The sequence below is a fragment of the Nocardia sp. NPDC051911 genome, assembly GCF_040681035.1.
GTDB lineage: Bacteria > Actinomycetota > Actinomycetes > Mycobacteriales > Mycobacteriaceae > Nocardia > Nocardia sichangensis.
This window is the reverse complement of the sequence record NZ_JBFAXY010000018.1, coordinates 1-163,002: the sequence shown is the minus strand read 5'-3', so window position 1 is coordinate 163,002 and position 163,002 is coordinate 1. Positions and strand designations below refer to the sequence as shown.

Genomic DNA, 163,002 nt, shown 5'->3' with positions numbered 1-163,002 from the left:
CGGACAACACCTCTTTACCAGCAGTTCCGCTGTCCCAACTCACCATCCCACGCCGGTTGACAAACCCAGCCCACCCGCTAACTGCGCGGCCTTGGGGTTAGGCCGCAAACCGTGAGGAGAGAGCCGAGGCTGGCCCGCAGATCGGGCCGGACCGCGTCCCACGGTATATCGGTGCGGAGCCAGTCGACTTTTCGCACCTGCCGGAATTCCTTCGGCTCGTCCTGACGGAATTCATACGAACCGCTGACTCTGCCGACCGCCAAGTATCCGGCATGGGTCTTGAGAGGCATCACCACGAGATCGCCGTACTGGATCTCGGTCTCGAATTTCCACAGCTGTCCGGCCCAATTACCGATCAACGCTCGACCGGCGTCCGGGTATGCCTGACGCAGAGCCGATTTGAGCTCATCCCAGGTTCGGTACCGGCTGAGGTCACCCACCTCGTCCCAGCCTAGGATGGCGAGGCCGTGCTGTAGCGCGCGGGCCTCGCGTTCCCCGCTTCGCCCAGCGCGGATCAACCAGGCCTGTTGTTCTCGCACGCGGTGCGCGTCTTCGGACATGATCGTGTATTCCCTCCCACTACAGTTCGCCGAACCCGGTTCGATTCATACCGGAGATCGCAGGTCTCCGCTCGGATTTCGACAGGATCAGCGGGTACGGCCGGTTCGAGGCAATGAATACCGGCGGGCCGGTTTTGCGGCCGCTGAAGACCCTAGAGAAGTACCGCCACGTTACTTGCAATTCATCGCATCGACGACCTACAGGATGATCCCTTCGGTGCACACATTCCGCAGGACAATTGGCACCACGGAGAAGGCGACGGACGGGCAGTTCTGCAAAACGGAAATCACGGCGGCCGACACGGACGTGGCAACCATTCGCCTTGGTCAGGTCGAAGGAGAACTCGGCATCGCCGATAATCCGATCACCAAGCTCCCCTATCGGGATCTGGTACTAGCGGCGGCCCATTGAGACGACATTCCTCTGCTGCCAGATAAGTCGACAGGTCCAGCCGGTGTTCTCCCAGCCGGGGAGCATCGGCCCGCCTGGAATTGTGTCCAGCCGAGTCGTTCGAGCGGGCTGCCGGTGGCCGTCCCCAGCTGGGCGCGATTGTCAGCGCGATAGCGCGACGAGTCCGATGGCGGTATCCGTGGCGGCAGCCGATCTCGTCGAGCCGGGTGAGTGGCGGCTGCCGGAATCCGCTGCGGCCGAGTTACCGCGGCACGGTTGTTGTCGAGGTCGGAGCGGGGTCGACGAGTCGTACCTCCAAAGGGGCAACGTTTGCGTCGAGACGTACGGCAGGGCTGTAGACACCGTCGGGAGGAAGATACCCGCGGATGTACGCGGCTCGTTGAACCGCACCGTCTTTTGTGAACACGAGAATGCTGCCACGCTCGGTGAAGATGGGTTCCATCTCGACCGGAGCGCCGACGAACGCCTCGACTTTCGCACGGGTGTCGGCGGTCACGACGTAGACCCGGTCCCAATCACCGCCGGTGAGATCGCGGAGCAGAGCTGAGCCGTGCGTGCGGAAGAGTTCGTCCTTCTTCGCCTCCAGATCGGTGTCCTCCATCAGGTGTGGACCTGTGGGTCGAGGCTCCACGAATTCAAGGTAGCGCGGGTAGCCAGGCGCCCGAAGCTCGACGTCTGCGGTGTAGAGGCCCGAAATCAACGGCACATCAACCCAAGTCGCATGCTGAACGCCGTTACCTCGCGCGAAGATCAGCACTGACGCGCCACTTTTGGAGAAGGTGTCCTCCATCTCCACTGGTGCACCGACTTCTCGCTCCACCTGTTCCCGGCCGAGGTATTCCTGCTGGTACACGTAGACGCGGTCCCAGCTTCCGCCGGCAAGGTCGCGCAGTGGCGCGGAGCCGCCCTTCCGCCACAGGTCGTTCAATCGTGCGGACAGCGTCTTGTCCTCACTCAGGTGTGGTGCGAACGGGCCGCCGCCCACGTATGCCAAAAGTCCGACCACCGCCAATACCGGCACAGCGACGAGAGGAACGCCCCACAGCACCCTGCGAAGCCACTTTCCCTTAGTAGTAGGTTCCGTTCTTGGGCTCACCGCGCGTCACCTCCGGGTCGTGACCACCTCGCGCCGGGGGCTCTTTGTCGGTAATCCCCGTGTCGCCGAATGGCACCTGGTTGCTGTACTTCAGTTGACCGTCGGGGCCGACGACAACCAATTGGCCGCTTTCTACCGCCTTCTTCACAAGCTCCTTCAGTTCGGTGGGCGACGCATTCGGATGCTCGGCTTGGATTCGACGACCGACCTCGTTGTTGTGCAGGTCCATCGCCTCCGCACTCGCGTGTGAAGTCGGACCGTCGATGCGCTCGTGCGCAGTCGTGTACGCGTTTGCCCAGTCTTGACCGAATTCTTTGGACAGCAGAGTGTTCCAGTAGGCGTGCCGGAATGCGTCGGCGTGACCGTCGCCCACGCCGCCCGCACGCGGCTTGTCCTCGAAGATCGTCGTCCCCTCCTCCGAGGCGGCCTGCTCGATCATGGCGAACGCCAGGACCCCATGCAAGTCCAGTTCGGACAGCATCCGCGCCTCACTGGCGGTAACTCGTCTGGGCTCGAATCCGGCGGCCGCCAGTGCCTTGCCGAACGCGCTGTCCGGATCCGTAGGAAACATGACCGTTCCGTCCGGATCGGGTGTGACATTGTATTTGGCCAGCAGACGCTCATGGAGCGTCGCCGGTCCTGCCCCGGCGGGTCTGCCCTTGATCTCGGCTACTTCGGCTGGATCGGTCGCGAAGCGGTCCGCTGCCGACGACGGTGCCAGCAGTCGAATATCTCTGATCACCTGAGTGATCTGGGGAGCCCACGTTTCCATGGAGGAACCGATGTGCTTGGCTTGAGCCTGCAGACTGACGGTGTCATTGGTGGCCCGATCCTTGTCACCGCCGTCAGGCGCATGAACCGTCCAGTCCTGGTCAACCGTAAAGCCCTCGGACATGAGCAGCAGCGCTGTGGACGTCAAAAATGAGACGGCGTAATACATGTCGTTGTAAGCGCCGATCGCCAGTTCACCGAGCCGACCGTGCGCATCGGCGATCCTGCGAACGTCCTGGTATTCCTGATCGGCGCGATCTGTCGCGGCGCGGCTCGCGGCGCCCGACCACTCCAGTGCCTGGATCTGCCTGCGCATCGCGTCGGCCGTGGCGTTGAGCCCTTTCTCGACATTCTCCGCACGTTCGCCGAGCGCCTTCAAGGCCGATACGTCCAACGATCGAGACTCCGTACCAGCAGAGATGCTGATGAGGTCGGCGAGCTTCGGAATCCACATCGGTAGGTTCTCGATTCAGTTCAACTCGCCCATGGCGTTCAACTGGTTGGCCAGATCGACGTCCACGCCGTGGAACGTTGTCGCCGTGAGATACAGCAGATGGGCCATCCATCGGTACCGTTTCTCCATCACGATCTTGGCCTGCTCGCTCGCGCCATCGGCGTCGCCGAGCGCGGTGGCGATCGGCGAATCACGCAGAGACTTGATGCAGTCAGCGGCATCCAGACGTGGCGTCTTCACTGGATCTTTGACGTCGTCGGCAATGAACTCCAACACGCGCGCTGCGTCTGTCAGCGTCACGGGGTCGATCTGCACTCCAGCCACCCCCACAGCAACGGTCCCGGAGCGTACAGCGTACATAGCGGCGTGACCAGGCTGCCAGAGGTGGGGTGTGAAGTCGCTTCTTCAGGCGAGTAGCCGGTCGAGATTCCGAAGCCTGCGGTGAACCCTCTACCGTCGAACTCGTTGTTGGGCTTGCCGATCAACAGGTCATGGCCGTAGCGCTTGCGCGGCATCATGCTCCATTCTGTGTGCGGGCTACCGGGATGTGTGTGACCATGTCTTGCTCCAGACCTGCGTCACCAGGGGGAATAGTGAGGCAACACCGGAAAGAAATGCTGGTGAATACTATTCGCGAATTGGTCGCGAATCGCCGTATCTCGACCGAGGAGCTGCTCGCTCAGCTCGACGTCCGGGGGTTCCGGCGGCTGGAACCAACGGATCTGTTCATGCTCTGTCATGAGCACCGCATCGCGGAGTTCGACAAAACGACGGAGCACTGGTACGACCCGGGGCGTCCGGAAACGATGGCGGCCAGCGGGACCGCGGATCGGGCCCACGACGCGGTCGCGGACAAGTCGGCCAAGACCAGCGCGGTGTTTCGTCATGAGCTTCACCTGCTGCGTGAGCGTGTCGTTCGGACCTTTGAGGCGCCCGTGACCGCTGCCAGCCCAGTCGCACCCGGCTGGAAAGATATGGCCACAGCCGCACGCTCGGCGCTGATCCGGGAGAAGAGCGCGGTCGTCAGCAAGACGGGATGGCAGAACATCGAGCTGATCGACGGAGAGATTTTGGCCCGCAGCAAAGTTCGATTTCGACTCCTATGCTCGTTCCGTGAATCCACTGCCTAGATCGGTTGCCGAGAGCTGGGCCGATTCCCGAAATTTCGATGCAGCAGTTCTTTTCGCGGAGGCGCGAACAGTGGCGCTGCCGCCTGGTCAGCCTGTGCTGAGCGGTTGGTACCTACTTCGATTCCACGATGACAGCTTCTATGTCGGCGAATCTGTGAACCTCCGGGGCCGGATGGCCGGGCACCGCGCGAAGTGGGGCGAGGAGATCGCCACGGTGCGGTTTCGGCCGGAGATAGCGTCGAAACAGAAACTCAAGCGGCGTGAGCGGACCTTCACCCATGAGTTGGAGGCGCTCGGCGTACCGCTGCGGAATGTGATCAATGCGAGAGCCACCGCTGGGCGCGACGCCCTCGAGGAATTGCTGCCCGTCGGTGAGCAGGATCGATGGCTGGCCGACCCGCTGGTCTACAACGCCGCCGATGCGACGCCGCTGAAGCCGATGCCGGCGCAGGAGGTCCGATACGCGGCAAACGCGCGTCGGTACCAAGCGAGGCCGGGGGCTGATGAGGTCACCGCGCTGCTTCGCACCTTTTTGGACTCGTCGGTTCCCGTGCCGCGCGCGACTGAGTTCCAGTATTGGTCGGTCAGCACAGGCACCTACAGCGGCCAGCGCCGTTTCTGTGTGAGTGTCGGTGCGATGGAGGTATTCGTTGTCTCCGATGATCTGTCGGGCTTTCTCAATGTCCGCCGCAGCCTGCTGGTTCCCACCGTCGAGGCCGAACGCAAATTTCTGCGTCGGCATCCTCGGGTGCGGTTGTCGTATGGCGAGTATGCCGACGCGGGCAGTGACGACATCTCGGTGCAGTGCTCGACTCTGGACAGTCTCCGGCGCCTTGTCGATGACCCACACGTCACCACCGCCGCGGCCGGATTGGTTCTCGACATCATGCGTAAGCACTTCTGCATCTACACCCGCTACCACTGTCCGCAACTGGTGCAAGCGGTGTACCCCGAACACCCGCGGCCAGGGGTGCCGAGGGATTCCGCGACGAAAAGCGCCGAAGCCGTGCCGCAGCCGTCCGCATTTCAGGACAGCAGCGAATCCGTCGACGACGGAGGCATGGGTATCGCTCAGGCATTTGATGCCGATGGGTTGAGCGGTTCGGTAACTGGTGAAGGGAGGACATGAGTTGCGCTTAGTCATCAGCGTGGCGGCCGAGGTGAAGGGCGCTCCGGCCGCACTGGTCCTACCCTTGGTAGCATTTAGGACATGGGTGGTAGTAAGAAGTACTCGATCAGCCTCCCGGAGGAGCTCGCCGAGCAGGCTCGCGCCCATGTCGGTCCCGGCGGCTTCTCCGCCTATGTCGCCGAGGCGTTGGAGCAGCGTGTCGCGATGGACAAACTGGGGGAGTTGGTGGCCGACTTCGAGAAGGGCGACGAGCCGTTGACTCGTGCGGAGATCGATCAGGCGCGGGCGGAGTTGGGCTTCGAGCGGCGGCGTCGGGGTTCGCGCGGATCGGCCGCCTGATGTCGGATGTGCTGTTCCTCGACAGCGAGGGGCTGTCCATGCTGTACCGGAAGGATCGCCGCATGCTTGCGTGGGTGCAGGCTGCGAAAGAGGACGGCGTGCGAGTGGCCACCACGGCTATGACGACGGTGGAAGCCGACTACAGCAAGGTGCATGCTGCCCGGATCGCCTGGACGTTGTCACAGATCGATGTTCACGCCGTAACGCGAGAATTGGCCGCGCACGCCGCTGCGCTGTTGCGCGAGCACGGCCTTGGTGGGCACAAATACGCGATCGACGCAGTTCTGGCTGTGTCGGCCCGCTCGGTTCGTGGGCTGGCGACGGTGGTGACGTCGGACCCCGAGGACATGTCGTTGCTGTGCGGTCCGAAGATCGAGATCGTCAAGGTGTGAGCTTGTTCGAGGCGTGAGCAGCGATCGGCAGAGCCAACGACCTGTGCCTCAGCCCTGACACCTTCTTCGACGTCCTAGAACTCAACTCAACCCCGCAGTACGAAACCGGGCCGGGTCGCTCGAAGGATTGAGCGATCCGGCCCGGCGTCACAGCAGGCGACTAACTAGTCGGCTCGAACGCCTCCGCGATGATCTCCGCCTGCTCCACCGCGTGCACCTTGCTCGACCCCGAGGACGGGGCCGACATCGCGCGGCGGGAGATGCGGCGCAGTCGGGTGTTGGCGAAGCGGGGTGGGAGGGTTTCGGGGAGGTTGAGGCCGAAGAAGGGCCAGGCGCCCTGGTTGGCCGGTTCTTCCTGGACCCAGGCCAGGTCGGTGGCGTTGGGGTAGCCCTCGAGGGCCTCGTTGAGGCGGCGGACGGGCAGCGGGTAGAGCTGCTCGATCCGGACGATGGCGACGTCTTCGCGCTTCTGCTTGGCCTTTTCGGCGGCGAGTTCGTAGTAGAGCTTGCCGCTGGTCATCAGGACGCGCTTGACCTTGCTGCGGTCGCCGATGCCCTGCTCGTAGCCCGGTTCGTCGAAGACCGAGCGGAACTTGCTCTCGGTGAAGTCCTTGAGGTCGGAGACCACGGCCTTGTTGCGCAGCATCGACTTCGGGGTGAAGACGATCAGCGGGCGGCGGATGCCGTCGAGTGCGTGGCGGCGCAGCAGGTGGAAGTAGTTGGCCGGGGTGGACGGCACCGCGACGGTCATCGAGCCTTCCGCGCACAGTTGCAGGAAGCGTTCGATGCGGCCGGAGGTGTGGTCCGGGCCCTGGCCCTCGTGGCCGTGCGGCAGCAGCAGCACGACGTCGGAGAGCTGGCCCCACTTGGCCTCACCGGAGGAGATGAACTCGTCGATGATCGACTGCGCGCCGTTGACGAAGTCACCGAACTGCGCTTCCCACAACACCAGCGCGTTGGGGTTGCCCAGCGAGTAGCCGTATTCGAAACCGACGGCGGCGTATTCGCTCAGCGCCGAGTCGTGCACGGCGAACCAGCCCGGGTTCTCGCTGCCGATGTTGTGCAGCGGGGTGTACTCCTCGGCGGTCTTGCGGTCGATGATCACCGCGTGGCGCTGGGTGAACGTGCCGCGGCGGGAGTCCTGACCGGTCAGGCGCACCGCGCGACCCTCGTCGATCAGCGTGCCGAAGGCGAGCAGCTCGGCGAAGGCCCAGTCGACCTTGCCCTCGTAGGCCATCTCGCGGCGCTTCTCCAGCACCGGCTTGACGCGCGGGTGCACGTTGAAGCCGTCGGGCACGTTGAGGAACGCGTCGCCGATGCGCTGCAGGATCGACTTGTCCACGGCCGTCACGACGGACGCGGGCACCGGCTGGTCGCCCTCGACCGACTCGCTCGGCTCCGGCGAGTACTTCTCCAGCTCGCGGACCTCGTTGAACACCCGCTCCAGCTGGCCCTGGTAGTCGCGCAGGGCGTCCTCGGCCTCTTTCAGCGAGATGTCGCCGCGGCCGATCAGGCTCTCGGTGTACGCCTTGCGGACCGAGCGCTTGGTGTCGATGACGTCGTACATGTACGGCTGGGTCATCGACGGGTCGTCGCCCTCGTTGTGGCCGCGACGGCGGTAGCAGATCATGTCGATGACGACGTCCTTGCGGAACTTCTGCCGGAAGTCGACCGCCAGGCGGGCCACCCAGTCGCACGCCTCCGGGTCGTCGCCGTTGACGTGGAAGATCGGCGCGCCGATGAACTTCGCGATGTCGGTGGAGTACTCGGTGGAGCGGCTGTTCTCCGGAGCGGTGGTGAAGCCGATCTGGTTGTTCACCACGATGTGGATGGTGCCGCCGACCCGGTAGCCGCGCAGACCCGACAGGTTCAGCGTCTCGGCGACCACGCCCTGACCGGCGAACGCGGCGTCACCGTGCAGCATCAGCGGCACGACCGAGAAGCCCTCCGGGCCGTCGCCCTTGTCCAGCAGGTCCTGCTTGGCGCGCGCCAGGCCCTCGAGGACCGGGTCGACCGCCTCCAGGTGCGAGGGGTTCGCGGTGAGCGAGACCTCGATCTCGTTGTCGCCGAACATCTGCAGGTAGGTGCCCTGCGCGCCGAGGTGGTACTTCACGTCGCCGGAGCCGTGGGTGGCGGCCGGGTTCATGTTGCCCTCGAACTCGGTGAAGATCTTCGAGTAGGGCTTGCCCACGATGTTGGCCAGCACGTTGAGCCTGCCGCGGTGCGGCATGCCGATGATGACCTCGTCGAGGCTGTGCTCGGCGCACTGGTCGATCACCGCGTCCATCATCGGGATGACGGCCTCGGCGCCCTCCAGCGAGAAGCGCTTCTGCCCGACGTACTTGGTCTGCAGGAAGGTCTCGAACGCCTCGGCCGCGTTCAGCCGGTTCAGGATGTACTTCTGCTGCGCGACCGTCGGCTTCGCGTGCTTCTGCTCGACCCGATCCTGGATCCACTGCAACTGCTCGGGCTCGAGGATGTGGGTGTACTCCACGCCGACGTGGCGGACGTAGGCGTCGCGCAGGACGGACAGCACGTCGCGCAGCTTCATCTGGTCCTGGCCGTGGAAGCCCGCCACGTTGAACGTGCGGTCCAGGTCCCACAGGGTCAGGCCGTGCTGGGTGACGTCCAGGTCCGGGTGGCTGCGGAACTTGTCCTTCACCAGCCGCAGGGGATCGGTGTCGGCCATCAGGTGGCCGCGGTTGCGGTAGGCGGCGATCATCTCCAGCACGCGGGCGCTCTTGTCGACAGCGCGCTCGCGGATGTCCTTGCGCCAGCGGATCGGCTCGTACGGCACGCCGAGACCGTGGAAGATCTCGTCGTAGAACTCGTCGGCGATCAGCAGCTGGTGGATGGTGCGCAGGAAGTCACCGGACTCCGCGCCCTGGATGATGCGGTGGTCGTAGGTGGAGGTGAGCGTCATCAGCTTGCCGACGCCCAGATCGGCGATGCGCTCGTCGCTCATGCCCTGGAACTCGGCGGGGTACTCCATCGCGCCCGCGCCGATGATCGCGCCCTGGCCGTTCATCAGGCGGGGCACCGAGTGCACGGTGCCGATGGTGCCCGGGTTGGTCAGCGAGATGGTGACGCCGGAGAAGTCCTCCGCGGTGAGCTTGCCGTCGCGGGCGCGGCGGACGATGTCCTCGTAGGCGGTGTGGAACTGCCCGAAGGTCATCGCCTCGCAGCCCTTGATGGCCGCGACGACCAGCGATCGGCTGCCGTCCTTGCCGGGCAGGTCGATGGCGAGGCCGAGGTTGGTGTGCGCGGGGGTGACCGCGTTCGGCTTGCCGTCGATCTCGGCGTAGTGCCGGTTCATGTTCGGGAACGCTTTGACCGCCTGCACGATGGCGTAACCGAGCAGGTGGGTGAAGGAGATCTTCCCGCCCCTGGTGCGGGCGAGGTGGTTGTTGATGACCAAGCGGTTGTCGATCATCAACTTGGCCGGGATGGCGCGCACGCTCGTCGCGGTGGGGATGCTCAGCGAGGCGGACATGTTCTTCGCCACCGCGGCGGCGGCGCCGCGCAGCACCTTGGACTCGTCGGCGGCGGTGTCGGCCTGCTTCGGGCCGGAGGTCGGCGCGGCGTTCGAAGTCGGCGCCGGGGTGGTCTGCGGTGTGCGTGTCGTCACAGCGGCGGGCTTGGCAGCGGCCGGTGCGGGCTTGGCGGCGGCCGGTGCGGGCTTGGCGGCGGCCGGTGCGGGTGCTTTCGGGGCCGCGGGGGCGGCGGCAGGCTTGGCGTCGTTGCGCGTGGCGGCGGCGGGCTTGGTGGCCGCCGGAGCCGGTGCGGGAGCGGCAGCTTGCGCGGTCGCGGGGGCGGGCTGGCTGTTGCCGGTGTCGCCACTCGCGTCAGGCGTGTAGTCGGCCAGGAACTCGTGCCAGCTCTCGTCGACCGATGATGGATCTTGTTTGAACTTCTGATACATCTCGTCGACTAGCCACTGGTTCTGTCCGAACTGGGATGTTGAGCTGCTCACAGCAGGTGTTCGCCTCATTTCGTTCTTCGCGCTGCGACGTTTGTGACGTGCCCGGCACGGGGATCAGCGGATTGCGCGCCGATGCGCCCTATCTGAGGATAGGCCCAGCAGCAAATCGGCCGATTCACTGACCACCCGACACCCCCGACCCTATTGGTGATGACCCGGCGTCACCCGAGAATATTCCCTCCGACGCCTGTGCCGCTGCCCAGAGCCGGGCATATGGCCCACCTGCGGCGAGCAGCTCCGTATGCTCGCCGAATTCCACGATCCGCCCGTGGTCGACGACCGCGATCCGGTCGGCGCGCGCGGCGGTGCCGAGCCGGTGCGCGACGATCACCGTGGTGCGGTCCCGGCTCAGCGATCTGCTCGCTGCCAGCACCGATGCCTCGGCGTCCGGGTCGAGCGTCGCGGTGGCCTCGTCGAGCAGCAGCAAGTCCGGAGCGACCAGTTCGGCACGGGCCAGCGCGATCAGCTGCCGCTGCCCGGCCGACAGGCCCCGGCCGCGCTCGCCGACGGGTTGTTTCATGCCGAGCGGGAGGCCGGCGATCATCTCCGTCGCGCCCACCGCCGCAGCCGCCGCGGCGATCTCGTCGGGGGTCGCGAATGGTTTCCCGAATGCAATGTTGCTCGCCACGTCGCCGGTGAACAGGTGAGCTTCTTGGGGGACGATGCCCAGCCGCGAGCGGTAGTCGGCGAGGCGATAGTCGCGCACGTCGACGCCGTCCACCCTGATCGCGTCGGGAGCGTGTCCTTCGGCTGCTGCGGCGGGCACTCGCGTGCGCTCGCCGGAATCCGGGCGCAGGTCGTACAGCCGCGCGAGCAACTTGACGACGGTCGACTTGCCCGCGCCGGTCGGGCCGACGAGAGCAAGGCTGGAACCCGCCGGAATGCGCAGCGACACACCGTCCAGCGCGGGAACACGACTTCCCGGGTAGTGGAAACGGACGTCGTCGAACGCCACGTCACCCCGCAGCGCGGGTCCGATGGTCACCGGGTGGGCCGGGTCGGCGGCGATCGAGGAGGGGGTGCGCAGCAGGTCACCGATCCGGCGCAGCCCGACCCTGGCCTGCTGGTAATTGTCGAACACCTGGGACAGCTGCAGGATCGGCACGAACAGCAGCTCCAGATACAGCACGAACGCGACCAGCGTGCCGGCGCTGGTCGCACCGGTGGCGACCTCGCGCGCACCGAAGAACACCACCGCCGCCAGCGCCACGTCCGCCCATCCGACGACGAACGCGAAGTACAGCGCGATCGCCCGCTGCGCCCGCAACCGGCTGTTGCGGTAGCGCTGCGAGTACTCGGCGAAGCGGCGGGCGGCGCGCGGCTCGTGCCGGTTCGCCTGCACCGCGCGCAAGCCCGTGACGTTCTCCTGGAAGTCGGCGTTGACCGCCGACACGTGCTCGCGCGACACGGTGTAGGCGGCGGAGGACACCCGCCGGAACAGCACCGTCGCTATCGCGAGGGCGGGCACCGTCGCCAGCACGACCAGAGCCAGCGATACGTCGATGACCAGCAGCGCGACCGTGATGCCGACCAGCGTCAGCAGCCCGACCAGACTGGTGGCCACGCCGGTCTGCAGGAAGGTCGACAGCGCGTCGACGTCGGTGGTCATCCGCGTCATGATCCGCCCGGACAGTTCGCGCTCGTAGTAGTCCAGGCCGAGTCGTTGCAGGTGTGCGAAGCTGCGCACCCGCAGGGCGAACAGCACGCGTTCCCCGGTGCGCGCGGTGAGCAGCGTGGTGGCCGCGCCGACCGCCAACCCCGCCGCGGCCAGTACCGCGCCGAGCAGTGTCGCTCGGACGAGTGCTCCGGCGTCGTCGCCGAGCACGCCGCCGTCGATCGCGTAGCGCACCAGCGGCGGGAACGCGATGGCGATCGCCGCGTCCACGGCCAGCAGCGCCATCACGGTCAGCACCAGCCCGCGGACGGGACGCAGCAGGCGGGTGAGCCGGAAACCGGGATCCGGCTCGCGAATGCGTTCGCTGTCCGTGTCCGGCTGCTCGGTGGCAGGTGGCAGCCGCTCGATGGTTCGGCGCAGCTCGGGCGTCTCGCTGATGTCGGCTGCCGCCGCACCGAAGCGACGGCCGGCGGATCCGTCGCCGACTCGCCTGCCCGTGGCCGAACTCGCGTCCGGCTCGGGAGCGGGGTGTCCGGCGGGCGCGGGCAGCCGGATCACGCGATCGGCGTGGGCGAGCGTCGACTCCCGGTGCGCGAGGATGAGCGTGGTCCGTCCGCCCTGGTCGGGCAGCGCGTCGAAGATCGCCGCCTCGGTCACCGCGTCCACCGCGGAAGTGGCGTCGTCGAGCACCAGGATGCGCGGACGGGCCAGCAGCGTCCTGGCCAGCGCGATCCGCTGACGCTGGCCGCCGGAGAGGGTGAGGCCGCGCTCGCCGACCACCGTGTCGTAGCCGTCGGGTAGCTCGGCGATGAATTCGTCCGCCGCGGCCTGGACGGCCGCCTGCCTGATCTCCTCGTCGGTGGCGTCCGGTCGCCCGAGCGCGATATTGGCCGCGATGGTGTCGGAGAACAGGAACGGATCGTCGAAGACGACGCCGATGGCGGCGCGCAGGTCGGCGGCGCGCACGTCGGCGATGTCGACGGCCTCGCCGATTCGGGTCCCGGCTCGCGAAGTCGGGGCTTTGATCGCGTCGACCGCGCCCGCGTGCGGCGCGGTGGGGTCGGTGAACAGCCGGATACGGCCCGCGTCCGGCGCGTAGAAGCGCGGAAGCAGTAGAGCGAGTGTCGACTTGCCCGAGCCCGCCGGACCGATGACCGCCACCGTCTCGCCGGGCCGCACGCGCAGATCCAGTTCGCGCAGCACCGGCCGCTCGGGATCGAAGCCGAAACTCAGCGCATCGAGCTCGATGCCGAGTGGGCCGTCCGGCAGCTCGACCGGGCGTTCGGGATCGGCGATGACCGGGGCGGTGTCGATCACTTGGAAGACCCGCTCGGCCGCCGCCCTGGTGAGCTGCGCCATGACGATCACCGAGGAGAGAATGCGCGCGGTGCCGGTCATGACGGCGACGTAGGCGGCGAACGCGACGAAGGTGCCGATGCCGATGCTGCCGTGCAGCGCGAGCAGTCCGCCGAGCGCGATGACCGCGACCATCCCGAGCTGCGGGATCGCCGCGACGGTCGGCGCGAAGCGCGCGTCGATCCGTGCGGCGCGCATCCGCTCCGCGAACAGCTTGCGACCGTGCCGCTCCAGCAGGTCGACCATCCGCGCTTCCTGGCCGAAGCCTTTGACCACCCGTACCCCGGTGACCGTCTCCTCGACGTGCTGGGCCAGATCGGCGGCACGCTGCTGCGCGGACCAGGTCGCCGCGTGCAGGCGCGGCCGCATGCGGTAGACCACCAGGCCGACCGCGGGCACCACGAGCAACGCGACGGCGGCCAGCGGCGGGGAGAGCCAGAGCATGACCGCGGCGGCGAGCCCGAATTCCAGCAGCGCCATGCCCGACAGCGGCACCATGGCCAGCAGTCCTTGGACGAGCTGCAGATCGGTGATCGATCGCGACACCACTTGGCCGGTGCGCAGGGTGTCCTGACCGACGCCGTCGAGCCGCTGCAGTGCGCCGAGCAGCTGCACCCGCAGGGTGTGCTGCACGTCCAGCGACAGCCGCCCGGCCAGCCAGCGCCGTCCGAATCCGGCTCCGGACCGGCTCACGGCCACTACCAGGATCAGCCCGGCGACCACGCTGATCGCCGCCGTGTCACCGATCCCGGCCGCGTCGACGGCCCGCTTGGTCAGCAGCGGACCCGCTGTCTCGACGATCGCCCCGCCGAGTACCGCGGCGGCGAGGCCGCCCAGCACCGCGCGGTGCGGTAGGCATTCGGCCCACAGCCTCCGTATCCAGCCCGGACTGCATCCCCCGTCCACGTCGTTCGCCCGTCCCCTTCGTCGTACCGCGTTCGTCATCGACGGTACCGACACCGGCCGACAAGTCGTTGTTCCCGGCGGGTCCTAGGATCACAGATCGCGGGTGCGCAGATTCCACCAGCTCGCGGCGCCCAGGCCGATGGTCCACAGCAGCAGGACCACCACGGCGGCCGGAGTAGGGGCGAGAAAGTCGCTGTCGGGATAGGAACCGACCGCCACGGTGCCGACGGTGGCGGAGACGGGCAGCAGGGTGACCACGCCCGGAATGCCGAGACCGCGCGCGATCAGCCAGATCAAAGGCTCGGCGACGACACTCCAACCGAGCAGCAGCGCCGCCGCCTTGGTCGAGGACCGCAACAGGATGCCCGCGCTCGCGCCGATCAACGACCAGCAGACCGCGGCGAGCAGCCCGCCGCCGAGCACCGCGAAGAACTCCCCGGTGACCGGGACCTTGCCGCGCCCCACGCCGAACAGCGCGCCGGCCGACACCAGTTCCACCGCCAGCGCCGCGGCCAGCGCGCAGCCTCCGATGACCAGGAACTTCGCGGCGGCGAGCCGGTCGCGGTCAGGGCTGAACAGCGTGGTCACGGCCATGCTGCGGTACTGGTACTCCGCGCCGGTCGCCAGCGCGCCGAAGACCGCCGCCGCCAGCACGACGAAGGCGAGGCCGAAGTAGAGCCCGATCGTCGCGGCGCCGGTGGCGGGCTGGCCGCGCGGATCCGGCGGCCCGGCCAGGCTCGCCGACGCGACGCTCGCCAGCAGCGCCACGACGATCGGCGCTGCGGCGAGCGTCCGGCCGCGCGGCATGGTGACGACCTTGCGCACCTCGGAGTTGACGTTCGGCACCAGGTCCGTGGGCAGGATGGCGATCATCGTGGGATCCCGTAGGGCGTCGGCGAGGGTGGCTGGGCGGGCGCGGAGAGGCCCGGGTAGTGCGGCGCAGGCGTGGCGGTGGGTCTGGTCAGCGACGCGAGCACGCGGTCGGGGTGGATCGGGTCGGGCACGATGCTATCGATCCGCACCTGCGCCGCGGTGGCCGCCGTCCTGATCTGCGCCTCGCTCGCCTCGGCGACGGCGAGGCGGCCGTCCGGCCGGATCACCGCGTCCGTGAATCCTTGTGCCGCAAGCGTGGTGGCCAGCGCGATGGGAGTGGACGCGGCGACGACCAGCCGGTCCGGATGCCCGCGCCGCAAGCGCGCCGGAGTGCCCTGGTACACCACCGCGCCCTCGCTCAGCACGACCAGTTGGTCCGCGGCGGGCAGCACCGCGCCGAGACTCTCGCTGGTCAGCAGGACGCTGCCGCCGCGCCGGGCGTGCTTGCGCAGAAAGTCGTGCAGCCAGCCGCGTTCGGCGGGGTCGAGTCCGTCCATCGGCTCGTCCAGCACCAGCAGCGGGGGGTCACCGAGCAGCGCGGTGGCCAGGGCCAGCCTGGTCTGCTGCCCGATCGACAGGGCGCCGATCTTCGTCCTGGCGTGTTCGTCCAGTCCGACCAGCTCGAGCACTTCGGTCACCCGGCTGTCGACGACGTTCGCCGCGGCCGCGTAGACCCACAGGTGTTCGCGCGCGGTGCGGGCCGGATGCAGTCCGCGCGGCGCGAGGACGCCGCCGATCACGTTCGCGGAGCCCGCGGTGTTTCCCCGGGAACCGGGCCCGCCGACGGACGCCGTTCCCGAGGTGGGAGCGAGCAGGCCGAGCAGCACCCGCAAGATAGTGGTCTTGCCCGCGCCGCGCGGGCCCACCAGTGCGGCGATGGTGCCGGAGGGCACGGTGAAGCTGACGTCCGTCACGGCGGTCGCCAGCTCGTACTGCTTGGTCAGTCCCCGGACCGCGAACGCGATCGGCCGCGTCCCGCTCATCGCGGAGTGGCCGGAGGTCGCGGCTTCGCCGGGTCGATCGCGGTGAGCGGATCGGCCTCGATGACCAAATGGCGGTCGACCGGCCAGGTGGTGGGCGGCGGCCCGAATGCCTTGCGCGCGTTGGTGATCGTGGCCTTGCCGAGGGCGCGGTTGCCCGCGCCGCCGATCACCGCGCCGATGCCTGCGGGCAGTACCTTGCCCGCCATCAGCGCCGCGCGCTTGGTGATGAACCGGATGATGAACCGCTTCAGCAGCGAATCGTTCATGCTCGACAATCCGGGGATGCGGTTGGCGAAGGCCGAGCCCCAGTTCTTCGCGGAGGTGCCGACGCTCTTCTGCACGATCTGCATGCCGCTCTCACCCAGCACGACCGCCAGCACGAGCGCCCTGCGTTGCTCCTGGTCTTCCGGCGTGATGCCGTGCACCGAGGCCACCGCGAGGGTGAACACCGCCGACGCCTCCATGAAGAAGGTGGTCTCCGCGCTCACCGCGGCGATGGCCGCGACGGTGCCGACGCCGGGGAAGGCTGCGGTCGCGCCGACCGCGCTGCCGCTGCCGGTCACCGCGAGCAGGTACTGCTTCTCCAGTCGGTCGACGATCTGTGCTGGGCTCTCACCAGGGTGGGAGCGGCGAATGCGGTCCACGTACTTGGCGACCGCGGGGGCCTGCAGGCGGGACCCGGTGTCGAGCAGTTCGACCACCGTCTTCTCGAACGCGCCTTTGAGCATCGGCGGCATCCTCCTCTTCCGGTCTGCTGGGTAGAACTGTATGGCACCGGTTGCCGTCAGCTCGTCATGACAACGAAGTACCCAGCCGCATCGGTTCCACCGGCGGCTGCCTCGCTTTCGACCCGGGCGGGTGCGTCCTTACGCGGAAGTGTGGATCGCGGGCACGCGTTCGCCCGATGCCGGAGGGGGAGGTGGGGTTCCGTCGCCGAACGGCCTGCCGCCGAGAGCCTCTCGGCCGTGCGGGGTCAGCCAGTTCGCCAGGTCGGGGCCCTTGGGGATGATCCCGGTCGGGTTGATGTCCCGGTGCACCACGTAGTAATGCCGCTTGATCTGCCCGAAGTCGATCGTGTCGCCGAAGCCCGGGGTCTGGAACAGGTCGCGCGTGTACGCCCACAGCACCGGCATCTCGGCGAGCTTGGTCCGGTTGCACTTGAAGTGCCCGTGGTAGACCGCGTCGAAGCGGGCCAGCGTGGTGAACAGCCGGACGTCGGCCTCGGTGATCGTGTCGCCGACCAGATACCGTTGTGCGGCAAGGCGTTCGGAGAGCCAGTCCAGCCGCGCGAAGAGCCGGTCGTAGGCGGCGTCGTAGGCGTCCTGCGTACCGGCGAACCCGCAGCGGTAGACGCCGTTGTTGACGTCGCGGAAAACGGCGAGGTTCACCTCGTCGATCTCCGCGCGCAGCGGCTCCGGGTACAGCTGCGGCGCGCCGGGCCGGTGGTGCGCGGTCCACTCGGTGGAGAAGTCGAGGGTGATCTGCGCGTAGTCGTTGGTGACCACCTGGCCGGTCGGCACGTCCACGATGGCGGGCACCGTGATGCCACGCGGGTAGTCCGGGAACCTGGCCAGGTAGGCGTCGCGCAGCCGCGGGATGCCGAGCACCGGATCGACACCACCGGGGTCCAGATCGAAGGTCCAGCTCAGCTTGTCGTGCGTGGGTCCGCACAAGCCGAGCGAGAGCACCGGCTCCAGTCCGAGCAGGCGGCGCACGATCAGCGTTCGATTGGCCCACGGGCAGGCTCGCGCCGCGACGAGCCGGTAGCGCCCCGGCTCGACCGGGTAACCGTCGCGGCCGTCGGCCGTGATCCGGGTGGTGATGTAGTTCGTGTCGCGTTTGAACTCGCCGGGCTCGACGTAGGAACCGGTTTTGCTGGCCGACTTGGTCACATCGACAGTCTTCCAGATCGACCTCGTACGCTGACCGGATGAGTGAAACGAAGGCCACCCGTCTGGAACGAGACGTCACCGACGGCGGAGCGGAGGTGGCGACCCTCACGCTCGCCCATCCGCCGCTCAACCTCTTCGACCGGTCGATGCTGGACGCGCTGGTCGAGGACATCGCCGAGCTGTCGGCGCGGCCGCCGCGCGCGGTGCTGCTGCGCGCCGAGGGCAAAGTGGTCTCCGGCGGCGTCGACGTGCACGTCTTCGACGGCCTGACGCCCGAGCAGGGCGCCGAGTTGTGGCGCACCCTGTTCGCGCAGATCATCCATCCGCTGGAGGCGCTGCCGTGCCCGGTGGTGTTCGCCGCCCACGGGTTGACCCTGACCGCCGCCTTCGAGATCGCCCTCGCCTGCGACATCCTGCTCGCGGCGCCGAAGGCGAAGTTCGGGCTGGTGGAGATCGTGGTCGGGCTGACCCCCTCGATGGGCGGCCCGCAGCGTCTCGCCGAGCGCGCGGGCTCGGGGCGGGCCCGCGAGTTCGTGATGACCGGCGACCTCTACGACGCGGCGACCATGGCCGAGTGGGGCGTGGTCAACGCCGTGCACGAAGACCTCGACACCGCGGCGCGAGCGCTGACCCACCGGCTGGCCGATGGCCCGACGAAGGCCAACGCGGCGACCAAGAAGATCATCGAGGCCTGGCGTTCCGGCGGTGTGGCACATGCGGATTCGGTGACGCCGGAGGTGTCCGGCGAGCTGTTCGGCACCGAGGATCTGCGGGGCGGCGTGCGCAGTTTCCTCGAGCAGGGTCCGGGGAAGGCGCGCTACGCGGGCCGGTGACAGCTAGGACACGTTCATCGCCTATTCCAGCGAAGTTGTGACATGCGTCATATAGTCGCAGTGCCTGATAACTCGAGGCACGCGGAGGACGAATGTCGCAGTTGCTCGTCGAATATCCCCTCACCGGCCCGCACGTCTGGGACAACCCGCTAGCTCGGGGCGCCGACGGGGTGCTGCGCTACGGAAACCTCACGCCCGCGCTCACCGAATTACTCGATCTTCAGGTGCACGCGTTCGGGAGCCGCGAAGCCGTGGTGGAAGTCGGCGGCCCGCGCCTGACCTACCGGGAGCTGTGGCACTCCGCTTCCCGCATCGCGGGCGGCTTGCAGGAGCACGGCATCGGATACGGGGACCGAGTCGCCGTCCACCTGCCCACCGGCGCTCGATGGGTGCAGGCATTCCTCGGCGCACTGCTCAGCGGAGCGGTACCGGTACTGGTGCACGACGGGCTCCCGGAGTCGGTGGCCGAGCGCGTGATCGCCGACAGCCGTGCCGATTTCGTGCTCGGCGGCAAGGGCGCCGAGACCGAGCTGCCCGACGGCGCCGCCTTTATCGATGACGGCGCAGCACTGGGCGACCTGGCGCTGCTGTGCTACACGAGCGGAACGTGCACGCCCAAGGGCGTGGAACTGACCAACGAGAACCTGCTGTCGGCCGTGCGTTCGGTGGTCGCGGCGCTGGACCTGCCGACCGACGGCCTGCGCAACCTGGTGCTGTTGCCGTTGGCGCACGCGGGCGGCTGTGTCGATCAGCTGTTGCCGACCTTCGCCGTCGGCGGCACCGTGGTGCTCACCCGGGACACCCGAGGCATGGCCGAAGCCGTCACCGCCGAGCGCGTCGACATGGTCTCCGCGACGCCGCGGATCTTCGCGGGCCTGCTGCCCCGGCTCACGGAACTGCGCTCCGACGGATTGCGCACCGATGGCATCGCGCGGATCAGTAAAGCCGGTCATCGCGCCGCGTCTCCGGCCGCCCTCGCGGCCGAACTGCGCGGCGTGTTCCCCGCCGCCAGGCAGTGGTCGGTGTGGGGCGCGACCGAGACCAGCGGCATCGGCCTCGCGGTGGACGACGCCGAGCGAGCGGACTCGTCCGAAGCCGCCGCGGTACTCGGTTTCCCGTTCGGCGGAACGGAATTGGCGCTGTGGGGCCCGCGGGCGACGGCGGGGCGCGGCGAACTGCTGTGCCGCGGGCCGAATGTCACCCCGCGCTACTGGGACGACCCGACCACGACCGCGGCGCGGTTCACCGGGACCTGGTTCCACACCGGCGATCAGGTGACGATCGACGAAGACGGCTTGGTGCGCAGGGAACCGGTGCCCGTCGAGTGACCCTGTCTCACTCCAGCATTCGCTCGCGCAGCCGCCCGAGCAGGTCGGGCGTCAGTCCGATCGTCGCGAGATAGCCGTCCAGGCCGCCGTGCAACTCGCGCATCGAGGCGGTGGCGATGTCCAGGTATTCCTCCCGCACGCCGAGCAGGTCGATGGAGAGTTCCTCACCGCCGAGCAGCTTCGCCGTCATGAGCGCGCGCAGCGCCGGGACGGCTCCGTTGCTGAGCAGGTAGTCGGCCTGCACGTCGGTCTCTGTGACGCCGACCGCGCGCAGCAGCGTGGCGACGGCCCACCCGGTGCGATCCTTGCCCGCCGCGCAGTGCACCAGCACGGCGCCGTCGCCGCGCAGGACGGACTCGGCGAGGGACGCGATGGCGGCATGCGCCTCGGGAAGTGCCGGGAACATCCGGTAGACCTCGAGCATGTGCGTGTAGGCGGTCTGCGCGGTCGCCTCGTGTGGCGGCGCCTCGGCCATGCGCGAGTCGAACGGGGTGATGCTCAGCCGGACGTCCGCGGGCAGCCGGTCGGCGCCGATGTGGTCGATCTCGCGCTGTCCGCGCAGGTCGTGGACGGCGCTGACGCCCAGGTCGCGCAGCGCGGCGTGGCCCGCGTCGTCGAGTCCGCTCAGTTGCGCCGAGCGCAGCAGGACGCCGGGACGGACCTTGGCGCCGTCGTCGGTGCGCAGCCCGCCGGTGTCTCGGAAATTGAACGTGCCGGAGAGGAAGTACTGGTCGGCGGGGGGCGAGAGAGTCACCGATCCAGGCTATCCGCAGCGCGGAACGAACAGGTGTCGGTAGCGGATCGAACCTCCCACGATAAGCTGACCGTTTTGAGAGGTTCCACTGTGGGATTCGCCACAGGATTTGGGCTGCTCGGCACCAGGACCGTACCGTTGTCAACGGTCTGCCGAGTGGCCGAGCGCCGCCGAGATCCACCGTCATAGCGCGATTTCCGGGTGACACGGCCTGATCGCATACCGATCGCGGTTGGGTAACAAAACATTCTTTCAGTCTGGAATTACCCATCGAACCCGTTCTCAAACCCCGGAAACGCTCTACCATTGGTGAATGTTGGACCGGGCAGCTCAGGTGTTTCCCGATGTTGTCCGCCCTGTTCAGCGAGTCGCGCCGACGAGGTGCGTGAGTTCTTTCGCCGAGAGGGAGTCGTCGTTGAGCGCACGTGGAGAAGTGATAACAGAAATCCGGCTACGACCTGCCGTCATCGAGGCGGTCGAAGCGGCGGCGGCCACGGTCGACTACAAAGGCCTCCGTGCGCTGCGCGTGCTGCTGCACGCGGGAGTCAGCGCCTACTGGCCGCTGGTCAAGGCCACGCCGGAGAGGCAGATCAGGTCGTATGAGATGACCCTGCAGGCGCTGCGCGCCCGCTGGGCGGTCAAGGCCGACTGCTTCCCCGATCCGATCGCCACGGAGTTCTACCAGGAGAAGGACGCGGAAGTCACCGCGTTCCTGGAGATGTGTGCCGAGTTGTCCGGAACCCAGTGGCTGGAGCCGGTGGAGGCGATCGCCTGCAATGTCGTGTCGATCGTGCAGGGCACGGTGCTGCGCTGGCTGGCCGACTGCAACGACGAGACCATGCTGGTGGTGCTCGACGAGATGGTCAGCGGGCTGGCCGCCAAGGCCGCGGAGCTCTGACAAATACTGGACGTTTGACCAACTTGGTGGTTGAGTTGTCCGGGTGACCGAGACGTCGCCGATCGCGGGGCTGCATGCGGCCACCGCCGAACTCGACCCGCCGCTGGCCGCCCTCGACCTGTCCACCCTGCGCGCGAACGCCGCCGATCTGGTGCGGCGAGCCGGTGGCACACCGGTGCGGGTGGCCAGCAAATCCGTGCGCTGCCGTGCCGTGCTCGCCGAAGTCCTCGGCGCCGATCTCACCGCGGCGGGCGGCTTCGCGGGCATCATGTCCTATTCCTTGCGCGAGGCGCTCTGGCTCGTGCGCCACGGGGCGCGCGATGTCCTGCTCGGCTATCCGAGCGTGGACCGCGCCGCGCTGGCCGAACTGGCGGCCGACGACATCGCGCTGCGCTCCATCACCCTGATGATCGACGACGCCGCGCAACTCGACCTGATCCGCGCCGCCGTCGGCTCCGATCGCGTGCGGCCACGTGTCTGCCTCGACGTGGACGCCTCCCTGCGGATCGGCCCGCTGCACCTGGGCGTGCGGCGTTCCCCTGTTCGCACGCCGCAGCAAGCGGCCACGCTAGCGGGCGAGGCCCGGCGGCGAGGCTTCGACGTGGCGGGCGTGATGACGTACGAGGCGCAGATCGCGGGGCTCCCGGACGCCAATCTCGCTGTGCGTCTTGTGAAGCGGGCGTCCGCGGCGGAGATCCGCAAGCGCAGGGCCGAGGTGCTCGCCGCGGTCCGGTCGGTGGCCGGCGAACTCGAGATCGTCAACAGCGGCGGCAGCGGATCCATCGAGGTCAGCGTCGCCGATCCGGACGTCACAGAGGTGACCGCCGGGTCCGGGCTGTACGTGCCGACGTTGTTCGACGGCTACCGGTCCTTCACGCCGAGACCGTCGCTGTATTTCGCGATGCCCGTGCTGCGGCGTCCCGCCACCGGCATCGCCACAGTCTTCGCGGGCGGGTACATCGCCTCCGGCCCCGCAGGGCGGTCGCGAGTGCCCAAACCGGTGTGGCCGCGCGGGTTGAAGTTGATCGGCACCGAGGGCGCGGGCGAAGTGCAGACCCCGCTGTCCGGCGCCGCGGAACTGCGGATCGGCGACCGGGTGTGGTTCCGGCACGCGAAGGCCGGTGAACTGTGCGAGCGATTCGGCACCGTGCATCTGGTCGACGAGGACGGCTCCCGCGTCAGCGCGCCGACCTATCGAGGCGAGGGCGCCTGCTTCGGCTGACCCGCGCCGGTCAGCCGCAGGAACGCGCCCAGATCGGCGAGTTCGTCGGGGTTCGCGGGCAGGTATTCGGTGAGCAGCGGTGAGCGGATGACGATCGCCTTCCACATGGCCCGGCACAGCGCGTGGATCAGCCCGCGCGACAGCAGCGACGGCATGCCGTAGGGAGCGTCGGCGGGGGAGGAGGTGGTCATGGACAGCAGCACCACCGCCGCCTCCCGGCCGCGGAAGCGATCCGGCGTGCCCACCAGGACGTCCTCGATCTTCGCGCGGGCCAGCAGCGTCCGGATGCGTCCCACCTGAGCGGCGTACGGAGCGACCACGAAGATGTCGTGGGGGTGCAGCCTGCGCGTGGTCGCGCCGCTGGTCCATGACATGCCGAGCAGCGCGCGGACCCGGCGCACCACTTCGCGCGCTTCCGCGGGCGACTCGGTGGCGTTGCCGTAGTGGTCCACCAGGACGGTGTCCACCCCGGGGTCCTCGCCGTGCAGTTTCCGGGCCAGGGTGACCGTCTCGCTGGCGCGCAGGCGGCCGTCGTAGTACAGGCGGGAGACGGGTTCGCACACCGCCGGGTGCATCCGCCAGGTGCGGTCCAGGAAGTAGCCGCGCTCGGTGGGCAAGGTCTGGCGTCCGTCCGCCAGCCAGCCGAGCACCGATTCGCCGACCGGGGCCGGATGCGCGCCGCGCGCGGTGGACGCCACCGGATCGCCGAGCAGCAACAGATTGCGCGCGCACTCCGCGACGGACACCGTCTCGGCCAGCGGGAAGCGGCCCGCGTCGGCGATCACGAGCAGGTCGAGGCCCGCGCGGGGCACCAGATCCTCGTTCGCGAAATCGGCCGGTTCGCCGCCGAGGACACAGCCGCTGATCGCGTTGTCCAGGAATCGCGGGTAGCGGACGGCGTCGATCACCACCCACTCCGGTGCGACGGTCGCCGCGTCCTTCTTGGCGACCAGTTCCGGCAGCACACCCGCCCGCACCACCGCGTCGAGCAGGTTCTCCACGGTGGCGGGTGTTTGCGCGAGGATGCCGATCCGCCACTTGTTCCGAGTGATCAGCCGCTCCAGCACCCGGGCCGCGGTCGCGGTCTTCCCGGTGCCCGACGGACCCTGCACCGCGACGTAGGAGTGATCCAGAGCGCACAGCGCGGCGGTGATCGCCGCGGCGTAGTCGCCGTGCACCTCGGGCAACCGGACGTCGCCGTGCAGCCGGGGCGGGCGGCGCGCGAGGATGTCGAACACGGCCGTACGCGGCGTTTCCGGCAAGGTCATCAGCAATTGCTGCGCCGCGAGTTCGATCGCCAGTTCGGCGTTCTCATCCCAGTCCGGCAGGCCCGGCGCGATCGCGGAGGGCAGTTCGTCGTAGGGTTCGCAGCCCTCCGGCAGCGATTCCTCCAGCCGGACGGTGTCGTCGAATTCGGCGTCCACCGAGCAGCCGAGCACCGTCGCGGTAGCGGTCGCCCGCTGCCCCGCATCGGTCACCATGCCGGCCGGCATCGGTTGATCGTAGAAGGTGTAGACGGCGGTACCCGGGGTCAGCGCGCTCGGGCCGGGGGCGCCGCTGGAACCGGTGCCGATCCGTCCGGTCAGGGTGAGATAGCGCCGCATCCCCGGGCGGTCGGGGCGGCGATGCCACTTGGTGTCGACGGTGCCCCAGTCGGCGACCAGCACTCCCGGGGCCTGCGCCCATTCCTCCACCGGATGACTGAGCCGGTCGGCGTGCGCCCACCACAGCGGCTGCCGCTCGCGCCGGTGGTAGCCGAGCGTCGCGGCCATCAACGCGGCCGGATGCAGCGGATCGCCCTGCGCGGCGGCGTATTCCGCGAGCGCGGCCTCCAGCGACGACGGCCGGGACGACGGCGGTGCGGGCTCGCCGGCGACCGCTGAGGTGGACCGCGCGTCCGGAGTCCGGGTCCGGGTGGCGATGCGTTGCTCGGCCGCGCGATCGAGCAACCAGTCGCGCAACCGCAGCACCGTGTGGCAATCGTGTTCCGCGGCAGCCGGATCGGTCACACCGGGAAGCAGTCGGCGCAGGCCGCCGAGCCGGTAGGAGGACTCGCCGACGAGCAACGCGCCGCGGACGATCGGATACAGATCGACCAGAACGCCCTCGCGCAGCAGTTCGTCTACCAGTTCCTCGTTGACCCCGTGCCGTCCGGTGCAGCGCAGCAGTGCCGTCCGCACCGCCGCGGAGTAGTGGTAGACGTGCAGGTCCGGATCGATCCGGCGGCGCTGGGTCAGGTAATCGAGCACCTGCTCGAGCACGCGGCGTTCGGCGGCCGCGGCGCGGCCGGGCTCGCTCGAACCGCTCGGTCCGCGCAACGAGAGGTGCACCGTGTCCGGGCCGCCGACCTCGACGACGAGCGGAGTCCGTCCGCCGCCCGAGACGGTGAGCGAGAGATCGCCGGGGGACGGCGCGGGCAGCGCCCCGAGCACGGTCGCGTCGAGCACCGCGTAGGTCGGCTCGCCCGAAACTTCGCGGCGCAGCTGGGTTTGCGCCTGGCGGCGCAGCGCGGAAACGGTGCGCGGCGGCACGCCGGGCACCGAGCTCTCGGTGGTGGCCAGCCGATCGATGGTGTTCACCCCCGCTTCGCGCAGCCGGGCGCGAGCGGCGGGCGGCATACCGGCCACGAGCAGCAGATCGCGCGCGGCGGAGAGGGCATCGACACAGGTGCGGCAGCGGCCGCAGGCGAGATAACGAGGATCGCCCCACTGCACGGGCAGCAGTTCGCCGAGCTTCTCGTCCACGATGCGCTCCACCCGGCTCCTGCGCGCCCGATACAGCGGAAGCAGCTCGCTCAGCGCTCCGGCGCTGCTCTCCGTGCCGAGATGCAGCCGGACCAGCGGTGCGGTGAGCGCGCCCGAATGGTCGAGTGCCTCGGCGCAGGCGGCCAGTTCGAGCGCGGCGGCCACCCGATCGGCGGTCGTGGACGCGATGCCGTGCACGGTGTAGCGGACCCGATGTTCGGCTCGCACCAGAAAGTCGGCGGAGCAATGGAATCGGCCGTCGAAGAAGGTCGCGCCGTGCACCACGTGCGCGCCGGAGCGCAGCGCGGCGACCGTGTCGGCGTGCGCGGCGGTCAACGCCGCGACATGGCGGCCGGGTTCGCCCGGTTCGTCCGGGGGGCGGTCGATCTCGACCATTGCGCCGCCGAACCGCGCGCGGTAGTCGTCGAGCAGGCGTCGACGGACGTCATCGGTTCCCGGAGCGGGTTCGTACCCCGATACGGCGCTGCCGGGGTCGGCCGGGATGGTGCCGAGTTCGGCGTCGAGGGCGCGCAGCAGGGCGAACTCGCAGTGCGCCGCGCGGACGAGATCGACGGCGGTGCAGACGACACGATCACCGAACACGAACAAACGCGGCCCTCCTGTGTCTTCGCGGGACACCCGCTGCAGGCGTGCGCCGAATTACACACGGACCGCAACACTGTAGCTAGCGCGTCTGACCTCGACGTACCCTGCCCGGCTCAGGAACGCGGCTTACGGCGCTCCGGCCGCTTGCCGCCCTCGCGCTCCCGGCGCTGGCCGCGGCTGAACGTGCGATGCTGCGGCGCACCCTGATCCAGTTGCAGCTGAATGAGCACGCCACTGATCCGTGTGCGCCGCAACGCTTCCAGCGTTTCATCCGGCAGCTGCGCGGGCAGTTCCACCAGGCTGTGGTCGGGGCGGATGCTGATGTGCCCGAAGTCGCTGCGGCGCAGGCCGCCTTCGTTGGCGATGGCGCCGACGATGGCGCCGGGCACCACGCGATGCCGCTTGCCCACACTGATCCGGTAGGTCGCCAGCTCGGTTCCGGTGGCACGGTGGTGCGAGGCGCTCTGCCGGTCCTCGTCGAAGCGGCGAGCGGGTCGTTCGCGCGGAGTCCGGTCGCGTTGAGGGCGCTCCACCGGCTCCGGCTCGGGCTCCATGAAGAAGTTGTCGCCGTCGTAGGAGCCCACCGCCAGCGCCGCGGCGATGTCGGCCAGCGGGATGTTGTGCTCGCGCTCGTAATCCTCGATCAGCTTGCGGAACAGCGGGAGATTCGACGAGGTGAGGTTCTCGGTGATGGCGTCGCCGAACTTGGCGACGCGCTGGGCGTTGACGTCCTCCACGCTCGGCAGCTGCATCTCGGTGAGCGGGTGGCGGGTGGCCCGCTCGATCGCCTTGAGCAGATGCCGCTCGCGCGGCGCGACGAACAGCAGCGCCTCGCCGCTGCGCCCGGCCCGTCCGGTGCGGCCGATACGGTGCACGTAGGACTCGGTGTCGTGCGGGATGTCGTAGTTGACCACGTGCGAGATGCGGTCCACGTCCAGCCCGCGCGCGGCCACGTCGGTGGCGACCAGGATGTCCAGCGCGCCGGACTTGAGCTGGCCGATGGTGCGCTCGCGCTGGTTCTGCGCGATGTCGCCGTTGATCGCCGCCGCGGAGAACCCTCTCGCGCGCAGCTTCTCGGCGAGTTCCTCGGTGGCCTGCTTGGTGCGGACGAAGATGATCATCGCCTCGAACGACTCGACCTCGAGCACCCGGGTGAGCGCGTCCAGTTTGCGCTGGTGCGACACCAGCACCCAGCGCTGGGTGATGTTGGTGGCCGTCGAGGTCTTCGCCTTGACCGTGATCTCCACCGGATCGTGCAGGTACTGCTTGGAGATCTTGCGGATCGCAGCTGGCATGGTCGCGGAGAACAGCGCCACCTGCTTGTCGGAGGGCGTGTCGGCGAGGATGCGCTCGACGTCCTCCTGGAAGCCCATCTTCAGCATCTCGTCGGCCTCGTCGAGCACCAGATACTGCAGCTGCGACAGGTCGAGCGTGCCCTTCTCCAGGTGATCGATCACCCGGCCCGGCGTGCCGACCACGACGTGCGCGCCGCGGCGCAACCCCGACAGCTGCACGCCGTAGCTCTGCCCGCCGTAGATGGGCAGCACGTGCAGGCCGGGAATGTGCGCGGCGTAGCGGCCGAACGCCTCGGCGACCTGGATCGCGAGTTCACGGGTCGGCGCGAGCACGAGGGCGCGGGGGCTGCGACCGGTGGCCTCGAGCCCCATCAAGATCGGGATGGCGAACGCGGCGGTCTTGCCGGTGCCGGTCTGCGCGAGACCGACGACGTCGGCGCCGGAGAGCAACGGGGGAATCGTCGCGGATTGGATCGGCGAGGGCGATTCGTAACCGACATCGGCGATGGCCGCCAGAATGCGGTCATCGATACCCAGATCGGCGAAGGACGGGCCGTCAATGTCCCTGTCGTCGTCGCCAGGAACGCTGTCGACCTGATTGGTGCTCATTGAGCAGCAGTTTACTGCCTCCTGCTGGTCGTCCCGGCCACCGCCCCAATACGGTGAGATCTATGCAACTGGACAACTCGCCCGCGCATCAGGATGCGACGCCGGATCAGCTGGACGTGGCGGTCGTCCAGTTCGCCCCTTCGACCGCCCCCGCGGAGAACCTGGCCGCGGTGCGCGAACACGTGCGCACGGCGCGCGAACGGGGCGCGCGCGTGGTCGTCGCACCGGAATACTCGATGTTCGCCGTGACCCGGCTCGATGAGCGGGTCGTCGCCGTCGCCGAGCCGCTGACCGGCCCGTTCGTCACCGGCCTCGGCGCGATCGCCCGCGAGTTCGGCGTGTTCCTGGTCGCCGGAACGGTGGAACAGGTCGCGCCAGGCGGCCACCGGATTCGCAACACCCTCGTCGTGCTCGGCCCCGACGGTTCCCTCGTCACCAGGTACCGGAAGGTGCACCTCTACGACGCCTTCGGCCACCTCGAATCCGATGTGGTCGAGCCGGGCGCGATCGAGGCGCCCGCCACCTTCACCGTCGGCGATATCACATTCGGCATGCAGACCTGTTTCGATCTGCGCTTCCCGGAGGGCGTGCGCCGGGTCGCCGCGGCGGGCGCGCAGGTGCTGCTGCTGCCTGCCCAGTGGATCCCGGGACCGGGCAAGGTCGACCAGTGGACCACGCTGGTGCGGGCGCGGGCGATCGAGAACACCGTCTACGTCGCGGCCGCCGACCAGGCCGCTCCCCGGGGCGCGGGCGCGTCCATGATCGTGGACCCGGCCGGCGCGGTGCTCGCCGAACTCGGCGACGAACCGGGCGTGCTGACCGCCGGAATCGACCTGGCGTACCTGAGCAAGGTGCGCACGACCAACCCGAGTCTTGCCTTGCGTCGATTCGCGATCACCGAGCGTGGACCGGAGTAGCGTTCGGAATCGATGGTCTACACCGATCGGACCTCGGCCGGTCACGCGCTGGGTGCGCATCTGGAACACCTACGCGCGTCGGACCCGTTGGTGCTCGGGCTGCCGCGCGGTGGAGTTCCGGTGGCCGCCGCGGTCCGTGCGGTGATCGGCGGTGACCTCGACATCCTGCTGGTCCGCAAGCTGGGTGTGCCGTGGCAGCCCGAGCTGGCGCTGGGCGCCATCGGGGAGGACGGGGTCCGGGTGCTCAATCAGGATGTATTGGCGCACACCGGGATAACGCCCAAGAAGGTCGACTCGATCGAGGCGCGGGAGCGGGCCGAGCTGGAGCGGCGCAGGCAGGTGCTGCGCGGTGCGTCGCGGCCGATCCCGCTGACGGGTCGCACGGTGGTGATCGTCGACGACGGTATGGCGACCGGCGCCACGGTCGTGGCCGCCTGCCGGGTCGCGCGCCTGCACCGGCCCGCGCGCGTCGTCGCCGCCGTCCCCGTCTCCTCGACCGAGGCGATGCGCCGGGTCACCGACGAGGCCGACGAGGCGGTCTGCCCGTGGGTGCCGCGCTCGCTCGGCGGCGTCGGCGGCGCGTACCGCGATTTCCACCAGCTCGAGGACGCGGAGGTCACCGCGCTGCTGTGCTGATCAGATCTCGGTGATGCCCGTGCGGTGGCGCTGCGCCAGGTCCGCGTAGAAGCCCGGGTTGAGCCGCACCCACATCTGCGCCTGGGTGCCTTCGATCGGCCGTTTCACCTCGGCGGGGGAACCGGCGGCGAGCACGCCGTCGGGGATCTCCGCCCCCGGTGGCACCAGCGAGTGGGCGGCGATCATGCTGCCCGCCCCGATCTTGGCCAGGTCCAGCACCGTGGTCCCGTTGCCGACGATGGCCTCGGCGCCGACCGCGGCGCCGTGGAACACCACGCTGTGCGCGATCGTCGCGCCGGGCCCGATCTCCATCGGCACATCCGGCGGCACGTGCAGCACCGCGTTGTCCTGGATGTTGGCGCGTTCCCGGATGACGATCGGCGCCAGATCCGCGCGCAGCACCGCGCCGTACCAGATCGAGGCGCCCGCCTCGACCCGGACGTCGCCGATCAGGGTCGCCGTCGGCGCGACGAACGCGGTCGGGTCGACCTGCGGACGTTTGCCTTCGAATTCGTAGAGTGGCACTCGAACACCGTAAATGGTCCCGTGGCGCCAACCGGAGCGGTGTCAGGCATCCGCCGCGTGGCTCAGCGACGGATCCGATGCGGACAGGGTGGCGCGCCCCCGATCGTCGCGGCCGGTCGGTGTGCCGGGCCGGGGTCGGACTCGCGTCGGGTCTGCGCGCCGCTCAGCGCCCGGCGTAGGCCGTCGAGGTGCGCGCGGCCGCGGCGACGAGCGGTCGCAGCTGGGCGGCCAAACGTTCGGCGGTCACCGCGACGATGTCGACGTCCGTGCCGGTGCGCACCGCGTATCGGCCGTCGGCGACCACGTCGATCCAGCACAGCACGCCGAACGGGCGCGGTTCGCCCACGCCGCGGCGCGCGGAGACGACCATCTGGCCGATGCCTTCGCGCGGCTGCCGGAGCAGCTTGCGGATCCGGGACGGAATAGACGGGCCCGCGACCGGAACGGTGACCAGGTTGCGGCTGTCCTCGCCGACCTGGGACAGGGGAGCGGTCAGGCGCGGCAGCATGCCGGGATTGTTCTCCGGGAGCATCGAGACGATCCGCGGGCACAGGGTTTTCGAGCTGCCCGCGAACAATCGCACGTCGCCGCCGCGATCGGGCGTCGCACCGGGGCGTTGCGCGGCGACCACCGCGATGTTCCCGGCGGCGGCGCCGAGGATACGGATCGGCCGCGCCTCGGATTGCCGCCCGGTGTCGATTGCCGGTGGGCGTGGTCCACCGTTCTCGCGCGACGGCGGTTCTGACGCCGCGTCACGTTGACCGAACACCTCGACGCGCAGGTCCGGCTGGGCGAGGATGCGCAGCGCCGCTTCCAGATCCGCGTCCAGCACCTGAGCGCACCAGCGGTCGAGCGCGGGAAGTTGCGCGGTGCGTTCCGCGGTGTCGCGCGCCGAAAGGCGCACGGCGAGTGGATAGGGAATGCGATCCCCATCGGTGCGTGACCAGGCCAGCGCGAACTGATCCGGGGTCAGCGTCCAGTTCACTCGTACTCGGTCCATTCACCGAGCACAGGCGGTGTGGTCGGATCGAGCGACCCGATGAGTTCGCCGCCGTCGTCGGAGGGCTCGAGGAACGTGGGGAGATCATCGAGGTCGAACTCGTCGTCCTCGTCATCGATCGGCGCCAAGCGTGCGCTCGCGGCGTTCGCGGCCACACTCGAACCGCCGCGCGGGGTGTCGACGGCGGCCACCGCACCACCCATCAGGCCACCCATCGCTCCGGCGCCTAGACCGGTGACCGCCGCGTCGGAGCTGTCGTCGTGCTTTCGCCGCTCGTCGCGCTTGCGCTGCTCTTCGGACGGAACCTGGCCGCCGACGCCGGGCACGGCGGGCAGCGTCGTCGGCTCGCTCGTCGCCGAGGCGGGCGCGGTCGCCGGACCCGGCGATCCGGTGGCGGGCGCGGTGCGGAGAACGGAGGCGGCCGCAACCGTCGAGAGCGCCGCCGTGGCGGCGGGTGCGACTCGTGGCGCGGCCGGGGCCGGTGTCTCGTCCGCGACCGCGGCGCCGGTCGTCGGCACGGCGGCAGCGGCGGCGGACGTGGCGGGCGTCTCGTCGGCGGGTGTCGAATCGGTGGACGTCGCCGAGACGCTCTGCTCCACCGTGTGGATCGGCTTCGGCGCGTGCGTCCCGAGCGAAGTGGGCTGCGCGTCGGGTGCGACCTGGGTTGTCCCGACGATCTTGCTCGTCGGCGTGGCGGTGGGAGCCGGGGCGGCCGATTGATCCGATTCGTCGGGGAACGCGGGCACGTCGGTGCCGGTGCGCACGAAAACCCCCGCGTAGATGTCGTTCATCGCGCGCACGACGTCCTGACGGGCGTGCTCGCTCGCCTTCTGCCCATCGACATTGCTTGTCGCCCGGGACGGATCGAGCAGTGCCGCCCCCAGATCCGGTGCGCCGGTGGACGGCTCGGTCACCGCGGCGCGCAGCGCCTCCGCCGCGTCGCTCGCCTGTCCGAGGCGCTGCGAGACGACCGCGAACACGTCGGCCAGGTCTTGGCCGCTCTGTTCGAATACGCGCACCACCGCGTCCGCGCTCTTGGCGGCGGAGCCGCGCCAGCCGTCGGCGATGGCCGCGCGGATCTCGGTGTGCGCCTGCAAGACCGCGTCGGCCAGGTGCGCTGCCGCGTCGCTCCACGCCTGCTCGCCGCCCGCGAGGACGGCCGGGTTCAGCAACTGGACCTTCGCGTGGATCTCGTCGTGGGCGAGGTTGTCGAACACTTCGACGTTCGGCGCGTAGGCGGGATCGGTGCGCCGGTGGGTGGCCCGCTGCCCGGCGCGCGGCATCTCACGCATGCGCGGCTCCCGTCACGTCGACCCGTTCGACCGCCTGCGCGAGCGCCTCGTCGGCCTGCTGGTAAACGGCGGCCGCGGCGCGGAAGGTCTGGGCCAGTTCTCGCGCGGCGGCGGCGTATTCGTTCAGTCGGGTGATCGCGCCGTCGGCCTTGCGCTCGAAACCGGCGCGCAGCGCGTCGCCGGAGGCGAATCCGCCGAAGCCGGGCAACGCGGTGGCGGCGCTCAGGATGCGGATCTGCTCGTCGACCCGATCGGCGAGCAACTCGTACTGGCGCGCGCACCGTTCGTGCGCGCCGTCGGCGACCAGGAGGCCGTCGATCCACAGCGAGCCGTCGTCGACCGCTCGGTTCAGCGCGGCGATGTCGACGCCGGGTGCGGTGACTTCCGCGAGCGGCTCTCCGCCGAACCCGTTCTCTTGCGATGGCATCTGCGCCGTCCCCCTTCCTCGTCCGAAGTGCGGTTACGGATGTCGTGCCAACCCCACGACGACACCCTGCATCCAATCCGCGATGTCGGCAGTGACCCGCGCGTGCACCGGCTCGTGCAGCAGGTCGTGCCCGGCGTCGATGTACTCCCGTAAATCTACCGATTCGTGGCGGCTAGTCCAGACCCTGATCGCATCGATCGGCGCGCGCCGGTCGTCCACGCCGTGCACCGCGAGCACCGGAAGACGCTGCGGCAGGGGCGTTCCCGGCGCGCCCGGCGCCCCGCCGCCCAGCGCGCGTTTCGGGACGCCCGACAGCACCAGGCCCGCCAGCGCGTCCGAGGGCAGGGCGGGGCGCAGTGGATAGTTCCGGTCCAGCACCGTCGAACCCGTTGCGGCATCGGCCGACTCCGGCACGGCGGCCCCGAGCATGCCCAGCGCGGTCACCGCGCCGAGCGAGTGGCCCATCAGGATCAGCGGCCGGTCGCCACGAGCCAGCTCGACCAGTCGCACCGCGTCCGCCACCAGCTCGGCGAGCGTGCCGGGCCGTTCCGGATCGCCCTCGCTCAACCCGTGCCCGGCGGTGTCCAGCGCCCATACCTCACCGGCGGGGCGCAGACCGCGCGCGAAGCGGTGGTAGTGGCCGCTGTGCTGGCCGATTCCGGGCAGCAGGACCACGGTGTAACGCGGGTGTTCGATCGGCCACCGCCGATAGTGCATCCGGCCGCGCGCGCCGTCGAAGAATGGCATCCACCGATAGTGCCAAAGATCGTGTCGCGGGTGGGACCGCGCGATTCCGCGCCGGAAACGGTTAAGATCCGCGGCGACTCATACCTACCGGAGCCCGAGGTGCCCGCGTTGCGAACTCTCCGCCGTCGAGGCGCCTTCCTCTTGTCCGCCGTGGCGCTGGCCCTCACCGGAGTGCTCGCGCCGGGCGCGGGCGCCGCGCCATCCATCGCCGCCTGCGACCCCGCGGCGGCGGTCACGGCCGTCGCGGCGCGAGTGCCGGTGCTCGACTGGGCGGAGAACCTGGGCTACGACGCGCAGGGCAATCTGTGGGTATCGCGGCTCTACCGCAATGAGGTGCAGCGTTACGACACCGCCGGCAATCTCACGGCGACTGTTCCGGTGGAGTTCCCCGGCGCGGTGCGGCTCGGTCCCGACGGACTGCTGTACGTGGTCTACGGTGACGCGCCGGTCAGCGTCGTCCGTCCCGGCGGCGTGCTCCGATTCGATCCGGCGGCGGCCGTGCCGAAGCCGGAGGTCTTCGTCTCCGGGTTCACGATGCCCAACGGCGCGGCGTTCGACCCGAGCGGCAACCTGTACGTCGCGACCCTCTCCGGCGTGATCAAGGTCCGTCCCGACGCCTCCCTCGACACCGCGTGGGCGGCGCCGCTGGCCGGACTGGCCGCCAACGGCGCGGTCGTGCACGACGGCGTGCTCTACGTGACCGCCAACGGCGGCCCGCTCGGCCGGATCGTTCGCATCCCGCTCGACGCGCCCGCGTCCCGCAGCACCGTCGCCGACCTGTCCTCGCAACTGGCCGGTCTCCCGGATTTCGCCGACGATCTTCTGGCCGATCCGAGCGGCATCCTCTACGTCACCACCCTCACCGGCCAATTGATCCGCGTCGATCCCACCTCCGGCGCTACCTGCGCCGTGCTCAACGGCCAGCCGCTCACCGCGGTCGCCGCCGTCCCCGGCCGTCCGGACGAATTGACGGCGAGCACGGAATCCGGCGCTCTCCTCCGAATCCAGCTCTCTCGCTGAGGTCGAGCCGCCGTCGTCGGGATCACAGGCTTCGGCGCCGTCGCGGTATCCGCGCGAAGAGGGGAGCGAAGCGGCGTCCATCTCCACATCGATCGGCGGCACCGTGTCGGCGCGCCCGGCAATCCGGCCGCGCGGGTATCGCGCCGCAGGGCCAGGAGGACCGCGTGTCCACGAGCCGGCACCGAACGCGCGGTCCACACACCGCAGCGAGGTGAATATGCTGTCCGGCAGAGGTTTTGATTACGCCTTGCTTGTGCAAGCGGACGGTGATGCTGTCATCGGCAAGCGGGACCGGCGAGCTCAGATCATAGGTCCCTGCCGTGGGTCGATCGCGCGCTCGGCGCGGTCAGCGATGGCCCGCAGATGGGCGATGAGTTCCGGAGGCTCGTGAACTTCGAAGTCCGCTCCCAGCGCGAGCAGCCGGTGAGCCAACCATTCCGGCGCGTCGTCGCGCCGGGCGTCGATCCGGCAGGTGTCCGGGTCGATCGCGACGACATCGCCGGGGCTTTCACCCAGCCGCCCCGTGACACGGTCGGCGGAGGTGTGGACGGTCACTCGGAGCCGGAAGGACGGTGTGCCCCAGTCGGTGCGGCGGCCCGCGACGTAGGCGGCGGCATCGGCGGCGGGTAGCGCACGCGGCGAGAAGCGGGCGGCGGTGGGCTGCGGACGGTCGATCCGGTCGACGCGGTAGACCCGCCAGCCGGCCCGATCGAGGTCGTAGCCGACCAGATACCAGCGCCGCCGGGCGGGTACGAGGCCGACCGGCTCGGTGTTGCGCCTGGTCTCGCCGCCCGCCTCGTCGCGGTAGGCGAAACGCACCCGCTCCCGGTTGGTCACGGTCGCCGCGAGCGTGGCGAGCACCTCGGGGTCGGCCGTGGGCCCGTCGGCGGTGGGCGGGGTCAGCGCGACGGCGAGTACCCGCACCCTGCGTCGCAACTTCGCGGGCAGCACCTGCTCCACCTTGGCCAGCGCCCGGACCGACGCCTCCTCGATCCCGGCCACCGCGGACCCGGCGGCGGCACGCAACCCGACCGCGATGGCGACGGCCTCGTCGTCCTCGACCAGCAGCGGCGGCATCGCCGTGCCCGCCGCGAGGCGGTATCCGCCCGCAGCGCCGAGCGTCGCGGTCACCGGATAGCCGAGTTCGCGCAGCCGATCGATGTCGCGGCGCACCGTGCGGTCGGTGACACCGAGGCGTTCGGCCAATTCGCTGCCCGGCCATTCCCGTGGCGTCTGGAGCAGCGACAGCAGGCGAAGCAGTCGGGCGGGAGTGTCGTTCACGAATCAGATGATGCCGGAAATCTAGGACATGTTCGGTCCTAGATGCTGCTTAACGTCATCGCTGTACCGCAGCACCGACCGCCGAGGAGGCGTACCGATGACCACCGCCATTCGCCCGTTCCGCATCGAGATTCCGCAGTCCGACCTGGACGACCTGCACGATCGGCTCGCTCGCACCCGTTGGGCCGCCCAGCTGCCGGGCACGGGCTGGGATCGCGGCGTGCCGGTCGACTATCTGCGCGAGCTGGCCGAGTACTGGCGGACCGGATTCGACTGGCGGGCACAGGAAGCGGCGCTGAACGAGTTCCCGCAGTTCAAGACGCGCATCGAGGGGCTGGACGTGCACTTCCTGCATGTGCGTTCGCCGGAACCGGACGCGACGCCGCTGATCCTCACCCATGGCTGGCCGAACTCGTTCGCCGAATTCGCGGGGACCATCGGCCCGCTCGCCGATCCGCGTGCGCACGGACTCGATCCCGCGCAGGCCTTCCACGTCGTGGTGCCCTCGGTGCCGGGCTTCGGCTTCTCCGACGGGCCGCGCGAGCCAGGCATGACACCGGCGAAAGTGGCCGGGATGTGGCTGACCCTGCTGGATCGGCTCGGCTACCGGCGCTTCGGCGCACAGGGTGGCGATCTCGGCGCCTACGTCGCGCCGGAACTCGCCATCGCCGCGCCGGACCGGGTGATCGGCGTGCACCTCGACGGCGGGATCGGGATGCCCACCGAAGCGGACGTGCCCACCATGACGCCGGACGAACGTGCCGAGTGGGACCTCATGCAGCAGTGGATGACCGGCGGCGTGGACCATCACGTCCTGCTGCGCCCCGCCCCGCAGACCTTCGCCCACGCGTGGACCGATTCACCGGTGGGCCTGCTCGCCTGGCTGATGCAGAAGTTCACCGAGTTCGCCCCGCTCGCCGACCGGGTGGAGGACGTGATCAGCCGCGATCAGCTGCTGACCAACGTCAGCCTGTACTGGTTCACCGGCACGGCGGCCTCGTCGTCCTGGCCGATGTACAACGGCCTCGCCGACGGCGGGTTCACCTGGCCGAAAGGACAGAAAGCGGTGCCGACCGGCACGTACGGCGGCGGCTCCGCGCTGATGCGGCGGCTCGCCGAGCGCGACAACACCATCGTGCACTGGCCGGAGGGCAACACGGGCAACCACTTCATCGCGATGGAACGCCCGGACGCGCACGTCGCCGACATCCGCGCGTTCTTCGCCGCCGTCCGATAGGGAGAGGCACCTGCCCGGCACGCGGTCGGTTCGGCGATGCGTGGAGCAGCCGGTGCCCGGTTGCTCGACGGGTGGCGGGAGTCCATGCGGCGGATCGGACCATCCTGGCCGTTCGATTACCGACGCGACGGCGCGGTCGCATCGAGCGGCCGGGCCTGGGACGGTCGGGGCCGGACACGACGGTCGGCCGACAGCGACGAAACGTTGCTACGGGGTGGGTTCGCCGCCGGAGCCGCTCGGCGCGGGCTGAGCAGGGGCGGGGTTGGGCGCAGGAGCCGAAGGCGGCGGGGGCGGGTTGTCCGGCACCGTGAAAAGTCCCACGGTGGGAGTCATCACACAGTGGGCGAACGGGTAGTCGATGATGCCCCACATCGAAGCGAGCACCGTGCCGGGACCGCTGCGGACCGTCTTGGACAGCGTGGGCTGGCGGTACTCGGTCACGTCGTCGAGCGGGTCGATGCCGCTGGCGCCGGTGTTCACGTTCACCCAGGCGACCACGAGCCCGGAGGCCAGGGGAGCGCCGGAGTGCGAAGGAGTCGCGCTGAACCGCAGCTCGCCGGGCTCCACGTTCAGGTCACGGCCGTTGCCGGTCCCCTCGGTCGTCGCGGCGGCGATGATCGTGGTGATCGGGCCGTTGCTGCCGCAGCCGAAGGTGGGCGCGGCGTAGGAGAACGGGGTGAACACACTGGAGACCTCGCGCAGGTGCGCGGCGTCGATCAAGCCCGCGTAGCGCGTGAGCGCGGCGATGCCCTCCTGTGCGGACGGGTCGGCCCCCGCGATGTCGGTCAGATGCGCCAGGCCGGTGTCCACCGGCGCCTGGGTCTGCTCGGCGGTGGCGGGCGCGGAGAAGGTGAGAACCGCGCCGATGCCGAGGGATGCCGCGGCGGCCGCGGCGCGTGCGATGGTCCTGCCGTTCACTCGTTCTCCTCGATACCGAACCCTGTGGGCCCCCGGCCCACCTGCAGCAACGTACCAGCTCGCGACGGTCGCCGTCCCGGGGAGCGGTGCGGAATCCGACGCCGCGAACGGCGAGGGAGTCCCGCACCTGTGATCCAGTCGACAGGCGAGGATTACCGGGGGGTAGTTTGGACGCGGACGTACGAGACACGCAGGGAGATGCGTATGAAACTATCCTTGTCCCCAGACGACGTCGCCTTCCGCGACGAACTGCGCAAGTTCTATCGGACCGAGATCCCGGCCGACATTCGCGAGCGCGTCCGGGACGGCCGTGAGCTGACCCGAGATGACATCGTCACCGCGCACAAGATCCTCAACGACCACGGCCTCGCGGTGCCCAATTGGCCCGTGGAGTGGGGCGGCAAGGATTGGACGCCGATGCAGCGCCACATCTGGCAGGACGAGATGCAGCTGGCCTCGGTGCCGGAGCCGCTGACGTTCAACGCGCAGATGGTCGGCCCGGTGATCGCCCACTTCGGCTCGCAGGAGCTGAAGGAGCGTTTCCTGCCGCCCACCGCGGCACTGGACATCTGGTGGTGCCAGGGCTTCTCCGAGCCGGACGCGGGCTCCGACCTGGCGTCGCTGCGCACGACGGCGGTTCGCGACGGTGATTCCTACATCGTCAACGGCCAGAAGATCTGGACCACGCTGGCCCAGTACGCGGACTGGATCTTCTGCCTGGTGCGCACCGACCCGAGCGCGGCGAAGAAGCAGGCGGGCATCTCCTTCCTGCTGTTCGACGTGAAGTCGCCCGGTGTCACCATCCGCCCGATCAAGCTGATCGACGGCGGGTACGAAGTGAACGAGGTCTTCTTCGAGAACGTCCGGGTACCCGCCGATCAGCTGGTCGGCGCGGAGAACATGGGCTGGACCTACGCGAAGTTCCTGCTCGGCAACGAGCGCACCGGAATCACCGGCGTCGGCCGCACCAAGGTCAAGATCGGCGTGGCGAAGCAGTACGCGGCGAAGATCAAGTCGGGCAACGGCACGCTGCTGGAGGACCCGGTGTTCGCGGCGCGGATCGCCGAACTGGAGAACGAGCTGCTCGCGCTGGAACTCACCCAGTTGCGGGTGGTCTCCAACTCCTCCGACGGCAAGCCGAATCCGGCCTCTTCGGTGCTGAAGCTGCGCGGTTCGGAACTCCAGCAGGCCGCCACCGAGCTGCTGCTGGACATCGCCGGACCGGACGCCATCCCGGTGGGCGCGGACGACATCGCCTCGCCCGGCTGGGCGCAGCGCAGCGGCCCCTCCTACCTGAACTACCGCAAGACAACCATCTACGGAGGCTCCAGCGAGGTGCAGCGCACCATCATCGCCTCCACGATCCTCGGATTGTGAGGCGCAACCATGGATTTCGATCTCACCGATGAACAGGTCATGCTCCGCGACACGGTCCGTGACCTGCTCGCGCGCAACTACGACGCCGAATCACGTCTGAAGGTGGTGGACTCCGAACTGGGCTGGAGCCGCGACGTGTGGCGTCAGCTCGCCGAACTGGGCGTGCTCGGCCTGAGTTTCACCGAGGAGGACGGCGGCGTCGGCGCCGGTCCGGTGGAGACCATGGTCGTGCTCGAGGAGGTGGGCCGCAGGCTCGCGCCGGAACCGATCCTGGACGCGGTGCTGGTGCCCGGTGGCCTGGTCGCCGCGGCGGGCAGCGCCGAACAGCGGCAGCGGATCCTGCCCGAGGTGGCCTCGGGTGCGAAGCTGCTGGCCTTCGCCCATGCCGAGCCCGGGGTGCGCTGGCCGGCCGCGGAACTGGCGACCACCGCCACGGCGCAGGGCGATTCGTACACGCTGACCGGCGTGAAGAACCCCGTCGCGCACGGCGACAGCGCCGACGAACTCGTGGTCAGCGCCGCGCTGCCCGAGGGTGGCGTCGGTCTGTTCCTGGTTGCGCCGGACGCGACGGGTGTGGTCCGCAAGTCCTACCGCACCGTGGACGGTCAGCGCGGCGCGCAGGTCGAGCTGACCGACGCGCCCGCCGAGCGGCTCGGCGCGGCGGACGCGACCGAGGCCATCGAGTCGGTGCTGACCCACGCGCAGGCGAGCCTGTGCGCGGAGTCGGTCGGCGCGATGGAAGAGGCGCTGCGACTGACCACCGACTACCTCAAGCAGCGCAAGCAGTTCGGTGTCACGCTGTCGAAGTTCCAGACGCTCACACAGCGAGCGGCCAACATGTACGTCTCGCTGGAACTGGCGCGCAGCATGAGCCTGTACGCCACGGCGTCGCTGGCGGACGGGGCCGACGATCCGGTGATCGCGTCGCGCGCACGGCTGCAGGTCGGTCGCGCGGCACGTCACATCGGGCAGGAGGCGATCCAGATGCACGGTGGCATCGGCGTCACCGCGGAGTACCCGGTGAGCCATTACGTGGCCCGGCTGACCGCGATCGAGCGCACCCTCGGTAGCGGCCTCGAGCATCTGCGGGTGCTCAGCTCGCGGGTCGGCGACTACGAGTTGCCCGAACTGTAAGGAGTGCCGCGGTGGTGCGTTTCGCGCACCACCGCGTCATTCGTCGTCTCGCGGCGTCGTCCGCAGTTGGGTGGGCGCTTCGTCCGTCGAGTCGCTCGCCGGCGCTCGCGCGGCCGTCGGCCTCGGCTCCTCGGGGGGCGCCGCCTGCGTGGGGTCGTCGTGCGGATTTCCCGGGGACGGCTCAGCGGTGGTGCTGCTCATGAAGCCCGAAAATGGGGTGGGGTGCCGCTGGTCGGCCGGTGCGATCCGCCAGCTGGGCGACGGCGGGATGACGACCTTGGGGGTCGTCGAGCCGGTGGTGTTCTCGTGGACAACGGGTTCGGCGTACTCGCCTGCCTTGAGCGGCGGGGGCGGCACGTAGGTGTCGTGCTTACCGACGCCACAGGCGCCGATCAGGACGAGCCCGATGGAAACCGCTCCTACGGCGATCGCCGGACCGGCGATCTTGGCCCTGCTGCTTTCCAACGGTGACGCTCCTCGGTGTGTATCGAGTGGACTCACCTTACTCGATGCCGGTCGGTCCGGCGAGGCGAGTGGTCGCTGGGTATGCGCCGGACGGCGCATTTAAAACAGTTCTGATTCAGATATCGAATTGGTCTCTTCGGCGTGTCGTGGGCACGTGTCGCTATCTTCCGGCGTCCCGGAGTCGTAGCGTGTGTGAGCAAAGTTACGCGTGAGACGCCGGTTTAAGGATGAGAGACACGTTGTGTGAGAACGTGATTGTGGTTCTCTGACCGGCGTCATCGAGGAGTAGATGATGGGAGCTTACTCGACAGCGTCGCGGCGTGGTTCGTCCCGCGCCGCAGAAGATGCCGTGTCGGCAACGGCACAGCATCCCGCGTCGAACCAGCAGGGCCGCTCGCTGTCCACGATCGTGTCGCGGACGCTCGCCTGGCTGATCTTCATCGGCGGACTCGTCGGGGCGGTGCTCGGCATCGCCGGACTGCACGTCGAAATCACCGTCGCCGGACTCATTCTCGCCTGCACCGCGGGACTGGTTCTGCTCAAACTCCGCGCGGGTGGCGGCGAAGCGGACGGACCGTAAACCGGCCGGTCGGCCGCCCGCAGGCCCGGCGACGGGCGTGAGAAACGAAGGCGCGCAAGATCTCAGGCGCCTACCGTGATCTGTATGAGGATCGAGATCACCACCGACGCCGCCGAGTTCCGCTCGGTCGCGGGGGCGTTCCTGCTCCGCGATCCGCTGCGGCACACCGTGCTCACCACGAGCGTCGCCAACCATGTCACGGGCATGGATGCCCCGGCTGAGCCATCGCGATTTCTTACCGTCCACGGCGAGGATGCGGCGGTGGTAGGCGCCGCCATGCGCGTGTCCGGTCGCGACGTGTATCTCGGCGCGCTACCGCCCGACGGCATTCCGGCGGTGGCTCGCGCGCTGGCCGAGGTCGTCCCCGAAAGCGCGGGCGTCGAGGGCGTCGTCGCGGACGCGACCGATTTCGCCCAGCACTGGTGTGGACTGCTGGGGAGAGATTTTCAGCAGTCGTACCGCACCCGGCTGCACCGGCTCGGCGCGCTGCGGATCCCGGACGTAGCCGGAGCGCCGCGCCGCGCCCTGGAATCCGATGTCGCCCTGTGCGGGGACTGGCTCGCGGCCATGCGCGCGGAGTCCGGCATGGCGGCCGGACTGGACGAGGCCGCGATCCGGCGCCGCGTCGAAGCGGGCCGGTGGTGGCTGTGGGAACGCGACGGGCAACCGGTCAGTCTTGCCGCGCATCAGATCCCGATCCAGGGCTGGTCGCGGATCGGGCCGGTCTACACCCCGCCGGACGCCCGCGGACACGGGTACGCCAGCGCGGTGACCGCGCACGTCGCGAAGCAGCTGCGAGCCCAGAACCTGGAGGTCTGCCTCTTCGCCGACACCGACAACACCACGGCCAACCGGATCTACCGCGCGATCGGCTTCCACCCCACCCACGAATTCGCGCACTATGTCTTCGAGTAGCCCGCCAGGACGCCCCGCAGGGCGGCGGTGAACCAGGCGAACACCGGCGTCAGGCTCGGCGGCGCGGCCCAGCCGTTGATCACCGCGAGCAACCGCCAGTACCGCTCCACGCGTTCGTCATCGGCCACCGCGAGGCGTTCCAGCATCCACTCGCGCAGCGCGCGATCGTCGGGCCTGCCGAACGTGGCCGCGTAACGCGCGGCGAGGTCGGCCACTACCTCGGCCGCCGCGGGAGAGCCGGGCGTGACACCCGCCGCCATGGCCGCCTCGACCCGGTCGCGCACGGCCTCGGTGAGTGCGTGGTGCAGACCCGTCGCATCGCCCTCGGCGCGTTCGCGCGCCTGGTACTCGGCCATCCGCCGGATCGCCGCCCGAAAGTCTGTGTCGGCGGTAAGTTCCGCCAGTTCCGCCCACGCGGCCACCTGCTCGGGTGCGGGATCGTCGGGCAGGTCCGGCAGTGCGGTGCGCAGCAACTCGGTGAGTTCCGGGTTGGCGTCGAGTCCGCCGAAGGTCGCCTCAACGAAATCCTCGATCAGTCGATGACGTTCGGCAGCCGACAAGGTGACGAGCTTGTGCATGAGATCCAACTCCTGTGGGGTCGAGCCCTGCCCGGCCACCGCGCGCAGAACCGCTCGTCGCTGACGCAGGATCCGGATCTGGGTGTCGAGTGCGTCGGCGTGCGCCGCGGCGACCTCGGACAGCGCGAGCTCGTGGGTGAGCACGCGCCGGACGGTGGCCAGGTCGAGTCCGAGAGCGCGCAGCGTCCGCACCAGATCCAGTTCCGCCAGCGCGCGGACGTCGTAGAGGCGGTAGCCGGAGGGGCTGATTTCGGTGGGCAGGACGACGCCCTTGTCGGCGTAGAACCGGATCGTCTTGACGCTGAGGCCGGTGCGGTCGGCAACGGCGCCGATGGTGAAGCGGGTGTCGTCCATGTGCCTACCCTCGCGTCTCCCCCTGGGGGAAACTCAATTCAGCGGCGCGGATTTCCACCAATTCATGAACTCGGCTTCGGTGGCGATGAATCCGGCGCTGTACATCAGCATGGCGGCCCGTCCCGGGTCCGCGGAAAAGGCGGTGACCATTCGCGGCCGCAGGTTCCGGCTGTCGCGCAGGGTGTAATTCGTGTAGCTGTGCCCGCCGTTGTTGGTGGCGGTCGCGCGGTCATTGGCCGGTAACGCCGCTAGCGCGGCCTGCGCGTCGGCCGGGGAGCCATAGAGGTAGAAGTCGAAAGACGCCTTGTTCGGCCCGCCGAAGCAGCTCCACATCACCAGCCAGGGGCCGAAATCCGGATCCTCGTGGTCGCGCGTCGTCGCGGAATCCGGTGCGTGGGCGAAACAGCCCGCCTTGTTGTACCCGGTTCCGGAGTGGACCAGGCGCTGGGCGGAGGTCTCCGGAAGCATGTCCGGGAACGCGGCGCTCAGCTCGGCCGCGCGGGCGCCGATGGCGGCACGGTCCGCGGTGGCCGAGACGCTCGTCGTCGGGCGCTGGGCGGTCGGCGGCGTGGTGGCGTCGGTGTTCCGCGTGACCACCGTGGTGGTCGATGCGGCGGAGCCGGATGAGGTGTCGTGGAACGATGGCGCGGCGAGCGCAGCGGCCAGGCCCAGCGCCAGCACCAGACCTATCACGGCCTCCAGTCGCGCTCTCCGTCCGGGACGCCGCTGCGGACGAAGGCCCCCGCCCGCGCTCGGGAGCGGTGGTTCCGCGTGCAGCGGAGGATGACTCGGTGCGGGCCACGCCGCGGGCGCGGTCAGCGCTTGCCACGCAGCGGCGGCGAATTCGCCGCACGAGTCGAAGCGATCGGCCGCGTGCTTGGCCATCGCCTTGGCGAGCACGCCGTCCAGCGCCACCGGCAATCCGGGCCGCAGCCTGCTGATCGCGGGCGGCGGTGCGTTGAGATGCCCCTGGATCACCGCGACCGGATTGGTGGCGTCGAACGGCACCGTGCCGGTCAGCAACCGGAACAGCGTGCAGGCCAGCGAATACTGGTCGGCGCGGTGATCCAGCGGCGCACCGGACAATTGCTCCGGCGCGGCGTAGGCGAGGGTGGCGGTGAAGGTGCCGGTCTGGGTGAGCCGTCCGGTGTCGTCCCGGAATCGGGCGATGCCGAAGTCGGAGAGGAAGACCCGTTCCTGGTCTCCCTCGACGCGCTCCAGCAGAATGTTCGCCGGTTTCACGTCGCGGTGCAGCACGCCGCGGCTGTGCGCGAAGTCCAGCGCTTTGGCCGTTTCGGCGATGATCTGCACCGCCCGTGGCGGCGGCAGCGTCCACGCGTCCAGCGCCGCGGCGTCGGTGCCGTCGATGTAGCGCATGCAGATCCACGGCTGGTCGCCTTCGACGCCGCGATCGAACACCGTGACGATGTTCGGGTGATCCAGCCGTGCGACGAGGTCCGCCTCCCGCTCGAAGCGGGTGCGGGACTCGGTGTCGTCGAACAGGTCCGGGTTCAACAGCTTCATCGCCGTCAACCGGGGCAGCCGCGGATGCCGGGCCAGGTACACCGATCCCATCCCGCCGCGGCCGAGCAGGCGTTCGATGGTGTACCCCGCGAAGACTTCGCCGGTGTGGTGCATCGGTCAGTTCAGCGGAGCCGAGCGCCACCAGCGCAGCAGCTCGTCGACGGTGGTGTGGGAGAAGCCGTCGGTGTACATGAGGTACTGGGTCCGATCGGGATCGCCGGTGAACGCGGTGACCATCTTGGCGCCGTCGTCGACGTACTTGTAATTGGTGTAAGACTTTCCGCCGTTGGTGTCGGTGGACTTGGCGGCCGACGAGGGCAGGCCCTTCAGCACCGCCTGCACATCGGCGGGGGCTTTGTAGACGTAGATCCGGTAGTACGGATCCTCGTTGTTGCCGCCCTTGAAGCAGCGCCACTGCGCGGCCCAGTCACCGAAGTCCGGTTCGCCCTTGGACGGCGACGGCGGCGAGCTCGGCGAGGCCAGCCAGCATTCGGCGCCGTTGTATCCGACCTCCTCGGACTTGGAGGCGGGCACCATCCGGGGGAACTCCGCGCTGACCGACTCCGGGGTCGCGTCGACGAGATTCGGCTTCACCGCCGATGTGGTCGTCGTGCCCGCGTTGCTCGAGCCCGAATCGGAGACGGCGCCGATGATGCCGAGCACCACCACGATCAACACGACCACGCCCACCACCAGGCCGATGATCAGGCCGGTGTTCTTCTTGCGCGGCGGCGCGGCCGAGTGGTGCACGTGCGCGCCGTGCGGCGGGGCGAAGGTGGAAAACCCGGCCTGCTGCTGGGGATACGGGTTGGCGGCCGTCGGCTGGGGCGCGGGACCGGTGTGCGGCCGTGAGTTCACCACCGGCGTGGGTGGCGGAGTCGCGGGCGACGCCGAGGCGAGCGCGTTCGGCCCGCTGGTTTGCGGGGTGTGCACCTGGTGGCCAGGACCGCTGACGTAGTGACCTTGCGCGGCCGGATACGGCGATCCCGTGGTGGGGATCTGCGGCCCGGTGGCCGGGCGCGGGCCCGCGGTGGGGTGCTGCGGCCCGGTGACCGGGCGGGGACCGCCCACCACCGGCATCGACGGCGCGCTGGAACCGGTCAGCGCCTGCTTGGCGGCCGCGGCGAATTCCGCGCAACTGCCGTACCTGTCGTCGGGTCGCTTGGCCATCGCCTTGGCCAGCACGCCGTCCAGCGCGAAGGGCAGGCCCGGCCGGACGCCGCTCAGCGCGGGCGGCGTGCCCTGCAGATGCCCTTGGATGACCGCGGCGGGGTTCGTCGCGGAGAACGGGCCGGTGCCGGTGAACAACCAGAACAGCGAGCAGGCCAGCGAATACTGATCGGAACGGTGGTCGAGCGACGCGCCGGTGAGCTGCTCGGGCGAGGCGTAGGCCAGCGTTGCCGTGAAGGTGCCGGTCTGGGTGAGATGACCGGTGTCGTCGCGCAGCCGCGCGATGCCGAAGTCGGTGAGATACACCCGCTCACCGCGACCGGCGCCGGAGCGGGCCAGCAGGATGTTGGCTGGTTTCACGTCGCGGTGCAGCACCCCGTTGCCGTGCGCGTAGTCCAGCGCGTCGGCGGTCTCCTTGATGATCTGCACCGCGCGTACGGGCGGCAGCGACTTCGGCTCCACCGATGCGGCGTCGATGCCGTCGACGTACTGCATCGAAATCCACAGCTGCTCGTCCTCGAGCCCGCGGTCGTAAACCGTGACGATGTTCGGGTGATCGAGCTGGGCGACCAGATCCGCCTCCCGTTCGAACCGCGCCCGCACCTCCTTGTCGAAGAACATCTCCCGATTCAGCAGCTTCAGTGCGGTCATCCGCGGCAGCCGCGGATGTTTCGCCAGATATACCGAGCCCATGCCACCGCGGCCGAGTTGCCGCTCGATGACATAGCCGGCGAAAACGTCACCGCTGGCCAGCATGACTGCTCCACTTCCCGCCGCCCGCCGGGACCCACCGGCGAACAGGCGTACAGCAAAAGAACGCGTGGCCGGAGATGGGCCCGACCACGGAAAACATCGAAACCATAGCAGTAATCGCGCCTCACCTATCGCTCGTCGAGCGTGGTGCGGCGCGGGCGATCGACATGCGTCGGACCGCCCGGCGGAGGCCGAGCGTCCGGAGGTTGCTGGTGCGGTCGCACCGCCGAGCCCGGGCGCATGGGCAAGTTCGGCAACTCGATCAGGCCGGGATGCGCCGGGCGGCGCGGCGGCAGGAAACTCGGGGACGGTCGAGGGGTTTCCCGCGGCCTCGGTCGGTGCTGCGGCGCGGCCGCGTGGTACGTCGGCGCGGTCGGATACCCGTCGGGATGAATGCCGTGCGGCGCCGTCCGATGCCCGGCCCGCTGTTCGGCCAGGGCGGATTTCGCGGCGGCGGCGAACTCGGCGCAACTGTTGAAACGATCCTCTGGTCGCTTGGCCATCGCACGAGCCAGCACCGGATCCAGCGCGGGCGGCAAACCGGGACGTGCGCGGCTGAGCACCGGGATCGGTGCGTACAGATGGCTGTTCACCACCGCCGCCGGGTTGGCGCCGGGATACGGCGGCGCCCCCGTGAGCATCCAGAACAGTGTGCACGCCAGCGAATACTGATCGGCGCGGTCGTCCAGCGGCCTGCCGATCAGCTGTTCCGGGGCGCCGAAGGCGAGTGTCGCGGTGATCGTGCCGGACGAGCCGATCGTGCTCTCCGCGCCGCGGATGCCCGCGATCCCGAAATCGGTGAGCAGCACCCGCTCCGGTTGACCTATCGGCGCCTTGGCCAGCAGGATGTTGGCCGGTTTCACATCGCGGTGCAGCACCTGGTTCGCGTGCGCGAAATCCAGCGCCGCGGCGGTGTCGGCCGCGATCCGCACCGCGCGCCACGGAGCGAGCACGTCGACGTCCGCGCAGGAGGCGTCCGCGCCGGGCACGTACTGCATCGAGATCCACAGCTGCCGGTCCTCGGCGCCGCGATCGAACACCGTGACGATGTTCGGGTGATCGAGCCGTGCCACCAGATCGGCCTCGCGTTCGAAGCGGCGGCGGATGTCGGTGTCGGCGTACAGTTCGCGTTTGAGCAGCTTCAACGCCGTCAGGCGGGGCAGCCGAGGATGCTGGGCCAGGTACACCGTGCCCATGCCGCCATGGCCGAGGACGCGTTTGACGACGTAGCCCGCGAAGATTTCGCCGGTCTGCAACACCTGTACACCCCCTTGTCGAGTCGAGCGCGCGGACACTACCCCATGTATCTCGATGAGCCATCGGGATGCAACACCTCGCGGCGCACCCTCGATTGTCGTCGGTAGCAGCCAGTACTGTGACCCGCATGCGCATTGGAGCACACGTCCGGCTCGACAGCGACCCGATCGGCTTCGGGGAGAAACTCGGCGCCGACGTCATCCAGATGTTCGTGGTCGATCCGCAGAGCTGGGACAAACCCACCCCGCATCCGCGGACCGAGGAGATTCTCGCCAGCCCGATCGAGGTCGTGGTGCACTCCTCCTATCAGATCAACGTCGCCAGCCTGAACAACCGCCTGCGCATGCCCTCGCGCAACGCGGTGGCCCAGCAGGCGAAGGCGGCCGCCGAACTCGGCGCGTTCGGTCTGGTGGTGCACGGCGGGCATGTGCGTTCCGACGCCGAGTTGGAGACCGGAATCGACAATTGGCGCAAACTGTTCGAGCGTCAGCAGGACAAAGGCGGCTTCGCGGTGCCGATCCTGATCGAGAACACCGCAGGCGGCAATCACGCCATGGCCAGGCATTTCGATTCCATCGCCCGGCTGTGGGACGCGGTCGGCGAGTACGGCGCCGGATTCTGCCTGGACACCTGCCACGCCTGGGCGGGCGGCGAGGAGCTGATCGGCGTCGTCGACCGGATCAAGGCGATCACCGGCCGGATCGACCTGGTCCACTTGAACTCCTCGCGCGACGAATTCGACTCCGGCGCCGACCGGCACGCCAACTTCGCCGACGGCACCATCGACCCGCAATTGCTCGCCGAGGTGTGCCGCACGGCGGACGCGCCGGTCGTGCTGGAGACTCCAGCGGACGGCCTGGCGGAGGACTTGGCGTACTTGCGCGAGCACTGTGTCTGATTTGCAGCGCCTGCGGCGCTCGTAAGACTCGCACCCGGCGGGGCTGGGTCAGCTCGGTCGTCCCGACGATGTTTGGGCAGCGCCCGGCAGAACGGAATGGAGCTGGGCGGTGTCCGGTTCGGGCTCGCGCTCGGTGGGCCGAAGTGGTGGTGCTTGCGCGCCGTTTGCGATCAGTGCGACGAAAACCCTGGTCAGGGGGGTCGTTTGGGTGGTCTGCTCTCCGGAGCAGTAACCGATCTCGACAGCGAAGGTGATCTCATGACGGTCGCACCCGCCACCCCATCCACAGCCTCGGTGACCAGGCTCGGCGCTCGTATCGGCGCGCGGATCGACAACGTCCGGCTCGGCGGAGACCTGGATCCGGCCACCATCGACGTGATCCGTCGCGCGCTGCTGGAGCACAAGGTCATCTTCTTCCGCGGTCAGGACCACCTCACCGAGGACGGGCAGTACGAGTTCGCCCAGCTGCTCGGCTCGCCGACCACCCCGCACCCGACGGTCACCTCGCATGGTGTGAAGAGCCTGGCGATCGATTCCGAGCACGGCCGCGCCAACAGCTGGCACACCGACGTCACCTTCGTCGACCGCATCCCGAAGGCGTCCATCCTGCGCGCGGTGCACCTGCCGTCCTACGGCGGCGCGACTACCTGGGCGTCCACCGTCGCGGCCTACGAGTCGCTGCCGGAGCCGCTCAAGCGGCTCGCCGAATCCCTGCGCGCCGTGCACACCAACGTCTACGACTACGCCCGCGCCGAGGAGACGCCGCGTCCCAACACGGCCGCCTACCGCGCCGAGTTCGAGTCCACCTACTACGAGACCGAGCACCCGGTGGTGCGCGTGCACCCCGAGACCGGGGAGCGGGCGTTGCTGCTCGGCCATTTCGTCAAGCATTTCGTCGGGCTGTCCAGCACGGAGTCGCACGCGCTGTTCCGGCTGTTCCAGGACCGGGTGACCCGCCTGGAGAACACCGCCCGCTGGAACTGGGAGCCGGGCGACGTCGCCATCTGGGACAACCGCGCCACCCAGCACTACGCCATCGACGACTACGACGACCAGCCACGCAAACTGACCCGCATCACCCTGGCCGGCGATGTCCCGGTCGGCGTCGACGGCTCGACGAGCACCATCATCGCGGGCAACGCCGAGCACTACTCGATCGTCGAGGACACCCAGCTGCTCGCGTCCTGAACGCGGACCCCGCATGGTTGCCGGGCCTCCGGCTGTTGAGGGGCCATGCGGTGTCTTCGGGTCGCTGTGAGCCGTCGCCGAGGAGTCCGGCCTGCCATATATGCAGGTCGGGCTACGAAATGCCGTAAGTGACCTGACCGCGAACCGCGGCTTCGGTCGACTGGCCCGGCGGTCGCAGGGTTATCACGGGTATTGCCCCGGCACCGGAGGTTGCCTCGACAATCGCGGGACGCCCGAAACCGACCCAGCCCCGCCGGGTGCGAGTCTTACGAGCGCCGTTCGCGGCCCGTCTCGCGGCCGAGTGACCGAAGCGCATGCGACGCAGTCGCGAGTCTCGGTCGCTCGGCCGCGAGACTCCCCGGGGCCGCGAACACGCAGCGCCGCAGGCGCTGCAAATCGAACACAGCCCATACTGGTTGCCATGAGTATTCGGCCGCTGGACGGGGTGCGCGTCCTGGAGCTCGGCAATTACATCGCCGCGCCGACCGCCGGGCGCATCCTCGGCGACTTCGGTGCCGAGGTGATCAAGGTGGAACGCCCGAAAGCGGGCGACGAGCTGCGCAACTGGCGGCTCTACGGCGGCGACACCTCGATGCTCTACCGGACGATCAACCGGAACAAGAAGTCGATCACGCTGGATCTGCGCACCGAGGCGGGGCGCGGGATCGTCCTCGACCTGATCCGGCGCTGTGACGTGCTGCTGGAGAATTTCCGGCCCGGCATGCTGGAGAAGTGGGGTCTCGGGCCGGAGGTGCTGAACGAGGCGAATCCGGATCTGGTGATCACCCGGATCTCCGCTTACGGGCAGACCGGCCCGCTGTCGGAGCGTCCCGGTTTCGCGGCGGTGGCCGAGGCGATCGGCGGACTGCGCGAATTGGTGGGCGATCCGGACCGCCCACCCGTGCGCACCGGCGTCTCGATCGGCGACTCCATCGCGGGTATCTACGCCGCGTTCGGCACCGTGATGGCGCTGTTCCAGCGCGAGCGCCGCGCCGAGTCGGACACGCCGGTCCCGTTGCGGGAGCGCGTGATCGACGTGGCGCTGAACGAGGCGATCCTGTCGGTGATGGAATCGCTGGTGCCGGACTATCTCGCCTACGGCATCCAGCGCGAACGCGTCGGCGGCCGGATGGAGGGCATCGCGCCGAGCAACGCCTACCCGTGCGCGGACGGCACCAGCATCATCATCGGCGGCAACGGCGACGCCATCTTCCAGCGCTACATGGCGGTCATCGATCGGCCGGACCTGGCCGCCGATCCGGACCTGCAGGACAACGCGGGCCGTTGGCGCAATCGCGAGCGGCTGGACGCGGCGATCGGGGAGTGGACGGTTCGGCATACCCGCGACGAGGCGCTGAAGCTGCTGGACGCCGCCGCTATTCCGTGTGGCCCGATCTACACCGCGGCCGACATCGTGGCCGACGAGCAGTACCGGGCGCGCAACATGATCCAGTCGTTCACCGTGGACGTCGGCGCGCCGGAGCCCAAGGCTGTCGGCTTCCCCGGCATCGTCCCGGTGATCGGCGACCAGTCCTTGCCCATCCGCAGCGTCGGACCCGACTTGGGTGAGCACACCCGAGAGGTGCTGTCCGGCCTGCTCGGCATGAGCGAAGCCGAGATCGATGCGTTGGAGGCGCGATGAGCACGCGGCCACACGACCGGAGGCGTCCGAAGGGGCGCGACGCGAGGGAACCGCGCTCGCCGGGCACCAGCAGGCCCACGGTGCAGCCGAATCCGACCGGGGCGGGCGAGAAACCATGGGGCGGCGTGATGTGCGGCCACCACCGGGCGCGGGAGCAGCGATGACCGCGCCGGTGCTGCGCGATGTCACGTTGCGCGACGGACTGCAGCTGACCGGCAAGCTGCTGCCGGTGCAGCGCAAGGTGGACATCGTGCGCCGCCTGCTCGCGCTGGGGGTGCCCGCGCTGGAGATCGGCTCGATGGCGCGCCCGGACCTGGTCGCGCCGATGGCGAACACCATGGAGCTGGTCGCCGCGTTGACGCCGGAGGAACTGCGCCGCTGCTGGGTATGGGTGGCGACGCCGCGCCATGTGGAGAAGGCCGCCGCGGCGGGAGTGCGGAATTTCCAGTACTGCTTCTCGGTCTCCGACGCACACAATCGGGCGAACATCGGACGTGACACCGAGGCCAGCGTCGCCGCCATGCCGGACGCGGTGCGCCTGGCCCGTGAGGTGGACGGGTCGATCCAGCTCTGCTTGGCGACGGCGTTCACCTGCCCGTTCGACGGCCCGGTCGACCCGGAACGGGTACTGGCCATCGCCTGCGACCCGCGCACCGAGGGCGCGGACGACATCGTCCTGGCCGACACGCTCGGACAGGCCCACCCCGGTGAGGTGTCCGCGCTGGTCGCGGCGGTTCGGAACCGGACGCCTCCCCGGCGCGTCGTCTTCCACGGTCACGACACCTGGGGCATGGGCGTGGCCAACACCCTCGCCGCGGTCGCGGCTGGCGCGGACATGGTCGACGGCGCGCTCGGCGGCCTCGGCGGCTGCCCCTTCGCGCCGGGTGCCAGCGGAAACACCGCCTCCGAGGACATCCTGTTCGCCACCAGGCCGGACTGGTTCACCCCAACCGCCCTGGCCGCTCTGGTCAACCTGTCGGAGGACCTGCTGTCCGAACTCGGCGAACCCAACCGCTCCCGCACCCTCGAAGGCGCCCGATCCAAAGCGTCCGCCTTCGAGTGGGTCGTAGGTGAGGCCTGAAACACAGGGTGTTCCCTGATGGCGTGCGGCGGCGATGCCGGTAAGACTGGACGGCATGACTTCGCAAGCCTTGGGCGCCGACACCGCCGACCTGGCGGCATCGACCGATGTCGCGGCCCACGCTATCGAACTGACCAAGGTCTACGGATCGGGCGACACCCAGGTCAGGGCATTGGACGGGGTGTCGGCCGAGTTCGCGAAGGGCGAGTTCACCGCGATCATGGGTCCCTCCGGGTCGGGCAAGTCGACGCTCATGCACTGTCTGGCCGGACTGGACAGTGCCAGCTCGGGCGCCGTCCGCATCGGTGACACCGACCTGACCTCGCTGTCCGACAAGCAGATGACGCGCTTGCGCCGCGACCGCATCGGTTTCGTCTTCCAGGCGTTCAACCTGGTGCCGACGTTGACGGCGCTGGAGAACATCACATTGCCGCTGGACATCGCGGGGCGAACACCCGATCGCGAATGGCTGGAGACGGTGGTGCGGCGGCTCGGGTTGGTCGGTCGGCTGACCCACCGCCCCAGCGAGTTGTCCGGCGGACAGCAGCAGCGGGTGGCCTGCGCCCGCGCGCTCGTGGGTAAGCCGGACATAATCTTCGGCGACGAACCGACCGGCAACCTGGACTCGCGCTCCTCGGAGGAGGTGTTGTCGATCCTGCGCGCGGCGGTGGACGAGTTCGGGCAGACGGTCGTCATCGTCACCCACGAACCGCACGCGGCCGGGTTCGCCGACCGGGTGGTGTTCCTCGCCGACGGACGCATCGTCGACGAAATGCGCGATCCGACCGCCGACACCGTGCTCGACCGGATGAAAGCGTTGGAGCAGGCGTGACCGGGCGTTCGCGGAAGATTCGGGGGCGGGCGTAATGGCTGGAAGTCCGATGCGCAAGGTCGCGCTGCGCAATCTCGCCGCACACAAGGTGCGGCTCGCGCTGACCCTCTTGTCAGTGGTGCTCGGCACCGCGTTCATCGCGGGTTCGTTCGTGTTCACCGACACCCTGCAGAGCACATTCGACGGAATCTTCGCCAACGAGGCGAAGGGCGTCGACGTTCGGGTCAGCCCGAAAGAACGTCAGGCGCAAGGCGTTCCGAACAATGTGGTGGACGAGCTGGGGAAGTACCCCGGCGTCCGCACGGTCGCGCCGAGCGTGAACGGACCGGTGGTGCTGCTCGATCCGACCGGCAAGAAGGCCGTGCAGACCGGCGGGGCGCCGACGTTCGGCAAGTCGTACCTGCCGCCGGAGAAGGCCGTCGCGGAGCCGGAGAAGTTCCTGCAAGGCGTCCCGCCCGCCCGGCCCGGCGAGATCGCGCTCAACACCGGCGGGGCCGACCGGGCCGGACTGAAGATCGGTGACCGCACCAAGATCCTCATCCCCTCCCAGGCCGATCCGATCGACGTGACCCTCACCGGCATCTACGAGGTTCCCTCCGACACGGGTGGGTTCATCGGCGTGCTGTTCGACGACACGCAGGCGCGCAAGCTGTTCACCGACGGCCTGCACGTCGCCTACGTCGACTTGGCGGCCACCGGCATTCCCGGCGACGAGTTGCGCGACAACCTCGCCAAGGCACTGCCCGGCTACAAAGTGCAGAACAGCGATCAGGTGCGTGCCGACCTGAAGAAGGAAATCTCCAACGCGCTCAACTTCATCAACTACTTCCTGCTCGCCTTCGGCGCGATCGCGCTGATCGTCGGCACGTTCATCATCTACAACACGTTCTCGATGATCGTCGCGCAACGCCTGCGGGAGCTCGCGCTGCTGCGCGCGGTCGGCGCGAGCAGGCAGCAGGTCGGCACGTCGGTGGTGGCGGAGGCGTTCGTCATCGGGTTGATCGGCAGTGTGGTCGGCCTCGTGGGCGGCGTCGCGCTGGCGTTCGGATTGTCGGCGGTGCTCAACGCCTTCGATCTCGGCTTGCCGACCGGATCGATGGCGGTGCGGCCGCGCACCGTCGTGGTCGGGCTGCTGGTCGGCCTCGCGGTGACGATGGTCAGCGCCTACGCGCCCGCGCGCCGCGCCTCGCGCATCCCGCCCGTGCAGGCCATGCGCGAGGAATTCGCGTCCATCGGGGAGTCGCTGCGCCTGCGCACGATCTTCGGCGCGGTGCTCGCGGTGCTCGGGGCGGTCCTCGTCGTGCTGGGCGCGCAGCGCACCGGTGGCACGGCGGCCGCGACGGTCGGCGTCGGCGCGCTCGGGTTGATCTTCGCGGTGCTGCTGGCCGCGCCCGCGTTGTCGCGACCGCTGGTCGGCGGGCTCGGGGTGCTGGTGCGCCCGTTCGGGCCGATCGGTCGCATGGCGCGCAACAACGCGTCGCGCAATCCGCGCCGCACCGCCGCGACGGCCTTCGCGCTCACGCTGGGTCTGATGCTCGTCTCGGCGATCGGCATGCTGGGCGCTTCGGCGAAGGAGAGCGTCGGCGTGCTGGTCGACAAGGGCGTGCGGGCCGACTACGTGCTGGCGGGCCCGCAATTGCTCGGGGTGCCGTTCGGTGCCGCCGACGCCGCCCGGACGAAGGTGCCGAACGTGGCGCAGGTGGTCGGAATGCGGGGGGCCGCGTTCAAGCTCGGCGGCGATCAGGTGTTCGCGTCCTCACCGGACGGTCCGCTGACCGGTGTGCTGAACTACGAGATCGTGCGCGGCAGCGACACTCTCGGCGCCAGGGACATGCTCGTGTCCGAGGACGAAGCGAACGACCGCGGCTGGAAAGTCGGCGAAGAGGTGACCCCGACCAGCGTCGACGGCAAGAAGGTGCCGCTCACCGTCACCGGTGTGTACAAGAAGAACCCGCTGCTCGGCCCGATGGTGGTGTCGCAGACGGTCTACGACGAGGTGGTCCCGCTCAACTTCCGGACCAACTTCCTCGTGCTGATCAAGGCGCAACCGGGCGCGAATACCAGCGCGATGCGCGCCGACCTGGAGAAGGCCACCGAGCAATTCGTCGTGGTGCAGGTGCAGGACCGGGAGGAATTCAAGGGAGCGCAGGGCAAGCAGATCAACACCCTGCTGGCCATTCTCTACGGCCTGCTCGCCTTGGCGGTGGTGATCGCGATCCTGGGCATCGTCAATACTTTGGCGCTGTCGGTGGTGGAGCGCCGCCGGGAGATCGGCATGCTCCGCGCGGTCGGCATGCAGCGCGCCCAGGTGCGCCGGACGATCTATCTGGAGTCGATGCTGATAGCGGTGTTCGGCGCGATCGTCGGCATGGTGCTCGGCCTGGGACTCGGCGTCGGATTCCTGCGCACACTAAGGGATTTGGGTCTCGACCAGATCGCGATCCCGTGGAGCCAGCTGGTCCTGGTCCTGGTCAGCTCGGCGGTGGTCGGAGTACTGGCCGCGCTGTGGCCTGCGGTGCGGGCGGCGCGCACGCCACCACTGGCCGCGATCGCCGATCTCTGACAGGTCCGTGCGGCGCACAATCATTGTGCGCCGCACGGGCTGCGGCAGGTTCTCACGTGAGCTTTTGCGGACTCAGGCTCGACGGGTGGACCCGTCGAGCCGAACGGCATCGGTGAACGTGTCCCACTGACCTGGAGTGAGCCCCCTCGGCCTCGAGGATCTGGCGCAGAGTTTCGCGGCTGATATCGGCGATTCCGTTTCGTGATCTTCTGCAACCGCCGCCCCTTCCCGGGTTGCGGCGTGTTTCGCCAGGACGTCGAACGCTCGGCCGTAGAAAGCTATCTCGCTCAACCAAGATACGGACTCGTGCGCTGTTCGGCGTGGTGTTGCAACCGGAGCCGGACAGTCTCGTGCACGGGCAGCGTCTCGAGTTCTTCGAGTCGTAGGAACTCGACAGAAGTCGATTCATCGGATACGGAGATTTCCCCACCGGTCACCCTGCCGAAGTAGACCACTGCGAACTCTTGCCGGACCTCTCCGTCCGCGTGTTCGATCACGTGCTCAGGGTCGGTGTATATACCGAGCAAACCAGTGATCTCTATGTCCAGCCCGGTCTCTTCGCGGGTCTCCCGAACCGCGCAATCCTCGAGGGTCTCGCCTACTTCCATGATTCCGCCGGGTAGAGACCAGTTACCCGAGTCGCCACGGCGTTGCATCAGCACGCGCCCGTGCTCGTCGGTCACCAACGCGGACGCTCCCGGCTTCAGCGAGTTCGGCCGTGGTGCGTTCGGATCTCGGTAGTAGTCACGCCGTGAGCCCATTGGCGAATCCTTGCGTAGTTGAGTACGGGGTGATGGTGCCCCAGATCTGTTCGAACTGGTCGGCGAACGACTCGAATATCCCGTGCTGCGACAACCGGCGCACAATCATTGTGCGCCGCACGTGACTGCGGCGTGTCCTCGCGGGAACTGCTGTGGGCTCAGGCTGCGCCGGTGGAACCGTCGAGTCGAACGGCATTGGTGAACGTATCCCACTGGCCCGGAGCGAACACCAGGGCGGGACCGTTGGGGTTCTTGCTGTCACGAACCCCCACCATGCCCTGCTCCAAGAAGGCGACCTCAACGCAATCTTGGCCCATCGAGCTACGGGTGCTCTTGAACCACTCGGCTCCGGATAGGTCGATGTTCACGCCAAGTACTCCTTCATTCTTTGCCGAAGCAGCCTCCTGCTCGCGACTGCGTCCAGCGCGGTATGTCGAATGATCGTGAGGGCCTCGCGATACCGCCGAAGATCCGACTCTCCCTCAAAGTACATCGCACCAGTGAAGCCCTCAACGTAGACAACTGTCGGTTCCGCGACGCCACCTGCGGCGTCGAGGCCGTAGTCGAGGATCGAAAATGGTCCGACGGGTCCGCCGACCGGAAAGCCCGCACCGAACGGAAGAACTCGAATCGTGACGTTCGGGCACGTGCTCAGCTCCGCAAGGTGACGATGTTGCGCGGACATGATCTTGGGATTGCCGACGACCGCGTGCAGGACGGCTTCGCCGAGAATGACGTCGATTGTCGCCGGGTTCGCCTTGCGTGTGATGATCGCTTGACGCTTGGTCTTCAGTTCGATGCGGCGTCGGCGTTCTTCCTCGGAGTCTTTCGGAAAGTAGATCCGGTCGAGCGTCGCCGCGTAGTCGTTGGTCTGCAACAGCCCGGGAATGATGTCGGGTCGGAAGATCTCGATCTGGCGAGCACTGGCTTCCAGGCCGATGTAGACATTGAACGTCTCCGGAATGAGATCGCCGAAGCTGTGCCACCAGCTCTTCTCGGCTCCCTGCTTGAACAGGCCGACCATCGCGGCGCTCTTCTCGTGATCCAGACCTAAATTCTGGCAGAGCAATTCGATGTCACGTGCGCGCAGCCGGCCGACATCTCCCCGCTCCAGCCTGGACTGGGTACTCACACTCCAATCCATGATGGTGGCTACCTGTCCCTGCGTCAGGTTCTGCTCCTCGCGCGATTCACGCAGGTAGCGACCCATCTGTCGGCGCGGCAGCGACGCGCTTGTGCCTTGCTTCCCCATTCCGACCCCCTGGTAGGCATTATCAGTTCGATCGCCTTTCACTCTCAGTTTGGCGGTGATCCAGGGGATTTGGTCCGAATTGCTGAAATTTTCTGTTAGACAGCGGCAGCCTGCTCAGGCGGTGGTGTGCTTCCAGTACTCCGACCAGCTTCGAGGGGAATCAATGACCTACGCGAACGCAATCGAGCCGCCCATCGCGGGCAGGCCGAAATCATTGGGATTCATTCGGAATGACCTGTCCGGCATCCATGCCCCACGTCATGCCGCCGAGGTGTGGCGGCATGCTCTCGGACTGGGGCACCATTACGTGTACACCGTTCGTCCACCGGTCGATGTGGACAGTCCGATCGAGTATGTGCTCGGCCTCGCCGCAGGGCTCGGTGTCGATGTGATCGTCGTGTTCGAGCTGGGGCATGTGGATGATCGACCGGCCTTGATCTGCGACAGGGGATTCGATCTCGAGACCGTCAGCCCGCAGGGCACATGGACGCGCTCGTCCAGGCTCGTGTCCGGCGAGGGGGCGTGATGGGGGTCGAGACCGTTGTCGAGCCACCGCTGATCTGCGGTGACGTGGACGTGGAAATCGCTCATCGGATCATGCGGCGGCATCGGGCATGCCGCATCGACCGGTGCGCATGGAAACGTCTGGCGTATTACACGCTTGTCGTGCGTGGCCGGATCGTGCCGCAAACGCTCAGTCCGCGTGAGCGTGCCGCCGAGAGGAACATCCCGTTCCCTCCGATGGACGATGTTCGCGCCTCGACCGAGGTCGGTGTGGCGCCGCGAACGTTGCGGCACGTGTTGGACATGCTGAATCAGTCCTTGCTACCGCCAGGACGGGAGGTCGTGCCGCCGCTCGAAGGGGCGTGATGCCTTGAGTGTGTGGGATCTGGTGTGCAGTGCCGCCGCGACTGTCGGCGGCGGATCGTGTGTGGCGCTCGCGTTGGCCTGTCTGTGGCCGACCGGTTCGCCGGGACGCTCCGATGGGCGTCGCCGCCTCCCGGACGCCGCGAAGCGGGTGGCGTTCCGGTGGCCTGCGGAATGGACCTGCACGGCACCGCCGGAGCCCTTCACGGTTGCCGAAGCTCATGTCGCCATGCAGTGGCACCGCGAACACGGGTGTGCCCCGCAAACGCGCCGCCTGGGGTGTGCTGGTGGCCGCAGGGCGGGTTGTGCCGGATTCACACCGGCGGAATGAGAGGCCGTGAATCGGGCCGGATCGATGTCGGCGAAAGCTCAGCCCTCTGGGGCCACATTCGCCCACCGGTGGAGGCAAGCGCGGATCGCCCGTGGAACGGCTGGAGCCGGTGGCCGCGCCAGGTCGTCAGCCATGCTTCTGGCGTGCTCGGCGGTGCGGTCGATGGGTAGCGAAGATCGCGAGATCGCCTGTCTTGCAAGCAAACTCGAATTGGTGACAGGCGGCTGTATACCCCGTCACATCTTGCTGAAGTTGTCCGTTCGGTAGTGCTAGTTTAAACGGAGGTTACCACTCCACTTAATTCTCGGTAAACGGCCTGATTCAACGGGGAAGGAGGCCGCGCGATGGTCGCTGTGGACTTCGGGGGTCCGGGCGCCGGGCTCGAACTCGCGTCGGGCGGAGTCGTCGAACGGGTGCGCGCGGCCGTGCGCGGTCGCGGGGGCGAGGCGGTCGGGCAGCTTCTTCTCATCACGGTGCTCTACCTCGGCTATCGCGCGGGCCGTCTGATCACCGCCGACGACACGGGGCGTGCCCTGGTCAACGCGCACCGCTTGCTCGGACTCGAAGACCGGCTCGGCCTGCTGGACGAGCAGACGGTGCAGTCGTTGTTCCTGAACCGCGAATTCCTCGCGGTTCCGGCCAACTTCTACTACGCCAGCGCGCATTTCACCGTGGCCGTCGGAGTCCTGCTGTGGCTGTGGACGTTCCGGCCGGAGCACTATCGCTGGACCAGGAACCTCATGGCGGCGCTGACGGGAGCCGCGCTCGCGGTGCACATCCTGATCCCGCTCGCGCCGCCGCGCATGCTGCCCGACGAGGGTTTCGTCGATCTGGCCGTGCGATACGGCCAATCCGTCTACGGCGCCGCCGATTCCGGCGGTCTGTCCAATCAGTTCGCGGCCATGCCTTCGCTGCACGTCGGTTGGGCGTTGCTGCTCGGTGTTGCCGTCGTCGCCGCGACTCGCACACCGTGGCGCTGGCTCGCCTTGGCCCATCCGGCGCTGACCACGCTCGTGGTGGTGGGCACCGCCAATCACTACTGGCTGGACACCATTGTCGCTGTCGTGTTGCTCGCGGTGGCCGCCGTACTGCATCCCCTCGTGGTGCCCGCGGCGGCCACGGCGTGGGGCGTGATGGGTCCCGTTTCGTCGAAACCCATGCTGACCAGCTCCTGACAGTCCATCACGCACCCGGCGGCGCTCACCGGAAAAGCGCTCCGTCGCGCGTACGATCGCAGAGCCGTCCTGTTCGCCCATCCGGACAAGGAGTTGCCATGGAACCGATGACCATCGCGGATCTGCTGTCTTCGCTTGCCATCCAGGTGTTCGCCCTGTTGGGCGGATTCCCCGGGGGTTATCCCGGCTGATCCATTGCCGCGGCTTCCGCGCCGCTCTTCATCGCGGCGAGTGTCTCCCGCATGAGTGCGGGCATGGTCCGGCCGACGAGGGCCGATACCAGTGGTCGCAACAGGGCCGCGGTGAGCTGGAACGAGTCCAGGTCACCGCGGTCCGGCCGCTTTGATCGCGGAACGCGAAAGCGCCGTCATGGGGCGTTCCTCGCCGACTTGCTGTCGCGAATACATGCGCGGCCGGGAACGGGACGGTGTTGTCTATTTCTCGCCGGAACCCTGATGCCGGGATTCCTACCGTCGATGCAATGGAAAGCGAACGGATCCCGGATGCCGGGAATGCTGAGTTGCGGGCGCCTGTCGTGTGGTTCATGGCGCTGGCGGCCGCGCTCGGGACGGCGAGTGTCTACCTACTGCAACCGGCCGTCGCGGAGGTTGCAGGTTCCCTGCACGCCTCTACGGCGGCGACCGGCACCGCTTTGGCGTGCGGGCCGGTCGGCTATCTGGTGGGGTTGGTTCTGCTGGTGCCGCTGGTCGACCGGTTCGCGCCACGGGCCGTGGTGGCGGCCCAGTTCGTGGCGCTGGCGGTTGCCTCCGCCGCCGGTGCGGTAGCGGGATCGCCTTGGGGCCTTGGATTCGTCATGGGCCTGGTCGGGGCGGGGTCGGCGGTCGGGGCTCAGCTGAGTTCGGTGGCGGGGCGTTTCGCGCAGCGTCGTCGGCGGGCCACGGTCTTGGGTATCGTGACCGCGGGCATATCTGCCGGAATCCTCGCCGGGCGCATCGTCGGCGGCTGGCTCGCCGATGTGATCGGTTGGCGAGCAATGCTTTTCGTATTCGCTGTGCCGTGTGTCGTGGTCGCGGCGGTGTCCTTGTCCACCCTGCCGACCGCGTGGGGTCGCACGTATGCCGGATATCTGGATACGGTGCGCGGAATTCCCGGGCTCTTCGCCCGCTTCGCCGCACTGCGCCGGGCGGCGGCACGGGGAGCGCTGTGGTTCTTCGCGTTCTGTGCGATCTGGGCAGGTCTCGCGGCGGCGCTGTCGCAGCCTCCGTACTCATATTCACCCGAACGGATCGGCCTGTACGCCTGCGCCGGACTCGCCGGTGTCCTCGCGACCCGGATCGCCGGCGGATGGACCGACCGGGTCGGCCCGCGAAACGTGATCCTGGTGGGGCTCGCGCTCGCCCTTGTCGCGACGGTTGTCCTGGGCGTCGCCCTCTCGAACACTGTGGTGACCCTGGCCTGCCTCGGGCTCTTCGATGCCGGACTGTTCGCGGCCCAGGTGGCCAACCAGAGCACGGTCCTGGCCATCGACCCGTCCACGCCTGCCCGCTTCAACAGTGCGTATATGTCTGTGTACTTCGTCGGAGGCAGCCTGGGAACCGCATTCGGCGCCGCCGCCGTCGGCTGGTTCGGCTGGCCCGGTCTGGTCGCCCTCGCCGCGGTCGCCACGGCCGCGGCGGGCGGGGTCACCCTGGCCGACCGGCCGCGGCGGCACGCGGCCACGCAGCCTGCCCGATGAGCGCCCTACGGTGCGAGTTCGCTGCCACCCGGCTCCTGGGATCCCCTTGCCTCCAGGGTCCGGCGCATGACAGCCGACGCCTGTTCGACGAACTCGGCTATCGGCACAGTGAGAGCCTCGGGCAGGACATCGGTGTGCCACACGACCAGGGTCCCGCCTTCCTTGCCGGGCAGCGCCTGCATCGAGGCGTGGTGATGGGAGGAATGCAGACTGCCTCCGACGATGGAGTACGCGATACGCCGGCTCACCGGGTCGAGGTCGACGAGCCGTTCCACGACGACGGTGCCGTCGGCGAAGGTGACGGTACGGGTGTCCGCGTCGAGCCGTGCGTCGGCGACGAGACCCGGGCCGAGGCGCTCGTGCACCGCGCCGAAATCGCTGACAGCGTCCCATACCTGCTCGGGCGTGGCGTGGATGTCGAATTCTTTGTGAACGGATGCCATGAGGTCCTCCTGGTCGGGCCGCGGTGATTCGGTTGCCGTCTCAGCATTCCCGCCGGCCCAGCCGCGGGTCTTGAAGATTCTTGCGCGGCGTTTTTCGTCGTACCCTCGGCGTACGGTCCGCAGGTGCTGTCCACGACAACCGTTGCCGCCCGGCCCGAGTTCACCGTGACCACGGTGAACTGCCGCTCCGACCACACCCACTTCTCGGACCCGGAGGTCCGCGACGACCATCGCCTCGTGCTCGTGCGCCGTGGCCGGTTCCAGCGACAGTCCGACGGCGACCGGGCCGACCTGGATCCGACAGTCGGCTACCTGGGCGTACCGGGCGAAGAGGAACGGTTCGCCCATCCCGCCGGCGGCGACGTCTGCACCGTGGTGACCGTCGCGCCCGGCCGTTGGGAAGGGGCCGTCGATCCGCGTGCGGTGTACATCGATGCCCGTATCGATCTCGCGCACCACCGTGTTCTCGCTGCCGTCCGAGGCGGCGACATCGACTACGCGTTGACCGAGGAGCTTGTCCGGCTCGTCGCACTCGCCGCCGGATGGCCGATCCCTCGGTCGCGGCCCACCGACCGGGCGCTGGTTACCGCGGCCCGCGAGGCGATCATCGACGGCGCACCGGAATCGGTGGGCCTGCAATCTCTGGCCGCCTTACTGAAGGTCTCGCCGTACCGGCTGAGCCGGGTGTTCTCGCAGCACATGGGGCTGTCGCTGACCCGCTACCGCAACCGAGTACGGGTCGGCCGGACCATCGACCGGCTCACCGACGGAGAAACCGGCCTCGCCGACCTCGCCGCGCACCTCGGTTTCGCCGACCAGGCACACCTGACCCGCACCGTCCGCGAACACCTCGGCCACACCCCCACGGCGCTGCGCCGTCTACTCACCGAAACCACTTGACCGAGCCGCTGAGACGGGGCGCGGAATCAGCCTGCGCCGCTGCACCTTCCCAGGCCTCGCGCTTCCAGCCCGGGCGACGTGGGTTGGCGACATAACGACCGGCTCGAGCTGCGACGGCGCACCGTCGACCTACGCGGTGGCGATTTGCTGGTCCCGCGTGGCAGACCCGGAGGGACTCGCGTCAGTGCTGGGCGGCGTTGGCGTGGGCCCAGGACTGGACGTCGCCGCGGTCGAGAGCCAGTGCCAAGAGTTCCGGGAATTTGTCGGGGGTGCAGGCGAAGGCCGGGATGCCCAGTGCGGCGAGGGCTGCGGCGTTGTCGTGGTCGAAGGCGGGGGCGCCGTCGTCGGAGAGGGCGAGCAGCACGACGACTTGTACGCCGGAATCCTGTAGCGAGCGGACGCGGCGCAGCATCTCGTCGCGGATGCCGCCCTCATAGAGGTCGGAGATCAGGACGAACAACGTATCGGCCGGGCGGGTGACCAGGGACTGGCAGTAGGCGAGGGCCCGGTTGATGTCGGTGCCGCCGCCGAGTTGCGTGCCGAACAGCACCTCTACCGGGTCGTCGAGTTTGTCGGTCAGGTCGACGATCTCGGTGTCGAAGACCACCAGCGAGGTGCGCAGCGACCGCATCGAGGCGAGCACCGCACCGAACACCGACGCGTACACGACGCTGGCGGCCATCGAACCGGACTGGTCGATGGCCAGCACCACGTCCCGCCGGACCGCCTGAGCCTTGCGGCCGTAGCCGACCAGGCGTTCGGGGACCACGGTGCGATGCTCGGGCAGATAGGTGGCGAGGTTCTTGCGAATGGTGCGGTCCCAGTCGATATCCCGCAATTTCGGCCGCGTGACCCGGGCGGCGCGGTTCAGCGCACCGGACACCGCGGCGACGGTCTGCGCCGCGATGCGCTGCTCGATCTCCCGCACCACCTTCTCCACCACCATGCGCGCGGTGGCCTTGGTGGTCTCGGGCATCACCCGGTTCAAGCTCAGCAGGGTGCCGACCAGGTGCACGTCCGGTTCCACCGCCTCGAGCAGTTCCGGCTCCAGCAGCAATTGGGTGAGATCGAGCCGCTCCACGGCGTCGCGTTGCATGACCTCGACGACGGAGGCGGGGAAGTAGCTGCGGATATCGCCGAGCCAGCGGGCCACGCGCGGCGCCGAGCCCTGCAAACCACCGGTGCGCTTGCCGGGCGAGGTTTCCTCATCGGTGTTGTACAGCGCCGACAGCGCCCGGTCCATCGCCGCGTCGGCGCCGGAGCCCAGCCCGCCCAGTCCCTCCTCCGCGGCCGCGCCGAGCACCAATCGCCAACGCCGAGATTGTGCTTCGCCGGTCACGGCGTGTCCTTCCGAGCGCGAGCGCTGGCGTCGGTGTGGCGTCGCCCCGCTGCCTGATCGATCATGCTGTGTCCCGTTCCGGCATCAGCAGGGCCCTGCGTGGTCATGGTGCGCTGCCGCTTTCGGGCCCGACCGCTTCCGCAGCGTCGCTTTTCGGCATGGGCGGGGCCCTGTGCGGCTACGTTGCGCTTCCGCCTCAGCTCCTGGCGGCTCATGCCGTATCCGACTTCGACATCAGCGAGGCCCTGTGCGGTTACGCTGCCATGCGGCCTTCGCACCTGACCGCTCACGCAGCGTTCGATTCCGGCATGAGCGGGATCTCGTCTCGTCATGCACCGCTGCTCTTTCCGACCACTCATACCGTGACCCCCAGAATCTCCGCCGCCGTGTGCACCGCGGTGGTGGCTCGCTCCGAGTCGATGCCCGCGACGGCCGCCGCCGCGGACACCGAACCGCCGTCGCGGACCGCCTGCCCGATCGCGCGGCGTTCACCCGATTCGAACGCGCCGAAGGTACGGCGCAGCAGCGGCAGCGTCTCGACGAACGTGTCGTCGCCGAGTCCGCGCAGCCAGTCGTCGATGAGCCGCAACAACTCCCGATCGTGCACCAGCAGCAGGCCGCGACCGCCGAGGAATCCGTCTATCCACGCCGCCTTGGCCGAGGCGGTGGCGCCCACCGAGAGGGCGGCGGACAGTCTGCGCGCGGATTCGGCGTCATCGATGCGACCCGCGTCGGCGAGCAAACGGACCGCACGACCGACCAGCGCGCCGTGTACGTCGTCGCGGTCGGCGACCCGGCGCAATGCGGCGAGCCACTCACCGGTGGCCCAGCCGTCGTCCCTGGTGTGGATGGCGGTGTGCGCCGCGTCCAGCAGACCGCGCAGCTCGGTGGCGGCGTCGGTGTCCAATCCGGTGACCGCCGCGGGCAGGCCGGCGCAGATACGCACCAGCAACCCATCGGCCACGTGGGCCAGCGCTTTGGTGTCGGTGCCGCGCACGTCGCCGTAACGCAGTGTGCGGATCAGGCCGGGCAGCGCGGCCAGCAGGTGGGTGACGTCGTGGTCGAGCGCCGCGGTGGATTCCAGCCGGGCGATCAATCCGTCGGTGGCGCCGCCCAGGTCGGCCAGCAGCGCGACTTCCAGCGCGGCGGTCAATTCGCCGACCGAGCGGTCGGCGCGGCTCGCGGTGTCGAGAATCTTCGCCTCCGCCGCGGCGCGGATGGTGGTGCCCCAGCGAGAGGCCTCGATGATGGAGATCGCGTACTCGGGCTGCCATCGCAGCGTCCAGGTTTCCCGGAAGGTGCCCGTGCTGCGCACGTCGCTGGTGGTGAGCGTGCCCCACTCGATGTCGAGCACCCGCAGCCGATGTAGCAGGCGCGACCGCCGCACCTCGCGATCCTTACGCAGATCCAGGTCGACGGTACGGATCGAGGGCTCCTGCTTCATCCGCAGCGACCGGATGGTGGCGCGCAGGTCCGCGTCCAGCGGCACGGTCGGCGTCTGCTCCGGAACGGCCCCGAGCGCCTCGCCGACGACGAGTTCGCCGATCACCAACCGCAGCATCGTCTCGTCGCCGCCGCACAGCACCGACCGGGTGGCCTCGGTCACCTCCGACAGACCGGGGAGCGGGCGACCGCGCAGCGCGGCGAGGGTGTCGGCGAGCCGGACGGCCTCGATGACGTGGGCGCTGGAGACGGGCAGATCGTGGGCGCGCAGCACACCGGCGACCTTGGTCAGCCAGCGGGCGATCGGCCGCTCGGTGGCGGTGAACAGGTGGTGGTACCAGCCCGGTGAGGTGACGCCCGCGCCGTAGCCGGAGGTCGTGGACAGCCGCGAATGCGTCCACGGCACCCAGGTGAGCCTGGTTTTGATCTTCGGAAGGCCCTTGAGCATCCGTGCGTCCGGCGCGGCGGGACCGAGCGCGCCGGTCAGCGCGGGCGCGTGCCACGCCCCGCACACCACCGCCAGCCGCATCGCACCGTCTTTGAGGGCCTTGCGCATCGTCTGGCGCATATAAGCCTCGCGCCGGAGGGTGGGGGCGTCGACCACGAGTGGTTCGGGCGGTGGTTCCGGCACGAGGGCCGATTCGGCTACTGCCTCCGCGACCGAATCCAACTCCGACGTGGAGTCCATTCGATCGCGTCCCGATTCGGCGGTCGGTCGGTCATCAGCCGGTTCGGTGCCCGCAGGCCCCTGGCGCGCCGGGCTGTCTTGCGCGGCCGACGTCGGGTCGCCATGCGTGGCGTCGCGCTCGGCGCCTTCCCGCAGCGCGCCCATCGCCTCGGTGATCGCGTCGAACGCGTCCGCGTCCGGCACGGTTTCGACGACGGCGTCCCACCAGCGTTCGGCGTCGTCGTAGCCGCCCGCTTCGGCGAGCGCGGCGAGCGGATCGAACCGGTCGCCGGGCTCGTCCTCGGTCGCGAGCGTGACGCTCGCGGGCAGATCGCAGAACCGTACGGGCACCGCGTTGTCCGCGCCGTACCGCAGCGCCTGCCACTCGGGGGAGAACACCGCGTACGGCCAGAACGCGGCCGTGGCGGGGGCGTCGGGCACGTACGCCAGCAGCGCGACCGGAGGGGCCATCCCTTCGGCGGCGGCGAAGCCCACCAGCGGATCGGCGTCCGCGGGCCCCTCGATGAGGATCATGTCGGGCCGGAAATCCGCCAGGGCCATCCGCAGCGAGCGCGCCGAGCCGGGACCATGGTGGCGGATGCCGAATACCCTGGTCACAGGGGCGGTTTCGACACCGGAGGTCACCCGGTGACCTCGCGGCAGGCGCGGTAGAAATCCGCCCAATCCGGTCGCTCGCGGACCACGGCCTCCAAGTACTCCGTCCACACCACCGCGTCGGCCACCGGGTCCTTGATCACCGAGCCGAGCACCGCGCCCGCGATGTCGGAGGCGCGCAGCACGCCGTCGCCGAAGTGCGCCGAGAGCGCGATTCCGTTGGTGATCACCGAGATCGCCTCGGCCGTGGACAGTGTTCCGGACGGCGACTTGAGCTTGGTCCGGCCGTCGGCCGTACTGCCGGAGCGCAGCTCGCGGAAGACCCGCACCACCCGCCGCACCTCTTCGGCCGCCGCGGGCACGGTCGGCAGTTCCAGCGCGGAGCCGAGCTGCTCGACCCGCCTGCTGACGATGGCGACCTCCTCGTCCTCGCTCGCGGGCAGCGGCAGCACGACTGTGTTGAACCGGCGGCGCAACGCGGAGGACAACTCGTTCACCCCGCGGTCGCGATCGTTGGCGGTGGCGATCACGTTGAAGCCCTTCGCGGCCTGCACTTCCGTGCGCAGTTCGGGCACCGGCAGCGTCTTCTCGGACAAGACGGTGATCAGCGCGTCCTGCACGTCCGACGGGATGCGGGTGAGCTCTTCTATGCGGGCGATGGAGCCCGTCCGCATGGCCGTGAGCACCGGCGACGGCACCAGCGCCGCATCGCTCGGTCCCTCGGCGAGCAACCGCGCGTAGTTCCAGCCGTAGCGGATCGCCTCCTCGGCGGTGCCCGAGGTGCCCTGCACCAACAGCGTCGACGCACCGCTGATGGCGGCGGAGAGATGCTCGGACACCCAGGTCTTGGCGGTGCCCGGCACCCCGAGCAGCAGCAGGGCGCGGTCGGTGGCCAGCGTCGCGACCGCGACCTCCATGAGCCTGCGCGGGCCGACGTACTTCGGGGTGATCACGGTGCCGTCGGGCAGGGTGCCGCCGAGCAGGTAGGTGACCACCGCCCATGGCGACAGCCGCCACGACGGCGGGCGTGGCCGGTCGTCGGCGGCGGCGAGGGCGCGCAGCTCGTCGGCGTACGCCTGTTCGGCATGGGGGCGCAGCAGATCCGGCGTCGGGTCGGTGGTGGTCATCGCAACTCCTCGAGCATCATCGAGCGGTTGTTGAGGTCATGGGCGAGCTGGTCGAAGGCCCGTTGCCAGGCGGGATCGTCGCATTTGCGGGCCACGGCGGACAGTGTGGCGGCGGCGGCGACGGGGAGGTGGACCGAGGCCGCGGCGAGCAGCGAGCGGTGCGCGTTCGGTGACGCGCCGTGCGTCTCGGGGCGCCGCGCCGCCGCCCGCGCCCGCTCGAACAGCAGCAGCACCACGTGCTGGGCCAGCGCTTCCGGCCACGGATGGCCCATCGCGGGCAGCAGCGCCTCGATCTCCGACAGCCAGGAGCCGTCCAGCCGCACCAGGTGCGCGGTCCGATCCGGCAGCGGTAGCAGCGCGAACAGCTCCCGTCTGCGCAGCATCGCCAGATCGGTGGGCACGCCCGCCTCGAACAATGCCCGCGCCCACGTCGAATCGTGTTGAGCCAGTGCGGCGTCCACCCAGCCGTCGAAGATGGGCTGCCGGAACCGGTCTTCGATCGTGGCGCGCACCGCCTGTTGCGGTGTGCCGAGCACACCGGTCCAGTGCGCCAGCGGCGTCGCGGCGACCACCTGCCGGAGCCGGGCCGCGGACACGTCGGGCGCGCCGTTCCAGCGGTAGGCGAATTCGATGGTGCGGTCGGTGATCCCGTCGCGCTGCGCGGCGGCGTCGGGCCGGTCGGGCAGCGTGAGAACCACGTTCGTGTGCAGCATTCGGTGCTCGGCGCGGATCCACGCGCTTGCTCGGGCGCGCATCCGCTGCGAGAACGCCGATTCCGGCAGTAGTGCGAGCAGTCCGGCGGCGGTGCGGCGCACGTCGGCGCGCCGGTCGTCCAGCGCCGTTTCCAGCAGGGGCTCGTCGTCCGGGCCGAGCCCGTCGGCGAGCACGGCCAGCAGTTCGGCCTTCAGCGGCCCGGATTCCTTCGGCCATGCCGCGGTGAGCTCCGCCCTGGCCGCGCCCGCGTCGCCGCGCCGGAGGTCGGCGAGCCAGTCGCGCCGCTCGGGTGGTCGACCGAACAGCCAAGTGTCGGTGGACCGTTCGACGGGCAGCCGCACCAAGTCGCGCCGATCCGGATGCCGGGCCGCCAGCCAGCTGCCGCGTGTGCCCGCGAGGCGTAGCAGCGGCTCGCGCAAACCGGCATTGATCTTCGCGTGCTCGAGCAGTTGCTCGCACAGCGCGCCCGGCGCCCGGTAATCGTGCGGCCGCGCCGCGTCGAACCATTCGGGCAGGAACGCCGAGCGTTCCCGCAGCATGCGTGCCAGGCGCACGGCAGCAGGGCGCGGCAGCGACGGACGGGGATCGTCCGCCGCGGGTTCCGGTGCCGCGGCAGTGGCGGGCACGACCCCACCCCGAGTGAAAAGGTCTTGTAGCGCGGCTGTTTCGAGCAGTCGCAACGCGGGATCATGGGGCAACCGGTCGGCCGCGCGTGCGATCGCGGGCGCGAGTGCGGCGAGATCCGGGGCGCGGCGCGCGGTGCCGAGCAGCGCGACGGAGGTGAGGTCGGCACTCCCGGTCGGCCCCGCGGGCGGAGTCGCGTCGGGCACGAAGGTCTCCGTGGGTGCCAGATCGATCACCTCCCCCGCGGTGAACACCGAAATCGGCTCCCATCCGTCGGCGCTCCACTCGCCGGCCACCGTCACTGGATGACCGCCCGAGACGGCCAGCAGCGTCCACGGTTGTTCGCCCGGCCGGATCGGCAGCGCGCTGCCGCCGGATTCGGTGAGGTACCAGCCCTCTTCGGTGCGGGTGGGTATCACATCGGCCAGCAGCATCGGCCACGAGCGCAGCCACGGATCGGCGCCGAGCGCGGACGCGTGCGCGGCGAGCGCGGCGGCGATGGTGGCGGGGTGGTTCGCGTCGGCGGGCAACGTGGTGAACGGTTCGACCGTGCCGTGCCGCTCGCCCCACAGCGCGCGCAGCGGCGCGGCGCCCGGGTAGAAATGCAACTCCGCGTCGGCCAGTTGACCCAGCGCGGGAACGTCGGCGGGGAAGCCGGGGGAGCCGAAGGAATGGTCGACCACCAGCGCCCAGCGCCTGCTCTCCCGCCCGTACAGCCAGGTGCGCCGGGTGTAGAGGCGCTCGTCCTCGGTGATCCGCGAGCCGAACACCATCCACCGATCACGCACCGGAGCCTCGGCGCGCACCGCCTCGGCCGGATTGGGGTAGCCGACATGGGTGCGGATGCTGGCGCGCAGCGCGGGCGATACCGCGTCGAGCTGCCGGTGCGCGGCGATCAACAGGTGCATCCGCGCGTACTCGCGCAGCACCACGTCGGGCCAGTCGGTTCTGGTGGCCACGGCGGCCGGGAGCCTGCGCAGAGCGGAGGCGAGGCCGGGGGCCTGCGCGTCGACCATCCTGGCGGCCACGGCCTCGAAGGCGCGATACGAGCGATCGGCCTGCGCGAGCCCGGTGCGTACCTGATCACCGAGCCAGACGTCGAGTTCCTCCAGCCCCGCCGTCACCCGCACCCGGCGCTGTTCGGCGGTGGCCGGATTCGGGGTGCGGGGCCGCTCCGCGGTCGCGGCGGCCCGCGCCGTACGGCCGCCGATCCACGCCGCCGCGTAGTCCGCGGTCTCCGGTGCGACGGCGACCTCGCCCGCGGACCAGCGCAGCAACAACGACAGCGCGTGTTTACAAGGAAACTTGCGGCTCGGGCACGAGCACCGGTACGCCGGACCGGACAGGTCGACGATCGTCTGATAGGGCGTGGCGCCGCTGCCCTGGCACCGGCCCCACAGCGCCGGGCCGTGCTGCCCGCACTCGCGCCAGCGACCCACCAGCTTGCGGGCCGCCGAGAGCGAATTCGCATCCGGCGCCAACGCCGTGACCTGGGCTTCGGTCCACTGCGTCGTCATCGGCTCGCTCCGGCTCGCTGCTGCCTCATCGCCTTCCTTCATTGCTCGGTTGACCGGATTTCTACCCCAGCGCACCGACAAGTACCGCCGCCGGCGCCGCGCTGCCCTCGGAACCGCTTGTCCCGGTGCCGCATTCGTCTTTCGAACGAATCTTGCGCCGATCGGTGCGCTCTGGCATTCTGTCCTGTTCGGCTCGACCGAGCCACCCGGACCGGGTGTAGACACCATCGAGGCTGCCCGCCGGGGTTGGCGCGAGGGGTGGACATCGAGACATGGCGCAGGCGTTTCGATGACCATATATCCATCCCCGCGGGCAGATTCGCTCGGGCGCGGTGGGCGATTCCGGCGTGATCGGGTAGCGTTCCGCACAGCTTCGACAAGGCGCCGTGCACGGGGTCGGAGGACGTGTTGCGGCTCGATGGTGGAGGGGTTTTTCGCATGCGCCTGGATCCCGACGCTGTCGACGCCGCCGGTTCCACGGACGCGCCGCCCCGGCTGTCGGAGGTGGTGACGAGACGCCTGGCCGAGGATCCCGCGGTCACGCCGTCGATAGCGCGGACCGTGTTGCGCGCCATCGGCGCCGCCGAAACAGAGGACGCGTCAACGGCATTCGATCACTCCGGGATCTTCCTCAGCGCCATCCGGGTGTGCGGTTTCCGGGGTATCGGCCCCGAGACGACGCTGCAACTGCCGCCCGGGCCCGGCCTCACGCTCGTGGTCGGCCGCAACGGCAGCGGCAAATCCAGTTTCGCCGAGGCCGCGGAATTGGCGATGACCGGAGGGAACCGCCGGTGGGACGGCCGCTCGGCGGCGTGGCGGGAGGGCTGGCGCAACCTGCACGACGGCACGGCCGCCCGCATCGAGCTGGAGTTGCTCACCGCCGGTGCCGCGCCGCGCCTCACCATCGCCAAGGAATGGGCGGCCGACGCGGACCTGCAGGACGCGCACTGGACCCAGCGGTATCCGCCCGCGCCGCCGACGGGATTCGACACCGACCGGTGGGCGGCCCAGCTCGAGCTCTACCGGCCCTTCCTGTCCTACAGCGAACTCGGCGCGCTGGTGGACGGGAAACCGAGCGACCTGTTCGACGCGCTGCACCAGCTGCTCGGTCTCGACGAACTCACCCTGGCGCAGGAACGGATCCGGATGCGCCGCCTGGAGCTGGAACGCGCCGTGCGGGATTCGCGTCAGGAACGCCTGGAACTGCTGGAGCTGCTCGCGTCGGTGGCCGACGATCGCGCGGTCCGCGTCGCCGGGCTGCTGCGGCCCGCCCAACCGGATCTCGCCGCGGTGGGCCGGGAAGTGCTCGGCGCGGTGGACGATCCGACCGGACCGGACGGCCTGCGCGCCATCGTGCGGCTGGCGCTGCCCGAAGACGCCGAAGTCGAGGCGGTGGCCACCCGGCTCGAGGAATGGGGCGCGGCGCTGGCCGCGGGAGCCACCGCCGACGCCGAAGCCGATCTGCGCCTGCTGGAACTGCTGCGCAAGGCGCGGGAACACCATGCCGCGAGCGGGCCGTGTCCGTGCCCTGTGTGCGGCCGCGGCGCACTCGACGACGCGTGGGCGCGCGAGACCGATGCTGCCATCGAGCGGCTGACCGCCCGAGTCGACGCGCTCACGACCGCGCGGATCGAGCTCGGCAACGCGGTGCGGGCCGCTCGGGCGCTTCCCGACCTCGTTCCCGCCGAATTGGATTTCGATCCGCGCAACCCGCCGTCGGTCGACACCACGGCGGTGCGCGAGGCCTGGGCCGAATGGGCCGCGCTGACCAACACCGAATACGCCCCGGACCTGCCCGCCCGGCTGCGCGCCGCCCACGCGCGACTGGTCGACGAACTCGACCTGTTGCAGAAGGGCACCCGCAAGGAACTCGACCGCTTGGACGAGGTGTGGACGCCGCTGGTGCCACGGATCGTGGCCTGGCTGGAGGGCGCGCGCGAGGTGGCCGCGCACGCCGCGGAGCTGCGCACCGTGAAGAAGGCCGAGGACTGGCTGAAGTCGGCCACCGCGGGTCTGCGCGGCGAGCGCATGACGCCGCTGGAAACGACGGCGCGGTGGGTGTGGCGCACGCTGCGGCAGCAGAGCAACGTCGAGCTGGGCGCGATCCGTTTGCAGGGCAACGCGGGCACCGCGCGCCGCGTGCTGCTCGACGTGACCGTCGACGAGGTGGACGGCGCCGCGCTTGGCGTGATGAGCCAGGGTGAGCTGCACGCGCTCGGTCTCTCGCTGTTCCTGCCGCGCGCCACGGTGGAGCAGAGCCCGTTCCGTTTCGTCATGATCGACGACCCGGTGCAGGCGATGGACCCGGCCAAGGTGGACGGCCTGGCGCAAGTGCTGGCCACGGTCGCCTGGACCAGGCAGGTGGTGGTCTTCACCCATGACGAGCGCCTCGCCGAGGCGGTGCGGCGGATGCAGCTCGACGCGACCGTGCTGGAAGTGCAGCGCCGCGACCGCTCGGTGGTCGAGGTGCGGGTGTCCAGCGACCCGATTCGCCGCTATCTGGACGACGCCCGCGCATTGGTGCGCACCCCGCAGTTGCCCGCGGCGATCGCCGACGAACTGGTGGCCACGTGCTGCCGTTCCGCGGTGGAGGCGGCCAGTCTGGCCAGGGCGCGGCGCACCCTGCTCGCCGCGGGCATGGATCACGCGGAAGTGGAACGCCACATCGATGCCGCGCATTCGACCCGGTCGAAAGTGGCGCTCGCGGTCTTCGGGGTCGGCAGCAAGGTCGACGACTTGAACAAGAACCTCATCGCGCGCGAAGGACGGTGGGTGGTGGACGCATTGCGCGACGCCACGGCGGGCGCGCACGTGCCGATCGGGCGCGATATGCGTGAGCTGATCGGTGAGACCGAGAAGTTCGTCGCGTGGCTGGCCCGGTGAGGCGCCGATGAGCGGGCGGCGTCGGCCGGTCGGCGCACGTCGTGGACCCGCGGGCGGCGGACGCGCGGCCAGGCACGGGCAGCGTGGGCCGAACAACGGCGCGCAACGCTCGCGCGCGAATCGGCCGTCGGTCGCCGAGCGGCTGGAAACCGTGGATCTGTTGCTCGCCGGATCGGTGACCGCCGCGGGCGGGCTGTGGTCCCGCGCGACGGCCTGGATTCTGCGGATCGCTCTGGAGCAGGCCGTCGACGAACTGTGGCTGCGGCTGGCGCCCCCGCTGGTCCGCTGTCCGATGCGGGCACAGCTCATCGCGCTGCGCACCTTCGCGGGACCGGACGTGGCGGCGCGCGTGGCCGTGCTCTGGGCGGCGCTGTCGCGCGCCGCGCACCATCACGACTACGAACTCGCGCCGAGCGTCACCGATCTGCGGCGCTGGCGGGAGCAGACCGTAGCCTTGGCCGAGGACCTGGCGGCGGTGCGGGCGCGCCGGGATTCCTGACACAGGTCGGAAGGGCGCGGAATGAACAAGGCACGGCGCTGCCCGTGTGGGCGTGGCGAGGCATTCGAGGACTGCTGCGGTCCGGTGTTGAGCGGCGAGCGTCCCGCTCCCACCGCCGAAGCCCTGATGCGGTCGCGCTACACCGCGTTCGCGGTGGGCGATGTCGACTATCTGCTGCGTTCGTGGCATCCGCGCACTCGCCCGGCCGCCTTGACCCTCGATCCCGCCCAGCGCTGGTTGTTCCTGGAAATCACCCGGACCGATCGAGGTGGACTGTTCGACGACACCGGCACGGTGGAGTTCGTCGCGCACTACCGCGACGCGGGCGGTCGCGGCGCACTGCACGAGACCAGCCGGTTCGCCCGATCCGACGGCGCCTGGGTCTACCTGGACGGCACGCACGACGACTGAGCGGTAGCGTCAGCGGGCATGGCACGCGTCGCGATCGAGTACTGCACCCAATGCCGCTGGCTGCTGCGGGCGAGCTGGATGGCGCAGGAATTGCTCAGCACCTTCGCCACCGACTTGGACGAAGTCGCGCTGCTGCCTGGTTCGGGCGGGGTCTTCCGGATCACCGTGGACGGCGAACAGATCTGGGAGCGCAAGGCCGACGGCGGATTTCCCGACATCACGGTGCTGAAGCAGCGGGTGCGCGACCGGGTCGCACCCGAGCGCGACCTCGGTCATGCCGACCGGCGCGAGTGAGACCGCGCCGGGAACTCAGCCGCAGCAGCCGCCACCGCAGCAGCCGCCGCCCGCAGGGGGCGCCGCCGGGGTTGGTGCGGGCGCGCTCGCGCCGCCTCGGGAGACGGTGGCGAAGGTGGTCAGCAACTTGACCGTGTCGTCGTGGCCGATCGGGCAGGTCGCCGGCGCGGCCGACTCCGCCATCGGACGGGTCACCTCGAACGTGTCACCGCAGCTGCGGCACCGATAGCTGTAACTCGGCATCCGCTCAGTTTAGGGCCTGTGCCGCCGGTGCGTTCGGATCGGCCTGCGCCAAATGCTTCGCAGCCGCGGGCCGCGTCCGTAGCGTGGCTGGGCAGCGCGGCGATGAAGAGGTGACGGCGATGGCGGACGGCAGCGCGGGAGCGGTACTTCGAGCGTTGCTCGAGCTGGGTCCGGCTCCGCGCAGTTCGATCGCCAGACACGCGGGAATCTCACCCGCCACGGTGACGTGGCAGACTCGCGCGCTGCTGGAGGCGGGGTTGATCGTCGAGCTGCCCGAGACCGCCGGCGCGTCCGGGATCGGCCGACCGCATAGCCCGCTGGCGCTCGACACCGCCGACAACGTGGCCATAGCGGTGCACATCGCGGCCACCCACACCACCGTCGCGGTGGTGGACATCGGCGGCACGCTCCGGCAAACCACGAAGGTGCCGCACCGCACGCACGCCCCGTACGACATCCTGGCCACCGCCGCCGCCGAGGTGTGCCGGGTCCGCGACGAGTCCGACGGACTGCGGATCGTGGGTCTGGGCGTGGCTACCGGCGGCCGGGTCGACCGAACGGCGGGGTCGGTGGTGGACCATTCCTTCCTGCGCTGGCGTGACGTCCCGGTGCGGGAGTATCTCGCCGCGCGCACCGGATTGCCGACCCAGCTCGACAGTCACACCAGAGCGCTGATGCACGCCGAGCAGCTGTTCGGCCGCATGGGCGCGACGGCGAGCTCGGTGGTGCTGTTCGTCGGCAACGTGATCGATGTGGCCATCGCGGTGCACGGGCAGGTGCACTACGGGCCGCGGTCTGGAGCCGGATCGATCGAGTCGCTGCTCGGCCTGGGCGCGGGAAAGAGCGCGGGCCCGCAGGGGGGTTCCTCGCTCGACGACTACTACTCCGATCATGCACTGCTCGAGCGCTGCGGCGTGGCGTCGACCATGCCCGAATTGGTGGCGGTGGCGGCCGAAGGCGCGCCCGTGCGCGGGCTGTTCCTGGAGCGCGCCCGCGTGCTCGGCCGGGTCGTCGCGGCGCTGATCGATCTGCTCGATCCTGAATCGGTGGTAGTGGTCGACCGCGGCCGTCGCGTCGGCGGCGTGTGGGAGGCGTATCTCGCGGCAGTACGCGAACATTCGCTGTTGTGTACCGACCCGGCCGAACTGGTGGTCGGTTCGTCGTTCGAGGGGCGAGTCCTGGAGATGTCCGCGGGGGCGGTGGTGCTGCACAGCCTGTTCCACACTCCGCTGCGCGCGCTGGAGGCTGCTGTTTGACTCCGACTTATTTTAAGTAGAACGAATATTGACGTGCGGCACGGTTATTCGGGAAAGTTCTTTCATGAAAGAAATGCACCGAGCCATTGCCGGGACCGGATCGCAACTGCGGTGTTGTCCGGGAGCGAGATATTCCCGAGAACACCGGATTCGACCCAGGAAATCACCGTGCGCAATTCTCTCCGGCGATTAGCACTCGTCACCTCCGCCACCGCTCTGCTCGCCGTCTCGTGCGCCACCGATGAGGGCGGCGACACCGATCTGAAATCCGCGCTGCCGACCACCGTTCCGGCAGGCACCTCGTTGTCGGTGGCGGTCAACACCACCCGCGTCGCGCTGGAAACCTCCGGTGAGATCGGCAAGCTGCCGTTCACCGTGTCCGCCTGGCCCGCCGTCTCCGCGGGCCCCGACGTCATCCAAGCCTTCCGTGGCGGTTCGGTGGATATCGCGACGAACGCGGGCATCCCGCCCATCCACGCCCACGCGACCGGTCTCGACGCCAAGATCGTCGGCGTCAAAGTCCGTGACATCCCGAACTATCAGCTGGCCACCGCACCCGGCGTGACCGTCAACTCGATCCAGGAATTGCGCGGCAAGAAGATCGGCTTCTCGCCTGGTCAGGCCCAGGGCGTGGTGGTGCTGCGCACCCTGCGCGCCGCGGGCATCGGCCTGAACGAAGTGCAGCTGGTGGAACTCAACAGCCCGCAGTTCCTTACCGCGTTGCAGGGCAAGCAGATCGACGTCGCCCCGCTGGGGGAGCCGACGCTGACCAAATACCTGGACAAATACCGCGGGCAAGGCGCCACGGCGGTGGCCACGCCCGCGGTGGACGCGCTGACCGTGCTGTGGGCGCCGACCGCGGTCCTGCGCGACTCGGCCAAACTCGCGGCCGTCCGGCAATTCGTCGAGTTCTGGGCGCGCGGCGATGTCTGGGCCTGGGAGCACCAGGAACAATGGATCTCCTCTTACTACGTGAAAGACCAGGAAGTCTCCGCGGCGGACGGCCGGCGAATTCTGGATACGACACCGCGTCCCTATTTCCCGGACAATTGGGACAAAGCGATCGCATGGGAGCAGGACACCGTCGACTTGCTCACCGGTTCGGGCTATTTCGGCAAGCGGTTCGACGCGAACGAACTTTTCGACCGCCGCTTCGAACGAGTCGCCGCCGAGGCGGTGACCGCGAACTACCGCACCCAGGACACCCGGTGAACCGCTCGAGCGCCCGCACAACACAGGAGTCGCCATGACCATCGCACTGACTCGCACCGTAGCGGCGCCGCCGTCACGGACCGACGGATTCGTCGAACGCAGGCAATTGCGCAGGCTCGGGCTACGCAAGTCCGTTCCGTTCGCCCGGATGCTCGGCGTGCTGGTAGTTCTCGGCCTCTGGGCGGCAGGCGCGCACTTCGGCTGGCTCGACGAACGCAAGCTGTCGGCGCCGTGGACCGTGCTGGAAACGGGCTGGGACCTGCTCGTCAACGGTTCCCTGGCGGCGAACGTATCCGCCTCGCTGCAGCGCGCGGGCATCGGCCTCGGCATCGGCGTGCTGGTCGGCACGACGCTCGCCCTGATCGCGGGCCTGTCCCGATTCGGTGAGTCGCTGGTGGACGGCCCGATCCAAGTGAAGCGGGCGATCCCAAGCCTCGGCCTGATTCCGCTGATGATCCTCTGGCTCGGCATCGGCGAATCGTTCAAGATCGTGCTGATCACCCTCGGCGTGGTGATCACCATGTATATCCAGACGCACGCCTCGCTCACCACCATCGATCAGCGGCTGGTGGAACTGTCGGAGGTGCAGCGGGTTTCGCGGGCCACGTTCATCAGGAAGGTCGTGGTACCCGGTTCGCTGCCCGGCTTCTTCCTCGGCCTGCGACTCTCGGTGACCGGCGCGTGGCTGGCGCTGATCGTCGTCGAATCCGTCAACGCCATCGACGGGTTGGGGAAGATGATGCAGAACGCCCAGAACTACGGCCAGGCCGACGTGATCCTGGTGGGCCTCGCGGTCTACGGCACGTTCGGACTGTTGTCCGACGGTGTCATCCGGCTGGTCGAGCGGAAGGTGCTGTCGTGGCGACGGACGATCGCGGGGTAGGCGTACAGGTCCGCGGACTGACCCGCGGTTTCGGGGAACGCAAGGTGCTGGACGGCATCACGCTGACGATCCCGGCCGGGCAGTTCGTCGCCCTGCTCGGCCGCAGCGGGTCGGGCAAGAGCACGCTGCTGCGCGCGCTGGCCGGACTCGACTACGACGTCGCCGGGTCGGGCACGCTGCGGGTGCCCGCCAAGACGTCGGTGGTGTTCCAGGACTCCCGCCTGCTGCCATGGCAACGGGTGCTGGCCAACGTGCTCTACGGCCAGCCGCGCTCGCGCAAGGCCGCGGCGGTGCGGGTACTCACCGAGGTCGGTCTCGCCGGACGCGAACGGGCGTGGCCCAACCAGCTCTCCGGCGGCGAGCAGCAACGGGTTTCGCTGGCCCGCTCCCTGGTGGGCGAGCCGGACCTGCTGCTGGCCGATGAACCCTTCGGCGCGCTGGACGCGCTGACCAGGATCAAGATGCACGAGCTGCTGCGGCAACTGATCCGGCGCCGCCGCCCGACCGTGCTGCTGGTCACCCACGACGTGGACGAGGCGATCGCGCTCGCCGACCGGGTGCTCGTGCTCGACGAGGGGCGCATCACGGTCGACCTGCCGGTGGACCTGCCCGCCGAGCGCGACCCGAGTCTGCCCGAATTCCAGCGCGTCCGTCGCGCATTGCTCTCTTCGCTGGGCGTCGCCCCGGCCGCTGTCTGAAAGGACCCGACCATGTCCGGTAAACAACTGCACCTCAACGCCTTCCTGATGTCGGTGGGACACCACGAGGCGGCCTGGCGGCTGCCGGAAAGCGATCCGTACGCGCACACCGACATCAACTACTACGTCGAGCTGGCCCGCACCGCCGAGCGCGGCAAGCTGGACTCGATCTTCTTCGCCGACAGCCCGGTGCTGATGGGCGATCCCGGCCGCAGGCCGAGCGGCAAGCTGGAGCCGACCGTGATCCTCACCGCGGTGGCCGTGCAGACCAGCCGGATCGGCCTGATCGCCACCGCGTCCACCAGCTACAACGATCCCTACAACCTGGCACGCCGGTTCTCCTCGGTGGACTGGGTGAGCAACGGCCGGGTCGGCTGGAACATCGTCACCACCGCGGGCGCCGACGCCGCGCGCAACTTCGGTCTGGACGACACCCCGGACCACCAGCTGCGTTACGAGAAAGCCGCCGAGTTCGTCGACGTGGCCACCAAGCTGTGGGACAGCTGGGACGACGACGCGATCGTCGCGGACAAGGGCCTCGGCATCCACACCGACGCGAGCAAGGTTCGCAAGATCGGCCACCACGGCGAGTTCTTCAAGGTCGACGGTCCGTTGAACGTGCCGCGCTCGCCGCAGGGCTACCCGGTGCTGGTGCAGGCCGGCTCCTCGGAGGACGGCAAGAACTTCGCCGCCCGCTACGCGGAAGCGGTGTTCACCGCGCAGCAGACGCTCGAGGACGGCAAGGCGTTCTACACCGATCTCAAGCAGCGCGCGGTCGCGCTGGGCCGTGACCCGGAGACGATCAAGATCCTGCCCGGCATCGTCCCCGTCATCGGCGACACCGAGGAACAGGCACGCGAACTCGACGCCGAACTCGAGCGCCTGATCTCGCCGGAGTACGCGCGCCGCCAGCTGGCCGCGCACTTCAAACTCCCGATCGAGCAACTCGACCTGGACAGCGAACTGCCGGAGGATCTGCCCACCGAGGACGAGATCCAGGGCGCCAAGAGCCGGTTCACGCTCATCGTGAACCTCGCCCGGCGCGAACGACTCACGCTGCGTCAGCTGATCGGGCGGCTCGGCGGCGGCCGCGGGCACCGCACCTTCGCGGGCACGCCCGAACAGGTGGCCGACACCATCGAGCACTGGTTCCGGGAGGGCGCCGCCGACGGGTTCAACATCATGCCTGCCGTGCTGCCCTCGGGACTGGAGCGCTTCGTCGACCAGGTGGTGCCGATCCTGCAGCAGCGCGGGCTGTTCCGCACCGAGTACACCGAGACCACCCTGCGTGGACACTACGGCCTGGACCGGCCGGCCAACCAGTACGACACCGCGGATGCGCTCGTGGTCGCCCGATGAGCTCGGTTCAACCGGATCCGTCCCAGCCGGGATGGATCCGGTACCTGACGCGCCGCTGTCTCGAGCACCGCCGCCTGGTCGTGGCCGCGGGCGCCGGTGCGCTCGCGGCGGCGCTGCTGACGGCGGTGCTGCCCCTCATCGTGCGGCACGTGGTGGACACGCTCACCACCACCGCGGCGTCGGTGGCGCCGTGGGCGGCGCTGCTGCTGGTCGTCGGCGCGGCGCGATTCGGGTCGTCGTTCACGCGCCGGGTGGCGTCGTCCCAGCTGTCGCTGGGTGTGCAGCACGATCTGCGCCGGGACCTGTTCGCCGCGCTGCTGCGGCTGGACGGCCGCGAGCAGGCGGACCTGCGGACCGGTCAGGTGGTCAGCCGGGCGATCACCGACGTCACGCTGATCCAGATGTTCGTGCAGCTCATTCCCATGGTGGCGGGCAATGTGGTGCTGCTCGCCGGTGCGCTGACCCTGATGACCCTGATGTCGCCCGCCCTGACCGTGATCGCGCTGCTCGTGGTTCCCGCCTTGTGGATCATCACCCGGCGCAGCCAGCGCAAACTCTTCCCGGCCAACTGGGACGCGCAGGCCCGCGCCGCCGAGGTGGCGATGCGGGTGGAGGCCGCGGTCGCCGGGGTGCGAGTGGTGAAGGGGTTCGGCCAGGAACGGCACGAGCTCGACGGATTGGCCGCCAAGGCACGGGAGCTGTACCGTTCCCGGCTGCGCGTCGCGCGCATCACCAGCCGGTTCACCCCGGCGATGCAGGCCGTGCCCGCGGCGGGACAGGCGCTGATCCTGATCGCGGGCGGGCTGCTGGCGCTGTCGCAGTCCATCACGCTGGGCACCTTCTTGGCGTTCATGACCTATCTCGGCTCGTTCGTCAGCCCGATCCGGCAGTTCGCCATGCTGCTGACGGTCAGCCAGCAGGGCAAGGCGTCGCTGGACCGGGTGCGCGAGGTGATCGAGGCGCCGACGCCGGTGGAACGTCCCCAGGTCGAGACGGTGCGCGGCAGTACGCCCCCGCGCGTCGAGTTCCGCGGCGTCGGTTTCGGTTTCGACCGCTCCCGGGTGCTCGACGGGCTGGAACTGACCGTAGAGCCGGGCGAGACCATGGCGATCGCGGGCGGGGCGGGCAGCGGCAAATCGACATTGGTGCAGTTGCTTCCGCGGCTGGTCGACCCGGACGCCGGGGCCGTCCTGTTCGACGGCGTCGACATCCGCTACCTGTCCGACGCCCGCGACCAAGTGGCGATGGTGTTCGAGGACACCCACCTGATGGCCGACAGCATCCGGGCCAACGTGGCCTATGGACGCCCGGCGGCCACGGACGAAGAGGTCTGGCACGCCTTGTATCTCGCCGCGGCCGACGGGTTCGTGCGGACACTGCCCGAGGGACTGGATACCAGGATCGGCGAGCGCGGGCAGCGGCTGTCCGGCGGACAGCGGCAGCGCATCGCGCTGGCCCGCGCGCTGCTCACCGACGCGCCCATCCTGGTTCTCGACGACGCCACCTCGGCCATCGACGCGCAGGTCGAGGAACAGATCTACGCCAGGATCGCGGCCGAGGTGCGCGGGCGTACCACCATCGTCGTCGCGCATCGCCTGTCCACCCTGGCGCTCGCCGACCGGGTGGCCGTGCTCGACGACGGCCGGGTGGCGGAACTGGGCACGCTGCGCGATCTGCAACACTCCGGCGAGTTGTTCCGCGCGCTGTTCACCCCGCCGGAGGTCACGGGCATCGGCGTGGACGCCGGGCTCGCTCGGCCCGAGGCGCCGACCTCCCCGCTGTGGGTCGAGCCCGCCGGGGACGATGATGACGGCGCACGCACCCTGGAGCAGGTGGCGAAGGCGTTCTCCCAGCGTGCCGCCGGTGCTCCTGCCGGAGCGGGCCGGGCGGCGGGGCCGGGGATGCTCGCCGCCGCGCCGCCCAGCGGTGACGTGCAGGAGCTGATCGACCGCCTTCCCGCGCTGACCGGTGAACCGGAGGTCTCCGAAACCTTCTCGCACACACCGGATCCGGAGTTCTCGCTGCCGCGGCTGCTGCGGCCGTTCGCGGCGCCGTTGCTGGCCGGGCTCGGTCTGGTGGGGCTCGACGCCCTGGCGCAGGTGCTGATTCCCTTCCTGGTGCGTTACGGCATCGACCACGGCGTCCTGGCCGGCGCGCGCGACGTGCTGCTGGTCGCGGCGGCGCTCGCGCTGCTCGTGGTCGCGGTGGACTGGGCGATCAGCGTCGCGCAGGTGCGGGTCACCGGTCGCGCGGGCGAACGGCTGCTGTACGGCCTGCGAGTGAAGACCTTCGCGCAGTTGCAACGGCTCGGCTTGCAGTACTACGAGCGCGAACTCGGCGGCCGGATCATGACCAGGATGACCACCGACGTCGACGGGCTCTCCGCGTTCCTGCAAACCGGCCTGGCCACCGCGCTCACCAGCACGGTGACCATCGCGGGCGTGGTGATCGCACTGCTGGTCATCGACGCGCGGCTGGCGCTGGTGGTACTCGCGCTGCTCCCGCTGCTGGTGATCTCGACGGCGGCGTTCCGGCGCGCGTCGGTGCCCGCCTACAACCTCGCACGCGAGCGGGTCAGCATCGTCAACGCCTACCTGCAGGAGAACGTCGACAACATCAAGGTCACCCAGGCCTACCGGCGCGAGGAGCGCAACCGGGCCGAGTTCGAGCGGCGGTCCTGGGACTATCGCGACGCGCGCCTGCGCAGCCAGATCCTGATGGCCGTGTTCTTCCCGTTCATCGAGTTCATGTCCGTGGTGGCCACGGCTGCGGTGCTCGCGGTGGGCGTGCACCAGGTGCGCGAGGCCGTGCTCACCGCGGGCACGCTCATCGCCTTCCTGCTCTACGTGGATCTGCTGTTCGCGCCGATCCAGCAGCTGTCCCAGGTCTTCGACAGCTACCAGCAGGCCGTGGTCGGCGTCGATCGGCTCGGCGAACTGCTGCGCACGCCGGTCGCCACCCCGGACGCCGCCGACGCGCGTCCGGTGACCCGCCTGAACGGTGCGATCGAGTTGCGCGGAGTCGGATTCACCTACGAGACCCGCGCCGAGCCGGTGCTCTCCGGCATCGATCTGCGCATCGAGCCGGGGCAGAAGGTGGCGCTGGTCGGCGAGACGGGCGCGGGCAAGTCGACGCTGGTGAAGCTGCTGGCCAGGTTCTACGACCCGACCGAGGGCGCGGTGCTGGTCGACGGCGTCGACGTGCGCGACTATCGCTTGCGCGAGTATCGCAAGCGGCTCGGCGTGGTCCCGCAGGAACCGTTCCTGTTCGGCGACACCGTGCGCGCGGCAATCTCGTACGGCAAGCCGGAGGCCACGCCCGCCGACATCGAGTGGGCGGCGCGGGCAGTCGGCGCGCACGAGATGATCGCCGCGCTGGAGCACGGGTACTACCAGCCCACCGGCGACCACGGACGCAGCATGTCGGCGGGCCAGCGCCAGCTGCTCGCGCTCGCGCGGGCCCAGCTCGTCGAGCCGGACATCCTGATCCTGGACGAGGCCACCGCCTCGCTGGATCTGGCGACCGAGGCCAGGGTGCGGGCCGCGGTGGACGTGCTCACCGCCGGGCGCACGACCATCGTGGTCGCGCACCGGCTCGCCACCGCCGCGGACGCGGATCTCATCGCGGTGGTGGGCGAGGGGCGGCTGTTGCAGACCGGCACGCACGCGCAACTGCTCGGCGAGGACGGGCCGTATCGCCGCTTGTGGGCCGCGTACGTCGGCGACGACACGGCGTCGGTCGGTGACCGGGAATCGGAGGCCGCGACCTGATCCCGCGCCACCGTGACAGCAGGAGCATTCTCCTGGCTATCCCCAGGTGGCGGTGGGTGCCTGCGCTCGGTGACCGATTCGACACCGCGGCGCCGGCCAGGGGCCTGAACAGCGGATGAATGGGAGTCGACGCGGCAATGTCACGGCATCGCGACGCTCTCGTACTGATCTTCGACGTACTCTCGAAAAAGAAGTATGAGGAGGTCTGCGATGCGCGCTCAGTTCTCCGAGGCGGTGCCCGGTCCCGACGGTTCGGCCGAGCCCATCGCGCGAACGGCCTACGGCGACGTGCGTGGTGTGCGCGAAGGGCCGGTGTCGGTCTGGCGCAGCATCCCCTACGCGGCGGCTCCCACCGGTCCGGCCAGATTCGCTCCGCCACGGGCCCCGCAGCCTTGGGACGGGGTGCGCGACTGCACCGCTTTCGGGCAGATCGCGCCGCAGACGATGGGCACCATGGTCCCCGTCGACTCCGGCCTGGCCATGGGCGAGGACTGTCTGTGGCTCAACGTCTGGTCACCGCGGCCGGAGACGGGCGATCCCACCCGTGGCCCGGACACCGAGCCGCGCCCGGTGCTGGTCTGGCTGCACGGCGGCGCGTACTGCCTGGGCACCGCCGCGCAGCAGATCTACGACGGGCGCAAGCTGGCCGCGGCCGGTGACGTCGTGGTCGTCGGGGTCAACTATCGGCTCGGTGCGCTCGGCTTCCTCGACCTGTCCTCGCTCGGCGACGACTTCGCGCCGAACCTCGGCCTGCGCGACCAGATCGCCGCACTGGAGTGGGTACGCGACAACATCGCCGCGTTCGGCGGCGATCCCGGCAACGTCACGCTCTTCGGCGAGTCCTCCGGCGCGGGTTGCGTCACCGCGCTGCTGACCGCCCCCCGCGCCGCCGGGCTGTTCCACCGGGCGATCGCGCAGAGCCCGCCCGCTACGACGGTGTTCGGGCAGGAACGGGCCGCGACGGTGGCGCAGCGGTTCCTCGAGCTGATCGAGCTGCCCGCGACCAGGGCCGAAGAGCTGCTGGACTGCCCGATCGAGCGGATCGTGGCGGCGGCGGGGGTCCTGCTCGACGAGATACCGCTGAAGGAGCCGGGCCGACTTGCGGCCGCGCCCGTGGTCGACGGCGATCTGCTGCCGACTTACCCGATCGACCGGTTCCAGCGCGGACAGTCGCACCGGGTGCCGTTGATCATCGGCACCAACAAGGACGAGGCGTCGCTGTTCCGGCTGCTGCGCTCGCCGATCATGCCGGTGACGCCGGACGCGGTGAACGCGATGCTGCGCGACGTCGCGGCGAGCCACCCGGAGATGTCCGCGGAGCGCATCGCCGAGATCACCTCGGCCTACCCGGACCTGAACAAGGCGCGCGGGGCGCTGGCGATGTCCACCGACGCGGCGTTCCGGATGCCGGCGCACTGGGTGGCCGACGGTCACGCCGAGCACTCGCCCACCTGGATGTACCGCTTCGACTACGCGACCCCGATGCTGAGGGCCGCCCGCGTCGGCGCCGGTCACGCCACCGAATTGCCTTACGTCTTCGGCAATTTCGGGACACTGAACCTCGATCCGACCTTCTGGCTCGGCGGCCGCAAAGCGGCCATGGAGGTCTCCGGGCGCGTGATGCGCCGCTGGCTGGCCTTCGCCGCGCACGGCGTCCCCGCCGCGCTCGACGGCTCCAAACACTGGCGGCCGTATCGCCTGGGCGACCGCGCCACACTGCTCATCGACGGCGTCGATCGCGTGGTCGACGACCCCGACCGCGACCTGCACACCGCCTGGGGACAGCAAGCCGTCGGGTTCTCCTAGCAGAGGTTCTTCGCGCAGCACGCGAATTCGGGTCGTCCGCGCCGTCGGCAGGCGCCGGAAGTGGCGGCAACACCAGCCCGATCGCGCCGCCGCCGGATGCCAGGTCGATCGGGCACCCGGCGAGCGTGAGCGCCTCAGACGTCGGTGGAGAAGCGGATGCCGCCGTCGGGAATCTCCACGCCGGGCCAGACGCGAGCGCCGCGCAGCAGTTCGCAGCGGGCGCCGATGTTCGCGCCGTCTCCGATGACGCCGTCGCGGACCAGCGCGCGGGGGCCGATGCGCGCCCCGAAGCCGATGATGGTGCGCTCCACCGTCGCGCCCGCCTCGATCACCGCGCCGTCGAAGACGACCGCGCCGTCCAGGCGCGCGCCCGCGCCGATCTCGGCGCCGCGGCCGACGACCGTGCCGCCGATGAGCACCGCACCCGGAGCGACACCCGCGCCGGGATGCACCAGCGATTCACCGCGCTGCCCCGGCAGGGCGGGGGAGGGTGCGATGCCGCGCACCAGATCGGCGGAGCCACGCACGAAGTCCTCGGGCGTGCCCATGTCGCGCCAGTAGGAAGCGTCGACGTACCCCTGGACGCGGGCGCCCTCGGTCAACAGCGCAGGGAACACCTCGCGCTCCACCGACACCGGACGCCCCGCCGGGATCTTCTCGATGTACTCCCGGCGGAAGACGTAGCACCCGGCGTTGATCTGATCGGTCGGCGGATCCTGGGTCTTCTCCAGGAACGCGGTGACCCGGCCGTCCTCGTCGGTGGGCACGCAACCGAACGCGCGCGGGTCGCTGACCCGGACCAGGTGCAGCGTCACGTCGGCGCGAGTCGACTCATGGGTGTCGAGCACCGCGCCGAGGTCGGTTCCGCCGAGCACGTCGCCGTTGAACACCATCACGTTGTCCGCGCGCAGCTTGGGCAGCACGTTGCGGATCGCGCCGCCGGTGCCGAGCGGCTCGGTCTCGGTGACGTACTCGATCTCCAAGCCCAGCTCGGAGCCGTCGCCGAAGTGTTCCTCGAACACTTCGGCCTTGAACGACGTGCCCAGCACCACGTGCGTGATCCCGGCCTCGGCGATACGGGCGAGCAGATGGGTCAGGAACGGGAGCCCGGCCGTCGGCAGCATCGGCTTGGGCGCCGAAAGGGTCAGCGGCCGCAGCCGCGTGCCCTGCCCGCCGACCAGGATCACCGCGTCGGTGCCTGTATTTCCTGCCATCAAGCTCCCCTGTTCACAAGGTCGTTTCTCGCCGCCGTCGCCGGTTACCCGGCGTCGCGCGCCTGCTGGCGCAGGGCAGATCGAACCGCAATCCGCGAGCGGACCGCAAGTCCGGCCCGCAGCGCCAACCGCAGCGGAGCCTGCCACCAGTGCGGATGCCGGTCGGCCTGGAACCGGTAGGCGCTGGCATGGTGGGCGGGCAGCATCACTTCGGGATGGCGGCCCGCTGCGTGACCTTTGGCATGGGTTACCTCGGCGTCCGGCACGAAAACGTTGTGCCAACCCGCCTTGCCCATCCGGTCGCCGAAGTCGACGTCCTCCATGTACATGAAGTAGCGCGAGTCGAAACCGTCGATCGAGTCGAACGCCGCGCGCCGCACCAGCAGGCACGACCCCGACAGCCAGCCGACGGCTCGCTCGGAGATCTCCTCGTTCTCCTGCCGGTACCTGCGGGTCCACGGGTTGGACTTCCACACCGTGCCCAGGATCGCGTGTCCGGCGCCGTCGAGCAGGCCGGGCACCCGGCGGGCCGACGGGTACACGCTGCCGTCCGGCTCCAGCACCAGCGGACCGAGCGCGCCCGCGCGCGGCCAGCGCTTGGCGGCGGCGAGCAGTTTGTCGATGGAATCGGTGCCCCAGCGGATATCCGGGTTGGCGATCACGACGAATTCGATCGCCGGATCGATCTCCGCGACCGCCCGGTTGATCGCGCCGCCGTAACCGATGTTGCCGCCGGTGCGCAGCAGCCGCACGTGCGAATTGGCCTCGGCGACCAGCTCCGGCACACCGTCGACCGACCCGTTGTCGGCGAGGATCACCTGAGGCTTCTCGGCGGTGGCCCCGGCTAGAGTGCTGATGAAGTGCTCTAGGTGCTCACCCGGCGAGTAGGTCACCGTGACGACGGCCAGGCCCGCGGGCGCGGCGGATTCGGAATCACTCACGACAGCCAACCTTAACGGGCGCAACCGCAAGCCGTCCGTCGATGGCTCGCGCTCGTCCGCAGCCGAGGTGGAGGATGCCGGACAGGCGAGCGCGCGTCGTGTGTCGAGCGGAGGCCCGCCCGGCCGGCGCAGCGGGACATCCTCGGGGCGATACCCTGCGCGTGGCCGGAATGAAAGCGCAGACCCCTGACGAGCGCTGCGGGAGACGATCTGCGCATGACCGGGGTGCGAGAGTACGCCCGACGGGCGCAGCCGGACATCGTCGGTCGACAGCCTGCGCGTGGTCGGAGTGACAGCGGAGGTAGGCCCAACGCGCGCAGCTCGACCCGTCCGTCGATGGCTCGGCATGCCGCGAAGGCGGGGTACGCCTGGCGGACGGAGCCAGGTGCCGTCCATCAGCCCGCATGACCGGAATGAAGGCGGAGGTACGCCTCAATCGGCCTGCCGCGCCAGCGCGTCTCCCAACGCGGTCCGCCAATCCCGCAGCGGCGTGAGCCCGGCGTCGTTCCAGGCCCGCGGCGAGAGCACCGAAAACGCCGGGCGGCGTGCGGGTCTGGGGAAGGCGGAGGAGTCGCACGGACGGACGCGCCCCGGATCGGCGCCGACACCGGCGAACACCGCTCGGGCGAGCTCGAATCGGCTGGCCCGCCCGGCGTTGGTGGCGTGCAGCACCCGCGGCGCGTCCGGCCTGCCCGCCAATTCCAGCAGCGCGACGGCCAGGTCGGCGGCGTAGGTGGGCGAGCCGACCTCGTCGTCGACGACGTCGACCGTGTCGCGTTCGCGCTCCAGCCGCAGCATCGTGGCGACGAAATCGCCGCCGCGCCCGGTGTATACCCACGCGGTGCGCACCACGTGCGCGTCCGGGCAGCGGCTCAGCACCGCCTGTTCCCCGGCGAGCTTGGACGCCCCGTAGACCGACGTCGGTCCGGTCACATCGGCTGTGTCGTACGGCCGATCCTGGGTACCTGGGAAGACGTAATCGGTGGACAGATGGATCAGCCGGGCACCGAGGTCGGCGCAGACGTCGGCGAGCACGGCCGGTCCGGTGGCGTTGCCCGCGTACGCCGCCTCGGTTTCGGTTTCGGCCAGGTCGACGGCGGTGTAGGCGGCGCAGTTCAGCACCACGTCGCCGGGCGTGAGCACCGCGCGCACGGCGGCGGGGTCGGTGATGTCGAGTTCGGGGCGCCCGTAGCCGCTGGCGGCCGGAGCGAGACGACGCAGTTCCCGGCCCACCTGCCCGTGCGCGCCCATGACGACGAGGCGAGCGGACGCGGTGGAGTCGGGCGCGGTGGGGTCGGTCACGGGCGCAAGTCTGGCACGCCGCCACGTCCTCGGTTGCGGCCGTTCGCGCCCGCCGTTCGATAGCCTTGTGCTATCGGGGGATCCCGAAACCGGGCGGGGCGAGCGGTAACCATGGTGGCGGATCGGTTGCGCACGCGTCGCCAGGACACCGAGTTTCGGCGAGAGGATGCGGACTTGTCGCAGCGGAGGGGCACATCGGCGGCGTCGCGGGCGACCGGGCCCGGCGACCGGGCCTTCGGGCCGCTGCGCTCGCTCGCTGTGGCCGCCGCCGTGATCGTGCTGGTGCTCACCGGTTTCGCCTGGCACAGCGTCGACGGTCTTGTGGCCGACATCGAGCGTCTCGGCGATCTGGGCCTCGGCGGCGGTCGCGACGGCGCGGTGGACATCCTGCTGGTCGGTGTGGACAGTCGTACCGACGCGCACGGCAACCCGCTGTCGGACGCCGAGCGCGCGATGCTGCACGCGGGCGACGAGGTCGGCACCAACACCGACACCATCGTGCTGCTGCGCGTGCCGAACGACGGACGCTCGGCCACCGCGATCTCGATCCCGCGCGATTCCTACGTCAGCATTCCCGGCCTCGGCATGGGCAAGATCAATTCCGCCTACGGCGCGACCAAGGCGGCACAGTTCCAGAAGCTCCTCGACCAGGGCGTCTCGAACGCCGACGCGGAGCGGCAGTCCACCCAGGCGGGCAGGCAGGCGCTGATCAAGACGGTGGCCGGGCTCACCGGTATCACCGTCGATCACTACGCCGAGGTGAGCCTGCTCGGCTTCGCGCTGCTCACCGATGCCGTCGGCGGCGTCGAGGTATGTCTGCGGAACCCGGTCGACGAGTGGATGTCCGGCGCCAAGTTCCCCGCCGGACGCCAGCGCCTGGACGGGCCGCGAGCGTTGAGTTTCGTGCGCCAACGCCACGATCTGCCGCGCGGCGACATCGACCGCATCGTGCGCCAGCAGGTATTCATGGCACAGCTGGTGCAGCAATTGCTCAGCGCGAAGATGCTCGGCAACCCGGCCAAGCTCCAGCAACTCAGCGACGCGGTGGGCCGGACGATCGTGCTCGACGAGGACTGGGACGTGCTGGCGTTCCTGCAGCGGTTGAAGGATCTGTCCGGCGGGCAGGTGAAATTCGAGACCATTCCGGTCGCCGACCTCAACGGCGAAACCGGCAACGGTGAATCCGTGGTCAAGGTCGAGCCCAAGGCGGTCAAGTCCTACGTCGCCTCGCTGGTCGGCGGCGACCCGGCCCCGCGCAACGCCGAGCCGGGGTTCGATCCGGCGACCGTGACGGTCAGCGTCTACAACGCGGGCGGCATCGGCGGACTCGCGGCCGAGGTCGCGCAGGCCTTGAGCGCCAAGGGCTTCCGTCAAGGCACGGTGTCCAACTACAGCGGCGGCCACGTCACCGGCAGCCGCGTGCTCGCGGCGGACACCTCCAGTCCGAAGGCGCAGGCGGTCGCCAAGGCGCTCGGCGGGCTGACGGTGCTCGCCGATCCGGCTCTGTCCCCGGATTCGGTGAGTGTCGTGCTGGCGAGCGACTATTCTGGTCCGGGCTCGTCGGCGAGCCGGATGTTCGACCTGTCCGGAACGTCGACCGCGGCCACACCAGTCCCGCCCGCTCCACCGATCGACGCAGGCCAGAACGGACCGAAATGCGTGAACTGAACCATGCGTGACATCGACCAGGCACATACTCTCACCGAAGCGGTGCTCGATCCCATCCTCGCCCGCGAACCCGCGGGCCCGCGCGTCACCTACTACGACGACGCCACCGGCGCGCGCATCGAGCTGTCCGGCGCGACGCTGGCGAATTGGGCGGCCAAGACCGCCAACTTGATTCGCGACGAGTTCGGCCTGAGCCCGGGCGCGCGGGTCGCCGTCCTGCTCCCCGCGCACTGGCAGACCGCCGCGGTGCTGCTGGGCTGCTGGTGGGCGGGCACCGAGGTGGTGTTGCATCCGGACCGGGACGCCGATCTGGCCCTGGTCACCCCGGACCGCCTGGACGACGCCGACGGAGCGGGCGAGGTCGCGGCCCTGTCGCTGGACGCCATGGGCTCGCCGGTGCGCGACCTGCCGGTGGGCGTCACCGACTTCGCCACCTCGGTGCGCGTGCACGGCGACCAGTTCCTGCCCCGCGGCGCCGGCGTCGCGCTGGACGGCATGCCGGTCGCCGAGGTGCTCGCCGAGGCGCGGAAATCGGCGATGCGCCAGGGCTTCGCCGAAGGCGACCGAGTGCTGTCGAGCACGCCGTGGGACACCCCGGCCGAACTGATCGACGGATATCTCGCGGTGCTGGCCGCGGGCGCTTCGCTGGTGCAGGTGGTCAACCCGGATCCGGCGCTGCGTGAGCGGCGCGTCGCCTCGGAGCGGGTGACCGCGCAGCGCGGCTGAGCGGCTCCTACCACGGTATAAGCGCCGAATCCGACCTGAGGACGTTCCACAAGCGGGCCGGGTTCCGTACGGTGGACTCATCGGCGACGACGACGGGGTTGGACTTATGAAGCCACATTATTGGTTCCGCTGGTTGTCCGTGCAGGGCGCGCCTCGTCTCGTTCTGCGCCTGCAGGCGCGTCGCGGTGACCCGTTCGCCGAACTGATGGGCGGACCGGCGGGTTTCGACGACCCCTATCCGCTGATCGAACGTCTGCGCGGCGAGACGAGGCTGATGCGCACCTCGATCGCGTGGGCGACCTTCGACCACGAGCTGTGCCGCTCCATCCTGCGCGACAGCCGCTTCGGGGTGCGCACCACGGAGAGCTTCAACATTCCCAAGCCGCTGCAGAAGCTCGCCGAACGCTTCCCCTTGCCGCCGAATCCGGTCGAGCCGCCGTCGATGCTGGTCATCGATCCGCCGGAGCACACAGCCATGCGCAAACCGGTGGCCTCGGCCTTCACCCCGCGCGCGATCCGCAGGCTGCGCGACCGCGTCGAGACGGTCACCGAGGAACTGCTGGACGATCTGCCCGCGCACGGTTCGGCGGACCTGATCCGCTCGTTCGCCGCCCAGGTGCCGATAGCGATCATCTCGGAGATGCTCGGCTTCCCGGACGAGGACAAGGCGCTGTTCCTGGACTGGGGCGATCAGATGACGCCCCTGCTGGACGTCGGCATCCCCTGGCACGCGCACCGGAAAGCGATGCGGGCCATGGAGGTGATGAACGACTACCTCGACCAGCACATCGAACGGTTGCGTCGCGCGCCGGGCGAGGACATCCTCAGCAGCCTGGTCGCCGCGGGCGAACTGGACTCCTACGCGCTCAAGGCCACCGCGAGCCTGCTCATGGGCGCCGGTTTCGAGACGACGGTCAACCTGATCGGCAACGGTGTCGCGCAGTTGCTGGCCCATCCGGATCAGCTGGAGCGGCTGCGCGAGGCGCCGGAGCTGTGGCCGAACGCCGTCGAGGAGATCCTGCGTTTCGACTCCCCGGTGCAGACCACCGCGCGGACCGCGCTGACCGATGTCGAGATCGACGGCGTCCGGGTGCGCGGGGGCAACACAGTGGTGCTGTCGCTGGCGGGCGCCAACCGCGATCCCGCGGTCTTCGCCGATCCAGGACGTTTCGACGTCGGGCGCGACAACGCCAAGGACCACCTGTCGTTCAGCAGCGGCGTACACGTCTGCCTGGGCGCGAGTTTGGCCAGGATGGAAGGCGTCTACGCCCTGCAAGCCCTGTTCGAGCGGTTCCCCGACCTGCGGCTGGACGGTCCGCTGCGGCGGCGCGCGCTGTTCACCCTGCACGGGTACGAGCGCATGCCGGTGCACCTCGGCCAGCGCGCGCAGGCCCCGGAGCCGGTCTGATCAGCCCGTGGTCTTCCAGACGTAGCGGGTCTTCGGGCGCCCGGCCCGGCCGTAGTCGGAGCGGCGGACGACCAACCCGTCGTCGGCCAGCTTCTCCAGATAACGCCATGCGGTGATGCGCGAGACGCCGATCGAGGTCGCGGTGTCCGCGGCCGTCACACCCTCGGCCTCGGCCGCGCGCACGGTGCGGGAGATCTCGTCGAGGGTCTGCGGCGCGACGCCCTTGGGAGTCGTCGCGCGCTGGTCGGTGGTGCGCAGGGCGCTCAACGCCCGGTCGATGTCGTGCTGGGAGATGGCGCTCTCCCCGGCAGGGAGCGCGGTGCGGAACTCGCGATAGCGGTCCAGTTTGTCGCGAAACGCGGCGAAGGTGAACGGCTTCAGCAGATACAGCACGACGCCGTGCGACACCGCGGTGCGCACCATGGCCAGGTCCCGCGCGGACGTGATGGCGATGACGTCCGGGCGCGGCGCCAGGCCGGTCAGTGCGGCGGCGACGTCGAGGCCGCTGGCGTCCGGAAGACCGATGTCCATCAACACCAAATCGATCGGCGTGCCCTCGGCCGCGGCGTCGGCCGCCGCGCGCATCGCCTCGCGTCCGGTGTGGGCGATGCCGACGGGTGTGAATCCGGCGATGCGCTCCACGTAGGCGCGGTGTGCCTCGGCGATCAGCGGCTCGTCCTCGACGATCAGCACGCGGATCATCGTGCCTCCTTTCGTGGGATCGTCACGGTGACCGCGCTTTCGGGATCCCGTTCGGTATGGATGCTTCCCCCGTGACGGGCCACCAGCCGGTGGACCAGCGCGAGACCGAGCCCGTGGTGGTCGGCTTTGGTCGAATAACCGCGCTGGGACGCGCGGGCGAACGTCTCCGCCGACATGCCGGGGCCGCTGTCGGCGACCCGGATGTAGAGCGTGGACTCGTCCGGGGCGTCCGCCCATTGGTGGCGCAGCGTGACCTCCACCCAGCCGGAGGTGCTGTCCGCCGCCGCATCGATCGCGTTGTCGACGAGATTGCCCACCAGCGTGACGGTTTCGTGCGGGGACAGCGGGTCCACCGAGTCGAGCGCGGTGTCGTCGGTGATCGTCAGCTCGATGCCGCGCTCGGCGGCCTGGTTCACCTTGCCGAGCAGCAGAGCGGCCAGGGCAGGCGCGCCCACCGCGGCGAACAACCGATCGATCAGCGACTGGGACAGCTCCAGTTCAGCCGTGGCGAACTCGACGGCCTCGCGGTGGCGGCCCAGTTCGACCATGGTGACCACAGTGTGCAACCGGTTGGCCGACTCGTGCGCCTGCGCCTGCAACGACGCCGCGAAGCTGCGCACGGAATCGAGTTCGCCCATCACCGCCTGCAACTCGGTGTGGTCGCGGATGGTCATCACCGTGCCGATCGCCCGGCCTTCCCACTCCACGGTGTCCTGGTTGACCAGCAGGATCCGGTCGGTGGTCACGTGCATCTCGTCGCGGACGGTGCCCCAGCTCATCCGTTGCAGCGACAGCGGGAGGTCGCTGCGCCGCACGTCACCCGCGGGCAGGTCGAGCAGGCGGCGCGCCTCGTCGTTTACCACCTCGGCATCCTCGCCGGACGCGCCGAACACCACCAGGCCCTCGTGCACCGAATGCAGGACGGCGTCGTGGTGCTCGTACATCGCGCGCAACTCGTCCGGCGCCAGGCCGTGGGTCTGCCTGCGCAGCCTGCGGCTCAGCAGGAACGATCCGCCCGCGGCCAGCGCCAGCCCGGCCGCGGCGACGCCGAGGATCAGCGGGAACTGAGTAGCGACCTGGTCGCCGATCTTCGCGCGGGTCACGCCCGCGGAGACCAGAGCGACGATCCGCCCGTGGTCCTGGACCGGAGTCACCGCCCGGATGGAGGGGCCGAGCGTGCCGGTGAAGGTCTCGGTGAACGTCTCGCCCGCCAGCGCGCGATCGATGGTGCCGCTGAACGGCAGTCCGATCATCGCGGGGTTGGTGTGCGTGTAGCGGGTCCGATCCAGCGCCATGACCACGATGAAATCCATGCCGGTCTCGCGCCGGATCTCCTCGGTCACCGGCTGCAACAACGCCGTCGGATCCGCGCTGTGCAGCGCGTCGATGGTCGAGGGCGCGTCGGCCACGCTCACCGCGACGTCGGTGACCTCCCTGGTGGTGGTGACGTCGCTGTCGTGCCTGGCGTCCAGGACCGCGAGCACCACGCCGATCCCGATCATCACGGCCAACACGACCAACTGGAAGACGAACGCCTGCCCGGCGAGGGAGAGCCGACCGCGTCTCACAAGCTCTGCCTCCGCTGAACGTAATGCACCAAACAGTGACCGGGATCACCCGGCCGACCATCATTCTGCCTGGAAGGCGTGAGCCACTTCGCGTCGGTACCTTTCGAAGGGAAATCCTCGCTATGAGCGACACGACTCGAACGCGGCGCGACCGCACCCATTGGCTCTATCTGTCCGTCATCGTGGCGGTGGTCGCGGGCGTCCTCGTCGGCTGGCTGGCGCCGGGCGCCGCGCAGTCGTTCGCCCCGCTGGGAACCATTTTCGTCAATCTCATCAAGATGATGATCGCTCCCGTCATCTTCTGCACCATCGTCCTCGGGATCGGCTCGGTGCGCGCGGCGGCCACCGTCGGCAAGGTGGGCGGACTGGCCATCGGCTACTTCCTGGTCATGTCGACCATCGCGCTCGGCATCGGTCTGGTCGTCGGCAACCTGCTGCAACCCGGCGCGGGACTGAACATCGCCACTTCGGCCAAAGCCGGTCACAACCTCGCCGATACCGCGCACAGCGCGGGTGGTACCTGGGAATTCGTCCAGAACATCGTGCCGTCCACGCTGCTGTCCTCGCTCACCACCGGCAACGTGCTGCAGGCGCTGTTCGTCGCGCTGCTGGTCGGATTCGCGGTGCAGGCCATGGGCACGACGGGCGAGCCGATCCTGCGCGGCGTGGCGCTGCTGCAGAAACTCGTGTTCCGCATCCTGGTGATGATCCTGTGGCTGGCGCCGATCGGCGCGTTCGGCGCGATCGCCAACGTGGTCGGCAAGACCGGCTTGGACGCCGTGGCGAAGCTGGGCACGCTGATGCTCGCGTTCTACCTCACCTGCGTGGTCTTCGTCTTCGGCGTGCTCGGTCTGCTGCTGTGGAGCGTGTCGCGGGTGTCGATCTTCAAGCTGGTCCGCTACCTCGCGCGGGAGTACCTGCTGATCGTCGCGACCTCGTCGTCGGAATCGGCGCTGCCACGGCTGATCGCGAAGATGGACCACATGGGCGTCGAGCGCACCACCGTGGGCGTCGTTGTGCCCACCGGCTATTCGTTCAACCTGGACGGCACCGCCATCTACCTGACCATGGCATCGCTGTTCATCGCCGAGGCGATGGGCAAGCCGCTGTCCATCGGCGAGCAACTCGGGCTGCTGGTCTTCATGATCATCGCGTCCAAGGGCGCGGCGGGTGTCACCGGCGCGGGACTGGCCACGCTGGCGGGCGGATTGCAGAGTCATCGGCCCGAGTTGCTCGACGGTGTCGGCTTGATCGTCGGCATCGACCGCTTCATGTCCGAGGCGCGGGCGCTGACCAACTTCTCCGGCAACGCGGTCGCCACGGTGCTGATCGGCACCTGGACCAAGACCGTCGACGTGGATCGGGTGCGCGAAGTGCTCGATCGCAAGTTGCCGTTCGACGAGCGGACCATGGTCGACGACGACCACGGGACGCCCGCGCAGGCGCAGGAATCCGAGACCAAGGATCTGGTCCAGGCATAGCGCGCGCACGACGAAGGGTCCGCAGGATCTGCGGGCCCTTCGTGGCGTCCGGGATCAGGACTCCCACTTCTCCGGGTGCAGATGGTGCTGGGTGAGGGCGTTGGCGTGGCCGTGCCCGAAACCGTGCTCGGTCTTCAGCCACTCGACGAGTTCCTTGTGTGCGGCCAAGCCGGTCTCGCGCATGGCGGCCTTCCACTCTTCGATGGTGCGGCCGTACTTGGCCTCGATGGAGGGGAAGTAGGAAGCGGGGCCGTGCGGCTTGGTCGCCATGGTCGATCTCCTTGCTCGTCGTGCGTTCGATGGTGCAGACGGGGCGGCCGCCGGAAAATCATCGCACCGGCCCGTCATGCCGCCGCGGACTCGCCGCTGCGGGTCGCGCGGGCCTACTCGGACTTCGCGGTGGCGAATCCGTCGCTCTACGACGCGTTGTTCCTGATGAACACAGCCCTCACCTTCGGCCTGGAGGCGCCGCTGCCGCTGCGGGCGGCCTTCGGCGAGCTGGAAGCCATGTTCCGGCCCTTCGTCGATGCGCCCGGCCTCGGCGCCCGCACGGAGGTCGCCTGGAGCTCACTGCACGGCCTGGCCACGCTGGGCCGGGGTGGACGGCCGCGGCCGGAACTGCGCGATCGACGCCTGGCCTTGCTGGTGGCGGAACGGCTCGCCGCCGTGGGCGCGGCGCGGGCCTGGCGTCCGTGTCGGCATGCCCGTCGCCGGTAGCGTGGGGGTATGGCTGATGTGGTGGTGGTCGGCTCCGGACCGAACGGCCTCGCCGCCGCGGTGATCCTGGCTCGGGCGGGGCTCGCCGTGGAGGTGTACGAGGCCGAGGCGACGGCCGGAGGTGGGTCCCGTACTGCGGAACTCACTTTGCCCGGCTACCGGCACGATCTGTGCGCGGGCGCGCATCCGATGGCGGCGGCCGCGCCGCTGTTCCGCGCGTTCGACCTGACCGCGCACGGTGTCGAGTTGCTCGCACCGGAGGTCTCCTACGCGCATCCGCTCGACGGCGGTGTGGCCGGACTGGCCTGGCGAGATCTGGATCGGACCGTCGACGACCTCGGTGCCGACGGCCCGGCGTGGCGCAAACTGTTCGCTCCGCTGGTGCGGCACTGGCCGGACGTGGTCGACATCGCGATGTCGGATCTGCGCCGCATCCCATCCGGCCTCGCGACCTCGATCCGTTTCGGCCTGCGCACCCTGGAGCAGGGCTCGCCGCTGTGGGACATCAGGTTTCGCGACCAGGTCGCGCCCGCCCTGTTGACCGGCATCGCCACCCACGCGATCATTCCCCCGCGCGCCGTCACCGCCGCGGGCGCGGCGCTGTTGCTCGGCACGCTGGCCCACGTCGAAGGCTGGGTGATTCCGCGCGGCGGCAGTCAGGCGATTCCCGACGCCCTCATCGCCGAACTCGAACGTCTCGGCGGACGGGTGCACACCGGCCACCGGGTCGACTCGATCGACGAGTTCGCCGGCGCCCGCGCCGTTCTGCTCGACCTCGCCCCGGCCGAACTGCTGCGTATCGCCGGGCATCGGTTGCCCGCGCGGTACGCGAAGCGCCTGCGTCGTTTCCGGTACGGCGGCGCGGCGTGCAAAATCGACTTCGCCCTTTCCGGGCCGGTGCCGTGGCGAGCCGAGGGCTGCGCGCTGGCCGGGACGGTGCACGTGATCGGCACCCGCGCCGAGGCCATGGCCGCCGAGCACGCCGTGGCCATGGGACGACACGCCGACCGGCCCTACGTGCTGTCCATCCAGCCGGGCGTGGTCGATCCCACTCGCGCGCCCGAGGGCGGCCACACGTTCTACACCTACGCACACGTGCCCAACGGCTCCACCCGCGATGTCAGCGAGGAAGTGATCGGCCAGGTCGAGCGGTTCGCGCCGGGTTTCCGCGATCTGATCGTCGCGAAGAACGTGATCACCGCCACCGAAATGCCCTCGCACAACGCCAACTACATCGGCGGCGACATCTCGGCGGGCGCGATGACCCTGCGCCAGTTCGCCTTCCGCCCGGCTCCGCGCTGGAACCCATACGCCACACCGATTCCCGGTGTCTATCTCTGCTCGTCCGCGACGCCCCCGGGCCCCGGGGTACACGGTATGTGCGGGCTGCACGCCGCGCGCCACGCCCTGCGCGACCGCTTCGACATCCGCACCGATCCGCTCGACCTCTTACGCACCCCGGCTTTCCAGCATCGCTGAGGACTGCCCCGGTCGCCGAGTCGCTAACTCGTGGCGGGCTCGGTGCGGTAGAGATCGGGTTCGAGGTAGATGACGCGCGCCGCGGGTACCGCCGCGCGGACGCGGGACTCGGCCTCATCGATGGCACCGGCGATCGCCGCGATGTCGAGTCCGGGAACGACGCCGACCTTCGCGGCCACGAGCAGTTCCTCCGGGCCGAGGTACTGCGTCTTGAGGTGGATCACCCGGTCGATGCGGGTCCGGTCGACCAGGTTCGCGCGGATCAGCCGGTTCTCCTGCGGCGTGGCGCCCTCGCCGATCAGCAGGCTCTGCATCTCCACGATCAACACGACCGCGATGACGCCGAGCAGCCCGCCGATGGCCAGCGTGCCGACGCCGTCCCAGACCGGGTCGTCGGTGAGCATGGTCAGGCCGACGCCCGCGAACGCGAAAACCAGGCCGATCAGCGCGCCGGTGTCCTCCAGCAGCACCACCGGTAGCTCGGGGCTGCGCGAATTGCGGATGAACCGCCACCAGCTCGCGTCGCCCTTGAGCGGCGCGGACTCGCGCACCGCGGTGGTGAAGCTGTATGACTCCAACGCGATCGCGATCACCAGGATGATCACCGCCACGATCGGCGAACTCAGCTCCTCCGGATGCTGGATCTTGTGGATGCCCTCGTAGATGGCGTAGCCGGACCCGAGGGTGAACAGCACCAGCGCCACGATGAACGAATAGAAGTAGCGGTTGCGCGCGTAGCCGAAGGGGTGCAGCTCGTCGGCTTCCTTCGCGGCGCGCTGCTGGCCGAGCAGCAGCAGTGCCTGGTTGCCCGTGTCGGCCACGGAGTGCACGGCCTCGGCGAGCATCGATCCCGAGCCCGTGATCGCCGCACCGACGAACTTCGCCGCGGCGATCCCCGCGTTCGCGGACAACGCCGCGATGATCGCCTTCTTGCCACCGCCAGCCGACATGGAAGCATGTCCTCTCTGTTTTCGAGATACCCGCGAACAGACTAGGACACCTGGCATCCGGCGTTCCGGATCGGTCAGCCGGTCGCGCCGACGGACGCGCAGAACAGCTGGACGTCGCCGTCCACCGCTTGGGCGCGAATATCGGTGTCCACGGCGGAGATCCACGCCGCGCCGCCCCGGGTGAGCTCCAGCGACGAGTCGTTGCGGAACAGCCGCACCGTCCCCGCGGTGCACAGCACGATGCCCGGTCCCGCCGCGGTCAGCGGCACCCGGGCGGAGCCCGCGACCAGGTCGAAGCGGCGCAGCGCGAACTCCGGTGCGGGCGTGCGATAACGCACCGACCCGTCACCGGCGGGCTCGGGTAACACGGCAGGCAAGTCGATCGGCTCGAAATCCAGCACCCGCAACAGTTCCGGCACGTCGACGTGCTTGGGGGTGAGCCCGCCGCGCAGCACGTTGTCGGAGTTGGCCATGATCTCCACGCCCACCCCTCGCAGGTAGGCGTGCAGATTGCCGGCCGCGAGGAACAATCCTTGGCCCGGCTCCAGAGTCACCCGGTTCAGCAGCAGCACCGCCAGCACGCCCGCGTCGCCCGGATAGGCCTCGGCCAATTCGAGGGTCGTGCGCGCCTCGGCCGTGAACTCACGGGCGCCTTTGCCCGACAGATACCGCACGCAGCCGTCGAGCACCTCGGGCAGCAGCGTGGTCAGCACGTGGTGCGGCAGCGTGATCCAGGTGGTGAACAGTGTGCGCAGGCCCGCCTTGTCCGGTTGCGCGGCAAGCAGTTCGCAGTAGGGGCGCAATCCGTCCACCGCCAGTGCGCGCAGCAGTGCGACGGTGCGGTGCGGATCGCGGAAACCGGCCAGCGCCTCGAACCGGTCCAGCGCGACGACCAGCTCGGGCTTGTGGTTCTCGTCGCGGTAGTTGCGCAGTGGGGAGTCCAGCGGCACCTTCGCCTGGTTCTCCCGCGCGAAGCCGGCCCGCGCCTGCTCCGTGCTCGGGTGCGCCTGCAGCGACAGCGGCTCCTCTGCGGCCAGGATCTTGAGCAGGAACGGCAGCTTCTCGCCGAATCGTTCTGCGGCCGAGCCCAGTTCCCGGCTCGGGTCGGCGGCGATCAGTTCCAGCAGCGACGTGGTGCGGTCACCGGTTTTCACGTGCGCCGGATCGGCCGGGTGGGCGCCGAACCACAGTTCGGCCTCCGGATGCGCCGACGGCACCGGCCTGCCGCACAGCTGAGCGAGCGCGGTGCGCGAGCCCCAGGCATACGAGCGCAGCGCACCAACGAGTTCGTGCACTAGTAGCTTCCCCCGTACTGCCCCTGGCTGTCGGCCGGAGCCGTCCGCGAGCCGAGCAGCCGCAGGTAGGCGGCGGCCATCTCCAGTCGCAGCGCGAGCACCGCGAGCTGTTCGAGTTCGGTGCCGTTCGCCTGCGCGGACTCCTCGGCATGGGTATGCGCGGGCGCGGCGGGGTCGGTCATCTCGGTGTGCAGCAGGTCGACGTCGGCGTTCACCAGATCGGCGTCCACCAGGTTCCCGCCCTCGCCACCGAACACCGCGATGCGACGGCGTGCCGCCGCCCGATCGCGATCGGCGCTGAGCACGAACACCCGGACGCGCTCAACCGGCGCGGGCCCGTCCAACTCCTCGTCGTGGAACATCGGGTCGAAGTCGGGCGCGGATTCGCCTGCCGCTTCGGCCATCCGGGTCCGCGCGGCCACGGCCTCGGCCAGATCCACCGCGGTGGCGACCTTGCCCGCGGACTGCAACAGCACCTCGGCGCCGTGCTCGGCCAGTTCGGCGGCGGCGGGCGAGTCGCCCGCGAGCACGATGCCCCGCTGCTGCATCCGGGCGGCCAGCGTCTTGGCGGGGTTGTGGAAGACCTCGTTGTGCGGGCCGTCGCGTAGCGCCTCCGCGTCCAGCACGTCGGCCAGGTCGGCGAGTTCCGGGACCGCGGCGCCGGTGCGCTGGGGGTCGACCGCGCGCAGGACCGCGATTCCGGCGGCCAGGAAGCGCAACAGGCGGTTGTACCCGAGAACTTGGACCCTCGGTTCCAGGACGGCGGCGCGTCCGGCCGCGGCGGCGCGCAGCGGCCCCTCGTGCGGCGCGGCGACGACCACCTCGGCGCCGCGACGCAGCGCCCGGTCGACGGCGTCGATCAGGCGCGGATCACCCGCGTCGTCACCGGAGACCAGGACGACGTCCAGCGGCCCCACCCACGGCGGCAGGGCGGCGGCGGGCACGACGGGTAGGCCCGCGCGATCGCCGAGCGCGGCCACGAGCAGTCCGGCGGCACGTGCGGCGCGTCCGGAACCGGAGACCAGCACCACGCTGCGCGGTCGCAGATCGGCCAGCCGGGCCAGCGCGTCCTCACCGACGGCCGCCGCGGTGGCACGCACCTGGGCGCCGCCAGAGGCGGCCGAGCGAAGGGCGCCGCCTGCGTCGGCGGCTTCGAGTGAAGCGGCATCGTCGAGGTCGAGCACCGGTGTTCCAGCGATCATCGGGCGTTCCACCTCCCCTCATCGCGCTGTGTCTTTTCCGCCCCCGCGCCCACCCGGTCCAGCTGCCACACCGAGACCGAGTCGGGCGAATCCAAGGCCTGTGATTCCACTATTCCAGTCAGGACCGCACGATGCTCAGGATCTCGGTCACGAGTGCGTCTACTTCCTCCGCCGATCGGGCCTCGACGTTCAGCCGGAGCAACGGCTCGGTGTTCGACGCGCGCAGGTTGAACCAGGCGTTGTCGGCCAATTGCACGGTCACCCCGTCCAGCCGGTCCACCGAGTGCGCCCGGTCGGCGAAGGCGTCCACCACGGCCAGCGTCCTCTCCTCGGCGTCGGCGACGGTGGAGTTGATCTCGCCGGAGGCCGCGTAGGTGGCGTAGGACGCCATCAGTTCCGACACCGGCCGGTCCTTCTCGCCCAGCGCGGCCAGCACGTGCAACGCCGCGAGCATCCCGGAGTCGGCGCCCCAGAAGTCGCGGAAGTAGTAGTGCGCGGAGTGTTCGCCGCCGAACACCGCTCCGGTGGCGGCCATCTCCTGCTTGATGAAGGAATGGCCGACCCGGGTGCGTACCGGCGTTCCGCCCAGTTCGTGCACCAGCTCCGGTACCGCGCGGGAGGTGATCAGGTTGTGGATGATCACCGCGCCGGGCTCCTTGGCCAGTTCGCGCTCGGCGACCAGAGCGGTGATCGCCGACGGCGCCACCGGGTCGCCGTTCTCGTCCACCACGAAGCAACGGTCGGCGTCGCCGTCGAAGGCGAGGCCGATGTCCGCGCCGGACTCGCGGACCAGCTTCTGCAGGTCCACCAGGTTCGCCGGGTCCAGCGGGTTGGCCTCGTGGTTCGGGAAGGTGCCGTCCAGCTCGAAGTACAGCGGCACGATCGTCACCTGGGGCAGCGTGCCCAGCACCGCGGGCACCGTGTACCCGCCCATGCCGTTGCCCGCGTCCACCGCGATGGTGAGCGGGCGGATATCGCCCAGATCCACCAGGCCGCGCAGGAAGTCGGCGTACTCGGTGAGCAGGTTCGATTCGGTCGCGCTGCCGCGCTCGCCCGGGTACGCGGGCACGCCGTCGACGAGTTCGTTCTTGATGGCGGCCAGGCCGGTGTCCTGCCCGACCGGAAGGGCCTTGGCGCGGCACAGCTTGATGCCGTTGTAGCGGGCCGGGTTGTGACTGGCGGTGAACATGGCGCCCGGGCAGTCCAGGTGGCCGGAGGCGAAGTACAGCTGGTCGGTCGAGGCGAGACCGATGTGCACCACGTCGAGGCCCTGGCCGAGCACGCCGTCGGCGAAGGCGGCCGACAGCTCGGGGGAGGAATCCCGCATGTCGTGACCGATGACGATCCGGTTCGCGCCCTCGGCGCGCATCAGCCGTGCGAAGGAGGCGCCGACGTCCCTGACGAATTCCGCGTCGATCTGATCACCGACCACACCGCGAACGTCGTAGGCCTTGATCACCGCGTTCACGAATTCGGCAGAGCGGGCGACTGTCATGCCCAATACCCTAGTGGTTGCGCCGGACCGGTCCGACACCGTCCTCGTCCGATCAGGACGGCGGGTCGGGCAGCACGCGCAGATGGCCGCGGCGACCCGTTCGTGTGGTGCGCGGCGGCGGGGGAGCGTAGTCGCGATAGCCACGCTGTTCGCGCTCCGGTGGGCGGCGGCGCAACCCCGCCTCCCGCACCGCCTCCGCCAGCGCGGTCAGGTCGTCGTCGTCCGGTGTGCTGGAGGAGAATCCGCCTTCGTGGCGAACCAGTTCCCAACCCTTCGGAGCGGTGATGCGTGAGCCGTGCGTTTCGCAGAGATCCCAGGAGTGCGGTTCGGCGACCGTCGCGAGTGGTCCGACCACCGCCGTCGAGTCCGAGTACACATAGGTGAGCGTCGCGACGGCCGGATTCTTGCAGCCTGGTCGGCAGCAACGACGCATGGGAATCACGCCGATGAGAGTAACCCCCCTGGCGCGTCGATGGGGACAGACACGCTTGAAGAATCTCGGTCCGTGCGTCGCGGAACGAGGGCAGCACGACGTCCCACAGGGCCGTGACGGGCCCCGCGGTGATCTGGACGACTTCGCCGTACGCGCGGGCGACGGTGTCGCCGGTGCGCGACATCGGTGGTGCGTCGTGGCGTGGGTTCACGGAGTACCCAGCCGGTGACCGGCCTACACGCCCGCGCCTGCCCCGCAACGGCATTCGGGAGCCGCCGCCACCCGGATGGGTGCGATTCACTCCGCTTCCGGGTCGATCACGTCCGGATCGACGCCGAGGTAGGTCGCGACCTGCTGGACCAGGACTTCACGCAACAGATCCACCAGGTCGTCGGGGTCGCTGGCGCGCAGCTCGAGCGGCTTGCGGAACAGCACCACCCGCGCCCTGGTCGCAGCCCCGTGCCGGTCGACGCCCGCCGGGATGAGCCGGGAGAGGGGAACCGGGCCGTCGGCCACGACCTCGTCCGGCCAGGTGACCGAATCGGGATGCAGCGGACGGATTTTCGGAACGTCGTCGACCGCGATGTCGAGCTTGGTGAGCCGGTCGTGCCAGCGGGAGTCCAAGGGGGCGAACGCCTCCAGCACCAGCCGGTCGAACTTCTGGCCTCGGGTCCGCCAAGCGGGCACGGTGGGTGGCAGCATCGGCCCGCGCACTCCGCGGCCGCGGCGGATCACCGACCGCGCGGTCGGCGGTCGACGCTTACGGGAACGTGCCATGAGAGAAAATCTAGGCCAGTCGGCTCCGGTCGTCCGCATCGAGGCGGTCGGGAACTGTCCGGTCGTGTCGCGCGTGCCCGGAGCGCCACGGTGGACGGGCGGCTCCGGGCATCGCGGATGTCTGTCAGCCGATGCCGCGCTTGAGGCGGCGGCGCTCCCGCTCGGAGAGGCCGCCCCAGATGCCGAAGCGCTCATCGTGCGCGAGCGCGTACTCCAGGCACTCGTCGCGTACCTCGCAACCCATGCAGATCCGCTTGGCCTCGCGGGTCGAGCCGCCCTTCTCGGGGAAGAACGCCTCCGGATCGGTCTGCGCGCACAGGGCGCGCTCCTGCCACTGCTCTTCGATGGATTCGAACATCTCGTCGAAGCCGGTCACGACCAGGCTGAGCCGGGGCGCCGTGACTCCGTCACCCCCCTCTTGGTCCTTCCAGCCGCCGTTATCTGCGCAGACGCCACGTGCTGCGCCTGCTGTGGAATCGGTCGGCGAGACCATCTCGTTGGCCATCGCTCCGCCTCCTCACTGTGTGTTAGCGCAGAATGATTCTTTCCGTCGGACCAACACGCATACCGACGGCCATACCCCGCGACGTTGTCCCGCGGACGTCCCCGAGCTTGTCACACCGATGCGAACACTTGTTCGAAATGCCGTTCGCGCGTTGATCTCTCGCGCGAACCCGGAATGACATGTCTGTGATTAGACACGCCGGACGCTGCGATGGTCAAGCCGCCGTCGCTATTCCGTTACTATCCGCAGCCGCATTCCGAGTCTCTCTTGTGATCTGCGATAGCAAATGTATAGCAAATTTGCCGCGAACGGGAGCCTTCGCGTCAGCGCATAGGCTGTGCGGATGTGACTGGACAACAAGCGGACGCCACGCTCGCGAACGGACCCCGGATCGCCGTGCTGGTCGGCGGTGTCGGTGGCGCGCGTTTCCTGCAGGGCGTCAGGGAGCTGCTGCCCGAGGCGGACGTCTCCGCGATCGTGAACGTCGGCGACGACGTCTGGATGCATGGGCTCAAGATCTGCCCCGACCTCGACACCTGCATGTATACCCTCGGCGGCGGTATCGATACTGAGCGCGGCTGGGGCCGGGTCGGCGAGACCTGGCACGCCAAGGAGGAGCTCGCGAAATATCATGCCCAGCCGGACTGGTTCGGCTTGGGGGACCGCGATATCGCCACGCATCTGATCCGCACCGAAATGTTACGCGCCGGATACCGGCTCTCCACGGTCACCGAGGCGCTGTGCAACCGGTGGCAGCCGGGCGTGAAACTGATCCCGGCAACCGACGATCGCTGTGAAACGCATGTCGTGGTGTCGGATCCGGACAAGCCTGGCGAACGGCGCGCGATCCATTTTCAAGAGTGGTGGGTTCGCTACCGCGCGAACATCGACACCCATGGATTCGCCACAATTGGCGCCGATGAAGCCAAACCTGCCCCAAATGTGATCAATATCATAGAATCCGCCGACGTGGTCCTCCTCGCGCCGTCGAACCCCGTCGTGAGCATCGGCGCCATCCTCGCCGTGCCCGGCATCCGGGGCGCGCTGCGCACCACCCCGGCGAAGGTGATCGGCGTGTCCGGCGTGATCGACGGCAAGCCGCTGCGCGGTATGGCCGACGAGTGCCTGTCGGTCATCGGCGTGGAGACGACGGCCGAGGCGATCGGCAGGCACTACGGCGCACGCTCCGCCACCGGCATCCTGGACGGCTGGCTGATCCACAGCACCGACACCGCCGAGGTGCCAGGGGTCGAGGTGCGTAGCGTGCCGTTGTTGATGACCGACCCGCCGACCACCGCCGAAATGGTGCGTCAGGCGCTGGATCTCGCTGGAGTCGCCCTGTGAGCACACCGACCGACCACGCGGCCGGAGAGCTGCGCATCCTGCCCGTCACCGGGCTGCCCGAATTCCGGCCCGGCGACGACCTCGCCGAGCACATCGCCCGCTGCGCGCCCTGGCTGGCCCACGGTGACGTGCTGGTGGTCACTAGCAAGATCGTCGCCAAGGTCGAGGGACGCATCGTGGAAGCGCCGCTGGACCCCGAGGAGCGCGACGCGGCCCGGCGCAGGCTCGTCGACCAGGAGGCGGTGCGGGTGCTCGCCCGCAAGGGCCGCACCCTGATCACCGAGAACAAGCTGGGCATCGTGCAGGCGGCCTCCGGTGTCGACGGCTCGAACGTGGAGAAGGGCGAGCTCGTGCTGCTGCCCACCGACCCGGACGCCAGCGCCAAGGCGCTGCGCGCCGCCCTCGCCGAACGGCTGGGCGTGACGGTCGCGGTGCTCGTCACCGACACGATGGGCCGAGCCTGGCGCAACGGGCAGACCGACGCGGCCATCGGCGCCGCGGGCTTGCGGGTGCTGCACGACTACGCGGGCGCGGTCGACGGCCAGGGCAACGAGCTTTTCGTCACCCAGGTGGCCGTGGCGGACGAGCTGGCCGCCGCCGCGGACCTGGTCAAGGGCAAACTCGGGGGTGTCCCGGTCGCCGTGGTGCGCGGGCTGCCGATCGTCGACGACGGATCGGGCGCCGCCGATCTCCTGCGCGGCGGCACCGACGACCTGTTCTGGCTGGGCACCGCGGAGGCCATCGAACGCGGTCGCAAGGAGGCGATTCTCCTGCGTCGCTCGATTCGCCAGTTCGCCGACGTGCCGGTCGATCCCGAACGGATCCGCTCGGCCGTGTCGGTCGCGCTGACCGCGCCCGCTCCGCACCACACCCGCCCCGTGCGGTTCGTGTGGCTGCGCACGCCGGAGCTGCGCGCTCGTCTGCTCGAGGCGATGGCGGAGAAATGGCGCACCGATCTGACCGCTGACGGGCTGTCGCCGGAGCGGATCGAGCGCAGGGTCGCGCGTGGGCGCATTCTGTTCGACGCACCCGAGGTGATCATTCCGTTCTGTGTGCCGGACGGCGCGCACGACTATCCGGACGAGCGCAGGCGAGCGAACGAACGCACCATGTTCACCGTCGCGGTGGGCGCGGCGGTGCAGGGCCTGCTGGTCGCCTTGGCCACCGAGGGCATCGGCAGCTGCTGGATCGGGTCGACGATCTTCGCCCCCGAGGTCACCCGGGACGTGCTGGGCGTGGCCGAGGACTGGAGTCCGCTTGGCGCCATCGCCATCGGTCATCCGCGCGAAGAGTCGACCCCGCGGCAGCCCGCGGGCGCGGGGTCCGGACTGGTCGAGCTGTGAAGCGCCTCGATTCCGCAGTGCGAGAGTGTCGCCGGTGAGCGTGGAGTCGCTGCACGCTTCGGCCACCGAGTTGCTCGAGGCTTGGTGTCCCGGAACAGATCCGGAGCGATCGCTGCGGGAAGCGATGCTGGCCTTCCTCGGTTCGGCCCCGCGTGGTTGCCTGCGTGAGCACGCGCCGGGCCACATCACCGCCTCCGCGGTCGTCTTCTCCCACGACGGCCGCGAGGTGCTGCTCACTCTGCACCCGCGGGTCGGACGCTGGATCCAGCTCGGCGGCCACTGCGAAGAGCGGGACGAGACGGTCGCCGGCGCGGCGTTGCGCGAAGCGACCGAGGAATCCGGCATCGCGAACCTACGGCTGGAGCCAGGGCTCTACGGCGCCCAAGCGCATCCGATCACCTGCTCGCTCGGCGTCCCCACCAGACACCTCGACCTGCTGTTCCGCATCACCGCCCCCGCGGGCGCGATCCCGGTTCGCAGCCACGAATCCACCGACCTGCGCTGGTGGCCGGTGAACGCCCTACCCGCCGACGCCGACGTGCTGCTGCGCTGAGTCGGTCCCTTCATTCCACGCCGAGCCCCGGGCGGAGTTGTCTCCGGCCGGGGCTCGGTTCGTTGGACCCGGAGGTAGTTTACAAATTGCGTGATTTGTCTAGACAAGCGACAAATGTCCGTATATCGTCCAGAAGTGAGGTAATGCACGTCACATGTGGCGTGCCCTTCGGGAATGGAGACAACGATGTCGACGCACGCGGACATGTCCGCTCAGCCGGTGGAGGTGCCGGCCTGGCGGGATCGCAAGCGCTACATGTGGCTGTGGGGCTTGTTCGCTCCGGCCGGCCTGTTCATCATCGGTCTGCCGCTGATCTGGGGGCTGAACGAGTTGAGCTGGCATCGCCTCGCGCAGGTGCCGTTCTGGCTCGGGCCCATCCTGATCTACGTATTGATCCCGATCGCGGACATCTTCTTCGGCCCGGACGGCGACAACCCGCCGGACGAGGTGATGGAGTACCTGGAGAACGACAAGTACTACCGCTACCTCACCTACCTGTACCTGCCGTTCCAATACGCCTCGCTGGTGATGGCGGCCTATCTGATCACCGCCGACGACGTGAGCTGGCTCGGCATCGATGGCGGGCTGCACTTGGTGGACAAGATCGGGCTGGCGATCACGGTCGGCATGATCGGCGGCATCGGCATCAACACCGCACACGAACTCGGCCACAAGAAGGTGGACCTGGAGCGCTGGCTGTCGCGGATCGCGCTGGCCCAGTCCTTCTACGGGCACTTCTACATCGAGCACAACCGCGGCCACCACGTGCGCGTCGCGACGCCCGAGGACCCGGCGAGTTCCCGTGTGGGCGAGACGTTCTGGGCCTTCTGGCCGCGCACGGTATGGGGCAGCCTGAAGTCGTCCTGGCAGCTGGAGAAGGCCCGGCTGGACCGGCTCGGCAAGAAGCCGTGGAGTCTGCGCAACGAAGTACTCAGCGCCTGGCTGATGTCGGCGGTGCTGTTCGCGACCTTGGTCGCGGTGTTCGGCATCGAGTTGCTGCCATACCTGATCCTGCAAGCCGTGGTGGGCTTCAGCCTGCTGGAGGCGGTCAACTACCTGGAGCACTACGGCCTGGTGCGGCAGCGCACGGCGAGCGGCAGGTATGAGCGGCCCGCCCCGGTGCACAGCTGGAACAGCGACCACATCGTCACCAATATCTTCCTGTACCACCTGCAGCGGCACAGCGATCATCACGCCTATCCGACCCGCCGCTACCAGACGCTGCGCAGCTGGGACGGCGCGCCCAACCTGCCGAGCGGCTATGCCAGCATGATCATGCTCGCCTACTTCCCGCCGCTGTGGCGTCGCGTCATGGACAAGCGCGTACTCGCGCACTACGACGGCGACATCACCCGGGCCAACATAGATCCCGGCAAGCGGGAGAAAGTGCTGGCGCGCTACGGCTCGGGTCGGGCGGAAAACGCTGCCGGAAAGGACGCGGCGTGAAAGCGTATCGCTGCCCCGTCTGTGACTACGTCTTCGACGAGGCGAAAGGTGAGCCGCACGAAGGTTTTCCGCCGGGCACCCGGTGGGAGACGGTGCCGGACGACTGGTGCTGCCCGGATTGCGGCGTGCGGGAGAAGATCGACTTCGAACCGATAGGGGCCACGAAATGAACGAGTACAAGCTTTATCAGTGCATCCAGTGCGGCTTCGAATACGACGAAGCCGAGGGCTGGCCGGAGGACGGCATCGCGCCGGGAACCCGCTGGGACGACATTCCCGACGACTGGACCTGTCCGGACTGCGGCGCCGCCAAGGCGGATTTCTTCATGGTCGAAATCGAGCGGTCGTGAGATTTTGACTGCGGCAGGCGCCCGTGACAGTGTCGCGGGTATGCCGCGCACCGGAACCAGGATTCCCTACCAGGAGGCCGCGCGGGACCTGCTGCGGACGTCGGTCCTTGACGCGATGCGCGAGCTGCTCACCGAGCGGGATTGGTCCAAGATCACGCTCGGCGACGTCGCGGCCAGGGCGGGCGTGAGCAGGCAGACCCTGTACAACGAGTTCGGTTCACGCGGCGGCCTCACCCAGGCCTACGCCCTGCGCCTGGCCGACTTCCTGGTCGATCACGTCGACGCCGCCATCAACGGCAACGTCGGTGACGTCCGCGCGGCGTTCCGCGACGGCATGGCGAACTTCTTCTTCGACGCGGCCTCCGACCCGCTGGTGCAGTCGCTGGTCGCGGGCGAGGTGAAGCTGGATCTGCTGCGCCTGATCACCCTGGACGCGGGGCCGTTGCTCGAGCACGCGACCGCGCGGCTGTCGCGCGCCTTCCAGTACAGCTGGGTGGCGTCGACGGCGGCCGAATCGGACGTCATCGCGCACGCGCTGGTGCGGATCGCCCTCAGTTACATCCCCACTCCGCCCGGTCCGGGGCGGGACGCGCCCGCGGAATTGAGCGCGCTGCTGAGTCCCTACGTCGAAGCGATCCTGGCCGCGCGGGTGCAGAGCTGAGCCCGCGCGGGCAACCGGCGCGCGACTGGCGCATATGCAGCACATTGAAAACCGACTGCGTAGCTTGTAATAGCGATCATGTCTCAACCCACCACTTGGTTGTAACAGACAACAACTCAAGAAGTATTCTCATGCGACGGTGTTCGGGTCTTCTTCGAGTGGGGCAAAAGTGCAAACGGTTGGCAAACCCGTGGGATCGCCCGATCCCAAACGCCATCTGTGGGTCCTCGGCTTGCTTCCGCCTGCGTCCGCGTTGCTGCCCTCGCAGTTGGTGCTGCACACCGGCGTCCCGATCTTCTGGTGGATCGGTCCGATCATCGTGCTGGTCGTGATCCCGGTGCTGGACTGGTCGATCGGCGTGGACGGCAACAATCCGAGGGACGAGGACTACGAGCGGCTCTCCAACGACCGGTACTACCGGTGGTGCACCTACCTGATGCTCCCCGTGCAGCTGATCGGCTTGGTGATCGCGAGCTACATGTGGGCCGGGGACGAACTGAGCGTGGTCGACAAGCTGGGTCTGGCCGCCACTCTCGGATTCGTCAGCGGTATCGGCATCAACGCCGCCCACGAGCTCGGGCACCGGGTCGAGCGCCTGGAGCGCTGGCTGGCCAAGATCGCGCTCGCCCAGTCCGGATACGGGCACTTCTTCGTCGAGCACAATCGCGGCCATCACGTGCGGGTGGCTACTCCGGAGGATCCGGCCAGCGCGCGCCTCGGCGAGTCGCTGTGGGAGTTCTTGCCGCGCAGCGTGTCCGGAAGTTTCCGCTCGGCGATCGTCTTGGAGCGCGAGCGGCTCGCACGCAAGGGCAAGGGTTGGTGGAGCGTGCAGAACCACATCCTGCAGGCCTGGTCGATGACGCTCGTGCTGTTCGGCGCCTTGGTCGCGGCGTTCGGCTACCAGGTGCTGCCCTGGCTGCTGCTGCAGGCCGTGATCGGCTTCGGCCTGCTGGAGACGGTGAACTACGTCGAGCACTACGGCCTGCTGCGGGCGCGCCGCCCGAACGGCATGTACGCCCGCTGCTCGCCGCGCGACAGCTGGAACAGCGACCATCTGGTCACCAACATCTTCCTGTTCCACCTGCAGCGGCACAGCGATCACCACGCCAACCCGGGCCGCCGCTACCAGACGCTGCGCACCTCCGAGCAGGCCCCGCAACTGCCCGCGGGCTACGCCGCCATGATCGTGCTGGCCGCCGTCCCGCCGCTGTGGCGGCGGATTATGGACGGCCGCGTGCTCGCCCACTACGGCGGCGACATCACACTGGCGAACATTCAGCCGCGTAAGCGGCGTCGCATCCTGGCGGCCCGCGGCGTCACGGCGTGAGCCGAATCCGAGGCCGGTCCGCCCGTCGGAGGGACGGCCGCGTAAACCGCACCCCGTCGTGAGCGACTAGCCTTGCCTCGGTACTTGCCGAACCAGGAGAGGCTGATGACCACCTCAGAACTTCGCACGTCGTTGACCGCCGATGTCCGCAACGGCATCGACTACAAGGTGGCGGATCTGTCGCTGGCCGATTTCGGCCGCAAAGAGATCCGTCTGGCCGAACACGAGATGCCCGGTCTGATGGCGCTGCGCCGTGAGTACGCCGAGGTGCGGCCGCTGCAGGGCGCGCGCATCTCCGGCTCGCTGCACATGACCGTGCAGACCGCGGTGCTGATCGAGACCCTGACCAGCCTCGGCGCCGAGGTCCGCTGGGCCTCCTGCAACATCTTCTCCACCCAGGACCACGCGGCGGCCGCCGTGGTCGTCGGCCCCAACGGCACCGTCGAGGAGCCGAAGGGCACCCCGGTGTTCGCCTGGAAGGGCGAGACCCTGGAGGAGTACTGGTGGGCCGCCGAGCAGATGCTCACCTGGCCGGGCGAGCCGGCCAACATGATCCTCGACGACGGCGGCGACGCCACCATGCTCGTGCTGCGCGGCGCGCAGTTCGAGAAGTCGGGCGTGGTGCCGCCGGAGGACGAGGACCACTCGGCCGAGTACAAGGTCTTCTTGAACCTGCTGCGCGAGCGCTTCGAGTCCGATCGCGGCAAGTGGAGCAAGATCGCCGAATCGGTGCGGGGCGTCACCGAGGAGACCACCACGGGCGTGCTGCGGCTCTACCAGTTCGCGGCGGCGGGCGAACTGGTGTTCCCCGCGATCAACGTCAACGACTCGGTCACCAAGAGCAAGTTCGACAACAAGTACGGCACCCGCCACTCGCTGATCGACGGCATCAACCGCGGCACCGACGTGCTCATCGGCGGCAAGAAGATATTGATCTGCGGCTACGGCGATGTCGGCAAGGGCTGCGCGGAATCGCTTGCCGGACAGGGCGCCCGGGTGCAGGTCACCGAGATCGACCCGATCAACGCGCTGCAGGCGCTGATGGACGGCTACGACGTGGTGACCGTGGAGAAGGCGATCGGCGAGGCCGACATCGTCATCACCGCGACCGGCAACAAGGACATCATCACCCTCGACCACATGAAGGCGATGAAGGACCAGGCCATCCTCGGCAACATCGGTCACTTCGACAACGAGATCGACATGGCGGCGCTGGAGCGTTCCGGCGCAACGAAATTGACGATCAAGCCGCAGGTCGACCTGTGGACGTTCAAGGAGACCGGCCGCTCGATCCTGGTGCTGTCGGAGGGGCGTCTGCTCAACCTCGGCAACGCGACCGGCCACCCGTCGTTCGTGATGTCGAACAGCTTCTCCAACCAGGTGATCGCGCAGATCGAGCTGTGGACCAAGCCGGAGGAGTACGACAACGAGGTCTACCGGCTGCCGAAGCACCTGGACGAAAAGGTCGCGCGCATCCACGTCGAAGCGCTCGGCGGCGAGCTGACCAAGCTCACCAAGGACCAGGCCGAGTACATCGGCGTCGACGTCGAGGGCCCGTACAAGCCGGATCACTACCGCTACTGAACGCGCTGCCGGTGTCCCCGCCGACGGTCGGCGGGGACACCGGCGCCCGTCACCTCGCGCCCGCCCGCAGCGCCCGGCATCCACGCTGGTCAGCCGCTGCGGGCGTCCGGTGTGCGGCGGGGTAGTGTGCCTGGTCATGGGAGTGCTGATAGCGGTCGAAGGGCTCGACGGCGCGGGTAAGCGGACGCTGATCGAGCGGGTGGTCGCCGATCTGCGTGGTCGCGGACTGCGCGTCGCGACGATGGCCTTCCCGCGCTACCGCGTCTCGGTGCACGCCGATCTGGCCGCCGAGGCGCTGCGCGGCGCGCACGGCGACCTCGCGGGCTCGGTCAGCGGCATGGCTCTGCTGTTCGCGCTGGACCGCGCGGACGCCGCGGACGGGCTGTCGAAACTGTTGGCCGACAACGACGTTGTGCTACTCGATCGCTATGTCGCTTCCAACGCCGCCTATTCGGCCGCCCGGCTTGGGCAGTCGGCGGACGGCGAAATCGTTACATGGGTGGGCGAATTGGAGTTCGGCAGATTCGCTCTGCCCGAGCCCGCGCTGCAAGTGTTGCTGGACGTGCCCACCGAGCTCGCCGCCGAGCGTGCCCGCAGGCGTGGCGAACTCGACGCCGAACGCGCGCTCGACGCCTACGAACGCGACGGCGGTCTGCAGCATCGCACCGGCGCGGTGTACCGTGAGCTGGCCGAACGCGACTGGCGCGGACCCTGGTGGACATACCGATCCGACGACGGTCCGGCGGCGCTGGCCGCGCGCATCGCCGAAATCGTTGGTCGATAAGGTTGGTTGTGCCGCGGGTTCACACCAGTGTTGGCGTGGCGGCCCGATCCTGGCCTGGGAGATGACAACATAGTAGTTATGAAGCCGAAGATTCTGGTCGTCGACGACGATATGGCACTCGCTGAGATGCTCACGATCGTCTTGCGCGGGGAAGGGTTCGACCCGCACGTGGTCGGCGACGGCACACAGGCCCTGGCGGCGGTTCGCGAGATCCGCCCCGATTTGGTGCTGCTGGACCTGATGCTGCCCGGCATGAACGGCATCGACGTGTGCCGTGTGCTGCGGGCCGATTCCGGAGTTCCGATCGTGATGCTCACGGCGAAGACCGACACGGTCGACGTCGTGCTCGGTCTGGAGTCCGGTGCCGACGATTACATCGTCAAGCCCTTCAAGCCGAAGGAGCTGGTCGCCCGGGTGCGGGCCCGTCTGCGCCGCACCGAGGAGGAGCCCGCCGAGCTGCTGTCGATCGCCGATATCGTGATCGATGTGCCCGCGCACAAGGTCAGCCGTGGTGGCGCGCAGATCTCTCTGACGCCGCTGGAGTTCGACCTGCTCGTCGCCCTGGCCCGCAAGCCGCGCCAGGTGTTCACCCGTGAGGTCCTGCTCGAGCAGGTCTGGGGTTACCGGCACGCCGCGGACACCCGCCTGGTGAACGTCCATGTGCAGCGGTTGCGGGCGAAGGTGGAGAAGGATCCCGAGAACCCGGAGATCGTGCTGACCGTCCGCGGTGTCGGTTACAAGGCCGGACCGCCGTGATCCATGGCGTCTTCGCGCGTCTGGAACGATCGCTGGCTCCGGTGGTGGCCTGGTTCCAAGCGGTCGGCATTGCCCTAGGCCACCTGTGGCGTCGTTCGCTGCAGTTGCGCGTCATCGTGTCAACGCTGACGCTGTCGCTGATCGTCATCACGATCCTCGGTGTGGTGCTGACCAGCCAGATCACCGACCGGCTGCTGGACGCCAAGATCAACGCGGCGGTCGAGGAGATGGACCGTGCGCGTAACACGGTCGAGAGCCAGCTGGCCGGTGTGCACGACATCGGTGCTCAACCGCAGCGACTGGAAGAGGCTCGCAACGCACTGTCCAATCGCGGCGGTAGCGGCCAGTCCACCGGCGCCGCGGGCAGCTTCGTCTCGGCGCTGAGCGTCATCGGCGGGATGCCGCCGCAGCAGATCCCTCGCGGCCCGATTCAGGAGGTGCCCGACGAGCTGCGCCGGTTCGTGCAGCGCAACCAGGTCAGCTACCAGTTCGCCACCGTCGAGGACGCGGATGGCTACAGCGGTCGCGCGCTGATCATCGGCAGCCCGAGCGCCGAGGTTCCGACCCTGGAGATCTACCTGATCTTCCCGCTGGCCAACGAGGAACGCAGCCTGTCGCTGATGCGCGGCACCATGCTGGTCGGCGGCATCGTGTTGCTGGTCCTGCTTGCCGCGATCACCGCGCTGGTCACCAGGCAGGTGGTGCTTCCGATCCGCTCCGCGGCCAGGATCGCCGGCCGGTTCGCCGACGGCAGGCTCAAGGAACGCATGCTGGTACGCGGCGAGGACGACATGGCTCGGCTGGCTCAGGCGTTCAACGAGATGGCCGAGAGCCTGTCCAACCAGATCACCCAGCTGGAGGAATTCGGCAATCTGCAGCGCCGGTTCACCTCCGACGTCAGCCACGAGTTGCGCACACCGCTCACCACCGTGCGCATGGCCGCCGACCTGATCCACGGCAGCAGCGACGACCTCGACCCCGCCTTGGCCCGCAGCGCCGAGTTGCTGGTCAACGAGCTGGACCGGTTCGAGGGCCTGCTCAACGACCTGCTGGAGATCAGCAGGCACGACGCGGGCGTCGCCGAACTCCAGGTCGAATCGCTGGACGTGCGGATGTGCGCGCGGGCCGCGATCTCGACCGTGCGCCACCTCGCCAAGGACGCCGGGGTGGAGATCATCAGCGACATGCCGGAGGATCCGCTCGTCGCCGAGGTCGATCCGCGCCGGGTGGAGCGGGTGCTGCGCAATCTGCTCGCCAACGCGATCGACCACAGCGAGGGCAAGCCGGTGCTGATCCGGATGCGGGGCGACGTCGAGAGCAACGCGGTCGCCGTCGTCGTGCGGGACCAGGGCGTCGGCCTGCGCCCCGGCGAGGAGAAGCTGGTCTTCAACCGGTTCTGGCGTTCGGACCCGTCGCGCATGCGCCGCTCCGGCGGCACCGGCCTCGGTCTGTCGATCAGCGTGGAGGACGCGAACCTGCACGAAGGCAGACTCGAAGCCTGGGGTGAGGTCGGGATCGGCGCCAGCTTCCGCCTGACGCTGCCGCTGGTGCGCGGTAAGAAGCTCGGCCCGAGCCCGCTGCCGCTGGAGCCCGCGCGCAAGACGATGCACGTGGTGGAGCCGGAACCGCCCGCCGATCGCGACACGACCGATACGGCGCTGCCGGTCGCCGCCGAGCCGGGCGCCGCGCAGGTGACCGACGCCGCGCCACAGGGCGCGCACGCGGGCACATCCGATCCGGTCGGCGTGCGTGCGGAGGGCGCGAGCGAGGCGGCCGAGACCGACAGCGATGAGCTGGACGGCACGGACGTCGAAGGCGGCGCGGCCGCGGAGCCGAGCGTGAGCGAGTCGTCCGGAGCGGCCGACGGTACGGCGACGCCCACCGACAGCGCCGCGGCCGAAGAGCCGCTCGCGTCCGGGGCGAACGGATCGCCCGCCTCGGAGTCGGCGCAGACCGGGGGCGGCGCGGCGCGCGAACCGGGGGACGTACAGTCATGAGAATGCGTGTCGGATCTGCGCGGATGCGGCGGCTGACCGTACTGACAGCGGCGGTCCTCGCGGTCGTGATGCCGCTCACCGCCTGTGCCAGCCTCCCCGAGTCCTCCGCGCCGGAGGCGCTCGGCACCATCAATCGTGAGCCCACCTCCGAGGGCCCGCCGGCCCCGCTGGCCAACCGCGATCCGGATCTGCTGCTGCGCGATTTCCTTCAGGCCACCGCCGATCCGGCCAACCGGCATCTGGCCGCAAGGCAATACATGACCCCTGCGGCCTCCACCCAGTGGGACGACGCGGCGGGCACGGTCATCGTCGAGAAACCGGACACCCTGCGGGAGTCGCGTTCCGGGGATAAGGCCAACTATCTGATCCGCGCGCGCAAGGTCGGCGAGCTGTCCGCGGACGGCGGGTACCGGCCCAACGACGACATTCCGTTCGTCGAGAACAAGATCGAGCTGACCAAGATCAACGGCGAGTGGCGCATCGACGAGTTGCCCGACGGCGTGGTCATGGACTCCACCGCGTTCTTCAAGTCCTACCGCCGCTACGCGCTGTACTTCATCGATCCGGGCGGCAATATGGCCGTGCCGGACCTGCGCTGGCTCGCGGTGCCGAAAGCGCAGCTGACCCAGCGATTGATCAGCTCGCTGCTGGAGGGGCCGCAGCCCGCGCTGGCGTCGGTGCTGCACAGTGAGCTGGCGCCGCCGATCGCGGTGCGCGGGGCGATCACCAAGGCCAACGGTGATCCCGACGGCGTCGGCATCGGGCTCGGCGGTGTCCGGATCGATTTCGCGGGCGCGTCGGCGCTGAATCCGCGCGAGCGCGAACTGCTGGCCGCGCAGGTGGTGCTCACCTTGTCCAGCGCCGACATCCTCGGGCCGTACATGCTGTTGGCCGACGGCAAGCCGCTGGACGAGCGCTTCGCCGCGAACGGCTGGAGCGTGGCGGACGTGCAGCAGTTCAATCCGGCGACCGCCGCGCGCAACCAGGTCGGGCTGCACGCTCTGCGCGGCGGCGGGCTGGTGCAGATCGCCGACAACGGCGGTATCACTCCCGCTCCGGGCTACTTCGGCGGAGTGAACAACCTGCAGTCGGCGACGCTGTCCGCGGACGGTCAGCTCGTCGCCGCGGTGGCGGAAGCCGGACGACCGCCGGGCGCGCCGTCGCGGATCTTGATGGTCGGCACTTACGGCGGCAACGCTTTTCCGGTGGCCGATGGCTTCACCATCACCCGGCCCTCGTGGACGGCGGACGGCAGCGCGGCATGGGCGGTGGTCGACGGTGACCGGGTGATCCGCGCGGTCAACGACCGCGGCACCGGAAACGTCTCGATTCAGAACGTCGACATCTCGAGGTTGACGGCGGCATCCTCGGCCACGGCGCCGCGGCTACCGATCACCGAACTCCGGATCTCCCGGACCGGGGCGCGGGCGGCGATGATCGCCGACGGCCGGGTGTACGTCGCGGTCGTCGCGCCGCAACCGGACGGGAAGCTGGCGCTGACCTCGGCGGTGCCCGTCGGTGTCGGACTCAGCACGGCCGCGGTGTCGGTGGACTGGCTGGACGCGGACACGATCATCATCGCGCGCGAGGGGAATGTGGACCCCGTGAGTACGGTGTCGGTGGACGGCTCGGAGCCGACCCCGTTGACGTCGCAGAATCTCACCGCCCCGGTGCGCTCCGTGAGCGCGAGCCCCGACCATCAGTACGTCGCCGACTCACGTGCGGTGCTGGAGCTGACCTCCGCCCCGGACCAAGGCCAGCCCTACTGGCGTGAGGTGCCGGGTCTGGGCGCGAACGCCACGCCCGTCCTGCCCGGCTGAGCGGCGACCTGTCGCGAGTACGCGAGGCCGGCCGCACGTCGGCACTTCGGAAGGCTCGCTCACACTCGGAAGAATCCGGCGCGGGCGCGCATGGCGGTTCGAGCAGGGAGCGAGCGCAGCGTAAAAGACTTCGCCGCAAGGGCATAGCGTTCTGCCAGGTGCATGCTGTCGACATGATCGAGCGATTCTGTCAGGGGGCGGGCGCACACTCGGTCGATGCGAACCCTGCTCGATCTGGTGTTGCCCGCCGCCTGTGCGGGCTGCGGACGTTCCGGAGCCGATTGGTGCGCCGATTGCGCCGTCACGTTGGCCGGTCCGCCGGTGCGGGTGTGGCCGCGCAACGACCCGGGCATTCCGTGCTGGGCGCTGGGGCCGTACGCAGGGCCCGCGCGGCGGGCGGTGCTCGCCGCCAAGGAACGGGGACGACGGGATCTGGCGCTGCCGCTCGGAAAGGCGTTCGCGGGCGCGCTCGCCGAACTGCGTTCGCCGGGTGTTCCGTTGGTACTGGTGCCCGCGCCGAGCCGACGCGTGGCGGCGCGGCGCCGGGGCGGCGATCCGGTGCTTCGCTCGGCGTCGGTAGCTACCCGATGGCTGCCCAACTGCCGAGTGGTGCCGGTGTTGCGAGTGGGGCAAGGGGTGCGCGATTCGGTGGGCTTGACACCCGCCGAGCGCGCTCGCAACCTGAAGGGGCGGGTGACCACGACGCCCGGCCCTGCCGCGGACTGGGGAGTACCGGCGAATGCCGAGGTAGTGCTGGTCGACGACGTGCTGACCACCGGTGCGACGGCCTTCGAGTCGGTGCGCGCGCTACAGCGCGCCGGGTTGCCGACACGTGGCGTTCTGGTTACTTGTGCTGCTTGACTCCGGGAAATTTGCGTGAACACTGGCGATCAGCCCGTCGGCGGACTAGCGTCGCGGACACACACCCGAACCGCAAGTTTGGAGGTGGCGCCTCGGACGTCTAGTGCCGAGCAATCGTCGTTCGGCACGGTTCAATCCCGCCGCACTGGAATCGGTCGGTGCGGCCAGATCCGGGAGGTACGCGTGACGACTTCTTCACGACCTTCAGTGAAAGATCCCGCTGCTTCGGTGCTGGAGCCCAGCACCCAGGAAGCACTCGAGCAACCCACTGCGGAACGACCACGAGCGCCGCGCGGCGACATCGTGGTGAAGGGCCGCAACGTCGAGGTGCCCGATCATTTTCGTATCTACGTCGCGGAAAAACTCTCCCGATTAGAACGCTTCGACCCGTCGATCTTCCTCTTCGACGTCGAGCTGTTCCACGAGCGCAACCGTCGTCAGCGCAAGAACTGTCAGCGCGTCGAAATCACCGCGCGCGGAAAGGGTCCCGTCGTGCGGGCCGAGGCCTGCGCGGACAGCTTCTACGCCGCATTCGAGTCGGTTACCGCGAAGATGGAGAGCAGACTGCGCCGCACCAAGGACCGGCGCCGGGTGCACTACGGCGACAAGACGCCGCTGTCGGTCGCCCAGGCCACTGCCGATCTGGTGGACGACTCCCTGTTCGACCGGCTCGCCGAGTCCGGCGCCGCCCACGCGCACCAAGAGCGGGAACCGGAATACGAGGAGGGTCCCGGCCACATCGTGCGCACGAAGGAGCACGCGGCGACGCCGATGTCCGTCGATGACGCCCTGTACCAAATGGAGCTCGTCGGCCACGACTTCTTCCTGTTCCAGGACAAAGAGACCGACCGGCCTTCGGTGGTCTACCGTCGTCACGCCTTCGACTACGGCCTGATCCGCCTGGCCTGACGAAACGGAAACCACCCGTCCCCACTTCTCCGGGCATTCGGCTCACCGGCCGGATGCCCGGAGATTTTCGTCGATGCGCCCTCGGCGGGCCAGCGGCGGGCCAGCGCGAGCAGCAGCCGCAGATCCGAGTCGATGTCGCCGACGGGCAGCCGCACGGGCTGGTCGAACTGCCGCGGGGTCACGGCCGCGCCGTTCGTCTTCGCGGCGATGGCCTGCACGATCTGTTCCACGTAGTCCGGCCGGCTCGTCTCCCCGGGCAGGTAGTGCCGCAGGTGCATCAGGGCATCGCGGATCTCCACCGTCATCCGGATCAGCCGCGCTTCGGATCCGAGGGGGATGTCCGGCTCGAGCACGACCTCGGGCACGGCCGCGGTGAGATCGCGCCACAGCGGCCGCAGGCGACGGCAGTACCGTCCGGCGCGGTCCCAGCCCGCGCGGGCCCGCAGCCCGGCGAGCAGCGGCACGGCGAGCAGCGCCGCGCCGAGCGTCGAGGCGGCGAAAGTCGGTGCCGCCCAGCGCACCATGGCCGGGTCCGCGGCCGTACCAGGCGCCGCCAGCCGCACGGCGGAGACGACCAGGCCCGCGGAACCGACGACCAGCGTCGCCAGCAGGGTCGCGTAGACGATCCGTTCGGCGGCGGTGGATTCGGCCGAGCGCAATTCGCGCAGTGCCGCGCGCCAGGCCAGCCGACCGGCGGCGAGCAGCGGAAGCCACAGGATCGACCAGACCACTACCGTCGGCCAGTCCGATGCTTGCCCCAGCAGCCTGCCCTCCTGTCGGGCCGGAGTGCCGACGGCAAGGATGATCGCGCCACCCACCAGTCCGGTGAAGTCGTAGACCCGCTGCCGAGCCGATGCGGAGACCGGGTCGGCGCCCGACCACAGCCGGGCCGCACCGTACAGACCGGCCACCTCCATCAGCAGTGTGACCATCGAAAGCTGGTGCAGCAGACTGCCGATCCCCGGAGCGACGCCGCGCTCGAGCAGGACCAGCGTGGCCGTACCCCACAGCAAGGCTCGATTGAGCAGCCGGTCGACGGCGGCGTGGTGCAGCACGATCAACCGTCCGAGGACGACCACCGCGACGAAGACGATCAGCGGTATCGCGATCGGCGCGGGGATCGGCGAGTTCACCGCCGCCGGTCGCGGAAGAACGTGCGGTGCAGCAGCGAATCGCGACGCGGTGGACGCATGGCGTGCAGCATCACCATGTCGGCGAAGGTCTCCGCGTCGCGCTCGCGCAGGGTGCCGTAGTCGGTGCGGCCGAGCACGTGGGCGATCGACTCGGGCGAGATCGAGGGCAGCAGGTCGGCGACCGCCGCCACCGTCGGCGTGCCCGCGGGCGGCTCACCGGGCCGGTGCTGCTCCGGGCCGTGCCCGAGCAACATGTGCCCGAGTTCGTGCACGATGATGTGCTCGGCATGCCATTCGGTGGTGTCCGCGCCGTAGACGATGACGTCGCTGTCCTGCTTCGCGATCCACAGGCCGCTGCCCGTGCCGCAACCGGTGCCTGCGAGCAGCGCGGTATCGATCGGCAACAGGCTGATGCTGCGACCACGGTGCGCCGCGACGGCATCGAGGTAGGTCTGCAGATTCCATGGGTGGGGTATCGGGAGGTCCCGGGTCAAGCTCCGGAACCGGGCCTGGATGGCCATGTGATCGGTCTCCTACAAAAGCTCAGTGGCCCATGTAGGGAAGCATGTTACCGACTCGGCGGCATCGATCCTTCTGTGCTCTGGATGATCCTGGCGAGCATGGCCCGATCGATGTTCGAACCGCGCAGCGCGACGCTGGCGACGTTCGCGTCTCGCATGGTGGCGAGGAGTTCGAGTTCCCGGTCGATCGCGTCCGCCGCGGGTCCGCGGGTGAGCAGATAGTCGGCCGCCACGCCGAAGCTGCGCGCCACCGCCGCGAGGATCTCGACATCCGCTGTGGCGCCCGCGTTCCGGTCGTCGAACTCGCCGTCGCGCAGGCGCTCCAGGTAACCGGGCGGCACCGTGCGACCGAGGAATTCGCCGATCTGCTCGGCGACGGATTCGGTGCTGCGTTCCGGTGCGTTGCGCGGATGCACGACGGAGAACAGCCGATTGATCTTGTGGCTGAGGGTCAGCTCCGGGCGATTCGATCCGTGGTCGGTCATGGCTGCCTCGTCACTCGCCGTTTCGAACCGCTGTCGTGGCCAGGTTGGCCGCCAGCCAGCGTGCGCGGAATCGGGCTTCGGTCGCTGCATCGATATCCTCCGATCGACCGGCCAGCCAGCGGCGGTACCGGCGTTCCTGTAGCTCGTCGGGGTCGCTGGACTCCGCGGGGACCGCGAGCAAGTGCGCGAAGGCCATTTCCACCAGCGGATGCAACTGCTTGCCCGGTCCACCGTTGCGTTCGAGCATGGCGGTCGCGTATCGCGCCGACAGCTTGGAGACCACCCGGTTGAGTTCCGCGATCGCGGCGACCACCTGCGGGTCGGTGGTGCGGCCGTGCTCGACGGCGTCGTTGAGACTGCCCGATGCCGCGAGAAGGCCGGTCAGGTCGGAGATTTCGAAGCGGATCGCGTCCGGCCCCGCCACCACCGAGTCGCCCGCGCCGCGCGCGGAGTTCGCGGGTTCGTCGGCGGCGGGTACGCCGCCCGCGTAGGTGCGTGCGGCACTGCCCGGCAGCCATCGCAGCGGCGCGTCGAGCTTGTTCAGCGTCTGCATGCTGATGGTCGCTTCGCCGTCCTCGATCTTCCTGATGGTCGGCGCCGAAGGTCCCCCGAGGTCGCCGATCTGTAGCTGGGTGAGGCCGAGCTCGTCCCGGCGTTCTTTGATGATTCGCCCGAATCTCTTCTGCCGCGACAGCTCCGAAGGGCTATGCATAGTGCGTTCATGGTAAGCCGATGGGAGGCGCAAGGCAAACAAATAGAAACTATTTGGAAAGTTAGTCGAAAGTTTGTTACGGTTCTTTGCGTCGGATGACGGAGTGCATGCGACGGTTCCGGGACGGGCAGGGGCGTTCGCCGGGACGGGCGTCTCGGTCCGTCGCGCAACGGCGCGCGGCGGACCGGTTCAGCGGCGGTGGAGGGGATCGTCGCTGCGTCGGGGTTCACCGTCGGCGAAGGGGGTCGACGGTGAACTTACTTTGAAGTAAGTTTGGTGGTCCCAGGCTTTCGAAAGGAAATCGCATGGCCACCAGAGCTGCTCGCCGTGCTGTGATCGTGTCCGGTGCGCGCACGCCGTTCCTGCGTGCGTTCACCGGATACACCCGGATGGACTCCATCGCGCTGGCCGATGCCGCGGTCCGTGGACTGCTGGAGCGCACCGGGCTGCCCGGTGCGGAAGTGGAGGCGATCGTGTGGGGCGGGGTCATCCTGCCCAGCGCGGCGCCGAACATCGCCCGCGAAGTCGCGTTGGACCTGGCGCTGGACCCGGGCTGTGAGGGCTACACCGTGACCAGGGCCTGCGCCTCCGGTCTGCAGGCGGTCACGTCGGCGGCGGCCGCGATCGAGCGGGGCGAATACGACGTCATGATCGCGGGCGGCAGCGATTCCACCTCCAACGCCGAGGTCAAGCTGCCGCAAAAGGTCGTGCACGCGGCGGCGCCGCTGGCGCTGGGCAAGCCGAAGCCGAAGGACTACTTGTCCGCGGTCGCGCGCTTGGCGCCGTTCACCGACCTGCTACCGAGCAGGCCCAAGATCGCCGAGCGCACCACCGGCGAGGTGATGGGCGAGTCGGCCGAGAAGATGGCTCGTATCCACGGCGTGAGCCGCGCGGACCAGGACGAGTTCGCCGCCCGCTCGCATCACCGCGCGGCGGCCGCCATCGACTCCGGCCGGTTCGATGACGAGGTGCTGCGGATCCGCACGCCCGAAGACGCGGAGATCCGGCGCGACGGTCTGGTGCGCGGCGACACCAGCGTCGCGAAACTGGCCGCGCTGAAACCGGTTTTCGCCGCCGACGGCAGCGTGACCGCTGGCAACGCCAGCCCGCTCACCGACGGTGCCGCCGCGGTGCTGCTGATGAGCGAAGAGAAAGCGCACGCCCTCGGATATCGGCCGCTGGCGGCGTTCCGGTCGTGGAGCTACGTGAGCGTCGACCCGGCCGATCAGGTGCTCATCGGGCCGGCCATCTCGATGCCACGCGCGCTGGAGAAAGCCGGAATGTCCTTGGCCGACGTCGATCTCGTGGATATCCACGAGGCCTTCGCCGCCCAGACCTTGGCGGTGCTTACCGCACTGGCCAGCGACGAATGGGCCAAGACCAGGCTGGATCGCGATACCGCCGTCGGCGAGGTGGACGTCGACAAGCTGAACGTGCACGGCGGCTCGATCTCGCTCGGTCACCCGTTCGGCGCCACCGGGGCGCGCATGGTGACCACCATGGCGAACGAACTGACTCGCACGGGCAAGAACGCGGCCCTGCTCGGTATCTGCGCCGCGGGCGGCATCGGCGCATCGGCGGTGCTCGAACGCGTCTGAGGCGACGTATAAGTGGCCCTGCCGGAGCCTCTCTCAGGCCTTGCCTGTGAAGCCCCGGCGCTTGCGCCCCTCGTCCGCGAGGATGCGCAGACAGGTCTGGTGCTTGGTCTCGCCGGGGACGCCTTCTCGACGCAGGCGCAACGTCGCCTGTGCCAGATCGATGCCCAGCTCGCTGGACAGCCGAACAGCATCGACATTGGCCATTGCACAAACCTCCTGGAACCGACGAAAACCACGATGAAGCGCACTGCGTAAGTGACAGTTTCGCCCTTGTCGTACCCAGTGGGGATCCGATTGAAGCATGAACGATCCGCACATTTGGGTAACGATGCGCGGAAGGTCAGCCCCGATAGGTCTCGCGGTGCACCGCGTCCGTGAGGGGTCTGCCCGCGCGCCAGCCGAAGCGCTCCAGATCGGGAATGCGCTGGAACTCGCGCACCGGCCCGACGCACAGCCAGGCGACCGTGCGGACGCCCTCCGGGAGGCCGATCAGATCGGACAGGAAACCGGGATCGTAGAACGACACCCACCCCACGCCGATGCCTTCGGCGGTGGCGGCCAGCCAAAGGTTCTGGATGGCGAGAACCGCGGAGTAGATACCGGTTTCGGGCACCGTGGCCCGGCCGAGCACCTGCGGCCCGCCGCGATCGTGGTCGTAGCAGACCACGATCCCGGTACCGCTCTCCGAAATGCCCTCGATCTTGATCGGCTCGAAGGTGGCGGCGCGCTCGGGTGGCAGCGCGTCGCGGAACTCGATGCGCTTCTGTGCCACGTGTTCGGCGAACTCGCGCAGCGTCGCCGGCTCGCGGACCACCACGAAATCCCAGGGCTGCGAATTCCCGACGCTCGGCGCCCGGTGCGCGGCATCCAGCAGCCGCCACAATGTCGCATCGTCGACGAGTTCGCCGGTGAACTCCGCGCGTACGTCACGACGGCGCCGGATGGCCTCGTAGACGCTCAGAACTTCAGCATGCACCGTCCGAGTCAATCAAACCCGGCGAACTCGCCGCACACGGCGTTGGCTCCTGCGTCGCCGACCGACCGCGGCGTGGCGGGAGTGGAAGTCAGCCTGCTGCGGACACGCGGCGCCGGGCCAGCCGCCGCCGTCCCCCGGCGAGCGCGGTGCGCAGACCGCGGCGGCGGCCCGTCACCGGATCGATGGAGGCGGCGGTGTGGCCCCCGAACTTGCGTTCCGAGGCGGTCTCGGGCGCATCGTCGGCGGTGGCCCGCAGGTACTTGTTCGGCAACGCCAGTTTGAGGATGGTGCGCCACGCCTTGAAGTACTGCACCGGCAGCGAGCCGGTGGTGTAGGGCAGGTCGTACTTGTCGGCCAGCTCGCGCACCCGCACGGCGATGTCGGCGTACCGGTTGCTCGGCAGATCGGGGAACAGGTGGTGTTCGATCTGATGGCTCAGATTGCCGGTCATGAAGTGCATGACCGGGCCGCCGGAGATGTTGGCGCTGCCGAGCATCTGGCGCAGGTACCACTGGCCGTGCGTTTCGCCGTCGATGTCGGCCTTGGTGAACTTCTCCGCCCCGTCGGGGAAGTGCCCGCAGAAGATCACCGCGTTGGACCAGATGTTGCGGATCGCGTTCGCGGCCAGGTTGGCCGTCAGCGTGGAGAAGAACGCGGGACCGGTGAGGGCGGGGAAGACCACGTAGTCCTTGAGGACCTGCTTGCCCATCTTGGTGAGCGCCTCGTCGCGCTTGCGCTCGAACTCGGCCCGTTCGGGGGAACCGGGCTTGTACCGGCCCGCCACCAGTTTGCCCAGCTCCAGGTGCTGGATGGCGACGCCGTACTCGAAGAACAGCTGCAACAGCAGGTTGTAGACCGGGTTGCCCAGGTTGAACGGCTTCCAGCGCTGGTCGCGGGTCACCCGCAGCAGGCCGTAGCCGATGTCGTCGTCCATGCCGAGCACGTTGGTGTACTTGTGATGCAGGTAGTTGTGGGTGTGCTTCCAGTGCTTGGCCGCGCCGGTGTTGTCCCACTCCCACGAGCTGGAGTGGATCTCCGGATCGTTCATCCAGTCCCACTGCCCGTGCATGACGTTGTGCCCGATCTCCATGTTCTCGATGATCTTGGCGGTGGCGAGCAGTGCGACGCCTGCCAGCCACGCGGGGCGCTTCGGGCTCGCGAAGAGCACCGCACGGCCGCTGATCTCGAGAACGCGCTGCAACCGGATGACGTTGCGGATGTACTTCGCGTCGCGTGCGCCGCGCGAGGCTTCGATTTCCCGCCGGATCGCGTCGAATTCCGCGCCGAGTGCTTCCACGTCGGCCTCGGTGAGGTGCGCATATTCCTTGACATCCGAGATCGCCATGCGGGTTACTTTACCGTAAGTTACGAAACCGTAGGTTGCGAGGTGCGCCGCACGGATGTGTCAAATACCTTATTGCGATCCCGGCTGTCGAATGGTAGGTTAGCGCGCCCTGCCCGGGAAGCGAAAACGCCTGTCCCGCTTCGCCTTTTCGCGCAGCGCCGCTTGTTCATGACGGGCCCGTTCCTGGAACGCGAGCTTGGCCTCGCGCAGCACCTGCCGCTCGTGTTCGGCCTTCTCCTGTAGGGCCGCCTTGGCCTCGCGGAGCATCTCCTTCTCCTGCCGCGCCTTCTCGCGCAGCGCGATCTTCGCCTCGTGCAGCGCCGAACGCAGGCCGCGCCGCTCGCCGGTCTCCGGATCGACGCGCAGCCAGTGCGTGGATTCCGCGCCGAGCGACGGCAGCGTGATACCGGCGAACTTGCGCTCGGAGGAGGTCTCCGGCGCGTTGTCGGCGGTGGCCTTGAGGAACCGGTCCGGCAGGGCCAGCTTGTGGATCGTGCGGAAGGCCAGCAGATACTGCTTGCCCAGCGACCCGGTGGTGTAGGGCAGGTCGTACTTGTCGCACAGCTCGCGGACCCGTACCGCGATCTCCTGATACCGGTTGCTCGGCAGGTCGGGGAACAGATGGTGCTCGATCTGGTAGCAGAGGTTGCCGCTCATGAACGCCATGGCGGGCCCCGCTTCGAAGTTCGCGCTGCCGAGCATCTGGCGCAGATACCACTCGCCGCTGGTCTCGTTCTCCAGCTGTTCGACGGTGAACTTCTCCGCGCCGTCGGGGAAGTGCCCGCAGAAGATCACCGCGTACGCCCACAGATTGCGCACCAGGTTCGCCATCGCGTTGGCCTTCAGCGTGTGCTTGAACGCCGGACCCGTCAGCGCGGGATGGATGAGGTAGTCCTTGGCCACCTGACGGCAGATCTTGCGGGCGAACTCCACGTTCGGACCGGAGGCGACCTCCCAGCGCGGGGTGTCCGACAGCTCCTTGTCGATGCTCCAGTCGTGCAGCGCGATGCCCCACTCGAAGGTCGCGGCGAGCAGCAAGTTCGCCAGCGGCTGCACCAGATGGATCGGCCGCCACTGCTCGTCCCGGGTCATCCGGAGGATGCCGAAACCGAGGTCCTCGTCCTTGCCCAGCACATTCGTGTAGGTGTGGTGGGAGTAGTTGTGCGCCCGGCGCCACTGCGCGGAGGGGCCGGTCATGTCCCACTCCCACGAACTGGAGTGGATCTCCGGGTCGTTCATCCAGTCCCATTGCCCGTGGCTGACGTTGTGCCCGAGCTCCATGTTCTCGATGATCTTGGCCACCGACAGCATCGCGGTGCCTGCCAGCCAGGCCCAGCGGTTGCGGCTGCCGAACAGCACCACCCGGGCGGCTACCTCGAGACCGCGTTGCGCCGCGATCGTGCGCCGGATGTACTTCGCGTCGCGCTCGCCGCGCGACAGCTCCACCGAACGCCGGATGGAATCGAGTTCCTGCCCCAGTGTCTCGATATCGGCCGCCGTGAGATGCGCGAACGTCTTGATGTCGGTGATGGCCACCGGGGTCCTTTCCCTACTCGATACACCTCGAGGGTACCTGCCGGACTAGACGTCCAGGGTGCAGTCGCCCGCCGCCGCCGAGATACAGGTCTGCACCTTGTCGCCTTCGCGGCGCTCCTCACCGTTGCGCAGGTCGCGCGCGTGTCCGGAACTCAAGGTGACCACGCAGGTCTGGCAGATGCCCATCCGGCAGCCGAACGGCATCTGAACACCGGCGGACTCACCGGCCTCGAGCAGGCTGGTCGCGCCGTCGGCCGCGACGCTGCGACCGGTCTTGCCGAAGGTGACCGTGCCGCCCGCACCGACCGCGGAGCGTTCGATCTCGAAGCGCTCCACGTGCAGCCGGTCCGACAGCCCCGCGTCGCGCCAGTGGTCCTCGATCTCGTCGAGCATTCCGGCCGGGCCGCACGCCCAGGTCTGGCGTTCGCGCCAGTCGGGGACCTCGGTGTCGAGATCGGCGAGGGCGAATTTGCCCCGCTCGGCGGTGAGATGCAGGCGGGTGTCGAAGCCGGGATTGCGGTCGCGCAGCGCGCCCAGCTCCGCGCCGAACATCACGTCGTCGGAAGTGCGCGCGGAGTGCAGGTGCACCACGTCGGTGAACACCTCGCGGCGGTCCATCGCGCGCAGCATGGCGATCACCGGCGTGACGCCGCTGCCCGCGGTGAGGAACAGCACCTTCTCCGGCGGCGGGGACGGCAATACGAAACCGCCCTGCGGGGCGGCGAGCCGGACGACGGTGCCGACCGGCACGCCGCTGACCAGGTGGCTGGACAGGAAGCCTTCCGGCATCGCCTTCACGGCGATGGAGATCAGTCGCTTGCCGCCGTGGCCGGGGTCGGACCAATTCGGCGGACAGGTCAGCGAATACGAGCGCCAATGCCAGCGGCCGTCCACCAGGATGCCGATGCCGATGTACTGGCCGGGCTGGTATTTGAAGTCGAAGCCCCATCCCGGCTGGATCACCAGCGTCGCGGAATCGGCGGTCTCCTTGCGTACCTCGACGATGCGTCCCCGCAGCTCGCGAGCCGACCACAGCGGGTTGGCCAGGTGCAGGTAGTCGTCGGGCAGCAGCGGTGTGGTCACGCGCGCAAAGGCTCCGCGCAGCACGTTCAGCTTGCCGCCGCGCTCGGCGACGCTCGCGGCGGGCGCCTCCAGCCACGCACGGACGCTTCGCACGGAGCTCCCAATTTTCGAACCCATCGCTGCCGTTGGTCTCCCTGTCGTCGGATGCGCGGGCCGCCGTCTCGCCGATCGGAGGCCTCGCCAGCAAGGTTACGGCATCGTAGGTTACGGCGGCAGGTCAGTGGGGCGCCCGCCGCGGCGATTCAGAGGAGCTCGAGCAGAAACGGCAGCTCTTGGGCCGCGTACCAGGCCAATTGATGGTCCTCGGCGTCGCCGAGGACGAACTCGGCGTCGGTGTCGCCGAGATCGGCCGCGTCCACCACGTCGACGGCCTTGGCAACCTGTGGTTCGGCGTCGGCCAGGTCGACGTGCACCGAGGCGATCTGCTGGTAGCCGATCGGGCCCGCCAGCCGGACCACCGCGTCGTCGAGGTCGGGCCGCAGCTTCGCGCCGGTCACGTCGGCGGCGATCACCGCACGGCGGTAAACCGGGTTACCGCCCGCCGCCGGCGCTGCCTCGTCGTCGGAGTCCTCCGATCCGATCGCCTCGCGTTCGGCGGCCAGCAGTCGCAGCGAGGCGCGCGCGGCCTCGTTCATGGCGACTTCGCCGAGTTCCTCGTCGTCGCCGGAGGCGTAGGCCTCGCGCAGCGCGGGCGTCACCGCGAACGCGGTCCCGCCGACGGGGGCCAGCTCACGGTTGCCGACCAGATCGCGCAGCATCGGCACCGTGGCCGGGATGTAGACCCGCAGCTTCTTCTGATCAGACGCAGGCACCGAGCATCTCCTCCATGGAATCGCGCACCGCCGTGGCGAGCACGCCGATGTCGGCCATCGCGTCGCGGTCGGCGTTGAGACCGTAGAAGACACGCCCGTCGTAGGACGTGATCCCGATACTCGACGCCTGATTGCGCAGCAGTGGCGACACCGGGTACATCTCCAGCATCCGCGCGCCGCCGATGTACATCGGCGCCTGCGGACCCGGCGCGTTGGTGATCACCAGATTGAACGTGTGTTCTGCGAACGTACTCGCCGCTCGCACACTCATCGCATGCAGGCTGGCCGGAGCGAAACCGGCCAGGTGCACGAGCGTACGCGCGCGGACGCCGCGCCGCTGACGACCGTTGAGTTCGGAGGCGTGCGCGATGTGCGACAACCGCATCACCGGGTTCGGTTCGCCCACCGGCAGATCGATCAGGAACGACGACACCTCGCTCGCCGAGTGCGTCTGGTCGCCCTCGTTTCCCTCGACGTACACCGACATCGGCACCACAGCTCGCAGCGTGGTGGACTCGGTGAGCGCTTCCCCGCGCGACAGCAGCCAGTTGCGCAGAGCGCCGGTGACCACGGCGAGGATGGCGTCGTTGGTCGAGCAGCCGAACCGCTTGCGGATCGTCCGGTAATCCGCCAGGTCGGTGCGCACCACGTCGAAGCGCCGGTTTCGCGAGGTACGCGTGTTCAGGGGGCTGGCGGGCGCACCGGTCGCCGCGGTGCGCACGGCGGCGACCACCGACTCGACCGCCTTGCCCGCCGTCCCGACCACCGCGAACGCGCCCGCGCTCGCCTCCCGGGCGACCTCGAGGGCTTTGCGCGGCTGTGCGGCGAGGTGTGCGAGCGCGCCGACCAGCAGTTCCATCTCACCGGGTTCGCGCGGCGCGATCCAGTCGTCGCAGGCCAGTTCGCGGGGAGCGGGCCCCGCGTCGAGGATCACATGGCCGATCTCGAGCGCGGTGTCCCCGTCCACCAGGGCGGAATGCGTCTTGGTGAAGATGGCGCAGCGGCCGTCGGACAGCCGTTCGATCAGGTACATCTCCCACAGCGGCCGGGCCGGGTCCAAGGGGTGGGAGACGAGGCGGGCGACCAGGTCGTGCAGCTGTTCGTCGGTGCCGGGACCGGGCAGCGCCGAACGCCTGATGTGGTAGGTGATGTCGAAACGGCTGTCCTCGACCCAGACCGGCCGCCCCAGCGACAGCGGGATCTCCCGCACTTTGCGCCGGTATCTCGGTACCAGCGAGAGCCTGCTCTCGACGAGATCGACCAACCGGTCGTAGTCCAGGATCGGCGCGCCCGAGCTGTCGCCGGGATCGGTGTTCCGCACGATCGCGAGAGAGCCGATATGGATCGGATTGCTGCTCGACTCGAGCCGGTAGAAGGCCGTGTCTTGCGGCGTCAGTCTCGTGATCACGCTGCCCGGTACTCCTTTTCCCGATGCCGCCCCCGCTTCATTGTGCTGCCGCATCAACCGTTGGCCCGGCCGTTGTGGCATTTCTGATGAATTCCGTACACGTTTTTCCGCGCCGGGGGCCCATGACACGCTGGTCGACTCGAGTTCTGCGAACCGATTCGATCACAGGGCGGACCCGGATGCATGGCCGAACCGTCCGGGTGGCCCGCCGGGCACCTTTTCCAGCCGGGCGCGACCACTTAGCGGCAGGTCCACGCAGCGCCGCAGGCGCTGCACATCCAACAGACCATTACCATGGGGCATGCAGCGGATTCCGCGCAACCGCGTGGGCCGCACCGGCCCGGGGGCCGACGACACGATTTGACACACCGACCAGAGGACTGACGAGACCCGTGCCTGCGCTGACACTGACGAGGTTGCTACGGATTGGTGAGGGTCGCATTGTCAAGCGGCTCTCGCATTTCGCCGACCAGGTCCTCGCCCTCGAACCGGAGTACGAGGACCTCAGCGACCTGGAGCTACGGGCCAAAACCGACGAGTTCCGCGAGCGGTACGCCGAGATGGTCGAGGACGGCGAGACCGATCCGCTCGGCCAGCTGATGGCCGAGGCGTTCGCCGTCGCGCGGGAGGCGTCCTGGCGGGTGCTCAGCCAGAAGCACTACAAGGTGCAGATCATGGGCGGCGCCGCGCTGCACACCGGCAATATCGCCGAGATGAAGACCGGTGAGGGCAAGACCCTCACCTGTGTGCTGCCCGCCTACCTGAACGCGCTCAGCGGCGACGGCGTGCACGTCGTCACGGTGAACGACTACCTGGCCAAGCGCGACGCGGAGTGGATGGGCCGCGTGCACCGCTTCCTCGGCCTCGAGGTCGGCGTGATCCTGTCCGGCATGAGCCCCGCGCAGCGGCGGGTGGCCTACAACGCCGACATCACCTACGGCACGAACAACGAGTTCGGCTTCGACTACCTGCGCGACAACATGACGCACTCGCTCGACGACCTGGTGCAGCGCGGGCACAACTTCGCCATCGTCGACGAGGTCGACTCCATCCTCATCGACGAGGCGCGCACCCCGCTGATCATCTCCGGGCCCGCCGACGCCTCGTCGAAGTGGTACGCCGAGTTCGCGCGGATCGCGCCGCTGCTGAAGAAGGACCTGCACTACGAGGTCGACATCAAGAAGCGCACGATCGGCGTGCACGAGGCCGGCGTCGAGTTCGTCGAGGACCAGCTCGGCATCGACAACCTCTACGAGGCCGCCAACTCGCCGCTGGTGAGCTACCTGAACAACGCCGTCAAGGCCAAGGAGCTCTACACCCGCGACAAGGACTACATCGTCCGCGACGGCGAGGTGATCATCGTCGACGAGTTCACCGGCCGCATCCTGGTCGGCCGCCGCTACAACGAGGGCATGCACCAGGCGATCGAGGCCAAGGAAGGGGTGGAGATCCAGCCGGAGAACCAGACCCTGGCCACCATCACCCTGCAGAACTATTTCCGCCTCTACGACAAGTTGTCCGGCATGACCGGTACCGCCGAGACCGAGGCCGCCGAGCTGCACCAGATCTACAGCCTCGGCGTGGTGCCCATCCCGACCAACAAGCCGATGATCCGCGCCGACCAGTCCGACCTGATCTACAAGACGGAAGAGGCGAAGTTCTCCGCCGTGGTCGACGACGTCACCGAGCGGCACGAGAACGGCCAGCCGGTGCTGATCGGCACCACCAGCGTCGAGCGCTCGGAGTACCTGTCCAAGCAGTTCACCAAGCGCGGCATTCCGCACAACGTGCTGAACGCGAAGTTCCACGAGAAGGAAGCGGAGATCATCGCCGAGGCGGGCCGGCCGGGCGCGGTGACCGTCGCGACGAACATGGCAGGCCGCGGTACCGACATCGTGCTCGGCGGCAACCCGGACATCATCGCCGACATCCTGCTGCGCAAGCAGGGGCTGGACCCGGTCGAGACTCCGGAGGACTACGAGCGCGCCTGGCTGCCCACCCTGGACCAGGTCAAGGCCCAGACCGCCGAGGACGCCGAGTTGGTGCGCGAGGCGGGCGGCCTCTATGTGCTCGGCACCGAGCGGCACGAGTCGCGCCGCATCGACAACCAGCTGCGCGGCCGCTCCGGCCGACAGGGCGACCCGGGGGAGTCCCGCTTCTACCTGTCGCTGGGCGACGAGCTGATGCGCCGATTCAACGGCGCCGCGCTGGAAGCGATCATGACGCGGCTGAACCTGCCCGACGACGTGCCGATCGAGGCGAAGATGGTCTCCAAGGCCATCAAGAGCGCGCAGACGCAGGTCGAGCAGCAGAACTTCGAGATCCGCAAGAACGTGCTCAAGTACGACGAGGTGATGAACCAGCAGCGCACCGTCATCTACGGCGAGCGCGATCGGATCCTGCGCGGCGAGGACATGGAGGGCCAGGTCCAGAGCATGATCACCGATGTGATCACCGCCTACGTGGATGGCGCCACCGCCGAGGGCTATGTCGAGGACTGGGATCTGGAGAAGCTGTGGACGGCGCTGAAGACGCTGTACCCGGTGAGCCTGGACTACCGGGACCTGACCGGCGAGACCGAGGTCGGCGAGGCGGGCGAGCTGACGCGCGAGGAGTTGCTCGAGGCGCTGCTGGACGACGCGCACGACGCCTACGAGCGCCGCGAGGCCGAGATCGACGGCCTGGCGGGCGAGGGCAGCATGCGCAATCTGGAACGACAGGTGCTGCTGTCGGTGCTCGACCGCAAGTGGCGTGAGCATCTCTACGAGATGGACTACCTCAAGGAGGGCATCGGTCTGCGGGCCATGGCGCAGCGCGACCCGTTGGTGGAGTACCAGCGCGAGGGCTTCGACATGTTCACCGCGATGCTCGACGGCCTGAAGGAGGAGTCGGTCGGCTTCCTGTTCAACCTGCAGGTCGAGGTGCAGCAGCCGCAGCCGGAAGGCGTCGCCGTCGGCCAGGGTCTTCGTTCGCCGGTCGGAGCGATGACCGCCCCGCGCCCGCTGCCCACCGAGGAGGCTCAGGTCGCCAACGGCCACGCCGCACCGGCGGCCCTGCGCGCCAGGGGTATCGATGACACCGCCCCGCGCGGTTTCAGCTACTCCGGCCCCGACGAGGGCGGCCGCGCCGCGGTGCACAGCGACGCCGAGGAATACGGCGTGGACGGTGGGCCGCAGCCCACCCGTCGCGAGCGCCGCGAGGCGGCCCGCGCGGAGGCGAAGGGCCGCCGCGGCCCGAAGTCGCGCCGCCGTCACTGATCCGCTGAATCACGAAGGCGCTCAGGGTTTTCCTGGGCGCCTTCGTTGTTTTCCGTATGCCGAAGCGTCTTCGCAAGGGGGATTACCGTCATGTCTGCGTGTTACACCGAACTACACCCGAACGGTGGGCGAGTCAGGAGGACCACGACGGCCTGGCCCCGCCGACGAAGTTGGAGTGCTTCTGGATTCCGCTGACCGCCGCGCATGTGCTGCAAAGTGGGCAGAGCGCGATGATCGGTCGGCTTTTCGACTGAGTCTCGGACGGCCGAGGCGATTACCAGGGATCGTTGGAGTTCAGGGCGACCAGCAGGCGGCGGATGGCCGCCACCCGGTGTTCCTTGCCCGGCAATTGGTCCAGCGCGCATTCGGGATCGGCGGGCGGACCGAGATGGGTGCAGCCCCGCGGACAGTCCTCGATGGCGTCGGCGAGGTCGGTGAAGGCGGCGATGACGTCGTCCGGCGTGATGTGCGCCAGACCGAACGACCGCACGCCCGGCGTGTCGATGACCCACCCGCCGCCGGGTAGCGGGAGCGCGACCGATTGGGTGGAGGTGTGCTTGCCCTTGCCCACCCCGGATACCTCGCCCACGGCCCGCTCCGCCTCCGGCACAAGGCGATTCACCAGCGTGGACTTGCCCACGCCGGAGTGGCCGATCAGCGCGGTGAGGTGATCGGTGAGCAGATCGAGTACCGGATCGAGCGGATCGTCGATGCCGCCGTAGACGATGGTGAGGTCGAGATCGTCGAAAGCGGCGGCGAATTCGGAATCGGCCGCCAGATCGTGTTTGGTCAAGCACAGAACCGGTTGCAGCCCACCGGCGTACGCGGCGACCATGGCGCGTTCCACGAAGCCGGTGCGCGGAGGCGGGTCGGCGAGCGCGACCACGATGAACAGCCGCTCCGCGTTGCCGACCACGATGCGCTCGAACGGATCGGTGTCGTCGGCGGTGCGGCGCAGCACCGTCCGGCGGTCGGCGACCCGGACGATGCGCGCGAGGGTATCCGGTCGCCCGGACAGGTCGCCGACCACGTCCACCTGGTCGCCGACCACGATCGGAGTGCGGCCCAGTTCCCGGGCGCGCATCGCGACGATGCGGCGATCCGGATCGCCGCCGAGCACACATCCCCACCGGCCCCGGTCGACCGAGACCACCATGGCCGGCTCGGCGTCGCTGTGCTGCGGCCGGGTCTTGGTGCGGGGACGGGAGCTACGCCCCGGACGAACCCGGACATCGGATTCGTCGTAGCTGGCCGCGGATCGTCGTCCCCGGCTCAGTGCGCCGCTCCTTCGTCGGATAGCGCGGGCGCGAGCATCTGCTCCCACAAAGCGACGAAGTTCGGCAGCGTCTTGGCCGTGGTCCCGATGTCCTCGATCTCGACGCCGGGCACCCGGAGGCCGAGAATGGCTCCCGCTGTGGCCATCCGGTGATCGGCGTAGGAGTGCCACCTGCCGCCGTGCAGTTCGGTGGGCACGATCTCCAGTCCGTCCTCGGTCTCGGTCACCTTGCCACCGAGGCGGTTGATCTCGGTGGACAGCGCGGCCAGCCGGTCGGTCTCGTGCCCGCGCAGATGGGAGATGCCGCGCAGCACGGACGGGGAGTCGGCCAGCGCGGCCAGTGCGGCGACGGTGGGCGTCAGCTCACCCACGTCGTGCAGGTCGATATCGATGCCTGCGAGCCGGTCGGGGCCGTGCACGGTGAGCACGCCGTCGAAGATCCGCGCTTCCGCACCCATCCGCACGAGGATCTCGCGGATGACGTCGCCCGGCTGCGTGGTCAGCCGCGGCCAGTGCGGGATGCTGACCGTGCCGCCCGTGATCGCGGCCGCGGCCAGGAACGGGGTGGCGTTGGACAGGTCCGGCTCGATCTCCCAGTCCACGGCGCGAATCGGCCCGTGCTCCACGGTCCAGGTCTGCGCCTTGAAGCTGTCCGCGGGCGCCTGCACCCGCACGTCGGCGCGCCGCAGCATCTCCACGGTCATCTCGATGTGCGGCATCGAGGGCAGCGCCTTGCCGTCGTGGTGCACCACCAGTCCCTCGTCGAAGCGCGCGGCCGACAGCAGCAGGCCCGAGACGAACTGCGACGACCCGGACGCGTCGATCGTCACGGTGCCGCCGCGCAGCGCGCCCTCGCCGTGCACGGTGAACGGCAGTGCGTCGCCGTCGATATCGGCGCCGAGCGAGCGCAGCGCGTCCAGGATCGTGCGCAGCGGCCGGATCCTGGCCTGTTCGTCACCGTCGAACGCGACATCGCCCGACGCCAGGGCGGCGACCGGCGGCAGGAAGCGCATCACCGTGCCCGCGAGCCCGCAGTCGACCGTGCCGCCGCCCAACGGCGCCGGGGTGACGGTCAACGTGTCGCCCGCGCCCTCGATGTCCGCACCGAGCGCGCGCAGCGCGGCGATCATCAGGTTCGTGTCCCGGCTGCGCAGCGCACCGGTGATGGTGGACGGACCGTCGGCCAGTGCGGCCAGGATGAGCGCCCGGTTCGTGATCGATTTCGATCCGGGCAGGGTCACGGTCGCGTGTACAGGGACCTCGACATGGGGCGCTGGCCAGAAGTTCACTCATCCATCATCACACGGTGCTAGTTTTCCAGCGCTTGCGGCGCTGGGTGTTCGCGGCCCTCTTGTGGCTCGCGTGTGCGCGCCCGCCGCTTGCTCCTTCGTCGCGTACGCGGCGGCCGCGCACACGCGAGCCGGGCCGCGTACGCGACGAAGGAGCAAGCGGCGGTCGCGCACACGCGAGCCATAAGAGGGCCGCGAACACGCAGCGCCGCAGGCGCTGCAAATTGAACACAGCAATTAGACACAGCTCACTACGACAGCCTGTAGTGCATCCGGCAGAATGGGCGCATGGGCAATGTCTTCGACCTGAGCACGGTGGCCAAGCGGTTTCGTTTCATCGCGGTGCTCGAGGCGATCTCCTGGCTGCTGCTGATCATCGGCATGGTGTTCAAGCGGATTCCGGAGCCGGTGCTGTGGCCGGTCAAGGTGTTCGGCATGACGCACGGCATCGTGTTCGTGCTGTTCGTCATCACCGCGATCGTGGCGGCGCGCGAGCTGGGCTGGAACGTCAAGACCACCGTCCTCGCGCTGCTGTGGAGCATTCCGCCGTTCTGCACGGTGCTGTTCGAGGTCTGGGCGGTGCGCACGGGGCGGTTGGGTGAGCTGAGCAACGCCGGTTCGGTCGAGTCCGGGGCGCCCGCATCCGCCACGTCGTGACAAACTGGAGGTCGTGAATCGACCAGCCGCACGCCGTCCTTCGCCCGCTGTCGCCGCCGCCATGTCCGGCGCGGTCGATCTGTCCAGCCTGAAGCAGCCCGCCGGTGGCGGGGGCGCTCCGGCCGGTGGCGACTACGCGGTATCCGAGGCCGATTTCGAGACCAAGGTGCTGCGTCGTTCGATGCAGGTGCCGGTGGTGGTCGTGCTGTACTCGCAGCGCAGTCCGGGCAGCGTCGAACTGGTGCGAACGCTGGAGCGACTGGTGGCCGCCGACGGCGGCAGCTGGGACCTGGCGATCGTCGAGGCCGAGGCCAACATGCGCATCGCGCAGGCGCTGCGGGTGCAGGGCATCCCGACGGTCATCGCGATCGCGGCAGGGCAGCCGCTGGCCGATTTCGAGGGCGCCCAGCCGGAGCCGCAGGTGCGGCAGTGGCTGAACGCCGTGGTCGACGCGGTTGCGGGCAAGCTGGAGGGTGGCGGGGAGCCGCAGCCGCAGGCCGAGGACCCGCGTTTCGCGGCGGCCGAGGCGGCGCTCGAGCACGGTGACCTGGCCGGCGCCGAGGCGGCGTACCAGGCGATTCTCGACGCGGAGCCGACGAACGACGAAGCCAAGGGCGCGCTGCGTCAGCTGCGCTTCCTCGCGCGGGCCCAGGAGCTGCCGGAGTCGGCGATCGAGGATGCCGATGCCGACCCGTCGAACGTCGATGCCGCGATTCGCGCCGCCGATCTCGAATTGTTCCAGCAGCGGCCCGAAGCGGCCTTCGATCGGCTGATCGGCGTCGTCAAGCGCACTTCCGGCGACGAGCGCACCAAGGCGCGCACCCGCCTGCTCGAGCTGTTCGAGCTGTTCGATCAGGCCGAGCCGTTCGTCGTGGCCGCGCGCCGCAAGCTGGCCGCGGCGCTGTACTGAGCCGCCGCGCGGGGCGGTCCGCGAACCAGCCGGCCGCGTCACCGCCCCTGGTGGCGCCCAGGCGTCGGGTATCCGATCCGGGGCGGTGTTGTGACCGACCTGCGCTACCGGTCGCGATGACCATCGGTCGCCGCTCATAGTGGGCGTCCGCCGAGTCTGCTCTGGATTCGCGCATCGGACTCGGGTCTCGCACCGAGGCGTCAGCCGCTCACCTGAGTCCGTGCTTCGGGGACCGGCGCACGTCGGGGTCGGGCATGGCTCGGTTCGCCGGGCGACTCGTCAGGCGGGGCGCAGCCAGACCGCGCCGTGGGGTGCGAGCGTCACGGTGGCCGAGGCGGGACGGTCGTGCCACGGCTCGGCGCTCGCCGTCACCTCGCCCAAGTTGCCGAGGCCGGAGCCGCCGTAGTCCGCGGCGTCGCTGTTGAGGATCTCCAGCCATGAGCCCGCGTGCGGCAGGCCGATCCGGTACGCGTCGTGCGCCGACCCGGAGAAGTTGTAGACGCAGGCGACAACGGAGCCGTCGGAGCCGTAGCGCAGGAACGCCAGCACGTTGTTCGCGCGGTCGTCCGCCTCGATCCAGGCGTAGCCACCGGGTGTGGTGTCCTGGCTCCACAGGGCGGGGTGGGCGCGGTAGACGGCGTTCAGGTCACGCACCAGCGTGGTGATGCCTTGGTGCAGCGGGTTGTCCCGTTCGTGCCAGTCCAGACCGCGATCGTGTGACCACTCCCGGAACTGGCCGAAATCCTGGCCCATGAACAGCAGTTGTTTACCCGGGTGGGCCCACATGTAGGCCAGCAGCGCGCGCACGCCCGCGGCTTTGGCGAAATCGTCGCCCGGCATTCTGGTCCACAGCGTGCCTTTGCCGTGCACGACCTCGTCGTGGCTGATCGGCAGCACGTAGTTCTCGCTCCAGGCGTAGACCAGTGAGAAGGTGATCTCGTTGTGGTGCCAGGAGCGGTGCACCGGGTCGCGGCCGAGGAACCCGAGGGTGTCGTGCATCCAGCCCATGTTCCATTTCATGGTGAAGCCGAGACCGCCGACGTCGATGCCACGGGTGACGCCGGGCCAGGTGGTGGACTCCTCTGCGATCGTCACGACGCCGGGGTGATGCCGATGCAGCGTCTCGTTGAGGTCCTGCAGGAAGTCGACGGCCTCCAGGTTTTCCCGGCCGCCGTGCACGTTGGGCTCCCACTGGCCTTCGGCGCGGGAGTAGTCCAGGTAGAGCATGGAGGCGACCGCGTCGACGCGCAGGCCGTCGATGTGGAATTCCTCGACCCAGTAGCGAGCGTTGGCGATGAGGAAGTTGCGTACCTCGTGTCTGCCGAAGTCGAACACGTAAGTGCCCCAGTCGAGTTGCTCGCCCCGGCGCGGGTCGGCGTGCTCGTAGAGCGGAGTGCCGTCGAATCGGGCCAGCGCCCACTCGTCGCGCGGGAAGTGGGCGGGGACCCAGTCCAGCAGGACGCCGATGCCCGCCGCGTGCATGCGGTCGACGAACGCTCGGAAGTCGTCCGGGGAACCGAATCGCGCCGTCGGCGCGTAGTAGGAGGTGACCTGGTAGCCCCACGAGCCGCCGAACGGATGCTCGGCGATGGGGAGCAGCTCGATGTGGGTGTATCCGGTCGCCCGCACGTACTCGGCGAGTTGGTCGGCCAGTTCGCGGTAGCCGAGGCCGGGCCGCCAGGAACCGAGATGCACCTCGTAGACGCTCATCGGGGCGCGGGTGGGATCGGTGGCCGCGCGCTGCCCGAGCCAGGCGCTGTCCTGCCACACGTAATGGCTTTCGGTGACCACCGACGCCGTGGCCGGTGGTAGTTCGGTGGCGAATGCCAGCGGGTCGGCGTGATCGACGGTCCGCCCGTCGGCGCCGTGCACGCGGTATTTGTACTTGGCGCCCGGCTCGACACCCGGGATGAAGACTTCCCAGATCCCGGACGACCCCAGCGCGCGCATGGGCGCGGTGGTGCCGCTCCAGCCGTCGAAGTCCCCGATCACGGTGACGCCGCGCGCGTTCGGCGCCCATACCGCGAACGACGTGCCCGCGACGTCACCGTCGAGGGTGCTGTAGCGGCGCGGGTGCGCCCCGAGCACGTCCCACAGGCGTTCGTGGCGGCCTTCGCCGATCAGGTGCAGGTCGAGTTCGCCGAGCGTGGGCAGGAAGCGGTAGCCGTCGGCGCCGATGACGGTCTGGCCGCCGGGGTAGGTCGTCACGACGCGATAGTCATCGATCTCCGGGTACGGCAGCACCGCGGCGAATACGCCGTGGCCCACGGACTTCAGCACGTGGTCGTCGCCGCCGACCCGCACCGACACGGTTTCGGCGTGCGGGCGCAGCACCCGCACGGCGGTGCCGTCCGGATGGGGGTGTGCGCCGAGCACGGTGTGCGGGTCGGTATGGGTGCCCGCCGCGAGCAGCATGAGGTCGCGACGTTTCATCGCAGCGTCCTGCGGTAGGACAGCTCGGTGCGAGCCTGCTGGGAGACCGGGGGCAGGGCGATGATGTGCGCCACGGCCCGCGCGGGGTCCAATCGCACGTAATTGGTTTGGGCCCAGTGGTATTCCTCGCCGCTGACCTCGTCGTACACCACCGGGTGGTCGTGCCACTCGCGGCCGATCGCGGGCAGGTCGAGCGAGAGCATGCCCCATTCGGCGCCGAAAGGATTGAGATTCACCACGACCAGCACCGCGTCGCCACTTGCGGGATCGAGCTTGGAATAGGCGATCAGCGCGTCGTTGTCCACGTGGTGGAAATGCAGGCAGCGCAGCTGTTGCAAGGCGGGGTGGGCCCGGCGGATCTCGTTGAGCCGAGTGAGCCAGGGTTCCAGCGATTCTCCGCGCGCCAGCGCCTCGGCGAACGGGCGCGGGCGCAGCTCGTATTTCTCCGAATCGAGGTACTCCTCGCTGTCCGGGCGCACCGCCTGATGCTCGAACAGCTCGAAGCCGGAGTAGACGCCCCAGGTGGGCGCGAGGGTGGCGGCCAGGACGGCGCGGATGGCGAACATGCCCGGCCCGCCGTGCTGGAGGCTCTCGTGCAGGATGTCCGGGGTGTTCACGAAGAGGTTCGGGCGGGCCTCGTCGGCCTTCGCGGCCAATTCGTTGCCGAACTCGGTCAGCTCCCATTTGGCCACGCGCCAGGTGAAATACGTGTAGGACTGGCTGAATCCGCGCCGGGCGAGCCCGTAGAGCCGGGCGGGGCGGGTGAACGCCTCGGACAGGAAGATGACGTCCGGGTCGGTGCGCCACACGTTCGCGATCAGCCACTCCCAGAAGTCAGCGGGCTTGGTGTGCGGATTGTCGACGCGGAAGATGTTGACGCCCAAGCCGATCCAGTGTTTGACGACGCGCAGCACTTCGGCGTAGAGGCCGTCGGGGTCGTTGTCGAAGTTGACCGGATAGATGTCCTGGTACTTCTTCGGCGGGTTCTCGGCGTAGGCGATGGTGTTGTCGGGCAAGGTGGTGAACCACTCGGGGTGCGCCTCGACCCACGGATGATCCGGCGCGCATTGCAAGGCGAGGTCGAGCGCGACCTCGAGGCCCAGTTCCCGCGCCGCCCTGACGAACTCGGCGAAATCGGCTTCGGTGCCCAATTCCGGATGCACGGCGTCGTGACCGCCGTGCCGCGAGCCGATGGCCCACGGCGAGCCGACGTCGCCGGACTCCGCCGTGAGCGCGTTGTTGCGGCCCTTGCGGTTGACCTCGCCGATCGGGTGGATCGGCGGCAGGTACACCACGTCGAAGCCCATGGCGGCGATGCGCGGAAGGTCCTTGGCCGCGGTGACGAAGGTGCCGTGAACCGGCTCGCCGGTGGCGTCGCGGCCGCCGGTCGAGCGCGGAAAGAACTCGTACCAGGAGCCGTAGAGCGCGCGGTGCCGCTCGACCAGGACGGTGTGCTGCGGCCCGCGGGTGACCAGGTCGCGCAGCGGCGTGGCGCGCAGGATCCCGGCGACCTCCTCGGTGAAGGCCGGGGCCACCCGTGCGGGGAGTTGCTCGTCACCGCGCAGCGCGGCGGCGACCGCGCGCAAGCGCTCGAACTGTTTCTTCGGGACGGCCTGCGCCGCGCGGTCGAACAGGCGGGCGCCCAGCTCGAGATCGTTGGCCAGATCGACGGCGCTCTGCCCGACGGCAAGCTTCGCCTCGATCGCCGATCGCCAGGTCGCGATCGGATCGCTCCAGCCTTCGATCCGGTAGGTCCAGGCTCCCGGCGTGTTCGGTGTGAAGGTCGCGTTGAAGACGTCGGGCTCGTAGTCCGGCGTCATGCGGACGCGGGCGGGTCGCGACGCGCCGGGGGCGCGCACGACGAGTGTGGCGGCGACGGCGTCGTGCCCCTCGCGCCAAACCACGGTGCGCACCGGGAATACCTCGCCGACCACCGCCTTGGCGGGCCGGCCGCCTGGGATGGACGGGGCAGTGTCATCGATAGCGATGCGGCCGGTCACGGACCCCAACCTACCGGCAACCGGCCTTTCGGACCGGACCAGCCGATTTTTCGTGCCCGTTTGCTGGCCTCTCACGGTGGCGGGCCAGCTGGGCATTCGCCTCAGCGTGCGTCGGCGGCGAGGCCCAGGCCGAGCGCGACCAGCACCGCGCCGAGCGCACGCTCTACCCGCTGCCGGATACCGGTGCGGCGCAACCAGGCGCCCGCGCGGTCGGCGGCCATGACCACGCCGACGCACCACGCGGTGTCGATCACCAACTGGATCAGCGCCAGGATCACCATCGTGGGCAGCACCGGCCCCTCGGACGGAAGGAATTGGGGAAGGATTGTCAATCCGAAAATCGCCGCCTTGGGGTTGGCCGCGATCGAGATCAGCGAGGCGCGGAACGCGGCGGCGGGCGTGTGACCCGCCGGGAGCATCCTCGTCATCGCGCTGCCGAACTCCTCGCTACCACGGGCATTCCGCCACGCCTGCACGCCGAACCAGATCAGGACCAGCGCGCCGATGACGTGCACGGCCGTGTTCATGGCGCGGTTCGCGACGAGTAGGACGGACAGTCCCGCCCCGCCCGCCAGCGTCCAGCCGAGTACGCCGATCTCGTTCCCGGCCACCGCCGCCAGGCCCGCGGTGCGGCCGTCCCGCACCGCGCGCTGCAGGAACAGTGCGGTCGCAGGACCGGGCAGCGCGGCGATGAGCAGGCAGGCCGGAAGGAATTGCGGAAGAACGTCGACCCAGTGCGGCATCAGCCGATGCTGTCATCCCGGTCCTGCTCGGGCTACCGATTTTCCCGCTTTCGGAAGCGAGGTGCCCGGGTGGCCACAGACGGGGCTCGCTCGTCCACTGGGTGGCCACCCGGGCGCTCAACTCGACATGCCCGAACCGTCGATCAGGGCATGACCATGCACGCGAAGCCGAGGTTCATCCCGTTGCCCACCGTCATCACCGGTGAGGTCCAAGCGGGCGTGGCGCCTTGTGTCGCGGAAATGGTGTGTTGCCCGGTCGCCTCGGGGATCCAGACCGTGGTGGCCTGGCTGCCGACCACCGGTGCGGGGTTCGGTGAGAAGGTGCCCCCGGCACTGTCGGCGAACTGAACCGATTCGGTCGAGGGATTGTTGTCCACCGTCGCCGTCACCCGGTACTGGCAGTTGGTTCCGTAGTTTCCGAAGCCGAAACTGGTGCCTTGGGCCGGGCTTGCGGTCGCCGTCGTGACCGCCGCGCCGGCGGTGGGTGCGACGAGAACGAATGCCGCCGCGAGCGCTCCGAACCCTGTGATCGCTGCTCCAGCGCGCGACCAGCGCCGATCGCGGGCGCGATTTGGGTGTGCTGTCATCCACATCTCGATCACTCCCGTACTGATTCGGTTGGTGCGGCCGGTTGGTCCGCACAGCTTGTGGGTTTGCCCCGCGTTCCGGAGTTCACAAGCGAGCGCGGGTCTCGATCGGGTAGCGGGCACGGGGGTGCCGGTGTGCGGCGTGTGGCCGTTCCGTGACGATGAAGAGCGTTATGCTGCCGGGAAACACGCTGGTCGGAAGGTTGTTCCTGGCCGTGGTCGGGCAGGGCGCCTCCCGCGGTCGGCGTGTAGGTTCTACCCAATGAAGGCATTGCGTCGTTTCACCGTCCGTGCCCATCTGCCCGAGCGCCTGGCCGCCCTGGGGGAGCTCGCCACGAATCTGCGCTGGTCGTGGCATCCGCCGACGCAGGACCTGTTCGCCGCGCTCGATCCCCAGCGGTGGCAGGAGATGGGGCACGACCCGGTCCGGATGCTGGGCGAGGTGCCCGCGGCGCGGCTGGACGAGCTTGCCGCCGACCCCGGCTACGTCGCGCGTGTGGACTCCGCGGCGGCGGACCTGCGCGAGTACTTGGCCGCGCCGGGGTGGTTCCAGCGCCGGGCGGGCGAGGAAGGGGTGCGGGGCATCGCCTACTTCTCGATGGAGTTCGGCGTCACCGAGGTGTTGCCGAATTATTCGGGCGGCCTTGGCATTTTGGCCGGAGACCACCTGAAGGCCGCCTCCGACCTCGGCCTGCCGCTGATCGGCGTGGGATTGCTGTACCGCTCGGGCTACTTCCGGCAGTCGCTGACGACGGACGGCTGGCAAGCCGAGCACTATCCGGCGCTGGATCCGCAGGGCTTGCCGCTGCGGGCGCTCACCTCCGGCGGTTCGCCCGTGCTCATCCACGTCGCGATGCCCGACCGCAGGGTGCTGCGTGCTCGGGTGTGGATCGCGCAGGTCGGCCGGGTTCCGCTGCTGCTGCTCGACTCCGACATCGCCGAGAACGACCCGGAGTTGCGTGCGGTGACCGACCGGCTCTATGGAGGTGACCAGGAGCATCGCATCCGTCAGGAGATTCTCGCTGGCATCGGCGGTGTGCGGGCGGTGCGCGCGTACACCGCGTCCGCCGGACTGCCCGATCCCGATGTGTTCCACATGAACGAGGGCCACGCGGGTTTCCTCGGCGTGGAGCGGATCCGCGAATTCGTCGCGGCCGGGCAGGATTTCGATTCCGCGCTCGCCGCCGTTCGGGCGGGCACGGTGTTCACCACGCATACTCCGGTCCCGGCGGGCATCGACCGGTTCCCCATGCCGATGGTGCGGCGTTATTTCGGCGGCGCGCACGGGGAATCCGAATCCGCTCTGCTGCCGGGGCTTTCGGTGGACCGGATCGTGGCTCTCGGCCGGGAGGCCGATCCGTCGGTCTTCAACATGGCGCACATGGGCTTGCGCCTGGCGCAGCGCGCCAACGGCGTGTCGAAGCTGCACGGCGAGGTGAGCCGGTCCATGTTCGCCTCGCTGTGGCCGGGCTTCGACCCGGCCGAGGTGCCGATCGGTTCGGTCACCAACGGTGTGCACGCCACCACCTGGGCCGCGCGCGAGTGGGTGGACAAGGCGCGCGAACACATCGGCGCGGAGCTGGTCGAGGAGGGGCGCGGCTGGGAACGGCTGCGCGACGTCGATCTCACCGAGTTGTGGTCGACCCGCAACACCCTGCGCGGCATCCTCGTCGAGGAGGTGCGCCGCAGGCTGCGCGTGTCCTGGTTGCAGCGTGGCGCCGCGGAGGCCGAACTCGGCTGGGTGAACGGCGTTTTCGACCCCGATGTGCTGACCGTCGGGTTCGCCCGGCGAGTGCCGACCTACAAGCGCCTCACCCTGATGCTGCGCGATCCGCAGCGGCTGCGCGCCCTGCTGCTGGATCCGCGGCGGCCGATGCAACTGGTCGTCGCGGGTAAGAGTCATCCGGCCGACGACGGCGGCAAGGCGCTGATCCAGCAGGTGGTCCGCTTCGCCGACGATCCCGAGGTGCGGCACCGGATCGTCTTCCTTCCCGACTACGACATATCAATGGCTCGCTACCTGTACTGGGGCTGCGACGTCTGGCTGAACAATCCGCTGCGCCCGCTCGAGGCCTGCGGCACCTCCGGCATGAAATCCGCGCTGAACGGCGGGCTCAATCTCTCCATCCGCGACGGCTGGTGGGACGAGATGTACGACGGCGAGAACGGGTGGGCCATTCCGACCGCGGAGGGCGTCCGGGACGAGCACCGCCGCGACGATCTGGAGGCCGCCGCGCTCTACGACTTGTTCGAGCGTGCGGTGGCGCCGCGTTTCTACGAGCGCGACGCGTCCGGGATGCCGGTGCGCTGGGTCGAGATGGTTCGCCACACGTTGCAGACCTTGGGGCCGAAGGTGCTGGCTTCCCGGATGGTCCGCGACTACGCGGTGGAGTACTACGCTCCCGCCGCCGCGGCGTCGCAGCGGGCGACGGCCGACGATTTCGCGGTGGCGCGCGCCATCGCCGAGTACCGCCACCGGGTCGAGTCGGCGTGGCCCTCGGTCAAGGTGATCCAGGTGGACAGTGCGGGGCTGCCGGACACGCCGGTGATCGGGGCGCGGCTGTCGCTCACCGCGCGGGTCGAGCTCGGTGGCTTGAGCGTGCCGGACGTGGTGGTGCAGGCGGTGCTCGGCCGGGTCTCGTCGACCGACGATCTCTCCGACACCACGACGATCCCGATGACGCACGTCGGGTCCGACGCGGGCGCCGAGCTGTTCACCGTGGACACGCCGCTGCCGCTGTCCGGCGCGGTCGGGTACACCGTGCGGGTGCTGCCGCACAACGATCTGCTGGCCTCCGACGCCGAATTCGGACTGGTCTCCGCTCCGAGCGCTTGACCCCGGTGGCGCCGGTCACGGTGGCGCCGCCGTGGGTGTCGCGGGCAGTGAACCGTCGGCTACCGTGCCCTTGGCCCGCCCCGAATCGTTCCTGTACTGGAGTCACCCATGGTCACCGACGTTCTGCACCGGACCCGAGGACGCCTCGACGGATACTTCGGGGTTCGCTCGACCGGCTCGACCGTGAAGCGCGAACTCATGGCGGGGACGGTCACGTTCCTCGCCATGTCGTACGTCCTCGCGGTCAACCCCGCCGTGCTCGGCGATCAGGGCGCGCTGGGTGACAAAGGCATCCCGATGCAGGCGGTGTTCACCGCGACCGCTGTCGCCGCGGTATTCGGCACGCTGGTCATGGGGCTGTGGGCGCGATATCCGATCGCGCTCGCGCCGGGCATGGGACTCAACGCCTTCTTCGCCTACACGGTGGTGCTCGGCATGGGGATTCCCTGGCAGGTCGCGCTGTCGGGCACGTTCCTGTCCGGCGCCATCTTCTTCGTCCTGGCGGTGACGCGGATTCGCGAACGCATCCTCAACGCGATCCCGATGCAATTGAAGCTCGCCGTGGGCGCCGGCATCGGACTGTTCGTCGCCTTCCTCGGCTTGAAGAACGCCGGGATCGTGGTGAACAGCGAGGCGACGCTGGTCACCCTGGGCGACTTCACCAAGGGCACCACCTTGCTCGCGCTGTTCGGGTTGCTGGTGACCGTGGTGTTCCTCGTGCGCGGCTGGCACGGCGCCGTGCTCTACGGCATCGTCCTGACCACCCTCGTCGGCATCGTCAGCGGCTTGGTCGCGCTCCCCAAGGGCTTGTTCGCCGCGCCGCATGGGCTCGAGCAGACCTTCGGTCAGGCGATCGTCCATCTGCCCGACGCGTTCACCGGTCAGATGGTCGTGGTGGTGCTGACCATGCTGTTCGTCGACTTCTTCGACGCATCCGGCACGCTGATCGGCGTCGCGAACCAGGCCGGGCTGCTGGACGCGAACGGTAAGTTGCCGCGCGCGGCGAGCGCGCTGGCGGCGGACTCGGTGGGCACCATGGCGGGTGCGGTCATCGGCACCTCGACCACCACCGCCTACGTGGAATCGACCGCGGGCGTCTCGGCGGGCGGACGGACCGGGCTGACCGCCCTCACCACGGCGGGCTGGTTCTTCGTGGCCATGTTCTGTTTTCCGATCTTCGCGGTCGTCGCGGGCTCCAGCGAGGTGACCGCGCCCGCGCTCATTGTGGTCGGCATCCTGATGGCCCGATCGCTGGGGCAGATCGACTGGAACCGCCTGGAGTACTCGGTGCCCGCGTTCATCACCATTGTGATGATGCCGCTGACGTACTCGATCGCCAACGGCCTGGCCATGGGGATGCTGCTGTACCCGGTGGTCATGGCGGCCAAGGGCCGCGTCAAGGATGTGCATCCGGCGATGTGGGCACTGATGCTGGTGTTCCTCGGCTACTTCTTTTTCCTCGCGGAATGACTTTCCGCTCGCCCGAGCGCTGAACCATCCTTCCCGCCCGACCGTGGAATAGACCGAGAGGTTGGGTAGTTGCCCCCGTTCGTGCGATAATCGGACCGCAGTCCGCTTTCTTCGCCGAAGTAACGATCATGTCCGGGAACGACAGCGCAGGGATGAGGACCACCATGACGATCAAATCCGTACTCGACAGAACCGGAACCGATTCCGAGCTGGACCGAATCGCCCCCGACATCGGCCTGCTGGTCGTGCGAGTCGCTTTCGGCGGCCTGCTCGCGGCGCACGGCGCGCAGAAGCTGTTCGGCTGGTGGGGCGGGCCCGGTCTGCAAGCCAACGCCGACGGCTTCGAGAAGATGGGCTACAACCCGGGCAAGGTATTCGGGACGCTGGCGGGGCTGAGCGAATTAACCGGCGGCCTCCTCTTGCTGCTCGGTCTGCTGACGCCGCTGGCCGGGGCGATCGTGCTGGGCACGATGATCAACGCGATCAACGCCACCTGGGCCGGTGGCCTGCTGGGCGGTTACGAGATGGGTCTGCTGTTCGCGGTGGTCGGCGCGGCGCTGCCCTTCACCGGGCCGGGTAAGTTCTCGTTGGACGCCGGGCGTCCGTGGGAGCGACACGGATTCGTGTGGGGTGTGGGAGCGCTGATCCTCGCCGTCGCCGCGGGCGTGCTCACGCTGATCCTGAAGTGGGTGCTCTGAGCCTGCGGCGCAGACGGATTCGCGGCGCTCGCGTTGCCGGCCACGCTGTTCGAGGTGGCGTGGTGGCCGTGCGCCGTTGTCACACCTTCGCCGCGGCGGCCAGCCTGCTCAGTGCTTTGACCACGACCTCAGGGTCGGCCGTCTCCCAGTACGGCGGTAGCGACGCGCGCAGGTATCCGCCATAGCGAGCGGTCGCGAGGCGGGAATCCAGGATGGCCACCACACCGCGATCGTCGACGCTGCGCAGCAGGCGGCCGGTGCCCTGCGCGAGCAGCAGAGCCGCGTGGTTGGCGGCCACGGTCATGAAGCCGTTGCCGCCACGCATCTCCACGGCGCGTTGCCTAGCCGCCAGCAGCGGATCGTCCGGGCGGGGAAAAGGGATGCGGTCGAGGATCACCAGACTCAGCGACGGTCCAGGCACGTCGACGCCCTGCCACAGCGACAGCGTGCCGAACAGGGAGGTCTCCGGGTCGTCGGCGAACTTGCGGACCAACGCGCCTGTCGCGTCCTCGCCCTGGCACAGCACCGGTGTGTGCAACCGTTCGCGGAGTGCGTCGGTGGCCGCGCGGGCGGCGCGCATCGAGGAGAACAAGCCGAGGGTGCGTCCGCCCGCGGCCGTGATCAGTCGCTCGATCTCGTCCAGGTAGGCAGGTGCGAGCCCGTCGCGGCCCGGCGCGGGCAGGTGTTTGGCGACGTAGAGGATGCCGGACTTGGCATGGTCGAACGGTGACCCGACATCGAGCGAACTCCAGCGCACGCTGTCGGCGTCCGACGGCGCCTGCGCCCCGTTCGCGGTGGCCGGGTCGGTGCGATTGCCCGACTGCGCGGGCAGGCCCCAGGTGACCGCGAGGCCGTCGAACGAGCCGCCGATCTGCAACGTGGCGGAGGTGAGCACGACGGTCGCGGCGCCGAAGAGTCTGCTGCGCAGCAGCCCGCCCACCGACAGCGGCGCCATCCGCAGCGACCGGCGCACGACGCCCCGGATCTCGTCGGCGGCCAGCCAGATGACGTCGCGGCGGGCGGCGGGATCGGGCTCGTCGAACGCCGTCAGCGCGCGGACCGCGCTGTCGTGCACCTCGTCGAGCGCGGCCAAGGCCATGGTGCGGGCGGCGGAACTCTCCGGGTCGCCCTGCGCTGTGGTGCTGCCAGGGGGCGCGAGCGCGGTGCGCGCGTTCCACGCGCCGTCGCGGACCAGGGCCAGTACCGGGGCCACGCCGTCGGGCAGGGTGTCCCACCGGGCGGCGGGCAGCTCGTCCAGCACGGTGTGCCAGGCCTCTGCGGCGCCCTCCAGGCGGTCGACCTCCTGCTCGTCGATGAGCTTGGCGCAACGCCGGGCTGCCGCGCTGATCGCGGCGGAGGTCAGTTCGGCGGTGGCCACGCCGGTGACCCGGTCGACCAGCTCATGCGCCTCATCGATGACCACGACGTCGTGTTCGGGGAGCACCTGGATGCCGCTGATCGCGTCGATGGCCAGCAGCGCGTGGTTGGTCACCACCACGTCGGCCTGCGCCGACTCGGTTCTGGCGCGTTCGGCGAAGCAATCCTGGCCGAAGGAGCAACGCGACTTGCCCAGGCATTCCCGCGATGACACGCTCACCTGCCGCCAGGCCCGATCGCTCACGCCGGGAGCGAGTTCGTCGCGGTCGCCGGTGTCGGTGTCGGAGGCCCATTCGTTGAGCCGTTGCACTTCGCGACCGAGGCGCGAGATCGCGAACGCGTCGAACAACTCCGCTTCGGCGGGCTCGTCCGGTACGGCGCTGTTGATCTTGTTCAAGCACAGATAGTTGTTGCGGCCCTTGAGGATGGCGAACTTCGGCGTGCGTCCCAACGGGCCGCTGAGCGCCTCGGCCAAGCGCGGAAGGTCACGGTCGACCAGCTGACGTTGCAGCGCGATCGTGGCCGTGGAGACCACCACCGTGCGGCCGGTGCGCACGGCGTGGCGCAGGCTCGGCACCAGATACGCCAGCGACTTGCCGGTGCCCGTGCCCGCCTGCACGGCGAGATGCTCCTTGGTATCGATCGCGTGGTCCACCGCCGCGGCCATCGTCACCTGCCCGGCGCGCTCCTTGCCGCCCAGCGCGTGTACGGCGGTAGCCAGAAGATCGGATACGGGGGGCAGTTCGGGCACGCCAGCAGCCTACTCGGCGCCTCCGACAGGGCAGGGCGGTCGCGGAGACCGGACGGTCTATCGGGTGATGCCGCCTTCCAGGTCGACGCCGGCCCCGCGCATGCGGTCCAGCGCGAGGGCGACCGTTTCGGGTGCGACTCCCGCGGTGAGATCGAGCAGGACGCGGGTGTCGAAACCCTCGATGCGCGCGTCCAGCGCGGTGGCGCGCACGCAGTGATCGGTCGCGATGCCCACCACGTCGACGGCGTCGACGCCGCGGTCGTGCAGCCAGTCGGCCAGCCCGGTGCCGTCCTCGGTCGTGCCCTCGAACCCGGAGTAGGCCGCCGAGTACGCGCCCTTGGAGAAGACCGCATCGATGGGTTCGGTGGTCAGGGCGGGGTGGAAGTCGGCGCCCGGCGTGCCGACCCGGCAGTGCGGCGGCCAGCTGTCGATGTAGTCGGGCGCGTCGGAGAAATGCGCACCGGGATCGATGTGATGATCGCGGGTGGCCACGATCGCGCCGTAGTTCGCCGCCGCGAGGTGCTCACTGATCCGGGCCGCCACGGCGGCGCCGCCCGCGACCGCGAGCGAACCGCCCTCGCAGAAATCGTTCTGGACGTCGACGATGATCAGTGCCCGGGTCATGGCGACCTCCCGCGATGTGGCTGAACAACTGTTTCAGATTCTGCCGCTCGGTCGGACGCTCGTTCAGCCGACTCGCGGGAAATTCACATGCGCGCGATGTAAACGCGGCCTGCGCCCACGGTGATTACCGGGTGCCCCTTTCGTCGGCGGCCGGATGCGCCGCCTTCCAGCACGGAGACCCTCATGAGCCCTGCCAAACTGTTCCGCAGCGTAATCGTCGCCACCACCGTGTTCCTGGCGGTCTTCTTCCTGCTCGGCTCCCGCCCCGCGGAGCCGTCGGCATGGGTGTGGTTCGGGATCACCGGAGTGGTGTTCGCGCTGCTCTTCGCCGCCGGGCTGCGGCTGGTGACCCGCGTCGACGAGCGCAGGCGCTGACCTCAGACGAAGGTGGTCACCACGGCGGGTTCACCCGCCGACAGCTTGAGGCCCTCCCACGGCAGGCTGATCAGTCCGCGCGCGACCAGGTCGCGGCTCTCGGCGAGGGTGGGCAGGTCATCGACCTGCTTGCCCTCCCGGATCAAGGGGACCAGCAGCTCATGGGATCGGAAGCCGTTGCGGGGCGGCATCGGCCCCGCCGCCGGATAGACGATCTCCTCGACGATCGTGCCGGTGTCGCGGGCCAAGCGGAGCGCCTTCTTCGTACCGCCACGAGACTGCTTGTGGCTGCTGCGTTTGGCGACCGGCACCCCTTCGACTTCGACCAGCTTGTAGACCATCCCGGCCGTCGGCGCGCCGGAGCCGGTGACCAGGGCCGTTCCGACACCGTAGACGTCGACCGGTTCGGCGCGCAGCGCGGCGATGGCGTACTCGTCGAGATCGCCGGAGACCACGATGCGGGTCTTGGTGGCCCCGAGCGCGTCGAGCTGGTCGCGCACCTGCCTGGCCAGGACACCGAGATCGCCGGAGTCGATCCGCACGCCGCCCAGCTCTGTTCCCGCGACCTCGATGGCCGTCGCGACGCCCCTGGTGATGTCGAAGGTGTCCACCAGCAGCGTCGTCCCGACTCCCAGCGTCTGCACCTGGCTGCGGAACGCTTCGGCCTCGTGCGCCCCGTCGGGGCCGCTGTGCAGCAGGACGAACGCGTGCGCGCTGGTGCCCGCCCCCGGGATCCCGTAGCGGCGTACCGCCTCCAAGTTCGAGGTGGCGTCGAAACCGGCGAGATACGCGGCGCGCGCGCAGTCCGCCGCGGCCAGCTCGTGGGTGCGCCGGGAGCCCATCTCGATCATCCGGCGGCCGCCCGCGGCGCTGACCATCCGTGCCGCGGCGGCCGCGATCGCGCTGTCGTGATTGAGAATCGAGAGAACCAGCGTCTCCAGCACGACGCATTCGGCGAAGCTGCCGCGCACCGAGAGGATCGGGGAGCCGGGGAAGTACAGCTCGCCCTCTGGGTAGCCGTCGATGTCGCCGGTGAACCGGTAGTCACGCAGCCAGTCCAACGTCCGCCGATCCGAGAACGAGGCGGCGACGGACAGTTCCGCATCGCCGAACCGGAACTGCCGCAGCGCGTCGAGCACCCGGCCGGTACCCCCGACCACGCCGTAGCGGCGACCGTTTGGCAAACGTCTAGCGAACACCTCGAAGGTGCACTGCCGATGCGCCGAACCATCGGCGAGCGCCGCGGCGAGCATGGTCAGTTCGTACTGGTCGGTCAGCAGTGCCGTGCTGGTCACGCCGTCACGCAGGTCCACGCTGTCACTGTAGACAGAACGGTCGGCTCACGCCGTCCGGCATCGGCCCGGTGAACCGGCGAAAACCCGAATCGGGGCTGCGTGGGTGTTGTTTATCCGGTGTCGAGTCGTACCCTTGACCCTATGGCCTTGTGCAACACAGTCCGGGGTGACGTCGTTGTGGACGCCGCGAACGCGACATTGTCGGCGGCACAGGCGACACCCGAAGCGGTGGAGTACACCGAGATCCTGGAGGCGGAGGACCGCCCGTGGGTGACCGTGGTCTGGGACGATCCGGTCAATCTCATGCACTACGTCACGTATATCTTTCAGAAGCTTTTCGGCTACAGCAAAGCGAAGGCGACCGAGCTGATGCTCAAGGTCCACAACGAGGGCAAGGCGGTGGTCTCGTCCGGTTCCCGCGACAAGATGGAACACGATGTCCAGCGGCTGCACGCCGCCGGACTTTGGGCCACCATGCAGCGGGACGACTGACCAGCGCGACTACCCTGACGCCGTGCGCAAGTGGAGCAGGAAGAACTCGCTGAGCGGTCTCAAACTGCGATCCGAAATGGACGCACGTGAGGCCAACGTGCTTCGGTCCCTGGTCGGTGCGGTCTCCGGACTGCTCACCGAGCGCGCCGGGTCGGCGCCCGACGACGACTTGGCCGCCCTCACCGGACTGCGATCCGGCAACACCGTCCCGCCGGAGGATCCGCGGCTGCGCAGACTGCTGCCGGACTTCCACCGCAACGAGCCCGGCTCGCCGGACGCCGAACGCGCCGACCTCAACAGCGCGCTGCGCGGTCTGCACGAGCCCGACATCATCGACGCCAAGCTGGCGGCGGGCTCGGTCGTGCTGGACACCGTGCCGAGCGCGGGCGGCAAGATCGTCATCACCCCCGAGCAGGCCGACGCGTGGTTGACCGCGCTCACCGACGTGCGGCTGGCGCTGGGCACGGTGCTGAACATCGATGCCGACACGCCCGACCATCTCGATCCCGACGATCCGCGCGCCCCGCACCTGGACGTGTACCACTGGCTGACCTGGATGCAGGACTCGCTGCTCCAGGCGCTGGCTCCCTGACCGGCCGCGCTGCGATGATCGGCGCGAACAGACCAGCAGTCCCGCGCCGTGAGGAGTACCGATGGTGAATGCCGAACCGGGTGAACGCAACTCGCTCACCGATGTGCCCGGAGTACTGGTCGGTCATCATCACGTCCTCGATCCGGACGCCACGCTCGGTTCCGGATCGGCGACGGGATGCACGGTGGTGCGCGTGCCGGGCGGCGCGGTGGCGGCGGTCGACGTGCGCGGCGGCGGGCCTGGTACCCGTGAGACCGATCTGCTCGATCCGATGAACACCGTCCGGCAGATCGACGCGATCCTGCTCACCGGCGGCAGCGCCTTCGGGCTCGCCGCGGCCGACGGCGTGATGCGGTGGCTGGAGGAGAACGGCGCGGGCATCGTGATGGACCCGGCGGACCCGAGCCGGGTGGTGCCCATCGTCCCCGGCGCGGTGATCTTCGATCTTCCGGTCGGCGCGTGGGATATCCGTCCGACCGCCGAGTTCGGCTACCGGGCCGCCGCGGCGGCGGACGTCGACTTCGCTCGCGGTTCGGTCGGTGCGGGCGTCGGCGCGCGCGCCGGTTCGATCAAAGGGGGGATCGGCACGGCGAGCATCGTGCTGGGTGATGGCGTGGCCGCGGGAATCACCGTCGCGGCGCTGGTCGTGGCGAATCCGGTCGGCTCGGTGTTCGATCCCCGCACGGGGTTGCCGTGGGGGTGCGGCACCGATGGGCCCGGCTTCTTCGGTCTGCGGCAGGCGACCCCGGAGCAACTGGCGGCGGCGAACGCGCTGCCGGTGAAGGGCACCGTGCTCAACACCACGATCGGCGTCGTGGCCACGGACGCTCCGCTCGATCCGGCCGGATGCAAGCGCGTCGCGGCCACCGCGCACGACGGGCTGGCCAGGGCGATCCGTCCCGCGCACTCGCCCCTGGACGGGGACACCCTCTTCGCGCTCGCCACCGGAACGGCGGAGGAGGGCGGCGACTTGCCGTTGCCGCCCGCCTTCCCCGCCGATCTGCTTGTCCTGGACCAGATCTGCACCGCCGCCGCCGTCTGCGTCGAACGCGCCATCGTCGACGCGATCCGCTCGGCGCACCCAGTGGCGGGCATCCCGGCCTACAACGACCTGTTCGGTGTTTGAACAGGCGATGCCGGGAACCGGGGGACCGGGCGACGTCGCCGGGGGAATAGCCGAATATCCTGGCTCGTTGTCGACTGCGATGGGTCGGCGTTGTGGAAAGGTGTGCGACTCGTGCTGGTGATCAGGGCCGACCTCGTGGAGGCGATGGTGGCGCACGCGCGCGCCGATCACCCCGATGAGGCCTGCGGTGTCATCGCGGGGCCGGAGGGTTCGGATCGTCCGGAGCGCTTCATCGCCATGGTCAACGCCGAGCGTTCGCCCACGTTCTACCGCTTCGACTCCGGCGAGCAGTTGAAGGTGTGGCGCGCGATGGACGACGCCGACGAGGCGCCGGTCGTCATCTACCACTCGCACACCGCCACCGAGGCCTATCCGAGCCGGACCGACGTGTCGTACGCCTCCGAGCCGTTCGCGCACTACGTGCTGATCTCAACCCGCGATCCCGAGCGGCACGAGCTGCGCAGCTACCGGATCGTCGACGGCGAGGTCACCGAGGAACCGGTGCGGATCGTCGACGCGTACGAGAACTAGACCGATGCCTGTTCGCGAAACCGAGGAGTACCCATGCCGGTAACCGTCTCCATTCCGACCATCATGCGCGGCCTCACCGGAGGTGAGAAGCGCGTGCAGGCCGAGGGCGCCACGCTGTCGGCGCTGATCGACGACCTGGAGGCCAACCACCCCGGGCTCGCCGAGCGCCTGCTGAAAGACGGCAAGCTGAACCGCTACGTCAATATCTACGTCGACGACGAAGATGTGCGCTTCGCGGGCGGGCTGGCCGCCGAAGTGCCCGAGGACGCCAGCGTCACGATCCTGCCCGCCGTGGCCGGAGGCTGACCCGTCCCGTGGCGCGTTACGAATCGCTGATCGCGACTCTCGGCAATACCCCGCTGGTCGGGCTGCGCACCCTGTCCCCGCGATGGGACGGTGACGATCACGTGCGGCTGTGGGCCAAGCTGGAGGATCGCAACCCCACCGGCTCGATCAAGGACCGGCCCGCCCTGCGGATGATCGAGCAGGCCGAGGCCGACGGGCTGCTGCGGCCCGGTTGCACGATTCTCGAACCCACCAGCGGCAACACGGGCATCTCGCTGGCCATGGCGGCGAAGCTCAAGGGATACCAGCTGGTCTGCGTGATGCCCGAGAACACCTCGGTGGAGCGGCGGCAGTTGCTCACCATGTTCGGGGCCAGGATCATCGATTCCCCGGCCGCGGGCGGCTCCAATCAGGCCGTCGCGCTGGCGAAGAAGATCGCCGCGGAGAACCCCGATTGGGTGATGCTCTACCAGTACGGCAATCCGGCGAACACGGCGGCGCACTACGAGACGACCGGCCCGGAAATTCTGGCCGACCTGCCCGAGATCACCCATTTCGTCGCGGGTCTCGGCACCACGGGCACGCTGATGGGGACCGGCCGCTTCCTGCGGGAGAAGGTGCCCGGCATCGAGATCGTGGCCGCCGAACCGCGTTACGGCGAACTGGTCTACGGCCTGCGCAACATCGACGAGGGATTCATCCCCGAGTTGTACGACGAGAGCGTGCTGACCACCCGTTTTTCGGTCGGCCCATACGACGCGGTGAAACGCACCCGCGAACTGGTGCTGGAAGAGGGCATCTTCGCCGGGATCTCCACCGGCGCCATCCTGCACGCCGCGCTCGGCGTCGCCCGCAAGGCGGTCAAGGCGGGCACGCGCGCCGACATCGCGTTCGTGGTCGCCGACGGCGGATGGAAATACCTGTCGACCGGGGCATACGACGGCACGCTCGAAGAGGCGGAAGAGCGGCTCGACGGCCAGCTCTGGGCCTGATTCCCGACCGCGCCGGTACCCTCGGTGAGGCGGGGCCACGTCCCCGCCACGGCGAGGAGGTGGCCATGACCGGCGCGGGACTCGGGCCGTCGTTCGACCCTGATCGGCCGGCTGCGCTTCGTGCGCAATTGGGCAAGCCCGCCGGTGTGCCCACAGCGCCCGCCACCGCGGGCTTCGCCGCGATCAAGCAACTGTGGCTGCGGGCCGGCGTGCTGATCGCCGGATTCGTGGGGGTGCTGTACGGCGTCGAAGGGGTCGACACCGCCGTCGGTGGTCGGCTCGACCACGCGGGCATCGAGCCGCGCCGCGCCGACGGGCTGACCGGCATCCTGTTCGCCCCGTTGTTGCACGGCGGCTGGCCACATCTGATCGGCAACACGCTCCCGGTGCTGGTGCTCGGCTTCCTGGTCCTGGTGACGGGCATCGGCCGCGGGCTGGCCGCGACCGCGATCATCTGGCTGGGGGCCGGGCTCGGCGTCTGGCTCACCGGGGCGACGGGGAGTACGCATATCGGCGCGTCGTCGCTGGTGTTCGGCTGGCTGACCTTCCTCATCTCCCGTGGCTGGTTCGCGCGCAACGTCGGGCAGATCGTGCTCGGTCTCGTGGTGCTGGCCCTCTACGGGTCGCTGCTGTGGGGCGTTCTGCCGGGACAGCCCGGAATCTCTTGGCAGGGGCATCTATTCGGCGCGTTGAGTGGATTGCTGGCCGGCTGGGTACTCTCTGGAGATGCACGACGAAACCGCCGCGGGGACCGAGCCGGAATCGGCGCGTCGCCGCGGTGACCGGGCGGCCCGCCGGAGATGTGGGGGGATCCTTTCTTGAGTGAGAATTCCGCGTGGCAGCATGGGGGAATGCGCCTTACCGTCCTCGGGTGCTCGGGCAGTGTGTCCGGCCCGGACTCTCCCGCGTCGGGTTACCTGCTGACCGGCCCGGACATGCGGCCGACGGTGATCGATTTCGGTCCGGGAGTGCTGGGCGCGTTGCAGCGCCACGCCGATCCCGGTGAGGTCGACATCTTCCTGACCCATCTGCATGCCGACCACTGCCTGGACCTGCCCGGTTTGCTGGTATGGCGCCGCTACCACCCGACGCCCCCGGAGGGCAAGGCGATCGTGCGCGGCCCGTCGGACACCTCGTTGCGCATCGGCAACGCCTCCGCCGAGGTCGGCGGCGAATGCGACGACTGGTCCGATGTGATCGACATGCGGCGCTGGGTCGAAGGCGAGTCCATCTCCTTCGGGCCGGGTCACACCGTCACCGCGCGCCGGATGTACCACCCCCCGGAGTCCTACGGTCTGCGGATCGTCACCGCCGCCGGACGCACTTTCGTCTACACCGGCGACACGGCACTGTGCCCGCAGGTCCACGAACTCGCGCAGGGCGCCGACATCCTGATGGCGGAAGCCTCCTGGACCCACGACCCGGCGAATCGCCCTCCCGGCATTCACCTTTCGGGCACCGAGGCCGGCCGGATCGCCGCCCGGGCAGGCGTAAAAGAACTGCTGCTCACCCACATCCCCCCGTGGACTTCCCGCGAGGACGTGATCGCCGAGGCGAAAGCAGAGTTCACCGGCCCCGTGCATGCGGTGGCTCCGGGCGAAACCTTCGATCTCTGACCGAATCCCGGGTAACGCCGGGCATGACGCGAACTTCACGAGCGGAACCGCGTCACCGGCCTTGTGCACCCCGCGCGGCAGCACGCCGGTCTGCTTTTGATATCGACGTGCCCAGCGCGCCGCGACCACGTCTTTCGAGCCAGCTCACTGCACACCGCGTGCACCGGGTGGCGAGTTGCGATACCGACGCGCCCAGCGCACCGTAACCCCGTCTTTCGAGCGAAGCGAGACCGAGCATGCGCCGTTCGCGGCCCGGCTCGCGTTTGCGCGGCCGCCGCTTGCTCCTTCGTAGCGTACGCGGCGGCCGCG

144 protein-coding genes are annotated in these 163,002 nt (G+C 69.2%); 76 read left to right on the top strand and 68 right to left on the bottom strand.

The window, feature by feature from the left end; all coding sequences use genetic code 11:
* Nucleotides 1-77: 77 nt before the first annotated feature.
* Nucleotides 78-560, bottom strand: coding sequence for a hypothetical protein (locus AB0L97_RS22735; protein ID WP_364432691.1), 483 nt, complete (start codon nt 558-560; stop codon nt 78-80).
* Between AB0L97_RS22735 and AB0L97_RS22730 the strand changes: the two genes are divergently transcribed.
* Nucleotides 559-972: a hypothetical protein gene (locus AB0L97_RS22730; protein WP_364432688.1), complete on the top strand. Its 414-nt coding sequence runs from the start codon at nt 559-561 to the stop codon at nt 970-972. The genes AB0L97_RS22735 and AB0L97_RS22730 overlap by 2 nt on opposite strands.
* 241 nt (nt 973-1,213) lie before the next feature.
* Here the strand turns inward: AB0L97_RS22730 and AB0L97_RS22725 are convergent, their stop codons facing one another.
* The 4 genes from AB0L97_RS22725 to AB0L97_RS22710 are packed head-to-tail and all read right to left on the bottom strand — an operon-like array spanning nt 1,214 to nt 3,811.
* Nucleotides 1,214-1,993 carry a hypothetical protein gene (locus AB0L97_RS22725; RefSeq protein WP_364432685.1) on the bottom strand — a complete coding sequence of 260 codons (780 nt, stop codon included), beginning with the start codon at nt 1,991-1,993 and terminating at the stop codon, nt 1,214-1,216.
* Between the two features lie 46 nt (nt 1,994-2,039).
* Nucleotides 2,040-3,293: a hypothetical protein gene (locus AB0L97_RS22720; RefSeq protein ID WP_364432682.1), complete on the bottom strand. Its 1,254-nt coding sequence runs from the start codon at nt 3,291-3,293 to the stop codon at nt 2,040-2,042.
* A gap of 15 nt (nt 3,294-3,308) precedes the next feature.
* Nucleotides 3,309-3,608 (bottom strand): hypothetical protein, encoded by a 300-nt coding sequence (locus AB0L97_RS22715; RefSeq protein ID WP_364432679.1) that lies wholly within the window; start codon nt 3,606-3,608, stop codon nt 3,309-3,311.
* Entirely contained in the window at nt 3,590-3,811 is a 222-nt protein-coding gene (locus tag AB0L97_RS22710; RefSeq protein WP_364432676.1) for a hypothetical protein, read from the bottom strand. Before AB0L97_RS22710 ends, AB0L97_RS22715 begins: the two co-directional genes overlap by 19 nt.
* A gap of 102 nt (nt 3,812-3,913) precedes the next feature.
* On the opposite strand from AB0L97_RS22710, the gene AB0L97_RS22705 reads away from it, so the two are divergent.
* The 4 genes from AB0L97_RS22705 (at nt 3,914) to AB0L97_RS22690 (ending at nt 6,283) form a co-directional block, all read left to right on the top strand.
* A complete protein-coding gene (locus tag AB0L97_RS22705; RefSeq protein WP_364432673.1) occupies nt 3,914-4,423 on the top strand; it encodes a hypothetical protein in 510 nt (169 codons plus the stop codon).
* A complete protein-coding gene (locus AB0L97_RS22700; protein WP_364432670.1) occupies nt 4,407-5,552 on the top strand; it encodes a hypothetical protein in 1,146 nt (381 codons plus the stop codon). Before AB0L97_RS22705 ends, AB0L97_RS22700 begins: the two co-directional genes overlap by 17 nt.
* Nucleotides 5,553-5,633: 81 nt before the next feature.
* On the top strand, nt 5,634-5,891 hold the full coding sequence (locus AB0L97_RS22695; RefSeq protein ID WP_364432667.1) for a hypothetical protein: 258 nt from the start codon (nt 5,634-5,636) through the stop codon (nt 5,889-5,891).
* The gene (locus AB0L97_RS22690) at nt 5,891-6,283 is read left to right on the top strand and encodes a DNA-binding protein (protein ID WP_364432664.1); all 393 of its coding nucleotides are present in this window, start codon (nt 5,891-5,893) and stop codon (nt 6,281-6,283) included. The genes AB0L97_RS22695 and AB0L97_RS22690 overlap by 1 nt, the downstream gene beginning before the upstream one ends.
* Nucleotides 6,284-6,443: 160 nt before the next feature.
* On the opposite strand, the gene AB0L97_RS22685 is transcribed toward AB0L97_RS22690, so the two are convergent.
* The 6 genes from AB0L97_RS22685 to AB0L97_RS22660 all read right to left on the bottom strand — a co-directional run bounded on the left by AB0L97_RS22685 (nt 6,444) and on the right by AB0L97_RS22660 (nt 17,890).
* Nucleotides 6,444-10,274 carry a multifunctional oxoglutarate decarboxylase/oxoglutarate dehydrogenase thiamine pyrophosphate-binding subunit/dihydrolipoyllysine-residue succinyltransferase subunit gene (locus tag AB0L97_RS22685; protein ID WP_355077297.1) on the bottom strand — a complete coding sequence of 1,277 codons (3,831 nt, stop codon included), beginning with the start codon at nt 10,272-10,274 and terminating at the stop codon, nt 6,444-6,446.
* 106 nt (nt 10,275-10,380) lie between these two features.
* Nucleotides 10,381-14,181 (bottom strand): ABC transporter ATP-binding protein, encoded by a 3,801-nt coding sequence (locus AB0L97_RS22680; RefSeq protein WP_364432660.1) that lies wholly within the window; start codon nt 14,179-14,181, stop codon nt 10,381-10,383.
* Nucleotides 14,182-14,232: 51 nt separating this feature from the next.
* Nucleotides 14,233-15,015, bottom strand: coding sequence for an ABC transporter permease (locus AB0L97_RS22675; protein WP_356967224.1), 783 nt, complete (start codon nt 15,013-15,015; stop codon nt 14,233-14,235).
* Nucleotides 15,012-15,998: an ATP-binding cassette domain-containing protein gene (locus AB0L97_RS22670; RefSeq protein ID WP_364432656.1), complete on the bottom strand. Its 987-nt coding sequence runs from the start codon at nt 15,996-15,998 to the stop codon at nt 15,012-15,014. The genes AB0L97_RS22675 and AB0L97_RS22670 overlap by 4 nt, the downstream gene beginning before the upstream one ends.
* Nucleotides 15,995-16,726 carry a hypothetical protein gene (locus tag AB0L97_RS22665; RefSeq protein WP_355077290.1) on the bottom strand — a complete coding sequence of 244 codons (732 nt, stop codon included), beginning with the start codon at nt 16,724-16,726 and terminating at the stop codon, nt 15,995-15,997. Before AB0L97_RS22665 ends, AB0L97_RS22670 begins: the two co-directional genes overlap by 4 nt.
* Before the next feature lie 138 nt (nt 16,727-16,864).
* Nucleotides 16,865-17,890, bottom strand: coding sequence for a glutathione S-transferase C-terminal domain-containing protein (locus tag AB0L97_RS22660; RefSeq protein ID WP_355077288.1), 1,026 nt, complete (start codon nt 17,888-17,890; stop codon nt 16,865-16,867).
* A 38-nt stretch (nt 17,891-17,928) separates the two neighbouring features.
* Between AB0L97_RS22660 and AB0L97_RS22655 the strand changes: the two genes are divergently transcribed.
* Both AB0L97_RS22655 and AB0L97_RS22650 read left to right on the top strand, forming a co-directional pair.
* Complete coding sequence (locus AB0L97_RS22655; RefSeq protein WP_364432651.1) at nt 17,929-18,723, top strand: enoyl-CoA hydratase/isomerase family protein; 795 nt, start codon at nt 17,929-17,931, stop codon at nt 18,721-18,723.
* A gap of 92 nt (nt 18,724-18,815) precedes the next feature.
* A complete protein-coding gene (locus AB0L97_RS22650) occupies nt 18,816-20,051 on the top strand; it encodes an AMP-binding protein (protein WP_364432648.1) in 1,236 nt (411 codons plus the stop codon).
* Between the two features lie 7 nt (nt 20,052-20,058).
* Here the strand turns inward: AB0L97_RS22650 and AB0L97_RS22645 are convergent, their stop codons facing one another.
* Nucleotides 20,059-20,805, bottom strand: coding sequence for a tyrosine-protein phosphatase (locus tag AB0L97_RS22645; RefSeq protein ID WP_355077283.1), 747 nt, complete (start codon nt 20,803-20,805; stop codon nt 20,059-20,061).
* Nucleotides 20,806-21,220: 415 nt separating this feature from the next.
* Between AB0L97_RS22645 and AB0L97_RS22640 the strand changes: the two genes are divergently transcribed.
* On the top strand, nt 21,221-21,703 hold the full coding sequence (locus AB0L97_RS22640; RefSeq protein WP_355077281.1) for a TetR family transcriptional regulator: 483 nt from the start codon (nt 21,221-21,223) through the stop codon (nt 21,701-21,703).
* A 43-nt stretch (nt 21,704-21,746) separates the two neighbouring features.
* Nucleotides 21,747-22,925, top strand: a complete 1,179-nt coding sequence (locus AB0L97_RS22635; protein WP_364432643.1) for an amino acid deaminase/aldolase — start codon at nt 21,747-21,749, stop codon at nt 22,923-22,925.
* On the opposite strand, the gene AB0L97_RS22630 is transcribed toward AB0L97_RS22635, so the two are convergent.
* Nucleotides 22,895-26,272 carry an AAA domain-containing protein gene (locus tag AB0L97_RS22630; protein WP_364432709.1) on the bottom strand — a complete coding sequence of 1,126 codons (3,378 nt, stop codon included), beginning with the start codon at nt 26,270-26,272 and terminating at the stop codon, nt 22,895-22,897. The two genes, AB0L97_RS22635 and AB0L97_RS22630, sit on opposite strands and share 31 nt — an antisense overlap.
* Nucleotides 26,273-26,388: 116 nt before the next feature.
* Nucleotides 26,389-28,179, bottom strand: coding sequence for a DEAD/DEAH box helicase (locus AB0L97_RS22625; RefSeq protein WP_355077277.1), 1,791 nt, complete (start codon nt 28,177-28,179; stop codon nt 26,389-26,391).
* Nucleotides 28,180-28,241: 62 nt separating this feature from the next.
* Between AB0L97_RS22625 and AB0L97_RS22620 the strand changes: the two genes are divergently transcribed.
* Nucleotides 28,242-29,096, top strand: coding sequence for a carbon-nitrogen hydrolase family protein (locus tag AB0L97_RS22620; protein ID WP_364432638.1), 855 nt, complete (start codon nt 28,242-28,244; stop codon nt 29,094-29,096).
* Between the two features lie 12 nt (nt 29,097-29,108).
* Nucleotides 29,109-29,732 carry a phosphoribosyltransferase family protein gene (locus tag AB0L97_RS22615; RefSeq protein ID WP_355077273.1) on the top strand — a complete coding sequence of 208 codons (624 nt, stop codon included), beginning with the start codon at nt 29,109-29,111 and terminating at the stop codon, nt 29,730-29,732.
* Here the strand turns inward: AB0L97_RS22615 and AB0L97_RS22610 are convergent, their stop codons facing one another.
* From AB0L97_RS22610 to AB0L97_RS22590, 5 genes are all read right to left on the bottom strand, one after another.
* Nucleotides 29,733-30,257, bottom strand: coding sequence for a gamma carbonic anhydrase family protein (locus AB0L97_RS22610; protein ID WP_355077271.1), 525 nt, complete (start codon nt 30,255-30,257; stop codon nt 29,733-29,735). It lies immediately after the preceding gene.
* 163 nt (nt 30,258-30,420) lie between these two features.
* Nucleotides 30,421-31,257 (bottom strand): ESX secretion-associated protein EspG, encoded by an 837-nt coding sequence (locus AB0L97_RS22605; protein WP_355077269.1) that lies wholly within the window; start codon nt 31,255-31,257, stop codon nt 30,421-30,423.
* Nucleotides 31,239-32,549 carry a hypothetical protein gene (locus AB0L97_RS22600; protein ID WP_364432633.1) on the bottom strand — a complete coding sequence of 437 codons (1,311 nt, stop codon included), beginning with the start codon at nt 32,547-32,549 and terminating at the stop codon, nt 31,239-31,241. Before AB0L97_RS22600 ends, AB0L97_RS22605 begins: the two co-directional genes overlap by 19 nt.
* A complete protein-coding gene (locus tag AB0L97_RS22595) occupies nt 32,542-32,976 on the bottom strand; it encodes a hypothetical protein (RefSeq protein ID WP_356967244.1) in 435 nt (144 codons plus the stop codon). Before AB0L97_RS22595 ends, AB0L97_RS22600 begins: the two co-directional genes overlap by 8 nt.
* A 33-nt stretch (nt 32,977-33,009) precedes the next feature.
* Complete coding sequence (locus AB0L97_RS22590; protein ID WP_364432630.1) at nt 33,010-33,723, bottom strand: alpha/beta fold hydrolase; 714 nt, start codon at nt 33,721-33,723, stop codon at nt 33,010-33,012.
* Nucleotides 33,724-33,831: 108 nt separating this feature from the next.
* On the opposite strand from AB0L97_RS22590, the gene AB0L97_RS22585 reads away from it, so the two are divergent.
* Entirely contained in the window at nt 33,832-34,743 is a 912-nt protein-coding gene (locus tag AB0L97_RS22585; RefSeq protein WP_364432627.1) for a hypothetical protein, read from the top strand.
* A gap of 300 nt (nt 34,744-35,043) precedes the next feature.
* On the opposite strand, the gene AB0L97_RS22580 is transcribed toward AB0L97_RS22585, so the two are convergent.
* The gene (locus AB0L97_RS22580; protein ID WP_364432624.1) at nt 35,044-36,024 is read right to left on the bottom strand and encodes a YafY family protein; all 981 of its coding nucleotides are present in this window, start codon (nt 36,022-36,024) and stop codon (nt 35,044-35,046) included.
* Between the two features lie 97 nt (nt 36,025-36,121).
* On the opposite strand from AB0L97_RS22580, the gene AB0L97_RS22575 reads away from it, so the two are divergent.
* On the top strand, nt 36,122-37,261 hold the full coding sequence (locus AB0L97_RS22575) for an epoxide hydrolase family protein (protein WP_364432621.1): 1,140 nt from the start codon (nt 36,122-36,124) through the stop codon (nt 37,259-37,261).
* Between the two features lie 207 nt (nt 37,262-37,468).
* Here AB0L97_RS22575 and AB0L97_RS22570 read toward each other — a convergent pair whose 3' ends face one another.
* Nucleotides 37,469-38,179 carry a hypothetical protein gene (locus AB0L97_RS22570; protein WP_355077256.1) on the bottom strand — a complete coding sequence of 237 codons (711 nt, stop codon included), beginning with the start codon at nt 38,177-38,179 and terminating at the stop codon, nt 37,469-37,471.
* A gap of 204 nt (nt 38,180-38,383) precedes the next feature.
* Here AB0L97_RS22570 and AB0L97_RS22565 point away from each other — a divergent pair, with 204 nt between their 5' ends.
* Both AB0L97_RS22565 and AB0L97_RS22560 read left to right on the top strand, forming a co-directional pair.
* Nucleotides 38,384-39,556: an acyl-CoA dehydrogenase family protein gene (locus AB0L97_RS22565; RefSeq protein WP_355077254.1), complete on the top strand. Its 1,173-nt coding sequence runs from the start codon at nt 38,384-38,386 to the stop codon at nt 39,554-39,556.
* 9 nt (nt 39,557-39,565) lie between these two features.
* The gene (locus AB0L97_RS22560) at nt 39,566-40,690 is read left to right on the top strand and encodes an acyl-CoA dehydrogenase family protein (RefSeq protein ID WP_355077252.1); all 1,125 of its coding nucleotides are present in this window, start codon (nt 39,566-39,568) and stop codon (nt 40,688-40,690) included.
* A 36-nt stretch (nt 40,691-40,726) separates the two neighbouring features.
* Here the strand turns inward: AB0L97_RS22560 and AB0L97_RS22555 are convergent, their stop codons facing one another.
* Nucleotides 40,727-41,155 (bottom strand): hypothetical protein, encoded by a 429-nt coding sequence (locus AB0L97_RS22555; RefSeq protein WP_355077250.1) that lies wholly within the window; start codon nt 41,153-41,155, stop codon nt 40,727-40,729.
* A gap of 349 nt (nt 41,156-41,504) precedes the next feature.
* Between AB0L97_RS22555 and AB0L97_RS22550 the strand changes: the two genes are divergently transcribed.
* Nucleotides 41,505-41,735, top strand: a complete 231-nt coding sequence (locus AB0L97_RS22550) for a hypothetical protein (protein ID WP_355077249.1) — start codon at nt 41,505-41,507, stop codon at nt 41,733-41,735.
* A gap of 84 nt (nt 41,736-41,819) precedes the next feature.
* Entirely contained in the window at nt 41,820-42,650 is an 831-nt protein-coding gene (locus AB0L97_RS22545) for a GNAT family N-acetyltransferase (RefSeq protein WP_355077247.1), read from the top strand.
* Here AB0L97_RS22545 and AB0L97_RS22540 read toward each other — a convergent pair.
* The 4 genes from AB0L97_RS22540 to AB0L97_RS22525 all read right to left on the bottom strand — a co-directional run bounded on the left by AB0L97_RS22540 (nt 42,635) and on the right by AB0L97_RS22525 (nt 48,288).
* Nucleotides 42,635-43,582 carry a MerR family transcriptional regulator gene (locus tag AB0L97_RS22540; RefSeq protein WP_364432614.1) on the bottom strand — a complete coding sequence of 316 codons (948 nt, stop codon included), beginning with the start codon at nt 43,580-43,582 and terminating at the stop codon, nt 42,635-42,637. The two genes, AB0L97_RS22545 and AB0L97_RS22540, sit on opposite strands and share 16 nt — an antisense overlap.
* Nucleotides 43,583-43,615: 33 nt before the next feature.
* Nucleotides 43,616-45,220 carry a serine/threonine-protein kinase gene (locus AB0L97_RS22535; protein WP_364432611.1) on the bottom strand — a complete coding sequence of 535 codons (1,605 nt, stop codon included), beginning with the start codon at nt 45,218-45,220 and terminating at the stop codon, nt 43,616-43,618.
* A 3-nt stretch (nt 45,221-45,223) separates the two neighbouring features.
* Nucleotides 45,224-47,032 (bottom strand): protein kinase, encoded by a 1,809-nt coding sequence (locus AB0L97_RS22530; RefSeq protein ID WP_364432608.1) that lies wholly within the window; start codon nt 47,030-47,032, stop codon nt 45,224-45,226.
* Between the two features lie 125 nt (nt 47,033-47,157).
* A complete protein-coding gene (locus tag AB0L97_RS22525) occupies nt 47,158-48,288 on the bottom strand; it encodes a serine/threonine-protein kinase (RefSeq protein WP_364432605.1) in 1,131 nt (376 codons plus the stop codon).
* A 125-nt stretch (nt 48,289-48,413) separates the two neighbouring features.
* Here AB0L97_RS22525 and AB0L97_RS22520 point away from each other — a divergent pair, with 125 nt between their 5' ends.
* From AB0L97_RS22520 to AB0L97_RS22495, 6 genes are all read left to right on the top strand, one after another.
* A complete protein-coding gene (locus AB0L97_RS22520) occupies nt 48,414-49,184 on the top strand; it encodes a deoxyribonuclease IV (protein WP_355077239.1) in 771 nt (256 codons plus the stop codon).
* A gap of 258 nt (nt 49,185-49,442) precedes the next feature.
* Nucleotides 49,443-50,372, top strand: a complete 930-nt coding sequence (locus tag AB0L97_RS22515; protein WP_355077237.1) for a TauD/TfdA family dioxygenase — start codon at nt 49,443-49,445, stop codon at nt 50,370-50,372.
* A 421-nt stretch (nt 50,373-50,793) separates the two neighbouring features.
* Nucleotides 50,794-52,014, top strand: coding sequence for a CaiB/BaiF CoA-transferase family protein (locus AB0L97_RS22510; protein WP_364432600.1), 1,221 nt, complete (start codon nt 50,794-50,796; stop codon nt 52,012-52,014).
* 160 nt (nt 52,015-52,174) lie between these two features.
* Nucleotides 52,175-53,095 carry a hydroxymethylglutaryl-CoA lyase gene (locus AB0L97_RS22505; protein WP_364432597.1) on the top strand — a complete coding sequence of 307 codons (921 nt, stop codon included), beginning with the start codon at nt 52,175-52,177 and terminating at the stop codon, nt 53,093-53,095.
* A gap of 55 nt (nt 53,096-53,150) precedes the next feature.
* Complete coding sequence (locus AB0L97_RS22500; RefSeq protein ID WP_355077231.1) at nt 53,151-53,927, top strand: ABC transporter ATP-binding protein; 777 nt, start codon at nt 53,151-53,153, stop codon at nt 53,925-53,927.
* 34 nt (nt 53,928-53,961) lie between these two features.
* Nucleotides 53,962-56,490, top strand: a complete 2,529-nt coding sequence (locus AB0L97_RS22495) for an FtsX-like permease family protein (RefSeq protein ID WP_364432593.1) — start codon at nt 53,962-53,964, stop codon at nt 56,488-56,490.
* Nucleotides 56,491-56,777: 287 nt separating this feature from the next.
* Here AB0L97_RS22495 and AB0L97_RS22490 read toward each other — a convergent pair whose 3' ends face one another.
* The 3 genes from AB0L97_RS22490 to AB0L97_RS22480 form a co-directional block, all read right to left on the bottom strand.
* Nucleotides 56,778-57,251, bottom strand: coding sequence for an NUDIX domain-containing protein (locus tag AB0L97_RS22490; RefSeq protein ID WP_364432590.1), 474 nt, complete (start codon nt 57,249-57,251; stop codon nt 56,778-56,780).
* Between the two features lie 158 nt (nt 57,252-57,409).
* Nucleotides 57,410-57,619, bottom strand: coding sequence for a DUF397 domain-containing protein (locus tag AB0L97_RS22485; RefSeq protein ID WP_364432587.1), 210 nt, complete (start codon nt 57,617-57,619; stop codon nt 57,410-57,412).
* The gene (locus AB0L97_RS22480; RefSeq protein WP_364432584.1) at nt 57,616-58,503 is read right to left on the bottom strand and encodes a helix-turn-helix transcriptional regulator; all 888 of its coding nucleotides are present in this window, start codon (nt 58,501-58,503) and stop codon (nt 57,616-57,618) included. Before AB0L97_RS22480 ends, AB0L97_RS22485 begins: the two co-directional genes overlap by 4 nt.
* 49 nt (nt 58,504-58,552) lie before the next feature.
* Between AB0L97_RS22480 and AB0L97_RS22475 the strand changes: the two genes are divergently transcribed.
* The 4 genes from AB0L97_RS22475 to AB0L97_RS22460 all read left to right on the top strand — a co-directional run bounded on the left by AB0L97_RS22475 (nt 58,553) and on the right by AB0L97_RS22460 (nt 62,572).
* On the top strand, nt 58,553-59,029 hold the full coding sequence (locus AB0L97_RS22475) for a hypothetical protein (RefSeq protein ID WP_364432581.1): 477 nt from the start codon (nt 58,553-58,555) through the stop codon (nt 59,027-59,029).
* Complete coding sequence (locus AB0L97_RS22470; protein ID WP_364432578.1) at nt 59,029-59,373, top strand: hypothetical protein; 345 nt, start codon at nt 59,029-59,031, stop codon at nt 59,371-59,373. The genes AB0L97_RS22475 and AB0L97_RS22470 overlap by 1 nt, the downstream gene beginning before the upstream one ends.
* Before the next feature lie 672 nt (nt 59,374-60,045).
* A complete protein-coding gene (locus AB0L97_RS22465; RefSeq protein ID WP_364432575.1) occupies nt 60,046-60,876 on the top strand; it encodes a phosphatase PAP2 family protein in 831 nt (276 codons plus the stop codon).
* Between the two features lie 481 nt (nt 60,877-61,357).
* Nucleotides 61,358-62,572: an MFS transporter gene (locus AB0L97_RS22460; protein ID WP_364432572.1), complete on the top strand. Its 1,215-nt coding sequence runs from the start codon at nt 61,358-61,360 to the stop codon at nt 62,570-62,572.
* 5 nt (nt 62,573-62,577) lie between these two features.
* Here AB0L97_RS22460 and AB0L97_RS22455 read toward each other — a convergent pair whose 3' ends face one another.
* A complete protein-coding gene (locus AB0L97_RS22455; protein ID WP_364432569.1) occupies nt 62,578-63,015 on the bottom strand; it encodes an SRPBCC family protein in 438 nt (145 codons plus the stop codon).
* A gap of 123 nt (nt 63,016-63,138) precedes the next feature.
* Here AB0L97_RS22455 and AB0L97_RS22450 point away from each other — a divergent pair, with 123 nt between their 5' ends.
* A complete protein-coding gene (locus tag AB0L97_RS22450) occupies nt 63,139-63,915 on the top strand; it encodes an AraC family transcriptional regulator (RefSeq protein ID WP_364432566.1) in 777 nt (258 codons plus the stop codon).
* Nucleotides 63,916-64,096: 181 nt separating this feature from the next.
* Here the strand turns inward: AB0L97_RS22450 and AB0L97_RS22445 are convergent, their stop codons facing one another.
* The 4 genes from AB0L97_RS22445 to AB0L97_RS22430 form a co-directional block, all read right to left on the bottom strand.
* Nucleotides 64,097-65,254 (bottom strand): VWA domain-containing protein, encoded by a 1,158-nt coding sequence (locus tag AB0L97_RS22445; protein ID WP_364432563.1) that lies wholly within the window; start codon nt 65,252-65,254, stop codon nt 64,097-64,099.
* 355 nt (nt 65,255-65,609) lie between these two features.
* A complete protein-coding gene (locus AB0L97_RS22440) occupies nt 65,610-68,009 on the bottom strand; it encodes a DUF5682 family protein (RefSeq protein WP_364432560.1) in 2,400 nt (799 codons plus the stop codon).
* Nucleotides 68,006-69,106, bottom strand: a complete 1,101-nt coding sequence (locus AB0L97_RS22435) for an AAA family ATPase (RefSeq protein WP_355077206.1) — start codon at nt 69,104-69,106, stop codon at nt 68,006-68,008. The genes AB0L97_RS22440 and AB0L97_RS22435 overlap by 4 nt, the downstream gene beginning before the upstream one ends.
* Nucleotides 69,103-71,961 carry an SWIM zinc finger family protein gene (locus AB0L97_RS22430; protein WP_364432555.1) on the bottom strand — a complete coding sequence of 953 codons (2,859 nt, stop codon included), beginning with the start codon at nt 71,959-71,961 and terminating at the stop codon, nt 69,103-69,105. Before AB0L97_RS22430 ends, AB0L97_RS22435 begins: the two co-directional genes overlap by 4 nt.
* A 438-nt stretch (nt 71,962-72,399) precedes the next feature.
* Here AB0L97_RS22430 and AB0L97_RS22425 point away from each other — a divergent pair, with 438 nt between their 5' ends.
* Genes AB0L97_RS22425 through AB0L97_RS22410 form a run of 4 tightly spaced genes read left to right on the top strand, consistent with a single transcriptional unit; the run spans nt 72,400 to nt 76,048 of the window.
* The gene (locus AB0L97_RS22425; protein ID WP_364432552.1) at nt 72,400-74,844 is read left to right on the top strand and encodes an AAA family ATPase; all 2,445 of its coding nucleotides are present in this window, start codon (nt 72,400-72,402) and stop codon (nt 74,842-74,844) included.
* A gap of 7 nt (nt 74,845-74,851) precedes the next feature.
* A complete protein-coding gene (locus tag AB0L97_RS22420) occupies nt 74,852-75,343 on the top strand; it encodes a hypothetical protein (protein WP_364432549.1) in 492 nt (163 codons plus the stop codon).
* A 21-nt stretch (nt 75,344-75,364) separates the two neighbouring features.
* Entirely contained in the window at nt 75,365-75,754 is a 390-nt protein-coding gene (locus AB0L97_RS22415; RefSeq protein WP_356967304.1) for a YchJ family protein, read from the top strand.
* A gap of 18 nt (nt 75,755-75,772) precedes the next feature.
* Nucleotides 75,773-76,048 (top strand): SelT/SelW/SelH family protein, encoded by a 276-nt coding sequence (locus tag AB0L97_RS22410; protein ID WP_355077196.1) that lies wholly within the window; start codon nt 75,773-75,775, stop codon nt 76,046-76,048.
* Between the two features lie 15 nt (nt 76,049-76,063).
* Here the strand turns inward: AB0L97_RS22410 and AB0L97_RS22405 are convergent, their stop codons facing one another.
* Entirely contained in the window at nt 76,064-76,291 is a 228-nt protein-coding gene (locus tag AB0L97_RS22405) for a zinc ribbon domain-containing protein (protein WP_355077194.1), read from the bottom strand.
* Between the two features lie 119 nt (nt 76,292-76,410).
* Here AB0L97_RS22405 and AB0L97_RS22400 point away from each other — a divergent pair, with 119 nt between their 5' ends.
* From AB0L97_RS22400 to AB0L97_RS22370, 7 genes are all read left to right on the top strand, one after another.
* Nucleotides 76,411-77,547, top strand: a complete 1,137-nt coding sequence (locus tag AB0L97_RS22400; protein WP_364432543.1) for an ROK family transcriptional regulator — start codon at nt 76,411-76,413, stop codon at nt 77,545-77,547.
* A 168-nt stretch (nt 77,548-77,715) separates the two neighbouring features.
* Nucleotides 77,716-78,759 carry an ABC transporter substrate-binding protein gene (locus AB0L97_RS22395; protein ID WP_364432540.1) on the top strand — a complete coding sequence of 348 codons (1,044 nt, stop codon included), beginning with the start codon at nt 77,716-77,718 and terminating at the stop codon, nt 78,757-78,759.
* A 34-nt stretch (nt 78,760-78,793) separates the two neighbouring features.
* On the top strand, nt 78,794-79,642 hold the full coding sequence (locus AB0L97_RS22390) for an ABC transporter permease (RefSeq protein ID WP_355077189.1): 849 nt from the start codon (nt 78,794-78,796) through the stop codon (nt 79,640-79,642).
* Nucleotides 79,618-80,340: an ABC transporter ATP-binding protein gene (locus tag AB0L97_RS22385; protein ID WP_364432536.1), complete on the top strand. Its 723-nt coding sequence runs from the start codon at nt 79,618-79,620 to the stop codon at nt 80,338-80,340. The genes AB0L97_RS22390 and AB0L97_RS22385 overlap by 25 nt, the downstream gene beginning before the upstream one ends.
* Before the next feature lie 12 nt (nt 80,341-80,352).
* Entirely contained in the window at nt 80,353-81,699 is a 1,347-nt protein-coding gene (locus tag AB0L97_RS22380) for an LLM class flavin-dependent oxidoreductase (RefSeq protein ID WP_355077185.1), read from the top strand.
* A complete protein-coding gene (locus AB0L97_RS22375) occupies nt 81,696-85,469 on the top strand; it encodes an ABC transporter ATP-binding protein (RefSeq protein ID WP_364432531.1) in 3,774 nt (1,257 codons plus the stop codon). Before AB0L97_RS22380 ends, AB0L97_RS22375 begins: the two co-directional genes overlap by 4 nt.
* A 210-nt stretch (nt 85,470-85,679) precedes the next feature.
* Nucleotides 85,680-87,275, top strand: a complete 1,596-nt coding sequence (locus AB0L97_RS22370; protein WP_364432528.1) for a carboxylesterase/lipase family protein — start codon at nt 85,680-85,682, stop codon at nt 87,273-87,275.
* Between the two features lie 134 nt (nt 87,276-87,409).
* On the opposite strand, the gene AB0L97_RS22365 is transcribed toward AB0L97_RS22370, so the two are convergent.
* From AB0L97_RS22365 to rfbD, 3 genes are all read right to left on the bottom strand, one after another.
* Nucleotides 87,410-88,489, bottom strand: a complete 1,080-nt coding sequence (locus tag AB0L97_RS22365; RefSeq protein ID WP_356967317.1) for an NDP-sugar synthase — start codon at nt 88,487-88,489, stop codon at nt 87,410-87,412.
* A 44-nt stretch (nt 88,490-88,533) separates the two neighbouring features.
* Nucleotides 88,534-89,430, bottom strand: a complete 897-nt coding sequence (locus AB0L97_RS22360; RefSeq protein ID WP_355077177.1) for a glycosyltransferase family 2 protein — start codon at nt 89,428-89,430, stop codon at nt 88,534-88,536.
* A gap of 432 nt (nt 89,431-89,862) precedes the next feature.
* Nucleotides 89,863-90,681, bottom strand: a complete 819-nt coding sequence (gene rfbD / locus AB0L97_RS22355; protein WP_364432706.1) for a dTDP-4-dehydrorhamnose reductase — start codon at nt 90,679-90,681, stop codon at nt 89,863-89,865.
* A 294-nt stretch (nt 90,682-90,975) separates the two neighbouring features.
* On the opposite strand from rfbD, the gene AB0L97_RS22350 reads away from it, so the two are divergent.
* The 3 genes from AB0L97_RS22350 (at nt 90,976) to AB0L97_RS22340 (ending at nt 94,534) form a co-directional block, all read left to right on the top strand.
* A complete protein-coding gene (locus AB0L97_RS22350; RefSeq protein WP_356967408.1) occupies nt 90,976-92,400 on the top strand; it encodes an LCP family protein in 1,425 nt (474 codons plus the stop codon).
* 3 nt (nt 92,401-92,403) lie between these two features.
* Nucleotides 92,404-93,126, top strand: coding sequence for a TIGR03089 family protein (locus AB0L97_RS22345; RefSeq protein WP_356967321.1), 723 nt, complete (start codon nt 92,404-92,406; stop codon nt 93,124-93,126).
* Between the two features lie 106 nt (nt 93,127-93,232).
* A complete protein-coding gene (locus tag AB0L97_RS22340; RefSeq protein ID WP_364432523.1) occupies nt 93,233-94,534 on the top strand; it encodes a cytochrome P450 in 1,302 nt (433 codons plus the stop codon).
* Here AB0L97_RS22340 and AB0L97_RS22335 read toward each other — a convergent pair whose 3' ends face one another.
* Together AB0L97_RS22335 and AB0L97_RS22330 are read right to left on the bottom strand one after the other, a co-directional pair.
* The gene (locus tag AB0L97_RS22335) at nt 94,535-95,236 is read right to left on the bottom strand and encodes a response regulator (RefSeq protein ID WP_355077172.1); all 702 of its coding nucleotides are present in this window, start codon (nt 95,234-95,236) and stop codon (nt 94,535-94,537) included.
* Nucleotides 95,233-96,804 (bottom strand): ATP-binding protein, encoded by a 1,572-nt coding sequence (locus AB0L97_RS22330; protein WP_355077170.1) that lies wholly within the window; start codon nt 96,802-96,804, stop codon nt 95,233-95,235. The genes AB0L97_RS22335 and AB0L97_RS22330 overlap by 4 nt, the downstream gene beginning before the upstream one ends.
* A 122-nt stretch (nt 96,805-96,926) precedes the next feature.
* On the opposite strand from AB0L97_RS22330, the gene AB0L97_RS22325 reads away from it, so the two are divergent.
* A complete protein-coding gene (locus tag AB0L97_RS22325; protein WP_356967327.1) occupies nt 96,927-98,285 on the top strand; it encodes a cation:dicarboxylase symporter family transporter in 1,359 nt (452 codons plus the stop codon).
* A 54-nt stretch (nt 98,286-98,339) separates the two neighbouring features.
* Here the strand turns inward: AB0L97_RS22325 and AB0L97_RS22320 are convergent, their stop codons facing one another.
* Nucleotides 98,340-98,555, bottom strand: a complete 216-nt coding sequence (locus AB0L97_RS22320) for a DUF4287 domain-containing protein (RefSeq protein WP_364432517.1) — start codon at nt 98,553-98,555, stop codon at nt 98,340-98,342.
* On the opposite strand from AB0L97_RS22320, the gene AB0L97_RS22315 reads away from it, so the two are divergent.
* Both AB0L97_RS22315 and AB0L97_RS22310 read left to right on the top strand, forming a co-directional pair.
* Nucleotides 98,538-99,002: a TetR-like C-terminal domain-containing protein gene (locus AB0L97_RS22315; RefSeq protein ID WP_364432514.1), complete on the top strand. Its 465-nt coding sequence runs from the start codon at nt 98,538-98,540 to the stop codon at nt 99,000-99,002. The two genes, AB0L97_RS22320 and AB0L97_RS22315, sit on opposite strands and share 18 nt — an antisense overlap.
* Before the next feature lie 9 nt (nt 99,003-99,011).
* A complete protein-coding gene (locus AB0L97_RS22310) occupies nt 99,012-100,481 on the top strand; it encodes an NAD(P)/FAD-dependent oxidoreductase (RefSeq protein ID WP_364432511.1) in 1,470 nt (489 codons plus the stop codon).
* Between the two features lie 23 nt (nt 100,482-100,504).
* On the opposite strand, the gene AB0L97_RS22305 is transcribed toward AB0L97_RS22310, so the two are convergent.
* From AB0L97_RS22305 to AB0L97_RS22275, 7 genes are all read right to left on the bottom strand, one after another.
* Nucleotides 100,505-101,431: a cation diffusion facilitator family transporter gene (locus tag AB0L97_RS22305; RefSeq protein ID WP_364432508.1), complete on the bottom strand. Its 927-nt coding sequence runs from the start codon at nt 101,429-101,431 to the stop codon at nt 100,505-100,507.
* Between the two features lie 74 nt (nt 101,432-101,505).
* Nucleotides 101,506-102,726 (bottom strand): mannose-6-phosphate isomerase, class I, encoded by a 1,221-nt coding sequence (manA, locus tag AB0L97_RS22300; protein WP_355077159.1) that lies wholly within the window; start codon nt 102,724-102,726, stop codon nt 101,506-101,508.
* Nucleotides 102,726-103,928: a tobH protein gene (locus tag AB0L97_RS22295; RefSeq protein WP_364432504.1), complete on the bottom strand. Its 1,203-nt coding sequence runs from the start codon at nt 103,926-103,928 to the stop codon at nt 102,726-102,728. The genes manA and AB0L97_RS22295 overlap by 1 nt, the downstream gene beginning before the upstream one ends.
* Nucleotides 103,929-104,046: 118 nt before the next feature.
* Entirely contained in the window at nt 104,047-105,423 is a 1,377-nt protein-coding gene (locus tag AB0L97_RS22290; protein WP_364432501.1) for a phosphomannomutase/phosphoglucomutase, read from the bottom strand.
* Nucleotides 105,424-105,475: 52 nt separating this feature from the next.
* Nucleotides 105,476-105,865 (bottom strand): DUF3499 domain-containing protein, encoded by a 390-nt coding sequence (locus AB0L97_RS22285; protein ID WP_195046620.1) that lies wholly within the window; start codon nt 105,863-105,865, stop codon nt 105,476-105,478.
* A 288-nt stretch (nt 105,866-106,153) separates the two neighbouring features.
* Nucleotides 106,154-106,633 carry a metallopeptidase family protein gene (locus tag AB0L97_RS22280; RefSeq protein WP_168434228.1) on the bottom strand — a complete coding sequence of 160 codons (480 nt, stop codon included), beginning with the start codon at nt 106,631-106,633 and terminating at the stop codon, nt 106,154-106,156.
* 124 nt (nt 106,634-106,757) lie between these two features.
* The gene (locus AB0L97_RS22275) at nt 106,758-106,991 is read right to left on the bottom strand and encodes a WhiB family transcriptional regulator (RefSeq protein WP_029901515.1); all 234 of its coding nucleotides are present in this window, start codon (nt 106,989-106,991) and stop codon (nt 106,758-106,760) included.
* A gap of 537 nt (nt 106,992-107,528) precedes the next feature.
* Between AB0L97_RS22275 and cofD the strand changes: the two genes are divergently transcribed.
* From cofD to raiA, 15 genes are all read left to right on the top strand, one after another.
* On the top strand, nt 107,529-108,482 hold the full coding sequence (gene cofD / locus AB0L97_RS22270) for a 2-phospho-L-lactate transferase (protein ID WP_355077377.1): 954 nt from the start codon (nt 107,529-107,531) through the stop codon (nt 108,480-108,482).
* Nucleotides 108,479-109,825, top strand: a complete 1,347-nt coding sequence (locus AB0L97_RS22265; RefSeq protein ID WP_364432496.1) for a coenzyme F420-0:L-glutamate ligase — start codon at nt 108,479-108,481, stop codon at nt 109,823-109,825. Before cofD ends, AB0L97_RS22265 begins: the two co-directional genes overlap by 4 nt.
* Nucleotides 109,826-109,859: 34 nt before the next feature.
* Complete coding sequence (locus tag AB0L97_RS22260) at nt 109,860-110,378, top strand: NUDIX domain-containing protein (RefSeq protein ID WP_364432492.1); 519 nt, start codon at nt 109,860-109,862, stop codon at nt 110,376-110,378.
* Between the two features lie 186 nt (nt 110,379-110,564).
* Nucleotides 110,565-111,824 (top strand): alkane 1-monooxygenase, encoded by a 1,260-nt coding sequence (locus tag AB0L97_RS22255; protein WP_364432489.1) that lies wholly within the window; start codon nt 110,565-110,567, stop codon nt 111,822-111,824.
* Nucleotides 111,821-111,994 (top strand): rubredoxin, encoded by a 174-nt coding sequence (locus tag AB0L97_RS22250; RefSeq protein WP_355077148.1) that lies wholly within the window; start codon nt 111,821-111,823, stop codon nt 111,992-111,994. The genes AB0L97_RS22255 and AB0L97_RS22250 overlap by 4 nt, the downstream gene beginning before the upstream one ends.
* Complete coding sequence (locus tag AB0L97_RS22245; RefSeq protein WP_355077147.1) at nt 111,991-112,173, top strand: rubredoxin; 183 nt, start codon at nt 111,991-111,993, stop codon at nt 112,171-112,173. Before AB0L97_RS22250 ends, AB0L97_RS22245 begins: the two co-directional genes overlap by 4 nt.
* A gap of 40 nt (nt 112,174-112,213) precedes the next feature.
* Nucleotides 112,214-112,834 carry a TetR family transcriptional regulator gene (locus tag AB0L97_RS22240; RefSeq protein WP_355077145.1) on the top strand — a complete coding sequence of 207 codons (621 nt, stop codon included), beginning with the start codon at nt 112,214-112,216 and terminating at the stop codon, nt 112,832-112,834.
* Nucleotides 112,835-113,024: 190 nt separating this feature from the next.
* Nucleotides 113,025-114,161: an alkane 1-monooxygenase gene (locus tag AB0L97_RS22235; protein WP_364432484.1), complete on the top strand. Its 1,137-nt coding sequence runs from the start codon at nt 113,025-113,027 to the stop codon at nt 114,159-114,161.
* 105 nt (nt 114,162-114,266) lie between these two features.
* A complete protein-coding gene (gene ahcY, locus AB0L97_RS22230) occupies nt 114,267-115,745 on the top strand; it encodes an adenosylhomocysteinase (RefSeq protein ID WP_355077141.1) in 1,479 nt (492 codons plus the stop codon).
* A 136-nt stretch (nt 115,746-115,881) separates the two neighbouring features.
* Nucleotides 115,882-116,529, top strand: a complete 648-nt coding sequence (locus AB0L97_RS22225) for a dTMP kinase (RefSeq protein WP_364432479.1) — start codon at nt 115,882-115,884, stop codon at nt 116,527-116,529.
* Nucleotides 116,530-116,598: 69 nt separating this feature from the next.
* Entirely contained in the window at nt 116,599-117,285 is a 687-nt protein-coding gene (gene mtrA / locus AB0L97_RS22220) for an MtrAB system response regulator MtrA (RefSeq protein WP_174315456.1), read from the top strand.
* The gene (mtrB, locus tag AB0L97_RS22215) at nt 117,282-119,282 is read left to right on the top strand and encodes an MtrAB system histidine kinase MtrB (protein ID WP_364432476.1); all 2,001 of its coding nucleotides are present in this window, start codon (nt 117,282-117,284) and stop codon (nt 119,280-119,282) included. Before mtrA ends, mtrB begins: the two co-directional genes overlap by 4 nt.
* Entirely contained in the window at nt 119,279-121,102 is a 1,824-nt protein-coding gene (gene lpqB / locus AB0L97_RS22210) for an MtrAB system accessory lipoprotein LpqB (protein WP_356967352.1), read from the top strand. Before mtrB ends, lpqB begins: the two co-directional genes overlap by 4 nt.
* A gap of 216 nt (nt 121,103-121,318) precedes the next feature.
* Entirely contained in the window at nt 121,319-121,963 is a 645-nt protein-coding gene (locus tag AB0L97_RS22205) for a ComF family protein (RefSeq protein ID WP_364432472.1), read from the top strand.
* 228 nt (nt 121,964-122,191) lie between these two features.
* A complete protein-coding gene (gene raiA, locus AB0L97_RS22200; RefSeq protein ID WP_355077374.1) occupies nt 122,192-122,872 on the top strand; it encodes a ribosome-associated translation inhibitor RaiA in 681 nt (226 codons plus the stop codon).
* On the opposite strand, the gene AB0L97_RS22195 is transcribed toward raiA, so the two are convergent.
* Genes AB0L97_RS22195 through AB0L97_RS22180 form a run of 4 tightly spaced genes read right to left on the bottom strand, consistent with a single transcriptional unit; the run spans nt 122,848 to nt 125,723 of the window.
* Complete coding sequence (locus AB0L97_RS22195; protein WP_364432469.1) at nt 122,848-124,005, bottom strand: MAB_1171c family putative transporter; 1,158 nt, start codon at nt 124,003-124,005, stop codon at nt 122,848-122,850. The genes raiA and AB0L97_RS22195 overlap by 25 nt on opposite strands.
* Complete coding sequence (locus tag AB0L97_RS22190) at nt 124,002-124,526, bottom strand: hypothetical protein (protein ID WP_355077130.1); 525 nt, start codon at nt 124,524-124,526, stop codon at nt 124,002-124,004. The genes AB0L97_RS22195 and AB0L97_RS22190 overlap by 4 nt, the downstream gene beginning before the upstream one ends.
* A gap of 47 nt (nt 124,527-124,573) precedes the next feature.
* Nucleotides 124,574-125,011, bottom strand: a complete 438-nt coding sequence (locus tag AB0L97_RS22185) for a hypothetical protein (protein WP_355077128.1) — start codon at nt 125,009-125,011, stop codon at nt 124,574-124,576.
* Nucleotides 125,012-125,021: 10 nt separating this feature from the next.
* The gene (locus AB0L97_RS22180) at nt 125,022-125,723 is read right to left on the bottom strand and encodes a helix-turn-helix transcriptional regulator (RefSeq protein WP_355077127.1); all 702 of its coding nucleotides are present in this window, start codon (nt 125,721-125,723) and stop codon (nt 125,022-125,024) included.
* 305 nt (nt 125,724-126,028) lie between these two features.
* Between AB0L97_RS22180 and AB0L97_RS22175 the strand changes: the two genes are divergently transcribed.
* Nucleotides 126,029-127,321, top strand: coding sequence for an acetyl-CoA C-acyltransferase (locus AB0L97_RS22175; RefSeq protein ID WP_364432462.1), 1,293 nt, complete (start codon nt 126,029-126,031; stop codon nt 127,319-127,321).
* 33 nt (nt 127,322-127,354) lie between these two features.
* Here the strand turns inward: AB0L97_RS22175 and AB0L97_RS22170 are convergent, their stop codons facing one another.
* From AB0L97_RS22170 to AB0L97_RS22140, 7 genes are all read right to left on the bottom strand, one after another.
* Nucleotides 127,355-127,525 (bottom strand): hypothetical protein, encoded by a 171-nt coding sequence (locus tag AB0L97_RS22170; protein ID WP_356967360.1) that lies wholly within the window; start codon nt 127,523-127,525, stop codon nt 127,355-127,357.
* Between the two features lie 136 nt (nt 127,526-127,661).
* Nucleotides 127,662-128,282, bottom strand: coding sequence for a 5,6-dimethylbenzimidazole synthase (gene bluB / locus AB0L97_RS22165; protein ID WP_364432698.1), 621 nt, complete (start codon nt 128,280-128,282; stop codon nt 127,662-127,664).
* A 103-nt stretch (nt 128,283-128,385) separates the two neighbouring features.
* Nucleotides 128,386-129,642: a fatty acid desaturase gene (locus tag AB0L97_RS22160; RefSeq protein WP_364432458.1), complete on the bottom strand. Its 1,257-nt coding sequence runs from the start codon at nt 129,640-129,642 to the stop codon at nt 128,386-128,388.
* 99 nt (nt 129,643-129,741) lie between these two features.
* Nucleotides 129,742-131,178: a fatty acid desaturase gene (locus AB0L97_RS22155; RefSeq protein ID WP_355077119.1), complete on the bottom strand. Its 1,437-nt coding sequence runs from the start codon at nt 131,176-131,178 to the stop codon at nt 129,742-129,744.
* Between the two features lie 45 nt (nt 131,179-131,223).
* Entirely contained in the window at nt 131,224-132,378 is a 1,155-nt protein-coding gene (locus tag AB0L97_RS22150) for a ferredoxin reductase (RefSeq protein ID WP_364432454.1), read from the bottom strand.
* Nucleotides 132,379-132,503: 125 nt separating this feature from the next.
* Nucleotides 132,504-133,019, bottom strand: coding sequence for a hypothetical protein (locus AB0L97_RS22145; RefSeq protein ID WP_355077370.1), 516 nt, complete (start codon nt 133,017-133,019; stop codon nt 132,504-132,506).
* 40 nt (nt 133,020-133,059) lie between these two features.
* On the bottom strand, nt 133,060-134,481 hold the full coding sequence (locus AB0L97_RS22140) for a wax ester/triacylglycerol synthase family O-acyltransferase (RefSeq protein WP_355077116.1): 1,422 nt from the start codon (nt 134,479-134,481) through the stop codon (nt 133,060-133,062).
* Nucleotides 134,482-134,873: 392 nt separating this feature from the next.
* Between AB0L97_RS22140 and secA the strand changes: the two genes are divergently transcribed.
* On the top strand, nt 134,874-137,738 hold the full coding sequence (gene secA, locus AB0L97_RS22135) for a preprotein translocase subunit SecA (protein ID WP_364432450.1): 2,865 nt from the start codon (nt 134,874-134,876) through the stop codon (nt 137,736-137,738).
* A 274-nt stretch (nt 137,739-138,012) separates the two neighbouring features.
* Here secA and rsgA read toward each other — a convergent pair whose 3' ends face one another.
* Together rsgA and aroA are read right to left on the bottom strand one after the other, a co-directional pair.
* The gene (gene rsgA, locus AB0L97_RS22130) at nt 138,013-139,014 is read right to left on the bottom strand and encodes a ribosome small subunit-dependent GTPase A (RefSeq protein ID WP_355077368.1); all 1,002 of its coding nucleotides are present in this window, start codon (nt 139,012-139,014) and stop codon (nt 138,013-138,015) included.
* Nucleotides 139,011-140,303, bottom strand: a complete 1,293-nt coding sequence (aroA, locus tag AB0L97_RS22125; RefSeq protein ID WP_364432447.1) for a 3-phosphoshikimate 1-carboxyvinyltransferase — start codon at nt 140,301-140,303, stop codon at nt 139,011-139,013. The genes rsgA and aroA overlap by 4 nt, the downstream gene beginning before the upstream one ends.
* A gap of 288 nt (nt 140,304-140,591) precedes the next feature.
* Between aroA and AB0L97_RS22120 the strand changes: the two genes are divergently transcribed.
* Together AB0L97_RS22120 and AB0L97_RS22115 are read left to right on the top strand one after the other, a co-directional pair.
* Entirely contained in the window at nt 140,592-140,960 is a 369-nt protein-coding gene (locus AB0L97_RS22120; protein WP_364432444.1) for a DUF3817 domain-containing protein, read from the top strand.
* 61 nt (nt 140,961-141,021) lie between these two features.
* Nucleotides 141,022-141,870 carry a tetratricopeptide repeat protein gene (locus tag AB0L97_RS22115; RefSeq protein WP_355075969.1) on the top strand — a complete coding sequence of 283 codons (849 nt, stop codon included), beginning with the start codon at nt 141,022-141,024 and terminating at the stop codon, nt 141,868-141,870.
* A gap of 279 nt (nt 141,871-142,149) precedes the next feature.
* On the opposite strand, the gene glgB is transcribed toward AB0L97_RS22115, so the two are convergent.
* From glgB to AB0L97_RS22095, 4 genes are all read right to left on the bottom strand, one after another.
* Complete coding sequence (glgB, locus tag AB0L97_RS22110) at nt 142,150-144,303, bottom strand: 1,4-alpha-glucan branching protein GlgB (RefSeq protein ID WP_364432441.1); 2,154 nt, start codon at nt 144,301-144,303, stop codon at nt 142,150-142,152.
* Complete coding sequence (locus AB0L97_RS22105) at nt 144,300-146,303, bottom strand: alpha-1,4-glucan--maltose-1-phosphate maltosyltransferase (protein ID WP_364432438.1); 2,004 nt, start codon at nt 146,301-146,303, stop codon at nt 144,300-144,302. The genes glgB and AB0L97_RS22105 overlap by 4 nt, the downstream gene beginning before the upstream one ends.
* A gap of 101 nt (nt 146,304-146,404) precedes the next feature.
* Nucleotides 146,405-147,046, bottom strand: a complete 642-nt coding sequence (locus AB0L97_RS22100; RefSeq protein ID WP_355075573.1) for a LysE family translocator — start codon at nt 147,044-147,046, stop codon at nt 146,405-146,407.
* Nucleotides 147,047-147,189: 143 nt separating this feature from the next.
* A complete protein-coding gene (locus AB0L97_RS22095) occupies nt 147,190-147,633 on the bottom strand; it encodes a hypothetical protein (protein ID WP_364432435.1) in 444 nt (147 codons plus the stop codon).
* 262 nt (nt 147,634-147,895) lie between these two features.
* On the opposite strand from AB0L97_RS22095, the gene glgP reads away from it, so the two are divergent.
* From glgP to AB0L97_RS22080, 3 genes are all read left to right on the top strand, one after another.
* The gene (gene glgP, locus AB0L97_RS22090; protein ID WP_355075576.1) at nt 147,896-150,469 is read left to right on the top strand and encodes an alpha-glucan family phosphorylase; all 2,574 of its coding nucleotides are present in this window, start codon (nt 147,896-147,898) and stop codon (nt 150,467-150,469) included.
* Nucleotides 150,470-150,577: 108 nt separating this feature from the next.
* Complete coding sequence (locus tag AB0L97_RS22085) at nt 150,578-151,939, top strand: NCS2 family permease (RefSeq protein WP_356966878.1); 1,362 nt, start codon at nt 150,578-150,580, stop codon at nt 151,937-151,939.
* Nucleotides 151,940-152,103: 164 nt separating this feature from the next.
* Entirely contained in the window at nt 152,104-152,637 is a 534-nt protein-coding gene (locus AB0L97_RS22080; protein WP_364432430.1) for a DoxX family protein, read from the top strand.
* Nucleotides 152,638-152,716: 79 nt separating this feature from the next.
* Here the strand turns inward: AB0L97_RS22080 and AB0L97_RS22075 are convergent, their stop codons facing one another.
* The gene (locus tag AB0L97_RS22075) at nt 152,717-154,765 is read right to left on the bottom strand and encodes an ATP-dependent DNA helicase (RefSeq protein ID WP_355075581.1); all 2,049 of its coding nucleotides are present in this window, start codon (nt 154,763-154,765) and stop codon (nt 152,717-152,719) included.
* A 57-nt stretch (nt 154,766-154,822) separates the two neighbouring features.
* Nucleotides 154,823-155,389, bottom strand: coding sequence for an isochorismatase family protein (locus tag AB0L97_RS22070; protein WP_364432426.1), 567 nt, complete (start codon nt 155,387-155,389; stop codon nt 154,823-154,825).
* Between the two features lie 183 nt (nt 155,390-155,572).
* On the opposite strand from AB0L97_RS22070, the gene AB0L97_RS22065 reads away from it, so the two are divergent.
* A complete protein-coding gene (locus tag AB0L97_RS22065) occupies nt 155,573-155,764 on the top strand; it encodes a hypothetical protein (RefSeq protein ID WP_355075585.1) in 192 nt (63 codons plus the stop codon).
* Between the two features lie 2 nt (nt 155,765-155,766).
* Here the strand turns inward: AB0L97_RS22065 and AB0L97_RS22060 are convergent, their stop codons facing one another.
* Nucleotides 155,767-157,077, bottom strand: coding sequence for a nicotinate phosphoribosyltransferase (locus AB0L97_RS22060; protein WP_364432422.1), 1,311 nt, complete (start codon nt 157,075-157,077; stop codon nt 155,767-155,769).
* A gap of 123 nt (nt 157,078-157,200) precedes the next feature.
* Between AB0L97_RS22060 and clpS the strand changes: the two genes are divergently transcribed.
* From clpS to AB0L97_RS22020, 8 genes are all read left to right on the top strand, one after another.
* Nucleotides 157,201-157,551, top strand: coding sequence for an ATP-dependent Clp protease adapter ClpS (gene clpS, locus AB0L97_RS22055; RefSeq protein WP_039796380.1), 351 nt, complete (start codon nt 157,201-157,203; stop codon nt 157,549-157,551).
* Between the two features lie 22 nt (nt 157,552-157,573).
* On the top strand, nt 157,574-158,143 hold the full coding sequence (locus AB0L97_RS22050; protein WP_355075589.1) for a DUF2017 domain-containing protein: 570 nt from the start codon (nt 157,574-157,576) through the stop codon (nt 158,141-158,143).
* Between the two features lie 64 nt (nt 158,144-158,207).
* Nucleotides 158,208-159,269 (top strand): P1 family peptidase, encoded by a 1,062-nt coding sequence (locus AB0L97_RS22045; protein ID WP_355075971.1) that lies wholly within the window; start codon nt 158,208-158,210, stop codon nt 159,267-159,269.
* Nucleotides 159,270-159,380: 111 nt separating this feature from the next.
* The gene (locus AB0L97_RS22040; protein ID WP_355075591.1) at nt 159,381-159,800 is read left to right on the top strand and encodes a M67 family metallopeptidase; all 420 of its coding nucleotides are present in this window, start codon (nt 159,381-159,383) and stop codon (nt 159,798-159,800) included.
* Nucleotides 159,801-159,833: 33 nt separating this feature from the next.
* Nucleotides 159,834-160,106 carry a MoaD/ThiS family protein gene (locus tag AB0L97_RS22035; RefSeq protein ID WP_355075593.1) on the top strand — a complete coding sequence of 91 codons (273 nt, stop codon included), beginning with the start codon at nt 159,834-159,836 and terminating at the stop codon, nt 160,104-160,106.
* An 8-nt stretch (nt 160,107-160,114) separates the two neighbouring features.
* Complete coding sequence (locus AB0L97_RS22030) at nt 160,115-161,077, top strand: cysteine synthase (RefSeq protein ID WP_355075595.1); 963 nt, start codon at nt 160,115-160,117, stop codon at nt 161,075-161,077.
* Between the two features lie 65 nt (nt 161,078-161,142).
* Nucleotides 161,143-161,859, top strand: a complete 717-nt coding sequence (locus tag AB0L97_RS22025) for a rhomboid family intramembrane serine protease (RefSeq protein WP_355075597.1) — start codon at nt 161,143-161,145, stop codon at nt 161,857-161,859.
* A gap of 69 nt (nt 161,860-161,928) precedes the next feature.
* Complete coding sequence (locus AB0L97_RS22020) at nt 161,929-162,693, top strand: cyclic nucleotide-degrading phosphodiesterase (RefSeq protein WP_364432414.1); 765 nt, start codon at nt 161,929-161,931, stop codon at nt 162,691-162,693.
* The last annotated feature ends 309 nt before the right edge of the window (nt 162,694-163,002 follow it).

Excerpts from the sequence above, each read along its gene's own strand:
- AB0L97_RS22545 (WP_355077247.1), top strand. The coding sequence starts at position 41,820 with ATGAGGATCGAGATCACCACCGACGCCGCCGAGTTCCGCTCGGTCGCG.
- AB0L97_RS22275 (WP_029901515.1), bottom strand. The coding sequence starts at position 106,991 with ATGTTCGAATCCATCGAAGAGCAGTGGCAGGAGCGCGCCCTGTGCGCG.
- AB0L97_RS22255 (WP_364432489.1), top strand. The coding sequence starts at position 110,565 with ATGTCGACGCACGCGGACATGTCCGCTCAGCCGGTGGAGGTGCCGGCC.
- AB0L97_RS22390 (WP_355077189.1), top strand. The coding sequence starts at position 78,794 with ATGACCATCGCACTGACTCGCACCGTAGCGGCGCCGCCGTCACGGACC.
- AB0L97_RS22415 (WP_356967304.1), top strand. The coding sequence starts at position 75,365 with ATGAACAAGGCACGGCGCTGCCCGTGTGGGCGTGGCGAGGCATTCGAG.
- AB0L97_RS22520 (WP_355077239.1), top strand. The coding sequence starts at position 48,414 with ATGCGCATTGGAGCACACGTCCGGCTCGACAGCGACCCGATCGGCTTC.
- AB0L97_RS22425 (WP_364432552.1), top strand. The coding sequence starts at position 72,400 with ATGCGCCTGGATCCCGACGCTGTCGACGCCGCCGGTTCCACGGACGCG.
- AB0L97_RS22565 (WP_355077254.1), top strand. The coding sequence starts at position 38,384 with ATGAAACTATCCTTGTCCCCAGACGACGTCGCCTTCCGCGACGAACTG.
- AB0L97_RS22615 (WP_355077273.1), top strand. The coding sequence starts at position 29,109 with ATGGTCTACACCGATCGGACCTCGGCCGGTCACGCGCTGGGTGCGCAT.
- AB0L97_RS22470 (WP_364432578.1), top strand. The coding sequence starts at position 59,029 with ATGGGGGTCGAGACCGTTGTCGAGCCACCGCTGATCTGCGGTGACGTG.
- AB0L97_RS22480 (WP_364432584.1), bottom strand. The coding sequence starts at position 58,503 with ATGGGGAAGCAAGGCACAAGCGCGTCGCTGCCGCGCCGACAGATGGGT.
- AB0L97_RS22280 (WP_168434228.1), bottom strand. The coding sequence starts at position 106,633 with ATGGCACGTTCCCGTAAGCGTCGACCGCCGACCGCGCGGTCGGTGATC.
- AB0L97_RS22410 (WP_355077196.1), top strand. The coding sequence starts at position 75,773 with ATGGCACGCGTCGCGATCGAGTACTGCACCCAATGCCGCTGGCTGCTG.
- AB0L97_RS22170 (WP_356967360.1), bottom strand. The coding sequence starts at position 127,525 with ATGGCCAATGTCGATGCTGTTCGGCTGTCCAGCGAGCTGGGCATCGAT.
- AB0L97_RS22180 (WP_355077127.1), bottom strand. The coding sequence starts at position 125,723 with ATGCATAGCCCTTCGGAGCTGTCGCGGCAGAAGAGATTCGGGCGAATC.
- AB0L97_RS22145 (WP_355077370.1), bottom strand. The coding sequence starts at position 133,019 with ATGCTGCGCGATCTGGTCGGCAACCGTGAGCTGGCCCCCGTCGGCGGG.
- AB0L97_RS22405 (WP_355077194.1), bottom strand. The coding sequence starts at position 76,291 with ATGCCGAGTTACAGCTATCGGTGCCGCAGCTGCGGTGACACGTTCGAG.
- AB0L97_RS22490 (WP_364432590.1), bottom strand. The coding sequence starts at position 57,251 with ATGGGCTCACGGCGTGACTACTACCGAGATCCGAACGCACCACGGCCG.
- AB0L97_RS22290 (WP_364432501.1), bottom strand. The coding sequence starts at position 105,423 with ATGACAGTCGCCCGCTCTGCCGAATTCGTGAACGCGGTGATCAAGGCC.
- AB0L97_RS22295 (WP_364432504.1), bottom strand. The coding sequence starts at position 103,928 with ATGATCGCTGGAACACCGGTGCTCGACCTCGACGATGCCGCTTCACTC.
- AB0L97_RS22245 (WP_355077147.1), top strand. The coding sequence starts at position 111,991 with ATGAACGAGTACAAGCTTTATCAGTGCATCCAGTGCGGCTTCGAATAC.
- AB0L97_RS22400 (WP_364432543.1), top strand. The coding sequence starts at position 76,411 with ATGGCGGACGGCAGCGCGGGAGCGGTACTTCGAGCGTTGCTCGAGCTG.
- glgB (WP_364432441.1), bottom strand. The coding sequence starts at position 144,303 with ATGAAACGTCGCGACCTCATGCTGCTCGCGGCGGGCACCCATACCGAC.
- lpqB (WP_356967352.1), top strand. The coding sequence starts at position 119,279 with ATGAGAATGCGTGTCGGATCTGCGCGGATGCGGCGGCTGACCGTACTG.
- AB0L97_RS22590 (WP_364432630.1), bottom strand. The coding sequence starts at position 33,723 with ATGCCATTCTTCGACGGCGCGCGCGGCCGGATGCACTATCGGCGGTGG.
- AB0L97_RS22120 (WP_364432444.1), top strand. The coding sequence starts at position 140,592 with ATGGGCAATGTCTTCGACCTGAGCACGGTGGCCAAGCGGTTTCGTTTC.
- AB0L97_RS22435 (WP_355077206.1), bottom strand. The coding sequence starts at position 69,106 with ATGACCACCACCGACCCGACGCCGGATCTGCTGCGCCCCCATGCCGAA.
- AB0L97_RS22560 (WP_355077252.1), top strand. The coding sequence starts at position 39,566 with ATGGATTTCGATCTCACCGATGAACAGGTCATGCTCCGCGACACGGTC.
- AB0L97_RS22380 (WP_355077185.1), top strand. The coding sequence starts at position 80,353 with ATGTCCGGTAAACAACTGCACCTCAACGCCTTCCTGATGTCGGTGGGA.
- AB0L97_RS22115 (WP_355075969.1), top strand. The coding sequence starts at position 141,022 with ATGTCCGGCGCGGTCGATCTGTCCAGCCTGAAGCAGCCCGCCGGTGGC.
- clpS (WP_039796380.1), top strand. The coding sequence starts at position 157,201 with ATGGCCTTGTGCAACACAGTCCGGGGTGACGTCGTTGTGGACGCCGCG.
- AB0L97_RS22020 (WP_364432414.1), top strand. The coding sequence starts at position 161,929 with ATGCGCCTTACCGTCCTCGGGTGCTCGGGCAGTGTGTCCGGCCCGGAC.
- AB0L97_RS22310 (WP_364432511.1), top strand. The coding sequence starts at position 99,012 with ATGGCTGATGTGGTGGTGGTCGGCTCCGGACCGAACGGCCTCGCCGCC.
- AB0L97_RS22730 (WP_364432688.1), top strand. The coding sequence starts at position 559 with ATGATCGTGTATTCCCTCCCACTACAGTTCGCCGAACCCGGTTCGATT.
- AB0L97_RS22185 (WP_355077128.1), bottom strand. The coding sequence starts at position 125,011 with ATGACCGACCACGGATCGAATCGCCCGGAGCTGACCCTCAGCCACAAG.
- AB0L97_RS22605 (WP_355077269.1), bottom strand. The coding sequence starts at position 31,257 with ATGGACCGAGTACGAGTGAACTGGACGCTGACCCCGGATCAGTTCGCG.
- AB0L97_RS22680 (WP_364432660.1), bottom strand. The coding sequence starts at position 14,181 with ATGACGAACGCGGTACGACGAAGGGGACGGGCGAACGACGTGGACGGG.
- AB0L97_RS22070 (WP_364432426.1), bottom strand. The coding sequence starts at position 155,389 with ATGACCCGGGCACTGATCATCGTCGACGTCCAGAACGATTTCTGCGAG.
- AB0L97_RS22720 (WP_364432682.1), bottom strand. The coding sequence starts at position 3,293 with ATGTGGATTCCGAAGCTCGCCGACCTCATCAGCATCTCTGCTGGTACG.
- AB0L97_RS22190 (WP_355077130.1), bottom strand. The coding sequence starts at position 124,526 with ATGGCCATCCAGGCCCGGTTCCGGAGCTTGACCCGGGACCTCCCGATA.
- AB0L97_RS22065 (WP_355075585.1), top strand. The coding sequence starts at position 155,573 with ATGAGCCCTGCCAAACTGTTCCGCAGCGTAATCGTCGCCACCACCGTG.
- AB0L97_RS22690 (WP_364432664.1), top strand. The coding sequence starts at position 5,891 with ATGTCGGATGTGCTGTTCCTCGACAGCGAGGGGCTGTCCATGCTGTAC.
- AB0L97_RS22430 (WP_364432555.1), bottom strand. The coding sequence starts at position 71,961 with ATGACGACGCAGTGGACCGAAGCCCAGGTCACGGCGTTGGCGCCGGAT.
- AB0L97_RS22620 (WP_364432638.1), top strand. The coding sequence starts at position 28,242 with ATGCAACTGGACAACTCGCCCGCGCATCAGGATGCGACGCCGGATCAG.
- rfbD (WP_364432706.1), bottom strand. The coding sequence starts at position 90,681 with ATGGGCGCGCACGGGCAGGTGGGCCGGGAACTGCGTCGTCTCGCTCCG.
- glgP (WP_355075576.1), top strand. The coding sequence starts at position 147,896 with ATGAAGGCATTGCGTCGTTTCACCGTCCGTGCCCATCTGCCCGAGCGC.
- AB0L97_RS22495 (WP_364432593.1), top strand. The coding sequence starts at position 53,962 with ATGGCTGGAAGTCCGATGCGCAAGGTCGCGCTGCGCAATCTCGCCGCA.
- AB0L97_RS22685 (WP_355077297.1), bottom strand. The coding sequence starts at position 10,274 with ATGAGGCGAACACCTGCTGTGAGCAGCTCAACATCCCAGTTCGGACAG.
- AB0L97_RS22095 (WP_364432435.1), bottom strand. The coding sequence starts at position 147,633 with ATGACAGCACACCCAAATCGCGCCCGCGATCGGCGCTGGTCGCGCGCT.
- AB0L97_RS22175 (WP_364432462.1), top strand. The coding sequence starts at position 126,029 with ATGGCCACCAGAGCTGCTCGCCGTGCTGTGATCGTGTCCGGTGCGCGC.
- AB0L97_RS22695 (WP_364432667.1), top strand. The coding sequence starts at position 5,634 with ATGGGTGGTAGTAAGAAGTACTCGATCAGCCTCCCGGAGGAGCTCGCC.
- AB0L97_RS22675 (WP_356967224.1), bottom strand. The coding sequence starts at position 15,015 with ATGATCGCCATCCTGCCCACGGACCTGGTGCCGAACGTCAACTCCGAG.
- AB0L97_RS22455 (WP_364432569.1), bottom strand. The coding sequence starts at position 63,015 with ATGGCATCCGTTCACAAAGAATTCGACATCCACGCCACGCCCGAGCAG.
- AB0L97_RS22510 (WP_364432600.1), top strand. The coding sequence starts at position 50,794 with ATGAGTATTCGGCCGCTGGACGGGGTGCGCGTCCTGGAGCTCGGCAAT.
- AB0L97_RS22225 (WP_364432479.1), top strand. The coding sequence starts at position 115,882 with ATGGGAGTGCTGATAGCGGTCGAAGGGCTCGACGGCGCGGGTAAGCGG.
- AB0L97_RS22025 (WP_355075597.1), top strand. The coding sequence starts at position 161,143 with ATGACCGGCGCGGGACTCGGGCCGTCGTTCGACCCTGATCGGCCGGCT.
- AB0L97_RS22375 (WP_364432531.1), top strand. The coding sequence starts at position 81,696 with ATGAGCTCGGTTCAACCGGATCCGTCCCAGCCGGGATGGATCCGGTAC.
- AB0L97_RS22335 (WP_355077172.1), bottom strand. The coding sequence starts at position 95,236 with ATGATCCGCGTGCTGATCGTCGAGGACGAGCCGCTGATCGCCGAGGCA.
- AB0L97_RS22515 (WP_355077237.1), top strand. The coding sequence starts at position 49,443 with ATGACGGTCGCACCCGCCACCCCATCCACAGCCTCGGTGACCAGGCTC.
- AB0L97_RS22325 (WP_356967327.1), top strand. The coding sequence starts at position 96,927 with ATGAGCGACACGACTCGAACGCGGCGCGACCGCACCCATTGGCTCTAT.
- AB0L97_RS22735 (WP_364432691.1), bottom strand. The coding sequence starts at position 560 with ATGTCCGAAGACGCGCACCGCGTGCGAGAACAACAGGCCTGGTTGATC.
- AB0L97_RS22535 (WP_364432611.1), bottom strand. The coding sequence starts at position 45,220 with ATGCACCACACCGGCGAAGTCTTCGCGGGGTACACCATCGAACGCCTG.
- AB0L97_RS22600 (WP_364432633.1), bottom strand. The coding sequence starts at position 32,549 with ATGCGTGAGATGCCGCGCGCCGGGCAGCGGGCCACCCACCGGCGCACC.
- AB0L97_RS22665 (WP_355077290.1), bottom strand. The coding sequence starts at position 16,726 with ATGCTCAAAGGCGCGTTCGAGAAGACGGTGGTCGAACTGCTCGACACC.
- AB0L97_RS22420 (WP_364432549.1), top strand. The coding sequence starts at position 74,852 with ATGAGCGGGCGGCGTCGGCCGGTCGGCGCACGTCGTGGACCCGCGGGC.
- AB0L97_RS22085 (WP_356966878.1), top strand. The coding sequence starts at position 150,578 with ATGGTCACCGACGTTCTGCACCGGACCCGAGGACGCCTCGACGGATAC.
- AB0L97_RS22650 (WP_364432648.1), top strand. The coding sequence starts at position 18,816 with ATGTCGCAGTTGCTCGTCGAATATCCCCTCACCGGCCCGCACGTCTGG.
- AB0L97_RS22320 (WP_364432517.1), bottom strand. The coding sequence starts at position 98,555 with ATGGCGACCAAGCCGCACGGCCCCGCTTCCTACTTCCCCTCCATCGAG.
- AB0L97_RS22365 (WP_356967317.1), bottom strand. The coding sequence starts at position 88,489 with ATGGCAGGAAATACAGGCACCGACGCGGTGATCCTGGTCGGCGGGCAG.
- AB0L97_RS22595 (WP_356967244.1), bottom strand. The coding sequence starts at position 32,976 with ATGCCATCGCAAGAGAACGGGTTCGGCGGAGAGCCGCTCGCGGAAGTC.
- ahcY (WP_355077141.1), top strand. The coding sequence starts at position 114,267 with ATGACCACCTCAGAACTTCGCACGTCGTTGACCGCCGATGTCCGCAAC.
- AB0L97_RS22625 (WP_355077277.1), bottom strand. The coding sequence starts at position 28,179 with ATGAGCACCAATCAGGTCGACAGCGTTCCTGGCGACGACGACAGGGAC.
- AB0L97_RS22710 (WP_364432676.1), bottom strand. The coding sequence starts at position 3,811 with ATGATGCCGCGCAAGCGCTACGGCCATGACCTGTTGATCGGCAAGCCC.
- AB0L97_RS22370 (WP_364432528.1), top strand. The coding sequence starts at position 85,680 with ATGCGCGCTCAGTTCTCCGAGGCGGTGCCCGGTCCCGACGGTTCGGCC.
- AB0L97_RS22340 (WP_364432523.1), top strand. The coding sequence starts at position 93,233 with ATGAAGCCACATTATTGGTTCCGCTGGTTGTCCGTGCAGGGCGCGCCT.
- AB0L97_RS22305 (WP_364432508.1), bottom strand. The coding sequence starts at position 101,431 with ATGTCGGCTGGCGGTGGCAAGAAGGCGATCATCGCGGCGTTGTCCGCG.
- AB0L97_RS22150 (WP_364432454.1), bottom strand. The coding sequence starts at position 132,378 with ATGGGTTCGAAAATTGGGAGCTCCGTGCGAAGCGTCCGTGCGTGGCTG.
- AB0L97_RS22035 (WP_355075593.1), top strand. The coding sequence starts at position 159,834 with ATGCCGGTAACCGTCTCCATTCCGACCATCATGCGCGGCCTCACCGGA.
- AB0L97_RS22670 (WP_364432656.1), bottom strand. The coding sequence starts at position 15,998 with ATGAGCGGGACGCGGCCGATCGCGTTCGCGGTCCGGGGACTGACCAAG.
- AB0L97_RS22655 (WP_364432651.1), top strand. The coding sequence starts at position 17,929 with ATGAGTGAAACGAAGGCCACCCGTCTGGAACGAGACGTCACCGACGGC.
- AB0L97_RS22460 (WP_364432572.1), top strand. The coding sequence starts at position 61,358 with ATGGAAAGCGAACGGATCCCGGATGCCGGGAATGCTGAGTTGCGGGCG.
- AB0L97_RS22575 (WP_364432621.1), top strand. The coding sequence starts at position 36,122 with ATGACCACCGCCATTCGCCCGTTCCGCATCGAGATTCCGCAGTCCGAC.
- AB0L97_RS22465 (WP_364432575.1), top strand. The coding sequence starts at position 60,046 with ATGGTCGCTGTGGACTTCGGGGGTCCGGGCGCCGGGCTCGAACTCGCG.
- AB0L97_RS22530 (WP_364432608.1), bottom strand. The coding sequence starts at position 47,032 with ATGCTGGCCAGCGGTGACGTTTTCGCCGGCTATGTCATCGAGCGGCAA.
- AB0L97_RS22240 (WP_355077145.1), top strand. The coding sequence starts at position 112,214 with ATGCCGCGCACCGGAACCAGGATTCCCTACCAGGAGGCCGCGCGGGAC.
- AB0L97_RS22345 (WP_356967321.1), top strand. The coding sequence starts at position 92,404 with ATGCGTGACATCGACCAGGCACATACTCTCACCGAAGCGGTGCTCGAT.
- AB0L97_RS22540 (WP_364432614.1), bottom strand. The coding sequence starts at position 43,582 with ATGGACGACACCCGCTTCACCATCGGCGCCGTTGCCGACCGCACCGGC.
- AB0L97_RS22205 (WP_364432472.1), top strand. The coding sequence starts at position 121,319 with ATGCGAACCCTGCTCGATCTGGTGTTGCCCGCCGCCTGTGCGGGCTGC.
- AB0L97_RS22100 (WP_355075573.1), bottom strand. The coding sequence starts at position 147,046 with ATGCCGCACTGGGTCGACGTTCTTCCGCAATTCCTTCCGGCCTGCCTG.
- AB0L97_RS22505 (WP_364432597.1), top strand. The coding sequence starts at position 52,175 with ATGACCGCGCCGGTGCTGCGCGATGTCACGTTGCGCGACGGACTGCAG.
- AB0L97_RS22080 (WP_364432430.1), top strand. The coding sequence starts at position 152,104 with ATGACGATCAAATCCGTACTCGACAGAACCGGAACCGATTCCGAGCTG.
- AB0L97_RS22500 (WP_355077231.1), top strand. The coding sequence starts at position 53,151 with ATGACTTCGCAAGCCTTGGGCGCCGACACCGCCGACCTGGCGGCATCG.
- AB0L97_RS22160 (WP_364432458.1), bottom strand. The coding sequence starts at position 129,642 with ATGGCGATCTCGGATGTCAAGGAATATGCGCACCTCACCGAGGCCGAC.